Origin of the sequence: Aquimarina callyspongiae, assembly GCF_034322225.1 — a bacterium.
GTDB lineage: Bacteria > Bacteroidota > Bacteroidia > Flavobacteriales > Flavobacteriaceae > Aquimarina.
The window spans coordinates 1-230,686 of sequence record NZ_JAXLPA010000005.1; the positions used below are offsets into that span (position 1 = coordinate 1).

Consider the following 230,686-nt stretch of genomic DNA (forward strand, 5'->3'; position numbering starts at 1 on the left):
TGAGAATATAGCCCACGATACCTATTATGTATATGATGATTTTGGGAACCTGACCTATGTAATCCCTCCAAAAGTAACACTGAGTTCAACAGATGGAGTAAGTACAACTGAACTATCAGAGCTATGCTATCAATATAAATATGATCACAGAAATCGATTGATAGAAAAGAAGATTCCAGGTAAAGGATGGGAGTACATTGTATATAATAAATTGGATCAACCTGTAATGACTCAGGATGCACTTTTAAAGGCACAAAGTGCCTGGTTGTTTACTAGCTATGATGCTTTTGGTCGTGTTGCGTATACAGGAGTAGATAAAAACAACACCAAAGAAAGAAGTGTTGTACAAGCAGAAGCTGATGCATCAGTTTCTCAATATGTCAATAAAACAACCACAGCAAATCTATATGCCGGTACAACAATATATTATAACAAAGGAAGTGTATACCCTAATAGTTTTGATGAAATATACACTATCAATTATTATGATAATTATACGTTTGATGGTAGTGTTGCCAATCCAGGAACAGTTTATAATCAAACCATTGCTACCAATGCTAAAGGACTGGCTACCGCATCTAAAGTACGAGTATTGGGTACCAACTTCTGGATTACAACAGTAACCTACTACGATCAAAAAGGAAGACCGGTATATATACATAGTACCAATGAATATCTAAATACAATAGACATTGTAGAAACCCAATTGGATTTTGCAGGCAAAGTAGTAACATCCAAAACTACGCATACCAAGGATAGTAATGCTCCAATTGTAACAGTAGATACCTTTACCTATGACCACATGGGTAGATTGTTAGATCAGTCGCAACAGATAGGTACCCAGGCAACAGAACGTATTGTTAGCAATACCTATGATGAAATAGGACAATTGATCACCAAAAATGTAGGAGGAACTACCACAGGAACAGGGTTGCAAACGGTAGATTACACCTATAATGTACGTGGTTGGTTACAAAGTATTAATGATGTGAACAATATAGGCAATGATCTGTTTGCTTTTGGGATCAATTACAATACTACCACAGAAGGATTAGGAGCTCCTAAGTTATACAATGGTAACATTAGTGAAACCACCTGGAAGACCGCCAATGATCTGACCAAAAGAGCGTATGGATATCAATATGATGCTTTAAATAGGATTACTAAAGGATTAGACAACACTCCAGATCAACGGTATAGTTTAACCGATATTGGTTATGATAAAAATGGGAATATTGAATCCTTGGTAAGAAAAGGGCAAGCTAACTTAAATGCTACTTCTTTTGGGTATATGGATGTATTAACCTATGAATATGATAATGGTAACAAACTCAATAAAGTATCAGATAATGGAGGACCTTATGGATTTAAAGATGGCACCAATACGAATAATGATTACGAATATGATATCAATGGTAATATGACCATCGATCGTAATAAAGGAATTAACAATATCACTTATAACCATTTAAATCTACCGACACAAGTAACCGTTGCAAATGGAGCAACTAACGGGAATATTACCTATATTTACGATGCCACTGGAGCTAAACTTAGAAAAGTAGCAACAGAGGGAAGTTCTGTAACAACAACGGATTATGCTGGTAATTATATTTATAAAAATAATACACTTGAGTTCTTTAACCATCCAGAAGGATATATAGAACCAGATGGTAGCGGTTATAAATATATCTACCAATACAAAGATCATTTAGGAAACATACGACTCTCATACGCAGATAGCGACAATGATGGGAAAATTGATGTTCTTAGAAATAACACTGACATCGATGGGGATGGTGACAATGCAATGGAAATACGGGAGGAAAAGAATTATTATCCTTTTGGACTGACACATAAAGGGTATAATTCTACTGTTAGAGGTAGAAAGCATACTTATGGGTTTGTAGGGAAAGAAGAGAATAGTGAAGTTGGTTTAGAATGGCTTGATTTTGGAGCTCGTAATTATAATGCTGCATTAGGACGATGGATGAATATTGATCCTTTTGCAGAAGTAATGCGCAGACATTCTCCTTATAATTATGCATTTAACAACCCTATTTTTTTCCAAGACCCTGATGGAAATATGCCTTGTCCTACAGGGGATTGTCCAGAAGAAGATAAAACAAAAGTAGCTATTGATGCAGGACATGGTATAGATGGTGATAATAATCCACAAATGGATCCTGGAGCTGTAGCAAACGGAGAACAAGAAAAAGATTTAGCATTGAATATATCAAAAAGTGTAAATTCTCACCTTCAGTCTTTTGGAGAAGATACTGTAATGATAAGAGAGGGAGATTTAGTAGTAGAAGGAAATTCTTTAAAATTTAGAACTAATAAAGCTAAAGACGAAGATTCTGATATTTTTGTTAGTATACACATAAATTCAGCAGCTAATGAAGATGCAAGTGGTTTTACAGTACTTTTCAAGGATAATGGAACAAATGCAGAAGAAAACCAAAGTTTAGCAGAAAATATTGCTGAAAAACAAAGTGTAATGTCTCTTAGAGGAGATGGTACACACGTGAGAAATGGTTTGTCTGTTCTAAATAGTTTTAGTTCTACAGGTCCTGCTGTTCTTGTCGAAGTAGGTTTTATTACCAATCAAGGAGACGTAGATCAAATGTCTACTCAAGCCCACGAGATAGGTAGAGACATAGCAAAGGGAATATTTAGTTTTATAACTGGCGGAACTGAACCTAAAGTACCAGCTATAGATAGTTCTCTCAATCAAAAATAAATACATAGTATAAGAACTTTATTATGAATGTACACAGTTTTTTACCAATTATCTTTTGCGTAATTATTTTTACTAGTTGTAATCAAATAAAAAGAAATATTAATACTAGTGGAGATATAAATAATCAGATTTCTAAAAAAATTAACCTTGAATTTGAATTGTCAGATTCTATTAAAAATAGAATATTAGAGAACAAATTATGGATTAATTCTTGGACAGATATAGATAGTACATTTTCTATAAATGATTTTGAAAAGGAATTTGAAAAGCGATTAAAATTAAATTGGTTTTCCTATAAAAAATCTGAGTTAAAAATAAAATCATTTGACTCCCTACTTATTCATTCAAATAAAGGTAAGTCAATAGATTTATACAGTTATAATACAATATTTGAAGAAGAAGGAGAGTTTATTTTTGTTCAATCTGGTGTAGATACTAAAGTTTTCATCAATGATAGTAATAATAGCAAAACAGAACTTATCACTACGGGTTCAATAGAAGTCATTGAAGATGCTTTTTGGTTAAATGAGAATACTATAATATTGTTAGGTTATTTATTCGAGGATAAATTAAAACCTTTCGTATGGTTTTTTCAAATTGAAGAGAATATTCAAGCTCGATATATTACAGACAGAGGTTTTGGAGGAAAAAGAGAGAAGCACAATTTTCTTTCATATAAATACCCAAGGATAAAACAAAAATAACCAGATAACTCGGATAATCCGTGTGGTCAGTAAAAATAAGAACCAGTTACATTTTAATGATGTAGCTGGTTTTTTTATGAGTACGCTTTTTTAGCTTTAGCATCTCGTAAGAATGCATCAAGTAAGGCAAATAAATGACTTTTATCTACTTCACTTAATAGTTCAAAGTCTTGCAAGCGTTCTATCATCCGTTTATCAAAAGAAGGTTTTAAGGTATCCCCTGCTACCGCTAGCCTCTTGGCTAGTGGCGAGTAAGAGTATACTTTACAATTATAAGGATTATAAAGAGACTGTCTTAAAAGGCAGTCTTTTTTTGTATTTTGCTGTACTGAGTAGAAATTATAAATTCAATACTCAAACCATTTGGTATATTAGAAATTAATAAATCTCTATAACTCGTAATGCGTTATTTAATCATCATATTATTTTTAATTAGTACTAGTTCTTTAGCACAAGAGCTTATTATAGAAAATGATAGCTTGATATTATGGCAAAAAAGCAGAAAGTTAACCTGGGATGATTTTAAAGGAGCAAAACAACAACCTAAAGACGTGTATTCAATGCATAAGATTGCAACTACCGCGATTTATTTTAAAAAAAGATATACCCAAACTCAGGGAAAACCTCCAAAACTTACCATCAGTTGTTATTTCGAAAAGTATCGCTCCTGGACAATTACTGATGATCATAAAACTTTAGAGCACGAACAAATACATTTTGATATTGCAGAATTATACATCCGAAAAGTAAGACAAGTTTTTACCAATCTACAAAAAAAGAGAGTTCTTACTATTAAAACATATATGAATAAAGTGAACGCTTTGATTACTGCATGTGGTGAATATCAAAACACCTATGATGATGAAGTATTATTGAGTTATAAAAAGCAACTAGAATGGCAATCAAAGATTGCAAAGGAGTTAGAAAAATTAAAGGAATATGAATATATCCCCTAATTCTCCATACTAGTGACCCTCAAAAATTATCTAAACCGTAAGAGGCTGTTTAAAAAGGTAGCTTTTGGTTGTCAAACTGAGCCTGTCGAAGTTTTTAATTTGTTGCTTTCAAAATGTCTTCGACAGGCTCAGACTGACAATTTTTGGTTTTAATAACTTTATTAGACAGCTCTTTTATATTTTTTTAATGAATCTTTATTTAGCAACCAAAAACTTTGCTACCGTAAAAGTAAAGGTACTCCCCTCACCTAGTACTGAGGAAACACTTATTTTTCCACCAAGGCTATCTACGATTTTCTTAACTACCGCCAATCCAATACCAGTTCCCAGGTTTCCGTCTCGGTCTTCGACTCCTACCACAGTAAAGAGATCAAAAACTTTATCCAGATAAGGTTTTGGGATTCCGTCGCCATTATCTTTTACAATAAATTCATAATAAACATCCTGATCATTCAAGGTAATATCTATTAATACTTCAGGTTTTGAATTGTATTTTATAGCATTAGTAACCAGATTGATCAATATTTGCATCAATGCAGATCGATTGGTGATAAACTCTCCCACCGCTGTACTATTGCGAAATATAACATTTCGCTCTGTATTGGTCATTACTTCTAACTCTTTAATCAACGAGTCAAAATACACGATCACCTTTTCCTGCTTCAGAGAATCTTCGCTTTTATAAAACTTAAGAATCCCATCAATATATTCTTTTAATGAATATGAAGATGTTTTCAGGTATTGTAAATACTGTAATGATTCATCGGTAATAGAATCCTTAATATCATCTTCGAGTAATTCTGTAAGTGATATAATATTGGCTAATGGAGATTTAAGATCGTGAGAAACTACACTTGCAAATTTTTGCAAATCCTCGTTTCTCTTTTTTAGCTTATCTCCTAGTTTTTCCAACTTCAGGTTTTGGTATCGTTGTTCAAAAAGATTTACTACCTGTTTTGACATCGATAATAAGGCTTCTTTTTGCTTATCTGTTAATTGTCTAGGTTTATTATCATAAACGCATAACGTTCCTAACTTATACCCATCTGAGTCAATTAAAGGAGCTCCTGCATAAAAAATAGCTTGATGTTCTGTTACCAAAGGGTTACCAATAAAGCGTTCGTCTTCTCTGGCATCTTTGATAATGGTAATAGCATCATCACCATTAATGGCATGACCGCAAAAAGAAATCTCTCTGGGAGATTCATTAAACGGAATACCGTGATGTGATTTTAAAAAATTTCGGTCTTTGTCCAGTAGTGTAATTAATGAGATAGGTGCATCACAAATGTATGACATTAATGATGTAATGTTATCATAGCTCTCTTCTGGCAATGTGTCCAGCAATTGATACTTTTCAACCGCTGCCTGTCTTTCTTTTTCGTTTTGGGGTAAAAATGGCGCAATCATGGGTGCAAAACTATAAAATCTTATGGATTTTAAGCCTCTAAAAACCAAAAGATGAGACTTTTAAGTTTTTTTTAGCTAAAAAAAATACAATTCTTACTTAAGAAAGGTAAGCTAGTACATGATCCTCTATCCTTTTCTGAATATCAGAGACATTTGCTTTTTCAAACGATGAACCTGTGATGTTTTCATATAATTCGATATATCGATCAGAAACCGAAGTAATATATTCATCTGTCATCTCTGGAATCTGCTGTCCTTCTAATCCTTGAAAACCATTATTGATCAACCACTGACGTACAAACTCTTTGGATAATTGCTTTTGTGATTCTCCTTTTTCTTGTCGTTCATTATACCCATCTGCATAAAAATAGCGAGAAGAATCCGGCGTATGGATCTCATCAATCAGTACGATCTTACCGTCTTTGGTTTTTCCAAATTCATATTTAGTATCCACGAGAATCAATCCTTGCTCTGCAGCAATCTCTGTTCCTCTTTGAAATAATTTTCTGGTATAATCTTCAAGTACCAGGTAATCTTCTTCAGAAACGATTCCTTTTGCTAATATATCCTCACGAGAAATATCTTCATCGTGATCTCCTTTTTCGGCTTTGGTTGCCGGAGTAATAATAGGCTCTGGAAAACGATCATTCTCCTTCATTCCTTCTGGCATAGGTACACCGCATAACATACGCTTACCAGCTTTATACTCACGAGCTGCATGACCAGACATATATCCACGAATCACCATTTCTACTTTAAAAGGCTCACATAAATGACCTACAGCTACATTGGGATCTGGTGTTGCAATCAACCAGTTAGGTACAAGATCTTCTGTTGCTTTCATCATTTTTGTAGCAATCTGGTTAAGAATCTGCCCTTTAAAAGGAATTCCTTTGGGCATCACCACATCAAATGCTGATAAACGATCGGTAGCGATCATCACCAATACCTCATCATTGATATTATATACTTCTCTTACTTTTCCTTTGTATACAGATACCTGACCTGGAAAATTATAGTTTGTATCTACTATTGTGTTCATTCAAAAAGTTTCAGATTTTAGGTTTTTGGTATTCTGATTTTTAACATCAGAGATTAAAAACCCAAAACGAATTTATCCATTTCTATTTTCAATTTCTTTATAAGCGGCAATTACCTTTTTCACCAGTTTGTGACGAATCACATCTTTATCATCCAGGTAGATCATTCCGATACCCTGGATATTTTTTAAAACTAATAAAGCTTCTTTTAATCCAGAAGTAACTCTTCTCGGCAAATCTATCTGTCCCGGATCACCAGTAACGATAAACTTGGCATTCTTACCCATACGGGTTAAGAACATTTTCATCTGTGCATGGGTAGTATTCTGCGCTTCATCCAGAATTACAAAAGCGTTATCCAGTGTACGACCACGCATAAATGCCATCGGTGCAATTTGTATTACTCCTTTTTCTATAAAGCTATCCAGTTTTTCTGCTGGAATCATATCGCGCAATGCATCATATAACGGTTGCATATACGGATCTAATTTTTCTTTTAAATCTCCTGGTAAGAATCCCAGGTTTTCTCCAGCTTCTACTGCAGGACGTGTTAAGATAATACGACGTACCTGTTTTTCTTTTAGTGCTTTTACTGCAAGGGCAACTCCGGTATATGTTTTTCCGGTTCCGGCAGGACCGATCGCAAAAACCATATCATTCTTATTACAAGATTCTACTAGTTTACGTTGGTTAGCCGTCTGCGCTTTGATTAACTTACCTCCTACTCCGTGAACCAGAATCTCTCCACTCACCTCAGAAGTTTCATAATCTGCTTTGCTCTCGCTGGTCAATACACGCTCGATGACATTTTCATCCAGCTTATTATACTTACCAAAATGTTCTAAAAGCATATTAAGGCGCATGTCAAACTCTTCGAGCAATTCTTCATCACCATAGACCTTCATTTTGCTACCTCTGGCAACTATTTTTAATTTAGGAAAGTATTTTTTTAATAATTGGATATTACTATTCTGAAGTCCGAAAAATTCTCTCGGATTGATTTCTGTTAATTCAATGATAAGTTCATTCAAAAGCTATACGAATTTTAGTATGATTTCTTTTTAGGATTGACTAAGTTTGTCCCAATCCCGACAATCATCGGGATCAGGGTTATTCATAACTTTGATTTAGGGGAATAAATATTAGCATAATAAAACGTTACGTTTTTACAAAAAGTAAGATCTACGATCATCCAGAATGTCAAAAAAATACAGTTTTACGCATCTGTTTATTGCCAGAACAAAAACTTTGAATAACTTCTAAGCAAATTTACATAATTTTAAGAGCTTACAGTCAAAAGATATTAACAATTCTTGTACATGCCAATAATCACATTAACTACAGATTTCGGGACCAAAGATCACTTTGTATCTGCTGTTAAAGGGGCTATCTATACAGAACTACCTGATGCCAGAGTTGTTGATATTTCGCATGAGATCTCACCATTTCATATTACCGAAGCTGCTTATATTATTCAAAATGCCTATAAAAGCTTCCCAAAAGGGAGTATTCATATTGTGGGTATTGATAGTGAACTCCATCCAGAAAACAAGCATATTGCCGTTTTATTAGATGATCATTATTTTATTTGTGCAAACAATGGGTTGATATCTTTAATTGCTTCAGAGTTTAAACCAGAGAAAATTGTAGAAATCAATATTCACAATGCTATTGATACTAATTTTCCGGTATTGGATGTATTTGTTGCCGTAGCCTGTCACATTGCAAGAGGTGGAACCTTAGAAGTAATCGGTAAATCAACCGAAGACATCAAAATGATAAAAGGGATCACTCCTATTGTCAATGTTGGAGATAAACAAATTGTAGGCAGCATTATTTATATTGATAATTATGGTAATCTAATTACTAATATCACCAGAAAGCTTTTTGATGATGTAGGTAAAGGCCGTAAATTTAAGATTATGGCTCGTACAGCTGTTTTTGAGAGTATTTATAATCGATATAGTGATGCCATAAATTTTGATATCGAAAAAGGCAAACGTGAAGAAGATGGTAAAAAACTAGCAGTGTTTAACTCATCTGGATACCTTGAATTAGCTATCTATAAAAGTAATCCAAAAACCGTAGGTGGTGCTTCAAGTCTTTTTGGGTTATATTTTAGAGATACGGTAAGTATTACATTTGAGTGAATTAGTGTTGGATTGTTAGATCGGTTGGATTATTAAACAAATCTAATAATGAATACTTTGACAGTATATGTTAAATAAAATTATGGCGTTTGATCGGGCTATCCGTTATATCTTTTTTACTTGTTCTCGATACAATCCGCCAGAGGGGATCACTCGAACTGACGTAAAAAAGGATGTCACTGCTATCCCTAACGCGAAAACTTTGTAGCTTTGCGACTTCAAGATTTTGTGACTTTGAAACTTTAACAAAAATGATTATAAGAATTGTAAAAATGGGGTTCATACCAGAGCAAATAGATGCTTTTTTAGAGAATTTTGAACTTAATAAGCATAATATTCGAAGTTTTGAAGGTTGTTCTCATCTTAAATTGATACGTGATATCCACAATACCAATCAATTTTTCACCTACAGTCACTGGGAATCTGAAGAACACCTCAATAACTATCGAAACTCTTCGTTATTCAAAGGAGTGTGGGCAAATACCAAAAATAAATTTAATCAAAAACCAGAAGCCTGGAGTGTAGAACAAATTTGGGGAGCTGAATAGTAGATTCAAATATTTTTTTGAAATTTGGAATCGCTCATTATTTATAATTCATAACAAAAAAGAATGCTAGCAGTAATACGAAAAGAAATAAACACCTTTTTTGCATCAGCAGTTGGATATTTAGTTATCGCTATTTTTTTAATACTTAGCGGACTGTTTTTATGGGTGTTTAAAGGTCAATTTAATATCCCGGATAGTGGTTTTGCAGATCTATCTCCTTTCTTTCAGATTGCGCCCTGGATTTTACTATTTTTGATCCCTGCTATCACTATGCGTAGCCTGGCAGAAGAAAAAAAGCAAGGTACTCTCGAATTATTACTTACCAAACCAATGAAAAACAGAAGTTTGGTATTGGGTAAATATCTGGGTAGTTTCTCTCTTATTTGCATAGCACTTGTACCTAGTACTCTTTATATTATTGCTATCTATCAACTAGGTGATCCTATTGGTAACCTGGATGTAGGAAGTACAGTAGGATCATATATTGCATTGTTATTACTTAGCGCCGCATATACCGCAATAGGTACTTTTGCATCTTCTATTACCAATAATCAAATTGTTGCTTTTTTGGTAGCATTATTTCTTTGTTTTGTATTCTATTTTGGGTTTAGCGGATTAGCTAATTACGGTCTTCTTGGGTCCGCTGATTATTTTATGGAGCAATTAGGAATGCAGCTTCATTATGAACGAATTAGCCAGGGAGTTATTGACACTAGAGATATTCTCTACTTTTTGGGTATTATTATCTTATTTATTGCACTTACCACAATTATCCTTAAAAAAGGTACCAAAAAACAAAAAGCCAAACTTATTGGTATTGTCTTACTATCAATTATTGTTTTAAACCTGATCGGAAATTCTGTATACAACCGTTTTGATCTTACACAAGACAAACGTTTTACACTTTCTGAAGCGACAAAAAACCTTATAAAAGAAACCGAAGTTACTGTTGCCATTGATGTTTTACTTGAAGGTGATTTTCCTTCAGAATTCAGAAAATTGCAAAATGAGACCAAGCAATTACTAGAAGAGTTTAATGCTATTAACCCAAACATACAATATGTTTTTACAAACCCTTTAAAGGAAGAAGAGTTTAGAAAAGAAACCCTGGACGAATTACAAAAGTTTGGTTTGACACCTATGGAAGTAAGTGTTCAGGAAAGTGGAAAAACCGAAATAGAGGTTGTGATCCCTTGGGCGATTATGAATTATCAAAATCGAAGCATTAAAATTCCATTAGTAAAAAACACATTAGGTGCTACTACAGAAGAACGTGTTAACAACTCGATTCAACAATTAGAATATACATTTGCTGATGGATTAAAGAAATTATTGCATCCTAAAAAGCATAAAATCGCAGTATTAAAAGGAAACGGACAGTTACCTGATGTAAAAATTGCTGATTTTATCAAAACATTGCAAGAGTACTATTTTGTAGGTGCATATACATTAGATTCTGTAGCAAGTAATCCTCAAAAAACACTGGAAGGTTTACAAAAGTTTGATATGGTTATCAATGCCAAACCTACCGAAGCTTTTTCAGAAAAAGAAAAATATGTACTGGATCAATATGTGATGAATGGTGGTAAATCATTGTGGTTACTAGAGTCCATCGCTATGGAAGTAGATAGCTTATTCAATCAAGAACAGGTAGCACTAGCTACTATTAGAGATTTAAGATTAGGAGATGCATTATTTTCTTATGGTGTACGCATCAATCCCGTACTAGTCAATGATCTATATTCTGCTCCTTTGGTATTAGCTTCAGGGCAAGGTGATGACACCCAATTTACGCCGTATCCCTGGTTTTATGCATCGTTAACCAAAAGCACTAACAATCATCCAATTGTAAAAAATACAGAAGCAGTACGATTTGAGTTTTCTAATCAAATTGATACTTTAAAAAATGATATTAAAAAAACCGTATTACTCACCAGCTCTGATAAATCCAAAACAGAAGGAGTTCCTAAGCTCATACGCTTGGATATCATTAGAGAAAAACCAGATATAGCAAGTTATACACAAGGTTCTCAAAACCTTGCTGTATTATTAGAAGGAGCTTTTAGATCTGCATACAAAAACAGAATTAAACCCTTTAAAACTGATCATAAAGATACTGGCAATGAATCTAAAATGGTAGTAATTGCTGATGGAGATGTTATTAAAAACAGTACCCGAAAAGGACGCCCTATAGAATTAGGGTTAGATCCCTACCTCAACTTAAAATATGGTAATAAAGAGTTTTTATTAAATACTGTAAATTATCTCTTAGACGACTCCGGACTTATTGATGTGCGTGGCAAAGAAATCAATATTCCGTTTTTAAATACCAAAAAAGTAGTTGCCAGCAAAACCTCTTGGCAAGTGATTAATATTGTAATACCATTATTAATACTAGGTTTATTTGGCTTTTTATTTTCGTTTATACGAAAAATAAAGTATAAAAAGTAACTATTGCATTTCTAAGGATTAAAAGGTATATTTTAAGGATTAAGTTTATACAGCCTTTATACCTTATAAAATGACTCAAGACAATAATTCTGTTATAGTTGAGCAATCTTTTGATGCCTCGGCAGAAGAAGTATGGAATGCTCTTACCGACATAACACAAATGCGGCAATGGTTTTTTGATAATATTCCTTCTTTTGAACCTGTGGTTGGATTTGAAACACAATTTACTGTAAATTCAGGTAATCGGGATTTCCTTCATCAATGGAAAATCACTGAGGTCGAACACAATAAGAAAATTGTATACGACTGGAGTTACAAAGAATATGAAGGTAAAGCTTTTGTGGTATTTGAATTATTTGATAAAAAAGACCATACCTTACTAAGAGTTACAAATATTGGTTTGGAGACTTTTACAGCAGATATTCCAGAATTCAGTCGAGAAAGTTGTCAGGGAGGATGGGAATATTTTATTCAGCAAAACCTAAAACGTTTTTTAGACAAAAATTAAAATTTAAAAGAGATCGTTGCTCATTTTCATAAACAGCATAAACTATGAATTCAAATGAATACTTAAGTGGTATTACTAAGCAATTTCAATACTATAAATCATTAGGCGATAAAACTATCGATCAAGTACCCGACGATAAATTGTTCTGGAAATATAATGACGATAGCAATAGTATCGGAACTATCGTTAAGCATTTATGGGGGAATATGAAATCCCGATGGACAGATTTTCTAACTTCTGATGGCGAAAAAAAATGGCGTGAACGAGATGCGGAGTTTGAAAATGATATACAAACCAAAGATGAATTGTTAAGCAAATGGAATGAAGGATGGCAATGCCTATTTGATGCTCTGGAAAGTGTTAATGAGGATAATTTTAATCAGCCTATTTATATCCGTAATATCGAACATAGCATTACTGAAGCCATTAACCGTCAACTGGCTCATTACTCCTATCACGTCGGACAAATTGTTTTTATGGGAAAAATAATTCTTGGTAATAATTGGAAAAGTTTATCCATCCCAAAAGGTGAATCAGTAAATTATAATAAAAAAAGATTCTCTGCTCCCAAACACAAAGCTCATTATACCGATAAACTTATGGATGATAAATCAAATCCATAAACAGAAACAAGAACTTCACAATATAGTCAATAACTCCTTATGGTTTGTTAATAACTAAAGTTTTCTGAATACCAAAATCCAGACAGATTACAATTATATTTGCGTAAAACTGTACATAACGAATCACACATGAAATTTATAGTATCAAGCTCTTACTTATTAAAGCAACTTCAGGTATTGGGTGGTGTAATAAGCAATAGCAATACCTTACCAATTTTAGATAATTTTTTATTCGAACTAGATAATAATTCTCTGAATGTTTCTGCATCAGATCTAGAAACTACTATGTCTGCTAAGCTAGAAGTAGAATCTTCTGATCAGGGAATGATTGCAGTACCAGCTAAATTATTATTAGAAACGTTAAAGACTTTTCCTGAGCAACCTTTGACTTTTGTTGCAAATGATAATAATACAGTAGAGATAAGTTCTAATCACGGTAAATATGCATTAGCGTATGCTGATGGAGAAGAATTCCCTAAAGCTGTAGAGTTAGAAGATCCGAGTTCGACTAATCTTCTGGGAGATATTCTGGCAACAGCAGTTAGTAAAACCATTTTTGCTACAGGTAATGATGATCTAAGACCAGTAATGAGTGGTGTGTTTTTTCAGTTTTCTACAGAAGGCTTAACTTTTGTAGCTACTGATGCTCATAAATTGGTTAAATATACAAGAGCAGATGTAAAAGCATCTCAATCTGCAGAGTTTATAATGCCTAAAAAACCATTAACATTGCTTAAAGGTATTCTTGCAGGAAGTGATAGTGATGTACAGATAGAATATAACGAATCGAATGCTAAGTTTTCTTTTGATGAGACACAATTGATTTGTAGATTAATTGATGGAAAATACCCTAATTATGAAGCGGTTATTCCAAAAGAGAATCCTAATAAGTTAACAATTACTCGTACTCAGTTTTTAAACTCTGTAAAACGTGTGTCTATTTTCTCTAATAAAACAACACATCAAATTAGATTAAAAATTGCAGGAGCAGAATTAAACGTATCTGCAGAAGATATTGATTACTCTAATAAAGCAGAAGAACGCTTAACTTGTGACTACCAAGGCGATGATATGCAAATTGGTTTTAACTCTCGATTCTTAAGTGAAATGTTAGGAAATCTAAGTGCAGATGATGTACAATTAGAGATGTCTTTACCAAACCGAGCCGGTATTCTTACACCAGTAGATGGATTAGATGAAGGAGAACACGTTACCATGTTAGTAATGCCAGTAATGCTCAATAACTAAGAAAACAAAGTTCTATAGAAATATTAAAATCCAATTACCTTAAAGTAGTTGGATTTTTTGATTTAATGATACTTATGAAACATAAAAAAGCACTTCTAGTCATTGATATGCAAAAAGGTTCTTTTACTCCAGATACACCAAGGTTTGATACCCTAGGAGTAGTTAATAGAATTAATACGCTAGCCACAGTATTTCGTGATCATAAGTTTTCTGTCATTTTTATCCAACACGATGGCACTACCGCTAATGAATTTATTCCTAACACATCAGAATGGGAACTATTAGATGAATTAGAAGCCAAATCATCAGATGTATATATAAACAAATATGCAAATGATGTTTTTTATAAATCCTTCCTTGCTTCTACTCTCGATAATTTAGAAATAAATGAATTATATATTACAGGATGTGCTACAGATTTCTGTGTAGAATCTACCATACAATCTGCTTTGACAAAAGATTATTACATTACCGTTGTTGAAGATGGTCATACAACAGGAGACAGGCCACACCTAAAGGCAGAAAAAGTTATCCAACACTATAATTGGGTATGGCAAAATATGATTCCAACCCAAGGAAAAATAGAAGTTAAAAGTTTTGAATTGATAAAAAATAGTATCTTAATGGACAAGAACCTAAAATAAAGCTAGATATATGATGAAAAATACTATCAAATTATTTATTCTACTCTTCGGTTTAACCCTTTGCAGTTGCACTACAGAACAACCCAAAAAAGTTGAAGATCCTACTGTAATTAAATCAAACCTTTTAAAAACTATAGACGAGTTCAATAAAGCGTTTAAAGATTCTGATGTAGCAAAATTAGAATCTATGATAACCGATAATTATAGACATACTAATGGTATTAAAAAAGCATTCAGTAAAAAAACCTGGTTAAAATACCTACAGAGAAGACAGAAAAAAATAGAAGCAGGAGAGCTAGAGATTCATTTTTATGAAATGAATCAGACTAAAATAGAGTTATATGATGATGTAGCCATTGTAACCGCAAAAATTTCTGTAGAAAGCACTAATAAAGAAGAACTTCAGGAGAATGAATATAGAGTTACTAATATCTGGGTCAATGAAGATGGAAATTGGAAAAGAGCTGGATTTCATGACGGAAAGATAAAATAGACCGATTTACTTATTATCTGAAAAACTTTTTATATAGATTATTAAATCGCAGAGGCTTTTTAAATCTCTGCGATTTAATGATATTTAAAGAAGTGTGATACTTTAAAATTATATAATTATGATAAGGTATACCCTAATAGTTTTATGCACTATTCTTTCTTCTTATGCACAACAAGTTGAAGACAAGCATTTGGATTCTCTTTCCCTCACACACGCAAAAGCTTCTTTTGATGAACTTATTGATCTTTTAAGCATTCCTAATGACGCGCATTATCCAGAAGATATTGAAAAAAACATCCTATGGAGTGAAAAAGCTTTCAAAAACAGAGGATATACTACAAAGCGATTAATCACTGAAAAAATCCCTTTATTATTAGCACGCAGAGATTATAAAAATGCAAAAAAAACAATACTTGTATATCTTCAAGTAGACGGACAACCTGTAGATACTTCTAAATGGCATCAAAAAAATCCATATAAAGCAACACTAAAAGAGCAAGATACACAAGGTAGCTGGAGTACACTTCCTTTGAGTAAATTAAAAAGTGAACCAATTAATCCCGATTGGCGAATTTTTGCTAGATCTGCTTCAGATGCCAAAGGTCCAGTACTTATGTTTTTAAAAGCTATGGATATAATCAATAACGCAGATTATACTCCTAATTACAATATCAAAGTTATTCTGGATTTTGAAGAAGAATTAGGTTCTCCCAGGTTACCAAAAGCCGTTCTTGATTATAAAAAAGATTTAGCTGCAGATATGCTGGTAATTTTTGATGGTCCCAGACACAGCTCTAACCAACCCACGTTAACCTATGGAGCCAGAGGAATCACGACGCTTTCTCTCGAAGTTTTTGGGCCAAGAGCACCACAACATAGTGGTCATTATGGTAATTATGTTCCCAATCCAGCATTAAAACTTTCTCAATTATTATCTTCTATGATGAATGAAGATGGTAGTGTTGCAATACCTGGATGGTATGATGGTATTGAAATTTCAGAAAAAGTAAAAAAAATATTAAAGCAAGTGCCAGATGACGAAAATGTTATCAGGAAGAAATTAGGAATTGCTACAATTGATAATATTGCCAATACCTATCAAGAATCGATACAGTATCCTTCCTTAGGAATTCTAGGCCTAAAATCCGCTTGGGTAGGCAAAGAAAGAAGAACAGTTATACCAGCTAGTGCTATTGCCGAAATGAATATAAGATTAGTAAAAGAAACAGATGCAACTCGTATGGTTAATCTTGTAAAGCAACATATTATTGGCAAAGGATACCATATAATAGATAATATACCTACAGAAAGTGAACGACTTACACATTCTAAGATCGTACGCTTCAATTACAATATTGCTTATGATGCTTTTAGAACTGATTTTGATACTGAGATTGGTCAATGGCTTAGAAAAGCAATGAAAAGAGCTTTTGGAGCTCCCCCAATTGAAATAAGAACAGGTGGCGGCTCTATACCTATATCCCCATTCGTAAATACTTTAAAAATTCCGGCAGTTATTGTACCAACAGTAAACAAGGATAATAACCAACATAGTCCTAACGAAAATATTAGATTGGGCAATTACATCGACGGAATTAAGACGATTACTGCTATATTAACCGAAAAACTATAACAATACTATTATCATCTTAAATGAGATTAACGCTCAATAAATGGACACACAAAATACAATAATTGGATTGGGAACCGCAGCAATTGGAAGACCTCAATATATCAATATCAAACAAGAAAATACTACTTCAATATCTCTTGATAATTTCGAAAAACAAGGTTGGAACACTTTAGAATACGCTTACCAGCAAGGAATACGATATTATGATACAGCTCCCGGATATGGTTTAGCAGAAAAGCTACTTATGGATTGGGTGATCAATAAAAATGACCCAACTATAGAAGTAGCTACCAAATGGGGATATACGTATACAGCAAACTTTGACCCTAATGCAATACAACACGAAATCAAAGAACACAGTCTCTCCAAATTAAATGAACAATGGGAAACATCTAAACAACTTCTACCCTATTTAAAAATCTATCAAATACATTCGGCTACTTTTGAATCTGGTGTATTAGAAAACAAAGAAGTTTTAAATAAGTTAGCCGAATTAAAAGCAACACATAATTTAAAAATTGGGATTACCACTAGTGGAAACAATCAGGTTGATGTGATTAAAAAAGCATTGGATGTTGAAATTGAAAATCAAGCATTAATTGATGTTTTTCAAGTTACATACAACATATTGGATCAGAGTTTATCTGAAATTATGCCAAGACTAAAGAATGATAACAAAAAAGTGGTTATTAAAGAAGCGCTGGCAAATGGTCGTTTATTTACAAACAAGAAATATCCTCATTACCAGGAATTATATTCTTCTCTAATCCAGTTATCAGAGAAATATAATGTTGATGTCGACGCCATCGCATTAAGATTTTGTGCAGATATGTTGCAACCTTTCAAAATATTGAGTGGTGCAGCGATTGAAGATCATGTAAAAGGAAACCTAAAAGTGAATCAATTTCAACTTGAATCAGAAGATATCAAACTTCTTCAATCCTTTAAAGTAAATGTAAAAACATACTGGTCGGAGAGAAAGAAACTTTCTTGGAATTAAAAAATCAATTATGAGTATTCATCAATCCATAGAACTATTTGTAGCTATCAACTTATTAGCAACAGGGTTATCACATTTTTTACAGCCCAAAACATGGGTAGATTTTTTTAAATTTCTCGCTGAGAATGGAACAAGCGGAAATATTTTTAATGCAATGCTATCCATTGGTACAGGGTCTATTATTTTTTCTTTTCATCTGGTATGGACTTGGCCCAAAATGATAATAACTCTTTATGGTTTATTATTAATAATTAAAGGTTTTATTTATTTAATTTTTCCAGAAATCGGTCTTAAAAGTATTCGTAAAGTAAATTATCAAGGAAGCAAAAAGTTTAGATGGGTCGGATTACTTATGTCTTTCTACTCATTATTTCTTTTTTATGGTTTATTTGTAGATAGAGTTTTTTATTAAAACAAACATCTTTTTATCAACTACTTACAAAACGATCTCCCCTACAATAATTGCTTTAATTTGTATATTGAAAAAGTGATCATTAAACTTTAATTATGAAAAAAATCAATTGGAGATACGCGTTCGGAGAAATCATCATAGTTATTTTAGGAATCTCTATCGCTTTTTGGTTAAACAGTTGGAAAGAAAACAAAGCTAACTCAAAATTAAAAGATCAATACTTTGATAATTTGATTCTGGACCTAACAGAAGAAATTAAACTGTTAGAAATAAATGAAAAGGAGTTTCTTTCAAAAATTGAAATTGCACAAACCGTTTTACCTGTGATTAACGATATAAACAATACGCGAAAAGATACCGTTGCCAGAGCAATGTTTTCTCTGGCTCAGCTCACTAATTTTACTCCTCAAAATACTACTTATCAAACTTTGGTGAATTCTGGAGACATGAAACTCATTGACAATTTTGAACTAAGAAGAAGTATTGAAGAGCATTATTCTTTTCATAGTATCGTTTTAAAAGATTATAAACGACTCGAAATAATCAATGAAAATCATCTCGGAGATTTTTTCATAAATAATATCGATTATTCTAAAATGAGAAAAGGAGATATGGAGTTTCTTGAAGATCCTATCCTATCTAATATAATAAGTAGCATGCGAGGAGCTTATCAACTAGTAATCGCAATAGGAAGAAAATGTATTGAAAGCAATAATAAGCTACTGGAAAAAATAAAAAACGAAAAAGAACGGTAAGAATAAGGTATAAATCGCATATAATTCTTACCTGATCAACATATTTTATTTTATAATTATATCTACTTTAGCGACACACTTTTTATAAAATTTCAGCCTATTAAATTCAGGTTGATTTTTTATTTAAATCAAGAAACATTAAAAAGCTTCATATATGAATATAACATTAGAACAAGCTGAAAAAGTCATCGCTGTTGCAAAAGAAAAATCAATTGAGCTGGGTGTTAAAATGAATATTTCTGTAGTAGATACTGGTGCAAATCTTTTAGCCTTTGCTCGTATGGATAGTGCTTTACTGGGTGCAATGGATATTGCTATAAAAAAAGCTAAAACCGCATCTTTGTTTCAAAAAAACACTGGAGTTCTTGGAGGGCTTTCTCAACCTGGAGGTCCTTTATATAATATTGAGCATTCTAATGGTGGTTTGATAACTTTTCCGGGAGGAATCCCTATTAAAAACAAAGAAGGTAAAATTATTGGAGCTATAGGTGTTAGTGGCAGTACGGTTGAGAATGATCATGCGGTTGCAGAAGCAGGTGCTATGGCTATTTAAACCAGTTAACGTTATTATAACAACCGTTTTATTTTAGCTTATATCCTTTTTATTATTTAACTTCTTTATAGTTTCCTAGCTGTCACCGTATAAAATGAAAAAAATCCTCAGTTACATCTGGCCATTTACTAAGACTGTTACCTCTGAGGTTAGTGGTCCTCTTGAAATTACCTGGATGAATGGAAAGAAAGTTTTAGACAGTAGAAATGCTAACTATTCTTATGGCAATTTACAACAGCTTTTGGATTATGGTCTTTCATTAATCCCCATAGATGATGTATCAGATATTCTATTGTTAGGACTTGGTGCAGGGAGTGTTATTGAATCTTTGAGAAACAAATTTAATTATAAACACAAAATCACTGCAGTCGAAATCGATAAGGTAGTGATTCAAATCGCTGAAAAAGAGTTTAACATCTCCCAAAATGATAATCTTAAGATTATATCGCAGGATGCTTTAGATTATGTAAACACCTGTCAAAAGCAATATGAACTTATCATATTAGATATATTTATTGACAATACAGTACCCAAAACGTTTTATGATATTGAATTTTGGCAAAAAGTTATTTCGTTATTAAAACCTGGAAAATCCATTTTATTTAATGCGGGTATTAATTTAAAAGAAGACACTACGATTGATCAACTAATAGCTGGCACTAAATCTTTAATTCAGTTTACAAAATATGATAATGTTCAAGGAACAAATACATTATTGATTGGTACTAAAAAATAGTTAAGTTGATAACAACTGTTCTTATTAATTAGGTGAAAAGGTTTAATTTTGAGTTACTCTAAATTTTACTTCTACAATGACAGCACAAGAACTAGATAATTGCCACCAGCTTATTAAACCTTATATTCATAGAACACCTATCTTAACATCAAGACTTCTCAATCAAATTTCTGGAGCAGATCTATATTTTAAGTGTGAGAACTTTCAGAAAATGGGAGCTTTTAAGATGAGAGGAGCAACTCACGCCATTTTGCAATTATCTGATGAACAAAAAGAAAAAGGAGTAGTAACTCATTCTTCTGGAAACTTTGCACAAGCATTATCCTTAGCCGCTGCTAATTTAGGAGTAAAAGCATATATTGTGATGCCTTCTAATGCCCCTCAAGTAAAAAAAGATGCTGTAAAAGGATATGGAGGAGAAATTATTGAGTGTAACCCTACCCATAAAGACCGAGAGCATACAGCGTCTTTAATAGAAAAAGAAAAAGGTGCTACTTTTCTACACCCATATAATGATATGGATGTAATATTGGGCCAAGGAACCTCAGCACTGGAGTTATTAGAAGATCATCCAGATCTAGATTATATATTTTCTCCTGTTGGTGGTGGTGGACTTATTGCGGGAACTTCTCTCGCAGCACATTTTTATGGAAATAATTGTGAGGTAATTGGAGGAGAACCTTTTGAGGTTGATGATGCTTATCGAGCGTTAAAAAGTGGTAAACTTGAAATCAACGAAACTACTAATACAATTGCAGATGGACTTAAAATGCCTTTAGGTGATACCAATTTTCCAATTATTCAAAAGTATGTATCTGAGATTATACGCGTTGAAGAAAAAGAAACCGTTGAGGCGATGCGACTAATCTGGGAACGAATGAAAATTGTTATAGAAGCTTCCTGTGCGGTACCTTTTGCAGCATTACTTCGCGAAAAAGAAAAATTTCAGTCCAAAAAAATAGGAATTATACTATCTGGCGGAAATATTGATCTTGGTAACCTTCCGTTTTAAAATATCTTAACATATTTTTAATTATATTATAATTATTTAATTATCAGCACTTTACTTATAATAAATCCGAACTAATTAGTTGAATTACTAATAAATTAGTTGTAAAACTAAAAGATTAGTAGTATGTTTGTTTTGTAAAATTGATACTATGCAAAAATTAGCTAAAAGAGAAGAACAGATTATGCAGAGTTTATGGAAGCTTGAAAAAGCTTTTATAAAGGAGATTATAGAAGAGTTATCTGATCCAAAACCTCATTATAATACTACCGCTACTATCGTAAAGATTCTTGAAGAAAAAGGATTCATTAGTCATGTTGCTTATGGTAATAGTTTTCAATATTATCCATTAGTATCTAAGGATCAGTATCAAAAAGAAGTACTGGGAGAGGTCGTAAACAACTATTTTGATAACTCACCTTTGGCTTTAGTAAAATTCTTTGCTAAGGAAGAAAAAATTAATACCGAAGAATTGGAAGAAATCATTCAATTGATAAAAAACAAAAAGTAATGGATTATATCATTCACAGCTCGGCCTTAATAGGATTATCTTACATTATTTATAGGTTTTTCCTTTCTAAAGAGACTTTCTACCATTTGAACAGGTGGGTTTTATTAGGTTTAATCGTATTATCATTTACATTACCCTTCATCACTGTTCCAGAAAATTTATCTTTTAAAAGTGCTTTAACTCAGGAAATAGTTGATCAACCTATTGATGCTCCTATTTCTACTATTGAAACAACAACAGTTGTAACAGCATCTGATCAAACACTTACTTCTGATAATACTGCAAGTAATGCAACCTCTTCTGGTATCACTCTGGATTGGCAAACCATTTTAATCTACACCTACATCCTCGGTATTTTGGTATTTGCTGTTCATTTCTTAATACAATTAGGAGTTTTATTATACAGGATTTTGAAGTACCCAACAATCGAGGTCGATGATTACAAAATTATTGAGACCGATAAAAAACATGCTCCTTACTCCTTCTGGAATCGCATTTTTATGAACCCGAGTCAATATAATCCAGACACCTATTTACAAATTCTTAAACACGAACAATTTCATATAAAAGGCTGGCATAGTATCGATATGCTATTAGTTGAGTTATTAGTTGCATTACAATGGTTTAATCCGTTGGCCTGGTTATATCGTAAAGCAATCGATAATAATCTTGAATATCTAACTGATAGCAGTATGCTTAATATTGGAGAAGATAAAGAATCTTACCAGATGAATCTTTTAAAAGTATCTACTCCAGACATGCCTACTGGCCTGGCCACAAGTTACAATCAATCATTTCTCAAAAAACGAATACTCATGATGAATTCTAAAAAATCGACAGCAAAATCAGGATGGAAATACCTAATCATTATTCCATTACTTGCACTAACTGTATTTTCTTTCAACCCTGTAAAACCTTCTATGGTATCCGGTGAAGATCCCACAAATCCAATTGTAAATACTGAAAGACCCGATGTGATCTCTGAAAGTAGTAGTGACTTTACAAAAGGAGTTTGGGATGCCGAAGTAGGTGGAGGAAAACTATGTATTATGTATCGCAGTGCAGAACCTCTTAAAAGAAACTTTTGGTCTATAACCAGATGCTATGATCCTAGTTACTTTGAAGGATTTCCTAATGGAGATAGACAAAAGCTTGAAGTGACAAAAGATGCTGGAACTATGACTTATGTCGGGCAGTTTGAAAACAAAATCGGAGACGGAAGATATACTTTTGCTCCTAATACCAGTTTTACAGGATCTCTCAAAGCTTATGGTTTAAATGTTAGTAATAAAGATTTGGTTCATTGTTTTCTTACCGGTTTTGATAATAATTATCTGGCATATCTAAAAAACGAGAATCTTAATATTAATCAAGATGATTTTGAAGATATTATTCACAAGGCATTACCACTTGATAAGCTAAAAATGTATAGAAAAGAATTAACCCGACTAGGTTATAACAACTATACTATGAAAGAAATCAGCAAACTCAATCTGTTTGATGTTGATATCGCATATATTTCATTTATTAATAAAATCAATAATCAAAAAACGTCTTTAAAGAAGATTACTAAAGCCAAAATACATAACCTCTCACCCGAGTTTATTACTTCATATAAAGACAATGGTTATGGAAAATTAACTCTGGATGATTATATGAAACTAAAAATTCATAATGTTACTCCTGATTATATTGCAAGTTTTAAAAAAGAAGGATATACAAACATTTCTGTTCAAGAAGCAAAAAATCTTAAAATCCACAGTGTGACGCCTAAATACATCCAATCCTATAAAAATATTGGATATCAAAGTATCACACTTAAGGAAGCAAAAGACCTTAAAATCCATAATGTAACTCCTGCATATATCAATAGTTTTAAGAAGATCGGGTATCCAAACATTACACTTAGGGAAGCAAAAAAACTAAAAATACATAATGTAACTTCTGATCTTATTAAATCTTATAAAAAGGCTGGACAAACCAATCTTTCATTACAAGAAGCTATAAAATTAAAAATACATAATATCACTCCTGGACAAGTAAAAGCCGGAAAAGGGTATTCTTATAATGAGTCAAATTCTGGTACTAGTTCTACAAGTCATTCAGGTAAAGGATCACAAGAAGAACAACAAACACCTAATGATTTTATAAAAGGTTTCAAACAACTTGGGTACGACAATATTTCTGTGGATGATATCATTGCTTTAAAAATTCACAATGTTACTCCAGAATTTATAAAGGAATTTAATAATGCAGGATATAATAACATTCCTTTGGATGATGTAAGAGCTTTAAAAATACATAATGTAACACCTGGATTTATTGATTCATTTAAAAAATCGGGGTATAAAAACATTACTCTGGACCATGCTAAATCTTTAAAAATTCATAATATATCCCCTGATTTTGCCTCTGAGTATGTAAAACTAGGGTACTCTAATATTTCTATCAACAAATTAGTATCTCTTAAAATTCATAATGTATCACCTGATTATATTAGAGAGTTTAAGAAAACTCAATTTAGTGATCTTGATCTAGATGATATAATGTCTTTTAAGATTCATAATGTTACTCCAGAATTTGTACAATCTTTTAAAGATATTGGATATTCTAATATTACAGCAGATCAGGCAAAAAGTCTTAGGATTCATAATGTTACTCCTAAATATGTAAAAGCATTAAAAGATCAGGATCCTAACATTTCATTAGAACAAGCAATTAGAATAAAAATTCATTTTTAGTCATAAAAAAGAACTAGCCAATAACATTCATCAATCAAAAAAAGCTACTGATTTAATAAGATTAGTAGCTTTTCTAATATTATAAAAACGAATCTATTTAAGATGAAAAATCTATATATAATACTCATTGTTTTTACATTATTATCAAGTTGTCAAACCAAAAAGAAAGAGGCTAATGATAACGTTGAAAAGCCTACATCTCAGAAAACATCAAAAAGATCAGTTGAAGCTAATCTTTTAATTTCTCATGAACTTCCAAAAATTGAAATTGCAGTAGATGAAGAGTTTAACTTTATTGGTAAGTTTGATTTTGAAATAATAGCTTCTTCTGATGAATATTCTAAAGAGATGCAAGGAAAACCAGTAGCAGCGGGCGAACGATATGTTTTTGCTTCAATTGATGAAAATCGATCAATAGATAAGCTTTTCATTGTTCAATTTGAAGGGTTTTTAAATGAAAACAATTTAATCTATAATTACGATTTCAGTAATGCAGATTTCATTGGTAATAATAAATACCGTCACAATACCTGGTTTTATGATAGTAAAAAAGCTGCTCTGGAAAACCCTACTGGAGAAGGAGCAAAAACAAGAGCTTTTTTAGAAAAGAAAGGATATATACTTGAAGATGAATTTATGATGTCACGTTTTGTAGGCTTGGCAAGTAAAGACAGAAAAAATGAAATTATTATTTTTTATCACGAAATGCTTAATAAAACCACTGGACACACCTTAGAAAAATTCCAAAACTCTATAAGTGATGAAGAAACTAGATCTATACGGAATTCATTTATTAAACGTTCTCAGAATAGTTTTAAGATTACAAAAGGATAAATTAAAGGCCTCTTTAGCTTATAAGTATTCAATATGTTATAACTTTTAAAAAAGCATCAGTAATAGTAAAAAAGCTGTTAACCAAAATGATTAACAGCTTTTTTCTCAACTTAAAAATTAATCGCAATTTTGATCAATAAAGACCATAAGCCCAGTTAATAGCTGTTCTATCGTCATAAGACCAACCTGGATTAGAACTAATTCTCCAATTACAAACATATACGCTACTCTTCATCACAGAACCACAGTTATTTGCTGCATGATAGCCTGGACCATTGGTACCTGGTATACGCCCTCCTTCTGTTTGATCAGAATGCAGATACCCCAAATTATGCCCCAGCTCATGGATTAATAATGCCATGGTTGACTCTGAAGAAGAACCTTCGTGATCTTTTGCTGTATTAACATTTAACCAGGAGCCAACATTACCATTCCCACTTGGCAATGCTGCTCTGGCCCATGCACGATCGCTGGTGCTATACCAGGCTCCTACAAGTATATCTGCACTTGATCTTGTATAGGTTCTTCTTATATTAATATTGGGGCTAACACGGCTCCAGTGATAAGCTGCCCAGGAAAACTCATATTCTAGGCTTCTAGGGAAGTTTCTTTCTATGTAATAATTAATATTTCTGGAATTGCTGTAATACACTCCATTTCCAACATAATACCATTGATTTCTTTGATCTGTAGTTTCTTCGTTTGGTTTGTTTTTGTCGAGATTACCTTTAAGCTCAAAAGGAAATGCAATATCATCACCGAAGATAAAAGTTTCACTCTCAAAATCTGGTTTAAGGTCATGCACAGAATAGCCTTGTTCAATTAAAAAATCTAAAGTAGCTTCTGCTTTTTTAGTCAATGTTTGTTCTACTGGATCTACACTTTCTTGCAGATCTTCATTTTGGCAACTAACATATAATAAGGTAGTTACTAAAAACAAACTAAGTTTGAATTTGTGTCGTATCATAATGTTAAAATTTTAGTTATCAGAAAGTTACCTAAATATTTAACATAGAATCAGTACTATTCTAACTAGAATTAATACAAAATATACTAAAACGATAGACTAACTATAAAAAATTGATATTCAATCAAATACCTCTGATATTATTTTAACATTTTCTCACCAAAACTTTAAAAAAACGTAGTCTAGATTCTTGGCAGATCTCCATCTCCTTTTAACGGCAAATTAGAACTCCCCATTAAATAAGTATCTACATGATAAGCTGCTTGTCTTCCTTCTGCAATTGCCCAAACGATTAAAGATTGTCCTCTTCGTGTATCTCCTGCTGCAAAAACTCCTTTGACGTTGGTAGAATAATTATCTACAGTTGCCTTTATATTAGTTCTGGCATCCATATCAACTCCTAACTGTTCTGCAATAGTAGGTTCTGAACCGGTAAACCCCAAAGCTAATAAAGCTAGTTCGCATTTCCATTCTTTTTCTGTACCGGCAATTTCCTTTAAAGTAAAACGTCCATTCTCTTTAACCCATTCTACTTTTGAAGTGATCAACCCTTTTAAATTGCCATTATCATCTCCTAAAAATTCTTTTGTAGAAATACTCCAATTACGTTCTACTCCTTCCTGGTGTGAGGAGCTGGTACGCAATCTCATTGGCCAGAAAGGCCATGGTTGATGTTCAGGGCGTTCTATTGTACCTTTATTCATAATCTCAAAATTCGTAACTGATGTTGCTCCATGCCTTACAGAAGTACCAATACAGTCTGATCCTGTATCTCCTCCTCCAATTACGATAACATCTTTTCCGGTCGCAAAGATTTCTTCTCCAAGATCTTTGATTCCATCAACTCTACGGTTATTCTGTGGTAAAAAATCCATTGCTTGTACCACTCCTTTAAGGTTCGCTCCTTTTACAGGTAAATTTCTACGAACTGTTGCTCCAGTACATAGCACAATTGCATCAAATTCTTCTTTTAACTGATTAGCTTCTATATCTTTTCCTATAAATACCTTAGTTTTAAATACAATCCCTTCTTCTTCCAAAACAGCAATACGTCGATCAATTACCTGTTTCTCCATTTTAAAATCAGGAATTCCATATCTTAATAATCCTCCTACTTTTTCATCTCTTTCATATACAGTAACTAAATGCCCAGCACGATTTAATTGTTGTGCAGTAGCTAATCCTGCAGGGCCAGATCCAATAACAGCAACTTTTTTTCCTGTTCTTTCTTTTGGCGGGTTTGCTTTTATCCAGTTATTTTTAAAGGCTTGCTCAACTATATTTTTCTCGATGTTTTCAATCGTAACGGGATTCTCGTTAATCCCTAATACACAAGCTTCTTCACAAGGTGCAGGACATAATCTACCTGTAAATTCAGGAAAATTATTAGTAGCATGTAATATACTTGCCGCCTTTTCCCATTTGCCACGATAAACGGCATCATTAAAATCCGGGATGAGGTTTCCTAGCGGGCACCCACTATGACAAAACGGAATTCCGCAATCCATACAACGTGCTCCTTGGTTTTTGAGTTTTTTCTCGGGCATTTCTACCGTAAACTCCTTATAATCTTTTATACGATCTTTAACAGGTTGATACTGTTCAATCTCTCTTTCAAATTCTAAAAATCCAGTTGTCTTTCCCATAGTTAATATCGTTTATGCTTGTGCTACTTTTTCTTCTTCTTCTAATCGTTTTAAAGCTTGTTTATACTCTTCTGGGAAAATCTTAATGAAATTCGATAATTCACTTTCCCAATTTTCTAAAATTCTTTGTGCTATCGGACTTAGAGTAGCGTTATAATGATTTTCAATCAGTTCTTTTAACTCATTAATATCCTTTTGTTCTACAACCGGATCTAAATTCAAAGCTTCTTTATTGCAATGTGCTTCAAAAGTCTTTTTATCATCATATATGTAGGCAATTCCTCCAGACATTCCTGCACCAAAATTTCTCCCCACTTCTCCTAAAATCACAGCTATTCCTCCAGTCATATATTCGCATCCGTGATCTCCTATACCTTCTACCACGGCTTTTGCTCCAGAATTACGAACACAGAATCGCTCGCCAGCTTTACCATTAATATATACTTCTCCCGATGTAGCACCATACAAGGTTACATTACCCGTTATAATATTATCTTCAGGAATTATAGTTGCCTCATCAGGAACTTTGATTACTAACTTAGCTCCAGAGAGTCCTTTACCTAAATAGTCATTAGTATTACCATTTACTACCATGGTTAATCCTTTTGTTGCAAAAGCTCCAAAGCTCTGTCCTGCCGCACCGGTAAAGTTTAATTTTAATGTACTATCTGGTAATCCCTGAGCTCCGTATATTTTAGAAATTTCATTACTTAAAATAGCTCCAACAGCTCTATCCGTATTTGTAATATCAAAATCCAAAGTGGTTCTTTCTTTTCTGAATAATGCCGGATGAGCCTGCTCGATAATATCAAAATCTATAGATTTTCCGAGACCATGATCCTGTGTTTCGGTATTATAAATCCCTACTTCTTCGGGAGCATCAACTTGATGTAAAATAGGAGTAAGATCGATCCCTGCTGCTTTATAATGTTCTACTGCTTTTTTATGATCCAGTTTTTGTACCTGCCCAACCATTTCATTTACCGTACGAAAACCTAACTGTGCCATAATTTCACGCAGTTCCTGAGCGATGAAATACATATAATTTACTACATGTTCTGGCTTGCCTTTAAATTTTTTACGCAATTCTGGATTCTGAGTTGCTATTCCCACAGGACAGGTATTAAGATGGCACACTCGCATCATAACACATCCTGAAGCAACTAATGGTGCTGTCGCAAAACCGAATTCTTCTGCTCCAAGTAAACAGGCCACAGCTACATCACGTCCGGTCTTTAACTGACCATCACATTCTAGCACAATTCTGCTACGCAGATTATTTCCTACTAATGTTTGTTGTGCTTCAGCAATCCCCAGCTCCCAGGGTAATCCAGCATGTTTTAATGATGTTAAAGGTGATGCTCCTGTACCTCCATCAAATCCTGATATTAATACAACATCTGCTTTAGCCTTGGCAACACCTGCTGCTACTGTTCCTACCCCAACTTCTGATACCAGTTTAACATTGATCCTTGCATCCCGATTAGCAGATTTTAAATCAAAAATCAATTGTGATAAATCTTCTATAGAATATATATCATGGTGTGGTGGCGGAGAAATTAATCCTACATATGGAGTAGAGTTACGGGTTTTGGCTATTTCAGGATTCACTTTTGGTCCTGGTAACTGTCCTCCTTCTCCGGGTTTGGCTCCCTGCGCCATTTTGATTTGGATTTCTGCTGCATTGGTCAGGTAATTTGAAGAAACTCCAAATCTTCCTGAAGCTACCTGCTTAATAGCACTGTTTTTCCAATCTCCGTTAACATCTTTATAGAAACGAAGTGGATTCTCTCCTCCTTCTCCAGAATTACTTTTACCTCCAATACGATTCATGGCGATTGCAAGGTTTTCATGAGCCTCTTGACTTATAGAACCATACGACATTGCTCCTGTTTTGAATCGTTTTACAATTTCTGTCCAGGGTTCTACCTCATCTATAGCTATTGGATCATAATTTGAGAATTCTAACAATCCACGAATGGTCATTAAACTTTTTGACTGCTCATTAATAAGTTTTGCATATTCTTTATACGTTTTTGGATCGTTATCTCTTACTGATTTTTGAAGCTTAGCTACAGACAAAGGATTAAACTGATGTTTTTCACCATTACGTCTCCATCTATATTGACCACCGATCTCCAGGTTGAGACTAGCTGCTACTTCTTGCTCTACATATGCTCTTTTATGACGTTTAGCTATTTCTTTTTCTATCTCATATAATCCTATTCCCTGAATACGTGTTGCGGTGTTCGGAAAATATTGATCTACGACCTTTGTGTTAATACCTATACATTCGAACAACTGAGAACTCCTATATGAATTAAGTGTAGAAATACCAATCTTATTCATCACTTTAAGGACTCCTTTTCCTACTGCCTTATTATAATTAATGATGGCCTCCTGAGTGGTAAGTTCTGTAATATTTTGTTCTTCAATTTGCTCTTCAATAATTTCGTTCACCATATAGGGATTAATAGCACTGGCTCCATATCCAAATAATAATGCAAAATGATGTACTTCTCTCGGTTCTGCAGATTCTATTATAATACTTACTTTAGAACGTTTCCCCAACTTCTGCAACCCACTATTTACATAAGAACAAGCTAATAAAGCAGGTATTGGAGCTCTATGCTTACTCACATTGCGATCAGAAAGAATAACTACATTAGTTTCTTCATCTATTGCTTCTGATACATTTTTAAGCATAACCTCTAATGCATCTTCTAATCCGTTAAGGCCACGATTAATGTTATATAACATAGAAACCGAAGTAACCTTAAACCCTTTTCCCGTAAAGGTTTTTATTTTATCCAGATCTTCCTTAGAAATAACCGGGTTTTGAATTTTGAGTTTATTACAGTGTTGCTCATTTATGTCAAAAATATTATGATCTGCCCCAAGTGTCAAACTAATATCAGTGATCAATTCTTCACGGATACCATCTAATGGAGGGTTTGTTACCTGAGCAAACAACTGTTTAAAATAGTTATATACCAATTGTGGACGCTCTGATAATACGGCAATTGGTGTATCTGATCCCATTGAACCAATTGGCTCTTTTCCTAACTGCCCCATAGGAGCTATAATAGTATCAATATCTTCTTGAGTATATCCAAATACCTCTTTACGCTTGGCAACGGTTTCTTCTCCTAAAAACAATGGACAATCATTATAAGGTATATCCTTAAGATGAACCAAATTATCATCTAACCATTTTCTATAAGGATGTTTGGAAGCAATTTCTTCTTTAATTTCTTCATCATTTATGATTCGTCCTTCATCCATATTTACCAAAAACATCTTACCGGGCTCTAATCGACCATGAAACTCAATATTTTCGGGTTGTATTTCTACGACTCCTGTTTCTGAAGACATAATGACATAACCATCTTTGGTTACTGTATAACGTGATGGCCGCAATCCGTTTCTATCTAATACCGCACCTATATAGTTACCATCGGTAAATGGTATTGAAGCCGGACCATCCCAAGGCTCCATTGCACAAGAATTATATTCATAAAAAGATTTCTTTGTTTCGGACATTTCAGGGTTTTTCTCCCAAGCCTCTGGAACCATCATCATCATAACTTCTGGAAGTGATCTTCCGGTCATCAATAATAGTTCTACTACCATATCCATTGAAGCAGAATCTGATTTACCTTTTAAAACTACAGGCAATATCTTTTTAATAGCTGAACCAAACCAATCGCTTTTTAACAACTCTTCCCTCGATCGCATTCTGGTGACATTACCTCTTAATGTATTAATCTCTCCATTATGGCACATATATCTAAAAGGTTGTGCCAAATCCCAGGTTGGAAATGTATTGGTAGAGAATCTTTGGTGTACCAGAGCTAACCTTGTTACCACTTTAGGATCCATAAGATCCTTATAGTATAGCTTAATGTCTTCTGGCATTAAAAGTCCTTTAAATATTAAAGTCTTGGTTGATAAACTAGGGAGGTAGAAAAACTTACTTTCTGAAAGTTTAGAGCTGTATATAGTATGCTCGGTTATTTTACGGGCAGTAAAAAGTTTAAGATTAAAATCAAAATAAGTTTGTGAGGCACTCTCTTTACCAATAAATATTTGTTTTATAAAAGGTTCTGTTGTTGCTGCAATCTCTCCAAGATGTATGTGGTCAACCGGCACATCTCTCCATCCTAATAATACAAGTCCTTGATCCTTTATATTTTTCTCAAATGTATCTATACAGTATTGCCTTTGATTATCTTTTTTTGGAAGAAAAACATTACTTACTGCATAATCTCCAGGTTTTGGTAGTTCAAAATCACAGTATTCAATAAAAAAATCATGAGGGATATCTATTAATATTCCTGCTCCATCTCCAGTTTTACCGTCAGCACTAACAGCACCTCGATGTTCTAGTTTTTCAAGAATTTCTAATGCTTTATGAATAATATCATTTGATTTCTTTCCTTCTAAACTACATATAAATCCGGCACCACATGCGTCGTGCTCGAATTCTGGTAAATACATTCCTTGTTTCTTCATAATATTTTCCGACTTAATTATAAGTTCATTTTAAGAGATGTTTTAAAACGAATTCAATGTTTCAAGTTGTTGAAATTAACAAATCATTAAGGAACCAAAAAGAAAATGGAATCATAGAGCTGTACTTTTTTGAGCTCCGTAAAAAAAGCATAGGCAGAATAAATTAATCATAAAATAAAGACTTCATATTACGAATTTGATAATGCGTTTTTTCTAAATAAAACAAGGATTTGTATCAAAATTCATTCTATTAAAAGACAGCTGATTTTAATGAAAACGTTTTCGTTTAAATATCTATTTCTTTCAATACGAAATCATCATTTTAATATGATAAAAATAATTACCCCTAATTTTTTAGGGGGTAATAATAAAAAAATGATAAAAATAATCACTCTTACCTCAAAAATTTGGATACAAAAAATAAATTAACCTACTTTTGAATCGAATTTAACATTAATTTAAACTTTGTTCTTTATGAAGAAAATAGAAGCAATTATCAGAAGATCTAAATATAGAGTTGTTAAAGAAGCGTTGCACGAAAAAGGGATCACATTTTTCTCCTATTGGGATGTAACTGGTGTAGGTAATGAACAAAAAGGAAGTGTCTATAGAGGTGTTTCGTATAGCACTACTGATATTCAAAGACGCTATCTATCAATAGTAGTAAATGATGAATTTGAAGAGATTGCTATTTCGGCAATCCTTGAAGCCGCCAAAACAGGAGAAGTAGGAGACGGAAAAATCTTTGTTTCAGACATTAAAGAAGCATATAGAATTCGCACCTCTGAAAAAGGTGGCGGAACATTAAATTAAAACTACCACTACACCACCACAACAATTATAATCCAACCGAAAACAAAAAATAACTTTTATTAATTATACCATGGAACTTTTAACTACGAACAATGTATGGATGATGGTGTGTACCGCACTAGTATTTTTCATGCACTTAGGGTTTTCTTTTTTAGAAATAGGACTAACACGTCAAAAAAACACAATCAACATATTATTCAAAAATGTATTTATTATCTGTGTAGGCTTGCTTTTATACTACATAGGAGGTTTTAACTTAATGTATCCCGGTTTTGAAGAAGGAGATGCTGGCTTTCTAAAGTTTGCCGGTTTTGGAATTACTGCTCCTGAAAATGGTATGACACCTGAATATGCAGATGGTGGATATACCTGGTGGACTGATTTCTTATTTCAAGGGATGTTTGCTGCCACAGCAGCTACTATTGTATCGGGAGCCGTGGCAGAACGTATTAAGCTAGGAGCGTTTATGATCTTTACATTAATATATGTAGGATTTGTTTACCCAATTGTAGGTTCTTGGCAATGGGGAAGCGGATTCTTATCTACAATGAAAATTGGTGAAGCCGAAGGGTTTTATGATTTTGCTGGCTCTACTCTGGTTCATTCTGTAGGTGGATGGGCGGCATTAGTAGCAGTTGGTTTACTAGGTTCCAGAATTGGTAAGTTCGGTTCTGGAGGAAAACCTCAGGCAATTCCTGGTCACAATATTCCTCTAGCAGCAGCTGGTGTACTGATTCTTTGGTTAGGATGGTTTGGGTTTAATGGAGGATCCGTACTTTCTGCCGATCCTGCTGGAACTTCATTAGTACTAGTAACCACCTGTCTTGCAGCAGCAGCTGGCGGAGTTGGAGCTTTTGTTCTGTCTACTGTTCTTTATAAAAACTATGATCTAACTATGTTCTTAAATGGAATTCTTGGTGGTTTGGTAGGAATTACGGCCGGTGCAGATCTTATGTCTCCTAATGAAGCAGTAATAATAGGCTTAATCGCAGGTATTATTATCGTATTAGGTGTAGCTCTGGTTGACAAACTAAATCTTGATGATCCCGTAGGTGCAATCGCTGTTCACTTGATTTGTGGTATCTGGGGAACTCTAGCCGTAGGTATATTTGGATCTAAAGCAGGATTTGATCAATTTATGGTTCAAGGATTAAGCGTATTAATTGTAGGAGGTTTCTGTGTATTCACTGCTTTTATTATCATATTCACCCTTAAGAAAACTATCGGAATTAGAGTTTCGGAAAAAGAAGAAATCGACGGATTAGATGGACACGAGCATGGTATGGACGCATACCCAGATTTTAGGATTAACCAGCACTAAAACTTAAATAGTGTTAACCAATGGAAACGGGCGATTTATATATCGCCCGTTCCTTTTATATAGTTATTTTATAATTTGTAAGGATAATGGGTATGATGGTCTTTCTCCATTATTTGCTTTGATTGCATTAATGATTGGAAAGATAAAACATAGTATCGCAATTGCTATTAATCCCAATGCTCCCAAACCAAATAAAAGTGTTAATGGAACACAAACCAGAGCATAAATAAACATACTGATTTGGAAATTCATAATAGACTTACCATGCTCATCCATAGCAAGTACTCGTTCTCTTTGCGTTAACCATAATATTAGAGGAACAATAAATCCTCCAAATCCGGTAACAAGGTCTAACAATTGTGATAAATGTGTAAATACTAGTAATGATCTGTCTTTTCTCATGATTCTTGGTGTTTTTTGATTGATTATTGATGATGGATTGCTAATAAAATTAGCAGTCTATACTAATATGACGCAATTCAAGTCATTTTGTTACATCTTTAATCAGGAAATAAATTTGAATGATAAAGGATAGTATGGCATTTTTTCTTTACTAGCATTTACAGCGTTTAGAATAGGAAAGAGATTTGCATATATAAACCAAAAAGGAATAAGAAAAAAGCCTATGCAACACATAAAACCTAATACAAATGCAAACATTAAATATATCAATGCTGTAATTTGAAAGTTAACAGCTGCTTTACCATGTTCTTCCATCATTAAAATCTTATCCCGCTGTGTAAGCCATAAAATCAAAGGACCTAAAACCCCGGTTAATAAACCACTCAAATGCATCACTATAATAAGTGAATTATCTTTCTGTTTCATTCCTTACTTTTGAAAGCAAATATAATTCTCAACCTAATATAAACAACAAAAAAACGCCTCGAAAATCGAGGCGTTCATTATTCTAAATTTAATGTCTACTATAGGTTTATTTAATTATTAGTTTTTTAGAGATTGATTCTCCTTTATTACTTTCAATCTTTACAAGGTATATACCAGATTGTAATGATAGATTACTTGCAGACAAAGTATTAACTCCCGGTTTTAGCTGAAATTGCTCTTTTTTCTGACCTAAAATTGTATAAATAGTAGCTTCAGCTTTTTCGGTTGCATTTTGAGCTAGGTAAATAGTAAAACTATCATTCGTTGGGTTAGGAGAAAGTGTGATACTTGATAAAGCTCCTTCATCCTCATCTCCAAGTATTGGTGTAGTTGGTCCAAATTCGACTACAGCTTCTGTTAATGATCCATTACAAGATCCTTCATAAATCTTCACGTTAGAGAACGTAGAGTTATTTCCAGAACCTCCATCATTATCATTAATAAATACTAATCGATCCATACTACCGGTATAGAAATTACCTACTGGGATCGTATATGTAGTAGTACCACTAGAGTAGTTATCAAAGTTTGTTACTCCATAATTTTGAGTACCGTGAACTTTAAAGTATCTAGTAGATGTCAATGTATTATCGTTTTCAAATCCAACGGCGTGAATCTCTCCTTGAGATGTACTGCTGAAATCAAACTCAATTACTGTATTTGCTGTAACTGTATAGTTCATTGCAATGTACTTCCAGGTATTGTTAGTTAGTGATAATGCTGCTCCTCCACTTCCTACAGAGAAATCACCTGCTGCATCCTGGTTAGAGAATGGAGTGATTGTAAAGTCGTTGAAGTTTAAAGCATCACAAGCTGGTGGCGGTGGAGTACCTCCGTCACTAATGCTAAGAGCATCTACCGTGATATCTCCTTGCCAGCTACTACCTGTAACTACATTTAATCGCAATTGAACGCTTGCTTCTCCTGCATAAGCTGAAAGATCCACATCTGCAGCATTCCAATCTGTACCTTGAGCACCGCTTCTATTAAATACGCTTACCCAGTTTCCTGTATTATCTGTTCTGGCTTCAACATTAAATGTTCCTACAGAACTACCAATCATATGATATTGGAAACTTAAGGTTGGATTCGTCAATCCACTAAAGTTCAAACAAGGTGAGTTTAAGATTGCATTTTTATTAGGGTACCCAGTACCATTTACTGAAGCTTCTACATAAATGTAAGAATTACCATCGATTGCACTACTTGGTCCTGTTCCATTAGAAGGTGTACCGTTAGAATCAACAGTCCAGTCTAAATCATCTCCACTAGCTTGTGTCCAGTCTCCGATAGTACCTTCAAAACTCTCTGAGTATGGGAATGAAGATATATCTCCTGAACAGTCTCCTGGAGGTGGTGGTGGGTTACCATCAAGACCCATAGCATCCCAAAATGCTGGTATAGTTGCTCTTTCTCCAGAATTGCTTCCTCCACCTGAGGTACATCCTCCATACGCGTGTACTCCGATCGCATTACCTGTTGCTTCATCAATAATAGGACTTCCGGAGTTTCCTCCTGTAGTATCTGCTCTATATCTAACAAAGGTATTATCTACAGAAGATAATGGTCCACTATTTGTTTGTTGTGTTTGATTATCAATTCCATCATCAGTACCAAAACCTGTAATCCTAATAGTACCACCAGGAGCTGTCTGTACTACATTAAAAGATTTTCCTTGTGCTTGAATAGGTGTCAACCCTGTTTGTGTATTTGCATTTACCGTAAAAACAGCCCAATCATTTGCCTGACTAGGGCTACTAGTGTATGGTGTAACAAAATCACCTTGTTGAATTGGATATTGATCCTCTGGACCAGGATGAACTATAGTTCTGTCTGGATTAGATTTTGGAACATTAAATTCTAAAATCTCAGCTCTGGCACTCACACAGTGTCCTGCGGTAACTAATCGCCCATTAGTGATAATCCAGCCAGTACAACCGTTTGGTACAATTCTTCCAATTGCATTATCAGTTGAATCAATACGATCATCAGAAGAACCACATATAGTTCTACCAGCGGGTACAGGATCCCCTACTCCAATCTCTGAGATATTTAATCCAACAGATCGTTCTCCTGGAGCTATACTAAGTGTTACTTTAATTTTATTTCCATTAAAATAAGCACTGGTATTTCTCCAGGTTTTAATAGTGGTTGATGTTAATACCTGCGTAGCTCCATCTAGCGCCGAAGTAATCGTTAAAGTACTATTAGCACCCAGGTTAACATCTTTAAAAAATAATCGTAACCAAATTGCTCCTTCTTTTGTTATAGTGTGGTTGATAATTTCAGGAGTATTACTTTTCTGATTGCTTTCAGATTGTAATTGTATGTTGTATGGCTCATAATGACGTTTTAATTCATTAGTTTGTGCTGTTGTCATAACTGGTAATAGCATACCTATTACGCAGAGCACAGAGCATAGTCTGCTTATTATGGCAGAATAAGCCACATTAATTGAGTTTGTGTTGTGAAAATTCATAAAAATAAAAGTTTAAGTATATAGTTAGACATTAAATTTAGTTAGTACTTAAAAACTGTTGTAACCTTTACAACAGCATGTCTTCCAAAAAAAATGATCATTTGTTTAAGATATGATCAACAATTTTTCACTTTTATTCTTTTACTTTCCCTGTAGAATATTAGATAAAAATAAGACATTCTTATTTTCTTCTTTGCACAAGATAAAAAAGAAATATTACACCTCAAAAAACTTTGATACACAAATATTTAAAGAACATATATCTTCTTTATTTTTTCTATTAAAAATTATTTTTAGAACGCTTCAAACTACCCATAAACTATCAGCAAACTTATACCAGTGTTATTCGAAAAAAAAACAATTTTAAAAAGATGAATTTTTATTTTTTCAATTAGCAACAAAAATTTTAATTGAGGTCTATATAAATTGATTAATGTCTATTTTTGCCTTCCAGTAAATACATCATATGATCTCACAAGATACTATAGTAGCATTAGCAACAGCTTCTGGAGCAGGAGCCATTGCTGTAATACGAGTTTCGGGAAAAGAAGCTATTAGTATATGTTCGCCTTTATTTCGTTCTGTAGCAGGAAAGAAATTAGATCAACAAAAATCTCATACTATACATCTGGGGCATATTTTGGATGACGAACGAGTTTTAGACGAAGTCTTGGTTTCTATATTTAAAGGAACCAACTCATATACTGGAGAGCCAACTATAGAGATATCTTGTCATGGTTCTACGTATATACAACAGGAAATCATTCAATTATTACTGCGTAAAGGATGTAGAATGGCTAATGCAGGAGAGTTTACATTACGTGCTTTTATTAATGGAAAACTTGATTTATCCCAAGCAGAAGCTGTTGCTGATCTAATCGCATCTGATTCTGAAGCTTCTCATCAAATTGCGATGCAGCAAATGAGAGGTGGTTTTTCTAACGAAATAAAAAAACTAAGAGATGAGCTACTGAACTTTGCATCTTTAATAGAATTAGAATTGGATTTTGCCGAGGAAGATGTAGAGTTCGCTAATCGGGATCAGTTTCAGGATTTGGTTTCAAGGATTACAAAGGTTCTGAAAAGACTCATTGATTCTTTTGCAGTTGGTAATGTTATCAAAAACGGAATTCCGGTAGCAATTGTTGGTGAACCTAATGTTGGTAAATCAACGTTATTGAATGCTTTATTAAATGAAGAAAGGGCTATAGTTTCTGATATTGCCGGTACAACTCGTGATACCATCGAAGATGAAATCAATATTGGTGGTATTGGTTTTCGATTTATTGATACTGCAGGGATTCGGGAAACCAAAGATGTTGTAGAGAGTATTGGAATCCAAAAGACTTTTGAAAAGATTGAACAAGCTCAGGTTGTTATTTATTTGGTTGATAGTTCTGAGTTAACTGTTGAGAATTTACAACAGCTAAAAACTGAAATCGGAAAAATAAAAAATAAATACCCTCAAAAACCATTAATCGTTGTAGCTAACAAAGTTGATAAACTTAATAACTCTCAGATTTCTGCCTTACAGTCTGAAATTGAGAATATTCATTTGCTTTCTGCCAAACAAAACAAAGGTGTTGAAGAGTTACAAAATAAACTTCTGGAATTTGTAAATACCGGAGCTCTGCGAAATGACGAAACGATCGTAACTAATTCTCGTCATTATGATGCATTGTTAAAAGCACTTGAAGAAATCCAAAAAGTGCAATATGGTATTGATAATGGATTATCCGGAGATTTAATGGCGATTGATATTCGTCAAGCTTTATATCATTTTGGAGAAATCACTGGAGAGATCACATCGGATGATTTATTAGGAAATATCTTTGCTAATTTTTGTATCGGGAAGTAGTCTTTAATAACATCTATTATCTAAGAATGGCATATAACAAATCTAAAATTCTAGCTACTATGTTAGTAAGAGTTTTTTTTCTAAAAAAAGGAATTATTACTGTGATTATATAGTTTACTCAGTATAACTGTATCTTTGTGACCTAAACAGTACTAACCTATGTCCACACCCCGTAAGCAATACTCTTTTGTTGTTTTCTTGCTACTAATATTATGTTTATCTTCTTGTATTTCTAAAACTCCTGAATTTAGTATCGAAAATGGTGAAATGGATCTTAGTAATATTGATTTTAATACAACAAAAAAAGTAAATCTTAATGGAGATTGGCAGTTCTATTGGAAACAATTTCCATTCGAAAAAAGAGTATTCTCTACGGCTGTACTTCATGATCCTTCGGTCACTCAATTACCAGGTGGCTGGATCGGTGATTATTTTACAGGAAATAAGCATCCTGCCAAAGGATATGCAACCTATCGTTTGAAGATAAATTTAAGAGATCCATTGGTTCCATTATCTTTAAAAATTCCACGAAGTCATACTTCTCTTCAGGTTTGGGTCAATGGACAAAAAATTGAAGAATCAGGGGTTTTTGGGGTACAAAGTGAAACAGCAACTCCAAAATTAGCCCCTTTGCTCATTGATATACCGAAAGATTCAGAAATTGACCTTTTGATCCCTATATCTAATTATGAATATCGTGTCGGGGGTGGTTTTATACAAGGTATTACCTTAGGAAACCGAAAATTTCTTCGAACAGAAAGAGAACAACAATTGTTGATTGAATCGCTAAGTGCAGCTGCAGTTTTGGTAGTTGCTATTTTTTCAATCTTGTTTTATTATGTAGAAAGTCGACAAAAAATATTCCTGTATTTTGGAGCATTTTCAGTTTTTGGAGTATTACGTTTTATATCCGTTGGGGAATCTACATTTATAAGTTTAATTCCTGATGCTCCATTTTGGTTGGTTCATCGTTTACGATTTATTCCGTTCTACTTAGGTATGGGAATTGGAGGATTGTATTTTTATAAGTTGTTTCCTAAAGAATTGTCCAAAAAAGTGGTGCAAGCATATTTTTGGATTTCTGTGATATTCGCAGGATATTTATTGGTAATGCCCACCTATTTATCAAGTTATGCTTTTATTCCGTACCAATTCATTGCTTTATTTGGCATTTTATACGTTGTTTTTGCAGTTATCAAGGCAGTATTCAACCGTCGGCCTGAGGCAAAACTGGTCATAACAGCCTATACCGTGGTAGCTATGGTTGTTATACATGATTTGCTGGTAGTACAACAATTAATAGACAGTATTTTTTTAGCCAATTACGCATTTGTTGCTTTTATTGTTATGCAAGTTATTGTGTTATTTAGGACCTATAAATCTTATACCGAACAGATTGATCAACTTTCTGATGATCTTTCTACAGCTGGAAAGCAGTTACAATACAAGGAAGAAGACATTACAACATTGGCAACTGACAATGCTATGCGACTTCAGTATAAGAAACAAGTGTTAGAACAACTTCGGGAGATACAGAAACAGAACACTGATGCTATAGGAAATGCTGTAAAGAAACTATCCCATGAGATTCGAGCACAGATTAAGGTAGAAGAGAAACTTTCTTTTCAACAAGAACATATAGATTTACTGAATACAGAATTCAATAAAAGACTTCTAGAAAAATACCCATCCCTTTCCAAAACCGAACAAGAGATCTGTGGGTTGATGCGATTAAAAATGAGCACTAAAGAAATTGCTACTTATAGAAATACTTCTGATGGAGCGATTAGGGTGGCCAAAAACCGAATCAGAAAAAAGATTCAATTAACTTCTCAAGAGGATTTGCAAACGTTAATGGCCAGCTTTTAACATGTAACTAAATCCATTTATTTCCAGGGTTTTACCTTGTACCCCTATCACGACAAATACACTGTTGTAACAGTTGTGTAACGTTTTGTAACGCTATTTTTTTTGAGTTTTTTAATAAGCAAAGTAGTATTGCAGAACCAAATCGAGAACAATTATCATATCGCTTTCCGAATAGTAATACGATATCATAAAACCCTTATATTATGAAATTTTTTATACCCTCTTATCTGGTGCTACTATTATTGCTTTGTAATATTTCTATAGCAGTTGCACAAAGCCCTGAAGCTTTTAATTATCAAACCGTAGTGAGAGATCTTAACGGGGATGTGCTAGCGAATCAATCTATAGGTTTCGAAATTGAACTTCTGGAGGATAGTGCTACCGGTACTGTGACATATCAGGAAACACATACCATAACAACTAATTCTCAAGGAGTAGCTAGTATGATTATAGGCCAGGGAACTACATTAGGAGGTTTTACACTGATTGATTGGGGGAATCATACATACTTTCTACAAGTAGGAGTTGATATTTCAGGAGGTACTACATATACCGTTGTCGGGACCTCTGAACTGTTATCAGTACCCTATGCACTGCATTCCAGTACGACAGATGGTATTAGTTTTACTCCCAATGGAGTTGCCACGATTACTTCAGGAACAACAGCTTTAAACCTTGAAACGACTACAGGAAGTACATCTTCTTTACGTTTACAAAACCTTGCGACACAGTGGAACATATTAAATAGTACAAATGGATTTATCATAGAGAATGAAGATACTGAAAATGGAGTCATTAAAATAGAACATAACGCTGCTAGTAATAGTATCTATATAGACGATAACGAGAGTATAGGTATAGGAACAAATACGCCGGATGCCGGTGCTAAATTAGACGTTAATGGTAGGATTAAAATGGTAGATGGAAATCAACAAACGGGATATGTTCTTGCCAGTGATGCCAATGGAATTGCAAGTTGGACAGATCCGAATACTCTAGTGACTGGATCAGGATCAGGAATTTTTGGTACGGTAAGCAATGTTACTTCTAATGCTTCCGGAGATTATACTTCTGATGATTTTGTATTTGGTTCTTCTGTTTTAGGAGACAATGGAACAAATTACGATAGTCGTTTCTTTTTTGACAAATCTAAAGCAGCTTTTAGAGCTGGTAGTTCCAATAATACACAATGGGATGATATCAATGTAGGTATTCAATCGTCTGGATTTGGAAGTAATAATATTGCTTCGGGAAGTTTAGCAATGACCTGGGGACAAAGTAATGAAGCAAGTGGTCAGGGAGCAACAGTATGGGGATCCTCTTCAATTGCTCAAGGAATATATGCAACAGCATGGGGCGATGGCAGAACAGCAACAGGTCGTGCAGCAACTACTTGGGGCTATGACTATGCCAATTCAGGATCAGGAGCCACAGGAGATTACTCTACAGCATGGGGTTTTGTTAGTAGGGCTACTAATGAAGGAGCAACTGCCTGGGGATATGAAACAGAAGCCAATGGTTGGTATGCAACAGCTTGGGGAACCAATAATATAGCATCCTCAATGTATGAAACTACATTTGGAGCTTTTAGTACTACTGCAACAGGAAATGCCAATACCTGGATAACAACAGACAGGCTCTTTGCAATAGGTAATGGAACAAGTACTGCTAACCGTTCTAATGCATTAACAGTCTATAAAGACGGAACCCTTACTATTAATGACGCCTATAATTTACCAAATACAGATGGAACATCAGGGCAAGTACTAAGTACAGATGGATCAGGGGAAATTTCTTGGACAACAGTTACAACTACAGATAATTTAGGAAATCATATCGCAACAGAAAACATACAATTAACCAATAATTGGATTTCTAATGATGGTGAAAATGAAGGTATTTATGTAGCTACCGATGGAAATGTTGGTATAGGCTTAACTAATCCTGGTCAACAATTTCATGTGTATGGAGATGGTCAAGGTAGATTTGAAAATAGTACAAACGGACGATATTTGGATCTTAATACTGGCAGCGCTACATTGGATATGTATAACGGAAGCTTTAACATCAATAGGTTTTCTACTACCGATATTATTTTAGGATTAGGAGGAGGAAATGTTGGAATTGGCAACAATACAGCACCTACGTATCAATTAGATGTTACTGGTACTGGAAGATTTACCAATGCACTTACCTTAGGAGAATACACGTTACCTATTGCAGATGGAACGACAAATCAAGTGTTAACTACTGATGGTTCAGGAGCGGTAAGTTGGGAAAATGTAGCAGATAGCCAGGATTTAACATTAACGAACAATTTTCTATATATCAGTAACAGTGCTGGTTCTGTAAATATGAATCCATTTATGGATAATACAGACGAACAAACCCTATCCATTAGTGGTTCGGATTTAACAATCTCAGGAGGAAATACCATAAGCTTAGATTCTGCTTTTATAAGTGAAGTTGGTGATGGTTTAACCCTAACTAATAATAAAGTGAGTTTGGGAGGGGCTATCAATGCAAATTTAAGCCTCGATATCTGGGATACTACCGATTTTGATATAAGTCTATTGGGTACAGGAGATTTTATAATCAGAGATCAATTCAATGATGTTTTTAGAGTGGATGCCTCAGATGATAGAATTGATATTGGTCGTGATTTATACATTAAGGACCATGATGCCGATGGTACAGATGTAGTAAGAATCTCAGGCAATAATAATAATGATGGGTATATTGGAATATATAGAGATGGTGTTGTCTCTCATCAGCTCTCAGGAAATGGAGATGTGCATTTTAATAAACAAGGAACCAATTTTGATTTTCAGGTTGAATCGAGTAACAACGCCACCATGTTTTTTGTTGATTCTAGCAATGATGCCATTGGTATAGGAACATCTTCTCCTACAAAAGCTACGGTAGAAATAAACGGAGGAATTAGTAATCAAGTAGCCGCAAGTTTAGGTTACGATCGACAGTATGGATACCTTAATGCTGTAGGTAGTGCAGCAGGTAGTAATAATATTTTATCACTTTATGACTTCAACTTTTCACTTTGGGCATCAGACCATATTGCAGCAGAACAATTTGATACCTTTTCAGATGAACGTATCAAAACGATCCTAGGGATTTCTAGTCCAGAAGAAGACTTAAATACATTATTAGACATTAAAGTAACCGATTACCAGTTAAAAGATTCCATTGCCAAAGGAAATAGAATCTATAAAAAAGTAATAGCACAACAAGTGGCTGAGGTATACCCTCAAGCTGTTACAAACAATATTACAGAAATAGTTCCGGATATCTATAAGCAAGCTAACATAAAGAATGGTTGGGTAGATTTAAGCACAGACCTTAAAGTAAATGAGCACGTAGCTATTATTATTACCAAAGAGAATACAAAAGAAGTTTATGAAGTATTAGAAGTATCTGAAAAAGGATTTCGTATAGATTTTAAAAACAATCAAAAAGTGTTTGTATTTGGTAGAGAAGTACAAGATTTTCATACGGTAGATTATGAGGCAATCTCTATGCTTAATGTGAGTGCTACGCAGCAATTAGCCAAAGAAGTACAACAACTCAAAACTGAAAATGCACTATTGAAAGCTAAACTGGAAACCATAACATCTGATCAAGCTGAGTTAGCAACCTTAAGAAGTGAAATGGCCCAGATCAAAACTGCTTTGGGTATCAGCACAGAAATAGTAAGCAAAGAATAAATAAAAATAAAAAATAAGTCCCATTCTTTGACAAGGACAGGAGTCCCGAATCATCGGGAAGGAAGGGTAAACTCTTCTAAATGTTTAATCAAAAAAATAACTATACCCTCTTAAAAAACAAACATGAGAAAACAACTATTACAATTGGCAATGCTGTTTTTCGGAATGATTACATTTGCTCAAACCCCTCTAGGGTTCAATTATCAAACAGTCATAAGAGATACTAATGGTGATGTACTGGCTAATCAAGCGATCGGCTTCGAACTACAATTATTAGAAGATAGCAGTTCCGGAGTTCCGATATACACAGAAACACATACAGCAACTTCCAATGTGCAAGGTGTTGCAGCTTTTGTAATAGGACAAGGATCAACCACTGATGATTTTACATCAATTGATTGGACAAATCATACCTACTATTTACAAGTAGCTGTAGACATTACCGGAGGAGCGACTTATACCACTATAGGAACATCACAATTACAATCTGTACCCTATGCATTACAAACTGCAAAAACATCACAGCTAGAAGGAGGAAGTGATGGACAAATTCTGTCTACAGATGGTTCAGGAACAGTAAGCTGGATCGATGGAATTAATAGTCTGGATACATCCTTACAGGAACTTTCTTCCGGTTTAGAACAATTTAACCTGGAAGTTATTGGAGATACAGGTACCATTTTTTCACGTCTTGTTTTAATTGATGTAAAGGAAAATCATGCTTACGGTTACGATACTACAACAGGAGAATTTATAGTCATAGATGTGAGTAATAAATACGCCCCTATATTACGAACACAATTAGTAACAAGAATTAATATCGGATCTTCCTCAGCAAAATCTGCTGGGGTAATTGTAGGAAATTACGTTTATGTATATAGTGGAGATGGCTTTTTAGCCATCATTAATATTACAGATCCTACTCAACCTACTTTAGTTTCCAACACCACAGTTATAGACTCAGAGGTGGAAGCAATTACAAGTGATGGAAGTTATCTCTATTTGGTAGATAATAGCGATGATAAAGAGTTTGTTGTTATGGATATTAACAATCCTGAAAACCCTATGTTATTGCCAAACACTGTCTCTGCTTTAGATATTGATAATAATGATACTTCGATGGTGATTAATAATGGATATGTATATGTGATGAGTAATGAAACCGATACTACTGATATTATTAATATTACAGATCCTACCAACCCATCATTAGTGGTAAGCAGTAACATTTTTGGTTATTACCTTACTGATATCATAACAGAAGGGGATTATTTATATGTGTTAGACGAGGATGAAAGTCTATTAAAAATATTCGACATAACTACCCCTGCTGTACCAACTTCGGTTGGAACACTATCTATTGGAAACAACCCTTTGTCTATAGTTACATCAGGAAACTATGTGTATATCACAGATAATGATGCAGATGATCTTAAAGTTGTGAACGTTTCAGACCCTGCTAACCCTAATCTGGTGGCCGATATAGCTCTTAGTTTTAATGCTACTGCTGTGAGGGTTCTTGATTCTTACGCCTTTGTAAAGAGTGATGAAGGCTCAGGTGATGCCTTAAAGGTGGTAAATCTTTTTAATTCGGCAACTCTTGGAGTAGGTTTTGATGGCACGTTTCAAACCGTACAAGATAAAGACGAACAAAACCTTACCAGCGCCAGTTTATCAGGAAATACCCTAACAATTGAAATTGAAAACGGAGATCCAGCAACTGTAAACCTATCAAGTCTTGAGGATGATTTGGGTAATCATGTTGCGACCACTAATATCCAAACTTCAGGTAATTATATATCAAATGATGGCGATGATGAAGGTGTATTTATAGACACAAATGGAAAAGTTGGTATAGGATTAGCTAATCCTACATATCAGTTTCAAGTATATGGAGAAGGTCAAGGTAGATTTGAAAATAGTACAAACGGAAGATATTTTCTTATCAACCCCGGTAGTGCTTCAATAGATCATTATAATGGAAGTTTTAACATTAATAGATTTTCTGATACTGATATTGTTCTAGGACTTGGAGGTGGAAAAGTGGGTATTGGGAATAATGTTTCTCCTGCTTATCAATTAGATGTTACTGGTACTGGTAGATTTACTGATGTCCTTACCATTGGTAATTATACATTACCTACAACAGATGGTTCATCAGGACAAGTATTAACTACCAATGGGACAGGAGTTGTAAGTTGGTCCGACGCCAGCGAAAATATATTTGAAGTTTCTAATAGCGTAGTTCTACCAAATACTAGTGTTGTAAGTATTAGTAATGATGATTTTGTTTTCGGGTCTATTTCCTTAACAGATGATTCGGGAACGAGTAATGACAATCATAAGTTTTTCTTCGACAAAAGTAAAGCAGCTTTTAGAGCAGGAGCCGTTTTAGATGATCGATGGGACGATGCTAATAGGGGATATTTTTCGTTTGCAGTTGGTGACAGAACTGAGGCTTCTTCAGATTTTACAATAGCGATAGGAAGTACAGCTAAGGCAACTGCGATATATGCTACAGCAATTGGAAGCGCAGCAGAAGCACAAGCAAATAATTCTGTGGCAATAGGAAGCGGAGCTATTGCTTATTCTTTTGGAGAAACTGCCATAGGTAAACATAATACTACATATTCTCCAAATTCAACTACTGCCTGGAATGAAAATGACCGGCTTTTTGTTATTGGTAACGGAGAAAACGCCATTTCAAGATCTAATGCCTTAGTGATTCTAAAAAATGGAGATGTAGGTATTGGAGATTCTACTCCCGATGTAGCCTTAGATGTAGTTGGCGATATTAATTACACAGGTACGATTGCCGATGTGTCTGACCGAAGATTGAAAGAAAATTTTAAACCAATTGATGATGTTCTTGTTAAGATCATGGCTATAGAAGGTTTAAGTTATACTATGAAAGATGATGATAAGAAAGTTAGAGAATATGGTGTAATTGCACAAGATGTTCAAAAGGTATTTCCGGAAATGGTAAAAGTAATAGAAAAGGAAGAAGGGTATTTAGGAGTAAGTTATACTCAGTTGATCCCGGTACTATTAGAAGCTATTAAAGAACAACAAAAAGAAATTGAAAGCTTACAAAGCAAAGTGGATAAAATTGATCAGTTGGAAGCTATGGTTTCTGAATTCATAAATAAAAGAAATATCAATTCTGTAAAAGCAGAGTAGTAGTTGTTACTCGATTTGATGGTACGATCATTTTATGGAGATAATGGGCTGTAATGATCAACAAGTACCGAAGAAAAGCCGTTTTACGATTTAGACGGGCTTTTAATTAAAAACTTAAAAGTAAAAAAAGATGAAAACATATAAATATAAAATACTAATCATCATAGTCCTTGGGATCACCTGGATACAGGCGCAATCCATAGAAAGACAGGTGATAGGTACCGCGGGAACTACAGTAAGTAACGGAACTATCTCCATGGATTTTACAGTTGGTGAACTGACAATAACTACTATCACAGACGGAACTACCACATTGTCCCAGGGATTCCAACAGGGATCGGTTCAGTTAAATATAAAAATCGCCCCTGTAGTCTTTTTACAAGGAGCAGCGATCAATCCTAATGCTGGAGAGGAAACACTAATGAGAGATGACCTACGAGTAGCAAACACTATTCCTACTACTTCGCCTTATAATGATGCATTAACTACCGCTTCAACAGTGTTGATTGTTACAGGAAAAGATGCCATTGTAGATTGGGTATTAGTAGAGTTGAGAGATAAAAATGATGTTACCAATGTTGTAGCGAGTCAATCTGCTTTATTGCAACGTGACGGAGATATCATAAGTGTAGATGGTATTTCTACTCTTGAATTCGATATATCAACTGATAATTATTTTGTAGCTGTTCAACATCGTAATCATTTAGGAATTGTTTCTGCCAATACAGTTGATTTATCATCTACGGTAACCACCTTAGATTTTAGTTCAGATAATCTCATTGTCCAGGGAGGTAACAATGCGGTGGTAGATCTTGGTAGTGGTGTGTTTGCTATGTTAGGAGGTGATTTTGATGAGAATGGTCAGATTCAGAACTCAGATATTATTTCAGTAATACAAGTATTGGGAGGTTCAGGATATTCAATGGCTGATATGGATATGAATGGCCAAATTCAGAATACAGATATCAACAATATAATGAACCTCAACCTTGGAAAAGGAGAACAATTTTAACTCCAAAATACAACTTCTTACATATCAAAATATGAAACAAAATTATTTACAAATAAGAAAAGGAATAGCCAATATACTGTTACTATTGTTAACGGTAATTAATCTACAGGCTCAGGATCTTCATTTTACCTTTGCTAATGCCCAGATCACCAATGATGGGATGGATAATTATTATGATGTAGATGTCATGATCCAAAGTACTGTTGATTTCAAACTGGGATCTGGACAATTGTACCTTACTTATAATACCGCAGCGTTTGGAGAAAATATCTCTGCAGCTGGTAGTGTGGAGTATACACAACCATCAGGCTCTATCCTAGGTGAGGTATATACTTTTGCCGCTTATAAAGACTTTATACAAAACGACAATACTACTTCCAGAGTCTCTTTGGCATTTCAACAAGGAATAGGTTCAGGAACGATTACAGCAAATAATGTAACTGGTACACCTAAACTGTTGTTACACGTACGTATCCGATTTACAGATGTTGGTCAGGATCCTATGATTGCTTTTGAGACTGGAGTAGTATACTTAGATCAGTTTTATACAGCTTGTGGTCCAACAGCTGGTGGATTAGCAGATTGTGCAGGAGAACCTGGTGTACAATTAATAAATGATACCTTTGACTCATCCAACTCAGCAGATACGGCAGCGCCAGTGATTACCCTTACGGGAGATGATCCTCAAGAAATAGCACAGGGCAATACATATAACGAACTGGGAGCAACTACAGATGATGGTTCCGATATAGTAATTGATGATTCGACATTGGATATTAATACAATCGGTAGTTACAGTGTAACCTATAATGCAACCGATATTGTAGGTAATGTAGCTATAGAAGTAACCAGAATGGTTAATGTAGTCCCCCTTTTAAGTACTGCAGATCATATCTTTGGTACAGTAAGTTTGTATCCTAACCCTGCGACCAATGAGTTTATCGTATCTGGTTTAAAGGAGAAAGTAACTATAGAGATCTTCAATATAGAAGGTAAGCGTATCAAACAGGTTAAAGGATATAGATCAGAACAAATTGATATCAGCAGTATGAAATCTGGAGTCTATTTTGTAAAACTTATTGAAGGTACTACCCTTAAGAATTTAAGATTAGTAAAAAACTAATTGAATGAAGGTGTTAATTGGTAGATATCGCCTGGGTTTATCTTTACTCCTGCTTTATGGAAGTATATTAAGTATAATTATTACCCTTTATTTAACATTAGATAATTTTAGAAGTTGTAAATACTAAACACAGGAGGTAAGGATCTGTAAAAAAGATCTATTTAATATAAAGCCTACTTATAGAAATGAGTAGGCTTTCTTTAAAAGCACAAAAAATGAAAACATTTTTATAATATTTATGTCATTTTTTGGAATGATCATACTTAAAATCAAGATCATCAGGAAAATTTTAAAAATATGATTATCCATTAAATAAAAGTGACCACGATCGAATTTTAAACCTGTCTTTAATTAATTTTTAATCAAGTCTTCTCTTAGTGGATTTTATTTTTTGATGTTCATAAGTCATACAAAACCTAACCAAAAGAAAACAAAAGCTAGCACCTGCATTTCACCTCATACTCCCCTACTCCTTTATTTACAGGAGTTTGTTACATATTGTATCGGTAAATAGATTTTCTTTCTTTTAGTTGATCTTTTTTCCTTTTAATTATAATAGAAAGCATTAAAATCATACTAAAATTGTTGTTCCTGTTGATTCTTTATTATGCTCATCAAAATAAAAATCTACTCTACCCAAATTAACTCCGTATGCTCCAACCTGATTAACAAGTACATTTTTTCCTTCAATATTCTTTACAATAGTCGGTTTTGGCAAAAAAGTGTGTGTATGTCCCCCTATAATTAAATCTATATCCTTTGTAGCTTTTGCTAAATTTAAATCAGATATTTTATCCGGATTTTTTTTGTAATGATACCCTAAATGCGATAGACAAATAATTAAATCACACTTTTGTTCGTTTTTCAACTCATTGGTTATATCCTGGGTTACTTCAACAGGGTTTAGATAGCCTGTTTCTTTATACATTCTTTTATCAACTAATCCTTCAAGTTCTATCCCTAGTCCAAATATTCCTATTTTTATTTCATCTTTAGTGATAATCTTATAAGGTTTAACATGAGTATCTAAAATCGTATTTTTAAAATCATAATTAGCAGAAACAAAATCAAATTTTGCATTTGGCAATTGTTTATACAACCCTTCAACTGAATTATCAAAATCATGGTTTCCGATAGTTGCCACATCATATTTTAACATACTCATCAACTTAAACTCTAAGGCACCTTCAAAATAATTGAAGTAAGGTGTTCCTTGAAAAATATCTCCAGCATCTAGCAACAAAGTGTTTGGGTTTTCCTTTCGTACTTGTTCTATCAATGTCGCTCGTTTTGCAACTCCTCCTTTATTTGCGTATCTATTATGGTTTGCTTTAAAAGGTTCTATATGACTGTGTGTGTCATTAGTATGTAAAATAGTAATGTGACGTCGTTGTTTACCTATAAATGAAGGTAGTAATAATCCGCCACCAATAGCTAATGTTGATGCACTTCCTAGCTGTTTGATAAAATTTCTTCTTTTCATGACTTAATGATTACACGATTATCAATGGTTGCTTGCAGAGTATCTACTTTTTTAAAATAATCAATAATAGCATCTCTTACTTTATAATCTAACTTTATTAATTTTTCTGGATTTTTAAAAAAAATCATTTTACTCCCACCGTTTTGCAGGTAATCAGATGTTAATACGGTATAGTTTTTATTTTCATCAAATGCTACTCCATTAATTTTTAAGTTATAATTACTATCGTCAATGACTAACTCAACATTTTTAGATAACGGATGTGCTCTTTTATTTTTCATAAAATAATCGACTAATTCTATTATTTTCTTACCGTTCATTTCTACTACCACCAATTCGTTTTCAAAAGGCATTAGTTGAAAAGCCTGCTCTTTAGTTACATTTCCTTTTGATATTGTTGCACGCAATCCTCCATGGTTAAACATTGCGAAATCAATGGACTTGTTGTTTTTCTTTTTAAAAATAGAATCTGCTACTTCTAAACACATATCTACCATTAAATTACCTAAAGTACTCTGCATATTCCCATCATTTTTGACTAAGTTTTTTGGCGTATAACAAAGTACTTGCTGCATCTCTTTTGATAATTTTTCTTTAAAAGGAGCAATAATACTATCTACTTCTGATGAAGATTTAATTGTATCATTTATTGCAATTGTTTTTGCTGTTATTTTAGTAAGATGAGTATCTGTTTTTTTGCAAGATGCTAATGCAAGTAATAGATAAATAAAATATAATGGTTTCATTGTTACTTGAGTTTAGTATTTACAGGTTAAAATAAGCTGGTTTTATTTACACTTAGTTTTATTGCTTTTTCTAATACAGCGGGATTACTCCCAGGTCCAATGGTTAAAAGTTTAGCTCCGGTTATTGGAATTCCATTAAATGGTCTAACATGTACTTCTCCATCTGGTTTACGTTCAAAGTAGGTATAATTTTTATCTTGTCCAATTTTTGTACACCCCTTTATTCGCAGAATACTTTTTGGTAATGATGCACAAATATCAAGAATACATTTTGAATATGGCAAATTTAACAAATCAACAGAACAAGAAGCCCAATGTGTTTTTTGATGATCAAATTTTTGAGCAGAATTATTAGAAGGTAATAATTCTGGAAGCAATGAAACGTTTAAATTATCCATAGTTACAATTTTTACCATTGGATTAAGTTTTTTTAGCTCATTAATAACTACTGCTTTTCTACTTTCATCTTGTTTTTGGATATGTGTGAGTACTATAAGGGAGGAAACCTGAATTTGGTTTGCTTCGAGTTCGTTATGTTCTCCTCGTTTTTGCCAGTTTTTAACATCAACAACAGATATTTGTATTGGAGGTAAGAATCGATCATTCAGTCCAACACCTAAAAACTCCATGAGCGAACTTGCATCAGAAGTTCCATTAGCTTCAATTAAAGTTATCCCATTTTTTCGTTCAGGAATTCTATTTACTATATTTCTGAGTTCAACAATACCACTGCAACAGATACAATTCCCGCTCAGCGCTTTAATATTATTTAGCTCAATTTGTTTTGTGAATTGTTGGGCATCCATATTTGCATTTTCATAATCATTAAGAATAACAAAAGGATCCCAATCTTTATCAATAAAATTATCTATTAAGTACTTTAATAATGTGGTTTTTCCTGCTCCTAAAAATCCAACAACTGTTATTATAGCTTCCTTATCTTTCATCAATGCATTTTTTCAACAGCTAAATTTAGGCTTTATGTTTTTTTTAAGCTTCAATTTGATTTAGTTTATTCATTTTTTCTATTTTTGAAAGTGTTGCTGAATTTCCACAATGTATCAGAAATGGTGGAACTACTATTCCTATACCTGCTTTGCCTAAAAACGAGATAAATTTTCTTCTATTATATTCCAAAAAAAGCTGTTTTTAAATTAAAAAAACTTCAATCTCACAAATGTAGATATAATATTCATTAAAGCAACTTAGTTGCTTTAAATTCATGGGCTTAAATATATTTTGGCTTTATGTATCTAAATATGATCAACAAAGATTCTCATCATTGATACATCTGTTGAGTTTACAAAACATTTTTAAAAGCAAATCCAGTCATACAATATGAAAGTGTTTCTGCTCCTAATATTTCTGAAGGAAAACTTTATAAGTATTGTATTATTCTTCTTTGCGTTTTATAAAATGCACAGTAGAGTCAATGGTTTTAAGGGTTATTGTCGATTCTATACTATAAATTTGACACTCATTCTTCTTTTTAATAATAACCCCAATCCTAAAAAATATGAAAAAAAAACTACTCCTACTTGCGTTATTATTTTTTCAAATAGCAATATCCCAAACTAAATTCTTATATGGTTCAAAAACGGGTCTTAGAGAAGGTAATTCTAACGGTGAAGATATAAAAACCATATTGAATCAAATTAGTGGTATAAGTGATTTCGAATATTATAACAACATCCTATATTGGATTAATAACGGAGGTGTATTCTATTTGGATAACGATAAAGTAGAATTATTAACGGATAATATTGGCGGAAACGAACTATTTATACACGATGATTTAATTTATTTCTCAAGGGATAATGAAATTTCTAGTTACAATCTAACTAATCAAGTATTAGAAACTATTTATCAGTTACCGGATTCAGATTCATTTAGAAAAATTGAATTTAATCACCAAAATCAAAAAATCTACTTCCAGAATGAATTATCCGACAATCTACTTAGTATAGATTTAAATGGTTCTAACCTACAAGTAGTAATTCCTTTGGTACACGATTTTGCGATTAGTGATACCAATATTTATTGGGCACCCAGTGATGGAGATGTGAGCGTGCTACTAAAAAGATCTAATTTATTTGGTTCTCAAACTCAAGATCTACAATCATTTTTATATAATAGAGATCATTTTCGAGAAATAAGCGCTTCGACATTAGGGAACGCGGATTACATACATTTTACTTTTAAATCCGCAAGTACAAACCCAATTACATTGAATAGTTTTAATCTAAACACTTCTTCCCTATCTACTATTCAAACACAGTCGCAATCACAAGGCATTGTCAATTTCCCAAAAATTCATTCAGTTAATGGTACCGTTTACTATTATACCTTAAAAAGTGATAATAATAATGAAATTAGGAATGGAGGTATAGTAATTGCTTCAGGCGCTATTAATTTTGATTCCAATTTGGATTTCACAGATTCTAATATCCTGGTTTCTTGTGAGAAACAAATAAAAGTATATGATTTTGAAGGAAATTTTGAAAGTGTTTTACTAGATAGAAGCGAATCGCTTGGTAGTATAGATAATTTCGCATACAATGAAAACACCAATACGGTCTTTTATATTCAGAATAATATAATTTTCAGATATCCATTAGATGGAAATGTAATCTATGATATTTATAGGATACCTGATCAAGTCACTATAAATGACTTTTTCATTGCTGGAGCAAATTTGTACTGGCATGAAACAGATCGCAGAAGCACAATTGTTTTTAACATTAAACACAACAATCAATCAGCAACAAATGATACTGGAGTAGTTACAGATTATACAAGTATTGATGTTTTTAATTATGATTTGTTTTGGTACGATTTTGATTTTTACGGAATTTTTGATGGAGTTTTCAAATATAATTTCACAACAAATAGTGAAGAATACATAGAATTTGATCCAAATATTCTTTATACAGAATTATCTATTTATGATGATAAAATATATGTTCTAGAATCAAATTCAATTTTTGAAATGGGTCTTGATGGCTCTAACAAAAATCTGGTTTTAAATAATTCAATTATAATTTCTGATAACGGGACTGGTAATTATCCAGGATTATTTACTTTTGAAGGTACTACTGATACTACACCAGATCCTCCAGCAAACAATAATTGTGATACAGCAATCAGTCTAAATGTAGGTATCAGTTTTGAAGAAAATGCGATTATTGCTTCTAATAATAATTCGACACCTTCTTTTGAAAATTCATGTAACGCTTTTACTACAGCTAATGACATATGGTATAGTGTAACTATTCCTAATACAGGTCATATCTTTTTAGAGACCAGATCTAATTCTGATATTGTTGAGGATACAAATATCATAGTTTATGAAGGAAGTTGTGCTTCTCTTTCGTCCATAGTTTGTAATTCTAATTCAGGAGAAGGAAACTTTTCTAAAGTAATTATAAAAGATGATCCAGGAAAAACACTTTACATAAGAAGTATTGATAATAATAATAGTTCTGGAAGTTATCAATTATCTGCTTACACAAGTATAACAGGACCGTTAGGAGATACACCCGATAATCCCATTGATTTAGTTACTGGAGAAAAATTTGAAGATCAACAAAAATATATATCTATGATCGCATACACTCCTTCGGGAATTTCAGCACCTCAAAATTGTGGAGATTCTACAGTAGATAGGGATGTTTGGTTCGAAGCAAGGATACCAGATAACGAAGAGATTAATATTGAAACATCATTTATAAATAATGTAAGTGGGATTATTCCTGTTATTTCTATATATACTGGCGATTCTAATAATTTAAACTATGTAGGTTGTACCGATAACCAAAAAATAACTTTACAAGGTGATGCAGATACTATAATTCTAATTAGGGTACACGATTTTTCTAATCAAAATATAACCGGAGCTTTTGGTATATCAGCGTATCACAAAAATGTTTTAAGTACGAATGATTTTTCTATTGTAGCTAATGATTTTAAATTATATCCTAATCCTGTACCTACAAATAAAAGCACTATCACAATTACGACAAGTAATGCTATCAAAGGAGAAGTTTCAATTTATAATTTTGCCGGAAAACATATACAAAATCAAGAGATTAATGGTTTTAAAGAAGTAATAGAAATCGATATTAAAGAATTAAGTACAGGAATATACTTTGTGTTACTCAAAGATGAAAACGGCACTTATTTTAAAAGATTTGTAAAAAATTAATTATCTCTTTAAACCTAATTATTTACTGTCCATTAACGTCATAAACTTGATACATATTTTAATGTAAAAAAATATAGTAAAACCACTTTAAATTAATAATCCCCTCAAATTTAAAAATCATGAAAAAGATCCTATCTTTATTTGTCTTATCTATTCTAATAATCTCTTGTTCGAGTGACGATTCTACTGTTCAAGAGGATATGATGACTTTTCCCACCGACTTAACTTTTGCCCAGCAAGAAATAAATATCGGAGAGATTTTAACGATAACTGGTAATGGTTTTTCCTCTAGTGAAACTTATATAGTAACTTTTACAGGAAACGTTACTGGTACTATTAATGAAATCAATGCTAACTTTCTTAAAGTCGAAGTACCTCAAAATGCGCAATCAGGAGATGTAACCTTGAGAACAAATAATACCACTCAGGTTATTGGTAACCTAGTTATTGTAAATAACAACACAAATTCTGAAGAAGTATATATCTATCAAGAATCTGCAGGAGCATTAGCTCAATTAAATATAGAAACAGGAGGAATAACATACGTCTCAGACATAATACCAGGAGGAACAACAATAGGAGCTGTCTATGATTCTCAAAACAACGAGTATATAGTTTTTAGAAATAATACAGATCCCAGTTACGCTAGAGTAAACTTAACTACAGGAAATGTTACGTATGAAGTTATGACATCTCCATTTATTGTAGGTGATGGTACTGATGTATTTAGTGCACCTGTAACTGATAATAACGGAAACATATACTTACTACACGAATCTGCTAATGTTTTATCGCAGTTAAACACGCAAACAGGAGAATTAAGAATTATCACTGATGGAATAGTAAACGGAGGCACAATTATAGGAGCAATCTATGATTCTCAGAACAATGAATATATATTTTTTAGTAATAACGCAGATCCAAATTATGCTAGGGTAAATATAGCAACAGGAGATATCACTTACGAAGTTATGACATCACCATTCATCGTAGGTGATGGCACTGATGTATTTAGCGCTCCTGTAATTGATAATAATGGAAACATATATCTTTTACACGAATCTGCTAATGTTTTAACACAACTGAATTCGCAAACAGGAGAATTAAATATTATCACTGATGGAATAGTAAGTAGTGGCACCACTATTGGAGCAATCTATGATTCTCAAAGCAATGAATATATAGTTTTCAGGAACAATGCAGATCCTAATTATGCTAGAGTAAACATAGCAACAGGAGATCTAACTCATGAAATCATAGATCCTACTGTAATTGTAGGAGATGGTTCAGATGTATTTAGCGGAGTAGTACGTGTAGTTATTCAATAAAACATTCATTTTTAAAATATCCCGGCAAATAGGGTTAAAATATTTTAGATTCAACTTCTAATACAAAAGGTTAATAAAATCAAGATAAGTCTAAATTACACCCGTAGTTTAGGCTTATTCTTTTAAATAAAATATCATTTATACACATTCAATCACTTAATAAATGCTGTTCAAAGTTTTTTATTCATTGTTTTTTCTCAAAAACTAAAACTACATAATACAAAGTAGATTAAATTCTTTTTATTTTTTATAAAATGTAAAATACCATAACAGAATAGCCGTACTTTACTATCAAAAAATAGTATATTTCATTTTTTAAAATTTAAACTTTTTGCTTTTCCTAGAATACAGAATGAGAAAATTTCACATATTCCTTTTATTATCAATTCTAAAGTTCCAATTTTCTTTTTCTCAAAATACTGAAAAAGCGCTACAACTAACTGAGGAATCAAGTTTTAATGCTATTGAAGAAAAATTCAATAGTTATAAGCAAAAGGATATTAAAAAAGCTCAATTTTATGGAAAAATATTTTTAAGAAAAGCAAAAAAGCTAAAGGATACTTCCAAAATAGGGCGTGGTTACTTTTTATTAGCAAATGTATTTTATAAAGATACTGCTTTAATATATGCAGACTCAGCAATTGCAATTACTAAACATAAGATCAACTTATGGCAGCCTGCTCAAGCGCATTTATTAAAAGCAACTCTTCTTGCTGTAAACGGAAATCATAAAAAAGCTTTTGATGAATTAGAAAATGCGAATAGATGTGCTAACATAAGTGGCAACATAGAACAAGAATATGAGATAAAGTATATCTTATCGAGACTAAAAACTAATGTTGGTGATTATGAATCGAGTATAGATATATTAAAAGAAATTATATCGTATTATGAAAAAAATTGTCTCGAATGTGGTGACAATATTAGGGGTTACATTATTGCCAATTGGGCGTACCTCCATAATCTTAACCAATTAAAAATCACTGATTCTACAGAAATTATCTATAAAAAAATAGTGCCGTTAAGTTTAAAAACAAAAGATAGCCTAATGTATATCAAATTATTGTTATCATCGGCTATTACGGATTATCAAAAAGAAAATTACCAACCTAGTCTTGACAGCATCTTTAAACTTGATCAACTCTTGAAAAAAAGAGGTGCAAACATTGGAACACATACTCTAAAATACTTATATACTGGTAAAATTTATCTGAAACAAAAAAAGTATGATCTTGCTATTAAAAATTTAAAAAAGGTGGATTCAATTTCTTTAAAAGGAAGTTATTTCTCCCCTTCTATCAGAGAAAACTATGAGCTGTTGATTAATTATTATAAAGAACAAAAAGACACTAAAAATCAGTTGTTTTATATTGATAGACTTTTGAAGGCAGATAGTATTATAGATAAAGATTTTGCTTACTTGGTAAAAAACAGTGCCGAAAAATATACGACACCAAATCTACTTTTAGAAAAACAAAAAATAATTGATAGCCTCAAAAATGACGGTTCTAATAAAAAAACAATTGCTTTTATTCTACTGGGTAGCTTGGCCTTATTAACACCTCTATTAATCTGGAATAACAAAAAACATAAACTTTATAAAAAACGTATTGCAGAACTAGGAACTCCTAAAAAGAACACCACCTACACTATTGATGATGAAACAACAAAACGGATTCTTGATGAACTTTCTAAAATCGAAAATTCAGAATTATTTTTGAAAAAAGATTTCAATTTAGCAATGGTTGCAAAGAATTTAAATACAAATACGGCATATCTATCTAAAATAATAAATCAGTACAAACAAAAAACTTTTAAACAGTATTTGGTAGAATTGCGTATTAACTTCTTACTCAAAAAACTTGATAAAAACCCCATAATAAGAAAATACTCTATAGAAGCATTAGCAGAATCTATTGGTTATAATAATGCATCTTCATTTACCCGAATATTTAAGAGTTATACTGGAGAAAGTCCATCCTCTTTTTTAAATAAAAGATATCCTGATCGTAATACATAGTCTCCAAATGATATAATCTTATCTTAAAGTATTTTTTAAAAGCATTTTTCTTCAAAAAAAATCTTTACAGTGTACTACTTCCGTACAGGCGTTGTATCAAAACCGAACGTTTAAATCTTTTAAAAAACACACAAACACCTGATTTACAGCGAATTGATTTTATGGCACCATTTTGATTATTAACAAATCATACTATGTAAAACAATAAAAACCGTCAAAATGAGTAAATTAATTCTAACTATAATTATAAGTTTAACCGCTTTTTTAAATCATCAAAATACCAAGTCAAATCCTGAAAAAATTCAACTTCAGGTCGTAAAAGATTCTCTAACTAATACATTAACAAACGCAAACAAAGAAGGAGAACTTGTAGGATTTTCTGTATCCATTATCAATCAAGATACTATATTATACAATGAAGGTTTTGGATATTCAGATTCAAAAAACAACAAGAAATATCAAACAAATACGATTCAAAATGTGGGATCTATTTCTAAAACATTTATTGGTATCTCTTTATTGAAAGCACAAGAATTAGGAAAACTAAATATACATGATCCTATAAATAAATATTTACCTTTTGAACTTGTAAACCCTAGCTATCCAGATACACCAATAACCTTACTGCAATTAGCAACTCATTCTTCTTCTATCATAGATTATGAAGAAAATTATTTAAAAGGATTTATTCTTAAAAATAAAGAAATCAAAAAAGACGAGGTTCCTTTTACACACTTCCAAAATCCGGATAAGCGAATTCCTCTCATAGATTTTCTTGAAGCTTGTTTCTCAAAAGACGGGAAATGGTATACGCCAAAATCATTTTCTGCAAATAAACCTGGATCAACATTTAAATACACAAATTTTGGAGCTAATCTATGTGCTTTAATTATAGCTCAAGCTACAGAAATGTCTTTTAAAGAATTTACAAAAACATATATTTTTGAGCCATTAGGAATGAAGGATTCTGCCTGGGCTCTTAACGAAGTAGACGCTTCTAGAAGGTCAAAGTTTTATCTCTATAAAGATCAAAAAATCGCGGATTATGAGTCTATTACATATCCAGATGGAGGATTATTTACTACTAGCGAAGATTTAAGTAAATATCTGTCAGAGTTAATGAAAGGATATGATGGAAAAGGAACCATATTAAACAATACCAGTTACAATGCTTTTTTCAAAAAACGTTTTAAAGATAACATCAATAAAAGTGGTAGAATAAATGTTGGAACTTTTATAGAATATAATAATGATTTTATAGGTTCAACCGATTTACTAATAGGTCATAACGGTTCAGATCTTGGATCTTTGGCTATGATGTATTTTAATCCAGAAACAAAAATTGGGAAAATACTAATGATCAATACTGATATCGATTATAAAGAAGAAGTTGTAGTTCCTCATATAAAAGATGTATGGAAATCAATAATTAAATTTGAAAACAATCTACAGTAAAAAACAATATTTTAGAATACTTAAAACACACTCTATATTGCTATATAAAGTGTGTTTTTATTAGAAATAAATAAAACCCTAAGTTGTCAAAAGACAATAGTACTATTATCTAAATCAAATCGATTTTTTATTAATTGTATACGTTTTAATAAAATCATGCATAAAGCTAGTATTTGCTGTTTCTTCTCTTGAGAACTCTACATCCGGAATACAAGGATTACTTTCTAATTTCGTTCCGCCAAGCCTCATAAATTCCCCTGTAGGGTATAAAAAAGACATCCCTAGATTGAGGTTACTTCTATCCCCTGCAAGCACCATCCCTAAAGATCTATTACCTATAACCACTCCTCTTTTTACATCTTGAATACAAATAGGAAATACATCTCCTCCACTACCACTGCGTTCATCGATCATAACCATAATTTCTCCTTTATATATTTCTTCTCCCCAACCTAATGATAGTGGATCAAATACTCTTCCTCTATAGGCTACTAACTCTTTTAAAGTAGCTGGAAATCGTTTATACTTTTCAAAAAAAGCATCATGATCACTTCTGTGCACAAAATATTGACAAGCAGTATCTTCTGGTATAATCATACTTAAAAGATGTTTCACATTACTAGATGCTCCTCCTCCATTACTTCTAAGGTCCAAAACAATCCTTTTGGAAGTTCGAGCTTTTGAAAACAGAGACGCTATAAGATCTCTATCATACTCTTTTTTTCTAAAGGTATTTATCGTTATAACGGCAATATCATCACTAATATAATGCAATGTATCCTTAGAAAACAGCTCATGTTTAAAATAGGTAATCGTTCGATTAAAAACCTGATTGTCTCTTTTTATAGAAAATCGACTTTCTTCAAAAAGTTTTCCTTTAAGTTGTGCTAACGAAGTTATTAAATGTTCGTTTTTTCGTATTAAAAAATCTCCTGGTCGGATTCCCGCACTATCAGCTACTCCACCTTTTACAATTCTAGTAACAAAATACCCATCATTGGTTTTTGAAAAGTTAGCCCCAAGAGAGATATTCTCACTCTTTTTTCTGGCAGACATTTGATCAGGCGTATTAACTCGTAAATGAGAGAGGTTATACGTACTCAAAACATCATTTATAACCGTCACAAAAGAACCAATTGTAACTGTGGTATCTATTATGTGTCTATTTGTCTCAATACGTTCTTTTATGTCTTGAAACGTTTCATTAAAAGCGTAGCCGGATTTTTTAAGTTTCCTGATAATCTTTTTTAAAGCAATATTTTTTTCTTGTGTTGTAATAAATTCATCGTCACTATGTGTTTTTTGACAAGAAACTGTTGTCACAAATAGTAACAATATACCAAGGCGTGCGATCTTATTCATTGTTTTCTTTTTTTAGACAAAAGAATCAACAATCGCTATTGTAATCGTCTCATTATATCTATTGAGACCTCTTTTAAGTAAATATTATCGATTTTTATATTGAGAAGGAGATAATCCTGTTTCCTTTTTAAATATTCTATTAAAACTAGCCTTAGAATTAAACCCACATTCATATGCTATACCTAACAACGTATAGTCTTTATAACTATCTGAATCGATCATTTTCTTTACTGCTTCAGTACGATATCTATTAATAATATCATAAAAAGAAATTTGCATGTATTGATTTAGTAAAGCAGAAAGTTTTTTATCAGTTGTAGCAATTTTTTCTGCTAGCTTTATAAGTGTAAGCTCATTATCTAAATAAAGCTTTTCTTTATCCAAAACAGATTCTAACCGTGATTTAAGTTGTGAAAACGCGACTTCTTCCTCTTTGGAGAAATGACTTGCTTTTTTGTTAGTGTTTTTTTTAAATAAAAAATCAGGCAATAATATTTTAGACTGATGTACTCCATAATATCCCAAATAAAGAATAAAAAAAATCAAGCCTAATAAAGTAAAAAGATTTGAGTAGTTAGTAGAAGTTTCATCAACATTTTGATATATTTCTATAATACTATTTAGAGAAATTAATATACTTCCTCCTATTAAAATATAAGATATCCAACGTATATCTCGTTTTGAAATATTGGCATAAACAGCTGTAATGTTATTACTATATTTTGATAAAAAGACATATGAAATAATAAAATAAATAATAGTATAACTATTTGATAATTGGGTTACAAAAAAGGAATACTCATTAAAAAAATATAAATATTCAAAATTGAGTTTTTCTATACGTAAAGTGATTAATGTTGGGATAGAAATGAATATTCCATATAATACTACTGGAGCAAAATGTAAAGCTAAAGCTCTAAAGGCATCTTTCTTTTTTAAAAATAAAGATTTTACATATATAAATAATAAAGGTCCCAAAAGCCACCTTGCAATATCATGAGGAATATAACTTATAAAATAGATACTCTTTATTTTATGAAGATCCGTATATAAATTGATAATTATACATAAAATAATTACAAAAAAAACAGCTAAAACTATATGAGGAAGTTGTTTGTTTCTTTGTTTTAATATTAAAAACAAAATAATAATAGTAACAGTAATGCCTGCTACCAACATAAAATCTAAAAATAAGAACATTACTTTTTTATGGCTTTCTACGGTGATTCTAGATTCGCAAATCTAAAGAAACAATGTGTTATTATCACCATTAAAAAGTTCTTTAAGCTTCTTTTAATATAGAATACAAAAATTATCAATTCCTGTTTTTTTGTATAATGATTATTCCAAAACATAAAGAAGCAGTACTATTTTCTCAATTAAGAGTTTATTAATCTTTCTAATTCCTACAACATCTAAATCAATTACAAACCAAGTAGTTTATCAATAAAAATATAACGATCGTCGAAAAAACACATTTTAGTTTCCATAACTGGAAACTAAAATATACTTTAGCCGTTTAAAACCTAAACTAATGGATATAGAAAAAATTCTAGATCTGTATGCATTGTCATACAAAGAAGAAAACTATCCTCCAGTTGCTGGTAAAATTTTAGGTTTATTCTTTATCTCAAATCAAAAGCACTTCACTTTTGAAGAAATTATGGAAAAAGTAAATGCTAGTAAAAGTGCTACCAGTAAAGCTTTAAAACTTTTAATAACACTTGGAGAAATCAACTTTGAATTTTTAGAAGGTAATAAAAGAAAACGTCATTTTTATATAGACATAAAAGGAACGATCGAACATTTTAAAAGATTAATAGATGGTTTGCATATGCAGAATGAACTTTATAAAGAAACATTGAAGTTTAGGACCAATGAAAATGAAGAGCTTTCTAAATTCATACAAGACAATATCAATTTTAGCCTGGAACTGGCTATAGAGGCAGAAAGGCTAGTCAAAAAACATTTTTAAAAATAATAACTCTATGAAAAAACATCTAACGATTCTATTGTTTGTTTTTACTTCTTTGATTTTTTCGCAAGAAAAAAGAAATTATAATATAGGGATCTTACTGGATAATAAAACAGAAGAAATTGATCCAATTCTGATACATTTAGAGAACCAGATAAAAGCTGTAGTTGGTGAAGATGCTACCATTTCTTTTCCAAAAAATAGTATCCTGATCAATAATTTTAATCTACAAAGGGCCGAAGAAAACTATCAACAACTTTTATCAAACGACACAAATATTATTCTTGCGTTTGGTGTGGTTAATAATGAAATCATAAGTAAGCAAAAGAATTACCAAAAGCCAACGGTTTTATTCGGAGCAGTAAACAGAGACCTGGTAAATGTTGATTTAAACAAGAAAACATCTGGAATTAACAATTATACTTATTTAATTGAATCTGAATCCTATATAAATGATATTAAAAAGTTAAAAGAGCTTACTAATTTTAAAAATTTAGGGATTATTATAGAACAACAAATCGTAGATATTCTTCCGATAAAAGAGACCTTTGATAAAGAATTTCAATCAATTGATGCTTCCTACACACTAATTCCGTATAAAACAGTCTCTGATATAACTTCTAAGCTTGATGGAATAGATGCTGTCTACCTTGCAGGAGGTTTCTTTTTAAATGATGATGAAGTAACTCAATTATCTGAAAATTTGATACATAAAAAAATACCTTCTTTAACCAATACAGGTATTGACGATGTAAAAATTGGTTTAATGGCTACAAATCAATCTGAAGATAATTATGATCAATTTATAAGACGTATTGCTTTAAATATCGAGTCCTATGTGAGTGGTACAAATTTTTCTGATTTACCCGTTTTAATTGAATATACACCAAGGTTTACAATTAACTTTAATACTGCCCAGGCGGTAGATGTTCCTATCAAGTATAGTCTTATTGCAGATACAGATTTTGTTGGTGGCTTAAAAAACACAATCTCTGAAAAAAATTACAACTTACTAGAGATAATCGATCAAGTACTTGATAAAAATTTATCCTTACAATCTGGCGTAAAAGATATAGAGTTAAGTGAGCAAGATGTTAGAACTGCCAAAAGTAACTACCTTCCTACTCTTACTGCTTCTGCTGGAGGTACCTATGTTGATCCTGATCAGGCCGAAATAAGTGGAGGATCCAATCCAGAATTTTCAACTTCGGGTTCAATTACTTTAAATCAAACATTGTTCTCTGAAGCAGCCAATGCTAATATTGCGATACAAAAGAAATTACAAAAAGCTCAGGAAGAAACATTTAATGCATCACAATTAGATGCCATTTTTGATGCATCTAATGTATACTTCAATACCTTGATTCTTAAGGCTAATGCACAAATTCAATTACGTAATCTTAATCTAACTAAGAAAAACCTGCAAATCGCCCAGCAGAACTTTGAAGTTGGAGAATCTGGAAAATCAGATATGTTGCGTTTCAAAAGTGAAATGGCTCAAAATACTCAATCTATGGTTGAAGCCATCAACCAATTAGAACAAAGTTTTATCTCGTTAAATCAATTACTAAACAATCCTGTTGAAACCGAGATTGATATTAAAGATGCAGAGCTTAACAAAGACGTTTTTGAACAATATAATTATGACGATCTAACTCAATTATTAGATGACCCTAAGTTAAGAGAACCTTTTATCGAATTCTTGATTGAAGAAGCAAAACGTAACGCTCCTGAAATAAAATCATTGGGATACAACTTAGAAGCTACCGATCGCAATATTAAGTTAAGCGGTAACGGTCGTTTTCTTCCGACAGTTGCTTTGCAAGGATCATATAACAGAACATTTAGTAGAAGTGGTGCTGGAAGTACTGCTCTTTCTGGTGGTTCTTTACTAGACGATAATTATAATGTTGGTGTAAATATATCGCTTCCAATTTTTAATCAAAATTCTAACAATATCAATAAACAAGTTGCAATTATTCAAAAAGAACAACTAGAGATCAATAAAGAAAATGTAGAATTAGGGATTGCAGCTAATGTTAGAAATGGTGTATTAAATTTGATCAATCAAATTTCTAACATAGAACTTTCTAAGGTATCAGAAGAAGCTGCAAAAGAATCTCTAGAACTTACTCAGACATCATATAATAGTGGATCTGTGACAATAATTCAATTAATAGATGCTCAAAATAATTATATAAGTGCACAGCTGTCACGGATCAGTGCTGTATATAATTATCTAATCAATGCATTACAACTTGAACGTAATATCGGATATTACTTCTTGATCAATTCTAACGAAGAAAACACCAAATTTAGACAACGCTTTTTGGAGTTCTTAAATAATAAAAACTAACCAACAATTGATAATTCAATGATTATGAAATATATAGTTAATATTTTTGCAATTATACTTTTTGCTACCACACTGCTATCATGTGGAGGAGAAGAAAAAAAGGAAGAGAAATTAGTACGTCCCGTAAAATATGAAGAAGTTGGTTATTTGGGAGGTGAAAAAATCAGGACATTTAGTGGTACTGCCAAAACAGATAAGATTATTAATCTAAGTTTTAGAAATAATGGTATTATTACTGAATTTGATATCAAACTTGGACAAAACGTAAAAAAAGGACAATTACTTGCCCGATTGGATAATGTTCAATCTCGTTTAAATTATGAGAGTGCAGTATCTTCAAAGAACAGTGCCGAATCTCAAATGAATACTGCCAAATTAAGTCTTAACAGGGTACGATCCTTATTTGAAAAAGGAACGGCTTCTTTAAGTGATTTTGAAGCAGCAAAAAACTCATATAAAACAGCACAGGAAAGTTATGAATCTTCAAAACGAAGTGTGGCTATTCAAGAAGAACAAATTCGTTACGGGTATTTATATGCCCCAGAAGATGGAGTGATAGCAGCAATTAATGCAGAAATTGATGAAAATGTAACTTCTGGACAAAATATAGCAACACTTAACGCAGGAACGGATATGGAAATTACTTTAGGAATTCCCGAAAGTGTGATTAACGGAGTAAAAGAAGGAATGGAAGTAGAAGTTAATTTTACATCCATACAGAACAAAAAATTTAAAGCCAAAGTTACCGAAGTTTCTCCTGCTGTCGACAGTAATACAGCAACATATCCCGTAAGAGTAACCGTTATCAATCCTTCTTCTGAAATTAAAAGTGGGATGGCAACCAATGTTACTTTTGATTTTGGAAATCAAGATATAAATACCAAAATATTAGTTGTACCAACAAATGCTGTAGGAGAAGATAGTAGTGGTCGTTTTGTGTTTTTAATAGAAGGAGATACTGATATCGCTAAGGTTAAAAAACAACAAGTAACTGTAGGTAATTTAACTGGAGAAGGTTTTGAGGTAATATCAGGACTTTCTATTGGACAAAAAATAGCCACTGCCGGATTACAGACTCTTCTGGATGGTCAAGAAGTGAAATTACAATAATTATCAAACATAGATAATCATATGAATTTAGCAAAATTCTCCATAGAAAAGAATAGAATTACCTTTATGGTACTAGCTACCATCATTATTTTGGGTATTTCCATGTACTTTGGTTTATCAAGAGATAGTATGCCTCCGTTTACCATTAGAGTAGCATCTGTAATATCTACATTTCCTGGTGCAAGTCCTGAGCGGGTAGAAAAACTGGTTACTGATAAAATCGAAAAAGTCGTTCAAGAATTACCAGAATTAAAAGAAGTCAATAGTACTTCCAGAACAGGATTATCGGTAGTAAGCGTTACATTAAAGGATGAAGTTCCTGAAGGTAAGATGCAAGCAGTTTGGGATCGACTACGTAGAAAATTAGATGCCTTAAACGGTTTACCAAATGGCGTAGTTCCTAACTTGCAAGACGATGGTATTGGCGATGTATATGGTATCGTTGTAGGACTAACGTCTGATGGCTATTCTTATGCAGAAATGAAAGAATTTGCTGATGATATTAAGGACGATTTAATAAAAATTCCGGATGCTGCAAAGGTAGAATTAGGAGGCGAACAAGAAGAACGTGTTTTTGTAGAGTTTGATAACGCAAGATTAAAAGAATATGGATTATCTGCCACCAAACTACAACAGAGTATAGCAGCTACAAATATACTTAATTCAGGAGGTCAGGTTAATGTGGGAGATGAACGTATTATTCTCGAACCTACTGGAAATTTTAACTCTGTAGAAGATATTAGAGATATGCTCATTGCTGTTGGTGATGGTACTCAATTGGTCAAACTAGGTGATATTACTACAATTACCAAAGGATATATTGATCCACCAACACAAAAAGTACGAGTTAATGGTAAAGATGCGATCTCTTTACATGTAAATTTAAAAGAAAATGCAAATGTTATCACTTTAGGAGAAGAAGTAAATAAAGTGGTAAATCAATGGCAAAAACGTTTACCAGTTGGTCTTGAGTTAAGTCGTGTATCTTCGCTAGATACTTATATTGATTTTAAAGTAAATGATTTTATCAGCAATCTATTACAATCTATAGGTATTGTATTGGCGGTAATGCTTATTTTCTTAGGCTTCAGAACTGGATTTGTAATAGCAAGTTTAATACCGATTGTAACCATCATGACCTTAATGATTATGGGATTAATGAATATTGGTTTAAATCAGGTAACACTTGCCGCTTTAATTATGGCTTTGGGAATGCTGGTTGACAATGCTATTGTAGTCGCAGAAACTATCCTGGTTAAGATGGAACAAGGTGTCGAGAAAAAGAAAGCTTCTATTGAAGCTTTTTCAGAACTATGGATGCCATTATTAATTTCTACTTTAACTACTTCTGCAGCATTTTTAGCTTTTTACTTATCTCCAACAAGTATGGGTGATATTGTAGGACCAATCTTTGTAGTAATTTCTATTGCTTTATTATCTTCTTGGATAATTGCTTTAACCGTAATTACCATGTTTTGTTATTTATTCTTTAAAGTAGCACCTAAAGGAGAAAAGAAACTGAGCATTATTGACAAAGCTATCAACACCATGAAAAGTTATTACAAAAACCTTATTCTGTGGGCATTGTATAACAAATACAAATTCATCGTTGGAATTTTCATTTGCTTTTTCATTTCTATCTATGGGTTTACCAAAATAGCATTTATTTTCTTCCCTGATAGTGATCGAAATATGGTTACTATTGATATCAATTTACCAGAAGGAAACAAAATAGAACGTACTGTTGAAGTAGTTAAGCGTATAGAACAATATATGATAGATTCGTTACAAACTAGTACATCTCGTCCTTTGGGTGTGGTAGATTGGTCATCTTATATTGGCGAAGGTCCAGAATCTTATGATTTAGGATACTCTCCTGATGAAGCTAATTCAAACTATGCACATATCTTGGTTAACACCTCATCTTTTAATGAAAATAATGCGATGATTGCCAAAATAGATGAATTCGCCTATAATAATTTTCCGAATGCAGATATTAAAGTAGGTTCCTTAGCTGCTGGTGGTGGAGGTACACCTATAGAAATAAAAATATCTGGTAATAATCCTGATGATCTTTCTAAAATAGCAGAAACAGTAAAACTAAAGCTTTCTTCTATTTCGGGTACCAAAAACGTAAAGGATGATTGGGGTCCAAAAAGTAAAAAATTCTTAATCCAAATAGATCAAAATCGTGCGCAAACAGCAGGTATAACCAGTCAGGATATTGCCACTTCTTTACAAACCGTTCTAGACGGGTTCCAAACAGGAGAGTATCGAGAAGATGATAAGTCAATTCCGATTTTAATGAGAAGTGATAACAACCAGCAACAATCACTTGCATCTCTTGAAACATTGAATATTTATGCACAAAACTCAGGAAAAAGTGTGCCTTTATTGCAAATTGCCTCTATCGTTCCTGCATGGCAATATTCAAAAATTAAACGTTTGGATTTACGTCGTACTATAAATGTTACAAGTGAACTACGATTAACCGGAAACGCTTCTGCTATTACTTCTGAAATAACACCATGGCTAGACGAACAATTAAAAAGCTGGCCACAAGGGTATGTATATGAATTTGGAGGAGATGCTAAAAGTTCGGCGGAGAGTATGGGATCAGTAATCGGTTATTTACCTATAAGCGGATTTATCATTGTATTACTACTTATTATACAGTTTAATTCTTTTAGAAAAATGGGAATGGTAGTACTTACGATCCCTTTAGCAATCATTGGTGTTGTCATCGGTCTATTAGTTTTTAGAGAACCTTTTGGGTTCATGCCGTTTTTAGGAGTAATATCCTTGGCCGGAATTGTAATCAACAATGCTATTGTTCTTATTGATAGAATGGAGATTGAACAAAACGATCTGGGTCGATCAGAACAAGATGCTGTCATTGCAGCGTGTTTACAACGATTTAGGCCTATTTTATTAGCGACATTTACTACGGTATTAGGATTAATTCCACTATATCTTTCTGGAGGTGAGATGTGGGAAGGAATGGCTGTGAGTATTATGATAGGACTTTTGTTTGGAACTATTATTACACTACTATTTATTCCTTCGCTTTATAGTGCTTTATTTAGAGTAAATTATAAAGGTTATGAATTTAATGAGAAACTACTGGAAGAATAATCATGATCGATCGACTTTATAATCATCGTTTTGAAATATTTTTAGGTACCCAAATTGCAATACTATTTGGCTCACTATTCTTTCCTTTAGATTTTTATGAATATGTATTATTACCCTCATTATACCTTATAAGCAATGCTGCAGGAATTTTAATGATTTCCAAACGTAAAAAGCTTACCTGGTTTTTTATTGGACTATTTGTAATAACCGCTTTTATGTTTGGATCTAGTATGATTTCCAGAAGTCAGAATTTAGATAACATTCTAATCAGGTTATCCATTTATTTTATTTTTCATATCGTTGTTACCTGGAATATTATTCATCAAGTCTGGAATGCTCAATTCGTAAATAAGAATGTAATTATGGGCTTGATGAGTGGTTATATTTCTTTAGGCTTTTTAGCATTTTTTTTATTTATGTCTATAGAGCTAGTAAATCCAGGATCTTTTACAGGAGTTTTATTAGAAACTAGTAATGCTCAAGAACAGTTTGATAGTATCTTATATTATGCATATATCACATTACTCACTATAGGATATGGTGAAATCGTACCTGTATCACCTGTAGCGCAAAAAGCAGCCATATTAGTTGGTTTAATTGGCCAGTTTTATATGGTTATTATCACTGCAGTCATTGTAGAAAAGTATATTATACATTCAAGAAAGACTTAGTAGTTAATTAATAAAATAACACTTATTATCAATCAAATTAGGCCTGGTTTACCGCACAAATATGAACCAGTTCATTTTTGCCTTTTAGTTTAAGATCCCCTATTTGTCTTATTGCAAAATCTTCGGGTAAAATTTGTATATCATTTAGCAAACCTGATGAGATTAAAAAGAATTCATTATACTCATTACATTTTGATTGAATTCTAGCAGAAATATTAATTACATCTCCGTGATATGCCAATTCTTTTTTCACCGTCCCTACTTCTGTAACCATTACATTACCTCCATGTAAACCAGCTTTAAATACCGGAAACCTTTCATATCTATTTATATAATGGTCATATCTTTTTTGTAATAATTTTCTAAAGTCAAAAAAAAGTTCAATACATTTTTTATGAGATATTCCTTTTTGATACGGCCAACAAAGCACGGCTTCATCTCCCACATATTGATAAATCTCTGCATCGTACTTAGGTACTACTTGATTAAGATCATAAAAGCAATCCTGGATAAACTGGCTATAAGTATAATGCCCTAAACTTTCAGCAATGGTTGTAGAATCTTTTAAATCCAAAAACATAAATATGCGTTTCTCTTCCTGTGGGTTTCGATATTTACCAGTTAGCATTTTAAAAAAGACTCCTTTTCCAAATTTTTCTGTTGCAATTTTTATAAATGATAGCACAAATGACATAAGAATTAGATATATCACAATGGACCAAAAGCTTTTATCTTTCCACCACCATCCCGGTTCAGTATTTATAGCTATTTCAAGGATCTTAGAAGCCGTTTTTAAAATTAGAGTTGAGATTATTACCGTAGTTACGAAATAACTCACATTCATAATGATAATTCTAAATCCTAATGTCATTCGTTTTAAAGGAAATTTTTCGAATATAAAATCTAATATGGCATATACAATCCCAAGTAAAAATCCAGCTATAACAAATCCTAAAATAGTTCTTATAAATTTATACTCTACAGTAGTATATACTCCTATTTCTTCTTTGATACCAAAAAACCTGAATATTGAATAAAAGCCTAAAGCTATACTCCAGAACAAAACAGATTGCAATAACATTCTACCATATTCTTTAATACTTCTACTTATTTCCATTATATTATTTTTAAAGTCTTTGGGCTTTTAATCAAAGATATTCTATACTTTTTATAATATCAACACTCCTTAATAATTAAATATTCTTATTCTCAATCTTCTTTCTTTTTTTGGTACTTAGTATTTAAAATACATATCTTTTCCATTGATATTTTTCATTTTTTGAGAAAGCTTATGAAAAAAAAGTATTTTAATAGTGAGCGATTATTGAGTTTTGCTGCTATTTTATTAAGTGTGTGTACTCTAATTGTGTTTGTTTATCAAACGCGTCTGATTCAAAAACAACAGTATGCTTCTGTTTATCCTCATCTGCAAATAGGAAATCACGGAACTGGTAATATTAATTACAAATATATACTAAGTAATGATGGTGTTGGTCCTGCATTGCTAAAGACTATTAGAGTAATTGATTCAACAGGAAAAGTGTACAATGACTTAAAGCCATATGTATCAGCAAATATCAAAAAATCAGATTCTATTAGTTTTACGTATTCTAATTTGATTGTAGGAATGATAATTCCAGCCGGAAAATCTATTGAAGTTATTAGTTTTAATGGTTCAAAAATAAAAGGAGCTAATAAACTATCCGAAATTCTAAATCAAAAGGATTTGGTTATTGAGGTAGAATATAAATCTATATATAATGAAAGCTGGAAAATAAGTAATCGTTCTTATATTCCTGAGTTAATAGATTAATAATTTATAATTGGGCTACGGTATATCAACTTTTTTATCTTTTACAGCTTGAATTAATTTTAATTTAGCATTATTTCTACCTAGTAAAATGTTCTTTTTACTTCCAACAGAAATAGCTCTAATGTTTTTCACATCACCCTTTACATAAACTCCACTTTTTTGGTAATCCAAAGGAATAAAATCCCCTTTTCCATCTCCTAATAATACTAAACCATAACTTGCATCATTCCTGGGAGTTTCTACTTCGGATTGATAAAGGTTACCTGCTATCAGAATATCCAGGTTCTTATCATTATCAAAGTCATCCACCACCATGCTATTAATACTTGAAAACTGTGCTTCAAGAGGTAAATCATGCATCTTAAAATTTTCATTTCCTTTATTCTCAATATACACACTTGAAAAATTAGTTGCACTATAATGTATGGATTTGGATAACGCTTCTTTTCCGTAGACATCAATCAAACTAGCCTTACCAAAGCTATCATAATCAGGAAATTTTTCTTTAATAAATGGCATTTGATTAGAAGTACATTCTCTTCCTCTTAACGGATACAATTCTCCCTGATTGTGATATCCTAAGACAATATCTAAACTTCCATTCTTATCAAAATCATTAGCATAAATATTAAAAGGTTCTTCTTTACTTGCTTTATATTTATAATTTAAACCTAAGTTTCCTGCAATAAAATCTTGGTCACCGTCATTATCAAAATCTGCCGCGATAATACTATACCACCATCCTGTATTATTTTGAAACTCTTCATTCGTTAATCTTTCAAAACCACCATTTTTCAAATTCTTAAATATTTGAATAGACATCCATTCTCCTACCAATATTAAATCAACATATCCATCTTGATTATAATCACTCCACACGGCATCTGTTACCATTCCTATTTGTTCTAGTTCGGGAATTAAATCATTAGAGATTGTTTCATAGTACCCACCTTTATTTTCTAACACATAACTTTTAGGTGCAGTAGGATATTGTCCTGGTACTTGTCTACCTCCAACAAAAAGATCTATATAACCATCATTATTATAATCCGCCGCTTTTACTACACTTCCTGATATGGATATCTTAGGTAAAATGTTTTTTGAAGTAGTAAAAATGCCTTTTCCATTATTTAGATATAAACGATCTTGTTGCAACAGGTCACCATTTGAATACTCATTACCTCCACTTACTATATATAAATCTTTATCTCCATCATTATCCACATCTATAAACTCTGCATCTACATCCTCATAAGCTTTATCCTTCTCCCAGCTGTTTTGAGAAGCACTTTTTGAAAACGTTCCTTTAATGGATTGAATATATAAGCTACCTGAATATCCCAAAGCTCCACCTACATAAAAATCCTCTAATCCATCATTATTAACATCTGCAACAGCTAAAGCCGGACCAAACTCAGACATCTTATGAGGTAATAAGCTCTCGCGATCAAAATCGTTATATATATTTTCATTGTGTTCATGATCGATTTCAGATTCTCGTGTATAATCTTTAAATAAGGGAGTTGTTATTTTAGTTTTTGCTTCTTTATTATAGGCCTTAGAATATTCTAAAGTAATTTCCTGATTTGCTTTAATTTTATGTTGGAGTTGGATTTTGCCATCTGGCCATTCTACCAATAAACTATCTATAACGTCAAACTCTCCTACTCCAAAATGAATAACTTCTGAAACTGAAGATTGATAACCACGAGTCAACTGTTGTTCTCTAGTCATGGTTTTCTCGTTTGTCCAGATCGTAATATTTGTCCCTATTCCATAAGTGTTTTTATCCCCACCTTTAAGCGTTATTTTTAAATAATTGTTTGTTAAAATTTGTTGTGCATTGTTTCTATAAATGTAAGCTGGTTCATCAACATTATTTACCACCATATCCATATCTCCATCGTTGTCTAAATCTGCATAGGCCGCACCGTTAGAATACGAAGGTTTACTAAAACCCCATTCCTTTTCTATGTTTGAAAATGTTAGATCTCCATTGTTTTTATAAAAGTAGTTGGTAGAAGCTCTGTTAGGAGTTTTGTCAACTAATTCTAATACTAATGATTTATAATCTTCTTTGTTATCATAAGCTGTTTTAACTCTTTCTTTTTTAAACCGATTATAATCGTTATTCATAAAGTCTCTCTTTAATCCATTGGCAACAAAAACATCTAGTAATCCATCATTATCAAAATCCACAAATAAAGGAGCCCAGCTCCAATCAGTATTAGAAATATTGGCTAGATGTGCTATTTCACTAAAGAAAGGTTTATTAGCAATGGTACCGTTATTTATTTGTAGAGAATTGAACATGTATTGCCTGTGAAAACCATTTTTAAGGGATTTTACAAATTTTGCTACACTCATACCGCTCATACTGGTTTTGATACCATAATTATCTTCAGAAACCATATCTACGGTAAGTATATCTTTCTTTCTATCATTATTAAAATCAGCAATATCTAATCCCATTGAAAAATGAGATATATGTTGGGTATTTGTTTTTATTTGATTTTCAAACCCTTGATGTACTCCATTAATCTCTCCTAGATTTATATACATATAATCATGTTCTAAAAAATCATTTGACACATATATATCTTGCCATCCATCTCCATTTAAATCACTTGTTACTACCCCTAGTCCGCAGCTTATAGGATTAGAAGCGATACCCATATTCTTGGTTTCTCTAAAAAACCCATTATCGTTTTCAAAAAGTTTATCTCCTACCAGGGCATCATATTGTTTTTTTAATGTATGGTCACCATCTGCTTCTTCTAATCGTATACTATGATTTAATTGATACATATCCAGGTCACCATCTTTATCATAGTCAAAAAATATGGATTGTGTGGTATATGAACTAGTATCTAAACCATATTTACCAGCACTCTCGGTAAAGGTTAAGTTTCCATTATTTATATATAGTTCATTTGCTCGTTTTTTGGCTCCAAATTTTCCAGATTTCGAAATATAAATATCCAGAAAACCATCGTTATTAACATCTGCCATAGTCACACCAGTAGTCCAACCAGCGCTACCCAGTACTCCTGCTTTTTCGGTTATATCTTCAAACTCTAAATTACCTTTATTAAGGTATAATTTGTTCTTATAAATATTTGCAGTAAAATAAATATCCTGAAGTCCATCGTTATTAATATCTCCTATAGCTACTCCACCTCCATTATAAAAATATTCATATTCCATACTGTTCAATTCGACTCCTTCTGTTAGGATATTACTAAATGTAACATTTGTCTCTTCTGGAGTAAGAAGCGTAAAAAGATCGACTGGCTTTTCTAAATCTCTAGATTTACAGCCTATAACAACGATTAGGGCAAAAAATAGGAAGTTTTTAATACTCATTTTTAAAACTTGAAAAGTATCCTGACAATATATATCATCAGGATACTTTAATTAATTACTGTTTTTGACTAATTAATCTATATTTGGATTATTCAGTTTTTCATTAGCGGGTATTGGTAAAAACGCATCTTCTTCAAAAACAAAGTTATCGGCACCTTCTTTACCAGAGTTAGAAATCTCATCAGTCATTATCTGTCGACCCCAACGTCTCAAATCATAGAATCTTTGGCCTTCTAAAGCAAATTCAACTGCTCTTTCGTGCATAATTTGTTGTCGTATTTCTTCTTGAGAACTAGCAGTTACTGGAGGAAGAAATGCTCTTGCTCTTACTTGGTTTATATAATTAATTGGATCTCCGGTGCCTTGTTCATTCAACGCCTCTGCATACATAAGTAATACATCTGCATAACGAATAAGAGGAGTATTAATATCTGATCTCCAACCATTTGGATATAACTCATCACGATGTAAGTATTTTTTCCATCCTGGTTTGTCACTTCCTACACCAAATGTGGCTTCATAAGTAGCTCCATAAATATCTACATCAGGGTCGTTAAAAAATATTGAACCATAACTACGTTCATCATATTTGTTTAATCCAGATACTGGCCCAACTTCTGATGAGATCCTACCTTCTGATTTCATTTCAGAAAGTAATTTTTGAGTGGGTAACATGGCTTCCCAACCATTCATTTCTAATGCTGCAAAATTAGGTAACCCAGCATATACTACATTACTTCCATTTACTTCATTAAAAGTAAAAGCAACATCAAAAAGAGTTTCTCTATTGAGAACGTTGGTTGCTTCGTTACTTCCATCAAACAATGAGGCATAATCAGATGCCAGTTCATATACACCTAGATCTATAACTTGTTTTAAAATAGTAGCCGCATTACTCCAGTCTAATTGATTTAAATGAGATTTTCCAAGAAATGCCAAGGCAGCTCCTCTTGTAGCCCTACCTCTATTTGCATCATCTTGAGTTATTGATAAATCGGCTGCTGATTCTGTGAAATCTTTTTCTATTGCTGTCCAAGCTTCTTCTCTGGTAGATAATGGTCTTGATAATTCATCAACCGTTTGTGGTAAAAAATCAAAAACAACTATTTCTTCCCAGTTCATTAATAATCTAAAGTGAAAATACCCTCTTAAAAATTTAGCCTCCGCTATAATTCGTTTTTTAGCATCAGATGAAATTTGTTCTTCAGTCATAAGCCCTACATTATGGATAACCTGATTTGCCGCATTTATACCATCATAACTTCTATCCCAATAAGTAAGCATTCTGGTATTATTATCAACCACAGTGTATGTAGAAAAGGCATTTTGATCTGGGTAATTAGCAACTACATCTGCCCCGGATTTGGTCAAATCTGATCTAAAGTTTTCAATAACATAGTTTGCCTCAGTATGACTCCAAGTCCCACCATTAAGACGTTGATATGCTGTTGTTAATGCAAGATTTGCATTGGTTTCATTTTCCCAATAATTTGCAGAATTTAATTCGCTTAATGGTTCTTTGATTAAATCATCTTCCTCACAACTAGTTAAGGTTAATGATAATATTACCAGTACTAGCGATAAAATATTTTTATAATTCTTCATCGTTTTTTTGTTTAAAAATTAACTTCAAATCCTAATAATGATGTTTTTATGTTAGGGTAACTCACAAAATCAGTTCCTGAGTTTAGTGTGCCTCCTATTTCCGGATCTATTCCTGAATAATCGGTAATCGTAGCAACATTTTGTAAACTTAAGTACATTCTAACCTTACCAATATTTATTTTATCGGTGACACTGGTAGGTAATGTGTAGCCTAATTGAATATTTCTTATTCTTAAATAAGAAGCATTTTCTAAGAATCTAGTTGAATTTCTGGAACTATTTTGGTTAGGGTCGCCTAAAACAGCTCTAGGAATGTCTGTATTAGTATTCGTTGGAGTCCAGGTATTCAAACCGGATACCAAATAATTTCTATAATTATCATTAGCTTCATAATTCTGTCGAATCGTATTATATCCTTTTTGGCCAAATGCACCATAAAACTGAACAAAAGCATCAAAACCTTTGTATGTTCCAGACATATTTAATCCGAGTGTTACTTTTGGAATACCTGAGCCTGAAAAAACTAAATCATCATCGTTTAATTGTCCATCTCCGTTAACATCTCTAAACCTAATATCACCTGGTTCTGCTAGAGGTTGTATAGGGTTTCCGTTTACGTTATGAGCATCAACTTCTGCTTGTGATTGAAAAATACCATCTGCCTGATATAAAAAGAATGCTCCAATAGGATGCCCTAATCTAGTTATATTTGCAGGGCTACCGTCTAATGTGGTTGCACTACCAACGTATGTATCTGTATCTTTATTGGTTTTTGTTAGTTCATTTTTATTATGAGACAAAACCAGTCCTAAATTATATTGAAATTCTCCTGAGCTTTTTCTATAATTAAGTTCTATTTCTATACCCTTATTTTCAACATCACCACCGTTTACATTAATTGGATTTACTCCTGATGAATTTGGTGGTACAGCAGGGATAATCATGTCTTCAGTGTTTCTTTGATAATAATTAATAGCTCCCGTAAGTTGATTGTTCAAAAACCCAAAATCAATACCAGCATTAATATTAATGGTCGTTTCCCATTTTAATTCTGGATTAGGAAAATCCCTAAAAGAGACTCCTATAGATTGTTGCTCTCCGGTTCCAAATGGATATCTAAATCCTGAAACACTATTAACAGTATAATCGTAAGCTCCTAAATTAGACTCACTACCTAGTTTCCCCCAAGATGCTCTTAACTTTAAGAAATTAATAAAATCTGAATGAAAAAAGTCCTCACTGCTGATCTTCCAGCCTGCTGCTACCGAAGGAAACACTCCATAGCGATTCTCAGCACCAAATCTCGATGATCCATCTCTTCTAACCGTACTTTGTAAAAAATAACGGTCTTCATAACTATAATTTACACGTCCATAAACAGATTGTCTTGCTGTTTCCCAACCAGAACCATAACTATTGCGAACACCTCCACCTCCTGCATCCAGAGTATTAAAATCAGGATCAAGAAAACCCGTTGGTACTTCTGTTCCATCTTCTAATATTTCTTTTCCTTCTACCGATGCTCCTATCCAATTAAAAGAAGTTTCCTGACTGGAAGCTCCTGCCAATAATCCAATGGTATGTTTCCCGAATACATTATCATAATTTGCAAACCCTTCATAATTTTTCTGTTGGTATTTTGTTACGTATTCTTCTAAGTAATGAAATCTTACCTCTCTTTTATTAGATACACGATGTGGTCTAACCCTTTGATAAGGACTACCCGCATTTGCAAGTGGCCCTCCAGTAGCATTTTCAATACCAGCTCTTCCGGTTATTTTTAAGCCTTTAACAACGTCTAATGTAGCTGTAAAATTAGTAACCAAGTTTTGTTCTCTGCCCGTATTGTCATTATAAAAATCCTCTCCTATTGGATTTGTATGATCTGGTACTCCGTTAAAATCATCATCAGAAATAAACCCAAATCCTGAAGGTTTTGAAGAATCCCTTACAGGTATAATAGGCATTAATTGGTATGCATTATTTAAATTACTCCCAAAGATTTTATCATCTGTTTGTACATAATAAATGTTAGCTCCTAACGATAATCTACCTTTAGTGCCATTAACCTTAACTCTTAATTGTTGTTTTTTTCTGCTTTCACCAATTAAAATCCCTTCTCTTTCATTAAGTCCAGCAGAAGCTAAAAAGTTTAATTTTTCTGTGCCTCCACTAATGGTAAGGTTATGATTTATTATGGAGCCACTATCAAAAAGTTCTTCGATCCAATCAGTATCAGTTGTAAAGTTTTCATTGATATACGTTGGAGCTGTTCCTGGTGAAGCGGCTTCAATTCTCCTTGCCATTTCCAGATATTGACTAGTATTAGCAAAATCAAGTTTGTTATTTATTTTATCAATACCATAGAACGAATTATATTCTATTTTAACCTTGCCATCCTTACCAGATTTTGTCGTGACCAAAATGACACCATTTGCAGATAGAGATCCATAAATAGCAGCCGCAGCTCCATCCTTTAGAACTTCTATGCTCTCAATATCATTAGGGTTCAATAAATCAAAATTTCCTTGAATCCCATCTATTATGATTAATGGGGCATTACCTCCAATAGATCTAAACCCTCTAATATTAATTGCAGCTCCAGCTCTTGGATTACCGGTTCCCCGCCTAACAACCAATCCTGCCACATTACCCTGCAATCCATCTGCAGCAGTAGTTGTAGCAAATTTATTTAAATCTTCGCCTTTTACAGAGGAAACAGCTCCGGTTAAATCAGATTTTCTCTGAGCTCCATATCCAACAACAATTACTTCACCTAAGCTTTGTGAATCTTCTTCTAAGATAACATCAATAGTTGTTTGATTACCAACAATTTCTTCTTTGGTCTTAAACCCCAAAAACCTAAATATTAAAATTGTTTCAGAATTTGGGACTTCGATAGAATAATAACCATCAAAATCTGTTTGAGTCCCTTTTGTTTCATTCCCTTTAATTGTGATAGTTACTCCTGGTAGAGGTACACCATCGTTTCCGATTACTTTTCCTGAAATTAAATTGCTCTGTGCATCCAGTTTATTTGAAAAACCAAATACTACCATAATACATAAGAGTAATAGCAATTTACTGATAGAAAAATACTTGTTTTGTTTTCGTTTTAAATTCATGCTATTCGTTTTAATTAAACCTCTTTATAAGGATTTTGCTGATCGTCTTTTATTATAAAGCGATCAATTATACTGTGAAAATTGAACTAAATTAAGATGTTTTTCTTAAAAAAACCTACTAGTCCCTACTAGTTTGTTTAATTTGATATAAATAGAATATATTTGCATATATGAATCCAATAAGTATTAGGAGTAATACTAGTGTACCTAAGTATAAACAGATAATTGTATCTGTTGAAGAAGCTATTTTAAATGGAGTATACAAGCGTGACGATAAATTACCTTCTATAAATAGTATCAGAAATAGGTTTTCTCTATCCAGGGACACAGTTCTACTCGCTTATAATGATCTAAAACTTAGAGGGATCATACAGGCTATTCCTGGTAAAGGTTATTATATAAAAAGCGAAAACATAAGTACCGTACAAAAGATATTTTTACTTTTTGATGAGTTAAATGCATTTAAAGAAGATTTATATAATTCTTTTTTGAGCAATTTAGATGAAGGAGTTGAAGTAGATATTTTCTTCCATCATTTCAATCTTTCTGTTTTCAGTAAATTAATTTATGATAATATAGGAATTTATCATTCTTATATCATTATGCCTGCTAACTTAAAAAACACTCATTTGGTTATTGAAAAATTGCCGACAAAAAGGGTTTATATCCTTGATCAAACGCATAAAGGGCTACAAAGATATCCTGGCATATTTCAAAATTTTGAAAAAGATTTACATAAAGCATTACATATAGGATTAGAGTTGCTAAAGAAATACCAAAATCTGGTTTTATTATTTGAAAAAGATAAACAACCTACAGGTATACTTAAAGGATTTAAAAAATTTTGTATTGATAAAGGATTTAAGCACGAAGTGATTGATCAATTAAATGATAGAATATTTAAAAGTGGAGAAGTATACTTAATTCCTGATGATAGGAACCTTATAAGAATTATTAAAAAAGTTAAAGAACAAAAACTTGTATTATGTGAAGATATTGGTATTGTGTCCTACAATGATACTTTATTAAAAGAAATTGTAGAAGGTGGTATAACAACTATATCAACAGATTTTAAAAAAATGGGAGAACGCTTGGCACAAATGATCATGCAAAAAGAGAATTTGAAAATCGAGAACCCTAACCATCTAATAATCAGAAATTCTCTATAAAATCATCTGAATTGTTTAAAATTAATTACTCGAAAGACCCATCAGGTATTATTCATAGTATTGAACTCCAGAACAATTCTGGCAATACTACTGCAAGAATAAATTTAAATTTAGGCGGTAGCCTGCAAGAACTAAAGATCAATAACAAAATCATTATTAATAACTTAAAAACTTTTGCTTATAATGAAACATTTGCTTCTGCTATTTTATTTCCTTTTGTTAACAGGATAAAAAATGGTCAATACACTTTTCAGGAAAAGCATTATTCATTAAACAAAAATCAAAATAAAAATGCATTACACGGTTTGGTATACAACAAAAAGTTTGGCTATGTAAAATCAGCCGTAGCGGATAAATACGCTTCTGTAACTGTTAAATATGTCGAAACCGAAAAAGTGAGCGGATTTCCTTTTAAATATTCTATTTATTTAACCTATAAATTAACTTTAAACGGCTTAGTTTTAGATGCTCAGGTAAAAAATAAAGATGATATGCCATTACCTTTTAACATAGGTTGGCATCCTTATTTTTTTACAAGCAATTTAAAAGAGAGTTATTTAAAAATAGATAGTAATAAAAAGTTAATTTTTGATAAAGAAATGATCCCAATAAAAGTTGAGGATATCGTGATTAACGAATCTATTAATCTGGGAGACAATCATTTTGATGATTGCTATATTTTAAATAAAAACATGGTTACATTCAAAACACCCGAGTATAGTTTTAGTTTATGTTCTAATGTAAAAGAAAATTATTTACAAGTGTATACTCCAAAAATGAATAATGCAGTTGCAATTGAACCCGTTACGGGACCTGCTAATAGTTTCAATCATAAATTAGGGTTACAAATTTTAGAACCCAATGAGGTTTATCTTGTTAGTTGGAAAATTGAACTGGATGGCACTGATTAACTATTTATTAAAGAGAATATTTATAGAGCCAATATTTTGTTTAAAGAAAGGCTTTGAAGAAGATTTTATAAAACTTAATCCTTATTCATGAAACTAAAACTCTTATTAATTGTAATACTTTGTATTGTATTTTCTTGTAGTAAAGAATCATTACAGAAAGTTTCTGATCAAAAAAATCATTTCAATCATCAAGTATTTGAAGATAATAAATTACCTCCAAGGGCGACCTATTTTGGTTTTGAGTCTTCAGAAGTTCTTGAAAAAGAAAATTCAAAACGATTTTTGAGTTTAAATGGAAATTGGAAATTCAACTGGGTAAAAGATCCGAAGCATCGACCTACAACATTTCAAAATATTGATTTTAATGATGACGATTGGAAAACGATCCCTGTTCCTTCAAATTGGGAAGTAGAAGGTTATGGAAACCCTATTTATTTAGATGAGCGCTACCCATTTACTACTAAATGGCCAGATGCCCCAACTGATTATAACCCGGTTGGTACTTACAGAAAAGAAATATCACTAGATAAAGATTTTCTATCTGAGGATATTATTCTTCATTTTGCAGGAGCTAAATCGGCTATGTATGTATATATCAATGGTACGTATATTGGTTATTCACAAGGAAGTAAAACTCCGGCAGAATTCGATATCACAAACTATTTAAAAGAAGGTAAAAATCTTATTGCCTTACAATTATTCAGATGGAGTGATGCCAGCTATCTAGAAAGTCAAGATATGTTACGAATGAGTGGTATTGAACGAGATGTATATCTCTATTCACAACCCAAAGTATCTATTTCTGACTATTTTGCCAATACTAATTTGGATGAGGCCTACAAAAATGGGATTTTCAAAAGTACTGTTTCTGTTACCAATAACACTTCAGAAAATGTTAACAAACAACTTTCTATTGAAATCATCGATGGTAAAAAATCAATTTACAAAGCATCTCAGTCTATCAAATTAGAAGCAAAGACGACATCAGAATTTACTTCAGAAAAAATTATAAAGGATATAAAGCAATGGTCGGCAGAACTTCCTAGTTTATATACCTTAAAAATAGCTTTGGAAGATGAAACACATCCAAAACAAAATCAGTATATCAACAGATATATTGGTTTCAGGAAAATAGAAATTAAAAACAGTCAAGTACTGGTAAACGGGAAAGCCATTTATTTTAAAGGAGTAGATCGTCATGAAACAGATCCGTATACAGGACATGTAGTTTCGAAAACATCAATGCTTAAGGATATCACGTTAATGAAACAAAACAATATCAATGCTGTGCGATCAGCACACTATCCTAACGATCCTTATTGGTTAGATCTCTGTGATAAATATGGTATGTATGTAATTGATGAAGCTAATATTGAAAGTCATCCATTAGCTATCGATGAAAAAACCCAAATAGGGAACGAAAAATCCTGGTTACCAGCCCATATGATGCGTACCCAACGAATGTTCTATCGCGATCGAAATCATCCTTCTATTTATTCCTGGTCATTAGGAAATGAAGCTGGAGAAGGATCCATTTTTAAAGCTACTTACAAATGGTTAAAAGAAAACGATACCAATCGTATAGTACAGTATGAGCCTGCAGGAAAAGAAGATTATACGGATTTATACTGTCCAATGTATCCCAAACCTGAATATCTTATCAAACACGGAGAATCTAAATCGGATAAACCATCGATTATGATTGAGTATTGTCACGCAATGGGAAATTCTGTAGGGAATTTACAAGATTACTGGAATATAATCGAAAAATATCCCAACCTTCAAGGAGGGTACATATGGGATTGGGTAGACCAGTCATTAGAATATAAAGATGAAAACGGTAAACCATACTTAGCATATGGGCACGATTATCATCCTGATTTACCAACGGATGGAAATTTTTTGAATAATGGTTTAGTAGATCCCTATCGCAATCCACACCCGCATTTATCAGAAGTAAAAAAGGTTTATGAACCTGTACAATTTAATTACTTAGAAAATGGAGTTGTAGAAATAGAGAACAAGAACTTTTTCACAAATCTTACAGACAAAACTATCTCCTGGAAAGTTTTAGAAAATGGTAAAATCTTTTCTCAAGACAATAATATTTCAGTAGATATAGTACCACAAAATAAAGCGCGTTTAACTCTTAATAACTTTCCAAAAAAATTAGATCCGAACAAAGAATATATTTTAGAGGTTAATATGCTTCAAAAAGAGGCTACTGCTCTTTTAGCTAAAGGACATCTTGTTGCCTGGGATCAATTTGTAGTTCAAAAAGGAAATCGTCTTAATAATCTTATTTCAAAAGAAAATACGTTAACAGTCTCTTCTGACAATAACGTTTTTGAAATTAAAAATGACATCACACATCTTATAATTGATTCAAAAACAGGAGAAATAAAATCCTGGTTTTTTAAAGAAAAAGAAATTATCAATCAACCCATTCGTCCTAATTTTTGGAGACCACCAACTGATAACGATTTAGGAAATGGTATGGATACTTGGGCAAAAGTATGGCAAAACGCAACATATAATTATACAGCTCAGCTAATCAAAAAACCTAAAATCAACGACAAGAATATAGGTTTTTCTGTTCAATATGGATTACCTAAAGGAGAAGCAATAGTACTAGTAGAATATAAAATACTTAACAATGGTGAACTATCTATAAACTATTCTTTATCTCCCAATTCTAAGGATTTACCAAATATTCCAAGAATAGGAATGTACGTAACCTTATCTGATGACTTTAACAATGTATCCTGGTATGGTAAAGGACCTTTCGAAACTTATTGGGATCGTAAGGAAGGGCAAAAAACTGGTTTATATTCTGGTAAGATAATTGATCAATTTCATCGCTATTCGCGCCCCCAGGAAACAGGAAATAAAACAGATGTCCGTTGGATGAAAATTTCATCAAAAAGTATGAGTCTTAAAGTATCTTCGGATCAATTACTTAATACAAGTGTTTGGCCTTTTTCTATGACTGAATTAGATTTTAAAAGTGATGAAGGTTCGCAATCAGCTTCTGGTTTAGTTCCTGTTACTAAAAAACACGGAGCAGATATTATGATTGGGAAAACGGTTCAATGGAATATCGACCTTTTACAAATGGGTGTTGGAGGAGATACTTCCTGGGGGCGTTTGGTTCATCCAGAATATACTATTCCTGCAAACAAGACATATACCTATTCATTCAAAATACAACCAAAAGACTTATAATATGCAATTCATCACATTTTTAGCATTTACATTAATTGTTGCTCTTATATCATATTTAAAAAGTAGAAAAACAGATGAAAAAACTTCTGACGGCTATTTTCTTGGAGGTCGAAGTTTAACCGGTGTTGTTATTGCTGGTTCATTACTCTTAACGAACTTATCTACCGAGCAAATTGTAGGGCTTAACGGAGCTGCCTTTAAAGATGGTATTTTAGTAATGGCTTGGGAAACACTAGCGGCCATCGCTATGGTTATTACTGCAATATATTTATTACCAAGATATTTGAAGGGTGGTCTCACGACAGTTCCACAATTTCTTGAAAACCGCTATGATAAAGGTACTAAAACTATAGCGTCTTGCTTTTTTTTAAGTGGCTATGCAATTGTGTTATTACCGATCGTTCTGTATTCAGGAGCATTAGCAATAAGTAATATGTTCAATATTCCTGAATTATTAGGTGTTTCTAAAAATGTCGCATTATGGATCACCGTTTGGTCCATAGGTATTATAGGCTCTATTTATGCCATTTTTGGTGGATTAAAAGCTGTTGCCATATCAGACACAATTAATGCAATAGGTTTGTTAATTGGTGGTATGCTTATCCCTGTTTTTGGATTAATGGCTATTGGTGATGGAAGTGTCTTTGATGGAATATCCACTCTAATGACAGAAAACCCTGAAAAATTCAAATCATTAGGAGGGCCAAAATCATCAATACCTATCGAGACTATCTTTACAGGAATGATGCTGGTACAATTATTCTATTGGGGTACCAATCAAGCTATTATACAGCGTGCATTGGGAGCAAAAAGTTTAAAAGAAGGACAAAAAGGGTTATTATTAGCATCGTTTATAAAAATATTAGGCCCGTTAATCGTAGTACTACCAGGAATAATAGCTTATCACCTATTCAACGGTCAATTAGAAAATCCTGATGAGGCTTATCCAATGCTTGTATCCGAGGTGTTACCAACTGCCTGGATAGGTTTCTTTGCTGCAGTGTTATTTGGCGCTATATTAAGTTCATTCAATTCTGCTTTAAATAGTTCTGTGACTTTATTTGGTATTGATATTTATAAATCACATTTTAACACAACTGCCAATGAAAGACAAGTTGTAAAAGCAGGTAAAACCTTTGGAGTTGCTCTAGCTATTATTTCTATGTGTATTGCTCCTTTATTAATATATGCATCAGAAGGGTTATTTGGATATTTACAAGAAGCAAATGGTATTTATAGTATCCCAATACTTACAATTATTGTTGTTGGGTATTTAACCAAACATATTCCTGCTATTGCAGCAAAAATTGGTATTATTTCTGGTTCAGTGTTATATATCATAAGCCAGTTTATCATTAAACCTTATGTTGTTGGTGAAGAAAACTATCCTCATTTTCTTCATGTAATGGCTATTCTATTTATACTTAATGTACTTATCATGCTTTTGATAGGAAAATTTTATCCTTTAAAAGAACCTTATGAATTGAAATACACTAAACAGGTAGATATAACTCCTTGGAAAAGAGTTAATACTATAGGCATTATCATCTGTATTATCGTTTTAGGTATTTATATCAATTTTGCATAATTATGAATAAGAACCTGGTTACACGTGTTAAAACCGTCTTTAAACAACATTTTAATGAAGAGCCTCTGGTCGTTTTTGCTCCCGGAAGGATCAATCTTATCGGAGAACATACTGATTATAATGAAGGATTTGTATTTCCAGCGGCTATTGATAAAGGAATTTATGCCGCATTTTCAAAATCCAATGACGCATTTAGTAAGGTTATAGCACTAGATGTAGATGATTCGCATCAATTTACAACCGATATAATCAAACCTTTACATTCTGGTAGCTGGAAAAATTATGTGCTTGGTGTTATTGCTGAAATCCAAAAAAAAGAAAGAAAAGTACAAAACTTTAATTTGGTGTTTTCTGGTGATATCCCATCAGGAGCTGGATTATCATCTTCGGCTGCATTAGAAAATGTAGTTGCTTTTGGGTTAAATGAATTATTAAATCTACAACTATCTAAAAAAGAATTAATTTATGTTTCTCAAAAAGCAGAGCATAATTTTGTAGGTGTAAAATGTGGCATAATGGATCAATATGCCAGTATGTTTGGAAAAGAAAACTCCGCTATTCTCTTAGATTGCAGAGATTTAAGCGCTACCATTTTCAATCTGGATTTTGAAGATTACGAAATTGTCTTGATTAACTCTAATGTACAACATGAATTAGCTGAAAGTGAATATAATGAACGAAGGGCTGTTTGTGAAAAAGTGGCTTCTTTATTAAAAGTAAACGCTTTAAGAGATGTTAACGTTGAGCTTTTAAAAACAATTGAAAATAAATTAAGTGATCAAGATTATCAAAAAGCACTTTATGTAATTGAAGAAAATGAACGAGTATTAACCGCTTCTAAAACCCTGAAAGAAAAAAATTATCAGGAATTAGGAAAATTACTCTTTGCTTCAAACGATGGATTACAAAACCAATATAAAGTAAGCTGTAAAGAGCTTATCTTTTTAGTAGATCTAGCTAAAAAAAATCAAAACGTACTTGGGGCCAGGATGATGGGAGCTGGATTTGGTGGATGTACGATAAATCTGGTTCATAAGGACAGTATAGATAATTTTATTGATGAGGCAAGTAATGCTTTTTTTGCAACATTTAACCATCGTCCAACTGCTTATCAGGTTAAACTAGGAAATGGTGTAAGGTTAGTTAATCAGTAATTAGATCATAATGAATTCTACTATATATAAACATTCACATATTCGTAAAAATATTTTAACTGGTGAAAGCATCCTGGTATCTCCTCATAGAACAAATAGACCCTGGCAGGGTAAAACAGAAGATATTATTTTAGAGAAAAGACCTAATTATGATAAGAATTGTTACTTGTGTCCAACAAATACAAGAGCAAATGGAGAAAAGAATCCTGATTATCAAGATGTTTTTTCGTTCACCAATGATTTTGCTGCTTTACAAGAAGATATTAAAACCTCAACCATTGATAATGAATTATTTCAAGCATATAGTGAACGAGGTATTTGTAAAGTTGTTTGTTATAGTCCTGATCATTCAAAAAGCTTAGCAGATCTATCGATTGCAGAAATTGAAAAAGTAGTGCAATTATGGATTAAAGAATATAATGAACTAGGAAATCAAGATTTAATAAACTATGTTCAAATATTTGAAAACAAAGGTGCCATAATGGGGTGCAGTAATCCCCATCCTCATGGACAGATCTGGAGTCAATCAACAATTCCTAATGAAATAGTAAAAAAGAGTCATAACCAATTAGTTTATTTTCAAAAGAAACAATCTTATTTACTACAAGATTATACAGAACAAGAACTTATCAAAAAGGAACGGGTTGTATATGAAAACGAATGCTTTGTTGTTCTAGTTCCATTTTGGGCTGTCTGGCCTTTTGAAACAATGATCATTCCTAAAAAGCATCAACCTGATATCTCAAATTTAAATGATCAGGAACAGTATTATTTTTCGGAAGCTATTTCGGTTATCACAAAAACCTATGATACTATATTTAGTTGTTCTTTTCCGTATTCAAGTGGTATTCATCAAGCGCCAACAAATAAAAAAAGTAACGACCATTGGCATTGGCATATGAGTTTTTACCCACCTCTCCTGCGTAGCGCAACAATAAAAAAGTTTATGGTGGGTTATGAAATGTTTGGAATGCCGCAACGGGATATAACACCCGAAAGTAGTGCCGAAATTATCAGAAATAATCTTATTCAAAATACATCGGGCAAATAAAACATTATTAATAAATAATCAATCAACAACTATTGTCTATTTGAAATTTTAGGAGCTAACCATAAATATCCAATGCATATTAAAAAAATAGAAAAGAATATTAGAGGGTTTATCGGTTCCTGAATGAAAGTTGGTTTTGTATTCTTCTGAGTGCGATTAAAATTATACAAGTTTTTTGCTATTTTATTATAATCAACTAATGAACGCCAACGAGTTGTATCAGTAACAAAATATTCTAATCTGTTTATCGAATCTTTTGTTGTAGTAAGCATATTCCATCCATATTTTTTGGGGTATGTAGTTCCTTTCCAAAGGTTGGATATATTCACATCTCCCAGCAAAGAAACCTGATAACCAATATCAGTCGTTACCTTTGGTTTAGAAATGGATGTTCTTAATACAAAATCAAGAGGTTCATCTTTATATAATACTCCTGGTACAGATTGCCAGGCTACTTTAGGAGTTTCTTTATTACTAATATCGCTAATGAGTTCTGACCATAATTTTTGATAAGCAGTTACATTGCCGGATAATAATAGTTCATAGGTATTTTTTAAAGCAGTGGTTCCTATTCTTCCTGCACCAATATGCTTATATGCTGATACAATTTCTTTATTGTCAGAAACATGCACAGGTTGCAGTCCAAGTTCTGCTTTAAAAAGAAAATTATATTTAGGAATATTTGTTACAGGCAAATCTGGAACATTTATATTTACTTTCTTATCTTTTATAAAATTAAAAGCAGCTGGTTTTACAGAAAATCTAAAATAATCGACATCTGATTGAATAAAAACCCCTAATCCCTGGCGTCTCACGGCATTTTCAAGGTTTTCCCGAGATCTCTTACTCATATTTTTCAAAGAAACACCATCAACAACCAATAAATCAAACGGCTCCAAACTCTTTTCATTTAAAGTCCCCAAAGGTATTCTAGGTGTGTTTAGATATTCAAACTTATATTTACCTTTAGTTATCTGACTTCTTACCACAATCTTGTGTCCCATACTGGTAAGAAAATTCTTAAGATACTTAGTTTCAAAAGTGGGAAAGCTATTAATGATTACTATTGTTAACTTATTGGACTCCTCTACAACTATTGGGATTGGATCTTGAGAAACAATTTTTCCTTCAGTATTTTTCTCTGCCAATGTATAAACATATTTTCCTTTTACTTTAAGTTTGGTTCGTAAAGTAAATAGTTGCTCATCTTCTCCTGAAAGGGGAATCGAATCCAAAACTACTCCTCCCGGATCTTGTAGTATTAATGTATTTCCGTTTAAAGGTTTTTTGTAGAGTCCTTGACAAACTAATTCTTGACCAACTATATTTTGCTGATCATACTTAAACTTAATTACTCCAGAAGATACATCGCTTGATAAATAACTTACATTGTAATTATCTAATTGCCAAAAATCATAAGGTTCTATTCCTATACCTAATAATAATATAGAATCTGAATTGTTTTTTTCAAAAACTGATTGGTTTGCTCTGTATATTTTTGTTTTTAATCGTTTATGTATCTTTTTTAAACTATCTAACTGATGTTCATTATAATCTTTTGTCAATAAAGCAATTTTACTTACTTCTGAGTTCATAATTATAGCTGGTTTCAAGGCTATCATTATTAATGAGGTAATTGCCAAAAAAGCAATACTGATATGAATCCAAAACCTCTTTTTATTAATAACAAAATATCTTTCTTTCCAAATAAAAAGAATCCACAATAACAAAGCTCCAACAACTATTTGCCAGATCCAATCAGCATTTAAAAAAGTAATATTATCACTCATGAATTTCGAGTTCTTTAAGCAATAATTTATTAATATCACTAGTGAATACTTTTCTTTTTATTGGATTAGGTTCAAGCTCTGGGAGTATCAATATTAATTCATTTTGTATTTCTGTTAAAGTACTAATTGAAATTTCTCTATTTTCTGTAAGCCATTTTAACTGCTGCAATGTTTTCAAATATTTTCCAGGGTTTTCTATGGCTTTTGTTGCTAATTCGTTACCTGCTAATTCAAAGAGTTTTCTATCTTCATTTTCAATTTGTTCCTTTGCTTCTATCAGCTCTTCTAATTTTAAGATAGCCTCACGAATCGAAGAATAAGGTTTTTCTATTGTTAGCTCCGCATTTTTTTGATAATTAGATACCTCATCAATCTTACCGGTAAGTCTTTTATCTTCTTTTATAGGAGGTGGATCAAACCCTATTCGATGTACATAAATTCTTGCACTATTTTTAATCTCCTGAATTAATTTAAGTGCCTTATATTGGTATGGCAGTGATTTTTCTGGAGTATATAATCGTAAGTATAATTCTGCATCCCACATCTCATTGAGTGCTTGTCTTAGTTTACTTTTTAAAGATTGAGTAAATAACGTAGATTCTTCAGGGTCTTGGTGATTGTGCAAATATTCACTCAAAGGATCTTCTTTAGAATTGCCTTCTTTCTTTTCTTCGACAAGATTATGTTCATTCTCACTATCGTGTTTATGGGTATATTGTGCTAATGGGTCTTCTTCGTGATCGTGATCCTCTTCAACATGGTTTTCAGTATTTTCTTCGGTTGCTTCACTAAATTCTGATTCATCACCCATAAATTCAGCATATTTAAGACGCAGTACTTTTTGATCAAAGCCTAATTCATTGCTTTTAAACTTGAAATCTTTTTCTGTTAATTTGGGTTTATCACTTAGTAATTTTTCTGTATCAATAATCAACTGCCGTTGACTTCTAAAATAATCAGGCATTAAATCCACTCCCATTGTTCCTTCTACAGCAAACTGATCAGAAACTGTATCTTTTATTACCGCAAAAAAGGTTTCGCTTCTGGATTTATTAGGCTTAGGTTGTTTTTGATCTACAGCTTCTACATAAAAATATAATTCATCACCAGGCTCCATTTTCATCTGATCCAAATTTATTTTCTTTGACAGATTTAGTTTTTTATTTCCCTTAGAAAACTTGGTATCAAAACCCAATTTTTCTTCCCTAAACTTGACAGATTCTCCAGATCCTTTACTCACCGTAGCAATAATATATGTATCTGCAATTCCGAAATCATCTGAGATTGATGTAGTAAAAGACAGGTTTTTACTTTCGCCAAAAGAAAAAGTGGTAAATTGTTTTAGTTCTTTGATCTCCACAACTGGTGATTGATCTTCTATCATTTTAATAGCATATAAATCTGAAGTGTAAGATACCCCTTGATTATCTATAAATTTAAAATTATAAAACCCTGAGGTATGTACTACAGATCTCAATATATATTTGCCATCTACCAATTTCATTGGATGTTCATTCCCTAAACTTTCCATAACTACACTTTGCACATCCGTATTGAATTGTAACTTCCAGAGTAATCTAGAACCTTCTACTGCTTTAATATCCATTTCAGAAGTATTTAAAGCAGGTATTCTGGTATATCTTGGATAACGTATTGTTAATACCTGACTTTCTAATTTAGGAGAAGTTATCCGAGTTGCCGTAGAATCTCCTGATGTAAAAGTGATTTTCTCAGATTCCTTCACCGGTGATTGAGATCCTTTTAAATAGCTCATCAAATTAAACTGAAAAGAAAAAAATGCAATTAGTAAAAATGCTCCTAATATTAGCACTCCTCTTAGGAGATGGTCAGGTGGTTTTACAGTTGATAGTCTTTGATTAAGCTCTTTTGTAATATTATAACGCTGTAGTCTTGCTACCCTAGTTAATTGTTCTTCTGGTAATAATAAAAGACCTGTGCTATACTCTGCACTCTCTAGATGCTGGTCAACATATTTCGTAATCAATTTTAAACTTAGTTTCCAGGGTTTAAAAAGAAAAGCTATAATAGCAATTACTATAACCAAAGTAAAAACGGATGAATATATGTTAAAAGACAAGAAATAAACCAATGTTGCCGGACCAATTGCATATAACAATATTTCTATCCAGCGTTTGAGTTGCCATCGCCTTTTAAACCGAACTAATATATTGTTACCCGACTCCATCATTGCTTTCTTAGTTTTGACAGGATTCGTTCAACAATTAAGAACACCATAAATAACAACCACATCCAATTTGATACATCAAAAAAAACAGCACTCTTTTTAGATCGTTTATTATCAATCGTTATCGGAGTTAATTCCTCAAGAGATACCGTTCTTTTATCATACTTTGGTATTTTTCTTTTTATATTTTTATGAAGATCGAGCACATCTATCAATTGTTCTAAAAAATACTCATTCATCATATTCTCAATATTCAATGATCTAGTAAGGTAAAAGGTATTTGAAGATGTTCCGGGTTCTATAATTTTTGCCGCAAAATTGTCTAATTGATACGCTAGTCGTTTTTTTGAGGTTTTAGGTATTGTATCTTTAGATAACCATACTAGTAGATCAAATGTATCTAAATCCAAAGTATCTATACGTTGTCCAGAACTTATTTGAAACGGAATATTGGTATATTTTTCTATTGCCCTAAATGAAGCCTCCATATAGTTCTTCTGGTTAAAAAGACTATCCTGGTAATATAGAAGTATCTTTTTTGGTTTCTCTACAAAGACTGATAACCGTTTCTTTTTTCCTTTCATTAAAAATGAAACACTATCTTTTTTTGAATTAAATATGAATTGATCGTTAGTTGAAGACAAATTCTTCTTTTCAAAAGATAATGCCTGATAATTACTGTTTACAGAAATTAATTCTATTTCTTCTTCCTTTTTACTTGCTTGTACAATATCCTTAGTCGGTACACCTAAGTCTAATGTTATCAGAGAAATATTTTTTTGTATTTCTGGCCTTCTTCCTTGTATTCCTGATAAATATGCTTTAGTCATCACTACAATACTATCTGTAGGTAGTGTTTCCATTTCTTTAATTAATTGCCAATATTTTGGAACTATAGTATCTACACCACTTAACTGATCATTATTAAATTCTGGAAATCCCTTTCTTAGTAATTTTACAGAGGTTACGTCTGTCAATGTATCTAATAACCGAGTAATTTTATTGCTACTTAAAAGTGACGGTTCTATGATATAAGTAATTGGAACCTGATCCGTCTTTCTTTTAATTTGAGGTTGTGAAATAATTAAAACTAGTAACCCTATTAGTAGCATTCGTAAAAGGAATAACCACCACTCATTAAACTGAATACTACTTGATTGTTTAGAATTTGATTCTTTTAAAAGTTTAACACTACCTATTTTAATAGTTTTTCCTTCTTTTTTACTCCAAAGATGTATGGCTAAAGGTATTATTAAACCTAATAGAGCCCATAAATATGTAGGATTAAGAAAATACATATCAAAGGAGTTTAGTACGTTGTTTCAAAAATATCTGCAACGCTTCTCCAATATGCTCATTGAGTTTAAACAAGTGATAGTTTATATCATTTGCCAAAAGCATATTTTTTATCTCTTTCATCATTTCTTCAAGCTCTGACAAATATTGATTTTTTGCAAAAGCCGCGTCTACTTTGATTTTTGATTTTGTCTCTAGATCTTCAAATGTTATCGTTCCTTTATAATCAAACTCTAATTCGTTTTTTCCCATTAGATGTACAACAACGACTTCATTTCTAGTAGTTTTTAACCTCTTTACAAAAGAGGTTAGTTCTTTGTCATATTCATATAAATCTGTGATAAAGAAAATTAGTTCTTTATGGTTTTTATCATGAAGATGTTGTGAGGATTTTGGATTTTCTGGCCATTTACCTTCGCCTTTAATATTGATTAACTTCTGTAACAGATGGTTATAATGCTGTTTTTTTACCTTAGGATATAGATTATATAAATTATTATCGTTAACAGCAAAAAGACCAATACCATCTCCTTGTTTTTGACACAAATAAGCTAAAGATGCTACAAGGACTTTGGCATAATCTAATTTAGACAAATCGCCATCTTTATGAAGCATCGAATTACTAGCATCAATAATAAATTTTACAGTAATATTTGTTTCTATTTCTGACTGTTTGATATAATATCTACCTGATCGAGCAAGCATTTTCCAATCCAACAACCTTAGGTCATCTCCTTGTTCATAATTGCGATATTGACTAAATTCCATTCCAGGTCCAACATGGATACTATGATTGAGTCCTGACAAATATCCATCAACTATTACTCGCGCAATGAGCGATAATCCTGATACACTTTTTATTAGCTCAGGTTTTAATAATTGATGATAATCTTGTTTCACTTTTTTATTTTATGTCTATTGTAGTAGCATCCATTAATTGTGTAGTAACATTATCTGAAGTAATACCTTCTGATTCTGCTCTAAAATTAACAATGATTCTATGTCTTAATACTGGTTGAGCTACACTTTTAAGATCTTCTAAAGTAACCGATAAGCGTTTATGAATAAGTGCTCTGGCCTTTGCTGTTAATATCAGTGCCTGACCAGCTCTTGGACCAGCTCCCCAACTTACCCATTCTTTTACATAGTCATTAGTAGTAGTTTCTGGTCGAGTTTCTCGAACTAGGGTACTAACATATTCTATCAATTCATCACTGATAGGTATTTCTCTTACAAATTGCTGTAATTTGATAATATCTTCTCCTGCAATTACCTGGTTAAGTGTTTCTTTTTTGGTACCTGTTGTATTTTTTAAAATAGCTGTTTCTTCTGATGCATTAGGATAACCAATCTTAATATATAAAAGAAAACGATCCTGTTGCGCCTCAGGAAGCACAAAGGTTCCCGATTGTTCTATCGGATTTTGAGTGGCCAGAATAAAAAATGGTTTATCCAGCTTATAGGTTTTATTAGAATAAGTAACTTCAAACTCTTGCATAGCTTCTAATAGAGCTGCTTGTGTTTTTGGTGGAGTACGGTTGATTTCATCAGCCAAAATAATATTTGCGAAAATGGGTCCTCTATTAAACTTAAAAAACTTCTTTCCTGTACTATGATCTTCTTCTAATATTTCTGTACCAATAATATCTGAAGGCATCAAATCTGGTGTAAACTGTATTCTCTTAAACTGAAGATCTATTGCCTGAGCTAATGTCTTAATCATTAAAGTTTTTGCTAGCCCAGGAACTCCTTCCAACAAAACATGTCCACCAGCAAGAAATGTAATTAAAAGCTGTTCTACAGTTTCCTCCTGACCAATAATTACCTTACCTATTTCATTTTTTAAGTGAGTAAGTTTTTCTGTTAGCGTATTCACCTCTTGTTCAATACTCGCTATATCTTTCTCCATATATATTTTTTTATGATGTCAATGCATACATCACTATATTCACCCCAAAACGGGTATTATCTATTTTATACCAACGTTTGTTTCTAAAATCGTAGTCCCATTCGCAACCATAATCTTTATTACTGAATAGTACTCCTATTCTTCCATTAATCTCTATGGCTTTTAAATATTCATGCACAATATCATCTCCCCATCCGTTAAGTTCTTGTGAAGTAGTTGGAGGGCCATTTTCAAATTCAAAAAAAACATTGTATATCTCGTGATTATTAGGAATCTTTTTTAATTCATTGGGGCCAAAAATATCTTCCATTTGGCGTTCGAAAGATTTAGAAAACAGACCATCTATATCATGATTGCAATCATCTGCAAATACAAAACCTCCATTATTCACATATTTTTCAAAATTCTCTCTTTCTTTTTTAGTGAATTGTACCAATTTATGACCGGATATATAACAAAACGGACTTTTAAATATCTCATCACTACTTAATGGAATAATCTTTTCTTGTGTGTCTACTTTTAAGGTAGTATACTCTACCAAAGAGTTTAAAAGATTAGAAGGCATTCTTTGATCTACGTCCCAATCGCCCGACTCATATTGTAATCTTGTAAAAAAGAACTTGTTACTCAATGCTTTTTACTATTTCATTTACAAGAACTTCTTTATTCTAAATTCTTGTAAAAAAGATCTATTTAAATAATATCAAAATAAAGAGGTCATCCAAAAAAACCCTTTTTCAGATGACTTCTTTATGTATACTAATGATTAACTATACCGCATCTGAAAGACTGGTAAAAGTAAAATCTCTTATTTTCATATAAGGAACTAAATTACCATTAATCCTTACTTGTTTACCAAGTGCTTCAAGATTATTAAGCATAATAATCGGGCTCTCATTAAATCTAAAGTTTTTAACAGGATGCTTGATTTTTCCGTTCTCAATATAGAACGTTCCATCACGGGTAAGTCCTGTATATAATAGAGTTTGAGGGTCTACAGTTCTTATGTACCATAACCGTGTTACCAAAATTCCTTTTTTGGTTCCTTTGATAAGGTCTTCGAGAGAAGCATCTCCTCCTTGCATAATAAATCCATTTGGAAAAGGTACAGGAGCTACTCCTTTTTGCTCTGCCCAATAACGACTATAAGCCAGATTTTTTACGACTCCCTTTTCTACCCAGGTTGTCTTTTTCAAAGGTTGTCCTGATCCATTCCAAGTACTTGTAGGAACTTCTGAGTCTAAAGGATCTGACCATATATTTACGCGTTCATCGACTATTTTCTCTCCCATCTTTGTTCCACCTCCTTCTTTTGACATAAAACTTCTTCCTTCATCTGCTGTTCGAGCATTAAATGCAAAAGACATATTACCTAATAATCCTACGGAGGCTGCTGGTTCAAGAATCACAGTATATTTTCCTGGTTCTATCGCTTTTGCTTCTCTTGACAGGATTGCTTTATCAATTGCCACTCTTGAAGCTTCTGCAGCATCAAATTTACTTATATCATTAAAATCTCTTGATACCCATCCAGATCCGGTTCCATCGTTACTTCTCATGGTAACGGTAAAATTAGAATTGGTAGATTGATTATAGGCAAACAAACCATTAGAGTTCATCATTGCACTGAATCCGTATGAATCGTTAAAGAACCCTGCAGCTGTTACATCTTTTGCTGCTGCCGGTTCAATACTACTACTGGCAACAGTAGCTCTATATTCTGGTGTAATATTAGCTGAAGCCTTATTAAACGTTATAGATGTATCATACGTTTGCGCTCCTAATGGAGCCATAAACTCAGGATTTTCTGGAGAGAGTTTTGCTAATTCTTCAGCTCTTTTTACTACTTTCTTAAGTGATTCATCATCAAATTCGTCAATAGTTGCTGTTCCTGATTTTTTACCAAAATTTGATTGAACAACCAAAGTTTGATTGGATCTGTGCCCTGCCGTTGACACCGTATTTCGTGCGTAACGGATATTACCGCTTTCGCTTCCACTTAAATTAACTTCGCAAGCATCTGCCGTAGAAAAGCTTAACGCTTTTTCCATGATTTTCCTTGCTTCTTCTTTTGTATATATTGCCATGATTTTTTTGTATTTGTAGATAAAACAATGTTTTAAATAGTTCTACCGGTATTGATCACATTTACATTGTTAAATCTTGTTGTAGAACTTCCGTGTGATACAGCACTAATTTGAGAAGGCTGTCCTTTACCATCGAAAAATGAACCAAACATGCGATAATCATTCTCATCACATATTTTAGCGCAAGAATTCCAAAACTCCTGGGTATTGGATTGATATGCTACGTCATCCAACATACCCACAATCGCTCCATTTTTAATTTCGTAAAATGCGGTTCCTCCAAATTGGAAATTATATCGCTGTTGATCAATAGAGTAAGAACCTCTACCTGCAATATATATACCTTTTTCTACATCTTTTATCATGTCATTGACACTATATTTCTCTTTACCTGGCTCTAAAGAAACATTAGGCATACGCTGAAACTGTACATCATTCCAACTTTGAGAGTAGCAACATCCATGAGATTCATTTTGATCAATCATATGTACTTGATCTCTGATCGCTTGATAATTAGTTAAAATACCTTTGCGAACCAAATCCCATTGCTTTGTTTTTACTCCTTCATCGTCATATCCTACAGCACCTAAGGATCCTACTTGTGTCTTATCAGCCACAAGATTAACGATCTCGCTTCCATATTTAAAGTTTTTGGTTTTCCATTTATCCAAAGTAGCAAAACTTGTACCTGCATAATTGGCTTCATAACCTAATACACGATCCAATTCTAAAGGATGTCCTACAGATTCGTGAATAGTTAATCCAAGATGATTTGGTTCTAATACCAGATCATACTTACCAGCTTCTACCGATTTGGCGGTAAGACGTTCTTTTGCTTGTTTTGCAGCCATGGTAGCATCTTCTACCATATCATAGCTACCTCTATATAACTTCATTCCGGCAGGACCTTCTAATTTTTCAGAATCCAATCCATCCATGTATTCATATCCCATTCCCATCGGAGCACTCATTGCCTGACGAGATTTAAATTTATTATTGGCTCGATCAATAGCCGTAACCGTAAAAGTTGGCCATATACGATGTACATCCTGATCTATATATGATCCTTCTGTGGATGCAAAGTACTTTTGTTCATTTACCATAAATAAACCTGAGTTCACAAAATTAGCTCCGTTCTTCAATGCAGCTGCATTAGCACTTAATAATAGATCTACTTTTTCAGAAATAGGTACTTCTTTAAAATCTTTTTTAATTGGTGTTTTCCAGGTTACCTCTCCATACGATTGTACAGGAGCTAATTTTACAGGAACTTTTTGGATTTTTGAATTCGCTTTTGCAATAGCTACTGCTTGTTCTGTAGCCTTTTTGATGCCTTTATCAGTAACATTATTGGTAGAGGCAAACCCCCAGGTACCATTAGCAATAACTCTAATACCTATACCAAATGATTCTGTGTTCACTACATTTTGTACCTTATCTTCTCTGGTAAAAACATATTGGTTCAAATACCTCCCTATTCTAGCATCGGCATAAGACGCTCCTAAGGATTTTGCGGTATTGAGAGCTATATCAGCTAGTTGCTTTTTGATTGCCACATCCATTCCAGGATTGAGCAATGCTTCTGCAGAAATATCATTTCCCATTAGTAGGGAAGGCATCATTAAAGCGCCGGATCCTAATCCCGCATATTTTACAAAGTCTCTTCGTTTCATATAAACCTCCTTAATTTTGATTGAGTGAATATTCATTTAGTGATCCATATCCAAAGTAACCTCTCCAAATAATAGATCCACACCAATATATTATTGAAAATTGAGAGCAATAAAGATTTCGGTGTGCTTTAAAAGTATAAAATTTATAACAAATAACAATAATGACTTAACAGGATATAAATGAGAATATTATAGCTATAAAAATAGAATATGAAATAAAAATTAAAATACAAAATACTTATTATCAAATACTTACAAACAAACACTCAAGTTTACGTAATTCGAACATTTATAAAATAGATGACAAAATCAATAATATACTAATACACTTAAATTTCTGTTAAACTTTTACCTTATGATGATATAAAAAAGAGTTTGGATGCTTATTGATTTTTTTAAAATTGTTGATCTTTTTTCAAGTCCAGCCGAATGTTTAAAATTGAAAAAATTAATTTCATTATTATTTAAGGCATTATCTAAATCAGTCTATTTATACTAAACGAAATAAAATTATGAAAGCCTGCAGATTTAATTAGAAATAATATTAAAGCTATAGAAAATACTTATTTCAATTCTTCTGGAACCGGAATTGCTGATAATGTAGAATTTATTAGTAAAAATGCTGATATCAACAATAAAATTAAAGATCAATTTGAGCTTATTTATAATTCTTTAGATCAAATAACAATGCCTCTACACCTTGCCATTGATCAGCAACAACAGCCTGTAGAAAATGCATACAATCACATCAAAGAACTGGTCATATTATTGAATAATGATGTTGGAAGTACTTTATCAATTATTATCACACCTACTGATAACGATGGAGATTAAAATATAGATTTAGTATAAAGTACATGTAATGAGTAATTTTGTTATTTTTAAATAATGGATGAATTCATAGCATATATAAAACAGTACATTACTCTTTCAAAAGAAGCAGAAAAAGAATTAAGAGCGCTAGGGCTTATTGAAGAACCTAAAAAAGGACAAATACTTTTAGAAGAAGGAAAAACTTGTAAACGATTATACTTTATATCTAAAGGAACTTTGAGAACTTATTTTTATCAAAACGGTAAAGATGTAACCTATTGGATATATCCTGATAATTATATAATTACTTCGTGGTCTAGCTATCTTTTTAGAAAACCGTCATCAGAATATATAGAAATCATTGAAGATTCGATCATAGTATCTATTACTTATGATCAATGGCAGGAATTGTATCAAAACTACTCTGAACTTGAACGATTTGGTCGTTTGGTAATTGAAGAACAAATTGCTCTATTGGATGATTTTTATAAGGGATATTATTTTATGACTGCTAAAGAGAAGTATGACTTATTACTTGAAGCTTTTCCTGATATTACATTGCGTGCAAATCTAGGATATATTGCTTCGATGTTAGGGATTTCTCAAGAAACATTAAGTAGGATTCGAGGAAAATAAAAAGACTTTCAATTATAAATCGAAAGTCTTTAAATAACACTAAAAGGTTATATTTTAAAATACCCTAACAACGTTAAATCCAAAAAACACATTTCCATCATTCCAATCTCCTTCTGCATTACTTACAAAACCAGGTTCATTAGTGGATTGCGCATTAGAAAATAATAATTGAAATACATGACCACCCGTTTCTATATCTAGTCCGATAGTTAAGGGGTCATTATATACAGAGGCAGAGTCTCTATTAAAATTATATACATAGTCAATATTTATTGACATCCTTTTGGATATTTTAAACCTTCCTCCTGCTCCAATTGCATATTGGTTATGATCTTGAAAAGGCTCTAGGACTAAGTTCTGCCTTACAAATGTTGGAGCTAATTCAAGAGATAAACTTTTTGATATTCTTCTAGAGATCAGTAATTGAGAAGCATAGCTTAAACGATCATTAAATTTTAATAAAGGAAAACGATCCTTCTTGATTGCAGTATTAATATTAATGGTTCCATACCCCACTACATTAAAAGGAAATTTATCAGTTTGATTTAACAATGTTAATTTTGCAGAAGCGGCATACGTTTTTCGTAAAGATTCTCTACTAACTCCTAGTTGTAAACCATTTAATGCTCCATAAACCAATTGTATTTTTGTATTCGCATTATCAAAACCAAAAAACGTCGACAACCCATCTTTTAAAGTTCCAAAACGATGGGAAACATAAAGATATAAATCTCCTTTAGCAGCTATTTTAGTGCTTTGTAAATTGCCGATTTTCATCGCTTTGAATGCAGGATAATTAAATGTTTCTGCTTTAGATTCTTCTTCTAGTTCATTTAATAAATCATCTTGTCCTGATACTATGTTTATACTAAAAATAAAAAGTAGAATTAATATATAGTTATGGCTCATGTATTGTTATTTTATAATAATTGATTTGTCTAACTTCAGTTCTTCTAATAAATCATCGTACCCTATAATTCTTCCTTTGATGATTACAGGTTGTCCCTCTTGAAGATTCAATAATTCATTCTCATATTTTAGTTGGCAATAGATATTTGCATTGAGTGCAATCCCTTTATTATCTTTTGAAGAAATTTTTCCAGATATCTGTATTATTGCTCCATTCCAGGATATCGCATCCGATTGTACCTTTTTAATTAAATCATCTGATACCCCTATAAACTTTAGTTTTTCTTCTTCAATAGTTACATGAGGTTTATATATTATTTTGTAAAGTATTATTCCTGTTATCGGTATAGCTATCAGTAGTAAAGCAACTATTCTAGCCTTTTTTTGTAAGTTCATAATGCAGGTTGATTTGAATTTTTTTAGTTATTTTTTTTCTCACAATACCTGGGATTTTAATATTAAAACCCTCTGGGTTTACAGTAAACATTGAATCCAGTATTATTGTATTATTTACAGTTTTCAGTTTTATTTTTGTATTGATTTCTTTTGATTTACCCTTGATTGTAAGCACTCCTTTTAGATCATACTCTTTTTCTTTTTCTGATAAAAAACTAGGATCATAATTAACTATTTCTCCTTTAAACGTAGCTTTGGGATAGATATCAGAATCCATATAATTCTCATTAAAATGTTCTTCCATCAAAGCAATTTTAAAATTGAAAGCTTTTATAAATAATAAAGCCGCTATTTCACCGGTATCTTCTTTAAAAACTACCGTGGTACTATTATTTTTGGCTTCTACAGGTTCAAACGTTTCTACAGAAGCTTTAAATTCTGTAAAACCAGTTTTAGTAAAATATTTTTGAGCATAGGTAGTTATTGTCATCATTAATAAGGGTATAAAAAATATCTTCTTCATTTTAATTCTATATTGATTTATTATTGTTGCTCTAATAATCCGTCTGCTATCCATTTATCCATCAATTGACGAATTTGAGGTGTCAATAATCCATTAGGAGGCATTGGATTGGTTGCATTATTCATTCGTTGTATTAAGTTTCTTGCCTGTGTTGCATTTTTAGTATTTAAATATGTAGATAAATCCAAATCTGCATTTGGAGCAGGTCCTCCATGGCAAGTAATACAGTAGTTATTCATGATACTACGCACATCTGATTCATATGTAATTGTTCGGGTAATCGGCGGTAGCATCTCACCTGTACTTTCATCAATTATAGCAGTTGTACAACCTTGTAGTGAAAAAATCATAATCCCTAAAAAAATGACATTAAAAAAGCTCTTCATTCTTCTCTTAGTTTTGAACATTTATATTCTCTATATTTATTATTGTTTCTTCTTCAGGGTTAATAGTAATCATCAATCTTTTATGAGTAATATCCCCTTGTGATATGACTCCGTCTCCATTACTATCAGCAGTAATATTTATATAATAAGTACCGGGATGCAGATAGGTTATAAAAAATTGATTTTCATTTTGGGATAGTGCTGGAAATAGCAAAACACTGTTAAATGCATTTTGATCGTTGACAAAAAACCCATCTTCCTCAGTAAGTGCTTCTTTTGATAAGTTTATGAATAAAGTGGTATTCTCAATGGAAGGGTTCCTATCAATATTAACAGTAAGATATCCCAAATAAGGATGCTGATCAATTCTAAATGGATCTCCAGATTCTTGAGCTAATGTAAAAACATCACTATTATCAACTGCTTGCGCCAAAAATGTGGCTGATTTTGCTTTGTTATCGCCCGGGTTGATATAAAGGTTTTCTTCTGTAAATCCATCAGAAAAATCCCAAGCTGGTACATTTTGAGGAAAACCTACTGTTTCTGCAGCGGTTTGCGCTAAATCCAGGTTCATTTTCTTTGCTTTAAAAGTCATATGTCGTGATGGTGGCACGATAACTCCTAACCTACTTGTATAAGCATTCCAGTAGAGGCTATCCTGTTTAAAACGAAGTTCCATATACATGACTCCAGTACCACCTTTGGCATCAACTAACCTAAAATATTTACCCTGTTCGTCATTTCGTATACTATCCAGAACAAAATAACTTGTACGGTAAATCCCATTCAACAGCCCTCCATTTCTAGCCATGATGGTTCTGGTGTTTTTAAAATCAGTGACAAAAAATGAGGTTAGTAAATTTCCTGCTGAACCGCCTTCAAAAATACCGTGAACCTGAGACGGGGAATTTGCTCTATAGTCAAATGCAAACCAATCATAATCATCCGCAATTACGCGGTTTCGTCCTACCCATTGCCCTTGAATTTTTTCTAAAAAATCAAACCCATCTTGGTTGATATCTATGGGAATTACTTCTGAAGATATAATAGGGTTGGGAGTAACAGACGCTCCAGCTATATTTCTAATGTCATCTGTAGAGCAACTCATCATAATTAATGATAGTAGTATAAAAGTAACTACTTTAAAGTTCTTATTCATATAATAATTGTTATTGATTTTTACTTCGAATCCAAATTTCTGTAAGAGGTTTTCCCATCACATAACTGGTTACTGCTAAGCTATCCATGTGTATAATTTTAATTGAGATACCTCTTCGAGTTTTAGTATCGGTAGCACCAGAGGTTGCATCAACATATCTGTTTTGCTTCTCTTTTAGGTCTTTAAACAAATAATAGGATTGCTTTTCTTGGTAGTTGTAAATTGTAGTGTCATCATCATAATACAATACCTTAGCTTTAATAGCTCCATTATCCTCAATGATTTGATAAGTAGCTTTATAAAATGTGCTTGACACCTGCCATGTGCCTAACAAAGTATTTTTCTTATTAGAACAAGACAATAAGACTAATACCAAAACACAACTTAATTTTAATCCTTTACTTTTCATATCGGGACAAAACTATTTGTCTTTACTAGCATATTTTTTGACCTATGTCAAAATCCATAAGTTCTCAGAGAATAATCATCATAGGTGGTATTTTTTGATCTGAATCAAAAATGAATAGTATTTGAAGATATAGGTTTGCAATGTTTATTAAACTGAAAAACTATGAATAGAATAATCAAGTTTTGGGAAATTGAGAAAAAATGGCAATTGTTATTTCCGATTACCGGTATCATAAGTTTAGTATATATAGCTTATCTACTAACTAATAAAATTATTGAACCAGTTACCCCTTCATCATTCATTATACTGACTAAAGTTGTTTTAACCTCTGTTATTAGCTATCTAACCTATAAAATAATGGGAGTAGCTATAGAAAAGCTATCACATCGGTGGAATGTAAATTATAAATGGGAGGTTATTGCAATTCTTATGGTATTTTCCATAACCGGATCATCATCAATCTTTATAGGAAAGCCCTTTCTGAATTTTATTGGAGTTACCAAAGAACATCTTAATGTTTTTGTTTATTACCCGTTATTTATAATATTTAGTTTTATGTGTTATCAGTTACTTTTGGTTATGTACGGATGGCTATTTGGTCAATTTAAATTTTTCTGGACAATGGAGAAAAAGATATTATCAAGATTTGGTATTAAAATTTAGTATCTTTTAGGAACGACACCATCAATATTATAATTATGAGTAAATCTCAACGTTTGCGAAACTTAAGCAACCATCCTAAGGCTGTTCCTAAATCTGGTACTTCTATAAAGTGGAGAACCATTATTGCTTTAGTATTAATGTACATTGCTCTTATTATGGATTGGCAATGGGCTTGGGGAATTTTGTTTTTATTATGGGTAATTCCTGATCTGCTATCTGGTGTTACTTACTTTGTAGAACCTGTAGAGAAAAAAACTTCTCCTTTTTTATATTGGGTAATTATCATTAGTTGGATTCTAATGGCTTTGTATTCAATCTCTGTACTTTTTATAGATTATGATCAATTTTACTATTAATATAAATTGAATACTTTTTGTCTTCAAGTAATCAAAAGCTTTTTAGAATATGAAAAAATGGAAAACTATTTTGGCGCTCATACTTATGATACTTGCTATATATTTTAACTGGAAATGGTTTTGGGCGGTTTTCATTTTTTTAGGGTTAGTTAATGTCATCAAAAGTGGAGAAATCCATTTTGTAGAATCTGTATCCAAAGAAGAGACGCCTGGGCTCTATTGGATTATGATTATCATCTGGTCACTGCTGGCTTTATATTCTATTCTGCTATATCTTAACTTTTTGACCTAGGTCAAAAAAACATTGAATTTTAAATCAGAGATTTGCTATATAAATCAATATTTTATGAATTACACAAGATTATTAGTATATAGTATCGTTATTATAGGAACCATTGTAGGAATCCCTCATTTTGTAGTAGAAAATTTCAATTTAGAAATATTAGATCCCTACTCTGTAGAATATTTCTTTTACATTTTCAACGATTTAAGCATCTTCTACATCATTATACCTTTTTTCATTATAGAGCTAGCAAGATATCTTTATTTAAAAAGGCTTAATAAAAATATTGTATTAGATTCTGTTTCTAATGTAATCACTCTATTTGCTTTTATCGGCATCGAATATATCTTGGGTATTCTTTTTGTATTAAAACTTTATACCATAGCGTCAGAGTTTACCATCTTTCCTGAATTACCTCTCAACTGGATTACTATAAGCTGTTGTATTCTTCTGGCCGATTTCCTATACTATTGGGAGCATCGATTAATGCATCGTATTGGTGCAGGCTGGGCAACACATACTGTTCATCATAGTTCTCCTCATTTTAATATGTCTGTTGCCTATCGCTTTGGGCCTTTAGATTCAGTTTTTCCATTATTTTTCTCAATTCCAGCAGTATTATTAGGGTTCAATCCTTATCTATTATTGGCAAGTGAAATTTTTGTACAAACTTTTCAAGCCATCTTACATACTGAAATTATAGGCAAATTGCCAAAACCACTTGAATTCATCTTTAATACTCCATCACATCATAGAGTACATCACGGATCAAACAAGCAGTATTGGGATAAAAATTATGGCGGGATTTTTATTATATGGGATAGAATCCTTGGAACTTTTGAACCCGAAAAAGAAAAAGTCATTTACGGAATTTCAGAACCTCTAAATAGTGTTAACCCTATAAAAGTATTTTTTCACGGATTGTCCAGGTTATATCATAAAATCAAAACAATTAAAGGATTTAGAAATAAATTATTGGCTTTTGTTAAACCTCCGGATTGGATACCTGCTGAAAAAACAAATAACAAAATCTAATAAAACAAAATCATGAATATCCTTAAATCTATATTTACTATTATCGTTTTATCAATAAGCTTGTCTTCTTGCGGGCAAGAAGATAAAATAGTTGGTGTCTGGGATGTAAAAACAGAATATTATCAGGCCACATATGAGATTGTATCACAAGATGATACGTTTTTCGGAAAAGTGCATTACTACAACGATGGTTCAACAGAATATAAAGGTAAAAACAAAAAGGAAGATTATTTTTTAACAGATGTAGAACTCAAAGATGGAAAATATGTAAATGGTAAAATGTATACTCCTGACGGATCATATTATGAGGTTATTTTTACCTTAAAAAACAATGATACTTTAGAAACTATAATGACTGTTGAAAATAAACCATATAAAGAAATCTGGACTAGAAACACTACATATTGATATGAAAAAAAATATGATGCATATATTGCCAGTAGAAGCTTATACCACTCAAGAATGGTTTGACCTCGAAATGAAAAATATCTTTAGCAAAACCTGGCAATTTGCTGGTTTAGCTGAAGATGTTTCAGAACCAGGAGATTATATCAGTGTACAGGCTGGTCTTAATAATATATTTATTGTAAAAGGAAGAGATCATCGTTTACGTGCATTTCATAATATGTGTCGTCATAGAGGAACACAACTTTTGCGTGCCGTAGGTAAAAATAAAAAAGCCATTACTTGCCCTTATCATGATTGGACATATGATCTAGAAGGAAAGTTAATTAGTATTCCAAAGCAAAAAGAAGAATTTCCAGAATTACAGGGAGAATTGCATAAATGTGGGTTAAATCTTCATGAAGCTTCTGTAGATATTTTTAAAGGTATGCTCTTTGTTCACCCCGATAAAAATGCATCAAATATCATGGAGTTTTTTGGTGAAGTAGAACCTTATTTAGGTCCTCATATAGTAGAAGAATTAGTAGAATACAAAGAAAAAGGTGATGAACCTTTTTATGTAAAAGAAATTAAAGCTAACTGGAAAATTATTGTAGAAAACTATATTGATCATTATCACCTTGCACATTTACACGAAGGAACTCTTAATATGTATGATCATGCTAAGGCAGAATTTGGATGGGTTGGTCCTCATTACTGGTTTTATGAACCACTAGTTCCGGATTATGCAAATAATGTAAAAAATGCTGCACCTTATCCATTAATAAATTCTGTTCCTGAAGATAAAATTGGTGCCTATGTTCCCTGGTTGTTTCCTAATATTGGAATCACTGAAGGAGAAAGTGCCTGGAATACTTTTCATGTAACACCATTGGCTCCCGATCGAACTCTGGTCGTGATTCGTTCCAAAGTAATGAATGTTAGTGAATGGGAATTCACAAAACAATACACTAAGTCCTCTATGAATAAAATATGGCAACATTATGGAAATAAAGGAAAATATGATGGCGATACAAATGATCCAATGGCATCAGGTGATTTTATGGCAGAAGATGTATATGCTTGTGAACAACAACAAAAATCGTTGAAATCCCCATTTTTCAGTATCGGTGCACAAGCGCAACGAGGAGAATTTGCAGTGAGTAAATTTCAGAGTGTAGTTAAAGAATGGGTTGAAAAACATATAAATGATGAATAAGTTCTACCCTCTTAAAATTTTAGAAATAACAAAAGAAACTGAAAACGCTTATTCAATAACTTTTGATGTTCCTAAAGAATGGTCTGATATTTTTAATTATAAACCAGGTCAATACATCACATTAAAATTTATACTAAACAATGAAGAAGTACGTCGTTCTTATTCGATTTGTAGTTCTCCTATGCTTAATGAACCCATACGAATCGGAGTAAAACGAGTAAAAGAAGGTTTGGTTTCTAATCATATTAATGATAATTTAAAAGTAGGTGATACAGTAGAAGTTATGCCTCCAGATGGACGGTTCTTTGCAGAAATAAAGGAAAACAATTATAAAACCTATTACCTTTTTGCAGCAGGAAGTGGCATTACTCCAATACTTTCAATAACAAAAACGATACTTAGTACAGAAAAACAAAGCTATGTACATATGGTTTATGGAAATCAAAATAGTGATACCATCATGTTTCTGGAATCATTAAAATTGCTTCAAAAAGAATATCCTGATCGTTTTATACTAATCCATACATTGAGTCGTCCTAAAAGCAGTTGGAGTGATTTATGGAAAACCTCAAAAGATATACCTTATAGAAAAGGTCGTATAGACTCCGATTGTGTAACCTGGTTTATTAATGAATATCCTCCCTATGCACAAAATGCCGAGTACTTTATATGTGGTCCGGACACAATGATAGAAAATACTAAAAAAACGCTTAATAAAATTGATGTTCCAGATACAAGAATCTTTACAGAAAGTTTTGGAAGTTCTAGTAATATCGATAGTACAGAAGGCATTAAAAACGCTAAACTTACAGCTCGTTTACAAGGAGAAATGGTAGTAACTACAATACCCAAAGGAAAAACAATATTAAGAGCATTGATCGACAGTGGTAAAGAGCCTCCATATTCCTGTGAAGGTGGTGTATGCGCAACCTGTATCTGCAAATTAACCAGTGGTCAAGTACATATGAAAAATAACCTAGCGTTAGATGAGCAAGAAGTAGCTCAAGGTTATATCTTGAGTTGCCAAAGTATTCCTATAACAAAAGAGATAGAGGTTATTTATGAAAAAAAATAAAAATGGAACGAACCCCATTCTAATAAAAGAATGGAATCCGTTAACAAAACCCACCAACTGAAAATTATCGGTTACTAAACTTACTGCATTAATTTTTTAGACAACTCCTGTAACTGAGTTGATTTCTTTTGCATATAATCGTTTAGTTTTTTAATGTCGTCTCCAGAAAGATTCCCCATTACTTCCTGAGCTTTTTGTCCTAACTCCTGTCCTTTTTGACCAAGAGAAGCAAAAGCAGTCATATCCTTGCTCTCTACCACTTTTTTATATTCTTCAATGTAAGCTTCATAAGAATTCACATAATCCTGAACAGCTTGATCACTAAAACTAGGAACATCATCAGAAGCTGGTGCTGTTGTATTTTCTTTTTCGCTACTTTTTTCAGCTTTTTCTTCTGTCTTTTGCTCTGTTACTTCTGCATCAGCCGTTGAATCAGATTTAGTATCGTTTTTACATGATACTGTAGCCATTATTAAAACTAGCAATGAAAGGTTTAAGATTACTTTTTTCATGATTTTTGTTCGGTATTAATTGTTAAATGGTTATTATTTCAATCATTATTGATAGTACAAATTTGAGATAATTCTACCTTCTATTAAACACCCTTTTCCGTGAAAAAAGAACACCCTGAAAACAGGGTGTTGTATATATAAATTTAAAAAATATAGTCATTAATGAATCAAACCACTTAATAATTTGCTTTTTACCGTTTTTACGTAGTTTCTTCCTATTGGTATCATTTTAGTATCCATTTCAATGCTATTTCCATCAATAGCTTTCACCTTGTGTAACGCAATAGTATAGGATCTATGAATTCTCATAAATTTGTCTACCGGAAGTAGTTTTGTAATTGCTGATAAATTATAATGTGTAATGTAATCTTCATACACCGTTTTTATAGAAACATAATCTTTCAAACTTTCTATATATAAGATATCTCCAAAGTAAATTTTAACCATCTTCTTATTGACTTTTACAAAAAAATGATCTTCAATATCAAGGTATTGAAAACTATGATAATCTTGAGAAGGTTGATATTGTCTACTGATTAACCTTGATACCTTATTTAAAGATTTCATAAGTCTTTTTAAAGAAACAGGTTTAATCAAATAATCTACGACATCCAATTCAAAACCTTCTACAGCATATTCATGATACCCTGTGGTTATAATAATGTAAGGAGGGTTATCCAGGTTCTTAATAAATTCTATACCATTTAATTTTGGCATATTAATATCCAGGAATATTAAGTCTATTGGATTCTCGGCAATAATGTTAAAAGCATCAATAGCATTTGTGCAGCTATGAACAATCTCAAAATTATCAAAACTCTCAAGATGTTTCTCAATAATTTTTATGGCTAAGGGTTCATCATCGATCAATAAGCATTGTATTTTCATTGGTAGGTTTTTTAAGTATTATTATATGATAATTCTTCACTTCTTTTAGCGATAAGCTTATCATATGATCTAAACAACTTGCAGGTTAAATATTCTATACTCCTAATCGTGTTTAACTATTTATTATTGCATAATATTTTATCTAATTATACACCAATCTTCACTTACTTTAATCTTTTGTCTAATCCCATTAATGAAAATACCTGTTTTTAAGCTAAACAAGTTTTTTTTTAGATAAACGACTTTGATTTGGGTACAACCTACATTTTACATACAATACTCTCTTTATCCGGTTTTTTTCTCTAAACAGCTACAATTTATTGCCATTTAGCTAATTAGTTTTTCAAAACTTATACTTCTTTCTACTTTGGAACTGATTAAGACTTTAATTCTTTCTCGATTTAACACAAATGAATTCTTAATATTTAACACAATCTATTATGAAAAAACTAGAACTCACTTTTCTGGAGTGGCGTTGTAAGAAGTTGTATCTTATAATGTTACTCTTTACTTTTTTGTCACATTTTACAGTTTCCCTTTATGGGCAAGTAAATACAGGTGGTACTTCAACGACCTCGAATCACAATAAACAAGTTATTGGATATATTACAAATTGGGATGCTTGGAAACAGTCTAATGCTGGCGTTCCAGCGCAGGGTGCATTAACACATCTCAATATTGATTACGCAAAATATACGATTCTCAATTATTCATTTTTCGGAGTAGCCGTAGATGGATCTTTACATAGTGGTGATCATCGTAATAAACAAATTTATCAACAAGGTACAGTACAACAACCAGCAGATCTATTATATACAGATATCTATAGTAGCTGGGATATGCATATTCTTTTTGGAGAAATTGACCCATTACAACATATTAATGAAGCTGCAAAACAACGTGCAGAAGCACAAGGTTTTCAGGTAGAACTAAATGCCAATACCTGGTCACACCCAGGATGGGGATTAAGCGGTCCATTACCGTTACCACTACATAAAGAAGATGGTGCTCCGGGATTGCTAGAATTAGCACATCAAAAAGGTGTAAAAGTAATGGCTTCTATAGGTGGATGGAGTATGTGTAAACATTTTCCAGAAATGGCCGCCGATCCTGTAAAAAGAGCTCGTTTTATTGAAGACTGTAAAAAGTTGATCAATATGGGGTTTGATGGAATAGACCTTGATTGGGAATATCCCGGACCTTACGCAGGAATGAACTTTACAGGAACGCAAGCAGATTTTGCTAATTTTGAAAACCTGGTTCAGGAAATCCGTAACGCCATTGGACCAACCAAACTGATTACTGCCGCAATGTCTGCAGATCCAAGAAAATTACAAGATTTTAATTGGTCACAGTTGGCTAATACAATGGATTACTTTAATATGATGACCTATGACTTTAACGGAGGTTGGTCAAATATTGCTGGGCACAATGCTCCTGTTTATCCATATGATGGTGCAGAAGCTCCTGATTTTAACTGGCAATCTACTCTTAATGCTTTGTTAGCAAAAGGAGTACCTCCAGGTAAAATTAATTTTGGTATTCCTTTTTACGGAAGAGGTGTTGTTACCGATGGTGCAGCTGCATTAAATGCTCCTACAGTAAAAAGAAACGTAACCATACAACCTGATGGTCCGGTGAGTACTTCTGCTGATTATACTAACTGGCCTCAAGAAGTATATGATGGTACACCTAATCACTTTTTTATAAAACAAAAAACAGGCACAGGAAGTGGATGGACCAGGCATTGGGATAATCAGGCTCAAGTACCTTATATGACTAATGGAAACTTCTTTTTGAGTTATGATGATGAAGAATCTATAGGTATTAAAGCACAATATATTAATGACAATAACCTAGCAGGTACTATTGTATGGACAGTGTATGGTGATCTTGAAATGAGTGGTTCTGTTGAATCTTTTGGAACGAAACTTAAAAGATGGTCAAATGTAAAATCTCCTTTAATAAATACCGTTAATCAAGTATTTGCCAATGGTGGAGGCGGTGGTAATACACCTCCTACCGTTGCAATCACTTCTCCACAATCTGGAGATACATTTATTGAAGGTGCGACTATCAGTATTGCTGCAAATGCAAGTGATAGCGATGGAACGATTACCAAAGTAGAATTTTATAACGGTAATACTTTATTAGGAGAAAAAACAAGTGCACCATATACATTTGATTGGGCCAGTGTCGCAGCAGGAAATTATACTATTGCAGCCAAAGCTTATGATAATGATAATAGTTCGAGTACAGCTTCTGTATCTATTACTGTAAATAGTAATGGAAATCAATTACCAACAGTATCTATTACATCTCCACAATCCGGAGCCACGTATACTGATGGTGATACTATTAGTATTTCTGCAGATGCTAGTGATCCTGATGGAACCATTAGTAAGGTAGAGTTTTACAATGGAACTACCTTATTAGGTCAAAAAACTAGTGCTCCTTATACTTTTGATTGGGCTAGTGTAGCTGTAGGAAGTTATACTATAAATGTTAAAGCAACTGATAATGATGGTGGAACAGCAGAGGATACTGTTTCTGTTACCGTAAATGAAGGTGGAGGTGGCTCTTGTACTGCTCCAGCTTGGGTTGCTGGTCAAGCATATTTTGGAGGAGCAGTCGTATCTTTTCAAGGACATGAATATCGTGCTAAATGGTGGGTGAATCAAAGTCCTGCAGAAAGTGATGTTTGGGAAGATCTCGGGCCTTGTGATGGTGGAGGAAATAACACAGCTCCTACAGTTTCTGTGACCTCTCCACAATCTGGATCTTCATTTACAACCGGAGATGTTGTGACTATAAGTGCTGATGCAAATGATACAGATGGTACTATCAGTAAAGTTGAGTTTTTAGTCGACGGAAATGTTATCTCAGAAGATACTACATCGCCATATACCACAAACTGGACATCTACTGAAGGTAATCACTCTATAACAGCGCGAGCTACTGATAATGAAAATGCAGCTACTACTTCTGGATCAGTTTCTATTTCTGTAACGTCCGATACCGGAAATCAATCTCCAACGGTAAGTATTACTAATCCTGCAAATGGAGCAACATTTACAGAAGGACAAAGTATTAATATCACAGCAGATGCTAATGATACAGATGGTACTGTAAGTAGTGTTACATTCTTTGTAGATGGTAATTCGATAGGTGAAGATACATCTGCTCCATACTCTGCAACCTGGGTTTCTACCGTAGGTAATCATAATATAACAGCTGTTGCACAAGACAATGATGCTGCAAGCACTACTTCTTCTGTAATTAGTATAACCGTACAAACAGATACTGGTGGAGGAGATTGTAATGACCCTCAATATGTAGAAAATGGTGGATACGTTGCTGGAAGTCAAGTTCAAAATGAAGGAAATCTCTACGAATGTAAGCCTCATCCTTTTTCAGGATGGTGTAATGGAGCAGCCTGGGCATATGCTCCTGGTACAGGAGAATATTGGCAAGATGCCTGGGAATTAGTAGGAGATTGTTCAGGAAGTAGAAACAATATTAGTTCTACGGTATCAATCACAAAAGGAAGTAGTATAAAAACTCACCCTAATCCATTACAAGGTGAAACTAATATTACTTTCCAGCTTATGGATTCTCAATCCATTACTGCTGCTGTTTATAATCAAATAGGTATGAAAATTGCAGAATTGGCAAATTACGAAAAACGTCAACCTGGAAATCATACTATTAAATGGACATCTGAAGGTTTTCCTTCAGGATTATATTTCTTAAAAATCCAAATAGGAAAAGAAATCAAAACAATTAAATTGATTAAGGAATAAAAAATCCCTGTAATCTATGCAAATCCATTTCTAAAACGCCTGGCTGTTTTAGAAATGGATTTCTTTATTTATAGCATTTACCACATATGGAATATACAAGCAGGCCCTTTTCTAAAAGTGTGTAATAATCTCTTTTCTGCTTTACGTAATAATCGATATTTATATCGTATATCTTCTACATTTTCATTACAATTACTTGCTTCAAAATCAAGGCTATTAAAATAATCCTGATCCCATTCAGAAACTTTAGTTCCATAACTTCTTCTATAACATACTGGAGTGTCTTTATCAAAAAACATTCTTTCTTCTACCAATTCTAATACCTTCTCTACACCAGCCTTTTGTTGGTATTTGCTTTCATAACTATACGTATTAAGGTGAGAAATTTTAAATAGCATACAAGACATTACCAAATCATCATTCTCCATAAAATAATACTCAGTAGTATAATCTTCATAAAACCCTTGTTTATAAGTATGCTCAATAAGTCGTAATTTTTCTTTCTCATAATAAAACCCTACGATACCAAAAACATCTTCAGAACACTTATACTCCTTAGATCTATAAGTTACCAAAGTGTCTTTTCCAACTCTACTTAAAAATGTTTCATAAGCAGTATCGATAGTTTTATTTTTAGATTCCTGAGCAATACAGGGCAACATAAAAAATAAACCAAAAATTAAAGAGATTATTTTCATTAACAACGGATATAAAAATTAAGAATATTCAAAATTAATTAAACTAATAAAGAATTAACAGATTCAACTTGATCACTCTTTCTTAAGAAGCTTAATTTTTTAACAGCATCACATTTAAAAAGAAAATAAAATGACTTATTAAATAAAAATTACTTAATGAATAGTTAATTATTTTGTTGAAACAAAAATAAACTTCTTATATTTATCTCAGCTATTCAAACACTATATTTCACTTTCAAAAAAGTTAATAATCAAAGCTTTTTGATCGTGCTAAAATTTCATATTTCATAGTATTCCGTGCTAACTATAGTATTGCGAATTCACTATCAATATAGTACATATTTCAAGCCCATTTTTAAAATTAAATTTAAAATCATAATTAATGAAATTAACATCTGTTTATTTGATTATTGTATGCGTTTTCTTGAATATGAACTGTTCCAAAGAAAAAAAAGCAACCAAAGAATCAATTACCATTGGAAATCGTAAACAAGAAAAAAAGGTACAAGAAAAAAGTATTTCTTCTGTTCCTATAATGCTTGAAAACAAGGGGATTGGCCCCATAAAATCAATCTCTTTTGAAGATAATATCAATCAGGATCTTGCTGATAGAGGTGCAAAACTCTTTAAATCAAAATGTACCGCGTGTCATAAAGCTTCACAAAAATTTATTGGTCCTCCGATGGCAGGTATTTATAAAAAACGAAGTCCTGAATGGGTGATAAATATAATTATGAATCCTGATGAAATGCTAAAAAATGATCCTGTTGCCAAGGCTTTACTTAAAGAGTATAATAATACCATAATGATCAATCAAAATATACCTGAAGATGAAGCCAGAGCAATGGCAGAATGGTTCAGAACTCTGTAGTAACTAAAATTTAACTCAAATTAATTCATCTTTATTATGCAAAAAGAACCTCAATATGATGCAATCGTAGTTGGTACAGGAATCAGTGGTGGATGGGCTGCCAAAGAACTTTGTGAAAAAGGGCTTAAAACACTGGTTTTAGAACGTGGTCGTATGGTAAAACATATTGATAATTATCCAACTATGAATGATGATCCCTGGGATTATGATCTTAAAGGAGAACCCAGCCGAGAAGAAATTGCCGAGCAACCCAAACAACATAGAACCGGATATGTTACCAATAAAGCGCACCGTCATTTTTTTGTTAATGATTTAAAGCATCCCTATAATGAAACCAAACGTTTTGATTGGATTCGTGGATATCACGTGGGAGGTCGCTCTCTTATGTGGGGAAGACAGAGTTATCGACTTTGTGATCTCGATTTTGAAGCCAATAAAAAAGAAAACGTTGCCATAGACTGGCCAATAAGATATAATGATATTTCGCCTTGGTATGACAAAGTTGAAGAATTTATTGGTGTAAGTGGAGAGTCATTAGGCCTTGATCAGTTACCTGACGGAAAATTTCTCCCTCCTATGGAATTAAATTGTGTAGAAGATCATCTAAAATCCAACATAGCGCAAAACTATGAAGATCGATTGCTGACCATTGGTAGAACTGCACATATTACAGGAACCAAAACATTTGAAGGACGATTAAACTGTCAATACCGTGACCGCTGTATGAGAGGTTGTCCCTTTGGTGCTTATTTTAGTAGCAACTCCTCTACTCTGCCTGCAGCAGAAAGAACCGGAAATATGACACTTCGTGAAAATTCTATTGTGCACGAAGTGATATATGATCAAAATACAGGAAAAGCAACTGGTGTAAAAGTGATTGATACTATTACCAAAGAAAAGCATGAATTCACCGCAAAAGTCATTTTTTTATGCGCATCGGCTATAGCTTCTGCTAGTATTTTATTGCAATCCAAATCAGAACGTTTTCCAAATGGACTCGGAAATGATTCTGGAGAATTAGGTTGTAATATTATGGATCATCATTTTAGAGTGGGCGCCTCTGGAACTATTAATGGTTTTGAAGATAAATATTATAAGGGAAGAAGACCTAATGGAATCTACATTCCTAGATTCAGAAATCTAGATAATAATTCTGATCAAAAAACTTTTAAAAGAGGATACGGCTATCAAGGTGGTGCAAGTAGACAAGATTGGAGAGAAACTATTGCAGAGCTAGGATATGGTACAGAACTAAAAGAAAATATTCTGAAACCCGGTAAATGGCAAATTGGACTAACAGGTTTTGGAGAGTGTTTACCATATCACGAAAATAAAATGACGCTTGATTACAAAAAACTAGATGAATGGGGTTTACCTACCATAACATTTGATGTTGAGTTTAAAGAAAATGAAATCGAAATGCGTAAAGACATGAAAGCGCAAGCGGTAGAAATGTTAGAAAAAGCAGGCTTCACTAATGTTGAGTCATGGGATAATATTGGTGGACCAGGATTAGGTATTCACGAAATGGGAACTGCTAGAATGGGTAGAGATCCTAAAACATCTGTTCTCAATAAAAACAATCAAATCCATGCAGTACCAAACGTATACGTAACAGATGGTTCTTTTATGACATCATCTAGCTGCGTAAACCCTTCACTAACCTATATGGCATTTACTGCCAGAGCAGCAGATCATGCAGCAAAACAAATACAAAAAAACCCATAATTCTATATCATGAACAGAAGAGAAGCTTTAAAGAATATCGGATTGTCAGCAAGCTATATTGCTGCCACTCCTTCTATTCTTAGTATTTTACAAAGTTGTACAAAAGAAATAATTCCAACCTGGACTCCAGAATTATTATCCATAGATGAAGCAAAAATTTTGGATCGAATTGTTGATCTTATCATTCCGGAAACCGAAAATATCCCTGGTGCTTTAGCTGTTAATGTGCCTATGTTTATTGAAAAATTTATTCTACACGGAGTTGAGGAGAAAGAAGAAATTGAAAAGTTCAAAAAATCTGCAACTATTGTCCTAAGAGAATTAGGGGTTAGTGAAGAAAAGAAAGTCGACAAAATAACAATCGAAGAGTATGATACTCTTTTGACCAAATATTTAAGATCTTCAAAAGAACAACAACTGGAATATACAGAAGAAATGCAAGATGTCAAAACATCTGAGGATATGGATTCAATTTCTAAAGATGCAATTATCTTTAACTATCTCTCTTCTGTAAGAGGATTATCTATTTGGGGATTTAAAACCTCTCAGGAAATTGGAAAAAACGTCCTGGCCTATGCTCCTGTTCCTGGAGAACAAATAGGTTGCGATTCTCTAGAAAAACTTACAGGCGGTAAAGCCTGGTCTTTATAACCACTTTAAAACCACATATTAATCATGCGAACCATTTTATGGAAAGGATTTATCCTAATGTTAATCATAAACTCGTGTAAAGAGAATACGACAGAAAACAATAAAACTACTCAAAAAGAAACCGTTGCAAACGTGATACAAGAACCAACCAAACCATTTTTTAAGCTATCCCTGGCACAATGGTCTCTGCATAAAGAGATCAATTCTGGAACTATGAACCCTCTTGATTTTGCTCAAAAAGCAAGTGAATTGGGTTTTGAAGGAATTGAGTATGTAAGCCAACTATATACTGATGAGATTAAAAAAGATTCTGATCCAGAAAGAGGAATGCAAAAACTTCTTGAAATTTTGAAATCAAAAAGTGAACAACATAAAATCCAAAACCTTATTATTATGGTGGATGGTGAAGGAGATTTAGCCGTAATTGATGAAAAAGAACGCAATCAAGCTGTTGAAAACCATAAGAAATGGGTAGATGCTGCACAGTTTTTAGGTTGTCATTCTATACGAGTAAATCTATTTGGAACCACTAACCCAAAACAATGGTTAGAAGTAGCATCGGATGGACTTAGTAAATTATCTGATTATGCAGCAACTAAAAACATTAATGTCATTGTAGAGAATCACGGATACCTGTCTTCAAACGCTGCATTACTCGTTGAAGTCATGAAAAAAGTAAATAAACCCAACTGTGGAACTTTACCCGATTTTGGTAATTTCTGCCTGGAACGAGAAGATGGAGAAAGATGGGGAGCTAATTGTGTAAAAGAATATCCCAAGTATCAAGGCGTCCAGGAAATGATGCCATATGCAAAAGCTGTAAGCGCAAAATCATATGATTTTAATACAGAAGGAAATGAAACTTCTATAGATTATAAAAAAATGTTAGGGATCATCAAAAAATCAGGGTATACCGGTTTTATCGGAGTTGAGTATGAAGGTGAACGCTTAAGTGAGATCGAAGGTATAAAAGCAACACGAGATTTATTAATTAACCTAGGGAAACAACTTAATTAAAAAACGGCTTATGAAACTCACAACTCAAATCCAGCTCTCTCTGATGATGTTCTTAGAATTTTTTATCTGGGGCGGATGGTTTGTAACTCTAGGTAGTTACTTACCTAATACCCTACAAACATCTGGTGCAGAAACGGCATTGGCCTATTCTACCCAATCCTGGGGAGCAATCATTGCTCCTTTTATTATTGGCTTGATAGCAGATCGTTTTTTTAATGCAGAAAGAATTTTAGGGATATTACATATCATTGGTGCTTTTTTAATGTATCAAATGGCTAATGCAACAGATTTTAGTATTTTCTATCCCTATATCTTAGGGTATATGATTGCATATATGCCTACGTTAGCTTTAGTAAACTCAGTGTCTTTTAATCAGATGAATGACCCTGCTAAACAGTTTTCTTTTGTAAGAGTATTTGGTACCATCGGTTGGATTGTAGCCGGACTTTTAATAAGCTATGCATTTCATTGGGATTCTGAAGAAGGAATTAAAGAAGGTTTGTTAAAAAACACATTTCTAATGACCGCAATTGCCTCTGCTTTCTTGGGTATATTTAGTTTTACACTACCAAAAACACCTCCAAAAATTGGAAAAGATCAAAAAGTAACCATATCAGAAGTTTTAGGACTGGATGCTTTAAAATTATTAAAGGACAGAAACTTTCTGATGTTTTTTATTGCTTCTGTTCTTATATGTATCCCATTAGCATTTTACTATCAGCATACCAATCAGTTTTTAACAGAAATTAAAGTTGCTGATCCCACAGCTAAAATGACAATTGGTCAAATTTCAGAAGTAGTATTTATGTTATTACTCCCATTCTTCTTTAAAAAATTTGGGTTTAAAAAAACATTATTGGTTGGGATGTTAGCTTGGGCAGTTCGTTATGTTTTATTTGCTTATGGCAATGAGGGAGAGCTTGCTTTTATGTTAATTATAGGAATTGCATTACACGGGATTTGTTATGATTTTTTCTTTGTTTCTGGACAAATTTATACAGATAGTAAAGCTGGAGAAAAATTTAAGAGTGCTGCTCAGGGTCTTATTACATTGGCCACTTATGGGCTAGGTATGCTTATTGGTTTTTATATTGCCGGTCAGATTACTGATGCATATCAATATATCAAAGGAGAAGGTCATGACTGGAATAGTATATGGATATTCCCCGCTATATTTGCAGGAGTGGTAATGTTATTATTTGCCCTATTCTTTAAAAATGAAAAAATAGAATATAAAGAATAAATCATATGAGTCGACTTAAAATGGGAATGATAGGTGGAGGAATAGGTTCTTTCATTGGAGATGTACATAGAAAAGCTGCTAGTATTGATGGTATGATCGATCTTGTTTGTGGTGCTTTTTCTAGTAGTGAAGAAAAGAGTATCGCTTCTGCAAAAGAACTCGGAATCTCAGAACAAAGAGCATATGGCAGCTACGAGCAAATGATCATAGAAGAAACTAAACTTCCTAAAGAAGAACGCATGGATTTTGTTGCTATCGTAACGCCTAATCACGTACATTTTCCGCCGGCAAAAATGGCTTTAGAAAATGGATTTCATGTAATATGTGATAAACCCATGACCTTGACTCTTGATGAAGCTATAGCATTAGAAAAACTTGTTCAGTCTTCCGGTAAAATTTTCGCACTTACTCATAACTACACAGGATATCCTATGGTTAAACAAGCTAGAGCTATGATTGCTAAAGGAGATCTGGGTGCAATTCGTAAAATACAAGTGCACTATTTACAAGGATGGTTATCTACTTCAATAGAAAAAACAGGCCAAAAACAGGCTTCCTGGCGAGTGGATCCAAAAAAATCCGGTATTGGTGGAGCTTTAGGAGATATTGCAACCCACGCAGAGAATTTAACCGAATATATCACAGGCATTCAAATAGAAGAGATCGCCGCAGATCTTTCTGCTTTTGGAGAAGACAGAACACTTGATGATGACGGAAATATTTTATTACGTTTTGAAAATGGGGCCAAAGGAACGATGAGTTTTTCTCAAATTGCAACTGGAGAAGAGAATAGTTTAGGTATTCGAGTGTATGGAACCAAAGGTAGCATAGAATGGCATCAGGAAAACCCAAATGAATTAATCGCTAAATGGTTAGAAAATCCAAAACAAGTATTTACTCCTAGTGGAAACGGTGGATATCCTGAAGCAAATCAATATACCAGAATCCCTGCCGGACATCCAGAAGGTTATCTCGAGGGATTCGCGACTATTTATAGAAGTTTTGCAAAAGAGCTTACTACCTTCAAAGAAAAAAATGCTCCTTCTCCTCTACTCGATTTTCCGACAGTAAAAGATGGTGTTAGAGGAATGAGATTTATTTATGCCGCCGTAGAAAGCAATAATAACAATGCAAAATGGGTAAAACTTTAAACAGACAAGGAAAAAACAATATATCCATAATTAAAGCTTTTAATCAAAAGAATTATCTTAAGGATTTCTAATATCTTAAAACCATGAAAACTATAAAAGGTCCGGCTATATTTCTCGCTCAGTTTATGGATGACAAAGCTCCATTTAACTCACTAGATGGATTATGCAAATGGGCATCAGAATTAGGGTATAAAGGTATTCAAATCCCCACCTGGGAAACCCGATTAATAGATTTAACAATTGCTGCAGAGAGTCAAACTTATTGTGATGAATTAAAAGGGAAAATTGCCGGTTATGGATTAGAAATCACAGAACTATCTACTCATTTACAAGGACAATTGGTGGCAGTTCATCCTGCTTATGATATTATGTTTGACAATTTTGCTCCGGATGCATATAAGAACAATCCCAAAGAACGAACTCAATGGGCTATACAACAGGTACAAAATGCAGCTACAGCAAGTAGCCGATTAGGAATAGATGTTCATGCTACTTTTTCTGGAGCTCTGTTATGGCATACTATGCATCCTTGGCCGCAACGACCGGCAGGACTAGTAGAAATGGGATTTGAAGAATTGGCAAAACGCTGGCTACCTATTCTTAATCATTTTGATGATCAAGGAGTAGATATATGTTATGAAATACATCCCGGAGAAGATCTTCATGATGGAATTACTTTTGAGCGTTTTTTAAAAGCAACAGGAAACCATAAACGAGTTAATATATTATACGATCCTAGTCATTTTGTTTTACAACAATTGGATTACCTGCAATATATTGATCATTATCACGAATTCATTAAAGCATTTCATGTAAAGGATTCTGAGTTTAATCCAACTGGTAAGAAAGGAGCTTTTGGAGGATATAGCGATTGGATAGACAGAGCAGGAAGATATCGATCTCCTGGTGATGGGCAAGTAGATTTTAAAACTATATTTTCTAAACTTACAGAATATGGTTGTGATGTATGGGCTGTTATGGAATGGGAATGTTGTATTAAATCTCCTGAACAAGGAGCACGAGAAGGAGCGAACTTTATTAGTAGTCATATTATAGAAGCAACACAAAAAGCCTTTGATGACTTTGCTGGAACAGAAATTAACAAAGAGCAACTAAAAAACATATTGGGTATCTAACCTATTAAACAGAACTATAATGAAAAAACTATCATGCATCCTAATTCTGTTAATCATTTTAAGCTCGTGCAAAGAAGAAACAAAAGCTGCACAAATAGAGCAAAAAACAGAAGTTTCTAAAGAGAAGAAAGTTACAGACCCCAAAGAAACCGAAGTATGGGAACCAGAACCCAAAGCCATCTCTTTTAACAAAAATGATGTTCCTTCTGACGCTATTGTATTGTTTGATGGAACTAATCTTGACTCTTGGATATCTTCAAAAGATAACAAAAATGCTAGTTGGACGATTAACTCTGACAGCACAATGACGGTAACTCCTGGAACAGGAGATATACAAACTAAACAACTTTTTGGTAGTGTTCAATTACATCTGGAATGGAGTGCTCCAGATATTATTGAGGGAGAAGGCCAAGGAAGAGGTAACAGTGGTGTGTTTTTTCAAAACAAATACGAAGTACAAATTCTGGATAGCTATCAAAATAGAACTTATTCGAACGGGCAGGCAACTTCAATATACAAACAACATATTCCTCTGGTCAATGCTATGAAAGCTCCTGATCAATGGCAAACCTATGATATTATTTTTCACGCTCCTAAATTTAATTCGGAAGGAAAGAAAATAAAATCAGGAACATTTACTGTTATTCATAATGGTGTTTTAGTACAAGATCACGTAGAAGTTTTAGGAACAACAGAGTATATAGGTCATCCAAAAAATGAAGCTCATGGCAAAGGACCTATAAAACTTCAAGATCATGGTAATCTTGTTCAATATCGAAATATTTGGGTCAGAGAACTTTGATTCCTTATTGAAATGTAGTGTTTAACAAAATAGTAGAATACAGTGCACATATTATATTAAATTGGTATAGTAAAGTAAAAAATACTTCCGACTCCTTCTTCGGATTCTAACCATATTTTACCACCATGAGATTCTACAATTTTTTTACAATGGGCTAATCCAATACCGGTTCCTTGATATTGATCCCTGGAATGAAGTCTTTGAAAAATTGCAAAAATTCGTTCTTTATGTTCTTCTGGGATTCCTATTCCATTATCCTTTACAGAAAACTGCCAAAACTTTTCTGAAGAATTATGATTGTTTTCTTTTTTAACACAAGTAATATCGATCTCTGGGATCACATTTGGATTCGTAAACTTAATAGCGTTACTAATTAGATTCTGAAGTAATAACCTAAGTTCTATTTCTGATCCTCTAACCACTGGTAAATTCTCAGAACGAACTATGGCTTTTGTTCTTTCTAGTATACTTTTAAAATCTCCTCTTAGTACACTTAATACTGTGTTCACGTCTACATTAGTATATTCCTTCTCTCTTCCTAATCTCGAATATTGTAATAATGCATCGATTAGTTTTTTCATTCTAACGCTTGCATCTTGAATAAAAACCAGACTGTCTTTTCCTGTTTCATCAAAAGTATCTTCATAATCTTCTGCCAATAAACCTATAAAACTTGAGATTGTATTAAGAGGTTCTTGCAAATCATGACTTGCTATATATGCAAACTGCTCTAATTCTTTATTCTTTGATTCAAGTTCCAGGGATTGTTGATGAATTGCTCGATTCTTTGCTTCGAGTTTTATATTCAAATTTCTTTTGACCGTATATCCTATCCCTATTAATATCGCACCAATAGCTCCAAGAATAAGTACCAACGCCAATAAAATATTAATTTCTTTTTGTTTATCAATTTCAGATGCCTGATTACCTAGCTTATCCTCCTGCAGTTTAATTTTCTCCTGTTGACTTTTTAAAAACTCTTGTTGTTGTTTGATTTGTTTATTACTGGCATGGATTTTTTCTTCCTGGCTTTTGATAAAACTAATTTGTTCCTGAATATTTTTTTCAAGCTCTCTTTCTATCTTAATCTTTTCTTCAAACTTCTTTTTTTGAAGCTTAGTCTCGGTATACAAGTTTTCAAGAGTTTTATGTTGTTCTCCGACTTCTTTTTTCTTATCAGTGATTTCTTTTTCCTGGCTACTTATTTTATCTCTTTGAGATTCGATTTGTTCTTCTTTATCGGTAATCAAAGATTTTTGCTCCTTATTTACTTCTCTTACTTCTTTTAAAGATTTCTCTGTTTTTTGATAAAGTCTCTTCCATTTCTGGGCAGAAGTTATTGCATGTTTTCTTAATGATGAAGCTATTAAAAAGCCTTCACTTTGTATTCGAGAGGTATTTATTTCATATTCAAAAGATGCTTCGACATTAACCATATTGATCATAGATTCATTATAGTTATAATCTTCACTCACCAGTAATATGTTCTTTTCCGAAATCCTGTTAAGCATATAATGAATATCATAATTATACTTTTGATTCACATATAATAACTGAATATCTTTTACATCTTTTACCAATTGAAAACGAACAATCTCTACGGGTTTGTCATGGATTTTTCTTTTTAAAGCCATTCCTTGTAGGTCCAGAATAGTGCGATCAGGTCCTAAAACTCCAATCCTGAAGGTTTCTCGATCATCCTGGTCTGGCCACTTTACCTGTTCTGCAAAATTATAAATAAAGATTACTCTTTGAAGTCTCTTAACCTCCTCATTACTGGTATCTTGAGAAATCGCTTTTAAGGGAGTAAATAGAGAGAATAAAGTAAGAAACGCTATGATGAAAATAGCGCGAATATAAGAGTCAAAAAATGAGGGAGCCTTATACTTCATAACCTTAATACTAATCGCAGGTAATAATTTGCTCCACTCACTCCAAATTGTTGTACTCGCCTGCTATACATAAAATTACCGTTATTAATATTCGCAGAATGCGTATGTCTATCTGGATATACATTAAAAACATTATTGCCTCCAAACGTGCATCTAACATAGTCATTAAATTGATATGAGATAGTCATATCTGTTACTAACTTGGGCGAGAAAGTCTGATCTCTTGTTTCAACTACTCCTGTTAACTCATTTAACACCCAATTTGCTGAATCTCCATCATCTGGATGAACAAATTTTACTTCTCCAAAAAGTGTATTAGCCATTTGTAACCTAAACTTATCTATATCGTAAGATAAAATAGAATTTAACTTATAGTTGGGTTGAGCAGATTCTACCCTTGCAATTTCTTCTCTATTAAATAGTAATTCTTCCTGGCCGACAAGTGATGGTGGGACTTTTATTTGTCCTTTCACTTTTGTACTGGTTACATTAGCACCAATTGAAGCGTTTAAGGTTCCGTTTCCTAATTCTGTTTTATAAACAACGGTAGCATCTGCTCCAGAAGTTCGAGAATCTATCGCATTGGTAAAAAACTGGGCGGCTCCTACTCCAAAGGGTTCCAAAATAGTTTCATACCCTTCAGCAAACCTTCCTGAAAGTACTATACGATCATCTATACTAATAAGATAATAATCTACAGTAAACGTAAAATTGTCATTAAGTTTACCACTAACTCCTGTACTAAAATGTTTAGATAATTCGGGTTTTAAAGCGCCTATTCCAAATGCTTCTTTTACAACAGCACTTTCATTATTAAATGTTCCTACTTGTACACTTTCTCCATTGATAAATTGTGTACTTATATTTTGAAAAAATACCTGATGTAGTGATGGGGCTCTAAATCCAGTAGAATATCCTGCTCTTACACTTATTTGATCATTAATTCTATATCTACCAGAAAGTTTTCCTATCGCCTGTCCACCAAAATCGTTATACGATTCATACCTTGCCGCAGCTCTAAGTAAAAGCTTTTCGGTAAAATTGGTTTCTATATCAATATATCCAGAGCTATTTGTTCTGAAACGATTTAATTCATTTTCTGGTTGAAAACCTGGGAAAACCTGTGCGCCAGGAATTCTAGGAAGTTCTACACCTAGATCATTAGTATATGTACTTCCTCCATCCACGTATGAAGCTTCTTCTCCAGCAATAATCTGATAATTTTCTACTCTCAGTTCTGCTCCAAATGCTATATTAACTCCGCTCAACCAATCGAATGTTCTTGAAATATCAAGATTGGTGGTATTTTGTCTATATAGAAATCCCCCAGTATAAAATGTTCTGGGTGATGCAACTCCTAACGAAGCATTATTAGAGTTGTTTACAGTATAGTCTAATCGATTAACCCCTATAGTATGACTAAAATCAACATCCCAATCATTTTTTATTCCTTTTATACCTCCTGCAATTACATCGTCTTGAATATCTGTAAGAATTTCTGGAGAAAAACCATTAGGAAATAATTCTAAAACAACGTTATCTTCATCTTTAGGAAATCTATAAAAGCCTTTGGCCTTACCTTCTCTATAATTTCTTCCTCCCTGCACATAAAACGTAGCAAGATCAGACATTGCTATTTCGCCATGTAATGATAATGCTAAATTTTGTGTTTCTGCACTACCGATCTCCATAACACGTCTACCTGAATATCCCGTCTGACCAAAGAAATTATTATCTTGTATTAACTGTTCATCTTCTGCCTCATCATCAGAGTAAACGCTACCAGTATAATCACCAGCTCTATTTACAGATTCTCGATCTCTATATTCTGCAGTAACATTAACAAATCCTTCTTTTCCTATTTTTAATCCAAAGTTTGCAGAAGAATAGATAGTAAACCCATCTCCTTCTGTTGTAACACCTACTCTATTATCAATTAGAATACTTTCGGTTTGCTTTTTTAGGATAATATTTATCACTCCTGCGATAGCATCTGATCCATATTGAGAAGTAGCTCCATCTCGTAATACTTCTATTCTTTCTATTGAAGCAATAGGTATTGCATTAAAATCAGTACCAACAGATCCTCTACCTACTGTACCATTTACATTAAGTAATGAGCTGTTATGTCTTCTTTTTCCGTTGATCAATATCAATACCTGATCTGGACCTAAACCTCTTAGAGTTCCTGGATCTATGTGATCTGTTCCATCTGCAATAGTTTGATGTGTAGAATGAAAGGAAGGAATCAGATAATGTAATATGTGACTTAGTTCTATTTGTGATGAATTTGTAATCTGTTGTGGAGAAATGATATCTACCGCAGCTGTATTTTTAAGTAGTGATTTGGGCTTTGCTCTAGATCCTAAGGAGACAGGTTGATCTATAGAAAAACCAGCTTCAAGTACAAAATCCAATTGAGCAGTTTCTCCTACCTTTACCTCTATCGATTTTGAAACTGATGTATACATTACAAAACCAACAGTAATTACATACGCCCCTTCATCGACTTCAAAACTATAATTGCCATCCACATCTGTTGTTGTATTTTGATCTGTACCTTCGATTGCAATTCTAGCTCCTGGAAGACTTCCGAATTGATCAGATACGTTACCAGTTATGATTGCTCTGGATTGAGAAAAAACTGTAAAAACAGAAAAAACGAGGAGTATCGCAGTATAAAAAGTTTTATTCTGCAATAAGAGTATACAGGGTGTGTTATTTATTGTTGTTTTGATGTGCTTACTTTAAATAATTATGGCATCTAAGCGTCCAAATCTATCATAAGTTGATTCAAAATACAAATAATTTCATCACCAACATTATTTTTAACAATCGGATAAATCCCCATTCTTAGTATAAACCTCTGATTCATTTTGTCCAAAATATTTGGTAATGATATCAGATACTATCTTTTTTGATAGCATTTTTTCTCTAAATTCTTTTATTTCGGGGATGCTTCGTGCTAGTTTTTCTTTTTCTGAACTTAAGCTAGCTCCTAACATTAAGACAATAATAGACTTGTCTTGTTTATTTTGAAGTTTTTGATATTCTGATAAAAATTCCCACCCATCCATTACTGGCATATTTATATCTAAAAAAATAATTTCGGGTGATATTCCTGATTGTAAATATTGTAATGCTTCTTTGCCATTTTCTGCAACAATGACCTCTTCTGCACATCCAACTTTTTCAATCATAGTTTTATTAAAAAAGTTTGTTGCCCTACTGTCATCTACCAATAGAAGGGTTTTTAACTTTTCCATAGCTAAAAATGATTTCTCAATACATTATCTAGTAAATCCAGAGATAAAGGCTTATTGATAAAATCATCAACAGAATGATTTTTAATAGATGCTCTAACATCATCAGGGTTTGACGATGTAGATAACAAAATAACCTTAATATTATTTGTGATTTTTTCATTGAGTTTTGAAAACTCAATTAAAAACTCCCATCCATTCATGGCAGGCATATTAATATCCAGAAAAATGAGATCCGGTTTTACGGTATCTTTTTTTCCAACATTATTAAGGTATTCCAGAGCAGCCATTCCACTTTGCACGGTGTTTACTTTATCAAAACCATCATGCCTGGTTACAACTCTTTGATTAAAGAAATTTGTTGCCTTATCATCATCGATCAATAAGACACAATTAACAGATTTCCCCATAAAAATTTCCAATTACGCTCAAAGGAAATAAACTTATTTGAATTAGACACAATAAAACTATAACTAATTAAATAGTTTTCGTTTAAGAACTTGATTTTGACGACCAAATGACACCATAAAATAATTCTATCAAAAATTTAAGATTTTATATTGTAAAATCATTAAGTAAGTAGGAAATATCTTTTTTGGTGTTTTTTTAACGTCGTTCAATAAAAAAATAACGGTAATTTTGAGAAAAAACAGACATTAATCATCTGCTATATTTTGTAAGGGATTTATGCTTGAAAAAAATATTTAAAAGTTTATCGAATATACTTCTTAAACCTATGATAGAATCGATCTCTTCTAGTGAGTATGAAATTAGAAATCCTTTTAAACTTCAGTTAGACTAAATTATTTTATGGATTCATTGACTCAAATCGTTCTTGGTGCTGCTGTTGGAGAAGCAGCTCTTGGTAAAAAGGTTGGAAATAAAGCCATGCTTTGGGGCGCTATTGCAGGAACCATTCCTGATCTGGATGTACTATCAAAGTTTTTTGTTGATAATGTAACTGCCAATGAATGGCATCGGGGTTTTTCGCACTCAATCCTGTTTAGTATACTGGCTGCTCCTGTTTTTGGATGGCTTGTGACCAAATTATATAAAAATAAAGAAGCAGATTGGAAAGACTGGACAAAACTCATGTTTCTAGGATTATTTACACATCCCATTCTTGATGCATTTACCACTTGGGGTACCCAACTGTTTTGGCCTTTTGCTTATAAACTTTCTTTTAGAAATATCTTTGTTATCGACCCTTTATATACTCTTCCTTTTTTAGTTTTAGTAATTGCTGCTATGTTTTATAAAAGAACAAATCCTAAAAGAAGAAAACTAAATAACCTAGGACTTGTTATCAGCAGTTTGTATATACTACTTACTCTAATATTACAAAGAAATGCTTCTTATAATTTTTGGATAAGTTTAGAAAACCAACATATAGCTTATAAAGAAATTCAAACCAGACCTACCCCAATGAATAGTATTTTATGGGCGGCAAATGTAGAAACCGAAGATGCTTTCTTAATAGGGTATCATTCTTTTTTTGATGATGATGATACTATAGATTTTACATCGTTTCCTAAAAATCATCATCTTCTTGGCGATATGGTAAAAGACCCTCTAATTCCACGATTGGTAGCGTTATCAGAAGGTTGGTATACCATTGAAAAAACGAACAACAAAACGTATTTTAATGATCTTAGATTTGGACAATTAGGTGTTGACGAAGAAGCCAGTCGTTTTGTATTTAGCTATGAATTATATTATGAAGACGGGAAACTAAAAGCCAAAGAAAGAGAGCGCGATATGAAGGAAGCTTCGCCAATGCTAAAAAAATTATTTTCAAGAATACTTGGAGAAAAAGCACCTTAAAAGCTATTCAAAAAGATAGATTACTCAGGTAATTAATACTAAACATACAATAAAGCATCTTACATTTAAAGCACTATATCTAAACCTTTTTCTTTCCAACATAGCATCTGGTTTCCAATACCGGAAGTACTAATAATAATTCTACCAGACAACCATTTACACAAACAATTCGTCTATATAGATAGCATATCTTTTCAATAAAACACTTTATCGAAATTAAAAAAAAGAGTATGAAGGCTACAAGATCATTATTTCAGACTACAAATATAAAAGCTAGACTTTCTGCATTATGGATATTTGTATTATTTAATATGTTATATGCAGATTGCATTTCTCTTCTGGATCATAATGCCCCTATACATATGATGCTAATGGACAAGATCGAAGTTCCTCAAGAATTTCTACTTGCTGCCGCAATTCTCATGGAAACAGGAATTATAATGATTTTTTTATCACGAGTATTAAAACATAAAGCAAACCGATGGACAAATATCATTGTTAGTATAATAAATATTATAGCAGTAATAATTGGCGGTTGGAGTTCTTATTATTACTTATTTTTTGCTACTATGGAGATTTTGGCGATGTTACTAATTATATGGTATGCGTGGAATTGGAAAGAGCAAAAATCCTTAAATCCAGTATAAATTAATTACATAACTACATTTAATTAATCGATATTCTGAAGGAATTAAAATCATTTCTCTTATAACATAAATCATATCTAATGTTTATAAAAAAAACAGTTTGACTTTATTTTCGTTTCAACATAAATAACTAAATTTAAACAAGTTAACTAATAAACCTTTTTCCATGAAAAAAGTATTGCTGCTAATCACTGGGATCGTTTTTCTTGTTTCTTGTAAATCGAAAACTGAGACCTCTGAATCTACTAATGAAATACGATTATTTAAAGGCATGTTTTCATATGTAGCTGAATCAGAATCTGTTTATTTTACAGAATGCGGACAACCATCTACAGTTTCAATGGCGGTTTTAAAGGAAAACGATTTTTCTTCATTATTTGATGCTTATAAAAAAAGACAAACAGATAATGCCGTCGATTTTGTTTATGTAGAATTTAAAGGCTTTATTTCTGACAAAAAAATAATTTCGGAAGTAGATGATATGGGTACTATTTCCGTTACGGAGTTTTTGAAAATGAAAAAGAGGAAGAAATGCAATTAAATCTTTTTTAAGCTTTCACTCTATTTATTATTATTTTTAAAACAAAAAGACCATCCTTATATCAGGACGGTCTATTATAGCAAATAAAGAAATCAACGACCCCTTAACTTCGTAATATCCAATTTGCTGAAAGGCTAGTAATTATTGTTAATTTTTAACCAGTTTAAAAGTTTTGCTAGTATTACCTGAGATTACTTTTACAAAATAAACTCCAGCCGGTATGTTTGTTATCTCAATAGTATTATCGACAGATACCAATGTATTTTTTAGTTGCTGTCCATTTATCGTATGAATCGATACTATTGCTTCTGATGACAGTCCATAGATTTTAAAATGATCATTTGCCGGATTAGGTATCAATAAGACTTCATCAAGTTTATGATCTTCTAAGCCTAATACAGGTACGACATTAACAGTTCTTGTAACTTCAACCGCATTATTACCTGAAGTATCTGTTGCATTGTATCGAATTGTGTAGCTTCCAATAGCATCTACAAAGTCCGAGTTATCAATAGTCACTGCAGTTCCATCATCAGTGATTGCTCCTAGCTCTGTATATCCTGTTCCTAACACTATCTCTTGTGGGTTATCACCTGTTAAAGTAATCACAGGAGCTGTGGTATCCACTACATTTACCGTTCGGGTAACTTCAACAGCATTATTGCCTGAAGCATCTGTAGCATTATACGTAATAGTATAGCTCCCTACTGCATCTATAAAATCGGAAGCATCAATAACTACAGTACTACCATCATCCGCGGTAGCTCCTAGTTCGGTATATCCATCTCCTAATTCTATGGTTTGAGGATTATCTCCGGTCAGAGTAATCACAGGAGCAGTAGTATCTACCACATTTACCGTTCGGGTAACCTCAACAGCATTATTACCTGAAGTATCTGTGGCATTATAGGTAATGGTGTAGCTTCCTACTGCATCTGAGAAATCAGAAGTGTCAATAACTACAGTACTACCATCATCCGCAGTAGCTCCCAGTTCGGTATATCCATCTCCTTGTTCTATTGTTTGTGGATTATCACCTGTTAAAGTAATCACAGGAGCAGTGGTATCTACTACATTTACCGTTCGGGTAACCTCAACAGCATTATTTCCTGAAGTATCTGTGGCATTATATCGAATCGTATAGCTTCCTACTGCATCTGTAAAATCAGAAGTATCAATCACAATACTACTACCATCATCCGCAGTAGCTCCTAATTCGGTATATCCATCTCCTAATTCTATAGTTTGAGGATTATCTCCGGTCAGAGTAATCACAGGAACGGTAGTATCCACTACATTTACCGTTCTTGTAACTTCAGCAGCATTATTACCTGAAGCATCTGTTGCATTATACGTAATGGTGTAGCTTCCTACTGCATCTGTAAAATCAGAAGTATCAATCACAATACTACTACCATCATCTGCGGTAGCTCCCAGTTCGGTATATCCATCTCCTTGTTCGATCACCTGAGGATTATCTCCTGTTAGGGTAATCACAGGAGCGGTGGTATCCACTACATTTACCGTTCGGGTAACTTCAACAGCATTATTGTCTGATATACCTACGGCATTATAGGTAATTGTATAACTACCTATAGCATCCACAAAAGCACTGGCATCAATAACTACTGTACTACCGTCATTAGTAGTTGCTCCCAATTCTGTATATCCATCACCTTGTTCGATCACCTGTGGATTATCTCCATTCAATGTTATAACAGGGGTTTCGCAATTATCAATAATATCCTGTACACTATCCCACTCCGGTTTGTTTACACCTTGAAATGATAAGGTAGTGGCACCATCACCAAGAATTACATAGTTATACAAACCACAAAGATTATGTATTGCCTGATTCTGATTTTGGATCACCAGGTTGGCAGCAACATTTCTTAGCGCATACATATTAACGCTTTGCAAACTATTATTATTCCTAATTGTTGAGTCACTTCCTCCTGTGAGAGAAACTAAATTTTGTAAGGCATCAATTTCTACCAGATTTCCATTAAAACTAATTCCCAAAGTAACAATAGAAGTTAATGATTCTAAGAAAGAATTATCGAATGTCGTGATTAATTCATTTTCAGCAATGTTTAATGAATTTATAGAAGTAATAGCTAATTTAGGGAAGCCCTCCAGGTTAGGTACCAAATCGCAATCTGTTATATTGAAACTACCTAAAGTTGTTAATTCATCAAGTCCTTGAAGATTACTCAAATTAATCATATCTCTTATTAAAAGTTCACCACTAATACTTGTTACATTTTGGAGGAAACTTAAACTACTGATTGCCAAATCATCCATACTAAAATTACCACTAACCGTTGATAAGGACGTTGTATTTATTGTAGTAAGTTGTGTACAATTGTCAATGGAAGTATTATTATCTATACTTGTTAGTTTTGGAAGCGTAAGGGTAGTTAAGCCAGCACAACTACCCACATTAAAGCTACCCGTAACCGTTAGTAATTCTGGAGCATTTATGGATTGTAGACCATTCATATCATTAATTCGGAAATTCCCTGTGCTTTCCAGAAGGGGTAAACTAAGACTCGTCATTGCAGAGCTATTATTATTCATTCTAAATTCACCACTTACATCAGTTAATTTTGGAACTGAAATAGTGCCTAATGATCCATTAAATGTTATGACAAAACTTGAACTCATAGTTTGCAATTCATCAAAAGCAATCGTTGATAACATTGCATTACCAGTAATCGTTATACTTGAAATAGCAGCTATTTGATTCAGAATTGATATGTCGGTTAATTGATCCAGGTTGTTGACTTCAAAATTTCCTCCCAGGCTTGTAACATTAGAAAAAGCTGTTATTGAAGTCGTATTGGTCATATCTTTTAAAGTGAAATTTCCTCCTATTGTATTTAGGTTAGAAAAACCGGATAAATCATCGGATATATTTCCTTGTAATTGAAAGTTTCCAGAAATGATATGTACATTAGAAAACCCTGATAAATCTGTAATAGTTCCGTTAATGGTTACATCTCCTTCAATAACTCCACAAGATCCGAGAGTAGTCGTTACAAAATTGTCTACTTCGGCTTGCGTAGTCAACGTAACACCACCTGTAACAACGCAGTCACAACTTCCTGAAACGTTGTTGTCAGTCGCATCAATCCAGTTACTGGTAGCTCCGGTTAAGGCAAAATTAGTAAGTGTTCCGTTGTAGTTATTTCCAGAACCATCAGCTAATGTTGTTAGCCCGTTATTATCAGCAGCTGCAATACCTTCGTTAAAATTATAACTAGCCACTAAACTGGTTTGTGACATATCTGTTGTACATCCATTTAATTGACCAACTTCAAATTCACTCAATGTTTTTGTCCAAATACGTAATTCATCCAATTCTCCATCAAAATATCCTCCTGTATCACCACTAGGAGCATCTGCCGCTGCATATCCTAGTTGTATATCTGCTGTGGTCGTGGTAGCTGTAGCAGTTCCATTCCATCCGGTTGATCTTGCTAATACTCCATCTATATAACATCTGGCATTTCCAGAGTTGAGGGTAACCGCTACGTGATGCCAGTTACCATCATTGACCGAAGTTGCAGGGCTTAACAATCTTGTTACATAATTGGAAGCACTGGCATAATAATAGAACTCTATTCTTCCACCATCCAGGTTAATACGCCATCCACTGTTTCCATCTGGGGTAAACTTATTGATGACTCCTCCGAGTCCATCGGTAGTTTTGATCCAGAAATCTACAGTGAAATTCAAATTATTCTGAGAAGCATTGTGTGAAATTGTTACTAAATCATTAGCGCCATCAAAATCTAAACCAGTACCAGCAGGAATTCCTGTTCCCTGTATAGTGAAAGTATAATCCGGTTCATCACAATCATCACTACTAATAATTACTGTAGCCGTTTTTGTACCACCTGAAGTCGGTGCAAACTCTATTTTTAATGAAGCAGATTCGGTTGCTGGTATTGGATTGTTATGTGGGTTTTGCGTAATAGTAAAATCTGCTGTATCACCCGTAAGTATCACACCATCTATATTTAAAGTCCCTGAACCCTCCGTGTTACGAACAAAAAAGTTCATCTCGGTAGAATTACCAACCAAAACGCTTCCTGCATCTGTATTATCACTGCTATCAGGAGTTGTATCGCCATTAGGGATATCGTTACCATCTCCTTGTACGTTAATTTCAGGAATAGCTATTGAGCAGTTTCCAGAAATACCATTTACTGTAGTATCTATCCAATTAGACGTACTGCCTGTTAGTGTAAAATTGGTTAATGTACCATCTAAACTGTTTGAAGTTGCATCGTCAGCCGTTGTTATGCTAGCATTATTAGCACCAACATTTCCTTGATTTAAGTTATAATACGCCACCAAATCAGATTCATTCCCTGTTAATTCACAGCTTTGTTGTGCTGTAATCTCATCTGAGCATAGTGTTCTAGACCAATAACGTACTTCGTCTATATCTCCATTAAAATAAACGTTATTAAACGCAGAATAACCTATGTAAAGTGATTCTGTATTTGTTGGGGCATCTGGAATATTACTAAAGGTAATTTCATTGTCTAGTACACCATCTATATAATATATGACCTTTCCATCTCCAAATGCTAAAGCAATATGGTGCCAGTTCCCATCATTTAATCCAGAAGCACTAGATGCACTAGTTGATTCATTGTTTGGTACTGCGTACTCAAATAGTATCCCTCCAGAACTGTTTAAGAACAAAGAGAACCCATTAATTCCTGTAGTATCATACTTACTTATAATGGCTTGTCCTCCTGCAGTAGATGTTGTTTTAAAGTACGCTTCTATTGTAAATGTACTTGTATTGAGTACGCTATTATGATTAATACTGATATGATCGTCTGTTCCATCAAAACTCAGTCCGGTGGCAGGTGTAAAACCAGTTCCTTCTATAGCAAATGTAAAAGTAGCATCATCACAATCGTCATTTGAAATACGAACCGTGGCATTTTTGGTTCCAATAGAAGCTGGTGTAAAAAGGATACGTAAATTTTCTGAAGCTCCTGCAGCTACAGTTGTTGGCGATTCTATAATAATAAAATCAGATGCTCCGTCAATGATAACATTAGAAATGTTTAATATAGCACTACCCGTATTACTAATGGTATAATCTGCAGGTTCTGCCTGACCAAATACTACATTTCCAAAAGAGGTGTTATTACTTGAACTTACCGTAGTGTCCCCATTATTGATAGCGTTACTATTTGAAGCAATCCCAATGATAGATTCTGAATATGTATTACATGTTCCTGAAATACCATTTGCAGTAGTGTCTATCCAGTTAGAAGTAGTACCTGTTAACCCAAAATTGTTTAAAGTTCCTTGTGGAGGAATACCCGATGTAATCGTATGATTGGGATCTAATATACTATACTCCGGAAAGTTATTCCCGTTTACTTCACCATTATTAAAATTATAGTAGGCAATTAAATCATCTTCACTTCCTGTTAGTTGGCAGCCGGATTGATTTGGAATTCTACAGCTAGACGATGCTACATCCCATACTCGTAATTCATCTATAGCTCCTTTAAAATATTCTCCTCCACCCATTGCACTACCTAATGTCAGGTTATTACTACTATCCAAAATAGCTTCAGAAAGTATCAATGAATTGTCTAACATACCGTCAATAAAAATTATATAACGGGTACCATTATAAACAATAGCAACATGTTGCCATTGATCATTTACTAAAGGAGGAGTTGTTAGATTTTTAACACCACTTGAGGTAAAAAAGGTAAAGTTTAATTGTTGTGTTATATCTATACGTAAACTATATCCTTCACTACCACTTGTATTATCCAGTATAAAATGTTCGTCTGTTCCTGAAATTTCAGGTTTCATCCAAAACTCGATCGTGAAATTGTCGTTCAGGCTATAATTACCATTATTAAAAGTGATGTTGTCATCTACCCCATCAAAATGTAATCCAGTAGCTCCTTCGAATGCCGTTCCTTGTATAGCAAATGTATAGGTTCCATTGGTAGGATCGTCACTGGTAACGGTTACTATTGCGTTTTTTACACCGGTAGATTGCGGTGCAAAACTTATTTCAAAAGATTCTGATGTCCCATTTAATACTGTGACCGGCCACATGTCATTGATCACAAAATCTGCCGCATTAGCCCCTGTGATCGTAATATTCGAAATATTCAAATCACTTGTTCCGTTATTTTGGATTGTAAAAGGTGTCATTATGGAATGACCTGTACCGATTTCGAGAAACAATGTTCCTTTTGCTATATCGGGAGTTGTATCACCATTAGGGATCACAGTCATCATATCAGGACCGGTGACACTAATCTGTGGGGTAAATAATTCTTCGAAAGTTTTGAGAGGTGTTCTGGCAGATAATTCATAAGAAGTGAATCCTATCGCATAAAACACAACGAAACATAAGAGTAGTGGTTTTCTCATAAGGGGATTTTTATTAGTTAAAACTTTATCAATAAATTAGAGATCAATGGTACAAATCTCTTCTTGAATTTGAGTGTTTTTATTGGTTACAAAAAGTTTCAACCCTTTATTTATAAGGCTTTTCAAAGAATTTAGATTTACACATAAAACTCCTTTTTTTGTCAATATTGTTATATTTGTAGTACATCTGAAAATACCCTTAAGTACTATGAAAGCCTTTTTCCTAATCCTTTTTTCACTCTCTTCGCTCATCATATTTAGTCAGAAGTCAAAGGACAGCCTTGAAATTGAGTTACGACAAAAGGTTAATGATGCAGCTAATGATTCTCTAAAAGTTCATTACCTCTTCGAATTGACCAAAGTGGTAGAGAAATATAGTATCGATCAGGGAAGAGATTTGATGAATCAAACCTTACAACTTATTGATGACATAGCAAATCCTTCGTTTTATTTCTTTGAAAAAAAAGCCAATTTACTGGATATATTGGGCAAATATGAATCCAAGCAAACCAATTATAAAAACTCTCTGAATCTCAGGTTACAGGCGCTAAAAATCAGAGAAAAATTGCAAGATTCTTTTGAAATTGCCAAGAGTTATCATAGTATCTCTATGATCTTTAGATATCAAAAAGAGTATGACAAGTCTAAAACTTATTTTTTAAAATCTATAGCCATACAGGAACGACATGTAGATAGTACTCAATTAGCCCGCACCTATAATATGCTGGGAGTCATATATTATTACACTAAGCAGAATGATTCTGCTATGCATTACTACAAACTTTCGAAGAATTACTCTCGTACTCTTTCTGAAAAAGCAAAATCCAATGATAATATTGCTACTATATATTATACTACTGGCAAGTATGAAAAAGCTATTGCTTTATATGAAGAAACTATTGATATTTTTAAATCAACAAAAGATTATAACTTCCTTTCTAATACATTAATGCATCTCGCCAAAATCCATTCGGATTTAGGGAAATATCCGGAAGCCCTTTCCTATATGGATGAAGCGCTGGATTATGCTAAAAAACAAGGTAACACCTCTAAATTTCCTATTATTTATCAATTAAGGAGTCATATTTATGAGCAGATGGGTAATTATAAAAATGCACTTGGCTTTTACAAAACCCACAAATATTACTATGATTCCATTTTTAATGTCAAAAATGCCAAAAAGATCACCGCACTGGAATTGAATTATCAATTTCAGAAGGAAAAACTCTCGGATAGCCTTCAATTTGCAAATGAAAAAAGTGAACTTAAGTTAAAAAACGAAGCACAGCAGGCTACGAATCGACTTTATATTACACTATTGTTGTTGATTTCTGCAGGAATCATCACATTATTGATCATTGTAAACAACCGAAGAAAACTGAATAAAGAACGTTTTAAAAAGGAACAGCTTGAAAAAGAATTATTAGATGAGAAGCTAAAACACACCACCTATCAAGCCAAACAGTTAGTAGCCGATAATAAAATGCGGTTACAGTTTAAGCAGGAGTTCCTTTCTAAGCTTAAAAAAGTAAAACAACACGCAGATGCTGTAGATGTTTCGGACTTTCAATCTCTAATCAGTGATCTTAATGCCCAAATCAGTACAGAAAGCAAATTTGATTCTATTGGGGATAATATAGAGCAATTGGATGAAGCTTTTAATCAGAAATTGAGAACTTTATATCCTGATCTCACCAAATCTGAAAGAGAAATATGTGCTTTGATGCGTATGAACCTGAGTCTTAAAGAGATTATGGTTATTCGTAATGTAACCATGGGATCTATTAAAGCTTCACGACACCGTATTCGCAAGAAAATGGGACTGGAAAGAGAACAAGAGCTGGAACAAGTAATTCTGGAATTAATATAATACCAACAAGTAAAAACCACCCCCATCTAAAGCAGGAATGGTTTTATTTTGCAAATAGAGAAATCTACGACCCCTTAACTTCGTAACATCCGATTTGCAACAGGTATCATTATAATTTATGCATCTTAAACGTCTGATTTGTATCACCCATAATTACTTTTAAGAAGTATATTCCTGAGGACATCCCAGAAACATCTACTACTTCTTTAGTATAATTTTTTATGCTACGAATCAAAACTCCATTGATTGTATAAATTTCTAAGATTGCTTCTGTTCCATTGTCTATTCCTTCGATCAACAATTGATCTGCCATCGGGTTAGGATATGGTTTGATTAAATTGATTGCTTCATCATGTACAGATAATGTAGCACACCCCTGAACATCTGTCAATGTAAAATTACTTCCTGTCACATTCAAAGTCGTAAGCCCATTTCCAGAATTTACATAATCAAACAATCCGCAATAATCGGTCACTCCAGTTTCTACAATATTGAGTCGATTCGCAACCGTTCTTAAGCTCGTAAGATTTAGTGTCGTCATTGCATTACCGGATATTGTTGGCTGCAAAAAGGGACTTGTATCTGTTTCGGTAGTTTCGGTAAGGCTTTGTAATCCATCAACATTATTGAGCATCGTATTGTCTATAATTCGGAAATACCTGGTAGATGTTACCGATTGCAATGCATTGATATTTGCTAATACTGGATTTCTTTCAATAATGAGAAGCCCAGTTGCACCTGACATAAAATCCAGGCCATCTAAGCTGGCCAAGGAAGTATTGTCTGTAACAGTTAGAAACACATCAGTAGTTGTAGCAACATTACTAAGAGCCACCAGACTTGTTAGGTTTGGGTTACTTCTCATACTAATGCTGGTTCCTATAGAAGTAATCGTACCAAAAGGTGTGAGGTCAGCAAGCTGTGTTTCATCAATCGAAAAACCACCTACGCTTTGCAGTACACCAAAACTGAAAGTTGTACTGTTAACGTTTAGTATTCTGAAATTCCTTCCTGTACTTGTTAATATAGGGAAAGACACAGTACCCGCATCGACATCTCTCAATGTAAAAAAGTTCTCGATAGTGCTTAGATTGGGAAGACTAATAGAAGACGTTACAACATCTGTAAAGTTAAGTGATCCAGGGCCTGTAAGGTTAAAACTATTAGTTCCTGTAAGCGTAGTAACATTAGGAAATATCAAAGCATGTGAAAGAGATTGATCCCGAATAGTTAACAACTCTGTTACCGTTAACCCTAGCACTACACTGACATCAGTTAGTGCCATATTATCAGAAATAGAGAGATTTGCAACTGGATCTGTTATTCCAGAGAGTGCTGTGATATCTGTAAGCATATCGTTACGAAATATAGCAAAGCCATCCGTAATGGTTTTTAGGTTTTGAAAACCATTCAAATTTGGTAACAAATCATTATCACCTATTACCAGTCTTCCGTTAATGACTTCAACTCCTGCTAATCCTGAAAGGTCTGTAACATCATTTGCTTGTCTGATGGTCAAATCACCATTCACTGTTTTGCAAGCTCCCAGTTGTGCCAGAAAAGCATCCAATTCTACTTGTGAAGCTATTCGTACATCACCATCAATAGCACAATCAGTACACGCCTCTGCATACGAGGTAGTAGCATCCTTATTCCAGCTTCCATAATTACCGGTACCAGCATTTGCAGCAGTCTCATCATCCACCTCAATACAGGTAAGGTTTGTATTACCTATGGTCGATACGTATGAAAGGGTACTTAGATTAGTACCATTTTTAAGATTTAACAATGTTAATTGATTATTATTTACCTCTAGTTCTTCTATTGAAAGGTTTGCACTCACATCCAGATTTGTTAGAGCATTGTTGTTACAATATAGTTCTATCAACTCTGTATTGGCACTTAGATCTAAAATAGTCAATTGACTATTGTTACACTCTAGTTCTGTTAACAAAATATTGGCGCTTAGATCTAAGTTTGTAAATTGATTATTCTCAACAGATAGAGAAGTTAGTGCCGTATTTGTAGTTAGATCTATACTTGCAATAGGGTTAGTATCCAGATTTAAGTCTATTAGTAATGTATTATTACTTATATCCAAACTTGTTAATTGTGTATTATCAAACGATAATCTCTCTAATGCGATATTTGTACTAAGATCTATTGCACCTAAAGGGCTATCAGCAATAGATAAATTAGTCATTGCTGTATTTGCGCTTAGATCTATACCTGATAATATAGTGTTCCAAATGACTATATGCGTTAGCATTGTATTACTAGTAACATTTATATTTGCTAATGGACTATTTCCAACAGCTACATTTTTCAATTTTATATTTGAAGTAAGATCTAAACCACTTAATTCTGAATTAATAAATGTTAGAATTTCCAAGTTAATATTTTTACTTAAATCTATACTTTCTAAGGGGTTTCCTTCACTCCACAATTGTATCAATGAAGCAAAGTCTTCTATGCCTGTAAAATCTATAATTCCTTTATTAAATAAAGCTCCTCCAGATCCTGCCAAAAATCTTTCTACACCAACAATATTTTCTGTAAGCACAACATTGTCCAGACTCCCGGAATCATATCCCGCATCAATCAATGCTTGTTCAAAATTATCATCAGGTACAGATGTTAGGCATTGATCCGCATAAGCTGAAGTAGCTGCATCTATCATCCAGTTAGCATAATTCCCTCCTCCTGCATTCGCATCTGTTGCATTATCTACCTGTATACATCTTAAATTGGCATTGTTTTGTAACTGAAGATCTTCGATTGCAGGATTGTTTCCGTTTTTAACATTGGCAAATGCCAGATCATTATTAGTACCGTTTAAAAATCTCAATGCCGATAATGCAGAAACATCAATCCATCTAATTTTATTAGCTGGAAATTCTACTCTAAATAGGGATGTATTATTACTCACATCCAGACTTGTTAAATCATTTTGTCCAATATAAAGTTGCTCCAGTAATATAAAACTACTTAAATCAATAGTAGTTAATTCGTTTCCGGCCAGTTGCAGGTATTTGACTGCCGTAGGGTTAATTTGTATGGTTTCGATATCATTACTATCTGCAACTAATATTTCTAAAGCCGGTTGATTACTTAGGTTTAATGATGTCAATTGATTACGAGTAACTCTGAAGGTAATGAGGTTTACCAGGTTACTTACATCTATAGTTGTAATATTATTATCATGAATCAATAACGTTTCCAGTGCCACAAAAGCTTCTATACCTGTTATATCAGTAATGTTACTGTTCGAGACATCTAGTGTTGTAAGCGTTTCAATATTCGCTGTGGGAACAAAATTATCTAATGCTCCGGAATCATATCCCAGATCAACAAGTGCTTGTTCAAAATTATCATCAGGAACATAGGTGAGCAAACTACAATCATCATTATAAATCGCATTTGCATCTATGTTCCAACTTGCATAGATTCCTGAGCCTGCATTGGCAGCGACAGAATCATCTACGCTAATACAATGTAAACTAGTATTATTTTGAACATTCAAAGAACCTATATTATTGTTATTCCCATTTCTTAAATTTAAAGTGGATAGCCGATTTCTATCAGCAGTAAGGTTATTTAACAACGGATTGCTTGAAAAATCCAATGATTCTATTAAATTTAAACCACAACTAAGCAATTCTAATTTTGCATTTTGACTTACATCCAATGCTGTCAATTGATTTCTTCCACAATACAAATATTGTAATTCCGGAAATATAGTAACATCCAATGTTGTTAACTCATTCCCAAAAAGTTGTAAAATTCTTAGTTCTGGTGATACCAGTATTAAATCCGAAATATCATTAAAATCTGAAATTAGCTCTTCGAGTTTCAATAAATTATTCAGATTTAATGTAGTCATATCATTATTTCTTTGAACATTTAAAGAAGCTAGTTCTGTCAAATTACTCAAATCAAGAGATAGTATAGAATTCCTTCCCATGTTAAGGCTAATCAACCCTGTAAAATCCTCTATACCTGTAGGATCAACAATTCCTTTATCACTCAAATCTAATGCCGTTAAATCTTCTATAACCGTTGTTAAAACCTCATTATCCAAAACATTATCAAACCCTAAATCTATCAACGCTTGCTCAAAAGCATTGTCAGGAATTGTTGTAATTCTGGATAAATCGCAATCATTATCAAGTATTGTTGTACTATCAACAAACCAATTGTTATGATAGCTGGCGTTAGGTTCATCAACTATAACACAAGCTAAAGAACTATTATTATTAGCAATCATAGTGGTAAAATTGGCATTATTACCGTTGGCGATATTCAATTGATTTAAATTCCCGTTTTCAGAAATTACGAAATAGGTAATCAGTGGGTTTTGCGAAATATCAAATGAAGTAAACTGGTTTCCATAAACTGTTAATGACGTCAATTGCAAAAAACCACTAACATCTAACTGTGTTAATTCATTGAATGAAATATCCAGTTCTCTAAGTTGTAAAAGTCCGCTTATATCTAGGGAGGTTAAATTATTACTTCCTAGTCGAAGTATCCGTATGCCCGTATTATTACTCAAATCTATCTCAGTAAGGTCATTACCTCTATCTATTTCTAATACCTCTAAAAAGATTAAATTGTGGACATCAATTTTTTTAATATCATTTTGTCTTAAATATAACTCTTGCAGTGTATTAAAAACCTCAATACCTGTTATATCAGTAATCCCAAGATTTCTTAAGTTAAGCGATGTTAATGCCGCTGCTTGAATAGCAGCTGTGTTCACAAAATTATTTAATCCATTGGTATCAATACCCAGATCTATTAATGCTTGTTCGAAGGCATCATCTGGTATAAAAGTTCCGCAATTCTGAGAATAAACTGCTAAATCCTCTTGCCATCCAGAATAACCACCTAGAGGAACTCCGCTATCAACCTGAACACATTGGAGACTACTCTGGTTTCGAATATCTAAGGAAGTAATTTGGTCGTTATTAGAATTATCCATTTTAATATACTGTAGATTACCTCCATTTAAACTTATAGCAGTAAGTTGTCTATTCTGTACCAAATTTAGATGAGTCAACGAAATACTAGAGTTAACAGTGAGTGTTTGTAGATTCAGGTTTTGTCTAGTATCTAGTGATGTTAAAATGGTATTATTAGCAGTAAAATCTTCTAATAGCGTATTCTGAGATAAATTTATAGAAGAAATTCCGGTACTACTAATATCCAACGTAATCAATTGGATATTTTGTGTAATATCTACCTCAGTAATACTTGCGTTATTAGAAATATCCAAGGAAGTCAAAGCTTCAAACGCAGTTATTCCTGTCAGGTTAGCAATTCCCTCATTACTTAAATCCAACGATGTTACCGTATTAATATTAGGTGTAGGAACAAAATCATCCAATGCTCCTGTGTCATATCCAAGGTCAATGAGTGCTTGCTCAAAATTGTCATCAGGAATATATGTAAAACAACTTCCTGGGTTATCTATAACTGTAAAAACTGCCTGACAATTATCAGAACCAAAAGGATTCGATGCAGTAAACGTAATCGTTATATCCCCTAATCCAATCATAGTACCAGGAGCTGGGTCTTGAGTTATTATTATCGGATCTATGTTTACAGGATCTTCTGCTATTACCTGATTTCTGAAATCAGGAAGGCTTACAAGACAACCAGCCTCTGACTCAACACTGCCTGGAATGGCACATTGAGAAATGGTAACCTGTGCTTGCAGGGTTGTAAAAAGAAAAAACGAAATAAATATTAGGGTAAGTAATCTTACTTTCATAGGTAAGGGGTTTGTAAATTCCCTTGCAATATTAAAAGACTATTTCCTTTTAAAGATGTTTTTAGCGGTGTCAAAAGGTGTCATGCCTCTAATTATAAGTGATACGGTTATCTTTAAAATCGCTAATAAACGAAAAAAGTAAACTTTGTAAAGTTCAAGTTACATAATAGAACGCTGTAATTTACAATAATTAACTAACCTACATTTTTATAGATCTGACATCTAAATTGTGATATCAAAGAATTGAGAGATCTTTTGATTACAAAAATATCATCTTTTTCAACGGTACTTTGTAAACTACGTAATAACTCTTCTTTTAAAACAGATTGTAGGTGAATCTTCACCTTGACATTTTTAATTTCTTCTTCTTTAATCTTTACTTTTTGTTCTAATAAAAACTTATCATACTTCATCTGTCTTATCAAATCATCTTGAGCGCGATGTCTACGAATCAGAAAAAATATTATAAAGATTAAAACAAATGTTACTCCCAGTAAAAAACTATTGAACCAGGTAATTTTGATCAGTAAGAGATGCAGTAACATCATAAGACAAGTTATTATTGTATTAGGAATATGCAATAATATTAATTGTTTACAGGCTAGAAAAGAAAATTATGGTGTTAAAAAGTGGCATTTTTAAAGTATTACCAAATAAAACTACATATTAATCCACTTTATGCATGATCTTGAATAAATTGTTCTAATTCTATTCCTTCTGGAACCTGCATCTTTTTTCTAATTCGACGGCGCATTGATTTTACAGAATCAACAGATACATTGCGAATCGTCATAATCTCTTTAATTGAAAGATTTAATTGTAAAAGAGAACATACCTCTCGTTCTCCTTTTGTTAACTCAGGGTAAAGTTTTTGTAATCTCTGATCAAAACTTTTATTAACCTGATCAATTTTTTCTTGTAAACCCGATAACTTACGTTCTGTTGTAATTTGTCTTTTTAATTGTGCGGTAAGCGACTGTAAAGATTTTGAAATGTTTTCAGGTGTTGTCTCTATTACTTCACTCTTTATTTTATCTAATAATTCTTCTTTAAAAGTCAATCGCATTGTATTATCTGCAATTAACCGTTTGATATCTTTCTCTTTTGATTGAATATTCTGTTTCAAGAATTTTCTCTCATTTTCATACTCCATTTGAGTCATCTTTATCCGTTGCTGATAATTTCGTATTAACAACCACCCAACAGTTCCTGCTCCCAATAAAGTTATGAGCAATAGAATCATGTATAGTTTTTTTCGAGAAGCTTCGGCCATGGCTCTTAATTCTACTTCCTTTTTTTCGAGTACAAATTTTAAACTATCGGCTTGTTTTTCTTTTTGAAATTGATAATTTAATTCTAATGCCTGTATTTTTTTAGTATTCTCCAGGTTAAAGATTTCATCAGAAGCTCTATTAAACTTACGATAGTTTTGATAAGCGTTTTCAAAATCTCCCATTTTAGAATTCACAAAACTTTTTCGGCGATAGGCTACAGATATTCGCTCTTTAAAACCTTCTTTGAGTGCCACTTGCAATGAAGAATCTGCGTATTTCAAAGAGTTTTGCCAATCTTTCATTTTTTTATAATCGTCAGAAAGGTTATAATATTCTACACAGATAGAAAGCCGCTTGCCAATTTTTTTGTAATATTTTAGATTTGCTTTTTTTAAGGGAATAGATTGATTATATCTTTTTTGTACGCCATATAATACCGCCAGATTACCATATACTCCGTGCAAATCTTCTTTACTATTAATCGCTGTAAAAAATCCCTCAGCTTTTTGATAGCAAATCAAAGCTGAATCTAATTGTTTATTCTGTCGATAAGATACCCCTAACATGTTATAAGCAGCTCCTAATCCATGGGTATCTTTTACTTTTTCTTTTAAAGTAATCGCCTTTTTGTAGTTCTTTATCGCCTTTCTATGTTCTTTCTGATAACGGTAAACCAACGCCATATTATGGTATACATCGGCTATTTTTGAACTATCATTTTGCTTCTCATAAAATCGTAATGCTTTAATATAAAACGCTATAGCATCTGGATAGTTTGCTTTTCTACGATTGACTACTCCTAATTGTACAAACAAAGCAATTCGATAAGGTTCATAATAACTTTCTTTCTTATCTTTAATTAAATCCAAACCTTTTACAAAATGCCCTTCTGCTTTATCAAAATCTCGTTTTAATTGATATTCTCCCAGAGTCAATAGAGTTTTTACTTTAATCGTATCAATAAAGGCATCTTTGACTTCTTTTTCGAGTCTCGTAAGGGTAGTATCCTGTTCTTGAGAACATAGAAACAATGAAAATAATAATAAAAATGGGGTTATAACTTTTTTCATGCTATACAAACTTACTAATTAAGTTCTAATGAAAAATGAGGTTCCTGTATTTTTGATTACATTATAAAAAATGTATAAAACCTCTACTAAATAGATTTAATATAATCTACCAAGTTCTCTTCTTCTTGAAGATTCATTCTTTTTCGTAAACGACTCCTTGATTTTTTAACCGCTTCTAGCGAGGTAAAACGTAAACGCGCAATTTCTCTTCTTCCCAGGGATAGTTTCAAATACGAACATATCTCCAGGTCTGTTTTTGTAAGGTTGGGGTGCTTGGCACTCAATCTTTTAAAAAAATCGTAATTAATTTCTTCCAGATCATTTTTAATTCTGGTTAACCTTGAATCTTCTAGCACCTCTGATTTGAGATCAGCAATAATACTTTGGATAGAAATCTCTTCTTCATTTGATGCTATTTTTTTTAAATCATCCACCAATCTTTCTTTGGATTGTATATGCTGAAGAGACTCTGCCATTAATTTGGTTACCTCTTCTCTCTTATGTGTTATTTCCTTTTCTAATACCTCAATTTCAGATTGTACTTGTCTCATTCGTTCTTCATTTTTTTGAGTGGACAAGGTTAATAACTGATCTAACTCTTCTTTTGCCAATCTTGCTTTTTTCCAACGTATTTTAAAATATCTAATTCCGTAATATCCAATGATCAATGATAAAATCAGGGTAATTACGAATAAAACCAGATATAACTTTTTCTTAACCGACTGCGTTTCTGCTTGTGCCAAGATGACTTTCCTTTCTTCTGTAAACTGGATACTATCTTTTAATTTTTGTTGACTAAATTCATGTCTCAGTTCAATCTCCCTGATTTCTTTTGCTTTTGCTACGCTAAAAACACTATCGTTAGCTTTTGAGTATTTTCTATAATAGGTTAATGCGGGTTCGTATTGTTTCATCATATAATAGATACGGCTTTTTCTTTTGTAAGCAGCCGCTAGTCGTTGCCCCATAAGCTCTTTTTTAGCTATGATAATACATTGATCTATATGAAACAACGCTTTAGAAAATTGCTGTAAACCATTATAAATACCTGCCAAATTGAAATGTGTACTTCCTGTTGTTGCTTTCATTCCCTTTTTTTTGGTGTAGTCCAAATATTCTAATAACAAGGGCAATGCTTCAGCATATTTCTTTTGGCTTTTAAGAAGCACAGCTTTACCAAGCTTTACTGTATTTATACCATTCTCATGTCCTGCCAATTTAAATTTTTCATTAGCCTTATCGTAATAATAATAAGCAGAATCGATTTGATTCATTGATTTATACGAAATACCAATACCAATGTAATTATCTCCAATTTTTTTAGGAATACCATTTTTTTCATTAATCCTGATTGCTTTCTTAAACGTCTCAACAGATTTTCTATATTCTTTTTGGAATCTAAATACCACAGCGACATTATGATAATTAGAAGAGAGGTTTAACGTATCATTTAATTCTAAAAAGATTTTCTGCGCATCCAAATAATATTGTAAAGCTTTAGTATACCTGGCTCTTTTACGGTTTAAAATTCCTAGTTGCTGAAAAACTTCGGCTTTTTGACGTCTTACATCATAGAAAACATTAGGTGTATCAAGAATTGCAGTAACTTCTTTCATATAAGTTTCTACTACATTAAAATCTTTTCTCAATTGATACACTCCTAGTTGTAATAACGCTTCTACTTTTAAAGAATCTGTCGGTGCTTTTTCTACTTTATTTTCAAGCACAACCAATGTAGAATCCTTTTGCTGAGCAAAAGAAAAGTGGGCTCCCAAAATTGTGATACACAAAAAAAATCTACCTAAACTCATTCTGCTTATTGAATTAATATAAAGCTATTTATTTTAAAGAGTAAAAATATAGGATTATCCCTGAAATTCTGTGGAGATATTGGTTATTTCCCAAACAGTTTTCTTAAGAAAGTCTTGCGCTTGGGCGCACTTTGAAATGTGCAAAGCTCTCCTTAAAACTAATCCATACTAATAAAAAACTGCCTAAAACAAGTTCCAGGCAGTTAATGATATTGCTAATCTTATTTCCTTATACAAAGCCCCTTAATTCCTTATATAGGTACTATTAGCAATTTTGTAGATTATCAAATCAAGCAAAAGATAATCGTACTATGGCATAAAACATAGCTGCATAAAACAGTATTAAGGTTATTGACAGCCTATGTTTTATGATAAATTCTTTGATCATCATCAATTAATATTTAATAATACGTTTTACCGTACTACCTTGTTGAGTAGTGATATGCATAAAATACACTCCAGATTCAAAATGAGATATATCCATCTTATTATCTTTGGTTTCCATCACTTTTTGTCCTTTAATATTATATAGGGTTACTTGAGTTACTTCTATATTAACATTCAGTCCATTTTGTGTTGGATTAGGGTACACAGATAACCCCTGGATCATATTGTCTTCAATTGTCAGTATTGGGCTTACGGTAATAGTAAATGTATGAATAGCCTCGTTACCCTGATTATCTGTAGCAGTAATAGTAATCAAATGATCCCCTTGTGCTAACTCAGTTCCCGCAATTGGATTTTGACTAATAGTAACAGATTTTGTGTTTGAATCACAATTATCACTAAACACAACTCCCAAAGTAACATTTTCTAAGATATATGCATCATCTGCGCCATTATTAAAGGTTACGTCAACATCATTAGGTAAGGTGGCTGTTTCAAAAACTGGATCTATAGTATCTTCTACTATCACCGTTGCCGTACAACTATCACTATTACCACCAGCATCCGTAACGGTTAGAGTTACTGTATTAGCTCCTATTTTTGTACAGTCAAACGTATCAATATCGATCTCCCAGGATACAATAGTACCGTTATCGGTAGAACCATTGTCTATATCTTGCGGAGTCATCGATACATTACCGGTACTATCCAATTGTATCGTAATGTTTTGACAAATAGCAGTCGGGTTTGTAGTATCACAACTTACTTCATTAAATGTTGTTTGTAAATCATAATACCAATTACCATTTACATCAGAAACATTATCAACCAATACACAGGTTAAATTAGGATTATTAGTGGTGTCAAAATATGAAATGTTGCTATTACCTCCATTTTTGATGTTGAGCTCTTCTAAATCACAACCTTCTGCATAAAATTCATCAAGATTAGAAAGATTACTTAGATTTAAAGATGTAATAGGATTAAAGGAAATATAAAGGTCTTCTAATAATGGGTTATTTGACAAATCAATACCGGTTAGGTCATTTTCGTCAATATAGATTTCTAAAAGTGCAGGATTATTCGATAGATCTATACTGGTCAATGAACAATTTGAAGCATCCAGAAAACTTAACAATGTATTTTGAGACACATCTAATGCAGAAATATTAGTATTACCACCTATAACCAAATTCTCTAACAAAATATTATTGCTTACATCAACCGAGGTCAAGTTGTTTCTATTAATAGTTAGAGATTCTAGTTTCGTATTCTTGCTAATATCTATAGTTGTTAGGTCATTATCTGTCGCATTTAATGAGGTTAGATTGGTATTATTAGATAGATCTAAACTGGTTAAGTTATTAGATCCGCATCGAAGTTCTTCTAAACTTGTAAAATCTTCAATCCCCGTTAAATCGGAAATAGCTTCTCCATCAATGTTCACGATATTCAGAACTTCAAGTTTTGCTGTGGGTACTTGTCCATCTCCTGGCACGTCATCTGCAAATGCTAATGCAGCTTCAAAATTAACATCAGGTATCAAGGTATACCCGCAAGATTCTGTGGTAAACAAAACCCCAGTATCAATATTGGTAAAATTCTGTTCTGCATAGGTAATACCGTCAACCTTAATACAAGCTAAATCATTATTCAATATAGCATTAAAGCTGGTTATATTGATATTGTTCCCATTTCTAATATCCAGAGAAACCAGTGAATTGAATCCTACATTTATGTCTGATAAATTAGGGTTTGCTGACAGATCCAAAGTAGCGATAGAATTTCCACTTGCATTTAAATCTTCAAGTAAGGAAAGTGTTGATACATCCAAAGTAGTTATAGAATTGTCATAACAATGTAATGTAGTCAGGCCTGCGTTTGAGGTAACATCTACATCTGTTATACTAGTTCTTTGAATATATAGTTCTTTTAATGCTGTTGCTCCATCGGTATTGATACTTTCTAAACTTGATTGATAAGCATCTACTCTTTCTAGCGCAATATTAGTGCTAAAATCCAAATCCTTCACAGGACCATTATAAACGTATACTTCCTTTAATGAAGTAGCTCCGGTAGTATTAAGGTTCACTAATGCTCCTTCATAACACACCAATTTTTCTAATGCGGTATTGGTACTTATATCTAAATCTGTAAAACCTGTACGATATACTTGTAATTCCTTTAACGCTGTGGCGCCTGTAAGTATAAGGTTATTTAATCCAGTTTCGTAACATGCTAAATATTCTAAGGCTGTCATGTTGCTCAAATCCAAAGTTCCATTAATCGCATGATGTGCATACAATTCTTTGATAGTAGTATTTCCGCTAAGATCTAAATCATCAATTCCTGTACTATTAATTCGTAAAACTTCTAAAGATGTAAAATCTTCTATTCCTGTGATATCGGTAATTGAGGATTGACTTAGATCTAATGAAGTTATACTCTGTATAAAAACTGTAGGGACTTGTGCGTCTCCCAGAATATCGTCATATCCTAAATTATACAGGCGTTCTTCAAAATACACATCTGGAATAGCGGTGTAGGCTGTAACCATACATTCCGTAGTGGTGAAAGCACTAAAATCATCTACATCCGGCCAGTTCGCCATGGCATAGCTTACGTCATCTACAGCCACACAGCTTAAATTAGGATTGTTGGATAGTACAACGTCAGAAATATTGGTATTGTTTCCGTTTTTAAGATTTAAAAATACCATTGGTGTATTTTCAAGTTCGACCTCTTGAAGTGCTGTATTGGCCGTAAGGTCTACAAAAACTAAATCGGTACCGCTTGCATGAAATTCGTTGAGCAATGTATTTTTAGAAACATCTATCCTCCCCATTGGATTGTTCGAAATGTAAAATGCATTTAATAAGGTGTTGTTGCTCAAATCAATACTTGTTAAACCATTGTTACTAACATTTACAACTTCTAATAATGTGTTTGTGGTAATGTCTAAAGACTCTAAATTATTGCTGTTACAAAAAAGATATTTTAACGCATTATTTCTAACAATATCTAAACTGGTTAAATTGTTATTATGAATGTATAAATCATCCAAAGCTTTGAAACCTTCCAGTCCTGTAGCATCAGAAATGTTTTTGTTAGCAACATTAAGGTAAGTAACGTTCTCAATTAATGCCACAGGTATTTGACCATCATCTGCAATATCGTCATAGCCTTGACTTTCTAATTCATTTTCAAAGACTAAATCCGGAACCTGGACATATCCACAAGTAGTTGTACTAAAGGTAACTCCAATATCAATACTCGTCCAATTGTTAGTACTATGGTCTATATCATCTACTACGATACACGTTAAATCATCGTTTCCTGTTGCCAACAAGGTAGTAACATTCGAATTGTTTCCGTTTTGTACGTTAAGATAGGTAAGCTGATTTCTATTGACAATGATCGATGTTAATGCTGTATTATTTGACAAGTCTAAATACATCAATTGATTATCACGAATATCTAATTTTTGTAAGTTACTCAAGTGAGATACATCAATACTGGAAATAATACAATCATCTGCTATGATCTCTTCTATACTAGGCAATGATCCAAAGGTAACCGTTGTTAGAAAAGGGTTCTGTTTAACATTAATATTTGTAAGGTTGTTATTATTAGGAAAATGTAAACTATTAAATACATTTTCGCCCATATCTACATCAACCAATGCTGTGTTCGCAGAAAGATCAATAGTACTTAATTTGTTATCTTCTACATCTAATTCTTCTATCAACGTATTTGCAGAAAGATCGATATTATTAAGTGCATTACCAGATATATCTAATTCCTTTAAATTAGTATTCACACTTAGATCAATATCGTAAAATTGACAACGGTTTAAGTTTATATTTTCTAATAGAATATTATTACTAAGATCTACGGTGGTTAAAGCGGAATTGTTATAACCACGTAACTCAATAAGGTTAGTATTATTGGATACATTTATGGTCGTAAAATCATTATTACCAAAGTCCAGGTACTCTAATGCAATATTTGAGCTCACATCTAGACTAGTAAATTGGTTTGAATAACTCTCAAGACGAATAAGGTTGATAAGCCCAGTTATGTTTATAGAATTTAAATCATTTCCATAGCAAGCAACTTCTTCTAATCCCAAATTTGCACTTACATCTAGCACAGTAAGTTCATTATTGCTAATATTGAGATTCCTAAGATTGTTATTTTGAGATAAATCTATAGTAGTTATCGAATTGTTATAACAATCTAATTTTTCTAATAAAGCAAAGTCTTCTATTCCTGTTAGGTCTGAAATATTTCTATTATAAATTTCTAACGATGTAATTTCATATATTAAATCTTTAGGTACCTGTCCGTCACCATCAATATCATCGTAACCTAAGTCAAATAAAACTCCTTCAAAATTACCATCTGGAATAGCTGTATACACTGTACAGTCAGCATCGCTAAACGACATTTGTGCATCAATATTGGTGAAATTGGTAATTGAATAATTTACATCATCTACTAGAATACAGGTTAAATCAGCATTATTCATAGCATTAAAACCAGTAAAATTATTGTTATTATTGTTTCGAATATTTAGTGAGAATAGTTGATTACTACTAACATCTATACTGGTTAAATTCGGGAGTGTAGAAAGGTTTAAAACTCCTAATTCATTATTTTGAATATGTAAGGTAGTTAGTAACGTATTATTACTTAGATCTATAGATAAAAGGTTGTTATTACTTACATCCAAGGTAACAAGTGATATAAAATCTTCAATACCATTAAGATCATTAATATTAGAATTAGAAACATCTAATGATTGAAGTGTTGCCACAATATTTGTAGGCACTTGATGATCATTTGGGATATCATCATACCCAAAGAAACCTAATGCGGTTTCAAAATTAGTATCTGCAATATAAGTATAGATATCACAATCGGTAGTAAAAACAACTTGTGAATCGACATTGTATTCTTCTATAGCATACACGATATCATCTACTGAAACACAGGTTAAATTGGAATTCCCTTCTGCATCCAACGAGGTGATATTTTGATTATTTCCATTTCGAAGATCAAAACTAGTCAGGTTGTTATTTTCTACAAGAACAGTTTCTAAAGAAGCATTATTAGATAAATCTATTTCATTTAAATTATTATTACTAATTCGCAATTGTGCTAAATTCGGCATACTACTAACATCAATACTGCTTAGACTACAATTGTAAGCCCATAAATTTTCTAAGTTCGTAACTCCTGTGACTACTATACTTGAAAGATTCGAATTACTATGACAAAATAAACTTTCAAGATTCACCAAGCCTGAAATATCTAAGCTTGTCAAGTTATTACTATCACTTAAAAGTTGCGTAAGTGATGTATTGATAGTTATATCCAAACTGGTTAAATTATTTGAACTCACATCCAATATTTCTAAATTGGGAAGCATGGAAACATCTATAGTAGCCAAATCATTTCTACTACTATTTATTTCTATAAGATTTACATTAGCAGACAAATCCATTGTAGTCAAGTCGTTAGAAGATGCAAACAGTTCGGTAAGTGCTGTAAAATGTTGTATTCCTGTTAAATCAGCGATATTTTGAGAGCTCACATTTAATGTCGTTACATTTTCAATGAGCGACAAAGGCACCAATCCATCACCAGAAATATCATCATATCCCAATGACTCTAAGGCTGCTTCAAAACTAGCATCAGGGATACTTACATAACCGCAATTAATATTCGAATAGGTAACTGATTGTACATTTGTCCAATTATTAGTGGCGTCATCTATATCATCAACAATAATACAGGTTAATGAAGTATTACCAGAAACGCTAATCGAGCTTATACTCGGATTAGCTCCATTATTAAGGTTTATCGTTTCCAGGTTTACGTTACCCGAAATCCCCACAGTTTGTAGTTGATTATTGGCAGATAAATTCAAATTGGTAATATTCGTATTGGTTACCAATAGGTTTTCAAGTAGTGTATTATTTGTTAAGTCTATTGTCGTAAATGTGCCTCCCGAAATATTTAAATCTTCAAGTCCTGTAAAATCTTCAATACCGGTTAAGTCAGCAATATTTATGGTTGAAAATTGAATCGAAGTCACAACTTCAATCAATTCTGTCGGTACTTGTCCATCACCCGAAATATCATCTGTGATCAATGTTTCAACATAGGCTTCAAATGCTGCATCTGGAATTGCCGTATATTCACAATATTGTGCTGAGAAAAAAGTATTGACGTTTGAAGTATTCCAATTAACATTTGAATAATCAACATCATCCACCAAAACACAGGTTAAGTTTGGATTATTACTCAGGTCAATATCAGTGATATTCGTATTATTACCATTTCTTAAATCAATGCTCCTTAAATTATTAGTATCTATAAATAACTTTTTGATCACTGTATTTTGAGTAAAATCAAGTGAAGTTATTTGATTACTATAAATATCAATCTCTTCAAGTGCTAGCATATCACTTAAGTCAAGTGTAGTTAAGTTATTTTCAAAGAGTACAAGTTCTAAAAGGTTACTGAGGTTAGTACCATCAAAAAATGTCAAGCTATTTCCTTTGGCATTCACAAAAGTTAGATCTGTATTAGACGAAAGATCCAAACTGGTCAAACTATTATCGCTACAATTGAGGGATTGTAGTGCTTGAAAATCTTCAATCCCTGTTAAATCGCTAATGTTCTGATTAGAAACATCTAGTATGGTTACCAATGAAATATTGGCAAAAGGCACCTGCCCATCATTTGCAATATCATCATATGCTGTCAATGCAGCTTCAAAATTAGCATCTGGAACTGCAGTGTATTGTGCACTAGCCTGTAAAGAACCTAAAAAGAAAGCGACCATTATCAAAAGCTTATTGGCATTTATCAAATGTGATCTTAAATAGTGAGACCTAAATTCTAAAAAGATATTTTTCTTTTTCATAGCAAAAGGGGATTATGATTCAACCTTTATCACCATCTATAAGCAGATGTATAAGGATATAACCAGGTGAGGCCTCTTGAAGAGAACCAAAGATCAGGAAGTCCCATCCCGGAAGGGTTTTAATTATTGTTTTATAATTCGTAACGCATCATTACCTTGATTTGTAAAGATGTGAGCAAAGTATACTCCAGATTCCAGCTGAGACATATCAAACTCTTTATCGTTAGTTTGTAATACTTGCTGACCAGTAATGTCATAGACTTTTACCTCGTTTACGTCCAGAGTGATAAACACTTTACCGTTTGTAGGATTTGGATAGATTGACAACCCTTCAATGGTGTTGTCTTCTATAGCTAGTATTGGACTTACTGTTACTGTAAACATATATTCTGCATCATTACCATTGTCATCTGTAATTGTGAGTGTAATGGTATGATTTCCTTGTGCAAGTTCTGTTCCCACAACTGGATTCTGACTAATACTAACAGCTCTATTATTTGGATCACAGTTATCAGAAAACCCCACTCCGGTCGTAAAATCTTCTACAACATAGGCATCATCAGTAGCATTATTAAAAGTAACATCCTTATCTACCGGTAATGTATTTGTAATGAATTCGGGATCGATATTATCTACAACGGTTACCACTGCGGTATCAGAATCAGAATTTCCATGTATATCGGTTGCAGTAAGTGTAACAATATTAGGCCCTATATCCGTGCAATCAAATTGTGTAATATCGATTGATATGGTATCTACACTACAAGCATCGTTTGAACCATCATCGATATCATCTGCAATGATTGAAGCATTACCTGTATTATCTAATTGCACTGTAATATCTTTGGTCTTCACTTGAGGTACTGTAGTATCTAATACAGTTACATCTGCCATACAAGAAGCAATGTTTCCGTTATTATCAGTAACCGTTAAAGTAACTTGTTGATCCATTCCAACGTCTCCGCAACCAAAGGTGCTTACATCTATAGACAATGAAGCAATACCACTCAAATCAGAAGACCCATCATCGATATCACCTGCAGTTATACTGGCATTTCCGTTGCTATCTAAGGTTACTGTATAGTTTTCGCATTCGGCTAATGGTGGAGTAGTATCCACCACATTTACTATTCTGGTTACTTGTGATGCAACATTACCAACAATATCTGTAGCATCGTAATAAATCGTATACGTACCTATGGCTCCTATAAACTCTGATGCATCAATAGTAATATTAGATCCATCATCGGTAGTAGCACCTAATTCTGAATACCCTAATCCCAATTCTATTTCTTGTGGGTTAGCTCCTGAAAGTGTAATTACAGGAGCAGTTGTATCTGCAGCATTTGACGAATCAAAAGTATCATTTAATAATTGTACGCCAGGTTCAGAACTACAATCAGGAAAACCGCCACTAGCTGTCGGACCACAAGCTGTATAAAACTGATCCAGATATACCGTACCTGTCTCAAAAGCAATCATAGGGTCTTCGTTAACATCGACAAACTTAACACGAATGTGTAATAACACTTTTGGGGTTGATGTTACATTGTTTGCTGTAATAGAACCCGCACTTAATCCTTGTTGAAAAGCTAATGACACTCTCGAAGTTGTATTGTCATTTTGGATAAAATCCTTATATGCTGGAAAAACATAAGTTTCTGCAAGGATTGAACCTGTAGGTTGAGAATACGTGAGGTTACTATTGGCAGAAATGTTATCCCCAAAAGCAGCTGTATTATAGGTTAGGTATAACTGACCTGATCCTAATTTAAAATCAGTGGTACTAGAGATCATTATATCTACATCATAATAATCATCTGATCCATCATTGGTAATCTGAGCATTATCAAAACTCAATGTAATATCTTGCGCCAGGATGTTGCTATTGACTAATATGATTAGTGCTAACATTGCTATTCTTTTCATTGGGGTATCTATTTTTTTATATTTCAAATTCATTTTTTATAGGTTTTAAAATTGTTGTCCTTTTCCAAGATTAGGATTGATTACGTTATTGATATCTGTGTTTTGCACTTGTCCATTCATATTCATATCTGCATTGTTATATCCAGAATTTCCAAGTATGTTAATAACACTATTGATATCAGAATTCTGAATCTGACCATTCTCATCGTAGTCTCCAGACAGTATAGCATATATTCCACCTCCCAGATCGGCTATTGCATTGGTTCCTCCTTCGATAAGTGATGTGTCACTTGAAAAATCAAGATTAGTGACTATGGATGATAGTGCAATCGTATTAGAAGAAAGGATTCCCAGATGATTACGGTGACTTATCATCATATAATAACTATCTAGCGAGACATCAAACTCCAGATTAGATACTCCATCTATTGTAACAATGTCTCCATCTCTTTGCAGTAAAGCAGATTGTCCTTCTATAACCACCGTAGCATCATTTTTATCTCTGAGTTCAACCCATATCCAATCCACAATAGCATCATTTCCGGTAGCATTGAAAATGGATGAATAGGTCATAGCACCATCTGCATATGGGCTCGTTGTAGGAATAGACCCGGCAATACGTAAATCATCACGCATTAAAGTTTCTTCTCCGGTATTTGGGTTTAAGGCTGCGCCTTGTAAATAAACTTTTAGCGCTAGTGAAAAACCTGAAGTACATGCCGTATCACTAAAGCTGGTTTGGGCATCAATATCCAAACCCCAAGTTGAATTTGCATAATCAACATCATCAACTTGTATGCATGTTAAATTTGGATTATTGTATGCTTCAAACGTACTAATATTGGTATTTGCTCCATTTTGTATATTCAAGGAAGACAAATTATTATTGACAACATTCAAGTTTTCAAGTGCAGTTAGATTTGTTAGTTCTAAGGTCACTAGTGAATTATTTTCAATATAAAAATCTCTAAGACTTGTTAAATTACCAAGAGTGATGCTACTTAGAGAATTTCCATATAGTGAAAGGTTTTCTATAGCAGTATTCGTACTTAAGTCTATAGAAGTTAAGTTTATATTGTTTGTTATATAAAGATTACGCAATGCAGCATTATTACTCACATCAATTGTATCAAATAATGCATTGTTTAAATCTAAAACTTGCAGATTTGCATTGGATGATACATTAATGCTTGTAAGTGGATTTTCTTTTAAATCTATTTCTTCCAGATTGCTGTTAGCACTAAAATCTACCGTAACAATTGAGTTGTTACTTGCTTCCAGTATTACAAGTGCAGCAAAGTCTTCAATTCCTGTTAAGTCAGCAATATTTTGGTTATTAATGGAAAGGGTTGCTACCACTTCAATTAAAGCTGTTGGTACTTGTCCATCTCCAGAAATATCATCATAACCTAAAGCCTCAAGAACTGCCTCAAAATTAGAGTCAGAAATTGCCGTGTAGTTACAATAGGTACTGCTAAAACTTGTAGTTGCATCAATATTGATCCAATTGGTAGTACTGTAAGTAACATCATCCACAAGAATACATTCCAGGTTTGGATTATTGGTTACATTGAAATCAGAAAGATTATTGTTATTTCCGTTTTGTATATTGAAAAAAGTTAAGGCGTTGTTATCAGCATACAACTCTTCTAAAACTCCATTATCAGATAGGTTTAAGGTCGTTAACTGATTGTTATAAAGATCTAACAATAACAATGCTATATTATTAGAGAGGTCTATACTAGTCAAACCACAAGAGCCTAGCGCTAAATACTCCAGGTTTGTATTTGTACTCAGATCAATACTTCCCAGAGCATTTCCAACAGCATTTAATTCAATAAGTTTTGTGTTTGAAGAAACATCTAAAGAGGTAAGATTATTATCACGGCAAATTAAAGACTCCAAGTTGATATTCTGGCTTATATCTACTGAGCTTACGTTATTTAAAGGAAATGATAGTGTTTGTAAGGCCACAAAGTCTTCAATTCCTGTTAAATCTGATATGTCTTTATTAACTACATCTAGGGTTGTTACCACTTCAATCAATTCAGTTGGCACCCTACCATCTCCCGAAATATCATCATAGCCTAAATTTTCCAATGCAGTTTCAAAATTAATATCTGGTATAGCGGTATAGTCGCAATACGCCGTATCACTAAAACGAGTTTGTATATCGATCTCCGTCCAGGTTGCTTCGCTATAGGCTACATCATCTACTAGCACACAAGTCAACCCGTTATTCCCTGTAAGGGAGAGTAGAGACCAATTGGTATTATTTCCATTTTGAACATTTAATGAAGTTAAACTATTGGAACTCAAATCTACATCTGCCAGGGCTGTATTGGCAGAAAGGTCTAATTCGGTTACCTGGTTATCAGCAATTGATAATTCTGACAGGTTGATGTTATCCCCAATAACGATACTATTCAACAGGTTTTCTTCTACATAGATCGCTTCCAATAATAGGCTTTGAGAAAGATCTATGGTCAAAAGACTATTATTACTCCCTTCCAGATATATAAGTGCCGCATTGTTTTGAAGGTTAAGTGCAGACAAATTATTATTGGTAAAATCGAGATATTCTAAAGCCGTATTGGCACTTACATCCAGGCTACTTAGGCTATTATATCCTGTTTCTAAATGAGTAAGCAATACATTGTTACTTATATCTATAGTAGTCAAATCATTATTAAGTAAAATAAGTTCGGTAAGTGCTGTAAAATCCTCTATACCGCTTAAATTCGTTATCGACTCAGATCGTACATCTAAAGAAGTCACTTCCCTTATTAATGCTTTAGGCACCTGGTTATCTCCAGAAATATCATCATAACCCAAAGCTTCCAAGGCAGCTTCAAAGTTTGCATCTGGAATAGATGTATAATTACAATACGTACTCACTGTTGTCCAAGCATCAATAGTTGCATCCCATGTAGTTTCAAAAGTTATAGGATCATCTACTGTCATACAATTTAAGTCGTCGTTAAAAGTGACATCGAAAAAAGTAATGTTAGCACTATTACCATTTTTTAGGTTTAAATCGACTAATTCATTACTCTTTAAGTTTACTATTTCCAGAGCCGTTAAGGTTGAAAGATCTAAATTGGTAAGCTTATTACTACTTAGATTAAGATTCTCTAAAAGTATTAGGCTTTCTAAAGAAATTCCAGATAAATCACACTCGCTAGCATCTAATATTACCATTAAAGGATTATTGCTCAAATCCAAAGTATCAAGGCCTAATGACTCTGAAACATCCAAATTTTTAAGCGAGATATTGTTTGAAAGATCTAAACTGGTAAGTTGACTAAGTACTAATGTTAAATTTTCAAGAGCTGTTAATGCACTTAAATCGATAGAAGTAAATGCATTATTTGAAGCATTAAGTGTTTTTAGAGAAGTAAAATCCTGAATACCTGTTATATCTGAAATATTATCTGAAGGAATATTCAATATGGTTGCGGCAGCAATCAAAGCGGTAGGTACCCGTAAATCATTTTCAATATCATCAAATCCCTTGTTAAATAGTACCGCTTCAAAATTAGCATCTGGTATAGATGTATACTCACAATAATCTGTCGCAGTAAAGCTAGTTTGATTATCAACAAGCCAAGTATTCTTAACATTCAATGGATCATCTACAGATACACAAGTTAGATTGTTATTATTCCTAAGATCTATATCAACAATATTTGAATTGAAACCAGTTCTAAAATCTACACCCTCTAAATCATTATCATTTGCTGAGAAATATTGCAAGTAAATTAATGATGTAAGATCTAAATTTGTTAAATCGTTAGTATCTAACAAAAGGGTATCTAAACGATTTAATCCTGTTACATTGATACTGGAAAGCTGATTATTTATAGCCTCAACAGATTGTAATGTGGTAATACTACTTAGATCTAAAGTAGAAAGGTTATTGTCTGAAATCGTAAGATGAACTAAAGCTTTAAAATCTGTAATTCCCGTTACATCTGAAATAGACTTGCCAGAAACATCTAAAGAGGTAACACTAGCGATAAGTCCCATTGGCACTTGCCCGTCACCTGAAATATCATCATAACCCAACGCTTCTAGGGCAGCTTCAAAATTGGTGTCAGGAATTTGGATGTAACAGCTCGTATCGGTAAAAATAGTTTGAGCATCAATATTTGTCCAGTTCGTAGTACTGTAATTAACATTATCTACCGTAATACAAGTTAAGTTTGGGTTACTTGTTGTATTAAAATTTGTTACGTTCGAATTGTTCCCATTCTGTACATTTAGGCTTTTCAGGTTGTTGCTATTTAAACTGATAATGTGTAAACTTGGACAATTGCTTGCATCTATTTCAGTAATTGCATTTCCTGCAGCATACAGTTGTTGAAGTGCTGTATTGTTTGTTATATCTAAACTTGTTAAATTACTACCACTAATCCCAATAGCACGTAATAGTGGATTGTTGGTCACATCTAAGGTGTTAAAATCATTATTTTGTGCCCAAATTCTTGTTAACAGTGTATTATTGCTTAGGTCTAAACTTGTTAGGTTATTATTTTCCAATAACATAACATCCATGTCCAAACATCCGCTAACGTCCAGAGACGTTAATCCGTTGTTCCTGGCGTTGAGTATGGTTAAGTTTGTATTACTACTTAAGTCTAAACTCGAAATAGAATTATCATTTACGACTAAGGTTTCTAAAGCTGCAAAAGTTTCAATACCAGATAAACTGGAAATATTAGAACTGCTTACATCTAAACTTGTTAAGGTGTTGATATTATCGATTGGCACCTGTCCATCTCCCGAAATATCATCATAACCTAAGGCTTCTAGAGCTGCTTCGAAATTAGTATCTGAGATGCTCGTATATTCTATAACACTAAGTGTTCCTGCGTTTGAAAGTAAGTCATCTCCACAATCATTTAGAATATATGCTCTTACTTGAAGACCATTTGCACTTAATGGCACATTACTTATGGTAAGTGTTGTGGTAGTTTCTCCTGAAACTGTCAAGTTATCGAACCTACTATTCCATCCTCCTCCATCATTGCTGTACCATTCAATCGTTGAATAATCAGACGCTTCTACAGTAAATTGAACAGTACCATTTGCTGCCACACTTTCATTGGAAGGTTGTGTTGTAAAAGATGGTGTTATTGGTGCTTGATAAGCACTCCCTATACCAACAGCATAAAACGCATTGGTTACTGACTCTTCCTGTTGAGAACAACTCCCGAAAAGATCGATGGCAGCTTGTATTCCGGCCGTTCGAGCATCTGCATAATCTGAGATTGGTGTTAAATAGGTATTTTGCATTCTATAGGTAATAGCTGCTGCATCATCCACTCCTATTGTATTCACATTAAAAAGGTTTCCTATATCATTAGTCCCAAAACCTCCTTTAACCACTAACCAAAACCAGTAATTAATGACACCGCTATTGGTATGCACTCCACAATAGTCATTATTAGTACCATCAGGGGTACAGTTGTTTACATCATACCAATACGTTCCTCCATACGTGTCTGGTTGCCCATACGTGTTTGGTGAGGACATAGAACGCAGCGTTCCTCCTCCGTTTTCATCATTAATTTCTCCTATATTTTTTGTGGTTCCCAGATTGTTATTTGCATAGTCATCAATTACCATTGCCCAGATATCTGAAAACCCTTCATTTAAAGCACCTGATTCCAATTCATAATCCAGTTGTGCTGTATTATTGGTAATCCCATGCGCTATCTCATGAGCAGCTACATCCAGTGTTGTTAAGGGCGTAAAAGAACCTCCACCATCACCATAAATCATAAAGCCACGATTATTAGTAAAAGATACCCAAGCCGCATTGGTATAATTAGTGTCATAGTGTACATAAGAAACAATAGCAGAGTTACTACCATCATAGCTATTTCTACCTTGTTCATTTTTAAAATAATCATATACTACCTGTGCACCCCAATGCGCATCCAGGGCATACTGATCTTCATCGGTATTCATCTCAGCAGCGGTCCAGGTATTATCGGTATCTTCAAATTCGGTTACTATCGAACTGTTGTTATAGTCATTTAAGCTAGTAGTATGGTTAAAATCAACTGTAGCAATACCAAACTTAGCAGATCCACCAGCCAGATGTCCTGAACCTGTATTGGCACGGGTTTCATCATATAAAATATAGTTTCCACTATCCAGATCTGTTCCTAATGACTGAGAACTCGAATATACCGTAGCAGCAGTTCCAGTTGCTAAGGGAGCCGCCATTCTTGTGGCGGCACCAGCTTTCTTTACAATATTATTTTCAGTAGTATCAAAACAAGAAAACACAAGGTTCTTAAATTTTAGAACCTTTCCGGTTTGTGCATCTACATAAAGGATTCCCATTTTTAAGGTTGGCTGGGATACCCCAACTCCAATAGCGTATGCCAAATGAATTTCATTAGTTCTACGGTTTGGTAGAACTACTAAATTTGCTTCGGGACTGGTATTCTTTGAAATCCCTTCTTCATTCAACCAAAAAACAGTCTTGTTATTAAAGTAATTTTGAGCTATTGAAATCACTCGTTGCTCTGAGATTTGGGATGTGGTATTCACTCCTGAAACATCAAAATAAGCTCCGTTATACGAACTATTTACTCCATTTTTTTGATGTAGTTTGACCATTCCCATCTCTACCTTGATCCCATTATAGTATTGTTGATAGGTGGTATGGGTTTGTTTCAATTTATCATTAGCACTTTTAACAGGTCTAAATTCTGTACCAGAAGTTATTTTTAGATTAGAAGACAACACAGTTTCAAAACTTGATTTTTGAAGTGTTTGCTCTATTTTGGTAAAAGGGACTTTTATAAGCTTAGACTGCTGTCCATAGCCTATCCCTATAACTAATAGGCAAACGAAAAAAAGTATTTGTTTTTTCATAAATGGGGTTTTTAATGGTTTATCTTTTAAGCTTTTATCTAGTTGCTACCTTATTATATCCCCTTTAGTTTTGAGCAAAAAGAATCTGTGTCACTTTGAAATATGCAAAGTGAAATACATTATTTTTTCTTCTACTTTTATGGGAATTTTCCTTTTTACGGTAGCTCATTAAAGAATCTAACCGCAAGGAAGAAATCACTTCAGAATCTTACTATTTCTTTTCTTTATAAAATTGTGTAGTATCCATAACATTCTTGATTTAAGGTTGCTTTATTAATTAAAAGTAGGATTTGGGTAATCTCGTTTTTTAATGTTTACAATTCTTCTGTTTATAGTTCAAAAGTACTTCTGGTTTTTGTTTAAAAAAACTAAAAAAGGAGACTTATGGGAGACATTAATTTTAATTCTCATCTTTAACACTTTAATTTTAGACTTCTATCGTATATATGAATTGCCTTAATGATGCTGCGGGCTGTAATCCCAACTTTTTACGTAATCGTTGTATTGCTTTTTTAACCCCTGCAATAGATATTCCCATAAAAAAAGATATCTCAGCATTATTAAAATTCATCTTAATAAAAGCAGCAAGTTTTAGATCATTATTAGATAAATCTTTGTTCATCGCTAGCAACTTTTTATAAAACAAAGGATGTACTTCTTCAAAATGTGCTTTAAACAATTGATAGTGATTCCCTTTTTTTAGGTTATCAGTTATTACCTCATCCACCTTTATTAATTCTTTTTTAATATCTGATGTAACTAGGTCGCTGACTTGATCGAGTTGTTGTTGTACTTTTTCTAAGCACTCATTTTTGGCATCTAACACTAAATAATTAGTGGATAAAATTCTATTCAGCTGATTGGTTTTGACCAAAGCATTATTCAATTTTTTCCAATATGTAATTGTTGCTAGAGTTGCTCGTATAATAGACTTTGAATTATCACGATGCACATATAAATACTCTTTATCCCAGGTCGAAAAAATGTCTTCAATCTCTACTTCATCTTTATTTAACACAATCAACGGAATATCTTTATACATATTAATTTCTCCAAGAACATCCAGTTGTTTTTCCCATTCATTATTTATGGTACTATCCAAAATAATAGTATCAGGGCTCACTCCCCATGATTCAATATCGTTTGGAACCGTATCCATCAAATGTATTTTAATATTCTGCGATGCTAATAACTCTAAGAATTCCAATTCTTTATCGATTGTAATTACTGACACCATAGCATCTTCATAACTATTTTTATATGGAGTATCAATATTAATCATTCGCCAAATATTTAATAGCCGCTTCTTTATCGGTAAAAAACTTGATCTTGCTACCGGTGTAACTGATGTATATTTTCATCAATAAGGATACAATTCCAACAGAACCCACCAACGCTGATTTGTTCATTTTAGGTTGCACCATCTTACCTAGTTTTTTTATCGTTCTTATCGCATTAGGGCTGGTTTTTGAGTTTTTGAGATACACCAGGGCTCTTACCGACTTATCTGATCTTTGCAATCCCATTTCTACCGCATCAGCAACGCATTGAATGACATCTTCATCTCTATGTAATCCTGTAAAATCAATTTCTATATATTCTACATTCATATGATGCTTCCAAGTTGGGGTGGTATACACTAGAGCAGCATGATCTTCCATGATATACATATTTAAAGGGTCCATATCTAGTTACTTTTTTTGATTTTTCTTAACTCTTCTGCTATCTCCTGTAAATGAGTAAACGTATCTTCCAGTTCTTTTTTCTTTTCTTTCATCTTTTGAATTTTTTCAAACTGGTTGTTTGATTTTTTAGTAATAAATATCTTTTTTAAAAAAGGTATCATAGCTCATTGTTAAACACAGTGCTAAGTAACTAACAAAATCTTTTTTTTCTAAAAAAACAGGGGGTACACATGGGGGGACATACGCCAAAACCTAATAATAACAAAGGTTTAGAGGTATTTACTAAAACATACTAGTAGATAAAAAACTATATAGATTTGATATATTCTTCGAGATTTACACCCATAGAAAGATGCATTTTTTTGCGTAAACGACTTCTGGTTTTTTTGACCGCATCGACCGAGGTAAAGCGAAGTTTTGCAATTTCTTTACGGCCTAAAGAAAGACGTAAATAGGAACATATTTCCAAATCCACTTTCGTAAGATTGGGGTGTTTATCTTTTAATTTTTGAAACAACTCATAATTCATTGCTTCCAAATGTTCCTTAATTAAATGAACACGAGAGTCATCTACCACATCAGATTTTAAATAAGAAATAATATCATTTAAATTTAATTTATTACCGCTATTACTATTAGGGTCTAATTTATTTAAATCATCTAAGAGTCTTTCTTTTACTTTTATTTGCCGGAGAGACTCTTTCATTAGGTCAGAAATAGCTTCTTTTTTGGTGATGACATCCTGAGCCAGATTGTCTACTTCCTTTCTTTTTACTTCCAAGAGACCTTCTGTCTTGATACTCTTAGTTTTAACCTTTTTAAGTTCTTTAATTAATGCCCTAATTCCGATAAAACTCAAAAGGCTAATTAAAATCACTATAATTATATAGAGTTTATTTTTAAATGCTTCATTTTCATTAATGGCAATAAGCCTTTTTTGTTCTTCTTTAAATAGTAAGCTGTCTTTTGCCTTTTCATTAGCAAATTTGTAGGATAGCTCCAGCTCTTTAATCTCATTAGATTTTGAAATGTTATATTCTTTATCAGACAAATCTTTATATTCTTTATAATCTTCTAAGGATTTTTTGTGATTGCCCTTTTTATGATAAATCATACTTCTTATCTCATAAGCTTCTATTCTGGGTTGTAGTAATCGGTGCTTTTTTGATAGCGATATTGTCTCATTAATATGCGTAATGGCTTTATTAAAATCACCCAATCCTACATAAGCTTTTGCTATATTAGTATGGGTAGTCATTGTCAATATCCATTTATTATCTTCTTTAAAAAAGACGAGGTTTTTTTTCTCTATAGCTAATGCTTCGTCATATTTTTCTTCACTTATTAATATTCCCGACTTGATAGATAAAACTTCAAAAAGGCCAGGCTTGTGATTCATTGCCTCATATTTTTTTTGCGCTTTTCCGAGATAAAACAAAGCAGAATCTTTTTGCTTCATTTCAGAAAACAAAATAGATGTAAATCTATAATTTATAGCTATATTCCTATCCAAACCAAGCCTATTGTTAATGGTAATAGCTTTTTTGAAGTTAGTTAAAGCGTCTTGATAATTTTTTTGAAATCTGTATAAATTGGCGATATGAAAATATAAAGGAGCTAGTTGAAATGAATCATTCTGTTTTTCGAAAAATGTTTTAGCTTCATAATAATGTTTTAAAGCTTTTCCATAGTTTGATTGTCTTGCATTAAACACTCCATTTTGAACAGAAATTTTTGCTTGATGGAATGCTGAATTATAATTAGATGCACCTATTATTTCCTGAGCTTTAGAAGTAAATTCTTCAATACGATTAAAATCTCTTTTAAAGTGATATCGCCCTAATGACAATAATATCTTCACCTTCAAAGAATCACTTGTTGTCTCCTCTAGTTGTTGTTCCAATCTCATTACTATAGAATCCCTTTTCTGAGAAAACCCTGTCAGCGTACTTATAAAAAAGATTACTAATAAAAAAAGTGACTTAAACATTAACTGATGTAAAAAATTAAAAAGACTGCTATAAAAATACTGATAAAGTTTGACCCAGATTACTATGGACTATCCTCTAAATAGATCTAATATACTCCTCCAGGTTTTCTTCCTTCGAAAGTTCCATTCTTTTGCGTAAACGGCTTCTTGATTTCTTTACTGCTTCTAATGAAGTAAAACGTAATCGGGCAATTTCTTTTCTTCCCAGAGACATTCGTAAATAAGTGCAAATCTCGAGATCAGTTTTTGTTAAATTAGGATGAACTTCTTTCATACGGCTTGCAAACTCATAATTTAATGTTTCAATATCATTTTTGATGAGTGTCAATTGTGAGTCTTCCAAAAGTTCTGATTTTAGATCTGCAATCAGATTTTGTATGGTTATTGACTCATCATTAGAAGCTACCTTTTTAAGATTCTCAACCAGCTTTTCTTTTGACTTTAGTTGTTGAAAGGTTTCAGTACGTAACTCCGAAATTTCTTCTTCTTTCTTACTAATGCGTTCTGTCATACTCTCAATATCCGTAGATAATTTAACCAGCTGTTTTTCAGTTTGCAGTTGTATTCTATTATTTAAAACAATTTGAAAACCAACATAAAACAGAAAACCATAGGTAATAATATACTCGGTTTGTATCACCAACATGGCATTTAACAGATCATTGGCAAGCATCCCACAAGTTATTGTCATACTGATCAACATTCCTTTAGCATATGGTTTTTTATCCCGAACTGCCATAATCATTTGATAAAAACCTAATAGTATTACGAACAAACCATACACCTGAAAGAAAGGAGCACTATAGGTAGTATAAAAAACTGGGAGCGCAATCACATATAAAACTCCAATAACCGGAATAAAAGCACAAAAACGAGCAAATTTTAGAGTATAATATCCTGGAAAAAGGTAAAAATGATACATGATCACAAAAGTCAAACCTCCGTAATAGCCTATATATCGCATCTTTTGAACCAAATCAAAAGAAAGGTCAGGAAAGAAATCATAAATCAATGCTTCTCCCACAAACAATTGTCGGGATACTCCAATTAAACAATACAGTCCAAAATACAGAAAATAGGAGTACTTTGGGAAACTGAAAAAATGTAAAATCTGATAAATTCCAAAAAGTATAACCAGCGCCGTAACAATGCCTTCTATGAGTGGTTTTGCTTTGTTACCATTGTTAAAATAAGTTGTTTCCTGAATCTTTGTTCTTAAAGCAAAACCTCCTCCTAATCGATGTTTATGGTTCGAAACTAATAGCAAAATATCTAAATTGGGTTCATTAGGTAACTCAAATCGTAAGGGTCGGCCATCAATCTTTTCATTGTCAGCAATCTTGGATATCTGACCGTGAGAAATAATCTTCTTTCCGTTGATCCAAACCTCAGCTGCAGCCAGACTCCTTGATATATTGAGTATTACCTTTTTTTTTGGGTTTTTTCTTTTAATAAAAAAACGAAACGTTCCGTATCCTTTGCTCTCATCTATCTTTTGGGACCATAATGCGGCTGGCCAGACTATCGTATCAACAGATTGTAATAAATCCAGAGCAAAATTATTTTTTTCGTCAAGTGGCCATTGTTTCCAATAGAACAAACTTTCACCTTGCACAGAAATCTCAGGATATTTATCAAAATCCCAGCCCGTAAGATCCAATGTTCCTTTTTTTATAGCAGGAACTTCCTGATCCTTAGTTGAACAACCTATCAGGAATATCATTAAAATACCTGGAATACATACTTGTAACAAATATTTTCTAAATGATACTAAATAGGTTACTGATTTTTCCATCAACACAAGGACAATTATGACATCTCCAAAGATAATTTAAAATAGCAGTAAGGAATCATTTTAAGATACATTTAATTGGGTGGTTGTACATAAAAAAACCATTCTGAGATCTCAGAATGGTCTACTTTTTTCAAAATTAATATGATTGCGATCCATTGTCTCAGCAAAGCTCTTTTTGCAAAAGACCAGACTGGATTTCTATTTAGTTTTTCGCCAATTTAAAAGTTTTTTGTATTCCATCAGACATTACTTTTACAAAATACACTCCATCCGAAAGTTCATTAATACTTATACGATCTGTATTTGTAACCAAAGCTTTCGATACTTCTTGACCACTGATCGTATATATAGTAATCTGTAATTCTTTAGAAACCCCTAAAATTTGAAAATAGTTTTTCACGGGATTAGGATATAAAGTTACCTTATCGAATGAAACATCTTCTGTACTCAACACAGGTACAACGTTAATCGTTCGTGTTACTTGTGTAGCGGTATTGCCTACAATATCTGTCGCATTGTAATAAATGGTATAAGTACCTATAGCGTCTATAAACTCTGATGAATCAATGATAATCTTAGATCCATCATCAGTAGTAGCACCCAATTCTGAATAACCTGATCCAATTTCGATTTCCTGCGGATTATTTCCGGTTAGTGTAATCATTGGTGCAGTAGTATCTACTGAGTTTGATGAATCAAAAGTATCATTAAATAACTGTACTCCAGGCTTCGTGCTACAATCGGCAAAGCCATCATTGGTTACCTGCCCACAAGCGGTATAAAACTGATCTAGGTATACTGCACCAGTCTCAAAAGCAACCATGGGGTCTGCGTTGACATCGATGAACTTAATGCGAACGTGAAACAATACTCTTGGTGTTGAAGTAACATTGTTTGCTGTAATAGCTCCTGCACTTAACCCTTGCTGAAAAGCCAATGATACTCTCGAAATTGTATTATCATTTTGGATAAAATCCTTATATGCAGGAACTATACTATATTGCTCTGCAAGGATTGCACCGGAAGGCTGAGAATAAACTAAGTTACTATTGGCCGAAACATTATCTCCAAAAGCGGTTTTATTATACGTTAAGTATAATTGGCCTGAACCTAATTTAAAATCAATCGTACTTTGGATCATGACATCTACATCATAATAATAATCACTTCCATCATTAGTAATCTGGGCATTGGCAAAAGTAAACGTAAGATCTTGCGCCTTCATCTGGATAGCTCCTAAAAAAATCAGAATTATCAGTAATATTCGCTTCATAAGGGTATGTTTTATATGTACTATTATGTTCATTTTGCGTAGGTTTTAAAATTGTTCTCCTTTTCCCAAATTCGGGTTTAATTGATTATTGATATCAGTGTTTTGTACTTGCCCATTCATATCCAAATCAGCATCATTGTAACCTGATCCTCCAAGGAGTTGAGTAATATTAGTTACATCTGAGTTTTGTACCTGTCCATTACCATCTACATCACCAGAAGACATCGCATAGTAATCATCCCCCATATCATTTACGGCATTGGTTCCTCCCAATACATTAGATACATTGGTAAGATCTAATTCTAATGTATCATCATTTAATATATGTGTAGTACTAGAGACAATGCCCAAATGGTTACGATGCGCAATAGCAATATAATAATTGCCTTGCCATGCCAAAATCTCTGGAGTACCTTGCCCAGCATCCAGATCAACTATCCGACCTCCTTGTTGTAATAGAGCAGATTGTCTATGTAGTACCTCAGTAACATCATTAGGATTTCTTAATTGTATTTCTACCCAATCCACAATAGATCGATCAGCTGGACCATTAAATGTTGTGCCTTCAAATAGAGCTGCATCTACATATGGAGAGGATGTAGGAAGCAGGTCACTATCATTCAAATCATCTCTCATAAGGATGTCTCCAACACCTAATTCAAAAGCACCTTCTAAAATAACAGATACATCCAAGTATAAGGTACCACAATGAATATCGAAGCTTGTTTGCACATCTTTTGAAGTAAATGTAGCATTGGCATTATCTACATCATCCACCTGTACACAGTATAGGTCAGGATTATTAGCAATATTCAGGTCAGTAATTAGATTATTGAATCCATTTTGTAGATTAATCCCTGTTAATTTTGTGTTTTCGGCAAACAGACGTTCTAAGAGTATATTGTTGGACAAATCCAAAAACTCAATATCCGAATTCCCAACACTTAAAATCTCAAGACCAGTCAAAAGGCTCACATCTATAGTAGTTAGTGAGGTATCACTTAAAACTATTTCGCTAAGATTTGGGCTATTCCCAAAGGAAACCGATTCCAGATCAGGACAACGGGAAATACTTAGAGTTTCCAGAGCAACATTGTTAGTTAGATTAACCATAATCAAATCAATATTTTCACTTAAATCAATATTTGTCAATCCGATGTTATCGCTTACATCAATAGATGCAATATTATTGTCTTCTAAACCTAAATCTTCCAGCGATGTAAGGCCTGTTATTACAATGCTTTCCAGCCCACAAGATTCTGCATAAATACTTTCTAATTTTGTATTATTAGACAGGTCAATATTTGTAAGATTATTACTTGTGATATTTAAAATAACCAATTCAGTATTATTTGAAAGATCTAAAACACTCAATTCATTACTATTCAGGATTAATTCCTCAACTATGGTGTTGGCAGAAAGATCAATAGAGGAAATGTTATTATTACGAAGTTCAATTTTGGTTAACAATGTATTTTTTGAAAGATCAATGACGGCTAAATCATTGTCTTTTAGCATTAAGTCGGATAAATTTACATTTTTTGTTAAATCAATAGATCCTATGTTATTATTGCCTCCTAATAATGTTTGTAATGCTTTAAAAGCTTCAATCCCTGTTAAGTCTGATATATTTCTACTATCAATGTTAAGAAAGGTAAGGCTCTCGATATTTGCAGTTGGTACTTGACCATCATTAGTGATATCATCATGACCTAAGCTATTCAGTCTAGCTTCAAAATTTGCATCAGGAATTAGGGTATATCCACAAGTAGTTTCACTAAAGGTTATCCCAGCGTCAATATCTGTAAACTCTGTAACCGCTGCCGCAGCATCATCTACCATAATACATGGAAGACCAGCATTACCCGTTGCGTTCATACGAGAGAAATTACTGTTGTTTCCATTTCTGAGATCCAGGCTTACCAAAGCAGTATTGTCAACCCTCAAATCACGTAAAGCGGTATTTACCGAAATATCTAATGTCTTCAGGTTACTTTGACCTAAGTCTAAGGTTTCTAATCCTGTAAGTAACGAAACATCAATTGTTTCCAGAGCTGTTTCATCTGCATAAAGGAATCCCAGGTCAGGTGAATTTCCAAAGGTAACTGTAGTTAACAAAGGGTTTTCATCAATATCTACTCTCTCAAGGTTTGTATTGACACTTAAATCAATCTCAGTTAACTGATTACCATCCAGATCTACGTTTATTAATAATATATTGTTAGAAAGATCAATAGTTGTAAGCGCATTTTCTTCTACATTCAAGAATTCTATATTTGTTAATGCACTTACATCAATTGTACTTATATTGTTATTTTCCAGGTTTAATGCTACTAACGACGTATTTACCGATACATCTATACTTGTTATTTGATTGTCTGACAAGTTTATCTCTTTTAACTGAGTATTGGTGGTCAAATCGATTGAAGTAAACTGACAGTTATTCAGATCTATTTTTTCTAAGAGGATATTATTACTTAGGTCTAATGTTGATAAGTTATTATTATCCAGATCTACATTTTTCAGATTTGTATTGGTGCTCAAATCCAAAGCGTTAATATTACAATCATCTGCAATCATCTCTTCTAACAAAGTACATCCGGTGATATTGATCGCTGTTAACTGCGGATTATCATCAACATCTAATGTTACCAAATTGATATTACTAGAAAAGTCTAGTGTGGTAAAACTATTTTCATCGCAATCAATATAGTTAAGTAGTGTGTTTTGCGAAAGGTCCAAAGCTGTGAGCAGGTTATTCTCAATATGTAATACTTCAAGCTTTGTATTATTCGATAAATCCACAGTAGTTAACGTATTCGCACTACAATTCAGCTCTTTTAATGATTTAAAGGATTCAATTCCTAAAAGATTACTTATCCCAGCGTTACTTACATTTAATTCTGTAATAAAATAGATATTCGCTAAGGGCACATGCCCATCATTGCTAATATCGTCGTATGCAGATAATGCCGCTTCAAAATTTGCATCAGGTACAGAGGCATACACCGTACAATCTGTTTCACTAAATGAGGTATGAATATCGATATTAGTAAAATCATTCATTGCATCTGCTACACTATCCACCAATATGCAGGTAAGTTCTATATTTTCGGTAGCATCAAAAGTGGTCAAATTTGAATTTGCGCCATTCCGGATATTTAACTCGAATAATGCATTTTTATGTACTTCAAGGCTGGTTAGATTCATTAAATTCGATACATCTAACACTTTTAATGAGTTTTCTTTTAGATCAATAATTTGTAACGCGGTATTCTCTGACAAATCAATTTTTTCCAGATTATTAGCACTTACATTTAGTGATGTTAATGACGTAAAATCTTTGATTCCCGTTAAATCCATGATACCCTGATTAGAAACATCTAAGCTCGTTATGCCTACTATATTGGTTGTGGGAATAAAGTTATCATTAGGAAAATCATCATATAGAGCAAGTGTAGTTTCAAAATTATCATCAGGTACATAGGTATGGGTATCACAACCTATGCTATAGAAAAAACCTGACCCCAGGTTTTGCTCTGCCAATGCTATATCATCAACAGATATACAAGTTAAGTCATCATTATTTGAAACACTAAAATTGGTAATCTGCGTGACATCAATAGTACGTAAATCTATACTTGTTAAATTATTACTTGAAACCTGAATAATGGTAATTGCTGTATTATTACTTAAATCGAGGCTTTCCAGCTGATGCCCTGATAGAGTCAAATAACGTAGGTTTACTGCATCACTGAGATCCAATGATGTTAACGCACCATTATTGACCTGAATATTTTCTAATTCAGTAACTCCCTGAAGGGTCATACTAGTTAAATTGTTATTCCCCTGGGGACTATTGATAAAGGTTAAATTAGCAAGGCCCGAAAAATCAAGGCTTAGAAAATTATTGTTGCTAAAACTAAAAGATTCGAGTAAGGTATTATTGGATAGATCTATAGTGGTTAACTGATTATCATCTATATTCAAGCTTTCTAAAGCTACTAAATTGGTTATATCCAAACTGGTTAAAGCATTATCAGTAAGCACCAAATATTCTAAATCGGTATTATTAGAAAGATCGATAGTGCTTAAGTTTGTGTTTTCTGCAACCAGGTTTGTTAGAATACTATTCTGAGAAATATCAATCCCTGCTGCTAAATTAAGATTACTTATACCCAGGTAGTCCAGATTAACATTTGCAGAAACATCTAACGAAGTCAAATTATTATCACCAATAAAAAGCAATTCTAAGGCAGTATTTTGACTCAAATCTACCGTAGTAATACTATTGAAATTGGCCATTAGCTCTTCTAAATTCGTAAAATCTTCAATTCCGGTAAGATCAGTAATTTGTCTGGTTCGTACATCTAATTTGGAAATGTTATTGATATTTGCGGTTGGTACTTGTCCATCTTGAGAAATATCATCATAGCCTAAATCTTCAAGGGCAGCTTCAAAGTTAGCATCGGGAATATTAGTGTATTGAGCATTACTAATGTTAATCCCTACTAAACATAATAATAGTAATGTGTAGTATTTTTTCATATCGTTGGGGTTTTAAAATTGTTCTCCTTTTCCGAGGTTTTGATTCAGTAGATTATTGATATCTGAGTTTTGGACCTGGCCATTCATATCAAGATCTGCATCACTATAGCCACTACCTCCTAATAATTGGGTAATAGTGATGATATCTGAATTTTGAACCTGGCCATTACCATCCACATCTCCTGCAGGAATGGCATACACAGCTCCTCCTACATCGACTAAAGCATTTGTACCATTCAACACACTGATACTTGACAAGAAATCGATATTGGCTTCATTTCCATTAAATGTTTGGGCTATACTTGTGGCAACTGTTAAATGGTTTCTATGTGCTATAGCTACATAATAATTGCCTTGCCACGCATTTACTGTTACCACAGAAGTACCGTCGGTATCCACAATAGAACTATTACGCTGCAATAATGCTGATTTTCTATACAGAATTTCGCTGACATCATCAGAATTTCTTAGCTGAACCTCTACCCAGTCAACAATAGCAGTATTTCCAGTAGTGTCAAAGAGCGTTACATCACAGGTAGCTGCGTCTTCATAAGGCGAAGTAGTAGGTAATACGTTATTAACTCTCAGATCATCTTTCATAGTAAATGAAGTGCCATCAAAAGGGCCTTCTAGAAAGGCTCTTGCATTCACCACACAAGATGTACAATCATTACTATAATTCGTATGCGCATCTTTATCCGTAAAATTGGTATTGGCATAATCAACATCATCAACCTGAACACAATACAAATTTGCATTTCCACTAATTTGAAATCTTTCAAAATTCGAGTTGTTACCATTTTTCGCATTCAAAATTTCTAATTGTGCATTAGATGCATATAAATCCTCTAAATCAAAATTTTGAGACACATCCAATTGCCTGATATGCGTATCACTAATGTTAAGCCTACGCAAGATTGGAAGATTAGATACGTCGATACTTTCCAACCCTGTTTCATCAGCATATAATTCGTCAAGAACAGGATAGGTTTGATCTGAAAAGGTTATAGTAGTCAGACTTGTATTTTCACTAACATTAACATAATCTAATTCCAGATTATTCGATAAATCCAAAGTAGTAACGTTAGTACTATAGAACTCTAACTCGGTTAGGCCTGTATTTGTACTAAAATCAATACTGTTCAACTTACTGCCCTCTTCTATATAGAAGTAGTACAATTCTGTTAATCCTGTGATATCCAAACTTTCAAGTTCTCCTCCTCCATCAAATTCTAAATCTTCCAACAAAATGTTATTGGTAAGATCAATATGAGGAACCTTAGGGTCATCAAACTCCAAGTCTATAAGTGTTACATTTTTTGATAAATCTATCGTTGTAATATCAGTATCAGATAAAATTAATTCTTCGAGATTTACATTATTGGTTACATCAATAGCTGCTAGATTGTAATTATCTTCTAGATCTAATTCTTTTAGCAGCGTATTCTGACTTAAATCAATAGCACTAATATCATTATCATTAAGAATTAACTGTTGAAGTGCTACATTTTTAGTTACATCCAGAGATGTTAAATTATTATCATCTATTTCCAGTTCTCTTATTTTCAGATTATTAGAAAGGTCAATGGAATTTATATTATTCCTTCGTAAATCGATTCGCTCTACGTTATAAAAATCTTGAATCCCGGTAACATCAGTAATACTCCTACTATTAATATCAATAAATTCAGCATTATAAATTGCTAACCTAGGTACTTGTCCATCATTAGCAATATCATCATAAGCACTTAACCCATTCTCAAAATTACTATCAGGGATTACTGTATAAACCGTTCCACAACCGGTACTGCTAAGGTTTGTTTGAACATCTCTGTTTGATAGATTACTATTATCAGCATTTTCATCATCTATTAAAATACAAATCAAATCTTCGTTATCAGTTGCGGTAAAACTTGTAATGTTTGTGTTATTACCGTTTTGCAAATTGAAATCAAATAATAGATTCTCCTGTACATTAACGCTAACGAGATTAGGTAACATCGAAAGGTCTAATATCTGTATCAAATTTTCAGAAACATCAAGATTTTGTAGTAAAACATTAGGAGAAAGATGAAGCTCACGAACTTGGTTTTCATTGATATTTAATTGTGTTAACGAAGAAAAGACACCAATACCTGTAAGATCTGATATATTTTTATTAGCTACATTTAAACTAGTGATCGAAGAAACGTTCGAATTTAGAATATGATGATCATTTGGAGTGGTATCTAACCCTAGATCAACCAAAGCGGCTTCAAAATTAGCATCAGCAATATATGTATACATACTGCAATCTTTACTGAATACAGTATGGCTATCAATTTCACCACTTAAAAAGGTCGTTGCATACACTGCATCATCAACTGATATACAGCTTAAGTTAGGATTGTTATCGGTATCAATCTCAGTTAAAGCTTGTATATTTCCCGTACGAAGGTCAAGACTTGTTAAAGGATTATCCCTTAATTCAATTCGTGTTAATAATGGGTTATTACTTGCATCGAGAGTAGTCAAATTGTTTAGAGAAAGATTCAGCACCTCAATATTCGGGCATTCAGCAAGATCCAAGCTATTGATATTAGCATCATAAGCAGTAATTGTTTGTAATGCGGTGTTATTGTCTAATATTACAGTCGAGAGTGAACGGGCTCTCAAGCAATTGAACTTTTCCAACGCAGTAAGATTAGATAGATCTAAAGTTGTAAGGTTATTATTCAATTGGATGTTAATTTCGATAAGTGCTATATTAGTAGACACATCCAACGTCGTCAATAAGTTATCATTGAGATCCAGATCTTCTAATTTATCTAAGTTTTGAATGTTTACTGAAGTGAGCTCATTATCCTCTGTAGTTAATTCTATAAGTTTTGTATTGGAAGTCAAATCCAACGTTGTCAATAAATTATCAGATACATCTAATACTTCCAAATTAATAAAAGCTTCAATACCTGTTAAATTTGTAAGTCCTTTATTGCTAACATCTAATGAAGTTAACGTTTCAATATTGGAAGTTGGTACTTGCCCGTCATTAAAAATATCGTCGTAGCCCAAAGCTTCTAAGGCAGATTCAAAATTTGCATCAGGAATACTGGTGTATTGCGCAGAACTTATGCTTATACCTGTGCAAAATAGTACTAATATTAAAAAATGTTTTTTCATCATGGGATTACAGGGGTTTAAAAGATTTGGTATTTAAATAGTGGGCTATCTAAACAGTATGCAATAGTAAAAGTTATCATATCAGAAGTCAATTATGATGGGGGTACACATAGGGGGACAATCTTTTTTTTACAATACTAATGCATGTAATAAGCAACCAAAAGGGAATATGGGAGACAAATAGGAGACGTGTTTTTAAAAACTTTGATATTTAACAAAAATGACCATAAAAAAACCACCCTGAAAACTCAGAGTGGTTTGCTTTTGTAAGATTGATATTACTACGACCCCTTAACTTCGCAGAACTACTTTTGCAAAAAATGTAAGTGTATTTCGATTTAGTTTTTTACCATCTTAATGGTTTTATAAGAATTTCCGGATGTGATTTTCACAAAATATACTCCACTAGCTAATTCAGGTATAGCAATACTTTTTGAATCATCAATTACAACTTGTTTTACCTGATGACCATTGATTGTATAAATAATGACTTCTGTTTCTTCTGAAACTCCTAAGATCTGGAAATCACTGTTGGTTGGATTAGGTGTAAGCGTTATCTTTTCCAGTTCTCGATCTTCTGTACTTAATACTGCTACTACATTCACAGTTCTAGTAATTTCTGTAGCTACATTTCCCACTATATCTGTAGCATTATATGTAATGGTATAGGAACCTACAGCATCCGTAAAACCTGAACTATCAATAGTTACCTGAGCCCCATCATCTGTAGTAGCTCCCAATTCTGCATATCCCGATCCAATAATGATCTCCTGCGGATTATCTCCGGTAAGGGTAATCACTGGTGCTGTAGTATCTGGTGAGTTTGATGAATCAAAAGTATCATTAAGTAATTGCGTTCCCGGTTCTCCGCTACAATCAGATAATCCTCCTGCTACTGGACCACAAGCGGAATAAAACTGATCCAGATAAACTGTCCCTGTCTCAAAGGCAATCATTGGGTCTTCATTTACATCGATAAACTTCATACGAGTATGGAGTAATACTTTGGGGGTACTGGTAACATTATTAACTGTTATAGACCCTGAACCTAATCCCTGTTGGAATCCTAATGAAACTCGTGATGTTGTATTGTCATTTTTAATAAAGTCTTTATAAGCTTTGAAACCTCCATATTCTTCTGCAAGAATAGAACCCACTGGTTGTGAATAATCAAAATTATTGCTGGTACTAACATTGCTTCCAAAAGCAGCAGTGTTATAGGTCAAATATAATTGTCCTGAGCCCAGCTTAAAATCAACTGTACTTTGGATCATTACATCTACATCATAGTAATCATCTATACCATCATTGGTAATCTGGGCATTGGCAAAAGTAAATGTAAGGTCTTGCCCCATTACATTTGCATATCCCAACAGGATCAGTGTTAAAAATAGTATTCGTTTCATGGGTATGTATATTGTTTTTCTATAAGTATTCATCAGAAGTAGGTTTTAAAATTGTTGTCCTTTTCCAAGGTTAGGATTCATGATATTATTGATATCTGTATTCTGAATTTGACCGTTCATATCGAGATCAGCATTGTTATATCCTGAGCTACCTAATTTTTGGATCACTTCGTTAACATCCGAATTCTGAACCTGACCATTACCATCATAGTCTCCTCCAATCATTGCAAAAATTCCATTCCCCAAGTCAACTACAGCATTGGCTCCTCCTAATACTGAAGTATTGTCATTGCTTAGGTTTACAGACGTAGTTGTATTTGACAAAGAAATAGTATTTGCGGATCGTATTGCCAGGTGATTACGATGATTAATAACGACATAATACTTTTTGGTCGGCACCTCAAAAGTAAGAGGAGTTATACGATCGTCGGCAACATCTACAATATCTCCATCGCGTTGCAGAACAGCAGATTTTCCGGCAACAATGATGGTGAGATCGTTAGCATCTCTCAATTCTACCCAAATCCAGTCTACCATAGAATTAGCTCCGACATCATCAGTTCTTACTGACTCACTAATCATTGCTCCATCACCATAAGGAGAAGTAGAGCCATAAGCTCCTGAATCTGCTCTTAAGTCATCTCTCATCCAATTTTCTTCTCCTGTAATCGGATTTAGCATGGCTCCCTGTAAAAAGACTTTTGGTGCTATCACCGCCTGGTTACAAGAAATTTCATTAAAACTAACAGTACCGTCAACATTAGTCCAATTGGACGTACTATAAGCCTGGTCATCTACCAGGATACAATATAAACTAGAATTGTTTGTAGCATTAAACGTATTGATATTGGTATTTGCACCACTCTGGATATTTAATGTTTCTAAATCATTATTATTACAGGTAAGGTTTTTTAATACGGTATTAGCACTTACATCCAAACTTGTCAGATTGTTACCTTCTAATAGTATATCTTCTAATAGCGTATTATTACTTACATCAATATTTGTAAGCTGATTCCCAAAAAAGTCGATTGTAGTTAGTTTCGTATTGTTACTTAGATCAATAGCTCCAAGATCATTATCATACATCCCTAGTTGAACCAATTCGGTGTTGTTGGATACATCAATACTTGAGATTGAATTACCATTGGCGTACAAGTTTTTTAATAAAGTATTAGATGATACATTTAATGTGGAAAGCCCGGCGAATTGGCAATCTAATGTAACTAAGTTTATATTGTTACTTACATCTATAGTTCCAAGATTGTTGTCTGAAACGGTAAGACTGGTAAGTGCTATAAAATCTTCTATTCCAGTTACATCTGTAATTGCTTTATTATTGACATTTAAAGTAGTAATACCTTCAATCAATACTGTTGGTACTTGACCATCATTTGAAATATCATCATATCCTAACGCTTCTAATTCAGCTTCGAAATTTGTATCAGGAATCGCGGTGTATTTACAATACGTATCACTAAAGTTAGTAGTAAGATCAATACTTGTCCAATTTGTTGTACTGTAAGTTTCATCATCTACCAATATACAGCTTAGATTTGGATTGTCCTCCACTCTGAAGGTGCCCACATTGGTATTGTTTCCATTTTTTACATTTAAATAACTTAAACTTGTATCATGTGCAAATAGGTTTTGTAATGCAGTTTGATTATTTAAATCTAAGGTTTCAATTCCCGTATCATTTACACGTAAATTTATAATATTAGGATTGTTACTCAAATCTAATTCAGTAACACTTGTACCATTTACACGAAGTTCTTCTAAGACAGGATTGTTGGATACATCAATTGCAGTAAGTGCTGAGTTATATGATTGTAACACTTCCAGGTTGGGATGATTACTAAGATCTAACGAAGCAATATTTGTACTGTAGGTTCTTAATTGCTCTAAAAGAACATTGTTACTAATATCTATACTTGTTAATCCGCTGTTTACTTGTAAACTTAATAATTCTAAAGCTGTGTTGTTTGATACATCTAGTGTGGTAAGATTATTAGCCCCTAGATTTACACTTTTTAACACAGTATTATTGGATATATCAATAGAAGGCAAATTATTGTTATTTGCAGTTAATGTCTCTAATAATGTATTTTGACTAACATCTAATGTAGTCAAATTATTTCCTCTACAGTTTAGGCTTATCAATGCTATAAAATCCTCTATTCCTGTTAAATCGTTAATCCCAATATCATTTACATTTAGACTGGATACAACTTCTATCAATGCGGTAGGTACTTGTCCATCTGCAGAAATATCATCGTACCCCAATGCTTCTAATCTGGCTTCAAAAATAGTATCTGGTATTGAGGTATATCGACAATATGCTGTAGACGTAAAACTAGTATGTATATCCACAGTCCAATTAGCTGTGGCAAAAGAAACATCATCTACCGGAATACAACTTAAATTAGGACTATTGGTTGTTTCAAAATCTGAGATGTTATTGTTGTTTCCATTTCTGATATCTACATAAGTTAATACATCTGAGTCATTTAAATATACTTCTTCTAATAGTATTAAAGTACTCAGGTCTAAAACCGTTAATTGAGTAGTATATTCTCCTTCAATATAAGTCAACTTAGTATTATTACTTACATCTAGAGTTGTTAACGGAGTAGAAGAAAATGAAAAACTTTCTAATAAAGTGTTATTGGTCAAATCAATCGTAGTAATGTTATTTGAATCAATATTAAGATCCTTCAATAGTGTGCTATTTGTAACGTCCAGGCTATTAATATCGCTACCAGAAACATCCAAATCCAACAATAAAATACTACTTGTTACATCCAATGAACTTAGGGAATTCCCTCTGAGATTTAACTCTTCTAAGTTGGTAAGTCCAGTAACAGTAATTGAGGATATATCATTATTACTTAGATCTACATCTTTTAATTGTAGGTTATTAGAAAGATCTATTACAGTTAAATCACTTCCAGAACAATTTAGTGTTTCAAGCGAAACAAAGTCCTCAATTCCGGTTAAATCTGCTACTGTATTAGCCGCGTTATAGGGAATGTATAAGTAAGTTACATTTTCAATCAAAGTAGTAGGTACCTGACCATCTCCAGAAATATCATCATACCCTAAATCCTCTAATCTTGCTTCAAAACTGGAATCAGGTATAGCAGTATAACGACAATAGGTATTACTAAAACTTGTAGAACCATCAATATTTGTCCAATTGGTGGTACTCCAGGCTACATCATCCACCGAAATACAGGTCAATGATGTATTTCCGGAGGCATCAAAATCTGCCGTTACAATAGCTGTATTATTCCCATTTCTTACATCTAAATCTATTAAGTTATTATTGCTACAATCCAAACGAGTTAAAACAGGGTTGTTGGTAACATCAATAACATCTATATTATTATCCGAAACCCTTAATTGCCTTAGGACAGCATTATTTGAAACATCAATAGCTGAAACATTATTTCTTTCAAGTGCGAGTACTTCCAGTAAAGTATTTTGAGAAATATCTAAGTTATTTAAAGCACAATCTTGCAGATATAACTGTTCCAAACTATTATTATTTGTAAGGTCTAAACTAGTTAAGTTAGTACAGGTACGCAGGTTGATTGTTTCAAGAAGAGGGTTATTGGATACATCTATAGTTGCAAATAAATTATCTCTTAAGTTTATAAATGTTAGATTGGTATTTTGACTTAAATCTATAGAGGCTAATTGATTATATCTTCCTTCAATACTATTCAAATTTGTATTTGCTCCTAAAGTTAAAGTGGATACATTATTATTATCAAAAATCAATGTTTGAAGATTGGTATTATTACTAACATCTAAACTACTCAATGAATTGTCTTCACAGCCTAAAGATACTAAGGCAATAAAATTTTCAATACCTGTCAGGTCTGCAATAGATTGATTACTTACATCCAATGTAGTTACTACCTCTATTAAAGCTGTTGGTACCTGCCCATCATTAGAAATATCATCATATCCTAACGCGTTCAAAGCAGCTTCAAAATTAGTATCCGGAATTGCAGTATATTCACAATACGTACTACTAAACGAAGTTGCTCCATCAATGTTCGTCCAATTTGTAGTACTGTAGGCAACATCATCTACAATAATGCAGCTTATAGGAGTATTAGCGGTATTAAAGTTGGTAACACTTGTATTGAATCCATTTTTAATATTTAAATCCACCAATGAGTTCAAATCATTGGCTATCAATGATGTTAAATTTACATTTGAAGACAAGTCCAATGATGATATGTCCGTATAGGCAATGTCCAAAGTACCTAAGTTTACATTAGAACTTACATCAAGTGAAGTAATATCTGAATCCCATAAATCTAAAAAACTCAAATTGGTGTTGGCACTTGTATCCACAGTTAATAGGTCGCAACTGGTACAGGCAAAACGAGTTAATGCTGTATTATTGGATATATCAATACTTGTTCCTCTATATTGTCTTAATCTAAAATCTTCAAGCGCTGTGTTATTACTTACATCAATGGTATTAAAAATATTACCATTTGCAGCCCAAAGTGTTCTGAGGTTTATAAGGTTTGAAACATCCAGCGATGTTAAATTATTATACTGTAAACGCAATACTTCAAGAGCAACAAAATCATTTATTCCTGTTAAATCTGCAATACCCTGGTTTGAAACATCCAGACTTGTGACCACCTCTATTAATCTTGTTGGAACTTTTCCATCACCAGAGATATCATCATAACCAAGCATCTCTAAAGCAGCTTCAAAGTTAGTATCCGGAATAGTCGTATAATCAATAGAGATCTCAAAACTTCCCAGGCTCATTGGGCAAGAAGCATCAAATTGTACCCAAACATCATAGTTAGCAGCTCCAAGACCGGTTATCTCTGCATTTCCTAAATTATCATTAAAAGTATATGGATAAGTATTACCTCCATCAATACTAAAATGTATCTCAGTTTCGGTTGCTTCATCATCAAAACTTACTTTTAGGATTCCGTCATTGATAGTAGGGTGTGTCCCCACTGATTCAGTTACTGAAGCGACTGGTTGTACATTATTATTGAGTTGTATAAAGTACGTAGAACCAGAATTAGATGGACTATCGGCTTCATTTTGACCTATCAGTAATGTTGGAAAAGATACCGCCACTGCCCTATTAGAAAATTCATCCCAACCTCCGCCAGAAGTTATTTTACTTATTTGCGTCCAAGTATTCGTACCATCATCTTTAAATATATAAACAGCATCTGTATTCATAGCACCATTTCCAAAAGTTCCTACATATAGAAAACCGTCTTCTAAAGCTACATCGGTACCAAAACGCTGATCGTTATAACTGTCCTTATCATCATTTTGGATCATCACTCTATTGGTATCTAAATAATCTCCATTACTATCAACCTTATATACATAAACTCTCCCTTGATCAGCTTCGGGTGTCGAAGAAGTCTCAAAATTGTAGGCACCAATAGCTAGGTAATCCCCTTGTACACTTATTGCGCTACCAAAATACTCTGTGGTTTCTGTACCTCTTAATCTGTGTGTACGTGACCAAGATCCATCATTTGCTTGATCCCATATCTGTACGGATCCTGCAGATGCATTACCGACAGAAGAATAATCTTGCGGTCCTCCAACATATGCACGTCCATCTTTTACTAAAACATCATATCCAAATCTTGCGCCATCATAGTTCGATTGCACCTGTGGCTCTAGTTTTGTTTCGGTATATGTAAAAGTATTGGTACCATCGTTTTCATATAAATACGCACAACCACCGGTACAACCATTTCTAGCTCCAACTAGAACTAAATCCCCTTCTATAGAAACCGATTCTCCAAAACGATATCCTGTAGCCCCATCACTTGGTTCAAAAATGGCAACTTCTGTCCAAATACTACTGCCATCATATTCAAATAAATATGCTGCTCCTGTATCTACTCCTCCGGCATTTAATTGGGACCGAGCTCCTACTACCAGATAATTCCCTTCCAGTGCAACTGCCGATCCAAAATTATCTCCTGCAAATCCGTCACTAGCAGTCAAGATAGTTTGTTGTGTCCAGTTTCCTGATCCGTCGTTTATAAAAACGTATACCTTTCCTGCAGCCGCTCCATTACTGCGTGAAGCTACTGCCGCAATATTACCATCAATAGCAACACGTTCACCAAATCGATAACTATTGGCAGCATCACTGGCTTTTGTTTCACTAGCTCCTACGCCAGAAACAGTAACAGTTCCTGAGAATTTACTTTGATCAAAAGGACATTCTGTCTGTCCATAACTATATTTTATAACTAAAGTTATTATTAAAAGTAGTTTTCTTTTCATATTGATTAATTTGTATCCAATTTTTGCTTCTTTATTCTTTTAAATAAGAATTGCTTTTCTATAGATGTATCTAAGCAGTATGAGTATCCGCCAGAAACAACTCTTTTAATTGTTCAATATCAAAAGCATCGCAGTTCGCACGGGATCTCAATGATTTGTTTGAAAATCCTTGTTTTTTACTTTGATTAAATAATTCCTTGATGATTTGTTGTTGTTCTGTTATAATTTCGAATAACAACAAAACATCTTGAGACCTGTTTTTCAAAATTTTAGGTTGATATTTCAACATCCTTGATTGTCTTTTTGAGAATATATTTTTAAACATTTTATAAAGATTTTAGTTTTTAATTTTCACAATAAGGTCCTACCCCATCAGATTATAGTCTGATGAATCGAATCACATATAGCGTGTAATAGCTATACTTCTCTTTATGTTAGTTGATAAATAGTGTGAAAGAAGCTCTCAATTCATACATTGAGCGCCTTATCACATTGAATAATTAGGTAGGTTATAAGTACGTATGTATGATATCGAATGTATTCCTGGATTTATTCGTTTCTCTTTTTCTGTTATTTAGGAAGTTTATCTCCATAAGCAAAGGGGTTTTTAGGTTTAGTTATCAATACGTTACACAAGTAATGTGTTGATTGAGGTTTGGGTTTATATTTATTTTCTAAAAGGGCCTACTGTTCTAATTCTCTAAGTTCTTTTTCAATACTTTCTAATACACGTAATCTATATTCCAGTTTTTCTTTTGTATCTATTATCTTCTGAATCTTTCTATCCTTATTTTTCTTTTCTTTTTTAACTCGGGAAAATTCTTTTAAAAAGTAAAACATAGTTACCAGATATTTATACCGCTAAATAACTAATGAAATTTGAATAAATAAAGAAATATAGGGGTGCAAAGAAGGGTGCAAATCAAATAAAATAATGATTTACAAGTGTTTAACATAATCATCCAATGATTGATCCGCTGTTAATTGAAGTTTCTTTTTTAGTCGGAACCGCGTAGATTTGATGGCGCTTAAACTGGTTTTTCGTAGCTGTGCAATCTCATTTCTGGATAACCCCAGTTTAATAAATGAGCATATTTCAATATCGGTTTTGGTAAGATTTACATGCTTTTCCTGAAGTCTCTGCAGGAATTCACTATTGAGTATTTCTATATTTTTTTTGAGTACTTTGAGCTTATCATCTTCTAGTTTGTCTGTTGCAAGTTCTGAAATTATACCCTCCAAAGAAAGCCCCTCTGCTTCATCGGATAGCTTGCTCAACTCCTTGGTTAGTTTTTCTTTAGTTTGAAGATGAATTATGGTTTCCTCTCTTAGTTTTGTGATTTCTTCATTTTCACTAGTAACTTCGGAACTTAGTTTATCAATTTTATTGGTTAAAGAAGCTTCTCTTATTTGATTCTTTTTCTTTCTTTTTTTAAGATATACAGAACCAGAATATATAATAAAAGTACTTACTAATACTGTTGAGATAAGCAAGGTAAGATACCATCGCTGTTTTAACTCTTCATTTTCAGCCTGGATGATCATTCTCTTCTTTTCCTCTGTATTCCGGATGCTATCCGTCAGCATTTGTTTTGCGAATTTGTATTTCAACTCTATAGCATGAAGTTCTTTTACTCTTTTGTTATCATATACATCTTCATCAATTTTGGTAAATGTCCTGTAATCGTCTAAAGCTAATTCAAAATTATTTAGACTCTTATAGATCTTACTTCTAACATGATATGCGTTTCTTAATTTTAATTTGGCATTGTCTTTTTTTCCTGTCTCAATAGCTTTATTAGCGTGTATTAATCCTTTGTCATATTGTTTCAAGCCTAAATAAGTGTTTGATAGGTTGATATGAGTTGAAATAACAGATAATTTCTTGTTTATTGATTTTACATATTCCAAATACTCCAGCTGTATGGGCAATGCTTCTTCATACCTTCCTATATACGAAAGATGAGCAGCCTTATTTCCTAAAACTTGCTTTGCTCCTTCTTCAAAACCTCCTTTTTTAAAGGAAGAAAGTGCTTTATCAAAATAATAAAAGACAGAATCGGACTGATTCTTTTTCTCATAACAAACAGCCATCATTCCATAATTGTTCCCCAATCCGATTGATCTATTGTTTTTTTGATTGATTACAATAGCTTTTTTAAAGTTGGCTATCGATTTATCCCAATCATTCTGAAACCTATATATCATTGCAATATTATGATAGTTGGATCCCAACTCCAGAGAATCTTTGGTTTCTAAAAGGATCTTTTGTGCTGCCAGGTAATCCTTGAGAGCTAATGTAAAATCAGAATTTCTTCGATTTGCTATACCCGACATATTAAAAGCTCTTGCTTTTTGGGTTCGAACGTCATAGTCAACATTCTCAAGTATCTTAAAGATCTGCGAGGTATATAGTTTTACTTTATTATAGTCTCTACGTTTTTGATAATCTGCTAACTTTAATAATACTTCTACTCGTGAGGAATCTGTTGTAGCATTTTTTAAATTCGTTTCAAGGCGTATCAAAGTCGTATCCACTTTCTGAGAAAATGAAAACAAACAATTAAAGACTATGATATAAAATAAACTTCCGAATTTCATACGTTTACAATATTCTTTTAAGGTAAACCACTTCACAAATTTTTAATATAGGAATCCAACGATTCTTCCTGAGATAATTCTAACTTCTTTTTTAATCGAAAACGCGTAGATTTAATAGCATCCAAACTTGTTTTTCGAAGGTTAGATATCTCTTTTCTTGACAATCCAAGCTTGATAAATGAGCAAACTTCGATATCCGTTTTGGTAAGTGAAGGATGCTTTATTCTAAGTCGTTTCACAAATTCATAATTCAGCGTCTCAATATTCTTTTTAAGTAATATCAGTTTAGTGTCTTCTAATTTATCTGCTTTTAGTTCTGCAATGATACTTTTTAAAGAAATCCCTTCTTCCTGATCTGATAATTTACTGAGATCCTCCGCTATTTTTTCTTTAGTTCTCAAATGAATCAATGTCTCCTTCATCAAATCGGTCACTTCTTCCTTTTTAAGAGAAACTTCTGTATGTAATTCTTCAATTTGTGAAGTCAATGTTGTTTCTCTTAGTTGATTCTGTTTCCATACTTTTCTAAAATATCGTATCCCATAATAAAGTATCAATACAGTTAGAAACAAGGTGATCAATAAAAGTGTGAAATACCACTTTCTCTTTAACTCCTGATTTTCTGCAATCGTCGAAATTCGTTTCTTTTCCTCCGCAAATTGAATACTATCTTTCAACTTTTGTTGTTCAAATTCATACTGAAGCTCAATCTCCCTGATCTCCTTTGCTTTTTGCAGGTTAAACACACTATCGTTAGCTTTAGCATATTTTCGATAATACTCTAAAGCATCTTCAAACTGTTTCATTTTAAAATAAGAAAGGCTTTTTCTTTTATAAGACACTGCCAACCGCCTTCCCATTTTTTCTTTTATAGCAATCGCAATAGATTGATCTACATGAGATATCGCCTTGTTGAATTTTCCTAAATTGTTGTAAGTACCTGCCAGGTTATAATTGGCTGTAGCCGTAGATTCCTTTATTTCCTTCTTTTCTACGTACGCCAAATATTCTAGTTGCAGGTCAAGCGCTTCAGTATGTTTATTTTGTATATTAAGTATTTGAGATTTATTAGCAATTGCACGGTATTTTCCTTCTTCGTATCCCGCTTGCTCATACTTTTGATAGGCTTCTTCCAAAAAATAAGAGGCTGAATCTATTTTACCAATTCTTCTATATGAACCGCCAATAGCATTATAGTTATCTCCGATCTTTTTGGGAATTCCTAAGGACTCATTAATAGCAATTGCTTTTTTAAAGACATTGATCGATTTCCTGTATTCTTTTTGATATTTAAATACGTTGCCAATATTATGATAGTTTGAAGATAGGTTTAAAGAATCATTATACTCCAAAAAAATCTTTTGCGCATCCAGGTAGTATTTCATTGCTTTGCCATACTGAGCTCTTTTTCGATATAATATTCCCAGCTGTTGAAATAGTTCTGCTCGTTGTCGGTTAATGTCGTATCCCAAATTTGCTTTTTTCAGGATTTCCTGTATTTGATTCGCATAGGTTTCAACCTTATTAAAGTCTCTTCGTAATTGATATACTCCCAGGTTTAACAATGCTTCTACTCTTAAAGAATCTGTATTGGATTTTTTCAACCTTTCTTCAAGAGAAACCAATGTGGTATCTTTTTCTTGTGAGAAAGAACCCGAAGAGATACAAATCATTATATATAAAAATAACCTACCAAGCTTCATTATGAAATCGAATATACATAAAGGTATTTATTTTAAAATGAAAAATATGGGTATATCTATTCTAATTACTATATAAAAAAACCATCCACAAATAGTGGATGGTTTGCTTTTGCAAGATTGATATTGCTACGACCCCTTAACTTCGTAGAACCCCTTTGCAAAAAAGTACGTAAATCCTTATCTAATTTTTTATCAGTTTAAAAGTTTTATCAGATCTACCGGAAATTACCTTTACAAAATATATTCCGCTAGTTAGTTCTCTAATATCTATACGATTTACTTTTGTAACTGAAATCTGTTTTAACCTGACCCCATTGATCGTATATATGTTTACATCAACGCTATCAGAAAGACCAGAAATCTGAACATAATCATTTGCAGGATTAGGTGTAATAATCACCTGATCTAACTCTCGGTCTTCTACACTCAATACAAGAACCACATTTACAGTTCTGGTAACCTCTGTTGCCACATTACCTGCAGCATCTGTTGCATTATAATAAATGGTATATGTTCCTTCTACATCCATAAACTCAGAGTCATCAATGATAACATGAGATCCATCATCAGTTGTTGCTCCTAACTCAGTATAACCATCCCCCAATACAATCTCTTGTGGGTTGTCTCCTATTAGAGTAATCATAGGAGGAGTATTATCACAGTTTAACCCTCCATCATTAATGTCCCAATTATAAGGAGCACTGGTTAGGGTATTTCTTGCTGCTTCTGCCAAACAATAGGTAGCGTTTGCTCTTAAATCTATATCCGCAGGAATTTGTATTTCTCCAGCTTCTATGGTTGCCCAACCAATTAAAGTAGCATCATAATTTGCTTGAGACATTCCTGCACCGATAAACATTTCATCCATAAATCTAACATTACTAATATCCCATCCTCCAAGATTTTGATCAAAATTTGATGCTCCTTCAAACATATCTTCCAAGTCTTCAACATTACTCATATTCCAACCACTTAGGTCTTGATTGAAAGCCGTAGCATTTTTAAACATACTAATCATATACTCAACAGTTCCAATGGTCCAAATACCAATAGGCTGATCAAATGCAGCTGCCCCTTCAAACATCGATTCGAAGTTCTCAACCTTACTTACATCCCAGTTGGAAAGATTCTGGTTGAAAGTAGTTGCATTTTCAAAAACATAGCTACAGTCTTTTAAGTTATTGAATGTCCACCCACTGATATCCTCATTAAAAAGGGTACAATAAGCAAACATATCATCAATACGTTCTACGTCAGAAACATCCCAAGTTCCTATGTTATCTTTAAGGTCTTCAAAATTGGTACACTTTCTAAACATATCTTCCAAAGAAGTTAGCTGAGAAAAATCAGGATTATCATCCGCATTTAATTTGAGATTAGGACAGTCTTCGAAACCACTTACCATTGAAATCCATTGCTGAGTGCCCCATTGTTCAATTGTTTGCAACCTAGGTTTAATTGATGTTCCTGCATTGTCAAAATACGGCTGAGGAAAATCTCCATAAATTTTTACAGTATAGGTTCCAGCAGTAGCATATTCGTGGTTTGCAGTGTTGGTTTGGTTAAAAGACAAAGTCCCATCTCCCCAATCCACATGATAATCATAAGAAACGCTAGATCGCGTAGGTATTCTGATAGATTGATTATCCGCAGTAGTTTGCCAGGTAGTAATAAAAGCGTCCGTAGCCTGACACCCTAATCCTGCATCGGTAATATTCCAATTATAAGGAGCACTGGTTAATACATTTCTAGCTGTTTCACCTAAACAATAGGTTATCCCCATTGCTCCTAGGCTCATACCAGTTGGTATTTGTGTTTCTCCAGCGTCTAAAGTTGCCCAGCCAATTAAGGTAGCATCATAATTACTGGTAGACATTCCTGCGTTATTTAGCAAGCCAGAAATACTTATAGAACTACCTATATTACTAAGATCCCAGTTTCCTAAATCTTGATCAAAAGAAGTAGCTCCATTGAACATATTCTGTAATATCGTTGCTGAAGTTAGGCCCCAATTATTCAAAGGTTGATTAAAGGATGTTGCATTTCGAAACATGTTTGCAAAACTTTTTACTTTGCTTACATCCCAATTATTAATATCATGGTTAAACGAAGAACTGTTGAATGCACTACCCAAAAATTCCACGGTTCCTGTATTCCAATTACCTATTTCTCCTCCATTATCAATAAAAGAAGTTGTATTTTGAAATATAAAGGTCATTGTTGTTACCAAACTCAAGTCAGGAATATCAAGAGCATTTAGTACTAATTTTGTACAACCATAAAATGCAGCTGACATAGAGGCCCATTGCTGTGTCCCCCATTGTTCTATCGCAAGGATTTTATCTTTGTCTCCAGTATTATTAAAATAAATGCTTGGAAATTTTCCAGTTATTTTTACTTCATAATTACCCGCTGTTGTGTAGCTGTGCGTTGCATCACCTGTAAATGCAACCTCAATGGTACCATCACCCCAATCCACTATATAATCATATCCTGTGCCATTTGTAGGGATGGTAATACTTTCATTATCAGCTATCGTTTGCCAAGTAGTAATAAACGCATCTCCCGGACAAGCATTTCCTAAGTCATTGATTATCCAATTATAAGGTGCACTGGTTAACGTAGTTACCGCATCGACACTTAAACAGTGTGCTATATCAGCATTTAACGTCAAATCAACAGGAATTGTAGTTTCTCCAGCTTCTAATGTGGCCCATCTGATCAATGTATTATCATAGTTCTCCTGAGACATTCCAGAACCTCTAAAAAAATTATTTAAAGCTTCTACTTTACTTATATCCCAAGCAGAAAGGTCTTGATCAAAGGAGATTGCTCCATCAAACATATTTCTAATATCATAGGTATTGCTCAAATCCCAAGTACTCAAATCTTGATTAAATGCAGTAGCATCTCTAAACATTGCTTCCAAATAATCTACCGTACCCAACGTCCAACTTCCTATGGGTTGATTAAATGAAGTAGCACCCTGAAACATTTCTGTAAACTCAGTTACTTTACTGACATCCCAATTAGCGATATTTTGATTAAATGAAGTCGCATCTTGAAAAGTATCATTAACATTATCCAAAACGGTGAATGTCCATCCACCTATGTTTTCATTAAAAATAGTACACGCTTGAAACATCCCAGAAATGGTCTCAATAGGGGTCATATCCCAATTTCCAATAGTGTCTTTCAAGTCTTCAAAAGCAGAACAATCTCTAAACATTCTTCGCATACTAGTAACTTGAGATAGGTCAGGTATATCATCAGCGTTCAATTTAAGGTTACTACAACCTTCAAAAGCATCAGACATGCTGGTCCATTGCTGCACTCCCCATTGCTCAATAGTCAATATCTTAGATCCATTTGAAGAGTTTCCATTAAAATAGATTCTTGGGAAATCTCCTGTAATCTGCACAGTATATGTTCCAGTAGTAGCATATTCATGGGTGGCATTGCCAGTAAATCCATTTTCAATAGTTCCATCTCCCCAATCTACTATATAATTATATCCAGAACCATTCGTTGGTATAGTAATACTTTCATTAGTAGTAGTAGTTTGCCATGTAGTAATAAAGAAATCTTCAGGGCAAGAATTTCCTAAGTCATTAATAGTCCAGTTATAAGGAGCACTTGTTAACATATTTCTAGCTGCTTCTGACAAACAATAAAAAGTATCTGCATCCAACTTGACATTGGTGGGAATTTGTATTTCTCCACTTTCTAATGTAGCCCAACCAATCAGCGTAGCATCATAATTTGTTTGAGACATTGCAGAACCGGTAAGCATACCATCCATGGAATCTCTATCTGTATTGCTGATATCCCAGTTTCCAAGGTTTTGATCAAAAGTGGATGCATTTAGAAACATAAAATCAAAAAATTGAGCCAACGCTGTATTCCACATTCCAATAGGTTGATTAAAAGCTGTTGCTCCATCAAACATATTAGTTAGATCATTGGCTTTCTCAGTATTCCAATTATTTAGTGGTTGATTAAATGAAGTATTATTTTTAAACATACTAGAAAAATCCTCTACCTTACTTACATCCCAATCATTGATATTTTCATTGAAAGCTGATCCTTCAAAAAGACCAGTCATACTAGTTACAGTGCTAACATCCCAATTATTCATTTCGCCACCATTATCCACAAATGATGAAGTACTTTCAAACATCCTATCCATAAACTGAATCTGGCTCAAATCTGGAGTATCCATTGCATTCAAAACCAAATTAGTACAACCTTCAAAAGCTCCATTAGCTTCTGAAAGTTGTAGGCTTCCCCATTGTTCTATGCTAACTAACTTTTCTTTGTCTACAGATGGAGCATCAAAGTCAAATCTTGGAAAATCTCCATAAATACGAACCGTTAACATTCCAATATTTTCAGCATAAAACAATTGAACTGCATCACTGGTCACGTAAAAAATCTCCCCATTTGATAAACTAAGCGTATACTCATATCCATTTCCTGAAGTTGGCATAGTGAATCTATTTTCGCTAGTAAGATCCCAGGTCATCACAAATACATCACTTTCATTGCAGCCAGGGCCGCTATCCGTTATTTGCCATCCATGATCATTGGTTAATTTTTCTATAATATCTCCTGCCAGACAATATTGACTGCTACCCGCATCAAAGGTGATATTATTTGGACGCGTATCATTCACATTTCGTTCTAAAAACCAGCCTGAAAGTGTTTGATCATAATTCTGTGTAGATAACCCTGCATTAGTATACATTCCTGTCATATCGGTAACAGAATTTATAGTAAAAGATCCTAAATTCTGATCGAAACTTGTAGCACCATTGAACATATTTTTCAAAGAAACCACATCAGGTGTATACCAAAATAAAGGTTGGTTAAAAGCAACAGCATCTCTAAACATGCCTTCAAAGGTTTTTGCTTTAAAAGGGTTACCTAGTGATTGATTGAACACCTTTGCACCCCTAAACATTTCTGAAAAATCTTCTGCTACATTAAAACTCCAGGAAATTAAAGAAGTATTAAACTTGTCAGTATTCATAAACATCTGACCAAAATCTATTATAGTACTTACATTCCAGATTGGGAGGGTTTCCTGTATATCTACCAAATTCGTAGCCCCCTTAAACATAGCTCTTAAAATAGTACTGTTTGTTAAATCAGGAGTATCACTAGCATCAATAGTTAAATTTGTACACCCATAAAATGCCGATTCCATACTAGCCCACTCAATAGCACCCCATTGATTAACGCTAATAATCTTGTCTTTATCTCCTAAGTTGTTAAAATAAATTCTCGGGAAATCTCCAGTTATTTCTACGGTATAGGTATCTGCAGTGGCATACATATGCGTAGCATCACCAGTAATAGTGTTTTCTATCGTACCATCGCCCCAATCTACTGTATAGTTATAGCCATTCCCTGTTGTAGGGATGGTAATACTTTCATTGGCTGTAGTGGTTTGCCAGGTAGTGATAAATTCGTTTTGCGCATTAGAAAAGTTGACAAAACTGATAATAAAAAAAATCGAAATGTAAATTTGTTTCATCCGTAAAAAGTATAAGGGGTTTTTATAATTTTAATGTAGTTTTAAACTTGGTTATGTTAAACCAAGTTTTAAACCACTTATGTCTGATTATTCTTTTATCAGCTTAAATGTTTTATTAGATGTTCCTGCAATAACTTTTACAAAGTATACTCCACTTGATAGTTCCCGAATATCTATACGATTTATTTTTGTAACTGAAATCTGTTTTAACCTGACACCATTGATCGTGTATATATGTATATCAGTTCTATCAGAAAGACCAGAAATCTGAACATAATCGTTTGCAGGATTAGGTGTAATAATCACCTGATCTAACTCTCGATCTTCTACACTCAATACAGGAACAACATTTACAGTTCTGGTAACCTCTATAGCCATATTTCCTGAAGCATCAGTTGCATTATAATAAATGGTATAAGTACCAATCGTATCCATAAATTCAGAATCATCAATGACAACCTGAGATCCATCGTCGGTTGTTGCACCTAACTCAGTATAACCATCTCCCAATACAACCTCTTGTGGATTGTCTCCAAGTAATGTAATAACAGGAGGTGTATTATCACAGTTTAACCCTCCATCATTAATGTTCCAATTATAAGGAGCACTTGTTAACATATTTCTTGCCGCTTCTGCCAAACAATAGGTAGCATCTGCGCTTAAATCTATATCTATAGGAATTTGTGTTTCTCCAACTTCTAAGGTGGCCCAACCGATAAGTGTCGCATCATAATTAGCAGTAGACATGGCTGTTCTTAAAAATAGATTGTTCATTAGTGTGACTTCACTAATATCCCAATTACCTAAATTTTGATCAAACGAAGAAGCTCCCCAAAACATCTCATCCATATTAGAAATACTAGATACATCCCACAAGTCCAAAGGTTGATTAAAGCTGGATGCTGAGAAAAATAATCGTTTCAAAGTTATCATTCCTGAGACATCCCAAGAGTTTAAAGGTTGATTGAATGTGTTTGCTCTAAAAAACATACTTCTAATATTTGAAACTTTACTTAAGTCCCAGTTTCCGATCGGTTGGTTAAAAGAGGTTGCCGTAGAGAACATACTGTTCATATTAATAACCTTAGTACTCACAAACTCTCCGATATTCCAACTACTTATGTTCTGGTTAAACTTAAAGTTAGAATAGAATGCTAATTCAAAGTTGGTTACTCTTCCTACATTCCAACTGCGAATATTCCCATTAAAATTATCTGCTTCATAAAACATATCTTTCATATTGGTGATAGTACTCGTATCCCAATTAGAAAAATCTGGAGATGCCAGAGCTCTGCAGCGTCTAAACATTCTACTAAGGTTGTTTACATTAGATAAATCCGGAGCATCTGTGGCAGTAATCTGAAGCTGAGTACATCCATCAAAAGCATTTTGAAAACTTGCCCACTGTATTGTACCCCATTGCTCAATAGAGCTTATTTTATTTATATCACCTGTATTATTAAAATAAATTCTTGGAAAATCACCGGTGATTTTTACGGTATACGTTCCTGCTGTAGCATATTCATGGGTGACATCTCCTGTAAAACCACCTTCAATAGTACCATCTCCCCAATCAATATTATAATTATATCCTGATCCTGTTGTGGGTATAGTAATACTTTCATTAGCTGAAGTAGTTTGCCAAGTAGTTATAAAAGCACCTGTAAAATCGCAACCTACTCCGCCATCCGTAATCATCCAATTGTAAGGAGCAGTCGTTAGCGTATTTCTGGCTGTAATTCCCAAACAATACGTAGCATCTGCATCTAATTGTACATTTGCAGGGATTTGAGTTTCGGCAATATCCAAAGTTGCCCAACCAATTAAAGTTGCATCGTAATTATTTTGAGACATACCTGAGCGGACAAACATATTGATCATACCATCTCTATCTGTAGTACTGATATCCCAATTACCCAAATCCTGATCAAACGCAACTGCTCCTTCAAACATGGATTCAAAAAAAGCGGCGTCAGTCATAGTCCAATCACCTATAGGTTTATTAAAAGATGTTGCCCCATGAAACATATGTTCAAAATCAGATACATTTTCAGGTCTCCACAAATTTAAAGATTGATTAAATGCGGTATTATCCTGAAACATATTACCCATGGTTTGTACACCACTTACATTCCAGTTATTGATATTTTCATTAAATGTCGATCCTTCAAAGAGACTAACCAAGCTAATAACATTAGTAATATCCCAGTTGTTCATCTCTCCTCCGTTATCTACAAATGAAGTAGTGCCTCTAAACATTGAATCCATAAATTGTACAACGCTTAAATCCGGTATATCCGATGCATTTAACACCAAATTTGTACATCCTCTAAAAGCAGCATTCATATTAGACCACTGTTGCGATCCCCACTGCTCAATAGAAAGAATTTTGTCCTTATCTCCTGTTCCGTTAAAAAAGACTCTTGGGAAATCACCGGTAATTTTTATGGTATACGTTCTAGCATTTGTGTAGGTATGAGATGGTGGGGTATCATCGGTTACAACGCTGGTTATATTATCTCCCCATTCTATTACATAATTATAAGATTCTCCACCAAAAGAAGGTATCGTAATTGTTTCATTTGAAGTTGTAGTCTGCCATGTCGTAATAAACTTTTCATTTTCTGGACATCCTAAGCCAAGATCCGAAATTCTCCAGTTATAATCATTCACCAATTGTGCACGTTCTGCAAAAGCATCACAGTATCGGGTAAGATCAACCGATAAAACAACATCGCGGGGAATTCTGGTTTCTCCCGGATCCAGTGTAGCCCAGCCCTTTAGTGTTTTATCGTAATTTTCTAAAGAGAAACTATTAGTAGCAAGAGAAGTTGTTGTAATAAAACTTCTCATGTTTATGACCTCGCTAATATCCCAATTTCCTAAATCCTGATTAAAATTCGGACACTCATAGAACATTCCACTAAAGTTCGTTACATTAGAAACATCCCAATCCCCAACATCTTCATTAAAACCTGAATCAATAAACATAGCGTTCATATTGTCGATGCTAGCTGTGTTCCATTGTCCTATGCCATTTTGCAAATCTTCAAAATTAGTAGTGTTCGCAAACATTCTTGTTGCATTGGTTACCAAGCTAAGATCAGGACTATCCATCGCATTTAGTGTAAGATTAGCACATCCATTAAATGCTTGCGCCATGGATTCCCATGCTATGGTACCCCACTGCTCTATGGTTAAAATCTTATTTTTATTACCTCCGTTATTGAAAAATATCCTAGGGAAGTCTCCTGTAATTTTTATAGTATACCTTCTTGCTGTCGTATATTCATGTGTAGCATTTGCTGTAAAGCCAACTTCTATGGTTCCATCTCCCCAATCAACAGAATAGTTGTATCCAGCTCCTGTTGTGGGTATGGTAATGCTTTCGTTTGCTGTGGTAGTTTCCCAAGTAGTGATAAAAGCATTCGTAAAATTACAACTTAATCCCCCATCGGTAATAGTCCAATTATATGGAGTGTTGGTTAGTATATTTCTAGCAGCTTCTCCTAAACAGTAGGTACTATTACCTCCGTTAAACATAATATCCGTAGGTATTTGTGTTTCTCCAGTGTCTAAACTAGACCAACCGATTAAGGTACTATCATAATTTACTGTTGAAATTTCTGCATTCGTGAACATACTATTCATACTGATGACTTTAGAAATATCCCAAGCTCCTAAATCCTGATCAAACACTTGAGAGGCTAAAAACATGGATGACATATTCTCAACTGCACTGGTATCCCAAATATCTAATGGTTGATTAAAGGATTGCGTTCCCGAAAACATACTTGATAAATTGTTAACTTTACTAACATCCCAATTATTTAATGGTTGGTTAAAATCTTCTGTAAAATTGAACATTCCTGCCATATTAATTTCATCCGATACAGCAACAAACTCACCAATATTCCAGCTTCCAATATTTTGATTAAAGATTGTACTCCCTCCAAACATATTAGAGAAATCTGTTACTTTACCCACATTCCACGAAGTAATATTTTCATTAAACTTTGTGGCAGATTGAAATAATGCATCCATATTGGTGACATTAGAGGTATCCCAAGAATTCATAACGTCTTTATTATCCACTAAGTTTAGCGCAATTCTGAACATTCTGGACATATCGGTAACATTGGATAAATTAGGTGTATCATCGGCATTCAATACTAAGTTTCTACAACCTTCAAAGGCTGATTGCATACTGATCCATTGTTGTGTCCCCCATTGTTCAATTGTTCTGATTTTATTAGAATCTCCATCATTATTAAAGTAGATTCTTGGAAAATCACCCGTAATTCTAACGGTATATGTTCCTGCCGTTTCGTAATTATGCGAAGCATTTGCTATATTTCCATATTCAACTGTTCCATCACCCCAATCGATGTCATAGTTATATCCTGTTTCTACAGTTGGAATGGTAATACTTTCGTTATCAGCAGTAGTTTGCCAGGTAGTTATAAAGAAATCTGTTGAAGCGCAGGCCGCCCCATCATCAGAGATAGACCAATTGAATCCACTATCATCAATCAGTGTGTTTCTAGCTTCAGCTCCAAAACAGTATTGGCTACCTTCAAAGCTGATACTGATATTAGACGGAATTGTCTCTCCTACATCCTGTTTTGCCCAACCGATAAGCGTGGCATCATAATTTTCTATCGAAAGTCCTGATTGTTGGAACATTGCCCCCATATTAGTGACACTCGAAAGATTCCAGTCGCCCACATTTTGATCAAAGTCCGATGCTCCAAAGAACATACCTCCCATATTTTCTACGTTACTTGTATCCCAAGTATCTAATGGTTGGTTAAAAGCTGTTGCAAAACCAAACATACTCACCATATTGGTTACTTTACTTATATCCCAAGTATTTAGTGATTGGTTGAATCTACTAGCAGAATCAAACATAGCTTGCATAGTAATAGTACCTGTCACAAATTCTCCGACATTCCAACCGCCAATATTTTGATTAAACTGCGCATTATTATTAAACATCCCTAAGAAGTTTTCTACTTTACCTACATCCCAAGAAGTGATATTAAAGTCAAAAATAGAATCGGCAAACATATATGCCATATTAGTAATGGTGCTTGTGTTCCATGAATTCATAGATGCTTCATTATCTACAATGTTATTAGTACCCATAAACATACGCTCCAGCGATGTTGCCAGACTTAGATCAGGGGCATCAGTTACATTCAACTCTAAAGCAGTACAGCCATAAAACGCACGCTCCATGCTGGTCCACTGCTGCGTTCCCCATTGGTCTATAGAAGTAATGAGGTCTTTTGATCCTGTATTATTAAAATAGATTCTAGGAAAATCTCCTATTATTTTCACTCGATATACTCCAGCGGTAGTATAAGTATGTGTTGCGTTTCCTGTATATCCAAACTCAATCGTTCCATCACCCCAATCGATATCATAATTATACCCAATTTCTGTAGTAGGTATGGTGATGCTTTGGTTCGCTGTAGTCGTTCGCCAGGTGGTGATAAAAAAGTCTGTACTTGCACAAGCAGATCCTCCATCATTGATCTCCCAATTTTTATCAATATCCAGTATAGTGCGCGCAGACTCTCCTAAGCAATAGGTAAGCCCTGAAGCGCCAAGATTAAGATTATCTGGCGTATTAGGATTCCTTGCCCAACTAATTAGTGTTGTATCATAATTTGCGGTACTCAGATTCGTGCCATTTAGCATATTCACCAGATCCGTAGCATTGCTTAAATCCCAATCCCCCAAATCTTCGTCAAAAACAGAGGCTCCTTGAAACGTGCTTCTAAAGTTTTCTACCGTACTTAAATTCCAGTTCTTCATTTGTCCACCATTATCGACTAACTTTCTACAGTCTTTAAAAGCCTTAAACATATTTGTAACATTGGATAAATCAGGAATATCCGTAGCATTAATCACTACATTTCCTGCACCTTCAAAAGCTCTATCAAAAGAAGACCATTGCCCAGTACCCCATTGCTCTACAGAACGCATTTTGTTCCCAATATTTGTAAAATTGTTGGTATACAATCTTGCAAATGCTCCAGATATTTTAACGATATAAGTTCCTGCAGTAGCATATGTATGTGATGAGTTTCCTCCTTGATTTTCTGAAGTGGTACCATCTCCCCATTCTACATTATAAAAAGATCCACCTCCAGAGGTGCGAATTTGTATACTTTCATTGTTGGATGTGGTTTGCCAAGTGGTAATAAATTTATCGGCTTCCGTACAATTGATTGCATCTCCGGATATTCTCCAACTTTCTCCACCAATCAAACTCTGTCTTGCTGTTGCTGCATTACAATAACTTAAACCACTAGAATTCAAGGGCACACCTCTTGGAATTCTAGTTTCTCCATTGGCTATGTCTAAAGTTGCCCAGCCGATTAAAGTAGCTTCATAATTTTCTTGTGACATACTAGTTCCTACAAAAAAGCTACTTAGTTGACTATTATCTGGAATATTACTTAAATCTAATGCCCCTAAATTCTGATTAAAATCTGTAGCATTAATAAATAAATTTTCTATTCCTACCGTATTTGCAAGACTTTGAAGTTTCCAGGAACTAATGTCTTGATTAAACTTTCTTGCATTAGAAAATGCTAGATTTAATGATGTTACATTTCGTACATCCCAATTGTTTAAAGGTTGATTAAATGTAGAGGTTCCACCAAATATCAACCCCATTTCTTGAACATTAGCAACATTCCATGCATTGATATTTTCATTAAAACCGGAAAAACGAAAAAGACTTCTCATATTAATAATATTTCCCGTATTCCAATTTCCTATAATGCCTTTTAAATCTTCGAGATTAGAGGTTCCACGAAACATCTTCTCCATAGAAGTTACTATACTTAAATCTGGGGTATCATCTGCATTTAGTTTCAAATTGTTGCAGCCTTCAAAGGCTGAATTCATGTTTGTCCACTGCTGTTTTCCCCATTGCTCAATAGTCAATATCTTACTTCTATCCCCTGAATTATCAAAGTAAATCCGTGGAAAATCACCGTAAATTTCTATGTTATGTATTCCTGGTGTTTCAAATGTATGAGTAACATCACTGGTATTTCCGACAGAGATAGAACCATCTCCCCAGTTTACGGTATAATTGTATCCAGAACCAGCAGTAGGTATAGTAATGGTTTCATTTTCGGTTGTAGTTTCCCAAGTAGTAATGAATTTATCTTCCTCACAAGCTTCACCTCCATCTATAATGGTCCAGTTAAATTCTGATGGATTGGTAAGTATATTGTTTCGTGCTAAACTTGCATTACAATAGGTACTATTTCCAGCGCTAAAAGACACATTATTGTTCAAACTCAGTAATGCCCATCTGTTTAAGGTATCGTCATAATTGTCTGATGATAATTGTATTCCCTCAAACATATCCGTCATTTGAATGGCATTACTAACATTCCAAAAACCAAAAGTTTCATCAATAGGTGCCCTGGCAAAGGCTCTATTAAAATTAGTAATAGTGCTTACATTCCAGTTTTGCACGGCACCGCCATTATCTTTTAGGGATATACATTCCCTAAACATATCCTGCATATCCGTGCAATTAGATAGATTAGGCGTATCTGTAGCATTTATTTCCAGATTGGTACATCCATAAAAAGCTTCTCGCATACTCGTCCAGGTATTGTTCCCCCATTGTTCTATAGATACTACTTTTTGTGTATCCCCTGTATTAGTAAAAAAGATTCTAGGAAAAGTACCTCTTATGGTAATGATATAATCACGTGCTTCAGTATACATATGGGTAGCATCCCCAGTAAATCCATTTTCAAAAGCAGTAATAATAGTGACTCCTCCTGATTGATAAGGGTCACTCCACCGTACATCATAATTGTAGGTTTCATTGATATTGGTGGGTATGGTGAAGGTTTCATTTGAGCTAGAGATTCTTATTTTCATTCGAAAAGTATCCTGGGCAAATGCCGTACTAAAAAAACTAACAATAAAAAATAGTGTAATGTAAAAGTGTTTCATAAGGGGATTTTTTGGAAAAAAGAATTAAAATCAAAAAATACTTTATCAAAAGTGAGTACAAAATTAAGATAGTTTTAAGAACTCTAAAGAAATAAGGGGTTGCAATAGGGTTGCACCCCGTTAAATGATTGGATGTTTATTCCTTGTTATTAAAGTTTCTTATAAACTCAATAATGTCCATTTTTGAATCAACTCCTATTTTCTTACGAATACGGGATCGTGAGGATTTGATGGCAGAAACCGTATTGTTTTGTAGTTTACTGATTTGGGTGGCATTCAATCCTAATGTCATTAAACAAAGAAGCTCTTTTTCCTTTTCATTCAATTTAGAGAAATTATTATCTAAAATCACTTTAAAATCCAGATTTACCTTATTGAGATAAGATTTTAGATCGGTTGAATTATTTTTTGCCACTTTTTCAGAAAGTAAGGACGCCGAAAGTGATTGCAATGCTGTTTTGCGTTCCTTTTCGTTTTCAAGTTTAATAATATCTTTTATCTCACCTAATGTCTTGCTCAAAACTTCCTGACGCAATGAATTTTCGATCACTACCTTTTTAAGTTCATTCTCTTTGGTAACCAAAGAGAGTTCTGCTTTTACTTTATCTAGTTGTTCTCTTTCTAATCTATTTTTAGTCAACTCTAAACGCTGTTTTGCATTCTTTTTGGTAAGCCAAAAAATAACACCCCCCATGACTGTGGCAATTACAAAAAGTAACAAGTATAGTTGCTTTCTTGAAGTTTCATTCTCAAGTTGTAATTCATTTGCTTGTTTCTCCTTTTCAAATTTATGATTCAGCTCTAATGCAGTAATGCGTTTAGCTTTTTCCGTATCATTGATAGAATCATGATAGACCTTGTATGTTTTATAATCTTGTAATGCTTGTTGATACTCTTTTCTTGTTTCATTAAGATTACTTCTGCTATAATATTGTTTTAGTAACAGCCCTTTATTTTTTTGTTCTTGGGCAATAGTAATTGCACTATCCAGATATGGTAATGCCTTTTCATATTCCTTTAATGCATTGTATAAGACCGCTACATTCAGATAACTAATACTTAATTCACTTTGGTCTCGTACTCCCTTCGAAATTCCTATATTTTCGTTATAAATAGCAATAGCCTTATCAAATTCTTTATTGCTATAATGAATTGCCGCTAAAGTACCATTTACTTTGGCTAATCTTGTTTTAGAACAAGGCAATGCTTTCACTTTTAAAATATGAATCAAAGAAGAATCATTTTGTTTATTAGCATAATAGGTTATAGCTAACATATGATGCGATACGGCCAAACTTTCAACATCGGTTAATTTTTCTTTAATCGCAATGGCATTTTTAAAATATTGTTTGGATTTTTCATAGCCCTTTTGTCTCCTATAAAACATTCCCAGATTATGTAATGAAAACCCAATTGTAACAGAATCTTTTATAGCTTCGCTAATATCTAGTGCTCTTAAATAGTTCTTCAAAGCATTTTCTGCATTACCCCGTTTGCTATCTATTATACCCAGGTAATTTAGCGCTTGTGCTTTATTCTTTTTATAATACAGTTCAGAACTCTGGATTTCTTCAAGTTGTTTTAAAACGTCATTAATAATAATTCTGGATGTATCAGAATCAAAACGACGCATCTTTTCAATTAATTCAATTTTGTATTCAATTCGAGCCGAATCAGTGATTGCTTCCTCTATTTTAAGTTTTAAATCTATAACGAGACTATCAGAAGATTGAGAAAAACAAGCCAGTGAGAAAAAAAGAGTAATTATAAAAGTGAAACTTGTTTTCAATGAGGAATTTTTAGAGCAATTAGTACAAAGTTATTTATACACAAAAATACAAGTTCATTGTATTTATATCTTAAATGAAATCAAATTGATCAATTTTTGCCACCTTATATGTTTTTTCTATATTTTTTTAAAAAAATCGTAATAAAGTAGCTTTTAAAAGAATAATTTTTAAAATATTCACAAGAAATGACATCGATAAATTTTAATACTTATATTTATCCTTTCATATTAACACAATACGTAAACAATATATGGGGACTTACAAAGTTCGGGTAAATGATACCTTGGAGTTTGAATTTACCAAAGAGGATATTTTGAATATCGATGTTATACCTGGTACCGAGGTATCTCAATATCATATCCTTGAAGACAACACGTCTTATCATACTCAAATTTCAGAAGCCGATTTCAATTCAAAAAAATATACAGTAAACGTAAACGATAGTACTTATCAAGTTGCTATCGCTGATGAATTGGATGCTCAAATCAAAGAAATGGGATTCTCCTTAGGAGCCTCCAAGCAAGTAAATTCTGTAAAAGCTCCTATGCCAGGATTATTATTAGATATTATGGTTGGAGAAGATCAAGAAGTAAAAGAAAATGATCCTTTACTAATTCTTGAAGCTATGAAAATGGAAAATGTCATTGTATCGCCTAGAGATGGCGTCATCAAATCTATTTCTGCTTCAAAAGGAGAAGCTGTGGATAAAGGACAATTATTAATCGAATTTGCTTAAGCTCATCAGTTAATCACTGTATTATGAAAAAAATATTAGTAGCCAATAGAGGCGAAATAGCCATTAGAGTAATGACTACCGCCAAAAAAATGGGTATTAAAACTGTAGCCATATATTCTACAGTAGATAGAAATGCTCCTCACGTGCAATTTGCAGATGAAGCCGTTTGCATAGGAGAAGCTCCATCCAATCAATCGTATTTATTAGGTTCAAAGATTATCAAAGTAGCCAAACAACTAGATGTTGATGCTATACATCCTGGTTATGGGTTTCTTAGTGAAAATGCCGATTTTGCTGAAGAAGTTGAACAGAATGATTTAATTTTTATAGGCCCAAAATCCAAAGCTATTAAAGTTATGGGGAGTAAGCTAGCTGCTAAAGAAGCAGTAAAAGCATATGACATACCCATGGTACCTGGAATCGATGAAGCCATTACAGATGTTGATAAAGCCATTGGAATTGCTAACGATATTGGTTTTCCTATCCTAATTAAGGCATCTGCTGGTGGAGGTGGAAAAGGAATGCGTGTTGTAGAAAAAGAAAGTGATCTCGAATCTCAAATGCAACGAGCTATTAGTGAAGCCACTTCGGCTTTTGGAGATGGATCTGTATTTATTGAAAAATACGTAGCCTCGCCAAGACACATTGAGATACAAGTCATGGCAGATAGTCACGGTAATGTGATTCATTTATTTGAAAGAGAATGTAGTGTACAACGTAGACATCAAAAGGTGGTGGAAGAAGCTCCTTCTGCAGTATTAACACCAGAACTACGTCATGAGATGGGAGAAGCTGCCGTAAAAGTGGCAAAAGCCTGTGATTATGTAGGTGCTGGAACAGTTGAATTTCTTCTGGATGAAAAACATAATTTTTATTTCCTTGAAATGAATACACGTTTACAAGTAGAACACCCAGTAACAGAATTAATTACTGGAGTTGATCTTGTAGAACAACAAATTAAAGTAGCCAGAGGAGAAAAACTTTCAATACAACAAGAAAATCTAAATATTGAAGGGCACGCATTAGAGCTTCGTGTGTATGCAGAAGACCCATTGAATGATTTTTTACCAAGTGTTGGTCATCTTGATGCATACCAAATTCCAGTAGGAGAAGGTATTCGAGTAGATAATGGTTTTAAAGAAGGAATGGATATCCCGATCTATTACGATCCAATGTTGGCTAAACTTATCACCTATGGTAAAACAAGAGAAGAAGCGATTCAAATAATGCTTAAAGCCATCAGTGAGTACAAAGTAGAAGGTGTTTCTACTACGCTTCCTTTTGGAAAATTTGTATGCGAACACGAAGCTTTCAGATCCGGGAATTTTGATACGCATTTTGTTAAGAAATACTATGCAACAGAAAAGATTGAAGCAGCCACTACTCAGGAAGCAAAAATAGCCGCTATGATTGCTATGAAACAATACCTGGACGATCAAAAAATTGTAAGACTCCCAATACATTAATCATTTTATGGATTCTAAAATAAAAACATTACAGGAAAAAGTTCAACAAGCTAAGTTAGGCGGAGGTGAAAAACGTATTGAAGCGCAACACGCTAAGAAAAAATTAACTGCGCGTGAGCGTATTGAATATTTAATGGATGAAGGTTCCTTTGAAGAAATAGGTATTCTGGTAACGCATCGTACCACTGATTTTGGTATGGACAAACAAATATTTTCTGGTGATGGAGTCGTTACCGGTTATGGAACAGTAAATGGTAGGCTTATATATGTATATGCCCAGGATTTTACTGTATTTGGCGGTTCTTTATCCGAAACACACGCAGAAAAGATCTGTAAAATCATGGATATGGCTGTTAAAATGGGAGCACCAATAATCGGTTTAAATGATTCTGGTGGAGCTCGTATACAGGAAGGTGTGAGATCATTAGGTGGATATGCAGATATTTTTTATCGCAATGTACAAGCATCTGGAGTTATACCACAGATTTCTGCAATTATGGGACCTTGTGCTGGTGGTGCTGTATACTCACCTGCAATGACTGATTTTACTCTTATGGTAGAAGATACTAGTTACATGTTTGTAACTGGTCCAAATGTGGTTAAAACGGTTACTAACGAAGAAGTCACTTCTGAAGAATTAGGTGGAGCCAGTACACATTCTACTAAATCTGGGGTAGCACACGTGACCTCAGCCAATGATGTTGAGTGTCTTGAAGACGTTAAGAAATTATTGAGTTATTTACCACAAAGTAATATAGAAACTCCCGGCGCACTTGAATATACTTTGACTGATGAAGTAAGAGAAGTATTGACAAACATCGTTCCGGATAATCCTAATAAACCTTATGATATGCACGAGGTTATTGACGGGATTATTGATGAAGATTCTTTTTATGAAATTCATAAAGATTATGCAGAAAATATTATCGTAGGATTTGCCAGATTAGGAGGTCAAAGTGTAGGTATTGTTGCTAACCAACCTATGTTTTTGGCTGGTGTTTTGGATGTGAATAGTTCAAAAAAAGCTGCTCGTTTTACTCGGTTCTGCGATTGCTTTAATATTCCATTACTTGTTCTTGTAGACGTTCCTGGATTCTTGCCAGGTACGGATCAAGAATGGAATGGAATCATTGTTCACGGAGCAAAACTATTATATGCCTTAAGTGAAGCCACAGTACCTAAAGTTACTGTTATTACTCGTAAAGCATATGGGGGTGCCTATGATGTTATGAACTCTAAACATATTGGTGCAGATATGAACTTTGCCTGGCCTACAGCAGAAATTGCTGTGATGGGAGCCAAAGGTGCCAGTGAAATTATCTTTAGAAGAGAGATACTCGCTTCTGATGATCCTGCTGCTAAACTTGCTGAAAAAGAAGCTGAATATGCAGATAAATTTGCAAATCCTTACCGTGCAGCACAACGAGGCTTTATTGATGAGGTAATCTTACCAGAGAATACCAGAAGAAAGCTAATCAAAGCTTTTAGTATGTTGGAGAACAAACATGTGGATCGACCAAAACGAAAACACGGAAACATTCCATTATAATTTACAAGACCCCAAAGACATTGAAAACCTTTGGGGTTTTATTTTTTTATGATTTCTTGTCGATGATTTAATCCCAAATCAATCAATTCTGCTATTAAATTATCTAACGTTCTACCGTGAGATGTAAGTGCATATTCTACTGTGATGGGTTTTGAATTTACAACGGTTCGCGTAATTAACCGGTTCATTTCCAAATATTGTAAATCGCTAGACAACTTTTTAGAAGTAATTCCATTCAAAGCTTTTTTAAGTTTCATAAAACGCATCGTCCCGTTTAATAACAAGATACCTATTATCAGTATTTTCCATTTACCTGATATCAGTTCCATAGTGTCTTTTATAGCTAATATTTGTTCTATGCATTGTCTTGACAGAACGATTTCTTCATCTTTTTCCATGTTAAATTCTACTTTATAGTTTCTTTAAGTATACTAGTATACTCAAAGAAACTAATACTACAAATATATAACTCTCAATATACCTTTGTGAGAACAAATTAAAATAAATATTATGTCAGTAATTATGTATGTAGATTTTCCTCATCAAGATGTTTGGGGAGATGAGATGGCAAGTCAAATGTCTGAGCTTGCAGAAAGTATAATGAGTGAACCTGGTTGTATTTGGAAAATATGGACCGAGAACAAATTAGATCAAACTGCAGGAGGAGTTTATTTATTTGACACAAGATCAAATGCTGAAAACTATCTACTAAAACATACCGAAAGATTAACAAAATGGGGTTATAAAGCTATAAGAGGTCGCGTTTTTGAAGTAAATAAAGAACTTTCGACAATAGATAAAGGTCCTATTTAATTCTATTACCAAAAAACCTCAAGATTTTCAGAAGTTTTGAGGTTTTATTTTAAAAATAAGAGATCTAATTAAACTCTGTTTTGTTAGATATTTATTAGGGAAAATTCATTCATATTCAATACCCATTGTAACAATTCATTCATTAGTTCGTCGAGTTTCTATCATATCAAAACTCGAAAAAATGTATTCAAATAAAAAAATGGGGAGACTCGCAGGAGCACTCTTTTTAATCCTCGTTATCGCTGGAGTATTTGCAGAATTTTTTGTTAGACAGAAGCTTTTCGTATCTAATGACCTTGCTGCCACAACACAAAATATAATTGACAATGAATGGCTTTTTCGCTTAGGATTTGTGAGTGATTTATTAATGTCAACCACGTTCTTTTTTTATACGTATGTTCTCTATCTCATTTTTAAATCCGTGAGCAAGAATATTTCTCTATTCATGTTATTATGTGTGGTTATTTCGGTAGCAATGTATTGTCAAAACATGTTAAATCAGTACTCTGCACTTATGCTATTAACTGATCCTAGCTATAGTGAAGCATTTAGAAATGATCAATTACAGGTATTATCTACCTTCTTTTTAAATATTCATACTGAAGGGTATTTTGTAAACCAAATATTTTATGGGATGTATCTATTACCTTTAGGCTATATGATTTATAAATCACGTCTTGTTCCTAGAATCATAGGAGTGTTATTGATGTTGGGGTGTATTGTAGATCTGATAAATTTTGGAGTCTATTTTCTTTTCCCAAATACAGAATCAGTTTTTTTACAGAATATCACTATTCCAGCAGATATAGCAGAAATATCTTTTTGTTTATGGTTATTAATTATGGGGGTCAGAAACCAACCCCCAAATTAATTTATTCTTATATTTCTTTTATAATGAAATTATAGTGCTTCATCCATAATATGTTGCACTACTTCAGGATTCAATAATGTACTGGTATCACCTAAATTACCGGTATCTTTTGATGCTATTTTTCTTAAAATACGTCGCATAATTTTACCACTTCGAGTTTTGGGTAGTCCAGGTACAAACTGTATTTTATCAAGTTTTGCTATCGGTCCGATCTTATCTGTAATCTGTTGATTAACTTCTTTACTAAGGTTATCTCGATCTCTTGATTCTCCGGTTTCCTTAAGAATTACATATCCGTATAATGCGTTTCCTTTAATCTCATGAGGGAATCCTACGATTGCAGATTCTGCCACTGCCGGATGTTCGTTGATCGCATCTTCAATTGGAGCAGTACCTAAGTTGTGACCGGATACAATAATTACATCATCTACTCTACCGGTAATTCTATAATACCCTACCTCATCACGTAATGCTCCATCGCCCGTGAAATATTTATTTTCAAAAGCAGAAAAATATGTATCACGGTAACGTTGATGATTCCCCCAAATAGTACGGGCCATAGAAGGCCATGGATACTTGATACATAACCTACCTTCTACCTGATTCCCATGTATCTCCTTACCGTTTTCATCCATTAGTGCTGGTTGTATGCCTGGCATTGGCAAGGTAGCATATGTGGGTTTAGTTGGTGTAGCAAAAGGTATAGGAGAAATCAATATTCCACCAGTTTCAGTTTGCCACCAGGTATCTACTATCGGGCATTTCTTTTCACCTACATGATCATTATACCAGTGCCAAGCTTCTTCATTAATAGGTTCTCCTACAGTTCCTAATACTTTTAAGCTCGATAAATCTCGATTGGTAACATAATCCAGATTTTCTTTTGCTAATGCTCTAATAGCCGTAGGCGCTGTATAAAATTGTGTGATCTTATGTTTTTCTACGATATCCCAAAATCGTCCAAAATCAGGATACGATGGTACTCCTTCAAACATCACTGTAGTAGCTCCATTTGCTAAAGGTCCATATACGATATATGAATGCCCTGTAATCCACCCTATATCAGCTGTACACCAATAGATATCATCCTGCTGGTATTGAAATACATTCTTAAATGTATAGGCAGTATATACCATATAACCAGCTGTAGTATGCATCATCCCTTTTGGTGTTCCGGTAGAACCAGAGGTATATAGAATAAATAAAGGATCTTCTGCATCCATAATTTCAGGTTCGCAGTTAATATCAGCTTTATCTAACAGTGGTTGTAACCACTGATCTCTATCAAGTTTCATCTTTACATCAGAATTGATGCGCTTAGCTACCAGTACTGTTTCTATACCTGGGCATTGCTCTAAAGCTTCATCCACAATGCTTTTTAGGTCAATAGTTTTTGCACCTCTATACGAGCCATCTGATGTAATAACCATTTTAGCTTCGCAATCATTAATTCTTGTTGCTAAGGCAGTGGATGAAAATCCTGCAAATACAACAGAGTGTATTGCTCCTATTCTGGCGCAGGCTAAAACCGATATCGCCAGTTCTGGAATCATTGGTAGATAGATACATACCCGATCTCCTTTTTTGATCCCGTTATTTTTTAACACATTTGCAAATCTACATACACGTTCATGTAATTGTTTGTATGTAATATGCTCTGCTTCATCATCGGGGTTATTAGGTTCAAATAGAATAGCCGTTTGATCTCCTCTTACATGCAAATGACGATCAATACAGTTCTCTGTAATATTAAGTTTGGCTCCATCAAACCATTTTACTTCGGGTTTAGAAAAATCCCAGTCTAATACACTGTTCCATTTTTTACGCCATAAAAAGTGTTCTTCGGCCACTTCGCTCCAAAATACTTCAGGATTACGAACAGATTTACGATATACCTGAAAATATTCTTCGAGATGTTTTATGTGATAATTACTCATTTTGGCTATTGTGGTTTTATATTATTAAGGTTTTGTGCTTTTATTTTTCTTTGAATATCAAATATAAGATTTTACCTTGGCTACCTGAATTAAATTAAAACAAACTGTTTCGTGAATTTCTTTCAGGTTTTATTTCAAACAAAGAATTTTTGTTTAAAATAAAGAGTCAGATTGAGTTCAATATAAAAATTTCGCCCTAACGCTATGAGTAATCGACGAACAACCAAATACGCCATCTATGCAGTGGCTGTACTTTGCGCTGCTTTGATCAATGAGTATATTATTAAATATGTTAAAAAGCATATAGATGTGCAAGGATATCTATTGGTTTTGGTCGATATGCTAATCATAGTATTAATATTTGCTCCCGCTTTTGCCCTAGTTAATACGTATACCAAAAAATTATCTAAGGCATATATTAAGACCTCTAAAAAATTCTCTAGTAACAAAAATGGAATACTTATCGGGTTTACGGTTGCCATTATTATCTTATTCATCCTTTTTGCTCACTTAAGACATAACTTAAGCGTTATTAGAGATTTAAAATCATTACTTCCTTAATCAGGATTGATTAGAAAACATAAAACTTTTGATTTCACTATCAGAAAAAACAGGATTTGCTCCAGCACTTCCCGCCACCATTGCTCCAACAGCACACGCATAATCAATGGTATTTTGTGGATCTTTTTTTTGAAGCAATCCCGAGGTTAAAGTGGCCAAAAAAGAATCTCCTGCTCCTACAGTATCTATCACTTTTACTTTGTAACCCTGATTATGATAGAAAATGTTTTTATAAAACAATGTGGCACCTTTTCCTCCTTTGGTAATACAAATCTGATCTGTCTTAGTATATCCTGAAATTGCTTTTACTTGTTCTTCTATAGTTGTTTTAGCAATTGTAAAATAATCACAAATTTCATCAAGTTCTTCATCATTTAACTTTATAAAATCTGCTTTATTCATTAGTTCTAAAAGTAATTGTGAATCGTAATGTGGTGGTCTTAGATTTACATCTAGAATCTTGAATTTAGACACTTCTAATAACCTAAACAATGTGCTTTTCGAAATTTTGTTTCTACTTGCAAGACTTCCAAAAATAATGGCATCAGCACTTTTAACTTCATTAATAGACCGATCCGTACTTTCTATAAAATCCCAAGCTACCGGTTTACTGATTTCATATGATGCCGTTCCTTCATCATCTAAACTTACCAAAACTTCTCCAGTTGTATAACTACTATCTTTTTGTATCGTTTCTATTGATAATCCTTGTTCTTTGATGTATGTAACAATCTCTGTACCTAGATCATCTTCACCTATTCTTGTAATAATAGACGATGTTATCCCCATAGTATGTAATCGTAAAGCTACATTTAATGGAGCGCCTCCTATTTTTTTATGCTTTGGGAATATATCCCATAATACTTCTCCGAAACAGGTGATTTTCATTTGTTACTTTTTAGAATAAATATAACTTTTTATAAAACAACCCTCAAAGGCTAACTACTCCTCTGAGGGTCTATGTTGAAGCTCTTAAATTAAACTAACTCAACTTACACTCAATTAAATTTGCTTCAACTTTTTTTCAATATTTTTAAGACATAGGTTATTGATACTTCCTATATGTGAGTGATTAGTGTACTTTTTTGGTTTATAATTTCCGTTTTCTATATCCTGTCCAATTTTGATATATGCATCTCTAAATGACATACCTTGTGTTACTAATTCATTTAAAGTATCTACACTAAATAAGTAATCATATCTACTATCGCTTAAAATATTATCATTCACTTTTACATTTTTCAAAGCATAAACTGCCATTTCTATACAAGCTTTAAGGTCTTGTATTGCTGGTATAACTCCTTCTTTAAGCAATTGAAAATCTCTATGATATCCGCTTGGCAGATTATTGGTCAAAAGATTTAATTCATAAGGCAATGCTTGTATTTTATTGCACTTACCTCTAATCAATTCGAATACATCCGGGTTCTTTTTATGTGGCATAATGCTAGATCCTGTTGTAAACTCTGAAGGGATGCTCATAAAGTCAAAATTCTGACTCATATATAAACATACATCCATAGCCATTTTTGACAAGGTTCCTGCCACACTGCTCATTGCAAAAGCTGAAGATTTTTCGGATTTACCTCTACTCATTTGTGCAGCTACAACATTGTATTTTAAGGTTTCAAATCCTAGTTCCTTAGTCGTAAACTCTCTATCTATTGGAAATGAACTACCGTAACCTGCAGCACTGCCTAATGGATTTTGATCAACTACTTTTAAAGCTGCATTTATAAAGTACAAGTCATCAACAAAGCTTTCTGCATATGCTGAAAACCAAAGACCAAAAGATGAAGGCATAGCAATTTGAAGATGCGTATAACCTGGTAACAATATATCTTTATACTTTTCTGCTAACTGCAGGAGAGTATCTGATAGTTCTTTAATCTGTGATTTAACGTGTATTAACTCATCTTTGAGATAGAGATGCATCGCTACTAAAACCTGATCATTTCTGGATCTGGCAGTATGAATTCGCTTGCCAGCATCTCCTATTCTTTTTGTGAGTTCAAACTCGATTTTGGAATGTACATCTTCAAATTGATCTTCGATCACAAATGTTCCTTCTTCTATTTCTTTAGCTAAATTATTTAACTCTACTTCTATATCATAAATATCCTGATCCGAAAGTAATTGTATACTATGTAGCATTTTGGCATGTGCCAAAGTAGCTTTTACATCGTATTTGGCAATTACCATATCCAACTGCCTATCGTTACCTACGGTAAACATATCTATCTTTTGATCTGTTGGTAATCCTTTATCCCAAAGTTTCATTTGTTTATTTTTTCTTTCTTCTATTTTATATATCTCTTTTATAATATTCCTTCTAAAATCTGAATGTATAAGTCTATACCTTCTTTGATTTCTTCTACATAAATAAATTCATCTGCAGAGTGAGATCTGGTTGAATCTCCTGGTCCTAGTTTTAAAGAAGGACAACTTAATACTGATTGATCAGATAATGTAGGAGATCCATAAGTCGTTCTACCCAATGCTATACCTGATTTTACAATAGAATGATCTTTGGGTATTGATGAAGATCCTAAATGGAGAGATCTAGGCTTTATTTCTGCTTTTTGACGCAAAGCCTGTTTTACAATTTCAAGAACTTCTTCATTTTTATATTTATCATTCACTCTAACATCTATCACCAAATCACAGTGTGAAGGAACTACATTATGTTGAGTTCCTGCATTAACCTGGGTAACCGTCATTTTTACTTTACCCAGTGTTTCAGAATCTTTTTTGAATTCATAGTCTCTAAACCATTCGATTACTTCTAGGGTATTATATATAGAATTATCCCCATTCGGGTGAGCGGCGTGACTTGCCGTTCCTTGTATAGAAACGTCTAATACCAATAACCCTTTTTCGGCGATAGCCAATTGCATTAACGTGGGCTCACCTACTATTGCAAACTCAACGTTTTCAAAATATTTCAATATACTCTTGAGTCCTAATGGCCCGCTACTTTCTTCTTCTGCAGTAGCTGCTATGACTAAATTATAATTTAGATCTTGTCGTTGATAGAAATACGTAAATGTTGTAATCAAAGAAACTAAACACCCTCCAGCGTCATTACTTCCTAAACCATACAATTTCTCATCTTCTATAAATGCTTTAAATGGATCATTGGTATAGTTTCCATTAGGTTTTACGGTATCATGATGAGAGTTTAATAAAATGGTTGGTTTATTCTTATCATAATATTTGTTATATGCCCAAATATTATTGTTCTCTCTTTCAAAAGGAATAGTGTTGTGCCTAAACCAATCTTCAATGAGTAAAGCAGTTCCTTCTTCTTCTGAAGAAAAAGATGGGGTTTCTATCAATTTATGTAATAGAGTTATGGCTTGGTTTGTTAACTGTTTTATCATTGTTATAAACTCAATGTGGTGTGTTTAATCTTTTTATCTCTTATAAATTCTGCATTAGCAATATGAACCTTGCTAACATTTCTTTGAAGTGCGTCAAAACAGTTTTGAAGTTTTGGCAACATCCCATCTGCAATTATATTTGCATTTCTTAACTCTGAATATTTATCAAGGTTAATATGTTCGATCACAGAGTTTTTATCTTTTATATTGGCCAATACTCCTTTTAACTCAAAACAATAAAACAGAGATACATCATATTGAACTCCCATAGCTGAAGCAATTTCTGATGCTATTGTATCTGCATTGGTATTGAATAATTGACCGTTACCGTCGTGGGTTACTGCACAAAAAACTGGTGTAATGCCTATTTCTAAAAACTTATTAATGATTTCTGCATTAACTTTGATTACATCTCCTACATATCCGTAGTCAATAAACTGAGCTGGTCTTTTCTCTGCTAAAATTACATTCGCATCTGATCCTGTTAACCCCAAAGCATTACAATTATATTTCTGCAATCCAGCTACTATCTTTTTGTTTAGTAATCCTGCATATGTTTTTATTACGATATCCAGATTTTCTGCAGATGTAATTCTTCTACCGTCAATCATTTCTGTTTTAACATCTAATCTGGAAGCTAGTTCAGTAGCTGATTTCCCTCCTCCATGAACAAGAATTTTTGGTTCCTCTACTTTAGAAAAATCTTTTAAAAAAGAAGCTAAAGCTTTATCATCTTCAATGATATTACCTCCTATTTTGGCTACTAACAGTTTACTCTTTTTCACACGTTTAAATTTTAATAATCCATTAATAATAAGTTAATTATAAAATTGAGAACGTGTGTAACCACTCCGTTCTTTCAATAAGAAATTTAAACATCTTCTTTTCTAAAGTGATTTTTAAATTTCTTAATGATCGTTTTATCTGTTTATTTTTATCGTTTTAGAAGTCATATAAAATCTTTGATCAATAAAATAGTCATTACATTGTGCGTTTAAATATTTTTTAAACCGTGTCGATTTCATTTTTCTTCTCTTTTAAGTATCTTTTTAAGTACTAACTGTGCAGCAAATGTTCTATTATTGGCTTGCTCAATAACAATAGAGTTTTCACTATCAATTACTGCATCATCTACTACTACATTTCTTCTTACTGGTAAACAATGCATAAATTTTGCATTATTAGTTTGTTTCATTTTTTCTGAAGTAATTTTCCAATCATTATTGCTTAATACCTTGCCATAATCATTGTATGAACTCCAGTTTTTTACATATACAAAATCGGCATCTTTAAAAGCGTTTTCCTGGTTGTAATCAATGGGCACCTCTTTAGTAATCTGACTGGCTAACTCAAAACCCACAGGATGGGTAATTACAAAATGTGCATCCATTTGTTGCATCATCTCTACAAAAGAATTAGCAACTGCCTGTGGTAAGGCTTTAGGATGCGATGCCCACGATAGTACAACTTTTGGTTTATTTGTTTTTTTATGCTCTGTTATAGTAATAGCATCGGTTAATGCTTGTAATGGATGTCCTGTAGCGCTCTCCATATTCACAACAGGAATGGTTGCATATTTTATAAAACTTTTAAGTACTTTTTCATTATAATCCTCTTCTTTGTTTTCTAATTTTGCAAAAGATCTGATCGCCAAAACATCGCAATATTGAGAAACTACTTGTGCAGCTTCTTTAATATGCTCTGAGTTTCCCTGATCCATTACGGTACCATCGTCATACTCTAAAGACCAGCCTTCTCCGGTAAAATTCATAACGATCACATTCATACCAAGATTTAACGCTGCTTTTTGTGTACTTAACCGCGTACGAAGGCTAGGATTAAAAAATAATAACCCGATTGTTTTATCAACCCCTAATTCTTTATCAGACAAAGGTTCTTTCTTCAGTTTAATAGCTTCTTGCACCCAATCATCTAGGTTATCTACATCTTGTATAGAAAAGTAATTTTTCATGCTCTCCGTTTATTCTTGTTTTTCTTTTTTTATCAAAAATTATAGCTTCTATTCTGTTTTGTTATACTACTCTCAAGCTTTTGTTTTCAGAACCTATTCTTGTAAATCTATTTTTATCAAGGATAGTATCTATTAAGAAATCATCTTTTAATCCGTTTATAATCCAGGTTTCTATGTTTGCTTGCTGTGCAATTTTTGCGGCTTCGATTTTGGACTTCATTCCTCCAGTACCATGAGTAGAAACTGAAGTGACAATTTCATCCTCTAATTCTTTTAAATTATCAACATCTGGGATCGTAATAAATGTTTGATTCTTTACAGATTCTGCTGTACAAATCCCATCAGTATTAGTGGCAATTGCTAATAAGTCTGCATCTAACAAAGAAGCTGTTAGTGCTGCTAGTTTATCATTATCACCAAACTGAATTTCATCTGTAGCTACAGTATCATTTTCGTTGATAATAGGTATGTAATTATTAGCTATTAAAACATTAATGGTGTTCACAATATTTTTTTTGGATTGCTTTTGTTCAAAATCCGAATACGACAATAAACATTGAGATGTTAGTAATCCTAAATCTCTGAAACTCTCCTGAAAGATTCGCATAAGATGTGGTTGCCCAATAGATGCCAATGCTTGCTTTACGGTAATTTCTTTTCCGTTACTTTCTAAACTCACAAATTGTTTTGCCACAGCAATAGCTCCAGAACTCACTATAACAAATTCGTATTGATCTTGTAGAGCCACAATCTGCCGACCTATATCTTCAATCTTACCTCTAGAGATATGATCTGTTTCTTTGGTTAAGACATTAGATCCTATCTTGAGTATAATTCTCTTTTTATCTGATCTGCCCGCTTCCATGTATATACCATTTATTTGTTACCAAGTGTTGCAATCCTATTGGACCTCTTTGATGTAATTTATCTGTACTTATTGCTAACTCTCCTCCTAATCCTAACTGAAAACCATCTGTAAATCGAGTTGATGCATTATGATATACTGCAGCGCAATCAACTGAGGCCATAAAAGTTTTTGCTGCTACTTCATTTTTGGTAATGATTGCAGCAGAGTGTCCCCCGCTATATTGATTGATTTTTGAAATCGCTTCTTGAGCTCCATTAATCTCTCCTATCACAATTTTATGGTCTAGAAACTCCTCATACCAAACAATGTCTTTGGTTATAGTTTTTACTTCTTCATATTTTGATAATGAATGATCTCCTATGATTTCTACATTGTAGCTTTTTAATGCTGCAATGAGGTTTTTTACAAAATTCTCTTTGTTTTGAAGGTTCTTATCAATTAGCACTTTATCCACAGCATTACACGCAGAAATCTTATGGGTTTTACCGTTAACAATATTGTCTAACGCTAATGCTTTGTCTGCTTCTTTATGTACATAGACAAAGTTGTTTCCTCTTCCACTTACAATTACAGGGCAGGTCGCATGTTTTTTTACAAAATCGATTAATTTCTCTCCTCCTCTTGGTACTATAAGATCTACAGATTGTGTTGGCTTTTCTAAAAAAGATTGGGTTTCTTTTCTATCATAATTTAGATATTCAATCCAATCACTAGTTATATCATTATTTAAAAGTGCTTGATGCCAAAGTTTTACGATTTTCCGATTAGAATTAAGAGATTCTTTACCTCCTTTAAGTAAGATCTTATTTCCTGATTTAAAAGCTATACCTGCTGCTTCAACAGTAACATCTGGTCTTGACTCATAGATAATTAATACAGTTCCAAATGATGTTGTTTTATTATATACCTGCATTCCGTTATCATGAGAGAAACTATATCGTTCTACTCCTACTGGATCTTCCTGAGCTACTAATTCTTCTAAAGAATTAATCATGTTTTCTATTTTACTCTCATCTACTTTCAGACGATCGTACATAGCCTTCTCACTTCCAGAATATGCTTCAAGATCTTTTGTATTAGCTTCTATAATAGCGTTACTATTTTGATCTATCAGACTAATCATCTCCTGTAAAACAGAATTTCTCTGCGATATGTTCAAAGCAATATTCATAATTATACTTTTTCGGTTATTAAGGTATTTTGTAATGCTTTTATAAATTGATCAATTGCAGTGGTTTCTATATTTAATGGAGGTAGTATCCTCAACAATTTTTTATTCATTGCTCCTCCTGTAAAAATATGTTCATCATAAATCAGTTTTTTACGAAGCTGGTTCACTTCAAAATCAAACTCCAAACCTAACATTAAGCCTTTACCTTTTATCTTTTGTACTCCGGGAAGATGAATTGCTTGTGATAAGAAATAATCTCCTGTTGATTTTACTTTATCTAACAGATTTTCTGTTTCTATAATTTCTAGAACCGCTAGTGCTGCTACACAGGCTAAATGATTTCCTCCAAAAGTTGTTCCTAGCATCCCATGACTAGGTTTTATGTGGGGAGCTATTAGAATCCCTCCTATCGGAAACCCATTACCCATTCCTTTTGCAATCGAAATAATATCAGGTGTGACCTCATGATATTGATGAGCAAAAAACTTACCCGTTCTTCCGTATCCGGATTGCACCTCATCCATTATTAAAATCACTCCAAACTCATTACATAACTTCTCTAATGTTTTAAAAAATGTTGTACTACCTTCATCAAGTCCTCCTACACCTTGAATAGGTTCTATAATCACAGCGCAAACGTCACCTTTTTCAAATTCAGTTTGTACTAACTCAATTTGGTTTAACGGCAAAAAAGTGACGTCTTGCTGTTTATTAAGAGGCGAATTGATCTTGTTATTGTCTGTTACGGCAACGGCAGCAGATGTTCTCCCATGAAATCCATTATAAAATGCTACTACTCGGGTTTTTCCTGTAGAAAAAGAAGCCAGTTTTAAAGCATTTTCATTAGCTTCAGCTCCTGAGTTGCACAAAAACAACTGGTAATCTGGATATCCAGATAGCTTACCCAGCTTCTCTGCTAATTTAGTTTGCAGGCTATTCTGTACAGCATTAGAGTAAAACCCTATCTTCTCTATTTGCTGTTTTAATCTTTGTACATAATGAGGATGAGAATGGCCAACAGAAATCACTGCATGTCCTCCATACAAATCCAAATACGTTGTTCCATTTTTATCTATTACTGTACTACCAAATGCTTTTATTGGCTCTACATCATATAATGGGTATACATCAAATAGTTTCATTTCTTTACTTTAAAATTGCACATTTAAAATTCTTCATAATGGTTAGCAAGAGCTATTTAATTGTATTTATCTTTTCATAAGAAGCCATTACTCCTTTTATTACAGAAGAGCTTAACCCTTGATGTTCCATTTCATTTAATCCTTCAATAGTGCATCCTTGTGGAGTTGTTACTTTATCAATTTCTCTTTCTGGATGTGTTCCATTTTTTGCTACGAGAGTGGCAGCACCAATTGCAGTTTGTACGGCAATGATCTGAGCTTCATGAGGATGAAATCCCATCTGAATCCCTCCTTGGATCATAGCTCTTAAGAATCGTAAGAAGAAAGCGATCCCACTTGCTCCTAAAACAGTAGCTGCCTGCATTAATCGCTCTTCTATTATCAGTGTTTTACCAATGGTGTTAAACATTTTTTCTACTATCTCTAATTCTTCTTTGACATCTTCATTTGCTGAAATACAAGTCATCGATATTTTTTTAGAAGCTCCGGTATTAGGCATTACTCTAACCACTTTATTATTAGGAACTACCTCATTAATTTCTGCTATAGAAGTTCCTGTAACGGTAGAAATTAATATCTGATCACTACTAAGGACACTTTTTATCTCTTGAAGTACTGCATCTAATTGTCTAGGTTGTACACATAAAATCATCCATTTTACACCCTTAATAGATTCTATAATTTTTTGAGATGTAGAGACTCCTAATTTTTCTTCTACTTCTTTTAAGTTGTATTTGGATTTATCTACTACAGTTATATTCTTGGCTTCAAAAAGATCACTGCTTGCTAGTCCAGATATAATAGATTTACCAAGGTTACCTCCTCCTATGATTGTTATTTTATTCATTTTATTTTGTTTTAATCCACATTGTGGAGTTTAATTCTCCGAGGCTTGCCTCGAAATGTAAAACTGTTTTCCTCTGAATACCTCGTGAGCTTGCTCGGAGGCAGTTGATTTTTTCTATTTTTATTAAAATCTAAAAGGCACTTGCTTTTAATTCTAATCCTGTTTTTTCTTCTAATCCAAACATCAGGTTCATATTATGAATTGCTTGTCCTGATGCTCCTTTAATCAAATTATCAATTACTGATGTAATCAATAGCATCCCATTCTTTTTACTAATATGAAGGATACACTTATTCGTATTGACTACTTGTTTTAAATGAATTTCTTCATCAGAAACTATGGTGAATTTTGCGTCTTTGTAAAAGTCTTTATATAGCTTAATTACCTCACTCTCATCTCCTTCAAACTTTGTATATACAGTAGCATAGATTCCTTTACTAAAATTACCCCTATTGGGAATAAAGAATATAGGAGCTTTAAAACCTTCTTGTAATTGGTTAAGGCTTTGTTCTATTTCATCCAAATGTTGATGTGTAAATACTTTATAGCTTGAAAAATTATTATCTCTCCAACTAAAATGCGTTGTTTCTCCAGGCATCACTCCTGCTCCAGTACTTCCTGTAGTAGCATTGATATGTATCGAATCAACAATCTCATTTTTTAAAGCTAATGGCAACAAAGCCAGTTGAATTGCTGTTGCAAAACACCCCGGATTTGCAATGTTTTTTGCAGATTGGATATTTTCTCTTTGCAATTCGGGCAGTCCATAAACAAAATCTCTATTAAGATATCTTTTATCCTTTTTTAACCTGAAATCGTTTCCTAAATCAATCACCTTTGTTCTTGATGAAAAACTATTTTCTTTTAAAAATGATCTTGATCGACCATGTCCCAGACATAGAAATAATACGTCGACATCAGGATTGATCGTATCTGTAAAGTTTTGATCGATCTCTCCTATTAGATCTGGATGTTGTTTATAAATGGGAGATCCAGCATTAGTAGTACTAAAGACAAAATCTAACAATACTTCTGAATGATGCGCTAATAAACGTAAAAGTTCTCCTGCTGTATATCCTGATCCTCCAATGATTCCAACTTTTATCATAGCTTTATCTGATTTACGTTATGATATATTTTATTGGCATTGCCATAGATCTTGATAAAACCTTTTGCATCTTCAGATGTCCACGAATTATTCATCTCTCCATACTGCCCGAAATCTGATTTCATCATATCATAATCAGATTCTATTCCTTCCAGAGTAAAGTGATATGGCTTCAGTGTTACTTTTACATTTCCGGTAACTGATTTCTGCGAATCTTCTAAGAATACTTCTATATTTCTCATTACTGGGTCCAGATAAT

The 230,686-nt window shown here is 33.2% G+C and carries 149 protein-coding genes (1 of these 149 cut by a window edge); 72 read left to right on the forward strand and 77 right to left on the reverse strand.

From position 1 onward, the window contains the following. The 3 genes from U0D62_RS19955 to U0D62_RS19965 form a co-directional block, all read left to right on the forward strand. On the forward strand, nt 1–2,743 hold a 2,743-nt coding region (locus U0D62_RS19955; protein ID WP_322289110.1), incomplete at its 5' end, for an N-acetylmuramoyl-L-alanine amidase. A 23-nt stretch (nt 2,744–2,766) separates the two neighbouring features. Further along, entirely contained in the window at nt 2,767–3,447 is a 681-nt protein-coding gene (locus U0D62_RS19960; protein WP_322289111.1) for a hypothetical protein, read from the forward strand. Nucleotides 3,448–3,848: 401 nt separating this feature from the next. Next, entirely contained in the window at nt 3,849–4,403 is a 555-nt protein-coding gene (locus tag U0D62_RS19965; RefSeq protein WP_322289112.1) for a hypothetical protein, read from the forward strand. 195 nt (nt 4,404–4,598) lie between these two features. On the opposite strand, the gene U0D62_RS19970 is transcribed toward U0D62_RS19965, so the two are convergent. The 3 genes from U0D62_RS19970 to U0D62_RS19980 form a co-directional block, all read right to left on the reverse strand. Beyond that, entirely contained in the window at nt 4,599–5,813 is a 1,215-nt protein-coding gene (locus tag U0D62_RS19970; protein ID WP_322289113.1) for a sensor histidine kinase, read from the reverse strand. 97 nt (nt 5,814–5,910) lie between these two features. Then, nucleotides 5,911–6,855 carry a phosphoribosylaminoimidazolesuccinocarboxamide synthase gene (locus tag U0D62_RS19975; protein ID WP_322289114.1) on the reverse strand — a complete coding sequence of 315 codons (945 nt, stop codon included), beginning with the start codon at nt 6,853–6,855 and terminating at the stop codon, nt 5,911–5,913. 72 nt (nt 6,856–6,927) lie between these two features. Next, nucleotides 6,928–7,884: a PhoH family protein gene (locus U0D62_RS19980; RefSeq protein WP_322289115.1), complete on the reverse strand. Its 957-nt coding sequence runs from the start codon at nt 7,882–7,884 to the stop codon at nt 6,928–6,930. Nucleotides 7,885–8,172: 288 nt separating this feature from the next. Here U0D62_RS19980 and U0D62_RS19985 point away from each other — a divergent pair, with 288 nt between their 5' ends. The 18 genes from U0D62_RS19985 (at nt 8,173) to U0D62_RS20070 (ending at nt 25,702) form a co-directional block, all read left to right on the forward strand. Continuing rightward, complete coding sequence (locus U0D62_RS19985) at nt 8,173–9,003, forward strand: SAM hydrolase/SAM-dependent halogenase family protein (protein WP_322289116.1); 831 nt, start codon at nt 8,173–8,175, stop codon at nt 9,001–9,003. Between the two features lie 251 nt (nt 9,004–9,254). After that, nucleotides 9,255–9,551: a putative quinol monooxygenase gene (locus U0D62_RS19990; protein ID WP_322289117.1), complete on the forward strand. Its 297-nt coding sequence runs from the start codon at nt 9,255–9,257 to the stop codon at nt 9,549–9,551. 63 nt (nt 9,552–9,614) lie between these two features. Then, the gene (gldG, locus tag U0D62_RS19995; RefSeq protein ID WP_322289118.1) at nt 9,615–12,002 is read left to right on the forward strand and encodes a gliding motility-associated ABC transporter substrate-binding protein GldG; all 2,388 of its coding nucleotides are present in this window, start codon (nt 9,615–9,617) and stop codon (nt 12,000–12,002) included. Nucleotides 12,003–12,072: 70 nt separating this feature from the next. Further along, complete coding sequence (locus U0D62_RS20000) at nt 12,073–12,510, forward strand: SRPBCC family protein (RefSeq protein ID WP_322289119.1); 438 nt, start codon at nt 12,073–12,075, stop codon at nt 12,508–12,510. Between the two features lie 44 nt (nt 12,511–12,554). Next, a complete protein-coding gene (locus U0D62_RS20005) occupies nt 12,555–13,133 on the forward strand; it encodes a DUF1572 family protein (RefSeq protein ID WP_322289120.1) in 579 nt (192 codons plus the stop codon). A gap of 129 nt (nt 13,134–13,262) precedes the next feature. Beyond that, the gene (gene dnaN, locus U0D62_RS20010) at nt 13,263–14,381 is read left to right on the forward strand and encodes a DNA polymerase III subunit beta (protein WP_322289121.1); all 1,119 of its coding nucleotides are present in this window, start codon (nt 13,263–13,265) and stop codon (nt 14,379–14,381) included. A 74-nt stretch (nt 14,382–14,455) separates the two neighbouring features. After that, a complete protein-coding gene (locus tag U0D62_RS20015; RefSeq protein ID WP_322289122.1) occupies nt 14,456–15,025 on the forward strand; it encodes an isochorismatase family protein in 570 nt (189 codons plus the stop codon). Nucleotides 15,026–15,038: 13 nt separating this feature from the next. Then, entirely contained in the window at nt 15,039–15,518 is a 480-nt protein-coding gene (locus U0D62_RS20020) for a nuclear transport factor 2 family protein (RefSeq protein WP_322289123.1), read from the forward strand. A 118-nt stretch (nt 15,519–15,636) separates the two neighbouring features. Continuing rightward, complete coding sequence (locus U0D62_RS20025) at nt 15,637–17,151, forward strand: M20/M25/M40 family metallo-hydrolase (protein WP_322289124.1); 1,515 nt, start codon at nt 15,637–15,639, stop codon at nt 17,149–17,151. Between the two features lie 40 nt (nt 17,152–17,191). Beyond that, entirely contained in the window at nt 17,192–18,151 is a 960-nt protein-coding gene (locus tag U0D62_RS20030; RefSeq protein WP_322289125.1) for an aldo/keto reductase, read from the forward strand. A 10-nt stretch (nt 18,152–18,161) separates the two neighbouring features. Beyond that, nucleotides 18,162–18,563 (forward strand): hypothetical protein, encoded by a 402-nt coding sequence (locus U0D62_RS20035; RefSeq protein ID WP_322289126.1) that lies wholly within the window; start codon nt 18,162–18,164, stop codon nt 18,561–18,563. Between the two features lie 95 nt (nt 18,564–18,658). Further along, complete coding sequence (locus U0D62_RS20040) at nt 18,659–19,318, forward strand: DUF6090 family protein (RefSeq protein WP_322289127.1); 660 nt, start codon at nt 18,659–18,661, stop codon at nt 19,316–19,318. Nucleotides 19,319–19,472: 154 nt separating this feature from the next. Next, nucleotides 19,473–19,871: a GlcG/HbpS family heme-binding protein gene (locus U0D62_RS20045; RefSeq protein ID WP_322289128.1), complete on the forward strand. Its 399-nt coding sequence runs from the start codon at nt 19,473–19,475 to the stop codon at nt 19,869–19,871. Between the two features lie 94 nt (nt 19,872–19,965). Further along, nucleotides 19,966–20,607 carry a spermidine synthase gene (locus U0D62_RS20050; protein ID WP_322289129.1) on the forward strand — a complete coding sequence of 214 codons (642 nt, stop codon included), beginning with the start codon at nt 19,966–19,968 and terminating at the stop codon, nt 20,605–20,607. A gap of 76 nt (nt 20,608–20,683) precedes the next feature. Then, a complete protein-coding gene (locus tag U0D62_RS20055) occupies nt 20,684–21,619 on the forward strand; it encodes a threonine ammonia-lyase (RefSeq protein ID WP_322289130.1) in 936 nt (311 codons plus the stop codon). 148 nt (nt 21,620–21,767) lie between these two features. Then, nucleotides 21,768–22,127: a BlaI/MecI/CopY family transcriptional regulator gene (locus tag U0D62_RS20060; protein ID WP_322289131.1), complete on the forward strand. Its 360-nt coding sequence runs from the start codon at nt 21,768–21,770 to the stop codon at nt 22,125–22,127. Next, on the forward strand, nt 22,127–24,868 hold the full coding sequence (locus U0D62_RS20065) for a M56 family metallopeptidase (RefSeq protein ID WP_322289132.1): 2,742 nt from the start codon (nt 22,127–22,129) through the stop codon (nt 24,866–24,868). The genes U0D62_RS20060 and U0D62_RS20065 overlap by 1 nt, the downstream gene beginning before the upstream one ends. 102 nt (nt 24,869–24,970) lie before the next feature. Beyond that, on the forward strand, nt 24,971–25,702 hold the full coding sequence (locus tag U0D62_RS20070) for a hypothetical protein (protein ID WP_322289133.1): 732 nt from the start codon (nt 24,971–24,973) through the stop codon (nt 25,700–25,702). 133 nt (nt 25,703–25,835) lie between these two features. Here the strand turns inward: U0D62_RS20070 and U0D62_RS20075 are convergent, their stop codons facing one another. The 3 genes from U0D62_RS20075 to gltB all read right to left on the reverse strand — a co-directional run bounded on the left by U0D62_RS20075 (nt 25,836) and on the right by gltB (nt 32,830). Then, nucleotides 25,836–26,669 (reverse strand): zinc metalloprotease, encoded by an 834-nt coding sequence (locus tag U0D62_RS20075; protein ID WP_322289134.1) that lies wholly within the window; start codon nt 26,667–26,669, stop codon nt 25,836–25,838. A 182-nt stretch (nt 26,670–26,851) separates the two neighbouring features. Further along, on the reverse strand, nt 26,852–28,315 hold the full coding sequence (locus U0D62_RS20080; protein WP_322289135.1) for a glutamate synthase subunit beta: 1,464 nt from the start codon (nt 28,313–28,315) through the stop codon (nt 26,852–26,854). Nucleotides 28,316–28,327: 12 nt separating this feature from the next. After that, entirely contained in the window at nt 28,328–32,830 is a 4,503-nt protein-coding gene (gene gltB / locus U0D62_RS20085) for a glutamate synthase large subunit (RefSeq protein WP_322289136.1), read from the reverse strand. Nucleotides 32,831–33,304: 474 nt separating this feature from the next. Here gltB and U0D62_RS20090 point away from each other — a divergent pair, with 474 nt between their 5' ends. Continuing rightward, the gene (locus U0D62_RS20090) at nt 33,305–33,643 is read left to right on the forward strand and encodes a P-II family nitrogen regulator (protein ID WP_322289137.1); all 339 of its coding nucleotides are present in this window, start codon (nt 33,305–33,307) and stop codon (nt 33,641–33,643) included. A gap of 70 nt (nt 33,644–33,713) precedes the next feature. Continuing rightward, nucleotides 33,714–34,964: an ammonium transporter gene (locus tag U0D62_RS20095; protein WP_322289138.1), complete on the forward strand. Its 1,251-nt coding sequence runs from the start codon at nt 33,714–33,716 to the stop codon at nt 34,962–34,964. Between the two features lie 63 nt (nt 34,965–35,027). On the opposite strand, the gene U0D62_RS20100 is transcribed toward U0D62_RS20095, so the two are convergent. The 3 genes from U0D62_RS20100 to U0D62_RS20110 all read right to left on the reverse strand — a co-directional run bounded on the left by U0D62_RS20100 (nt 35,028) and on the right by U0D62_RS20110 (nt 38,331). Continuing rightward, nucleotides 35,028–35,366, reverse strand: a complete 339-nt coding sequence (locus tag U0D62_RS20100; protein WP_322289139.1) for a DUF4870 domain-containing protein — start codon at nt 35,364–35,366, stop codon at nt 35,028–35,030. A 102-nt stretch (nt 35,367–35,468) separates the two neighbouring features. Continuing rightward, on the reverse strand, nt 35,469–35,792 hold the full coding sequence (locus U0D62_RS20105) for a DUF4870 domain-containing protein (RefSeq protein ID WP_322289140.1): 324 nt from the start codon (nt 35,790–35,792) through the stop codon (nt 35,469–35,471). Nucleotides 35,793–35,898: 106 nt separating this feature from the next. Further along, on the reverse strand, nt 35,899–38,331 hold the full coding sequence (locus U0D62_RS20110; RefSeq protein ID WP_322289141.1) for a trypsin-like peptidase domain-containing protein: 2,433 nt from the start codon (nt 38,329–38,331) through the stop codon (nt 35,899–35,901). 466 nt (nt 38,332–38,797) lie between these two features. Between U0D62_RS20110 and mnmE the strand changes: the two genes are divergently transcribed. The 6 genes from mnmE to U0D62_RS20140 all read left to right on the forward strand — a co-directional run bounded on the left by mnmE (nt 38,798) and on the right by U0D62_RS20140 (nt 51,095). Next, on the forward strand, nt 38,798–40,189 hold the full coding sequence (gene mnmE / locus U0D62_RS20115; RefSeq protein WP_322289142.1) for a tRNA uridine-5-carboxymethylaminomethyl(34) synthesis GTPase MnmE: 1,392 nt from the start codon (nt 38,798–38,800) through the stop codon (nt 40,187–40,189). Between the two features lie 159 nt (nt 40,190–40,348). Next, the gene (locus U0D62_RS20120; RefSeq protein WP_322289143.1) at nt 40,349–42,058 is read left to right on the forward strand and encodes a 7TM diverse intracellular signaling domain-containing protein; all 1,710 of its coding nucleotides are present in this window, start codon (nt 40,349–40,351) and stop codon (nt 42,056–42,058) included. 203 nt (nt 42,059–42,261) lie between these two features. Further along, complete coding sequence (locus U0D62_RS20125; RefSeq protein WP_322289144.1) at nt 42,262–45,780, forward strand: tail fiber domain-containing protein; 3,519 nt, start codon at nt 42,262–42,264, stop codon at nt 45,778–45,780. A gap of 123 nt (nt 45,781–45,903) precedes the next feature. Then, entirely contained in the window at nt 45,904–48,960 is a 3,057-nt protein-coding gene (locus U0D62_RS20130) for a tail fiber domain-containing protein (protein WP_322289145.1), read from the forward strand. 130 nt (nt 48,961–49,090) lie between these two features. Continuing rightward, nucleotides 49,091–49,972: a hypothetical protein gene (locus U0D62_RS20135; protein WP_322289146.1), complete on the forward strand. Its 882-nt coding sequence runs from the start codon at nt 49,091–49,093 to the stop codon at nt 49,970–49,972. Between the two features lie 31 nt (nt 49,973–50,003). Next, complete coding sequence (locus U0D62_RS20140) at nt 50,004–51,095, forward strand: T9SS type A sorting domain-containing protein (protein WP_322289147.1); 1,092 nt, start codon at nt 50,004–50,006, stop codon at nt 51,093–51,095. Between the two features lie 571 nt (nt 51,096–51,666). On the opposite strand, the gene U0D62_RS20145 is transcribed toward U0D62_RS20140, so the two are convergent. From U0D62_RS20145 to U0D62_RS20160, 4 genes are read right to left on the reverse strand one after another with little or no spacing between them, the layout of a single operon-like run. Next, nucleotides 51,667–52,578, reverse strand: coding sequence for a bifunctional metallophosphatase/5'-nucleotidase (locus tag U0D62_RS20145; RefSeq protein ID WP_322289148.1), 912 nt, complete (start codon nt 52,576–52,578; stop codon nt 51,667–51,669). Further along, nucleotides 52,575–53,324, reverse strand: a complete 750-nt coding sequence (locus U0D62_RS20150) for a 5'-nucleotidase (protein ID WP_322289149.1) — start codon at nt 53,322–53,324, stop codon at nt 52,575–52,577. The genes U0D62_RS20145 and U0D62_RS20150 overlap by 4 nt, the downstream gene beginning before the upstream one ends. Before the next feature lie 26 nt (nt 53,325–53,350). Next, nucleotides 53,351–54,271 (reverse strand): GTP-binding protein, encoded by a 921-nt coding sequence (locus tag U0D62_RS20155; protein WP_322289150.1) that lies wholly within the window; start codon nt 54,269–54,271, stop codon nt 53,351–53,353. Between the two features lie 43 nt (nt 54,272–54,314). Next, a complete protein-coding gene (locus U0D62_RS20160; protein WP_322289151.1) occupies nt 54,315–54,461 on the reverse strand; it encodes a hypothetical protein in 147 nt (48 codons plus the stop codon). 379 nt (nt 54,462–54,840) lie between these two features. On the opposite strand from U0D62_RS20160, the gene U0D62_RS20165 reads away from it, so the two are divergent. The 4 genes from U0D62_RS20165 (at nt 54,841) to U0D62_RS20180 (ending at nt 62,331) form a co-directional block, all read left to right on the forward strand. Continuing rightward, nucleotides 54,841–57,528, forward strand: a complete 2,688-nt coding sequence (locus tag U0D62_RS20165) for a T9SS type A sorting domain-containing protein (protein WP_322289152.1) — start codon at nt 54,841–54,843, stop codon at nt 57,526–57,528. 119 nt (nt 57,529–57,647) lie between these two features. Continuing rightward, entirely contained in the window at nt 57,648–58,856 is a 1,209-nt protein-coding gene (locus U0D62_RS20170; protein ID WP_322289153.1) for an IPT/TIG domain-containing protein, read from the forward strand. A gap of 352 nt (nt 58,857–59,208) precedes the next feature. Then, on the forward strand, nt 59,209–60,876 hold the full coding sequence (locus tag U0D62_RS20175) for a helix-turn-helix transcriptional regulator (RefSeq protein WP_322289154.1): 1,668 nt from the start codon (nt 59,209–59,211) through the stop codon (nt 60,874–60,876). 219 nt (nt 60,877–61,095) lie between these two features. Then, nucleotides 61,096–62,331 carry a serine hydrolase domain-containing protein gene (locus tag U0D62_RS20180; RefSeq protein WP_322289155.1) on the forward strand — a complete coding sequence of 412 codons (1,236 nt, stop codon included), beginning with the start codon at nt 61,096–61,098 and terminating at the stop codon, nt 62,329–62,331. 114 nt (nt 62,332–62,445) lie between these two features. On the opposite strand, the gene U0D62_RS20185 is transcribed toward U0D62_RS20180, so the two are convergent. Next, nucleotides 62,446–63,693, reverse strand: coding sequence for a S41 family peptidase (locus tag U0D62_RS20185; protein ID WP_322289156.1), 1,248 nt, complete (start codon nt 63,691–63,693; stop codon nt 62,446–62,448). A gap of 84 nt (nt 63,694–63,777) precedes the next feature. After that, nucleotides 63,778–64,893 (reverse strand): helix-turn-helix domain-containing protein, encoded by a 1,116-nt coding sequence (locus tag U0D62_RS20190; protein ID WP_322289157.1) that lies wholly within the window; start codon nt 64,891–64,893, stop codon nt 63,778–63,780. 334 nt (nt 64,894–65,227) lie between these two features. On the opposite strand from U0D62_RS20190, the gene U0D62_RS20195 reads away from it, so the two are divergent. From U0D62_RS20195 to U0D62_RS20215, 5 genes are read left to right on the forward strand one after another with little or no spacing between them, the layout of a single operon-like run. Next, nucleotides 65,228–65,668, forward strand: coding sequence for a helix-turn-helix domain-containing protein (locus U0D62_RS20195; RefSeq protein WP_322289158.1), 441 nt, complete (start codon nt 65,228–65,230; stop codon nt 65,666–65,668). 13 nt (nt 65,669–65,681) lie between these two features. Further along, a complete protein-coding gene (locus tag U0D62_RS20200; protein WP_322289159.1) occupies nt 65,682–68,024 on the forward strand; it encodes a TolC family protein in 2,343 nt (780 codons plus the stop codon). A 24-nt stretch (nt 68,025–68,048) separates the two neighbouring features. Next, nucleotides 68,049–69,134: an efflux RND transporter periplasmic adaptor subunit gene (locus U0D62_RS20205; RefSeq protein WP_322289160.1), complete on the forward strand. Its 1,086-nt coding sequence runs from the start codon at nt 68,049–68,051 to the stop codon at nt 69,132–69,134. Nucleotides 69,135–69,155: 21 nt separating this feature from the next. After that, entirely contained in the window at nt 69,156–72,269 is a 3,114-nt protein-coding gene (locus tag U0D62_RS20210; protein WP_322289161.1) for an efflux RND transporter permease subunit, read from the forward strand. Between the two features lie 2 nt (nt 72,270–72,271). Continuing rightward, on the forward strand, nt 72,272–72,940 hold the full coding sequence (locus U0D62_RS20215) for a potassium channel family protein (protein WP_322289162.1): 669 nt from the start codon (nt 72,272–72,274) through the stop codon (nt 72,938–72,940). Between the two features lie 37 nt (nt 72,941–72,977). Here the strand turns inward: U0D62_RS20215 and U0D62_RS20220 are convergent, their stop codons facing one another. Further along, nucleotides 72,978–74,057, reverse strand: a complete 1,080-nt coding sequence (locus tag U0D62_RS20220) for an adenylate/guanylate cyclase domain-containing protein (protein ID WP_322289163.1) — start codon at nt 74,055–74,057, stop codon at nt 72,978–72,980. 174 nt (nt 74,058–74,231) lie between these two features. Between U0D62_RS20220 and U0D62_RS20225 the strand changes: the two genes are divergently transcribed. Next, on the forward strand, nt 74,232–74,753 hold the full coding sequence (locus U0D62_RS20225) for a hypothetical protein (RefSeq protein ID WP_322289164.1): 522 nt from the start codon (nt 74,232–74,234) through the stop codon (nt 74,751–74,753). 15 nt (nt 74,754–74,768) lie between these two features. On the opposite strand, the gene U0D62_RS20230 is transcribed toward U0D62_RS20225, so the two are convergent. From U0D62_RS20230 to U0D62_RS20240, 3 genes are all read right to left on the reverse strand, one after another. Beyond that, nucleotides 74,769–78,119 (reverse strand): VCBS repeat-containing protein, encoded by a 3,351-nt coding sequence (locus tag U0D62_RS20230; protein ID WP_322289165.1) that lies wholly within the window; start codon nt 78,117–78,119, stop codon nt 74,769–74,771. A 72-nt stretch (nt 78,120–78,191) separates the two neighbouring features. Then, nucleotides 78,192–79,724 carry a RagB/SusD family nutrient uptake outer membrane protein gene (locus U0D62_RS20235; protein WP_322289166.1) on the reverse strand — a complete coding sequence of 511 codons (1,533 nt, stop codon included), beginning with the start codon at nt 79,722–79,724 and terminating at the stop codon, nt 78,192–78,194. 11 nt (nt 79,725–79,735) lie between these two features. Further along, nucleotides 79,736–82,849, reverse strand: coding sequence for a SusC/RagA family TonB-linked outer membrane protein (locus U0D62_RS20240; protein WP_322289167.1), 3,114 nt, complete (start codon nt 82,847–82,849; stop codon nt 79,736–79,738). Nucleotides 82,850–83,019: 170 nt separating this feature from the next. Here U0D62_RS20240 and U0D62_RS20245 point away from each other — a divergent pair, with 170 nt between their 5' ends. The 6 genes from U0D62_RS20245 to U0D62_RS20270 all read left to right on the forward strand — a co-directional run bounded on the left by U0D62_RS20245 (nt 83,020) and on the right by U0D62_RS20270 (nt 91,947). Beyond that, nucleotides 83,020–84,018 carry a GntR family transcriptional regulator gene (locus U0D62_RS20245; RefSeq protein ID WP_322289168.1) on the forward strand — a complete coding sequence of 333 codons (999 nt, stop codon included), beginning with the start codon at nt 83,020–83,022 and terminating at the stop codon, nt 84,016–84,018. Nucleotides 84,019–84,029: 11 nt separating this feature from the next. After that, nucleotides 84,030–84,929 (forward strand): aldose 1-epimerase, encoded by a 900-nt coding sequence (locus U0D62_RS20250; RefSeq protein WP_322289169.1) that lies wholly within the window; start codon nt 84,030–84,032, stop codon nt 84,927–84,929. A gap of 87 nt (nt 84,930–85,016) precedes the next feature. Further along, nucleotides 85,017–88,154: a beta-galactosidase, LacZ type gene (gene lacZ / locus U0D62_RS20255; RefSeq protein ID WP_322289170.1), complete on the forward strand. Its 3,138-nt coding sequence runs from the start codon at nt 85,017–85,019 to the stop codon at nt 88,152–88,154. 1 nt (nt 88,155) lies between these two features. Then, nucleotides 88,156–89,742, forward strand: coding sequence for a solute:sodium symporter family transporter (locus tag U0D62_RS20260; protein WP_322289171.1), 1,587 nt, complete (start codon nt 88,156–88,158; stop codon nt 89,740–89,742). A gap of 2 nt (nt 89,743–89,744) precedes the next feature. Continuing rightward, nucleotides 89,745–90,896, forward strand: coding sequence for a galactokinase (gene galK, locus U0D62_RS20265; RefSeq protein WP_322289172.1), 1,152 nt, complete (start codon nt 89,745–89,747; stop codon nt 90,894–90,896). Nucleotides 90,897–90,906: 10 nt separating this feature from the next. Beyond that, the gene (locus U0D62_RS20270; RefSeq protein WP_322289173.1) at nt 90,907–91,947 is read left to right on the forward strand and encodes a UDP-glucose--hexose-1-phosphate uridylyltransferase; all 1,041 of its coding nucleotides are present in this window, start codon (nt 90,907–90,909) and stop codon (nt 91,945–91,947) included. Between the two features lie 29 nt (nt 91,948–91,976). On the opposite strand, the gene U0D62_RS20275 is transcribed toward U0D62_RS20270, so the two are convergent. From U0D62_RS20275 to U0D62_RS20310, 8 genes are all read right to left on the reverse strand, one after another. Then, nucleotides 91,977–93,737 (reverse strand): hypothetical protein, encoded by a 1,761-nt coding sequence (locus tag U0D62_RS20275; RefSeq protein WP_322289174.1) that lies wholly within the window; start codon nt 93,735–93,737, stop codon nt 91,977–91,979. After that, nucleotides 93,730–95,946: a tryptophan-rich sensory protein gene (locus tag U0D62_RS20280; protein ID WP_322289175.1), complete on the reverse strand. Its 2,217-nt coding sequence runs from the start codon at nt 95,944–95,946 to the stop codon at nt 93,730–93,732. Before U0D62_RS20280 ends, U0D62_RS20275 begins: the two co-directional genes overlap by 8 nt. After that, nucleotides 95,943–97,241, reverse strand: coding sequence for a BatA domain-containing protein (locus tag U0D62_RS20285; RefSeq protein ID WP_322289176.1), 1,299 nt, complete (start codon nt 97,239–97,241; stop codon nt 95,943–95,945). The genes U0D62_RS20280 and U0D62_RS20285 overlap by 4 nt, the downstream gene beginning before the upstream one ends. Nucleotide 97,242: 1 nt before the next feature. Beyond that, nucleotides 97,243–98,139 (reverse strand): DUF58 domain-containing protein, encoded by an 897-nt coding sequence (locus tag U0D62_RS20290; protein ID WP_322289177.1) that lies wholly within the window; start codon nt 98,137–98,139, stop codon nt 97,243–97,245. Between the two features lie 4 nt (nt 98,140–98,143). Beyond that, a complete protein-coding gene (locus tag U0D62_RS20295; RefSeq protein WP_322289178.1) occupies nt 98,144–99,148 on the reverse strand; it encodes an AAA family ATPase in 1,005 nt (334 codons plus the stop codon). Between the two features lie 10 nt (nt 99,149–99,158). Beyond that, entirely contained in the window at nt 99,159–99,779 is a 621-nt protein-coding gene (locus U0D62_RS20300; RefSeq protein ID WP_322289179.1) for a DUF4159 domain-containing protein, read from the reverse strand. Nucleotides 99,780–99,918: 139 nt separating this feature from the next. Then, nucleotides 99,919–101,235 (reverse strand): TldD/PmbA family protein, encoded by a 1,317-nt coding sequence (locus tag U0D62_RS20305; RefSeq protein WP_322289180.1) that lies wholly within the window; start codon nt 101,233–101,235, stop codon nt 99,919–99,921. Nucleotides 101,236–101,267: 32 nt separating this feature from the next. Beyond that, nucleotides 101,268–102,908 carry a TldD/PmbA family protein gene (locus U0D62_RS20310; protein WP_322289181.1) on the reverse strand — a complete coding sequence of 547 codons (1,641 nt, stop codon included), beginning with the start codon at nt 102,906–102,908 and terminating at the stop codon, nt 101,268–101,270. 687 nt (nt 102,909–103,595) lie between these two features. On the opposite strand from U0D62_RS20310, the gene U0D62_RS25550 reads away from it, so the two are divergent. Both U0D62_RS25550 and U0D62_RS20320 read left to right on the forward strand, forming a co-directional pair. Next, nucleotides 103,596–103,742, forward strand: coding sequence for a hypothetical protein (locus tag U0D62_RS25550; protein WP_416135555.1), 147 nt, complete (start codon nt 103,596–103,598; stop codon nt 103,740–103,742). A gap of 54 nt (nt 103,743–103,796) precedes the next feature. Further along, nucleotides 103,797–104,357, forward strand: coding sequence for a Crp/Fnr family transcriptional regulator (locus tag U0D62_RS20320; protein WP_322289182.1), 561 nt, complete (start codon nt 103,797–103,799; stop codon nt 104,355–104,357). A gap of 54 nt (nt 104,358–104,411) precedes the next feature. Here U0D62_RS20320 and U0D62_RS20325 read toward each other — a convergent pair whose 3' ends face one another. The 6 genes from U0D62_RS20325 to U0D62_RS20350 are packed head-to-tail and all read right to left on the reverse strand — an operon-like array spanning nt 104,412 to nt 108,139. Then, nucleotides 104,412–105,266, reverse strand: a complete 855-nt coding sequence (locus tag U0D62_RS20325; protein ID WP_322289183.1) for a DUF5777 family beta-barrel protein — start codon at nt 105,264–105,266, stop codon at nt 104,412–104,414. A 6-nt stretch (nt 105,267–105,272) separates the two neighbouring features. Further along, nucleotides 105,273–105,662: a hypothetical protein gene (locus U0D62_RS20330; protein ID WP_322289184.1), complete on the reverse strand. Its 390-nt coding sequence runs from the start codon at nt 105,660–105,662 to the stop codon at nt 105,273–105,275. Then, the gene (locus tag U0D62_RS20335) at nt 105,640–106,185 is read right to left on the reverse strand and encodes a YceI family protein (RefSeq protein ID WP_322289185.1); all 546 of its coding nucleotides are present in this window, start codon (nt 106,183–106,185) and stop codon (nt 105,640–105,642) included. Before U0D62_RS20335 ends, U0D62_RS20330 begins: the two co-directional genes overlap by 23 nt. A gap of 20 nt (nt 106,186–106,205) precedes the next feature. Then, on the reverse strand, nt 106,206–106,571 hold the full coding sequence (locus U0D62_RS20340) for a hypothetical protein (protein ID WP_322289186.1): 366 nt from the start codon (nt 106,569–106,571) through the stop codon (nt 106,206–106,208). 7 nt (nt 106,572–106,578) lie between these two features. Continuing rightward, nucleotides 106,579–107,730 (reverse strand): hypothetical protein, encoded by a 1,152-nt coding sequence (locus U0D62_RS20345; protein ID WP_322289187.1) that lies wholly within the window; start codon nt 107,728–107,730, stop codon nt 106,579–106,581. Nucleotides 107,731–107,740: 10 nt separating this feature from the next. Next, nucleotides 107,741–108,139, reverse strand: a complete 399-nt coding sequence (locus tag U0D62_RS20350) for a hypothetical protein (RefSeq protein WP_322289188.1) — start codon at nt 108,137–108,139, stop codon at nt 107,741–107,743. 162 nt (nt 108,140–108,301) lie between these two features. On the opposite strand from U0D62_RS20350, the gene U0D62_RS20355 reads away from it, so the two are divergent. The 6 genes from U0D62_RS20355 (at nt 108,302) to U0D62_RS20380 (ending at nt 113,154) form a co-directional block, all read left to right on the forward strand. Then, nucleotides 108,302–108,802: a DUF6787 family protein gene (locus tag U0D62_RS20355; RefSeq protein ID WP_322289189.1), complete on the forward strand. Its 501-nt coding sequence runs from the start codon at nt 108,302–108,304 to the stop codon at nt 108,800–108,802. A 35-nt stretch (nt 108,803–108,837) separates the two neighbouring features. Further along, complete coding sequence (locus tag U0D62_RS20360) at nt 108,838–109,158, forward strand: hypothetical protein (protein WP_322289190.1); 321 nt, start codon at nt 108,838–108,840, stop codon at nt 109,156–109,158. Nucleotides 109,159–109,504: 346 nt separating this feature from the next. Then, a complete protein-coding gene (locus tag U0D62_RS20365; protein ID WP_322289191.1) occupies nt 109,505–110,476 on the forward strand; it encodes a sterol desaturase family protein in 972 nt (323 codons plus the stop codon). Between the two features lie 12 nt (nt 110,477–110,488). Further along, the gene (locus tag U0D62_RS20370; RefSeq protein ID WP_322289192.1) at nt 110,489–110,884 is read left to right on the forward strand and encodes a hypothetical protein; all 396 of its coding nucleotides are present in this window, start codon (nt 110,489–110,491) and stop codon (nt 110,882–110,884) included. Nucleotide 110,885: 1 nt separating this feature from the next. Next, entirely contained in the window at nt 110,886–112,079 is a 1,194-nt protein-coding gene (locus U0D62_RS20375; protein WP_322289193.1) for an aromatic ring-hydroxylating oxygenase subunit alpha, read from the forward strand. After that, nucleotides 112,072–113,154, forward strand: a complete 1,083-nt coding sequence (locus tag U0D62_RS20380) for a ferredoxin--NADP reductase (RefSeq protein ID WP_322289194.1) — start codon at nt 112,072–112,074, stop codon at nt 113,152–113,154. Before U0D62_RS20375 ends, U0D62_RS20380 begins: the two co-directional genes overlap by 8 nt. 80 nt (nt 113,155–113,234) lie before the next feature. On the opposite strand, the gene U0D62_RS20385 is transcribed toward U0D62_RS20380, so the two are convergent. Beyond that, on the reverse strand, nt 113,235–113,666 hold the full coding sequence (locus tag U0D62_RS20385) for a hypothetical protein (RefSeq protein WP_322289195.1): 432 nt from the start codon (nt 113,664–113,666) through the stop codon (nt 113,235–113,237). 159 nt (nt 113,667–113,825) lie between these two features. Then, complete coding sequence (locus U0D62_RS20390; protein ID WP_322289196.1) at nt 113,826–114,554, reverse strand: LytR/AlgR family response regulator transcription factor; 729 nt, start codon at nt 114,552–114,554, stop codon at nt 113,826–113,828. 440 nt (nt 114,555–114,994) lie between these two features. Between U0D62_RS20390 and U0D62_RS20395 the strand changes: the two genes are divergently transcribed. Further along, the gene (locus U0D62_RS20395; protein WP_322289197.1) at nt 114,995–118,357 is read left to right on the forward strand and encodes an Ig-like domain-containing protein; all 3,363 of its coding nucleotides are present in this window, start codon (nt 114,995–114,997) and stop codon (nt 118,355–118,357) included. Nucleotides 118,358–118,434: 77 nt separating this feature from the next. Here the strand turns inward: U0D62_RS20395 and U0D62_RS20400 are convergent, their stop codons facing one another. Next, nucleotides 118,435–119,055 carry a hypothetical protein gene (locus U0D62_RS20400; protein ID WP_322289198.1) on the reverse strand — a complete coding sequence of 207 codons (621 nt, stop codon included), beginning with the start codon at nt 119,053–119,055 and terminating at the stop codon, nt 118,435–118,437. 382 nt (nt 119,056–119,437) lie between these two features. Between U0D62_RS20400 and U0D62_RS20405 the strand changes: the two genes are divergently transcribed. The 8 genes from U0D62_RS20405 to U0D62_RS20440 all read left to right on the forward strand — a co-directional run bounded on the left by U0D62_RS20405 (nt 119,438) and on the right by U0D62_RS20440 (nt 127,654). After that, nucleotides 119,438–119,926: a c-type cytochrome gene (locus tag U0D62_RS20405; protein WP_322289199.1), complete on the forward strand. Its 489-nt coding sequence runs from the start codon at nt 119,438–119,440 to the stop codon at nt 119,924–119,926. A 36-nt stretch (nt 119,927–119,962) separates the two neighbouring features. After that, nucleotides 119,963–121,654, forward strand: coding sequence for a GMC family oxidoreductase (locus U0D62_RS20410; protein WP_322289200.1), 1,692 nt, complete (start codon nt 119,963–119,965; stop codon nt 121,652–121,654). Nucleotides 121,655–121,663: 9 nt separating this feature from the next. Then, a complete protein-coding gene (locus U0D62_RS20415; protein WP_322289201.1) occupies nt 121,664–122,305 on the forward strand; it encodes a gluconate 2-dehydrogenase subunit 3 family protein in 642 nt (213 codons plus the stop codon). 24 nt (nt 122,306–122,329) lie between these two features. Next, a complete protein-coding gene (locus U0D62_RS20420) occupies nt 122,330–123,322 on the forward strand; it encodes a sugar phosphate isomerase/epimerase family protein (protein ID WP_322289202.1) in 993 nt (330 codons plus the stop codon). A 10-nt stretch (nt 123,323–123,332) separates the two neighbouring features. Continuing rightward, entirely contained in the window at nt 123,333–124,565 is a 1,233-nt protein-coding gene (locus tag U0D62_RS20425) for a nucleoside permease (RefSeq protein ID WP_322289203.1), read from the forward strand. Between the two features lie 5 nt (nt 124,566–124,570). Next, nucleotides 124,571–125,716, forward strand: coding sequence for a Gfo/Idh/MocA family protein (locus U0D62_RS20430; RefSeq protein ID WP_322289204.1), 1,146 nt, complete (start codon nt 124,571–124,573; stop codon nt 125,714–125,716). An 83-nt stretch (nt 125,717–125,799) separates the two neighbouring features. After that, entirely contained in the window at nt 125,800–126,852 is a 1,053-nt protein-coding gene (locus U0D62_RS20435; RefSeq protein ID WP_322289205.1) for a sugar phosphate isomerase/epimerase family protein, read from the forward strand. Between the two features lie 19 nt (nt 126,853–126,871). After that, a complete protein-coding gene (locus U0D62_RS20440) occupies nt 126,872–127,654 on the forward strand; it encodes a 3-keto-disaccharide hydrolase (protein WP_322289206.1) in 783 nt (260 codons plus the stop codon). A 56-nt stretch (nt 127,655–127,710) separates the two neighbouring features. On the opposite strand, the gene U0D62_RS20445 is transcribed toward U0D62_RS20440, so the two are convergent. From U0D62_RS20445 to U0D62_RS20460, 4 genes are all read right to left on the reverse strand, one after another. Continuing rightward, a complete protein-coding gene (locus tag U0D62_RS20445) occupies nt 127,711–129,546 on the reverse strand; it encodes a YfiR/HmsC family protein (RefSeq protein ID WP_322289207.1) in 1,836 nt (611 codons plus the stop codon). Then, nucleotides 129,543–132,245 (reverse strand): TonB-dependent receptor, encoded by a 2,703-nt coding sequence (locus U0D62_RS20450; protein ID WP_322289208.1) that lies wholly within the window; start codon nt 132,243–132,245, stop codon nt 129,543–129,545. Before U0D62_RS20450 ends, U0D62_RS20445 begins: the two co-directional genes overlap by 4 nt. A 129-nt stretch (nt 132,246–132,374) precedes the next feature. Beyond that, nucleotides 132,375–132,812: a response regulator gene (locus U0D62_RS20455; protein WP_322289209.1), complete on the reverse strand. Its 438-nt coding sequence runs from the start codon at nt 132,810–132,812 to the stop codon at nt 132,375–132,377. 2 nt (nt 132,813–132,814) lie between these two features. After that, entirely contained in the window at nt 132,815–133,219 is a 405-nt protein-coding gene (locus U0D62_RS20460) for a response regulator (protein WP_322289210.1), read from the reverse strand. Nucleotides 133,220–133,619: 400 nt separating this feature from the next. On the opposite strand from U0D62_RS20460, the gene U0D62_RS20465 reads away from it, so the two are divergent. The 3 genes from U0D62_RS20465 to U0D62_RS20475 all read left to right on the forward strand — a co-directional run bounded on the left by U0D62_RS20465 (nt 133,620) and on the right by U0D62_RS20475 (nt 135,821). Further along, nucleotides 133,620–134,633, forward strand: a complete 1,014-nt coding sequence (locus tag U0D62_RS20465) for a metal-dependent hydrolase (protein ID WP_322289211.1) — start codon at nt 133,620–133,622, stop codon at nt 134,631–134,633. Between the two features lie 230 nt (nt 134,634–134,863). Beyond that, on the forward strand, nt 134,864–135,280 hold the full coding sequence (locus U0D62_RS20470) for a DUF6326 family protein (RefSeq protein ID WP_322289212.1): 417 nt from the start codon (nt 134,864–134,866) through the stop codon (nt 135,278–135,280). Between the two features lie 166 nt (nt 135,281–135,446). Then, on the forward strand, nt 135,447–135,821 hold the full coding sequence (locus tag U0D62_RS20475) for a hypothetical protein (protein WP_322289213.1): 375 nt from the start codon (nt 135,447–135,449) through the stop codon (nt 135,819–135,821). Between the two features lie 147 nt (nt 135,822–135,968). Here U0D62_RS20475 and U0D62_RS20480 read toward each other — a convergent pair whose 3' ends face one another. Beyond that, complete coding sequence (locus U0D62_RS20480) at nt 135,969–142,256, reverse strand: LamG-like jellyroll fold domain-containing protein (RefSeq protein WP_322289214.1); 6,288 nt, start codon at nt 142,254–142,256, stop codon at nt 135,969–135,971. Between the two features lie 208 nt (nt 142,257–142,464). On the opposite strand from U0D62_RS20480, the gene U0D62_RS20485 reads away from it, so the two are divergent. After that, nucleotides 142,465–144,126, forward strand: a complete 1,662-nt coding sequence (locus U0D62_RS20485) for a tetratricopeptide repeat protein (RefSeq protein WP_322289215.1) — start codon at nt 142,465–142,467, stop codon at nt 144,124–144,126. A 109-nt stretch (nt 144,127–144,235) separates the two neighbouring features. Here the strand turns inward: U0D62_RS20485 and U0D62_RS20490 are convergent, their stop codons facing one another. The 23 genes from U0D62_RS20490 to U0D62_RS20600 form a co-directional block, all read right to left on the reverse strand. Further along, on the reverse strand, nt 144,236–149,902 hold the full coding sequence (locus U0D62_RS20490; protein ID WP_322289216.1) for a T9SS type A sorting domain-containing protein: 5,667 nt from the start codon (nt 149,900–149,902) through the stop codon (nt 144,236–144,238). 194 nt (nt 149,903–150,096) lie between these two features. After that, nucleotides 150,097–150,450, reverse strand: a complete 354-nt coding sequence (locus tag U0D62_RS20495; protein WP_322289217.1) for a hypothetical protein — start codon at nt 150,448–150,450, stop codon at nt 150,097–150,099. 128 nt (nt 150,451–150,578) lie between these two features. After that, nucleotides 150,579–152,246, reverse strand: a complete 1,668-nt coding sequence (locus U0D62_RS20500) for a tetratricopeptide repeat protein (protein ID WP_322289218.1) — start codon at nt 152,244–152,246, stop codon at nt 150,579–150,581. 86 nt (nt 152,247–152,332) lie between these two features. Beyond that, complete coding sequence (locus U0D62_RS20505; RefSeq protein ID WP_322289219.1) at nt 152,333–154,057, reverse strand: tetratricopeptide repeat protein; 1,725 nt, start codon at nt 154,055–154,057, stop codon at nt 152,333–152,335. A 394-nt stretch (nt 154,058–154,451) separates the two neighbouring features. Next, a complete protein-coding gene (locus U0D62_RS20510; RefSeq protein WP_322289220.1) occupies nt 154,452–161,381 on the reverse strand; it encodes a T9SS type A sorting domain-containing protein in 6,930 nt (2,309 codons plus the stop codon). Nucleotides 161,382–161,504: 123 nt separating this feature from the next. Continuing rightward, nucleotides 161,505–163,343: a T9SS type A sorting domain-containing protein gene (locus U0D62_RS20515; RefSeq protein WP_322289221.1), complete on the reverse strand. Its 1,839-nt coding sequence runs from the start codon at nt 163,341–163,343 to the stop codon at nt 161,505–161,507. A gap of 12 nt (nt 163,344–163,355) precedes the next feature. Further along, nucleotides 163,356–170,204 (reverse strand): M4 family metallopeptidase, encoded by a 6,849-nt coding sequence (locus U0D62_RS20520; protein ID WP_322289222.1) that lies wholly within the window; start codon nt 170,202–170,204, stop codon nt 163,356–163,358. 427 nt (nt 170,205–170,631) lie between these two features. Further along, complete coding sequence (locus U0D62_RS20525; protein WP_322289223.1) at nt 170,632–171,486, reverse strand: helix-turn-helix transcriptional regulator; 855 nt, start codon at nt 171,484–171,486, stop codon at nt 170,632–170,634. After that, complete coding sequence (locus U0D62_RS20530; protein WP_322289224.1) at nt 171,479–171,889, reverse strand: SpoIIAA family protein; 411 nt, start codon at nt 171,887–171,889, stop codon at nt 171,479–171,481. Before U0D62_RS20530 ends, U0D62_RS20525 begins: the two co-directional genes overlap by 8 nt. 307 nt (nt 171,890–172,196) lie before the next feature. After that, complete coding sequence (locus U0D62_RS20535; protein WP_322289225.1) at nt 172,197–173,792, reverse strand: tetratricopeptide repeat protein; 1,596 nt, start codon at nt 173,790–173,792, stop codon at nt 172,197–172,199. A gap of 163 nt (nt 173,793–173,955) precedes the next feature. Then, a complete protein-coding gene (locus U0D62_RS20540; protein ID WP_322289226.1) occupies nt 173,956–175,674 on the reverse strand; it encodes a 7TM diverse intracellular signaling domain-containing protein in 1,719 nt (572 codons plus the stop codon). Nucleotides 175,675–175,876: 202 nt separating this feature from the next. Next, a complete protein-coding gene (locus U0D62_RS20545; RefSeq protein WP_322289227.1) occupies nt 175,877–176,947 on the reverse strand; it encodes a T9SS type A sorting domain-containing protein in 1,071 nt (356 codons plus the stop codon). 45 nt (nt 176,948–176,992) lie between these two features. After that, nucleotides 176,993–181,495 carry a hypothetical protein gene (locus U0D62_RS20550; RefSeq protein WP_322289228.1) on the reverse strand — a complete coding sequence of 1,501 codons (4,503 nt, stop codon included), beginning with the start codon at nt 181,493–181,495 and terminating at the stop codon, nt 176,993–176,995. A gap of 12 nt (nt 181,496–181,507) precedes the next feature. Next, nucleotides 181,508–184,654 carry a leucine-rich repeat domain-containing protein gene (locus U0D62_RS20555; RefSeq protein WP_322289229.1) on the reverse strand — a complete coding sequence of 1,049 codons (3,147 nt, stop codon included), beginning with the start codon at nt 184,652–184,654 and terminating at the stop codon, nt 181,508–181,510. Between the two features lie 338 nt (nt 184,655–184,992). Beyond that, on the reverse strand, nt 184,993–186,060 hold the full coding sequence (locus tag U0D62_RS20560; RefSeq protein WP_322289230.1) for a T9SS type A sorting domain-containing protein: 1,068 nt from the start codon (nt 186,058–186,060) through the stop codon (nt 184,993–184,995). A gap of 45 nt (nt 186,061–186,105) precedes the next feature. Beyond that, entirely contained in the window at nt 186,106–192,372 is a 6,267-nt protein-coding gene (locus tag U0D62_RS20565) for a hypothetical protein (RefSeq protein ID WP_322289231.1), read from the reverse strand. A 70-nt stretch (nt 192,373–192,442) separates the two neighbouring features. Further along, nucleotides 192,443–192,697 (reverse strand): hypothetical protein, encoded by a 255-nt coding sequence (locus U0D62_RS20570; protein WP_322289232.1) that lies wholly within the window; start codon nt 192,695–192,697, stop codon nt 192,443–192,445. Between the two features lie 359 nt (nt 192,698–193,056). Continuing rightward, complete coding sequence (locus U0D62_RS20575; RefSeq protein WP_322289233.1) at nt 193,057–193,212, reverse strand: hypothetical protein; 156 nt, start codon at nt 193,210–193,212, stop codon at nt 193,057–193,059. 99 nt (nt 193,213–193,311) lie between these two features. Continuing rightward, nucleotides 193,312–194,973, reverse strand: a complete 1,662-nt coding sequence (locus U0D62_RS20580) for a tetratricopeptide repeat protein (RefSeq protein WP_322289234.1) — start codon at nt 194,971–194,973, stop codon at nt 193,312–193,314. Between the two features lie 32 nt (nt 194,974–195,005). After that, a complete protein-coding gene (locus tag U0D62_RS20585) occupies nt 195,006–196,646 on the reverse strand; it encodes a tetratricopeptide repeat protein (RefSeq protein ID WP_322289235.1) in 1,641 nt (546 codons plus the stop codon). A gap of 211 nt (nt 196,647–196,857) precedes the next feature. Further along, nucleotides 196,858–202,215: a BspA family leucine-rich repeat surface protein gene (locus tag U0D62_RS20590; RefSeq protein ID WP_322289236.1), complete on the reverse strand. Its 5,358-nt coding sequence runs from the start codon at nt 202,213–202,215 to the stop codon at nt 196,858–196,860. An 87-nt stretch (nt 202,216–202,302) separates the two neighbouring features. Continuing rightward, a complete protein-coding gene (locus U0D62_RS20595; RefSeq protein ID WP_322289237.1) occupies nt 202,303–210,213 on the reverse strand; it encodes a BspA family leucine-rich repeat surface protein in 7,911 nt (2,636 codons plus the stop codon). 136 nt (nt 210,214–210,349) lie between these two features. Further along, a complete protein-coding gene (locus U0D62_RS20600; RefSeq protein WP_322289238.1) occupies nt 210,350–212,002 on the reverse strand; it encodes a tetratricopeptide repeat protein in 1,653 nt (550 codons plus the stop codon). A 251-nt stretch (nt 212,003–212,253) separates the two neighbouring features. Between U0D62_RS20600 and U0D62_RS20605 the strand changes: the two genes are divergently transcribed. The 3 genes from U0D62_RS20605 to U0D62_RS20615 are packed head-to-tail and all read left to right on the forward strand — an operon-like array spanning nt 212,254 to nt 215,754. Beyond that, entirely contained in the window at nt 212,254–212,739 is a 486-nt protein-coding gene (locus U0D62_RS20605; protein WP_322289239.1) for an acyl-CoA carboxylase biotin carboxyl carrier protein subunit, read from the forward strand. Between the two features lie 23 nt (nt 212,740–212,762). Next, a complete protein-coding gene (accC, locus tag U0D62_RS20610; protein WP_322289240.1) occupies nt 212,763–214,205 on the forward strand; it encodes an acetyl-CoA carboxylase biotin carboxylase subunit in 1,443 nt (480 codons plus the stop codon). A gap of 7 nt (nt 214,206–214,212) precedes the next feature. Continuing rightward, a complete protein-coding gene (locus tag U0D62_RS20615) occupies nt 214,213–215,754 on the forward strand; it encodes an acyl-CoA carboxylase subunit beta (protein WP_322289241.1) in 1,542 nt (513 codons plus the stop codon). 38 nt (nt 215,755–215,792) lie between these two features. Here U0D62_RS20615 and U0D62_RS20620 read toward each other — a convergent pair whose 3' ends face one another. After that, nucleotides 215,793–216,152: a winged helix-turn-helix transcriptional regulator gene (locus tag U0D62_RS20620; RefSeq protein ID WP_322289242.1), complete on the reverse strand. Its 360-nt coding sequence runs from the start codon at nt 216,150–216,152 to the stop codon at nt 215,793–215,795. 112 nt (nt 216,153–216,264) lie between these two features. Here U0D62_RS20620 and U0D62_RS20625 point away from each other — a divergent pair, with 112 nt between their 5' ends. Together U0D62_RS20625 and U0D62_RS20630 are read left to right on the forward strand one after the other, a co-directional pair. Continuing rightward, the gene (locus U0D62_RS20625) at nt 216,265–216,567 is read left to right on the forward strand and encodes a monooxygenase (protein ID WP_322289243.1); all 303 of its coding nucleotides are present in this window, start codon (nt 216,265–216,267) and stop codon (nt 216,565–216,567) included. Between the two features lie 181 nt (nt 216,568–216,748). Beyond that, a complete protein-coding gene (locus U0D62_RS20630; RefSeq protein WP_322289244.1) occupies nt 216,749–217,438 on the forward strand; it encodes a DUF4386 domain-containing protein in 690 nt (229 codons plus the stop codon). A 29-nt stretch (nt 217,439–217,467) separates the two neighbouring features. On the opposite strand, the gene acs is transcribed toward U0D62_RS20630, so the two are convergent. Next, the gene (gene acs / locus U0D62_RS20635; RefSeq protein WP_322289245.1) at nt 217,468–219,375 is read right to left on the reverse strand and encodes an acetate--CoA ligase; all 1,908 of its coding nucleotides are present in this window, start codon (nt 219,373–219,375) and stop codon (nt 217,468–217,470) included. A 204-nt stretch (nt 219,376–219,579) separates the two neighbouring features. Between acs and U0D62_RS20640 the strand changes: the two genes are divergently transcribed. Continuing rightward, a complete protein-coding gene (locus U0D62_RS20640; RefSeq protein WP_322289246.1) occupies nt 219,580–219,936 on the forward strand; it encodes a hypothetical protein in 357 nt (118 codons plus the stop codon). Here the strand turns inward: U0D62_RS20640 and U0D62_RS20645 are convergent, their stop codons facing one another. The 11 genes from U0D62_RS20645 to U0D62_RS20695 form a co-directional block, all read right to left on the reverse strand. Then, nucleotides 219,937–220,824: a carbohydrate kinase family protein gene (locus U0D62_RS20645; protein WP_322289247.1), complete on the reverse strand. Its 888-nt coding sequence runs from the start codon at nt 220,822–220,824 to the stop codon at nt 219,937–219,939. It abuts the gene before it with no gap. A 114-nt stretch (nt 220,825–220,938) separates the two neighbouring features. Continuing rightward, entirely contained in the window at nt 220,939–222,216 is a 1,278-nt protein-coding gene (gene argH / locus U0D62_RS20650; protein WP_322289248.1) for an argininosuccinate lyase, read from the reverse strand. Between the two features lie 38 nt (nt 222,217–222,254). Then, nucleotides 222,255–223,319: a M20 family metallo-hydrolase gene (locus tag U0D62_RS20655; protein WP_322289249.1), complete on the reverse strand. Its 1,065-nt coding sequence runs from the start codon at nt 223,317–223,319 to the stop codon at nt 222,255–222,257. A gap of 2 nt (nt 223,320–223,321) precedes the next feature. Continuing rightward, entirely contained in the window at nt 223,322–224,104 is a 783-nt protein-coding gene (gene argB / locus U0D62_RS20660) for an acetylglutamate kinase (RefSeq protein ID WP_322289250.1), read from the reverse strand. 236 nt (nt 224,105–224,340) lie between these two features. Next, nucleotides 224,341–225,291 (reverse strand): N-acetylornithine carbamoyltransferase, encoded by a 951-nt coding sequence (locus U0D62_RS20665; RefSeq protein WP_322289251.1) that lies wholly within the window; start codon nt 225,289–225,291, stop codon nt 224,341–224,343. Between the two features lie 61 nt (nt 225,292–225,352). Next, nucleotides 225,353–226,156 carry a glutamate 5-kinase gene (gene proB, locus U0D62_RS20670; protein ID WP_322289252.1) on the reverse strand — a complete coding sequence of 268 codons (804 nt, stop codon included), beginning with the start codon at nt 226,154–226,156 and terminating at the stop codon, nt 225,353–225,355. Further along, nucleotides 226,134–227,330, reverse strand: a complete 1,197-nt coding sequence (locus U0D62_RS20675; protein WP_322289253.1) for a glutamate-5-semialdehyde dehydrogenase — start codon at nt 227,328–227,330, stop codon at nt 226,134–226,136. Before U0D62_RS20675 ends, proB begins: the two co-directional genes overlap by 23 nt. A 2-nt stretch (nt 227,331–227,332) precedes the next feature. Further along, nucleotides 227,333–228,472, reverse strand: coding sequence for an aspartate aminotransferase family protein (locus U0D62_RS20680; protein WP_322289254.1), 1,140 nt, complete (start codon nt 228,470–228,472; stop codon nt 227,333–227,335). Nucleotides 228,473–228,524: 52 nt separating this feature from the next. Further along, the gene (gene proC / locus U0D62_RS20685; RefSeq protein ID WP_322289255.1) at nt 228,525–229,319 is read right to left on the reverse strand and encodes a pyrroline-5-carboxylate reductase; all 795 of its coding nucleotides are present in this window, start codon (nt 229,317–229,319) and stop codon (nt 228,525–228,527) included. Nucleotides 229,320–229,449: 130 nt separating this feature from the next. Next, nucleotides 229,450–230,427 carry an N-acetyl-gamma-glutamyl-phosphate reductase gene (gene argC, locus U0D62_RS20690; RefSeq protein WP_322289256.1) on the reverse strand — a complete coding sequence of 326 codons (978 nt, stop codon included), beginning with the start codon at nt 230,425–230,427 and terminating at the stop codon, nt 229,450–229,452. After that, nucleotides 230,424–230,686 carry the 3' end of an argininosuccinate synthase gene (locus U0D62_RS20695; protein ID WP_322289257.1) on the reverse strand. It continues 928 nt past the right edge of the window, so the window shows 263 of its 1,191 coding nt (coding positions 929–1,191); its start codon lies beyond the right edge, outside the window; it ends in the stop codon at nt 230,424–230,426. Before U0D62_RS20695 ends, argC begins: the two co-directional genes overlap by 4 nt.

What these genes read in the sequence shown, in the direction of transcription:
- U0D62_RS19960 (WP_322289111.1), top strand. Translation starts at nt 2,767, where the DNA reads ATGAATGTACACAGTTTTTTACCAATTATCTTTTGCGTAATTATTTTT.
- U0D62_RS19965 (WP_322289112.1), top strand. Translation starts at nt 3,849, where the DNA reads ATGCGTTATTTAATCATCATATTATTTTTAATTAGTACTAGTTCTTTA.
- U0D62_RS19970 (WP_322289113.1), bottom strand. Translation starts at nt 5,813, where the DNA reads ATGATTGCGCCATTTTTACCCCAAAACGAAAAAGAAAGACAGGCAGCG.
- U0D62_RS19975 (WP_322289114.1), bottom strand. Translation starts at nt 6,855, where the DNA reads ATGAACACAATAGTAGATACAAACTATAATTTTCCAGGTCAGGTATCT.
- U0D62_RS19985 (WP_322289116.1), top strand. Translation starts at nt 8,173, where the DNA reads ATGCCAATAATCACATTAACTACAGATTTCGGGACCAAAGATCACTTT.
- U0D62_RS19990 (WP_322289117.1), top strand. Translation starts at nt 9,255, where the DNA reads ATGATTATAAGAATTGTAAAAATGGGGTTCATACCAGAGCAAATAGAT.
- gldG (WP_322289118.1), top strand. Translation starts at nt 9,615, where the DNA reads ATGCTAGCAGTAATACGAAAAGAAATAAACACCTTTTTTGCATCAGCA.
- U0D62_RS20000 (WP_322289119.1), top strand. Translation starts at nt 12,073, where the DNA reads ATGACTCAAGACAATAATTCTGTTATAGTTGAGCAATCTTTTGATGCC.
- U0D62_RS20005 (WP_322289120.1), top strand. Translation starts at nt 12,555, where the DNA reads ATGAATTCAAATGAATACTTAAGTGGTATTACTAAGCAATTTCAATAC.
- dnaN (WP_322289121.1), top strand. Translation starts at nt 13,263, where the DNA reads ATGAAATTTATAGTATCAAGCTCTTACTTATTAAAGCAACTTCAGGTA.
- U0D62_RS20015 (WP_322289122.1), top strand. Translation starts at nt 14,456, where the DNA reads ATGAAACATAAAAAAGCACTTCTAGTCATTGATATGCAAAAAGGTTCT.
- U0D62_RS20020 (WP_322289123.1), top strand. Translation starts at nt 15,039, where the DNA reads ATGAAAAATACTATCAAATTATTTATTCTACTCTTCGGTTTAACCCTT.
- U0D62_RS20025 (WP_322289124.1), top strand. Translation starts at nt 15,637, where the DNA reads ATGATAAGGTATACCCTAATAGTTTTATGCACTATTCTTTCTTCTTAT.
- U0D62_RS20030 (WP_322289125.1), top strand. Translation starts at nt 17,192, where the DNA reads ATGGACACACAAAATACAATAATTGGATTGGGAACCGCAGCAATTGGA.
- U0D62_RS20035 (WP_322289126.1), top strand. Translation starts at nt 18,162, where the DNA reads ATGAGTATTCATCAATCCATAGAACTATTTGTAGCTATCAACTTATTA.
- U0D62_RS20040 (WP_322289127.1), top strand. Translation starts at nt 18,659, where the DNA reads ATGAAAAAAATCAATTGGAGATACGCGTTCGGAGAAATCATCATAGTT.
- U0D62_RS20045 (WP_322289128.1), top strand. Translation starts at nt 19,473, where the DNA reads ATGAATATAACATTAGAACAAGCTGAAAAAGTCATCGCTGTTGCAAAA.
- U0D62_RS20050 (WP_322289129.1), top strand. Translation starts at nt 19,966, where the DNA reads ATGAAAAAAATCCTCAGTTACATCTGGCCATTTACTAAGACTGTTACC.
- U0D62_RS20055 (WP_322289130.1), top strand. Translation starts at nt 20,684, where the DNA reads ATGACAGCACAAGAACTAGATAATTGCCACCAGCTTATTAAACCTTAT.
- U0D62_RS20060 (WP_322289131.1), top strand. Translation starts at nt 21,768, where the DNA reads ATGCAAAAATTAGCTAAAAGAGAAGAACAGATTATGCAGAGTTTATGG.
- U0D62_RS20065 (WP_322289132.1), top strand. Translation starts at nt 22,127, where the DNA reads ATGGATTATATCATTCACAGCTCGGCCTTAATAGGATTATCTTACATT.
- U0D62_RS20070 (WP_322289133.1), top strand. Translation starts at nt 24,971, where the DNA reads ATGAAAAATCTATATATAATACTCATTGTTTTTACATTATTATCAAGT.
- U0D62_RS20075 (WP_322289134.1), bottom strand. Translation starts at nt 26,669, where the DNA reads ATGATACGACACAAATTCAAACTTAGTTTGTTTTTAGTAACTACCTTA.
- U0D62_RS20080 (WP_322289135.1), bottom strand. Translation starts at nt 28,315, where the DNA reads ATGGGAAAGACAACTGGATTTTTAGAATTTGAAAGAGAGATTGAACAG.
- gltB (WP_322289136.1), bottom strand. Translation starts at nt 32,830, where the DNA reads ATGAAGAAACAAGGAATGTATTTACCAGAATTCGAGCACGACGCATGT.
- U0D62_RS20090 (WP_322289137.1), top strand. Translation starts at nt 33,305, where the DNA reads ATGAAGAAAATAGAAGCAATTATCAGAAGATCTAAATATAGAGTTGTT.
- U0D62_RS20095 (WP_322289138.1), top strand. Translation starts at nt 33,714, where the DNA reads ATGGAACTTTTAACTACGAACAATGTATGGATGATGGTGTGTACCGCA.
- U0D62_RS20100 (WP_322289139.1), bottom strand. Translation starts at nt 35,366, where the DNA reads ATGAGAAAAGACAGATCATTACTAGTATTTACACATTTATCACAATTG.
- U0D62_RS20105 (WP_322289140.1), bottom strand. Translation starts at nt 35,792, where the DNA reads ATGAAACAGAAAGATAATTCACTTATTATAGTGATGCATTTGAGTGGT.
- U0D62_RS20110 (WP_322289141.1), bottom strand. Translation starts at nt 38,331, where the DNA reads ATGAATTTTCACAACACAAACTCAATTAATGTGGCTTATTCTGCCATA.
- mnmE (WP_322289142.1), top strand. Translation starts at nt 38,798, where the DNA reads ATGATCTCACAAGATACTATAGTAGCATTAGCAACAGCTTCTGGAGCA.
- U0D62_RS20120 (WP_322289143.1), top strand. Translation starts at nt 40,349, where the DNA reads ATGTCCACACCCCGTAAGCAATACTCTTTTGTTGTTTTCTTGCTACTA.
- U0D62_RS20125 (WP_322289144.1), top strand. Translation starts at nt 42,262, where the DNA reads ATGAAATTTTTTATACCCTCTTATCTGGTGCTACTATTATTGCTTTGT.
- U0D62_RS20130 (WP_322289145.1), top strand. Translation starts at nt 45,904, where the DNA reads ATGAGAAAACAACTATTACAATTGGCAATGCTGTTTTTCGGAATGATT.
- U0D62_RS20135 (WP_322289146.1), top strand. Translation starts at nt 49,091, where the DNA reads ATGAAAACATATAAATATAAAATACTAATCATCATAGTCCTTGGGATC.
- U0D62_RS20140 (WP_322289147.1), top strand. Translation starts at nt 50,004, where the DNA reads ATGAAACAAAATTATTTACAAATAAGAAAAGGAATAGCCAATATACTG.
- U0D62_RS20145 (WP_322289148.1), bottom strand. Translation starts at nt 52,578, where the DNA reads ATGAAAAGAAGAAATTTTATCAAACAGCTAGGAAGTGCATCAACATTA.
- U0D62_RS20150 (WP_322289149.1), bottom strand. Translation starts at nt 53,324, where the DNA reads ATGAAACCATTATATTTTATTTATCTATTACTTGCATTAGCATCTTGC.
- U0D62_RS20155 (WP_322289150.1), bottom strand. Translation starts at nt 54,271, where the DNA reads ATGAAAGATAAGGAAGCTATAATAACAGTTGTTGGATTTTTAGGAGCA.
- U0D62_RS20165 (WP_322289152.1), top strand. Translation starts at nt 54,841, where the DNA reads ATGAAAAAAAAACTACTCCTACTTGCGTTATTATTTTTTCAAATAGCA.
- U0D62_RS20170 (WP_322289153.1), top strand. Translation starts at nt 57,648, where the DNA reads ATGAAAAAGATCCTATCTTTATTTGTCTTATCTATTCTAATAATCTCT.
- U0D62_RS20175 (WP_322289154.1), top strand. Translation starts at nt 59,209, where the DNA reads ATGAGAAAATTTCACATATTCCTTTTATTATCAATTCTAAAGTTCCAA.
- U0D62_RS20180 (WP_322289155.1), top strand. Translation starts at nt 61,096, where the DNA reads ATGAGTAAATTAATTCTAACTATAATTATAAGTTTAACCGCTTTTTTA.
- U0D62_RS20185 (WP_322289156.1), bottom strand. Translation starts at nt 63,693, where the DNA reads ATGAATAAGATCGCACGCCTTGGTATATTGTTACTATTTGTGACAACA.
- U0D62_RS20190 (WP_322289157.1), bottom strand. Translation starts at nt 64,893, where the DNA reads ATGTTCTTATTTTTAGATTTTATGTTGGTAGCAGGCATTACTGTTACT.
- U0D62_RS20195 (WP_322289158.1), top strand. Translation starts at nt 65,228, where the DNA reads ATGGATATAGAAAAAATTCTAGATCTGTATGCATTGTCATACAAAGAA.
- U0D62_RS20200 (WP_322289159.1), top strand. Translation starts at nt 65,682, where the DNA reads ATGAAAAAACATCTAACGATTCTATTGTTTGTTTTTACTTCTTTGATT.
- U0D62_RS20205 (WP_322289160.1), top strand. Translation starts at nt 68,049, where the DNA reads ATGAAATATATAGTTAATATTTTTGCAATTATACTTTTTGCTACCACA.
- U0D62_RS20210 (WP_322289161.1), top strand. Translation starts at nt 69,156, where the DNA reads ATGAATTTAGCAAAATTCTCCATAGAAAAGAATAGAATTACCTTTATG.
- U0D62_RS20215 (WP_322289162.1), top strand. Translation starts at nt 72,272, where the DNA reads ATGATCGATCGACTTTATAATCATCGTTTTGAAATATTTTTAGGTACC.
- U0D62_RS20220 (WP_322289163.1), bottom strand. Translation starts at nt 74,057, where the DNA reads ATGGAAATAAGTAGAAGTATTAAAGAATATGGTAGAATGTTATTGCAA.
- U0D62_RS20225 (WP_322289164.1), top strand. Translation starts at nt 74,232, where the DNA reads ATGAAAAAAAAGTATTTTAATAGTGAGCGATTATTGAGTTTTGCTGCT.
- U0D62_RS20230 (WP_322289165.1), bottom strand. Translation starts at nt 78,119, where the DNA reads ATGAGTATTAAAAACTTCCTATTTTTTGCCCTAATCGTTGTTATAGGC.
- U0D62_RS20235 (WP_322289166.1), bottom strand. Translation starts at nt 79,724, where the DNA reads ATGAAGAATTATAAAAATATTTTATCGCTAGTACTGGTAATATTATCA.
- U0D62_RS20240 (WP_322289167.1), bottom strand. Translation starts at nt 82,849, where the DNA reads ATGAATTTAAAACGAAAACAAAACAAGTATTTTTCTATCAGTAAATTG.
- U0D62_RS20245 (WP_322289168.1), top strand. Translation starts at nt 83,020, where the DNA reads ATGAATCCAATAAGTATTAGGAGTAATACTAGTGTACCTAAGTATAAA.
- lacZ (WP_322289170.1), top strand. Translation starts at nt 85,017, where the DNA reads ATGAAACTAAAACTCTTATTAATTGTAATACTTTGTATTGTATTTTCT.
- U0D62_RS20260 (WP_322289171.1), top strand. Translation starts at nt 88,156, where the DNA reads ATGCAATTCATCACATTTTTAGCATTTACATTAATTGTTGCTCTTATA.
- galK (WP_322289172.1), top strand. Translation starts at nt 89,745, where the DNA reads ATGAATAAGAACCTGGTTACACGTGTTAAAACCGTCTTTAAACAACAT.
- U0D62_RS20270 (WP_322289173.1), top strand. Translation starts at nt 90,907, where the DNA reads ATGAATTCTACTATATATAAACATTCACATATTCGTAAAAATATTTTA.
- U0D62_RS20275 (WP_322289174.1), bottom strand. Translation starts at nt 93,737, where the DNA reads ATGAGTGATAATATTACTTTTTTAAATGCTGATTGGATCTGGCAAATA.
- U0D62_RS20280 (WP_322289175.1), bottom strand. Translation starts at nt 95,946, where the DNA reads ATGATGGAGTCGGGTAACAATATATTAGTTCGGTTTAAAAGGCGATGG.
- U0D62_RS20285 (WP_322289176.1), bottom strand. Translation starts at nt 97,241, where the DNA reads ATGTATTTTCTTAATCCTACATATTTATGGGCTCTATTAGGTTTAATA.
- U0D62_RS20295 (WP_322289178.1), bottom strand. Translation starts at nt 99,148, where the DNA reads ATGGAGAAAGATATAGCGAGTATTGAACAAGAGGTGAATACGCTAACA.
- U0D62_RS20305 (WP_322289180.1), bottom strand. Translation starts at nt 101,235, where the DNA reads ATGGCAATATATACAAAAGAAGAAGCAAGGAAAATCATGGAAAAAGCG.
- U0D62_RS20310 (WP_322289181.1), bottom strand. Translation starts at nt 102,908, where the DNA reads ATGAAACGAAGAGACTTTGTAAAATATGCGGGATTAGGATCCGGCGCT.
- U0D62_RS25550 (WP_416135555.1), top strand. Translation starts at nt 103,596, where the DNA reads ATGCCTCTACACCTTGCCATTGATCAGCAACAACAGCCTGTAGAAAAT.
- U0D62_RS20320 (WP_322289182.1), top strand. Translation starts at nt 103,797, where the DNA reads ATGGATGAATTCATAGCATATATAAAACAGTACATTACTCTTTCAAAA.
- U0D62_RS20325 (WP_322289183.1), bottom strand. Translation starts at nt 105,266, where the DNA reads ATGAGCCATAACTATATATTAATTCTACTTTTTATTTTTAGTATAAAC.
- U0D62_RS20330 (WP_322289184.1), bottom strand. Translation starts at nt 105,662, where the DNA reads ATGAACTTACAAAAAAAGGCTAGAATAGTTGCTTTACTACTGATAGCT.
- U0D62_RS20335 (WP_322289185.1), bottom strand. Translation starts at nt 106,185, where the DNA reads ATGAAGAAGATATTTTTTATACCCTTATTAATGATGACAATAACTACC.
- U0D62_RS20340 (WP_322289186.1), bottom strand. Translation starts at nt 106,571, where the DNA reads ATGAAGAGCTTTTTTAATGTCATTTTTTTAGGGATTATGATTTTTTCA.
- U0D62_RS20345 (WP_322289187.1), bottom strand. Translation starts at nt 107,730, where the DNA reads ATGAATAAGAACTTTAAAGTAGTTACTTTTATACTACTATCATTAATT.
- U0D62_RS20350 (WP_322289188.1), bottom strand. Translation starts at nt 108,139, where the DNA reads ATGAAAAGTAAAGGATTAAAATTAAGTTGTGTTTTGGTATTAGTCTTA.
- U0D62_RS20355 (WP_322289189.1), top strand. Translation starts at nt 108,302, where the DNA reads ATGAATAGAATAATCAAGTTTTGGGAAATTGAGAAAAAATGGCAATTG.
- U0D62_RS20360 (WP_322289190.1), top strand. Translation starts at nt 108,838, where the DNA reads ATGAGTAAATCTCAACGTTTGCGAAACTTAAGCAACCATCCTAAGGCT.
- U0D62_RS20365 (WP_322289191.1), top strand. Translation starts at nt 109,505, where the DNA reads ATGAATTACACAAGATTATTAGTATATAGTATCGTTATTATAGGAACC.
- U0D62_RS20370 (WP_322289192.1), top strand. Translation starts at nt 110,489, where the DNA reads ATGAATATCCTTAAATCTATATTTACTATTATCGTTTTATCAATAAGC.
- U0D62_RS20375 (WP_322289193.1), top strand. Translation starts at nt 110,886, where the DNA reads ATGAAAAAAAATATGATGCATATATTGCCAGTAGAAGCTTATACCACT.
- U0D62_RS20380 (WP_322289194.1), top strand. Translation starts at nt 112,072, where the DNA reads ATGAATAAGTTCTACCCTCTTAAAATTTTAGAAATAACAAAAGAAACT.
- U0D62_RS20385 (WP_322289195.1), bottom strand. Translation starts at nt 113,666, where the DNA reads ATGAAAAAAGTAATCTTAAACCTTTCATTGCTAGTTTTAATAATGGCT.
- U0D62_RS20390 (WP_322289196.1), bottom strand. Translation starts at nt 114,554, where the DNA reads ATGAAAATACAATGCTTATTGATCGATGATGAACCCTTAGCCATAAAA.
- U0D62_RS20395 (WP_322289197.1), top strand. Translation starts at nt 114,995, where the DNA reads ATGAAAAAACTAGAACTCACTTTTCTGGAGTGGCGTTGTAAGAAGTTG.
- U0D62_RS20400 (WP_322289198.1), bottom strand. Translation starts at nt 119,055, where the DNA reads ATGAAAATAATCTCTTTAATTTTTGGTTTATTTTTTATGTTGCCCTGT.
- U0D62_RS20405 (WP_322289199.1), top strand. Translation starts at nt 119,438, where the DNA reads ATGAAATTAACATCTGTTTATTTGATTATTGTATGCGTTTTCTTGAAT.
- U0D62_RS20410 (WP_322289200.1), top strand. Translation starts at nt 119,963, where the DNA reads ATGCAAAAAGAACCTCAATATGATGCAATCGTAGTTGGTACAGGAATC.
- U0D62_RS20415 (WP_322289201.1), top strand. Translation starts at nt 121,664, where the DNA reads ATGAACAGAAGAGAAGCTTTAAAGAATATCGGATTGTCAGCAAGCTAT.
- U0D62_RS20420 (WP_322289202.1), top strand. Translation starts at nt 122,330, where the DNA reads ATGCGAACCATTTTATGGAAAGGATTTATCCTAATGTTAATCATAAAC.
- U0D62_RS20425 (WP_322289203.1), top strand. Translation starts at nt 123,333, where the DNA reads ATGAAACTCACAACTCAAATCCAGCTCTCTCTGATGATGTTCTTAGAA.
- U0D62_RS20430 (WP_322289204.1), top strand. Translation starts at nt 124,571, where the DNA reads ATGAGTCGACTTAAAATGGGAATGATAGGTGGAGGAATAGGTTCTTTC.
- U0D62_RS20435 (WP_322289205.1), top strand. Translation starts at nt 125,800, where the DNA reads ATGAAAACTATAAAAGGTCCGGCTATATTTCTCGCTCAGTTTATGGAT.
- U0D62_RS20440 (WP_322289206.1), top strand. Translation starts at nt 126,872, where the DNA reads ATGAAAAAACTATCATGCATCCTAATTCTGTTAATCATTTTAAGCTCG.
- U0D62_RS20445 (WP_322289207.1), bottom strand. Translation starts at nt 129,546, where the DNA reads ATGAAGTATAAGGCTCCCTCATTTTTTGACTCTTATATTCGCGCTATT.
- U0D62_RS20455 (WP_322289209.1), bottom strand. Translation starts at nt 132,812, where the DNA reads ATGGAAAAGTTAAAAACCCTTCTATTGGTAGATGACAGTAGGGCAACA.
- U0D62_RS20460 (WP_322289210.1), bottom strand. Translation starts at nt 133,219, where the DNA reads ATGGGGAAATCTGTTAATTGTGTCTTATTGATCGATGATGATAAGGCA.
- U0D62_RS20465 (WP_322289211.1), top strand. Translation starts at nt 133,620, where the DNA reads ATGGATTCATTGACTCAAATCGTTCTTGGTGCTGCTGTTGGAGAAGCA.
- U0D62_RS20470 (WP_322289212.1), top strand. Translation starts at nt 134,864, where the DNA reads ATGAAGGCTACAAGATCATTATTTCAGACTACAAATATAAAAGCTAGA.
- U0D62_RS20475 (WP_322289213.1), top strand. Translation starts at nt 135,447, where the DNA reads ATGAAAAAAGTATTGCTGCTAATCACTGGGATCGTTTTTCTTGTTTCT.
- U0D62_RS20480 (WP_322289214.1), bottom strand. Translation starts at nt 142,256, where the DNA reads ATGAGAAAACCACTACTCTTATGTTTCGTTGTGTTTTATGCGATAGGA.
- U0D62_RS20485 (WP_322289215.1), top strand. Translation starts at nt 142,465, where the DNA reads ATGAAAGCCTTTTTCCTAATCCTTTTTTCACTCTCTTCGCTCATCATA.
- U0D62_RS20490 (WP_322289216.1), bottom strand. Translation starts at nt 149,902, where the DNA reads ATGAAAGTAAGATTACTTACCCTAATATTTATTTCGTTTTTTCTTTTT.
- U0D62_RS20495 (WP_322289217.1), bottom strand. Translation starts at nt 150,450, where the DNA reads ATGATGTTACTGCATCTCTTACTGATCAAAATTACCTGGTTCAATAGT.
- U0D62_RS20500 (WP_322289218.1), bottom strand. Translation starts at nt 152,246, where the DNA reads ATGAAAAAAGTTATAACCCCATTTTTATTATTATTTTCATTGTTTCTA.
- U0D62_RS20505 (WP_322289219.1), bottom strand. Translation starts at nt 154,057, where the DNA reads ATGAGTTTAGGTAGATTTTTTTTGTGTATCACAATTTTGGGAGCCCAC.
- U0D62_RS20510 (WP_322289220.1), bottom strand. Translation starts at nt 161,381, where the DNA reads ATGAAAAAGAAAAATATCTTTTTAGAATTTAGGTCTCACTATTTAAGA.
- U0D62_RS20515 (WP_322289221.1), bottom strand. Translation starts at nt 163,343, where the DNA reads ATGAATTTGAAATATAAAAAAATAGATACCCCAATGAAAAGAATAGCA.
- U0D62_RS20520 (WP_322289222.1), bottom strand. Translation starts at nt 170,204, where the DNA reads ATGAAAAAACAAATACTTTTTTTCGTTTGCCTATTAGTTATAGGGATA.
- U0D62_RS20525 (WP_322289223.1), bottom strand. Translation starts at nt 171,486, where the DNA reads ATGATTAATATTGATACTCCATATAAAAATAGTTATGAAGATGCTATG.
- U0D62_RS20530 (WP_322289224.1), bottom strand. Translation starts at nt 171,889, where the DNA reads ATGGACCCTTTAAATATGTATATCATGGAAGATCATGCTGCTCTAGTG.
- U0D62_RS20540 (WP_322289226.1), bottom strand. Translation starts at nt 175,674, where the DNA reads ATGGAAAAATCAGTAACCTATTTAGTATCATTTAGAAAATATTTGTTA.
- U0D62_RS20545 (WP_322289227.1), bottom strand. Translation starts at nt 176,947, where the DNA reads ATGAAGCGAATATTACTGATAATTCTGATTTTTTTAGGAGCTATCCAG.
- U0D62_RS20550 (WP_322289228.1), bottom strand. Translation starts at nt 181,495, where the DNA reads ATGAAAAAATACTACACATTACTATTATTATGTTTAGTAGGGATTAAC.
- U0D62_RS20555 (WP_322289229.1), bottom strand. Translation starts at nt 184,654, where the DNA reads ATGAAAAAACATTTTTTAATATTAGTACTATTTTGCACAGGTATAAGC.
- U0D62_RS20560 (WP_322289230.1), bottom strand. Translation starts at nt 186,060, where the DNA reads ATGAAACGAATACTATTTTTAACACTGATCCTGTTGGGATATGCAAAT.
- U0D62_RS20565 (WP_322289231.1), bottom strand. Translation starts at nt 192,372, where the DNA reads ATGAAAAGAAAACTACTTTTAATAATAACTTTAGTTATAAAATATAGT.
- U0D62_RS20570 (WP_322289232.1), bottom strand. Translation starts at nt 192,697, where the DNA reads ATGTTTAAAAATATATTCTCAAAAAGACAATCAAGGATGTTGAAATAT.
- U0D62_RS20575 (WP_322289233.1), bottom strand. Translation starts at nt 193,212, where the DNA reads ATGTTTTACTTTTTAAAAGAATTTTCCCGAGTTAAAAAAGAAAAGAAA.
- U0D62_RS20580 (WP_322289234.1), bottom strand. Translation starts at nt 194,973, where the DNA reads ATGAAATTCGGAAGTTTATTTTATATCATAGTCTTTAATTGTTTGTTT.
- U0D62_RS20585 (WP_322289235.1), bottom strand. Translation starts at nt 196,646, where the DNA reads ATGATTTGTATCTCTTCGGGTTCTTTCTCACAAGAAAAAGATACCACA.
- U0D62_RS20590 (WP_322289236.1), bottom strand. Translation starts at nt 202,215, where the DNA reads ATGAAACAAATTTACATTTCGATTTTTTTTATTATCAGTTTTGTCAAC.
- U0D62_RS20595 (WP_322289237.1), bottom strand. Translation starts at nt 210,213, where the DNA reads ATGAAACACTTTTACATTACACTATTTTTTATTGTTAGTTTTTTTAGT.
- U0D62_RS20605 (WP_322289239.1), top strand. Translation starts at nt 212,254, where the DNA reads ATGGGGACTTACAAAGTTCGGGTAAATGATACCTTGGAGTTTGAATTT.
- accC (WP_322289240.1), top strand. Translation starts at nt 212,763, where the DNA reads ATGAAAAAAATATTAGTAGCCAATAGAGGCGAAATAGCCATTAGAGTA.
- U0D62_RS20615 (WP_322289241.1), top strand. Translation starts at nt 214,213, where the DNA reads ATGGATTCTAAAATAAAAACATTACAGGAAAAAGTTCAACAAGCTAAG.
- U0D62_RS20620 (WP_322289242.1), bottom strand. Translation starts at nt 216,152, where the DNA reads ATGGAAAAAGATGAAGAAATCGTTCTGTCAAGACAATGCATAGAACAA.
- U0D62_RS20625 (WP_322289243.1), top strand. Translation starts at nt 216,265, where the DNA reads ATGTCAGTAATTATGTATGTAGATTTTCCTCATCAAGATGTTTGGGGA.
- U0D62_RS20630 (WP_322289244.1), top strand. Translation starts at nt 216,749, where the DNA reads ATGTATTCAAATAAAAAAATGGGGAGACTCGCAGGAGCACTCTTTTTA.
- acs (WP_322289245.1), bottom strand. Translation starts at nt 219,375, where the DNA reads ATGAGTAATTATCACATAAAACATCTCGAAGAATATTTTCAGGTATAT.
- U0D62_RS20640 (WP_322289246.1), top strand. Translation starts at nt 219,580, where the DNA reads ATGAGTAATCGACGAACAACCAAATACGCCATCTATGCAGTGGCTGTA.
- U0D62_RS20645 (WP_322289247.1), bottom strand. Translation starts at nt 220,824, where the DNA reads ATGAAAATCACCTGTTTCGGAGAAGTATTATGGGATATATTCCCAAAG.
- argH (WP_322289248.1), bottom strand. Translation starts at nt 222,216, where the DNA reads ATGAAACTTTGGGATAAAGGATTACCAACAGATCAAAAGATAGATATG.
- U0D62_RS20655 (WP_322289249.1), bottom strand. Translation starts at nt 223,319, where the DNA reads ATGATAAAACAGTTAACAAACCAAGCCATAACTCTATTACATAAATTG.
- U0D62_RS20665 (WP_322289251.1), bottom strand. Translation starts at nt 225,291, where the DNA reads ATGAAAAATTACTTTTCTATACAAGATGTAGATAACCTAGATGATTGG.
- proB (WP_322289252.1), bottom strand. Translation starts at nt 226,156, where the DNA reads ATGGAAGCGGGCAGATCAGATAAAAAGAGAATTATACTCAAGATAGGA.
- U0D62_RS20675 (WP_322289253.1), bottom strand. Translation starts at nt 227,330, where the DNA reads ATGAATATTGCTTTGAACATATCGCAGAGAAATTCTGTTTTACAGGAG.
- U0D62_RS20680 (WP_322289254.1), bottom strand. Translation starts at nt 228,472, where the DNA reads ATGAAACTATTTGATGTATACCCATTATATGATGTAGAGCCAATAAAA.
- proC (WP_322289255.1), bottom strand. Translation starts at nt 229,319, where the DNA reads ATGAATAAAATAACAATCATAGGAGGAGGTAACCTTGGTAAATCTATT.
- argC (WP_322289256.1), bottom strand. Translation starts at nt 230,427, where the DNA reads ATGATAAAAGTTGGAATCATTGGAGGATCAGGATATACAGCAGGAGAA.